General features: G+C 33.5%; 195 protein-coding genes, 2 tRNA genes, 8 pseudogenes, 1 riboswitch and 1 other annotated feature (2 of these 207 cut by a window edge). Of the genes and pseudogenes, 102 read left to right on the plus strand and 103 right to left on the minus strand.

The window, feature by feature from the left end; translation table 11 throughout:
• The 5 genes from NSS86_RS12025 to betB form a co-directional block, all read right to left on the minus strand.
• On the minus strand, positions 1-1,183 hold the 5' portion of the coding sequence (locus tag NSS86_RS12025; protein WP_001172341.1) for an AMP-binding protein. It extends 416 nt beyond the left edge of the window; only the first 1,183 of its 1,599 coding nucleotides appear in the window; the start codon lies at positions 1,181-1,183; its stop codon lies off the left edge, out of view.
• 193 nt (positions 1,184-1,376) lie between these two features.
• A complete protein-coding gene (locus NSS86_RS12030) occupies positions 1,377-1,820 on the minus strand; it encodes an antibiotic biosynthesis monooxygenase (RefSeq protein ID WP_001028775.1) in 444 nt (147 codons plus the stop codon).
• Positions 1,821-2,099: 279 nt separating this feature from the next.
• Complete coding sequence (locus NSS86_RS12035) at positions 2,100-2,312, minus strand: sterile alpha motif-like domain-containing protein (RefSeq protein ID WP_000011688.1); 213 nt, start codon at positions 2,310-2,312, stop codon at positions 2,100-2,102.
• Between the two features lie 277 nt (positions 2,313-2,589).
• A complete protein-coding gene (betA, locus tag NSS86_RS12040) occupies positions 2,590-4,299 on the minus strand; it encodes a choline dehydrogenase (RefSeq protein WP_000066521.1) in 1,710 nt (569 codons plus the stop codon).
• Positions 4,300-4,559: 260 nt separating this feature from the next.
• Positions 4,560-6,050: a betaine-aldehyde dehydrogenase gene (gene betB, locus NSS86_RS12045; RefSeq protein ID WP_000421713.1), complete on the minus strand. Its 1,491-nt coding sequence runs from the start codon at positions 6,048-6,050 to the stop codon at positions 4,560-4,562.
• 68 nt (positions 6,051-6,118) lie between these two features.
• On the opposite strand from betB, the gene NSS86_RS12050 reads away from it, so the two are divergent.
• Together NSS86_RS12050 and NSS86_RS12055 are read left to right on the plus strand one after the other, a co-directional pair.
• Entirely contained in the window at positions 6,119-6,214 is a 96-nt protein-coding gene (locus NSS86_RS12050; RefSeq protein ID WP_001789908.1) for a hypothetical protein, read from the plus strand.
• Between the two features lie 88 nt (positions 6,215-6,302).
• Positions 6,303-6,866 carry a GbsR/MarR family transcriptional regulator gene (locus tag NSS86_RS12055; protein ID WP_000198598.1) on the plus strand — a complete coding sequence of 188 codons (564 nt, stop codon included), beginning with the start codon at positions 6,303-6,305 and terminating at the stop codon, positions 6,864-6,866.
• A gap of 170 nt (positions 6,867-7,036) precedes the next feature.
• Here the strand turns inward: NSS86_RS12055 and NSS86_RS12060 are convergent, their stop codons facing one another.
• Complete coding sequence (locus NSS86_RS12060; protein WP_000711870.1) at positions 7,037-8,659, minus strand: BCCT family transporter; 1,623 nt, start codon at positions 8,657-8,659, stop codon at positions 7,037-7,039.
• A 131-nt stretch (positions 8,660-8,790) separates the two neighbouring features.
• On the opposite strand from NSS86_RS12060, the gene NSS86_RS12065 reads away from it, so the two are divergent.
• The gene (locus NSS86_RS12065; protein ID WP_001791976.1) at positions 8,791-8,952 is read left to right on the plus strand and encodes a hypothetical protein; all 162 of its coding nucleotides are present in this window, start codon (positions 8,791-8,793) and stop codon (positions 8,950-8,952) included.
• Positions 8,953-8,967: 15 nt separating this feature from the next.
• On the opposite strand, the gene NSS86_RS12070 is transcribed toward NSS86_RS12065, so the two are convergent.
• The 7 genes from NSS86_RS12070 to NSS86_RS12100 all read right to left on the minus strand — a co-directional run bounded on the left by NSS86_RS12070 (position 8,968) and on the right by NSS86_RS12100 (position 16,162).
• A complete protein-coding gene (locus tag NSS86_RS12070) occupies positions 8,968-9,078 on the minus strand; it encodes a hypothetical protein (protein WP_001791975.1) in 111 nt (36 codons plus the stop codon).
• A 99-nt stretch (positions 9,079-9,177) separates the two neighbouring features.
• Positions 9,178-9,714, minus strand: coding sequence for an anaerobic ribonucleoside-triphosphate reductase activating protein (gene nrdG, locus NSS86_RS12075; protein WP_000173331.1), 537 nt, complete (start codon positions 9,712-9,714; stop codon positions 9,178-9,180).
• A complete protein-coding gene (nrdD, locus tag NSS86_RS12080) occupies positions 9,711-11,561 on the minus strand; it encodes an anaerobic ribonucleoside-triphosphate reductase (RefSeq protein ID WP_001071729.1) in 1,851 nt (616 codons plus the stop codon). Before nrdD ends, nrdG begins: the two co-directional genes overlap by 4 nt.
• Before the next feature lie 189 nt (positions 11,562-11,750).
• Positions 11,751-13,121 carry a CitMHS family transporter gene (locus tag NSS86_RS12085; protein WP_001083499.1) on the minus strand — a complete coding sequence of 457 codons (1,371 nt, stop codon included), beginning with the start codon at positions 13,119-13,121 and terminating at the stop codon, positions 11,751-11,753.
• 321 nt (positions 13,122-13,442) lie between these two features.
• A complete protein-coding gene (locus NSS86_RS12090; protein WP_001789304.1) occupies positions 13,443-13,538 on the minus strand; it encodes a hypothetical protein in 96 nt (31 codons plus the stop codon).
• A gap of 75 nt (positions 13,539-13,613) precedes the next feature.
• Entirely contained in the window at positions 13,614-14,219 is a 606-nt protein-coding gene (locus tag NSS86_RS12095) for an NAD(P)-binding protein (RefSeq protein ID WP_001057052.1), read from the minus strand.
• 62 nt (positions 14,220-14,281) lie between these two features.
• Positions 14,282-16,162 carry an assimilatory sulfite reductase (NADPH) flavoprotein subunit gene (locus tag NSS86_RS12100; RefSeq protein WP_000775150.1) on the minus strand — a complete coding sequence of 627 codons (1,881 nt, stop codon included), beginning with the start codon at positions 16,160-16,162 and terminating at the stop codon, positions 14,282-14,284.
• Positions 16,163-16,355: 193 nt separating this feature from the next.
• Here NSS86_RS12100 and NSS86_RS12105 point away from each other — a divergent pair, with 193 nt between their 5' ends.
• On the plus strand, positions 16,356-16,448 hold the full coding sequence (locus tag NSS86_RS12105; RefSeq protein WP_010956583.1) for a hypothetical protein: 93 nt from the start codon (positions 16,356-16,358) through the stop codon (positions 16,446-16,448).
• A 107-nt stretch (positions 16,449-16,555) separates the two neighbouring features.
• Here the strand turns inward: NSS86_RS12105 and NSS86_RS12110 are convergent, their stop codons facing one another.
• The 8 genes and pseudogenes from NSS86_RS12110 to NSS86_RS12145 all read right to left on the minus strand — a co-directional run bounded on the left by NSS86_RS12110 (position 16,556) and on the right by NSS86_RS12145 (position 23,126).
• Positions 16,556-17,053 (minus strand): glutathione peroxidase, encoded by a 498-nt coding sequence (locus NSS86_RS12110; protein WP_001065268.1) that lies wholly within the window; start codon positions 17,051-17,053, stop codon positions 16,556-16,558.
• 9 nt (positions 17,054-17,062) lie between these two features.
• Positions 17,063-17,323 carry a hypothetical protein gene (locus tag NSS86_RS12115; protein WP_001791974.1) on the minus strand — a complete coding sequence of 87 codons (261 nt, stop codon included), beginning with the start codon at positions 17,321-17,323 and terminating at the stop codon, positions 17,063-17,065.
• Positions 17,324-17,704: 381 nt separating this feature from the next.
• Positions 17,705-17,818: pseudogene (locus NSS86_RS12120) on the minus strand (hypothetical protein).
• Positions 17,819-18,476: 658 nt separating this feature from the next.
• Positions 18,477-20,477, minus strand: a complete 2,001-nt coding sequence (locus tag NSS86_RS12125) for an ABC transporter permease (protein WP_000776751.1) — start codon at positions 20,475-20,477, stop codon at positions 18,477-18,479.
• The gene (locus tag NSS86_RS12130; RefSeq protein WP_000923760.1) at positions 20,474-21,229 is read right to left on the minus strand and encodes an ABC transporter ATP-binding protein; all 756 of its coding nucleotides are present in this window, start codon (positions 21,227-21,229) and stop codon (positions 20,474-20,476) included. The genes NSS86_RS12125 and NSS86_RS12130 overlap by 4 nt, the downstream gene beginning before the upstream one ends.
• A 107-nt stretch (positions 21,230-21,336) precedes the next feature.
• Positions 21,337-22,224, minus strand: coding sequence for a nisin susceptibility-associated two-component system sensor histidine kinase NsaS (gene nsaS, locus NSS86_RS12135; protein WP_000143425.1), 888 nt, complete (start codon positions 22,222-22,224; stop codon positions 21,337-21,339).
• 10 nt (positions 22,225-22,234) lie between these two features.
• A complete protein-coding gene (nsaR, locus tag NSS86_RS12140; protein ID WP_000697877.1) occupies positions 22,235-22,900 on the minus strand; it encodes a nisin susceptibility-associated two-component system response regulator NsaR in 666 nt (221 codons plus the stop codon).
• A gap of 25 nt (positions 22,901-22,925) precedes the next feature.
• On the minus strand, positions 22,926-23,126 hold the full coding sequence (locus NSS86_RS12145; RefSeq protein WP_000604730.1) for a hypothetical protein: 201 nt from the start codon (positions 23,124-23,126) through the stop codon (positions 22,926-22,928).
• Between the two features lie 197 nt (positions 23,127-23,323).
• Here NSS86_RS12145 and NSS86_RS12150 point away from each other — a divergent pair, with 197 nt between their 5' ends.
• Complete coding sequence (locus NSS86_RS12150) at positions 23,324-24,748, plus strand: alkaline phosphatase (protein WP_000953755.1); 1,425 nt, start codon at positions 23,324-23,326, stop codon at positions 24,746-24,748.
• A 69-nt stretch (positions 24,749-24,817) separates the two neighbouring features.
• A pseudogene (locus tag NSS86_RS12155) lies at positions 24,818-24,928 on the plus strand (hypothetical protein).
• Between the two features lie 102 nt (positions 24,929-25,030).
• Here NSS86_RS12155 and NSS86_RS12160 read toward each other — a convergent pair.
• The 12 genes from NSS86_RS12160 to isaB form a co-directional block, all read right to left on the minus strand.
• Positions 25,031-25,486, minus strand: a complete 456-nt coding sequence (locus NSS86_RS12160; RefSeq protein ID WP_000106185.1) for a MarR family winged helix-turn-helix transcriptional regulator — start codon at positions 25,484-25,486, stop codon at positions 25,031-25,033.
• A gap of 244 nt (positions 25,487-25,730) precedes the next feature.
• Positions 25,731-26,492 (minus strand): alpha/beta hydrolase family protein, encoded by a 762-nt coding sequence (locus tag NSS86_RS12165; protein ID WP_000323441.1) that lies wholly within the window; start codon positions 26,490-26,492, stop codon positions 25,731-25,733.
• 115 nt (positions 26,493-26,607) lie between these two features.
• A complete protein-coding gene (clfB, locus tag NSS86_RS12170; RefSeq protein WP_000745891.1) occupies positions 26,608-29,241 on the minus strand; it encodes an MSCRAMM family adhesin clumping factor ClfB in 2,634 nt (877 codons plus the stop codon).
• Positions 29,242-29,590: 349 nt separating this feature from the next.
• Complete coding sequence (locus NSS86_RS12175; RefSeq protein ID WP_000138218.1) at positions 29,591-30,295, minus strand: Crp/Fnr family transcriptional regulator; 705 nt, start codon at positions 30,293-30,295, stop codon at positions 29,591-29,593.
• A 98-nt stretch (positions 30,296-30,393) separates the two neighbouring features.
• The gene (gene arcC, locus NSS86_RS12180; protein WP_000660028.1) at positions 30,394-31,335 is read right to left on the minus strand and encodes a carbamate kinase; all 942 of its coding nucleotides are present in this window, start codon (positions 31,333-31,335) and stop codon (positions 30,394-30,396) included.
• Between the two features lie 16 nt (positions 31,336-31,351).
• Complete coding sequence (arcD, locus tag NSS86_RS12185) at positions 31,352-32,782, minus strand: arginine-ornithine antiporter (protein WP_001005835.1); 1,431 nt, start codon at positions 32,780-32,782, stop codon at positions 31,352-31,354.
• Between the two features lie 90 nt (positions 32,783-32,872).
• Entirely contained in the window at positions 32,873-33,883 is a 1,011-nt protein-coding gene (gene argF / locus NSS86_RS12190) for an ornithine carbamoyltransferase (RefSeq protein WP_000136162.1), read from the minus strand.
• 32 nt (positions 33,884-33,915) lie between these two features.
• Positions 33,916-35,151: an arginine deiminase gene (gene arcA, locus NSS86_RS12195; protein ID WP_000129417.1), complete on the minus strand. Its 1,236-nt coding sequence runs from the start codon at positions 35,149-35,151 to the stop codon at positions 33,916-33,918.
• Positions 35,152-35,327: 176 nt separating this feature from the next.
• A complete protein-coding gene (locus NSS86_RS12200; protein ID WP_031775727.1) occupies positions 35,328-35,462 on the minus strand; it encodes a hypothetical protein in 135 nt (44 codons plus the stop codon).
• Positions 35,463-35,497: 35 nt separating this feature from the next.
• Positions 35,498-35,947: an arginine repressor gene (locus tag NSS86_RS12205; protein ID WP_000748760.1), complete on the minus strand. Its 450-nt coding sequence runs from the start codon at positions 35,945-35,947 to the stop codon at positions 35,498-35,500.
• A gap of 366 nt (positions 35,948-36,313) precedes the next feature.
• Positions 36,314-37,843, minus strand: a complete 1,530-nt coding sequence (gene aur / locus NSS86_RS12210; RefSeq protein ID WP_001225022.1) for a zinc metalloproteinase aureolysin — start codon at positions 37,841-37,843, stop codon at positions 36,314-36,316.
• A 423-nt stretch (positions 37,844-38,266) separates the two neighbouring features.
• On the minus strand, positions 38,267-38,794 hold the full coding sequence (gene isaB / locus NSS86_RS12215; protein WP_001044559.1) for an immunodominant staphylococcal antigen IsaB: 528 nt from the start codon (positions 38,792-38,794) through the stop codon (positions 38,267-38,269).
• A gap of 257 nt (positions 38,795-39,051) precedes the next feature.
• Here isaB and NSS86_RS12220 point away from each other — a divergent pair, with 257 nt between their 5' ends.
• The 4 genes from NSS86_RS12220 to manA all read left to right on the plus strand — a co-directional run bounded on the left by NSS86_RS12220 (position 39,052) and on the right by manA (position 44,604).
• Entirely contained in the window at positions 39,052-39,510 is a 459-nt protein-coding gene (locus tag NSS86_RS12220) for a hypothetical protein (protein WP_000734800.1), read from the plus strand.
• 239 nt (positions 39,511-39,749) lie between these two features.
• The gene (locus tag NSS86_RS12225; protein WP_000887022.1) at positions 39,750-41,624 is read left to right on the plus strand and encodes a BglG family transcription antiterminator; all 1,875 of its coding nucleotides are present in this window, start codon (positions 39,750-39,752) and stop codon (positions 41,622-41,624) included.
• A 75-nt stretch (positions 41,625-41,699) separates the two neighbouring features.
• A complete protein-coding gene (locus tag NSS86_RS12230) occupies positions 41,700-43,652 on the plus strand; it encodes a PTS fructose transporter subunit IIABC (RefSeq protein WP_000706111.1) in 1,953 nt (650 codons plus the stop codon).
• Between the two features lie 13 nt (positions 43,653-43,665).
• Positions 43,666-44,604: a mannose-6-phosphate isomerase, class I gene (gene manA, locus NSS86_RS12235; RefSeq protein ID WP_001173201.1), complete on the plus strand. Its 939-nt coding sequence runs from the start codon at positions 43,666-43,668 to the stop codon at positions 44,602-44,604.
• A 111-nt stretch (positions 44,605-44,715) separates the two neighbouring features.
• Here the strand turns inward: manA and NSS86_RS12240 are convergent, their stop codons facing one another.
• The gene (locus tag NSS86_RS12240; protein ID WP_000786115.1) at positions 44,716-47,697 is read right to left on the minus strand and encodes a YhgE/Pip domain-containing protein; all 2,982 of its coding nucleotides are present in this window, start codon (positions 47,695-47,697) and stop codon (positions 44,716-44,718) included.
• Positions 47,698-47,907: 210 nt separating this feature from the next.
• Here NSS86_RS12240 and NSS86_RS12245 point away from each other — a divergent pair, with 210 nt between their 5' ends.
• The gene (locus NSS86_RS12245; RefSeq protein WP_001125628.1) at positions 47,908-49,767 is read left to right on the plus strand and encodes an amidase domain-containing protein; all 1,860 of its coding nucleotides are present in this window, start codon (positions 47,908-47,910) and stop codon (positions 49,765-49,767) included.
• 264 nt (positions 49,768-50,031) lie between these two features.
• Here NSS86_RS12245 and NSS86_RS12250 read toward each other — a convergent pair whose 3' ends face one another.
• The 11 genes from NSS86_RS12250 to NSS86_RS12300 form a co-directional block, all read right to left on the minus strand.
• Positions 50,032-50,592: an isochorismatase family cysteine hydrolase gene (locus NSS86_RS12250; protein ID WP_000088195.1), complete on the minus strand. Its 561-nt coding sequence runs from the start codon at positions 50,590-50,592 to the stop codon at positions 50,032-50,034.
• Positions 50,593-50,760: 168 nt separating this feature from the next.
• Positions 50,761-52,668: a cell-wall-anchored protein SasF gene (gene sasF, locus NSS86_RS12255; protein WP_001151890.1), complete on the minus strand. Its 1,908-nt coding sequence runs from the start codon at positions 52,666-52,668 to the stop codon at positions 50,761-50,763.
• Positions 52,669-52,908: 240 nt separating this feature from the next.
• Positions 52,909-54,267 (minus strand): accessory Sec system glycosylation chaperone GtfB, encoded by a 1,359-nt coding sequence (gene gtfB, locus NSS86_RS12260; RefSeq protein ID WP_000593156.1) that lies wholly within the window; start codon positions 54,265-54,267, stop codon positions 52,909-52,911.
• Positions 54,260-55,768, minus strand: coding sequence for an accessory Sec system glycosyltransferase GtfA (gene gtfA / locus NSS86_RS12265; RefSeq protein ID WP_000158423.1), 1,509 nt, complete (start codon positions 55,766-55,768; stop codon positions 54,260-54,262). The genes gtfB and gtfA overlap by 8 nt, the downstream gene beginning before the upstream one ends.
• A 17-nt stretch (positions 55,769-55,785) precedes the next feature.
• Positions 55,786-58,176, minus strand: coding sequence for an accessory Sec system translocase SecA2 (gene secA2 / locus NSS86_RS12270; protein ID WP_000680945.1), 2,391 nt, complete (start codon positions 58,174-58,176; stop codon positions 55,786-55,788).
• On the minus strand, positions 58,166-59,125 hold the full coding sequence (gene asp3, locus NSS86_RS12275) for an accessory Sec system protein Asp3 (RefSeq protein WP_000916728.1): 960 nt from the start codon (positions 59,123-59,125) through the stop codon (positions 58,166-58,168). The genes secA2 and asp3 overlap by 11 nt, the downstream gene beginning before the upstream one ends.
• Complete coding sequence (gene asp2, locus NSS86_RS12280) at positions 59,103-60,671, minus strand: accessory Sec system protein Asp2 (protein ID WP_001137468.1); 1,569 nt, start codon at positions 60,669-60,671, stop codon at positions 59,103-59,105. Before asp2 ends, asp3 begins: the two co-directional genes overlap by 23 nt.
• Positions 60,661-62,214, minus strand: coding sequence for an accessory Sec system protein Asp1 (gene asp1 / locus NSS86_RS12285; protein WP_000873204.1), 1,554 nt, complete (start codon positions 62,212-62,214; stop codon positions 60,661-60,663). Before asp1 ends, asp2 begins: the two co-directional genes overlap by 11 nt.
• A 10-nt stretch (positions 62,215-62,224) precedes the next feature.
• A complete protein-coding gene (gene secY2 / locus NSS86_RS12290; protein WP_000916123.1) occupies positions 62,225-63,436 on the minus strand; it encodes an accessory Sec system protein translocase subunit SecY2 in 1,212 nt (403 codons plus the stop codon).
• A 129-nt stretch (positions 63,437-63,565) separates the two neighbouring features.
• A complete protein-coding gene (gene sasA, locus NSS86_RS12295) occupies positions 63,566-70,381 on the minus strand; it encodes a serine-rich repeat glycoprotein adhesin SasA (RefSeq protein WP_000044547.1) in 6,816 nt (2,271 codons plus the stop codon).
• A 543-nt stretch (positions 70,382-70,924) separates the two neighbouring features.
• Positions 70,925-71,617, minus strand: a complete 693-nt coding sequence (locus NSS86_RS12300; protein WP_001109873.1) for a flavin reductase family protein — start codon at positions 71,615-71,617, stop codon at positions 70,925-70,927.
• Positions 71,618-71,852: 235 nt separating this feature from the next.
• Here NSS86_RS12300 and NSS86_RS12305 point away from each other — a divergent pair.
• The 3 genes and pseudogenes from NSS86_RS12305 to NSS86_RS12315 all read left to right on the plus strand — a co-directional run.
• Positions 71,853-72,311, plus strand: a pseudogene (locus tag NSS86_RS12305) (hypothetical protein); the annotation flags it as partial.
• On the plus strand, positions 72,298-72,600 hold the full coding sequence (locus NSS86_RS12310) for a hypothetical protein (protein WP_001260044.1): 303 nt from the start codon (positions 72,298-72,300) through the stop codon (positions 72,598-72,600). The pseudogene NSS86_RS12305 and the gene NSS86_RS12310, both read left to right, overlap by 14 nt.
• A 153-nt stretch (positions 72,601-72,753) precedes the next feature.
• On the plus strand, positions 72,754-73,113 hold the full coding sequence (locus NSS86_RS12315) for a hypothetical protein (protein ID WP_000603479.1): 360 nt from the start codon (positions 72,754-72,756) through the stop codon (positions 73,111-73,113).
• Between the two features lie 84 nt (positions 73,114-73,197).
• Here NSS86_RS12315 and NSS86_RS12320 read toward each other — a convergent pair whose 3' ends face one another.
• The 7 genes from NSS86_RS12320 to icaR form a co-directional block, all read right to left on the minus strand.
• A complete protein-coding gene (locus NSS86_RS12320; protein WP_000287924.1) occupies positions 73,198-73,809 on the minus strand; it encodes a flavin reductase family protein in 612 nt (203 codons plus the stop codon).
• 78 nt (positions 73,810-73,887) lie between these two features.
• Positions 73,888-74,364 (minus strand): peptide-methionine (S)-S-oxide reductase, encoded by a 477-nt coding sequence (locus NSS86_RS12325; protein ID WP_000261962.1) that lies wholly within the window; start codon positions 74,362-74,364, stop codon positions 73,888-73,890.
• A 2-nt stretch (positions 74,365-74,366) separates the two neighbouring features.
• Positions 74,367-74,867, minus strand: coding sequence for a GNAT family N-acetyltransferase (locus NSS86_RS12330; RefSeq protein WP_000244277.1), 501 nt, complete (start codon positions 74,865-74,867; stop codon positions 74,367-74,369).
• A 234-nt stretch (positions 74,868-75,101) separates the two neighbouring features.
• Complete coding sequence (locus NSS86_RS12335) at positions 75,102-75,869, minus strand: tyrosine-protein phosphatase (RefSeq protein WP_000565310.1); 768 nt, start codon at positions 75,867-75,869, stop codon at positions 75,102-75,104.
• Positions 75,866-76,558 carry a polysaccharide biosynthesis tyrosine autokinase gene (locus NSS86_RS12340; RefSeq protein WP_000185863.1) on the minus strand — a complete coding sequence of 231 codons (693 nt, stop codon included), beginning with the start codon at positions 76,556-76,558 and terminating at the stop codon, positions 75,866-75,868. Before NSS86_RS12340 ends, NSS86_RS12335 begins: the two co-directional genes overlap by 4 nt.
• Positions 76,559-76,574: 16 nt before the next feature.
• The gene (locus NSS86_RS12345) at positions 76,575-77,237 is read right to left on the minus strand and encodes a YveK family protein (protein WP_000659683.1); all 663 of its coding nucleotides are present in this window, start codon (positions 77,235-77,237) and stop codon (positions 76,575-76,577) included.
• Positions 77,238-78,085: 848 nt separating this feature from the next.
• Entirely contained in the window at positions 78,086-78,646 is a 561-nt protein-coding gene (icaR, locus tag NSS86_RS12350; RefSeq protein WP_000653261.1) for an ica operon transcriptional regulator IcaR, read from the minus strand.
• A gap of 163 nt (positions 78,647-78,809) precedes the next feature.
• Here icaR and icaA point away from each other — a divergent pair, with 163 nt between their 5' ends.
• From icaA to icaC, 4 genes are read left to right on the plus strand one after another with little or no spacing between them, the layout of a single operon-like run.
• Positions 78,810-80,048: a poly-beta-1,6 N-acetyl-D-glucosamine synthase IcaA gene (gene icaA / locus NSS86_RS12355; protein ID WP_001159430.1), complete on the plus strand. Its 1,239-nt coding sequence runs from the start codon at positions 78,810-78,812 to the stop codon at positions 80,046-80,048.
• The gene (icaD, locus tag NSS86_RS12360; protein ID WP_000240580.1) at positions 80,012-80,317 is read left to right on the plus strand and encodes an intracellular adhesion protein IcaD; all 306 of its coding nucleotides are present in this window, start codon (positions 80,012-80,014) and stop codon (positions 80,315-80,317) included. The genes icaA and icaD overlap by 37 nt, the downstream gene beginning before the upstream one ends.
• A complete protein-coding gene (icaB, locus tag NSS86_RS12365) occupies positions 80,314-81,186 on the plus strand; it encodes an intercellular adhesin biosynthesis polysaccharide N-deacetylase (protein ID WP_000877369.1) in 873 nt (290 codons plus the stop codon). Before icaD ends, icaB begins: the two co-directional genes overlap by 4 nt.
• Positions 81,173-82,225: a polysaccharide intercellular adhesin biosynthesis/export protein IcaC gene (gene icaC / locus NSS86_RS12370; protein ID WP_000723836.1), complete on the plus strand. Its 1,053-nt coding sequence runs from the start codon at positions 81,173-81,175 to the stop codon at positions 82,223-82,225. Before icaB ends, icaC begins: the two co-directional genes overlap by 14 nt.
• Positions 82,226-82,559: 334 nt before the next feature.
• Here icaC and lip1 read toward each other — a convergent pair whose 3' ends face one another.
• From lip1 to NSS86_RS12450, 16 genes and pseudogenes are all read right to left on the minus strand, one after another.
• The gene (lip1, locus tag NSS86_RS12375; protein WP_000842040.1) at positions 82,560-84,602 is read right to left on the minus strand and encodes a YSIRK domain-containing triacylglycerol lipase Lip1; all 2,043 of its coding nucleotides are present in this window, start codon (positions 84,600-84,602) and stop codon (positions 82,560-82,562) included.
• A 720-nt stretch (positions 84,603-85,322) separates the two neighbouring features.
• Positions 85,323-85,502, minus strand: a complete 180-nt coding sequence (locus NSS86_RS12380) for a hypothetical protein (protein ID WP_000837587.1) — start codon at positions 85,500-85,502, stop codon at positions 85,323-85,325.
• A 192-nt stretch (positions 85,503-85,694) separates the two neighbouring features.
• Positions 85,695-87,082 (minus strand): annotated as a pseudogene (gene hisF / locus NSS86_RS12385) (imidazole glycerol phosphate synthase subunit HisF).
• Complete coding sequence (hisA, locus tag NSS86_RS12390; protein ID WP_000571742.1) at positions 87,079-87,783, minus strand: 1-(5-phosphoribosyl)-5-((5-phosphoribosylamino)methylideneamino)imidazole-4-carboxamide isomerase; 705 nt, start codon at positions 87,781-87,783, stop codon at positions 87,079-87,081. The pseudogene hisF and the gene hisA overlap by 4 nt, the downstream one beginning before the upstream one ends.
• Positions 87,776-88,354 (minus strand): imidazole glycerol phosphate synthase subunit HisH, encoded by a 579-nt coding sequence (gene hisH / locus NSS86_RS12395; RefSeq protein WP_000635623.1) that lies wholly within the window; start codon positions 88,352-88,354, stop codon positions 87,776-87,778. Before hisH ends, hisA begins: the two co-directional genes overlap by 8 nt.
• Positions 88,351-88,929, minus strand: coding sequence for an imidazoleglycerol-phosphate dehydratase HisB (gene hisB, locus NSS86_RS12400; protein WP_000640266.1), 579 nt, complete (start codon positions 88,927-88,929; stop codon positions 88,351-88,353). Before hisB ends, hisH begins: the two co-directional genes overlap by 4 nt.
• On the minus strand, positions 88,898-89,911 hold the full coding sequence (locus NSS86_RS12405; RefSeq protein ID WP_000639184.1) for an aminotransferase class I/II-fold pyridoxal phosphate-dependent enzyme: 1,014 nt from the start codon (positions 89,909-89,911) through the stop codon (positions 88,898-88,900). The genes hisB and NSS86_RS12405 overlap by 32 nt, the downstream gene beginning before the upstream one ends.
• A 15-nt stretch (positions 89,912-89,926) precedes the next feature.
• On the minus strand, positions 89,927-91,177 hold the full coding sequence (gene hisD, locus NSS86_RS12410; protein WP_000930649.1) for a histidinol dehydrogenase: 1,251 nt from the start codon (positions 91,175-91,177) through the stop codon (positions 89,927-89,929).
• Positions 91,170-91,784, minus strand: coding sequence for an ATP phosphoribosyltransferase (hisG, locus tag NSS86_RS12415; protein ID WP_000944148.1), 615 nt, complete (start codon positions 91,782-91,784; stop codon positions 91,170-91,172). Before hisG ends, hisD begins: the two co-directional genes overlap by 8 nt.
• Positions 91,785-91,801: 17 nt before the next feature.
• Positions 91,802-92,620 carry an ATP phosphoribosyltransferase regulatory subunit gene (locus NSS86_RS12420; RefSeq protein ID WP_001065591.1) on the minus strand — a complete coding sequence of 273 codons (819 nt, stop codon included), beginning with the start codon at positions 92,618-92,620 and terminating at the stop codon, positions 91,802-91,804.
• A 303-nt stretch (positions 92,621-92,923) separates the two neighbouring features.
• Positions 92,924-94,048, minus strand: a complete 1,125-nt coding sequence (locus NSS86_RS12425) for a polysaccharide deacetylase family protein (protein ID WP_000549222.1) — start codon at positions 94,046-94,048, stop codon at positions 92,924-92,926.
• Between the two features lie 117 nt (positions 94,049-94,165).
• Complete coding sequence (locus NSS86_RS12430) at positions 94,166-94,663, minus strand: GNAT family protein (protein WP_000610973.1); 498 nt, start codon at positions 94,661-94,663, stop codon at positions 94,166-94,168.
• A gap of 46 nt (positions 94,664-94,709) precedes the next feature.
• On the minus strand, positions 94,710-95,543 hold the full coding sequence (locus tag NSS86_RS12435; RefSeq protein WP_001077823.1) for an energy-coupling factor transporter transmembrane component T: 834 nt from the start codon (positions 95,541-95,543) through the stop codon (positions 94,710-94,712).
• Positions 95,540-97,252 carry an ABC transporter ATP-binding protein gene (locus NSS86_RS12440; RefSeq protein ID WP_000138654.1) on the minus strand — a complete coding sequence of 571 codons (1,713 nt, stop codon included), beginning with the start codon at positions 97,250-97,252 and terminating at the stop codon, positions 95,540-95,542. The genes NSS86_RS12435 and NSS86_RS12440 overlap by 4 nt, the downstream gene beginning before the upstream one ends.
• A gap of 52 nt (positions 97,253-97,304) precedes the next feature.
• Positions 97,305-97,859 carry an ECF-type riboflavin transporter substrate-binding protein gene (locus NSS86_RS12445; RefSeq protein ID WP_000743711.1) on the minus strand — a complete coding sequence of 185 codons (555 nt, stop codon included), beginning with the start codon at positions 97,857-97,859 and terminating at the stop codon, positions 97,305-97,307.
• Positions 97,860-97,887: 28 nt separating this feature from the next.
• Positions 97,888-98,736, minus strand: a complete 849-nt coding sequence (locus tag NSS86_RS12450) for an S-adenosyl-l-methionine hydroxide adenosyltransferase family protein (protein ID WP_000528922.1) — start codon at positions 98,734-98,736, stop codon at positions 97,888-97,890.
• Between the two features lie 378 nt (positions 98,737-99,114).
• On the opposite strand from NSS86_RS12450, the gene NSS86_RS12455 reads away from it, so the two are divergent.
• Positions 99,115-99,630, plus strand: coding sequence for a YceI family protein (locus NSS86_RS12455; protein ID WP_000181124.1), 516 nt, complete (start codon positions 99,115-99,117; stop codon positions 99,628-99,630).
• 150 nt (positions 99,631-99,780) lie between these two features.
• Here the strand turns inward: NSS86_RS12455 and NSS86_RS12460 are convergent, their stop codons facing one another.
• Complete coding sequence (locus NSS86_RS12460) at positions 99,781-100,752, minus strand: SMP-30/gluconolactonase/LRE family protein (protein ID WP_000082559.1); 972 nt, start codon at positions 100,750-100,752, stop codon at positions 99,781-99,783.
• Between the two features lie 243 nt (positions 100,753-100,995).
• On the opposite strand from NSS86_RS12460, the gene NSS86_RS12465 reads away from it, so the two are divergent.
• Both NSS86_RS12465 and pcp read left to right on the plus strand, forming a co-directional pair.
• Positions 100,996-101,952, plus strand: coding sequence for a rhodanese-related sulfurtransferase (locus NSS86_RS12465; RefSeq protein WP_001109281.1), 957 nt, complete (start codon positions 100,996-100,998; stop codon positions 101,950-101,952).
• Positions 101,953-102,103: 151 nt separating this feature from the next.
• Complete coding sequence (gene pcp / locus NSS86_RS12470) at positions 102,104-102,742, plus strand: pyroglutamyl-peptidase I (RefSeq protein WP_000547838.1); 639 nt, start codon at positions 102,104-102,106, stop codon at positions 102,740-102,742.
• Between the two features lie 118 nt (positions 102,743-102,860).
• On the opposite strand, the gene NSS86_RS12475 is transcribed toward pcp, so the two are convergent.
• Complete coding sequence (locus tag NSS86_RS12475; protein ID WP_000956429.1) at positions 102,861-103,628, minus strand: membrane protein; 768 nt, start codon at positions 103,626-103,628, stop codon at positions 102,861-102,863.
• Positions 103,618-103,956: a PadR family transcriptional regulator gene (locus NSS86_RS12480; RefSeq protein ID WP_000116416.1), complete on the minus strand. Its 339-nt coding sequence runs from the start codon at positions 103,954-103,956 to the stop codon at positions 103,618-103,620. Before NSS86_RS12480 ends, NSS86_RS12475 begins: the two co-directional genes overlap by 11 nt.
• A 166-nt stretch (positions 103,957-104,122) precedes the next feature.
• Here NSS86_RS12480 and bstA point away from each other — a divergent pair, with 166 nt between their 5' ends.
• Entirely contained in the window at positions 104,123-104,587 is a 465-nt protein-coding gene (gene bstA, locus NSS86_RS12485) for a bacillithiol transferase BstA (RefSeq protein WP_000208909.1), read from the plus strand.
• Between the two features lie 237 nt (positions 104,588-104,824).
• Positions 104,825-106,243: an anion permease gene (locus tag NSS86_RS12490; protein WP_000432352.1), complete on the plus strand. Its 1,419-nt coding sequence runs from the start codon at positions 104,825-104,827 to the stop codon at positions 106,241-106,243.
• Positions 106,244-106,656: 413 nt separating this feature from the next.
• Here NSS86_RS12490 and rarD read toward each other — a convergent pair whose 3' ends face one another.
• Positions 106,657-107,565, minus strand: coding sequence for an EamA family transporter RarD (gene rarD / locus NSS86_RS12495; RefSeq protein WP_001019815.1), 909 nt, complete (start codon positions 107,563-107,565; stop codon positions 106,657-106,659).
• 221 nt (positions 107,566-107,786) lie between these two features.
• On the opposite strand from rarD, the gene NSS86_RS12500 reads away from it, so the two are divergent.
• The 3 genes from NSS86_RS12500 (at position 107,787) to NSS86_RS12510 (ending at position 110,577) form a co-directional block, all read left to right on the plus strand.
• Positions 107,787-108,362 carry a DNA-binding protein gene (locus NSS86_RS12500; RefSeq protein ID WP_000174573.1) on the plus strand — a complete coding sequence of 192 codons (576 nt, stop codon included), beginning with the start codon at positions 107,787-107,789 and terminating at the stop codon, positions 108,360-108,362.
• 161 nt (positions 108,363-108,523) lie between these two features.
• Positions 108,524-109,540, plus strand: a complete 1,017-nt coding sequence (locus tag NSS86_RS12505; RefSeq protein ID WP_000215631.1) for a HoxN/HupN/NixA family nickel/cobalt transporter — start codon at positions 108,524-108,526, stop codon at positions 109,538-109,540.
• A 242-nt stretch (positions 109,541-109,782) separates the two neighbouring features.
• The gene (locus NSS86_RS12510; protein WP_001017423.1) at positions 109,783-110,577 is read left to right on the plus strand and encodes an arylamine N-acetyltransferase; all 795 of its coding nucleotides are present in this window, start codon (positions 109,783-109,785) and stop codon (positions 110,575-110,577) included.
• 133 nt (positions 110,578-110,710) lie between these two features.
• On the opposite strand, the gene NSS86_RS12515 is transcribed toward NSS86_RS12510, so the two are convergent.
• On the minus strand, positions 110,711-111,223 hold the full coding sequence (locus NSS86_RS12515; RefSeq protein WP_000410764.1) for an HdeD family acid-resistance protein: 513 nt from the start codon (positions 111,221-111,223) through the stop codon (positions 110,711-110,713).
• A gap of 282 nt (positions 111,224-111,505) precedes the next feature.
• Here NSS86_RS12515 and vraD point away from each other — a divergent pair, with 282 nt between their 5' ends.
• The 4 genes from vraD to NSS86_RS12535 all read left to right on the plus strand — a co-directional run bounded on the left by vraD (position 111,506) and on the right by NSS86_RS12535 (position 115,009).
• Positions 111,506-112,264: a peptide resistance ABC transporter ATP-binding subunit VraD gene (gene vraD / locus NSS86_RS12520; protein ID WP_000154162.1), complete on the plus strand. Its 759-nt coding sequence runs from the start codon at positions 111,506-111,508 to the stop codon at positions 112,262-112,264.
• Positions 112,254-114,134, plus strand: a complete 1,881-nt coding sequence (gene vraE, locus NSS86_RS12525) for a peptide resistance ABC transporter permease subunit VraE (protein WP_000143647.1) — start codon at positions 112,254-112,256, stop codon at positions 114,132-114,134. The genes vraD and vraE overlap by 11 nt, the downstream gene beginning before the upstream one ends.
• Before the next feature lie 91 nt (positions 114,135-114,225).
• Complete coding sequence (gene vraH / locus NSS86_RS12530; RefSeq protein ID WP_000672033.1) at positions 114,226-114,417, plus strand: peptide resistance ABC transporter activity modulator VraH; 192 nt, start codon at positions 114,226-114,228, stop codon at positions 114,415-114,417.
• Between the two features lie 391 nt (positions 114,418-114,808).
• On the plus strand, positions 114,809-115,009 hold the full coding sequence (locus NSS86_RS12535; RefSeq protein WP_001059079.1) for a cold-shock protein: 201 nt from the start codon (positions 114,809-114,811) through the stop codon (positions 115,007-115,009).
• Positions 115,010-115,126: 117 nt separating this feature from the next.
• Here the strand turns inward: NSS86_RS12535 and NSS86_RS12540 are convergent, their stop codons facing one another.
• The 9 genes from NSS86_RS12540 to rpmH form a co-directional block, all read right to left on the minus strand.
• Complete coding sequence (locus NSS86_RS12540) at positions 115,127-115,696, minus strand: helix-turn-helix transcriptional regulator (RefSeq protein WP_001054128.1); 570 nt, start codon at positions 115,694-115,696, stop codon at positions 115,127-115,129.
• A gap of 259 nt (positions 115,697-115,955) precedes the next feature.
• Complete coding sequence (locus NSS86_RS12545) at positions 115,956-116,351, minus strand: DUF3147 family protein (protein ID WP_000779134.1); 396 nt, start codon at positions 116,349-116,351, stop codon at positions 115,956-115,958.
• Between the two features lie 67 nt (positions 116,352-116,418).
• A complete protein-coding gene (locus NSS86_RS12550; protein ID WP_000491382.1) occupies positions 116,419-116,772 on the minus strand; it encodes a DUF3147 family protein in 354 nt (117 codons plus the stop codon).
• 450 nt (positions 116,773-117,222) lie between these two features.
• Positions 117,223-118,062 carry a nucleoid occlusion protein gene (gene noc, locus NSS86_RS12555; protein ID WP_000742837.1) on the minus strand — a complete coding sequence of 280 codons (840 nt, stop codon included), beginning with the start codon at positions 118,060-118,062 and terminating at the stop codon, positions 117,223-117,225.
• A gap of 42 nt (positions 118,063-118,104) precedes the next feature.
• Complete coding sequence (gene rsmG / locus NSS86_RS12560; RefSeq protein WP_000215587.1) at positions 118,105-118,824, minus strand: 16S rRNA (guanine(527)-N(7))-methyltransferase RsmG; 720 nt, start codon at positions 118,822-118,824, stop codon at positions 118,105-118,107.
• Entirely contained in the window at positions 118,824-120,701 is a 1,878-nt protein-coding gene (gene mnmG / locus NSS86_RS12565; RefSeq protein ID WP_000249657.1) for a tRNA uridine-5-carboxymethylaminomethyl(34) synthesis enzyme MnmG, read from the minus strand. The genes rsmG and mnmG overlap by 1 nt, the downstream gene beginning before the upstream one ends.
• A 66-nt stretch (positions 120,702-120,767) precedes the next feature.
• Positions 120,768-122,147 carry a tRNA uridine-5-carboxymethylaminomethyl(34) synthesis GTPase MnmE gene (gene mnmE / locus NSS86_RS12570; RefSeq protein ID WP_000362509.1) on the minus strand — a complete coding sequence of 460 codons (1,380 nt, stop codon included), beginning with the start codon at positions 122,145-122,147 and terminating at the stop codon, positions 120,768-120,770.
• A gap of 156 nt (positions 122,148-122,303) precedes the next feature.
• Positions 122,304-122,657, minus strand: coding sequence for a ribonuclease P protein component (gene rnpA / locus NSS86_RS12575; RefSeq protein ID WP_001789343.1), 354 nt, complete (start codon positions 122,655-122,657; stop codon positions 122,304-122,306).
• 120 nt (positions 122,658-122,777) lie between these two features.
• On the minus strand, positions 122,778-122,915 hold the full coding sequence (gene rpmH, locus NSS86_RS12580) for a 50S ribosomal protein L34 (RefSeq protein ID WP_000240855.1): 138 nt from the start codon (positions 122,913-122,915) through the stop codon (positions 122,778-122,780).
• 730 nt (positions 122,916-123,645) lie between these two features.
• On the opposite strand from rpmH, the gene dnaA reads away from it, so the two are divergent.
• The 6 genes from dnaA to gyrA all read left to right on the plus strand — a co-directional run bounded on the left by dnaA (position 123,646) and on the right by gyrA (position 132,803).
• Entirely contained in the window at positions 123,646-125,007 is a 1,362-nt protein-coding gene (gene dnaA, locus NSS86_RS12585) for a chromosomal replication initiator protein DnaA (protein ID WP_001290433.1), read from the plus strand.
• A gap of 277 nt (positions 125,008-125,284) precedes the next feature.
• Positions 125,285-126,418, plus strand: a complete 1,134-nt coding sequence (dnaN, locus tag NSS86_RS12590) for a DNA polymerase III subunit beta (RefSeq protein ID WP_000969811.1) — start codon at positions 125,285-125,287, stop codon at positions 126,416-126,418.
• A gap of 380 nt (positions 126,419-126,798) precedes the next feature.
• Complete coding sequence (gene yaaA / locus NSS86_RS12595; protein WP_001789359.1) at positions 126,799-127,044, plus strand: S4 domain-containing protein YaaA; 246 nt, start codon at positions 126,799-126,801, stop codon at positions 127,042-127,044.
• Complete coding sequence (gene recF / locus NSS86_RS12600) at positions 127,041-128,153, plus strand: DNA replication/repair protein RecF (protein ID WP_000775113.1); 1,113 nt, start codon at positions 127,041-127,043, stop codon at positions 128,151-128,153. The genes yaaA and recF overlap by 4 nt, the downstream gene beginning before the upstream one ends.
• 9 nt (positions 128,154-128,162) lie before the next feature.
• Complete coding sequence (gene gyrB, locus NSS86_RS12605; RefSeq protein ID WP_000255578.1) at positions 128,163-130,097, plus strand: DNA topoisomerase (ATP-hydrolyzing) subunit B; 1,935 nt, start codon at positions 128,163-128,165, stop codon at positions 130,095-130,097.
• Positions 130,098-130,133: 36 nt separating this feature from the next.
• On the plus strand, positions 130,134-132,803 hold the full coding sequence (gene gyrA / locus NSS86_RS12610; protein WP_000819096.1) for a DNA gyrase subunit A: 2,670 nt from the start codon (positions 130,134-130,136) through the stop codon (positions 132,801-132,803).
• An 87-nt stretch (positions 132,804-132,890) separates the two neighbouring features.
• Here the strand turns inward: gyrA and NSS86_RS12615 are convergent, their stop codons facing one another.
• Positions 132,891-133,703 carry an NAD(P)H-hydrate dehydratase gene (locus NSS86_RS12615; protein WP_000449218.1) on the minus strand — a complete coding sequence of 271 codons (813 nt, stop codon included), beginning with the start codon at positions 133,701-133,703 and terminating at the stop codon, positions 132,891-132,893.
• A gap of 325 nt (positions 133,704-134,028) precedes the next feature.
• Between NSS86_RS12615 and hutH the strand changes: the two genes are divergently transcribed.
• From hutH to rlmH, 19 genes are all read left to right on the plus strand, one after another.
• The gene (gene hutH, locus NSS86_RS12620; RefSeq protein WP_339302274.1) at positions 134,029-135,543 is read left to right on the plus strand and encodes a histidine ammonia-lyase; all 1,515 of its coding nucleotides are present in this window, start codon (positions 134,029-134,031) and stop codon (positions 135,541-135,543) included.
• Positions 135,544-135,615: 72 nt separating this feature from the next.
• Positions 135,616-135,832 (plus strand) — a binding site (T-box leader).
• Between the two features lie 89 nt (positions 135,833-135,921).
• Positions 135,922-137,208 carry a serine--tRNA ligase gene (gene serS / locus NSS86_RS12625; RefSeq protein WP_000884332.1) on the plus strand — a complete coding sequence of 429 codons (1,287 nt, stop codon included), beginning with the start codon at positions 135,922-135,924 and terminating at the stop codon, positions 137,206-137,208.
• Between the two features lie 650 nt (positions 137,209-137,858).
• Positions 137,859-138,554 (plus strand): AzlC family ABC transporter permease, encoded by a 696-nt coding sequence (locus NSS86_RS12630; protein ID WP_000190728.1) that lies wholly within the window; start codon positions 137,859-137,861, stop codon positions 138,552-138,554.
• The gene (locus NSS86_RS12635) at positions 138,551-138,880 is read left to right on the plus strand and encodes an AzlD domain-containing protein (protein ID WP_000628051.1); all 330 of its coding nucleotides are present in this window, start codon (positions 138,551-138,553) and stop codon (positions 138,878-138,880) included. Before NSS86_RS12630 ends, NSS86_RS12635 begins: the two co-directional genes overlap by 4 nt.
• Before the next feature lie 204 nt (positions 138,881-139,084).
• Positions 139,085-139,183: riboswitch (SAM riboswitch) on the plus strand.
• Positions 139,184-139,242: 59 nt separating this feature from the next.
• Entirely contained in the window at positions 139,243-140,211 is a 969-nt protein-coding gene (locus NSS86_RS12640) for an alpha/beta fold hydrolase family protein (protein ID WP_000186490.1), read from the plus strand.
• 292 nt (positions 140,212-140,503) lie between these two features.
• Entirely contained in the window at positions 140,504-141,442 is a 939-nt protein-coding gene (locus tag NSS86_RS12645; RefSeq protein ID WP_001800884.1) for a YybS family protein, read from the plus strand.
• Between the two features lie 14 nt (positions 141,443-141,456).
• Positions 141,457-143,424 (plus strand): cyclic-di-AMP phosphodiesterase GdpP, encoded by a 1,968-nt coding sequence (gene gdpP / locus NSS86_RS12650; protein ID WP_001081638.1) that lies wholly within the window; start codon positions 141,457-141,459, stop codon positions 143,422-143,424.
• Positions 143,421-143,867, plus strand: coding sequence for a 50S ribosomal protein L9 (rplI, locus tag NSS86_RS12655; RefSeq protein ID WP_000864305.1), 447 nt, complete (start codon positions 143,421-143,423; stop codon positions 143,865-143,867). Before gdpP ends, rplI begins: the two co-directional genes overlap by 4 nt.
• A gap of 31 nt (positions 143,868-143,898) precedes the next feature.
• Positions 143,899-145,299, plus strand: coding sequence for a replicative DNA helicase (dnaB, locus tag NSS86_RS12660; protein WP_000375647.1), 1,401 nt, complete (start codon positions 143,899-143,901; stop codon positions 145,297-145,299).
• A 277-nt stretch (positions 145,300-145,576) separates the two neighbouring features.
• Positions 145,577-146,860 (plus strand): adenylosuccinate synthase, encoded by a 1,284-nt coding sequence (locus NSS86_RS12665; RefSeq protein WP_000095328.1) that lies wholly within the window; start codon positions 145,577-145,579, stop codon positions 146,858-146,860.
• A 428-nt stretch (positions 146,861-147,288) separates the two neighbouring features.
• Positions 147,289-147,363 (plus strand) — tRNA-Glu (locus NSS86_RS12670).
• Between the two features lie 7 nt (positions 147,364-147,370).
• Positions 147,371-147,443: transfer RNA gene (locus NSS86_RS12675), tRNA-Asp, on the plus strand.
• A gap of 619 nt (positions 147,444-148,062) precedes the next feature.
• Positions 148,063-148,764 carry a response regulator YycF gene (gene yycF / locus NSS86_RS12680; RefSeq protein ID WP_000101976.1) on the plus strand — a complete coding sequence of 234 codons (702 nt, stop codon included), beginning with the start codon at positions 148,063-148,065 and terminating at the stop codon, positions 148,762-148,764.
• A 12-nt stretch (positions 148,765-148,776) separates the two neighbouring features.
• Positions 148,777-150,603, plus strand: coding sequence for a cell wall metabolism sensor histidine kinase WalK (walK, locus tag NSS86_RS12685; protein ID WP_000871603.1), 1,827 nt, complete (start codon positions 148,777-148,779; stop codon positions 150,601-150,603).
• Positions 150,596-151,930: a two-component system activity regulator YycH gene (gene yycH / locus NSS86_RS12690; protein ID WP_001060140.1), complete on the plus strand. Its 1,335-nt coding sequence runs from the start codon at positions 150,596-150,598 to the stop codon at positions 151,928-151,930. The genes walK and yycH overlap by 8 nt, the downstream gene beginning before the upstream one ends.
• Positions 151,931-152,719, plus strand: a complete 789-nt coding sequence (gene yycI, locus NSS86_RS12695) for a two-component system regulatory protein YycI (RefSeq protein ID WP_001104165.1) — start codon at positions 151,931-151,933, stop codon at positions 152,717-152,719.
• Between the two features lie 388 nt (positions 152,720-153,107).
• Positions 153,108-153,908 carry an MBL fold metallo-hydrolase gene (locus NSS86_RS12700; protein ID WP_000088649.1) on the plus strand — a complete coding sequence of 267 codons (801 nt, stop codon included), beginning with the start codon at positions 153,108-153,110 and terminating at the stop codon, positions 153,906-153,908.
• Between the two features lie 226 nt (positions 153,909-154,134).
• Positions 154,135-156,453, plus strand: coding sequence for an LPXTG-anchored adenosine synthase AdsA (adsA, locus tag NSS86_RS12705; protein WP_000645786.1), 2,319 nt, complete (start codon positions 154,135-154,137; stop codon positions 156,451-156,453).
• A 367-nt stretch (positions 156,454-156,820) separates the two neighbouring features.
• Positions 156,821-157,300 carry a 23S rRNA (pseudouridine(1915)-N(3))-methyltransferase RlmH gene (rlmH, locus tag NSS86_RS12710; protein ID WP_000704775.1) on the plus strand — a complete coding sequence of 160 codons (480 nt, stop codon included), beginning with the start codon at positions 156,821-156,823 and terminating at the stop codon, positions 157,298-157,300.
• Between the two features lie 204 nt (positions 157,301-157,504).
• Here rlmH and NSS86_RS12715 read toward each other — a convergent pair whose 3' ends face one another.
• The gene (locus NSS86_RS12715) at positions 157,505-157,639 is read right to left on the minus strand and encodes a hypothetical protein (protein ID WP_001790628.1); all 135 of its coding nucleotides are present in this window, start codon (positions 157,637-157,639) and stop codon (positions 157,505-157,507) included.
• On the opposite strand from NSS86_RS12715, the gene NSS86_RS12720 reads away from it, so the two are divergent.
• On the plus strand, positions 157,603-157,695 hold the full coding sequence (locus NSS86_RS12720; protein ID WP_001790000.1) for a hypothetical protein: 93 nt from the start codon (positions 157,603-157,605) through the stop codon (positions 157,693-157,695). The two genes, NSS86_RS12715 and NSS86_RS12720, sit on opposite strands and share 37 nt — an antisense overlap.
• Before the next feature lie 146 nt (positions 157,696-157,841).
• On the plus strand, positions 157,842-159,587 hold the full coding sequence (locus NSS86_RS12725; protein ID WP_000700190.1) for a DUF6119 family protein: 1,746 nt from the start codon (positions 157,842-157,844) through the stop codon (positions 159,585-159,587).
• Between the two features lie 97 nt (positions 159,588-159,684).
• Here the strand turns inward: NSS86_RS12725 and NSS86_RS12730 are convergent.
• The 4 genes and pseudogenes from NSS86_RS12730 to cstR all read right to left on the minus strand — a co-directional run.
• Positions 159,685-160,040: pseudogene (locus tag NSS86_RS12730) on the minus strand (tRNA-dihydrouridine synthase); the annotation flags it as partial.
• A 304-nt stretch (positions 160,041-160,344) separates the two neighbouring features.
• A pseudogene (locus tag NSS86_RS12735) lies at positions 160,345-160,433 on the minus strand (hypothetical protein).
• A 97-nt stretch (positions 160,434-160,530) separates the two neighbouring features.
• Positions 160,531-161,286 (minus strand): sulfite exporter TauE/SafE family protein, encoded by a 756-nt coding sequence (locus NSS86_RS12740; RefSeq protein WP_000355845.1) that lies wholly within the window; start codon positions 161,284-161,286, stop codon positions 160,531-160,533.
• Positions 161,286-161,546, minus strand: a complete 261-nt coding sequence (gene cstR / locus NSS86_RS12745; RefSeq protein WP_001105088.1) for a persulfide-sensing transcriptional repressor CstR — start codon at positions 161,544-161,546, stop codon at positions 161,286-161,288. Before cstR ends, NSS86_RS12740 begins: the two co-directional genes overlap by 1 nt.
• A 136-nt stretch (positions 161,547-161,682) precedes the next feature.
• On the opposite strand from cstR, the gene cstA reads away from it, so the two are divergent.
• From cstA to sqr, 3 genes are read left to right on the plus strand one after another with little or no spacing between them, the layout of a single operon-like run.
• Positions 161,683-162,747: a persulfide response sulfurtransferase CstA gene (cstA, locus tag NSS86_RS12750; protein ID WP_000816133.1), complete on the plus strand. Its 1,065-nt coding sequence runs from the start codon at positions 161,683-161,685 to the stop codon at positions 162,745-162,747.
• Between the two features lie 30 nt (positions 162,748-162,777).
• Entirely contained in the window at positions 162,778-164,112 is a 1,335-nt protein-coding gene (gene cstB / locus NSS86_RS12755) for a persulfide dioxygenase-sulfurtransferase CstB (protein ID WP_000465472.1), read from the plus strand.
• An 18-nt stretch (positions 164,113-164,130) separates the two neighbouring features.
• Positions 164,131-165,324 (plus strand): type II sulfide:quinone oxidoreductase Sqr, encoded by a 1,194-nt coding sequence (sqr, locus tag NSS86_RS12760; RefSeq protein ID WP_001033018.1) that lies wholly within the window; start codon positions 164,131-164,133, stop codon positions 165,322-165,324.
• 266 nt (positions 165,325-165,590) lie between these two features.
• Here the strand turns inward: sqr and NSS86_RS12765 are convergent.
• Positions 165,591-165,805, minus strand: a pseudogene (locus tag NSS86_RS12765) (universal stress protein); the annotation flags it as partial.
• A 185-nt stretch (positions 165,806-165,990) separates the two neighbouring features.
• Entirely contained in the window at positions 165,991-166,977 is a 987-nt protein-coding gene (locus NSS86_RS12770; protein WP_000662022.1) for a tRNA-dihydrouridine synthase, read from the minus strand.
• Positions 166,978-167,285: 308 nt separating this feature from the next.
• Here NSS86_RS12770 and NSS86_RS12775 point away from each other — a divergent pair, with 308 nt between their 5' ends.
• From NSS86_RS12775 to norC, 14 genes are all read left to right on the plus strand, one after another.
• The gene (locus tag NSS86_RS12775; RefSeq protein ID WP_000389759.1) at positions 167,286-167,489 is read left to right on the plus strand and encodes a DUF6007 family protein; all 204 of its coding nucleotides are present in this window, start codon (positions 167,286-167,288) and stop codon (positions 167,487-167,489) included.
• A 48-nt stretch (positions 167,490-167,537) separates the two neighbouring features.
• Positions 167,538-167,834: a TfoX/Sxy family protein gene (locus NSS86_RS12780; protein WP_000201644.1), complete on the plus strand. Its 297-nt coding sequence runs from the start codon at positions 167,538-167,540 to the stop codon at positions 167,832-167,834.
• A gap of 207 nt (positions 167,835-168,041) precedes the next feature.
• Positions 168,042-168,644: a hypothetical protein gene (locus tag NSS86_RS12785; RefSeq protein WP_000908956.1), complete on the plus strand. Its 603-nt coding sequence runs from the start codon at positions 168,042-168,044 to the stop codon at positions 168,642-168,644.
• Positions 168,645-168,910: 266 nt separating this feature from the next.
• Positions 168,911-172,063: a DEAD/DEAH box helicase gene (locus tag NSS86_RS12790; RefSeq protein WP_000080564.1), complete on the plus strand. Its 3,153-nt coding sequence runs from the start codon at positions 168,911-168,913 to the stop codon at positions 172,061-172,063.
• A gap of 56 nt (positions 172,064-172,119) precedes the next feature.
• Positions 172,120-172,602 carry a hypothetical protein gene (locus NSS86_RS12795; protein ID WP_000410567.1) on the plus strand — a complete coding sequence of 161 codons (483 nt, stop codon included), beginning with the start codon at positions 172,120-172,122 and terminating at the stop codon, positions 172,600-172,602.
• A gap of 205 nt (positions 172,603-172,807) precedes the next feature.
• Positions 172,808-173,794 carry a phosphatidylinositol-specific phospholipase C gene (locus NSS86_RS12800; RefSeq protein ID WP_000710555.1) on the plus strand — a complete coding sequence of 329 codons (987 nt, stop codon included), beginning with the start codon at positions 172,808-172,810 and terminating at the stop codon, positions 173,792-173,794.
• A gap of 220 nt (positions 173,795-174,014) precedes the next feature.
• A complete protein-coding gene (locus tag NSS86_RS12805) occupies positions 174,015-174,785 on the plus strand; it encodes a tandem-type lipoprotein (RefSeq protein WP_000977777.1) in 771 nt (256 codons plus the stop codon).
• A 51-nt stretch (positions 174,786-174,836) separates the two neighbouring features.
• A complete protein-coding gene (locus tag NSS86_RS12810; protein ID WP_000597207.1) occupies positions 174,837-175,607 on the plus strand; it encodes a tandem-type lipoprotein in 771 nt (256 codons plus the stop codon).
• A gap of 64 nt (positions 175,608-175,671) precedes the next feature.
• Positions 175,672-176,442 carry a tandem-type lipoprotein gene (locus NSS86_RS12815; protein ID WP_031790901.1) on the plus strand — a complete coding sequence of 257 codons (771 nt, stop codon included), beginning with the start codon at positions 175,672-175,674 and terminating at the stop codon, positions 176,440-176,442.
• 64 nt (positions 176,443-176,506) lie between these two features.
• Complete coding sequence (locus tag NSS86_RS12820) at positions 176,507-177,277, plus strand: tandem-type lipoprotein (RefSeq protein ID WP_000977803.1); 771 nt, start codon at positions 176,507-176,509, stop codon at positions 177,275-177,277.
• A 63-nt stretch (positions 177,278-177,340) separates the two neighbouring features.
• On the plus strand, positions 177,341-178,111 hold the full coding sequence (locus tag NSS86_RS12825) for a tandem-type lipoprotein (protein ID WP_075339405.1): 771 nt from the start codon (positions 177,341-177,343) through the stop codon (positions 178,109-178,111).
• Between the two features lie 96 nt (positions 178,112-178,207).
• Complete coding sequence (locus tag NSS86_RS12830; RefSeq protein WP_001188472.1) at positions 178,208-180,445, plus strand: helix-turn-helix domain-containing protein; 2,238 nt, start codon at positions 178,208-178,210, stop codon at positions 180,443-180,445.
• Positions 180,446-180,595: 150 nt separating this feature from the next.
• The gene (locus NSS86_RS12835) at positions 180,596-181,774 is read left to right on the plus strand and encodes a M20 family metallopeptidase (protein ID WP_001075809.1); all 1,179 of its coding nucleotides are present in this window, start codon (positions 180,596-180,598) and stop codon (positions 181,772-181,774) included.
• A 1-nt stretch (position 181,775) separates the two neighbouring features.
• Positions 181,776-183,164: a multidrug efflux MFS transporter NorC gene (norC, locus tag NSS86_RS12840; protein ID WP_001006441.1), complete on the plus strand. Its 1,389-nt coding sequence runs from the start codon at positions 181,776-181,778 to the stop codon at positions 183,162-183,164.
• Between the two features lie 483 nt (positions 183,165-183,647).
• Here norC and NSS86_RS12845 read toward each other — a convergent pair whose 3' ends face one another.
• From NSS86_RS12845 to NSS86_RS12855, 3 genes are all read right to left on the minus strand, one after another.
• The gene (locus NSS86_RS12845) at positions 183,648-185,309 is read right to left on the minus strand and encodes a Na/Pi cotransporter family protein (protein WP_001800966.1); all 1,662 of its coding nucleotides are present in this window, start codon (positions 185,307-185,309) and stop codon (positions 183,648-183,650) included.
• A gap of 324 nt (positions 185,310-185,633) precedes the next feature.
• Positions 185,634-187,409 carry an oleate hydratase gene (locus tag NSS86_RS12850; protein WP_000291840.1) on the minus strand — a complete coding sequence of 592 codons (1,776 nt, stop codon included), beginning with the start codon at positions 187,407-187,409 and terminating at the stop codon, positions 185,634-185,636.
• Between the two features lie 173 nt (positions 187,410-187,582).
• Positions 187,583-188,455 (minus strand): DMT family transporter, encoded by an 873-nt coding sequence (locus NSS86_RS12855; RefSeq protein WP_001038103.1) that lies wholly within the window; start codon positions 188,453-188,455, stop codon positions 187,583-187,585.
• Between the two features lie 130 nt (positions 188,456-188,585).
• Between NSS86_RS12855 and NSS86_RS12860 the strand changes: the two genes are divergently transcribed.
• From NSS86_RS12860 to NSS86_RS12870, 3 genes are all read left to right on the plus strand, one after another.
• Positions 188,586-189,965, plus strand: a complete 1,380-nt coding sequence (locus NSS86_RS12860; RefSeq protein WP_078072290.1) for a PLP-dependent aminotransferase family protein — start codon at positions 188,586-188,588, stop codon at positions 189,963-189,965.
• Positions 189,966-190,154: 189 nt separating this feature from the next.
• Positions 190,155-190,628 (plus strand): DUF1648 domain-containing protein, encoded by a 474-nt coding sequence (locus NSS86_RS12865; protein WP_000036330.1) that lies wholly within the window; start codon positions 190,155-190,157, stop codon positions 190,626-190,628.
• Between the two features lie 261 nt (positions 190,629-190,889).
• Positions 190,890-192,482, plus strand: coding sequence for an L-lactate permease (locus NSS86_RS12870; RefSeq protein WP_000173891.1), 1,593 nt, complete (start codon positions 190,890-190,892; stop codon positions 192,480-192,482).
• A gap of 328 nt (positions 192,483-192,810) precedes the next feature.
• Here NSS86_RS12870 and spa read toward each other — a convergent pair whose 3' ends face one another.
• The 5 genes from spa to sirA form a co-directional block, all read right to left on the minus strand.
• Positions 192,811-194,337 (minus strand): staphylococcal protein A, encoded by a 1,527-nt coding sequence (spa, locus tag NSS86_RS12875; protein ID WP_000728745.1) that lies wholly within the window; start codon positions 194,335-194,337, stop codon positions 192,811-192,813.
• A 420-nt stretch (positions 194,338-194,757) separates the two neighbouring features.
• Positions 194,758-195,510, minus strand: coding sequence for an HTH-type transcriptional regulator SarS (gene sarS / locus NSS86_RS12880; RefSeq protein WP_000876756.1), 753 nt, complete (start codon positions 195,508-195,510; stop codon positions 194,758-194,760).
• Positions 195,511-195,878: 368 nt separating this feature from the next.
• Entirely contained in the window at positions 195,879-196,877 is a 999-nt protein-coding gene (gene sirC / locus NSS86_RS12885; RefSeq protein ID WP_000136633.1) for a staphyloferrin B ABC transporter permease subunit SirC, read from the minus strand.
• Positions 196,874-197,869: a staphyloferrin B ABC transporter permease subunit SirB gene (gene sirB, locus NSS86_RS12890; RefSeq protein WP_000924990.1), complete on the minus strand. Its 996-nt coding sequence runs from the start codon at positions 197,867-197,869 to the stop codon at positions 196,874-196,876. Before sirB ends, sirC begins: the two co-directional genes overlap by 4 nt.
• 15 nt (positions 197,870-197,884) lie before the next feature.
• Positions 197,885-198,877 carry a staphyloferrin B ABC transporter substrate-binding protein SirA gene (gene sirA, locus NSS86_RS12895; protein ID WP_001045111.1) on the minus strand — a complete coding sequence of 331 codons (993 nt, stop codon included), beginning with the start codon at positions 198,875-198,877 and terminating at the stop codon, positions 197,885-197,887.
• 230 nt (positions 198,878-199,107) lie between these two features.
• Between sirA and sbnA the strand changes: the two genes are divergently transcribed.
• The 20 genes and pseudogenes from sbnA to NSS86_RS12995 all read left to right on the plus strand — a co-directional run bounded on the left by sbnA (position 199,108) and on the right by NSS86_RS12995 (position 220,080).
• A complete protein-coding gene (gene sbnA / locus NSS86_RS12900; RefSeq protein WP_000570808.1) occupies positions 199,108-200,088 on the plus strand; it encodes a 2,3-diaminopropionate biosynthesis protein SbnA in 981 nt (326 codons plus the stop codon).
• Entirely contained in the window at positions 200,085-201,095 is a 1,011-nt protein-coding gene (gene sbnB / locus NSS86_RS12905) for an N-[(2S)-2-amino-2-carboxyethyl]-L-glutamate dehydrogenase SbnB (protein WP_001078461.1), read from the plus strand. Before sbnA ends, sbnB begins: the two co-directional genes overlap by 4 nt.
• Before the next feature lie 20 nt (positions 201,096-201,115).
• Complete coding sequence (gene sbnC, locus NSS86_RS12910; protein WP_001179385.1) at positions 201,116-202,870, plus strand: staphyloferrin B biosynthesis protein SbnC; 1,755 nt, start codon at positions 201,116-201,118, stop codon at positions 202,868-202,870.
• Positions 202,863-204,119 carry a staphyloferrin B export MFS transporter gene (sbnD, locus tag NSS86_RS12915; RefSeq protein WP_000610051.1) on the plus strand — a complete coding sequence of 419 codons (1,257 nt, stop codon included), beginning with the start codon at positions 202,863-202,865 and terminating at the stop codon, positions 204,117-204,119. The genes sbnC and sbnD overlap by 8 nt, the downstream gene beginning before the upstream one ends.
• Entirely contained in the window at positions 204,109-205,845 is a 1,737-nt protein-coding gene (sbnE, locus tag NSS86_RS12920; protein WP_001179886.1) for an L-2,3-diaminopropanoate--citrate ligase SbnE, read from the plus strand. The genes sbnD and sbnE overlap by 11 nt, the downstream gene beginning before the upstream one ends.
• On the plus strand, positions 205,754-207,604 hold the full coding sequence (gene sbnF, locus NSS86_RS12925) for a 3-(L-alanin-3-ylcarbamoyl)-2-[(2-aminoethylcarbamoyl)methyl]-2-hydroxypropanoate synthase SbnF (protein WP_001795344.1): 1,851 nt from the start codon (positions 205,754-205,756) through the stop codon (positions 207,602-207,604). Before sbnE ends, sbnF begins: the two co-directional genes overlap by 92 nt.
• Positions 207,579-208,355, plus strand: a complete 777-nt coding sequence (gene sbnG, locus NSS86_RS12930) for a staphyloferrin B biosynthesis citrate synthase SbnG (RefSeq protein ID WP_001186804.1) — start codon at positions 207,579-207,581, stop codon at positions 208,353-208,355. The genes sbnF and sbnG overlap by 26 nt, the downstream gene beginning before the upstream one ends.
• Positions 208,355-209,557: a staphyloferrin B biosynthesis decarboxylase SbnH gene (sbnH, locus tag NSS86_RS12935; RefSeq protein WP_001223713.1), complete on the plus strand. Its 1,203-nt coding sequence runs from the start codon at positions 208,355-208,357 to the stop codon at positions 209,555-209,557. The genes sbnG and sbnH overlap by 1 nt, the downstream gene beginning before the upstream one ends.
• 3 nt (positions 209,558-209,560) lie before the next feature.
• Positions 209,561-210,325, plus strand: a complete 765-nt coding sequence (gene sbnI / locus NSS86_RS12940) for a bifunctional transcriptional regulator/O-phospho-L-serine synthase SbnI (protein WP_001015549.1) — start codon at positions 209,561-209,563, stop codon at positions 210,323-210,325.
• Positions 210,326-210,520: 195 nt separating this feature from the next.
• Positions 210,521-211,147, plus strand: coding sequence for an MFS transporter (locus tag NSS86_RS12945; RefSeq protein ID WP_000414629.1), 627 nt, complete (start codon positions 210,521-210,523; stop codon positions 211,145-211,147).
• 211 nt (positions 211,148-211,358) lie between these two features.
• The gene (locus NSS86_RS12950; RefSeq protein WP_000183771.1) at positions 211,359-212,135 is read left to right on the plus strand and encodes a (S)-acetoin forming diacetyl reductase; all 777 of its coding nucleotides are present in this window, start codon (positions 211,359-211,361) and stop codon (positions 212,133-212,135) included.
• A gap of 143 nt (positions 212,136-212,278) precedes the next feature.
• Entirely contained in the window at positions 212,279-212,401 is a 123-nt protein-coding gene (locus tag NSS86_RS12955) for a hypothetical protein (protein WP_001789407.1), read from the plus strand.
• A 69-nt stretch (positions 212,402-212,470) separates the two neighbouring features.
• Positions 212,471-213,451, plus strand: coding sequence for an NAD-dependent epimerase/dehydratase family protein (locus NSS86_RS12960; RefSeq protein ID WP_001793242.1), 981 nt, complete (start codon positions 212,471-212,473; stop codon positions 213,449-213,451).
• Positions 213,414-214,106, plus strand: a complete 693-nt coding sequence (locus NSS86_RS12965; protein WP_000736082.1) for a sugar transferase — start codon at positions 213,414-213,416, stop codon at positions 214,104-214,106. Before NSS86_RS12960 ends, NSS86_RS12965 begins: the two co-directional genes overlap by 38 nt.
• Positions 214,107-214,315: 209 nt before the next feature.
• The gene (locus tag NSS86_RS12970) at positions 214,316-215,482 is read left to right on the plus strand and encodes a glycosyltransferase family 4 protein (RefSeq protein WP_000692504.1); all 1,167 of its coding nucleotides are present in this window, start codon (positions 214,316-214,318) and stop codon (positions 215,480-215,482) included.
• Positions 215,463-216,701, plus strand: coding sequence for an O-antigen ligase family protein (locus NSS86_RS12975; protein ID WP_000431239.1), 1,239 nt, complete (start codon positions 215,463-215,465; stop codon positions 216,699-216,701). Before NSS86_RS12970 ends, NSS86_RS12975 begins: the two co-directional genes overlap by 20 nt.
• Positions 216,691-218,121: a lipopolysaccharide biosynthesis protein gene (locus tag NSS86_RS12980; protein WP_000834089.1), complete on the plus strand. Its 1,431-nt coding sequence runs from the start codon at positions 216,691-216,693 to the stop codon at positions 218,119-218,121. Before NSS86_RS12975 ends, NSS86_RS12980 begins: the two co-directional genes overlap by 11 nt.
• A gap of 267 nt (positions 218,122-218,388) precedes the next feature.
• Positions 218,389-218,988 carry a superoxide dismutase gene (locus tag NSS86_RS12985; RefSeq protein WP_000874681.1) on the plus strand — a complete coding sequence of 200 codons (600 nt, stop codon included), beginning with the start codon at positions 218,389-218,391 and terminating at the stop codon, positions 218,986-218,988.
• Positions 218,989-219,354: 366 nt separating this feature from the next.
• Positions 219,355-219,956: pseudogene (locus NSS86_RS12990) on the plus strand (hypothetical protein).
• Entirely contained in the window at positions 219,943-220,080 is a 138-nt protein-coding gene (locus NSS86_RS12995) for an LPXTG cell wall anchor domain-containing protein (RefSeq protein WP_223181133.1), read from the plus strand. The pseudogene NSS86_RS12990 and the gene NSS86_RS12995 overlap by 14 nt, the downstream one beginning before the upstream one ends.
• Positions 220,081-220,270: 190 nt before the next feature.
• Here the strand turns inward: NSS86_RS12995 and NSS86_RS13000 are convergent, their stop codons facing one another.
• Entirely contained in the window at positions 220,271-221,026 is a 756-nt protein-coding gene (locus NSS86_RS13000; protein WP_001789411.1) for a GntR family transcriptional regulator, read from the minus strand.
• 235 nt (positions 221,027-221,261) lie between these two features.
• Here NSS86_RS13000 and deoD point away from each other — a divergent pair, with 235 nt between their 5' ends.
• From deoD to deoB, 4 genes are all read left to right on the plus strand, one after another.
• Complete coding sequence (gene deoD / locus NSS86_RS13005; protein ID WP_000843292.1) at positions 221,262-221,969, plus strand: purine-nucleoside phosphorylase; 708 nt, start codon at positions 221,262-221,264, stop codon at positions 221,967-221,969.
• Between the two features lie 6 nt (positions 221,970-221,975).
• Positions 221,976-223,328, plus strand: a complete 1,353-nt coding sequence (gene tet(38) / locus NSS86_RS13010) for a tetracycline efflux MFS transporter Tet(38) (protein ID WP_001100299.1) — start codon at positions 221,976-221,978, stop codon at positions 223,326-223,328.
• 80 nt (positions 223,329-223,408) lie between these two features.
• Complete coding sequence (deoC, locus tag NSS86_RS13015; protein ID WP_000667269.1) at positions 223,409-224,071, plus strand: deoxyribose-phosphate aldolase; 663 nt, start codon at positions 223,409-223,411, stop codon at positions 224,069-224,071.
• Positions 224,072-224,098: 27 nt separating this feature from the next.
• Complete coding sequence (deoB, locus tag NSS86_RS13020; RefSeq protein WP_000197806.1) at positions 224,099-225,277, plus strand: phosphopentomutase; 1,179 nt, start codon at positions 224,099-224,101, stop codon at positions 225,275-225,277.
• Between the two features lie 128 nt (positions 225,278-225,405).
• On the opposite strand, the gene phnE (NSS86_RS13025) is transcribed toward deoB, so the two are convergent.
• The 4 genes from phnE (NSS86_RS13025) to NSS86_RS13040 all read right to left on the minus strand — a co-directional run bounded on the left by phnE (NSS86_RS13025) (position 225,406) and on the right by NSS86_RS13040 (position 228,944).
• Entirely contained in the window at positions 225,406-226,221 is an 816-nt protein-coding gene (gene phnE, locus NSS86_RS13025) for a phosphonate ABC transporter, permease protein PhnE (RefSeq protein ID WP_000191092.1), read from the minus strand.
• A complete protein-coding gene (phnE, locus tag NSS86_RS13030; RefSeq protein ID WP_001127689.1) occupies positions 226,218-227,018 on the minus strand; it encodes a phosphonate ABC transporter, permease protein PhnE in 801 nt (266 codons plus the stop codon). Before phnE (NSS86_RS13030) ends, phnE (NSS86_RS13025) begins: the two co-directional genes overlap by 4 nt.
• A 1-nt stretch (position 227,019) precedes the next feature.
• On the minus strand, positions 227,020-227,793 hold the full coding sequence (gene phnC / locus NSS86_RS13035; RefSeq protein WP_000078092.1) for a phosphonate ABC transporter ATP-binding protein: 774 nt from the start codon (positions 227,791-227,793) through the stop codon (positions 227,020-227,022).
• Between the two features lie 194 nt (positions 227,794-227,987).
• Positions 227,988-228,944 (minus strand): phosphate/phosphite/phosphonate ABC transporter substrate-binding protein, encoded by a 957-nt coding sequence (locus NSS86_RS13040; RefSeq protein WP_000787778.1) that lies wholly within the window; start codon positions 228,942-228,944, stop codon positions 227,988-227,990.
• A gap of 228 nt (positions 228,945-229,172) precedes the next feature.
• On the opposite strand from NSS86_RS13040, the gene NSS86_RS13045 reads away from it, so the two are divergent.
• Positions 229,173-230,686: the 5' portion of a hypothetical protein gene (locus tag NSS86_RS13045; RefSeq protein ID WP_000725608.1), read on the plus strand. It continues 31 nt past the right edge of the window; the window shows 1,514 of its 1,545 coding nt (coding positions 1-1,514); its start codon is at positions 229,173-229,175; its stop codon lies beyond the right edge, outside the window.

Genomic DNA, 230,686 nt, shown 5'->3' on the forward strand with positions numbered 1-230,686 from the left:
TACCTGTTTGCGCTTTCGCCGTACGTTCTGGCTCTTTATAATACCCTTTGAAAAGTGCTGGCAAATCAAGTGGTACTGCAATATTCCCTTTCGTATTAGCAGGTACGCTATTCCCCTCATCATCTACTACAGTGACCGAACTACCTGGAATGCCTTTACCCATTGATCCAATCCTCTGTGGTGTATCTTTTAAAAAGCCTATAAGCAAGGTACTTTCAGTCTGGCCATATCCATCTCTTACAGTTAAATTAAAGTATTTCTTGAATTGTTCAACTACTTCTCGATTTAGTGGCTCACCTGCAGAAACGGCACTATGTAAATGCGTTAAGTCATAATCATTTAAGTTCTGTAATTTAGCCATCATACGATATTCTGTCGGTGTACAACATAAAACATTAATTTGATATTTTTGAAGCAATTCTAAGTATGTTTCAGGACTGAACCTTCCATTAAATACAAAAGCAGTTGCACCTGAACCTAATACAGATAAGAAAGGACTCCATACCCATTTTTGCCAACCTGGTGCTGCTGTTGCCCAAACTAAGTCATCTTCATTAATACATAACCAATGTTTTGGTGCCATTTGTAAATGTGCAAATCCCCATCCATGACAATGTGTAACGGCTTTAGGATTGCCAGTTGTACCAGATGTATATGACAGAATCGCCATATCATCACGCGTCGTATCTGCCATTTCTAGTTTGTTACTTGCGTTTTCTTTTTCAGCTTCAAGTGAAATCCATCCATCTTTTTGACCGGCAATAACAAATTTAGTTAACGCATCATATTCTTTAATTTTTTCAAATTCAACTGTGAATGGCTCTAGTGCAATAACTGCATTTATTTCACCGTGCGTGATACGGTATTGTAAATCTTTAGTTCTTAGCATTTCAGAACATGGAATGATTGCAACACCTAATTTTAAAGCAGCAATATATAATTCATACGTCGCAATAGATCGTGGCATCATAATGAGTACTTTATCGCCTTTAGATAAACCGTGCGATGCTAAAACATTACCTACTTTATTAGACTGTTCAATGAGCTGTTGGTAAGTGACTGATATATCTTCGCCTTCAGTATTATGATATAAAATTGCCTTTTTATCTGGTATGTGGCTATATTTTTCGATTTCCGAAATAATGTTATATTTTTCAGGCGCGAATAGAGCTGACTTTTGCATAACTAACTTCCTTTCATACATCCACTTTCCCTGTGATGAACATTGTAATTTTATAAATGAATTATATATATCATACGCCTATCTTTACAGAATTTTCAATTAAATAGGGTTAAATACCAAAGTCCTCGGCACTACACTTTGCCATGACGTAGCATTCAAGGACTTTCAAATGATTGAGGGTTGATATCTCGGGCTAGACCATATCAGCTAATTCAATACGAATATTGTATGATAATTCACGATTAATTATTTTTACATCTGCACCTTTCGAAGTGCCACGATGCTTGTGTGTATGCTTGTACTCAGCTGAATTTTGCCAATGATAAAATGCTTGCCTATTTTCCCACAGCGTAATAATGATATAGTGTCTACCAGCTGTTCTAGGTCTTAAAAACCTTAATGCTTTAAACCCATCAACGTTTTTTAAATGCTTATTACGTTGCAAAAATTTTTGCTCGAATGTTTCTTCTTGTCCTTCGTTAATATATAAATGATTTAACACACATAATGAATCATTTGATAAATCATTTATCGCTTCTAGCACATCGTAATATGCAGTGTCATTATTTTTTTGTATTGTGAGACAATCATCCAGTTCTTCTATTAAATAACTTCTATATTCATCATAAATGTTCATAATAAATGCCTTCATTTCATTTATATTTTTGGTCATATTACTTTATATCTATGACTAATTCATTCCCGTATTTATTAATTACAATCATAGTTTGGCTTCTTTTTAAAAGATAAGACTTTGTAAAAAGTATTAATATTTCATGCAAATGGGGACAGGAGTCGCCCACTATTTTTGTGTCTTCAATTTCATGATCATTATTTAACATTAGTCATGAAAATAGCCGACAACTTCATCTGTGAAATCACCGGCCTTTTATTTTAGCTAACTTTATTTCTGATTTTACGATTTTAATTGATCATACAGAGAAAGTGATCTTTTTACAATTTCTAAAAACTCATGATCTATATTGGACATTTGATGAAAATAAGACAAAATGTTTTCTGTTAGCTTCTCTTGTTTTGGGAATGAATCATCTTCTTTAATCCAAATCGCTAATTCGCCTAATGGTGTTTTATCATCTTTAAATGTTTGTATATATTCGTAAAAGCTCATAGTATTCCTTCTCTCAATTTACTTATATAAATCCTACCACGAAAGCTTTCAAGAAAACACAATTAAATGTCTATTTAGTGAACTTTTTAAGGTTGTACACTCTTTTAATGTCTGCCAATTAGGTCAATTAATCATCACAATGTACAATTAACTCTATTTTCAGTTCACTTACTCACACACCGTTTTTAAACAACACATTAACTTCTCATTTAGATAAAACGCAAAAAAGTCTGGCACCAATACAATAGATGCCAGACTAAGAGTCTACTATATAAATTTATTTAGCGTATGGTTTTACTTCGATTGCACCTTCATTTTCATCATGAACACCATGCTTATAATAATCAATATATTGTGGCTCTAAAGGCTTTCTGCCACGTATAATGTCTGCTGCTTTTTCAGCTAACATTAAAACAGGTGCGTGTATATTGCCATTTGTCGTACGTGGCATAGCGGATGCATCAACTACACGTAAATTTTCCATACCGTGGACTTTCATTGTTAACGGGTCAACTACTGCCATTGGATCTGAAGCAGGACCCATTTTAGCACTACAAGATGGGTGTAATGCTGTTTCACCATCTCTACGAACCCAATCAAGAATTTCTTCGTCTGTTTGCACTTCTGGTCCTGGTGAAATTTCTCCACCATTGAATGGATCCATTGCTTTTTGAGATAAGATATTTCTTGCTACACGAATTGCTTCTACCCATTCTTTTTTATCTTCTTCTGTTGATAAATAATTAAAGCGGATACTTGGTTTTTCGAATGGATCTTTAGATTTGATTTTCAAGCTACCACGAGAGTTTGAATACATTGGTCCTACGTGAACTTGATAACCATGTGCGACCGCTGCCTTTTGACCATCATATCTTACAGCTATTGGTAAGAAATGGAACATTAAGTTAGGATAATCAACTTCGTTATTTGAACGTACAAATCCGCCACCTTCAAAATGGTTAGATGCTGCTGCACCTGTACGTGTGAAAATCCATTGTAAACCAATAAATGGCATGCGCTTGATATCTAAGCTTGGCTGTAATGATACAGGTTCCTTACATTTATGTTGAATGTATACCTCTAAGTGATCTTCAAAGTTTTCACCCACACCTGGTAAATGAACACGTGGCTCAATGCCTTTTGATTTTAGGAACTCTGAATCACCGATACCAGATAATTGTAGTAATTGTGGCGTATTGAATGCCCCACCAGACAAAATGACTTCATTAGCATCGATGGTATGTAGTTTGCCATTTTTCTTATACGTAACACCAGTTGCTCTTCTACCTTCATAATGAATTTCAGTTACAAAGGCACGTGTTTCAACGGTTAAGTTTTTACGCTTCATCGCTGGATGTAAATATGCTCTTGAAGCTGACATTCGGCGACCACGATGTACTTGACTATCGAACGGTCCAAAACCTTCTTGTCTAAATCCATTCACATCAGGTGTTTTATGATAACCTGCTTCAACACCTGCATCAAAGAATGACTGGAATAAAGGATTCGTTGCTGGCCCTCGTTTTAACTTAATTGGTCCATCATGGCCTCTAAATTTATCATAAGGCGCTGCACCGTATGTTTTTTCTAATTTTTTAAAATACGGTAAACAGTGCGCAAAATCCCAAGTTTCCATACCTTCTGGTTCTGCCCAGCCTTCATAGTCCATTGGATTACCACGTTGATAAATCATGCCATTAATCGAACTTGATCCACCTAAAACTTTACCTCGGGCATGTGCTACTTTACGACCGCCCATATGTGGTTCTTCATCTGTTGAATAAATCCAATCGTAAAATTTATTGCCTGAAGGGAACATTAACGCAGCAGGCATTTGGATAAATAAATCCCAAAAATAATCACTGCGACCCGCTTCTAATACTAAGACTTCTTTATCTTTATCTTCACTCAGACGATTACCTAGTACAGAACCTGCACTGCCTCCTCCAATGATGACATAATCATATGATTTATTTTTGTTACTCATCGTTATGACCTCCAAAGTTTGTTGTATTTCAAAGTGAGTATTGCATGAAATATTTGTTAGTGGCTGATTGGTTATCGTTGAATTGCTAAACTTGGCTAACCAAAACACTCGATTTTCCTTTTACGATTGTTACTAACAGTCATGAAATAATCTATGATTCATTTTGCGTTTAGTCCAAATTATCAATCAACATTTCGCCACTTATACAAAACAAAGTGAGTGTCTTGTGTTCTTACAATGGCACTCACCTTATCTAATTTTTATTTGCTAAACCAATTCACTAATTGTGGATTTGTATTTGTTAAAATGTGTTTTGAAACAAGGTACTCTTCTAAGCCTTCTTTGCCTAATTCTCTACCGATACCTGATTGTTTGTATCCACCCCATGGCGCTTGTGCAAAATATGGATGGAAATCATTAATCCACACCGTTCCAAGTTTCAACTTGTTAGCAACGCGTTGTGCTTTTCCAATATCTTTAGAAAATACAGCACCTGCTAAACCATATATAGAATCATTCGCTAATTGAATCGCTTCTTGTTCAGTTTCAAAGCCTTCTACAGTAACGACAGGTCCGAAAACCTCTTCTTGTACAATACGCATTGACGTATCACAATTTGTAATGACTGTTGGCTCGAAGAATAGACCATCTTTTAAATCGTCTCTATCTGGACGTTTACCACCAACAGCAATTGTTGCGCCTTCTGCTTTAGCTACATCCATATAAGATTCGATCTTATTACGATGTTCTGTTGAAATCACTGGTCCCATTTCAGTATCAGCATCAAAACCATTACCTAATTTGATTTTTTTCACGCGATCAATAAGTGCTTGCTCAAATTTGTCTTTAATACTGTTTTGTACTAATATTCTTGATCCTGCTGAACAAACTTGACCTGCATGAAAATATCCACCATTTAACGCTTGGTCTACTGCCAATTCAAAATCAGCATCATCAAAGATAATGTTTGGATTTTTACCGCCAAGTTCCAAGGCAATATTCGTAACATTATTAGCAGCATTTTTCATAATATGCTTACCAGTCTCAATGCCACCTGTAAATGATACAAGGTCAACCTCTTTATGACCTGACATTACGTCACCAACTTCAGAACCTGCACCTAGAATAAGATTAATTGTTCCTTTAGGGAAACCAACTTCTTCCATTAATTCAAAAACACGTATTGTTGTTAATGGTGTAATTTCACTTGGTTTCATAACTAGTGAACAACCCGTAGCAAGCGCTGGCGCAATTTTCCATGATGCTTGTAATAACGGATAATTCCAAGGTGTAATTTGTGTAACTACACCTACTGGTTCTTTAACAATTTTGCTTTCTGTATCTGGAATTGGTGAATCAATCATTTCGCCACCATCTTTATCTGCTAATCCAGCAAAATACATAAACACATTATGAATATCATCCATATCTGCATATGATTCTTCTAACGTTTTTCCAGTATCTAATGTTTCTAATCGTGCTAACGCTTCGCGATGTTCTTTGATCTTGTCCGCGATGGCACGTACTTTTTTACCTCTTTTTTCAGCAGTTTCTTGCGACCATTCACCAGACTCAAACGCACGTCTTGCAGCTAAGATTGCACGTTCTGCATCCTCTTTTGTCCCTTCAGAAACCGTAAATATCACTTCTTGATTGTAAGGATTGATAATATCTCTTGTATTTTTATTCGTGCTTTCAACCCACTCACCATCAATATATTGACGCTGAGATAAATGTTTTAAAAGTTCCATTCAACAACCTCCGTTAAGTTTGTTAAATTTTTATTTAACGAATTTTACAAACTTATGTTAGCATAGAAATGAAAAATGTGTCAATTTACAAAACAACTCAAGAATTAAGTTTTGTAAGTTCGTTAGATTTTTATTTAACGAAACATTTAACTTTAATGCTTTAAATATTTTTAATGTCTTTTTTTAGAAAAGGTTTTATAATGTATTAGTATTTATTTTAACGTGAACAAAATGATGTACGGAGGTGCAATGATGACTCGTTCTCAGAACAAACAGCAACAATTAGAACAAGCAAAAGATATTGTAATTAATTCAATTGGACAGACAATGGATTTGTATGGCACTAATAGAAGTGTAGGAAACTTATATGGCACTATGGTGTTTGAAGGCAGTATGACGCTTGATGAAATGCGTCATCAATTGCAAATGAGCAAACCAAGTATGAGTGCTGGCGTTAAGAAATTGCAGGAATTTGATATTGTTAAACAACAATTTACGAGAGGAAGCCGCAAACAACATTTTATCGCCGAGAAAGACTTTTTCATCTTTTTCCGAAACTTTTTCACTAAAAAATTTCAGCGTGAAATTGACATCAATGTCGAAGCAGTAAAAGATGCTCAAGCTATTATCAATCCATTACTTGAAAGCAGTGATTTAACTGAAGCTGAAACACAAGAGGCACAAAAAATTAAAGCTCAGCTTGATCATACACATGTTTATTACGAATGGTTAGAACAGTTAACCGAAGCGATTGAAAGCGGTGAAATTTTCAAATATTTCCCAATTCCAGAACAGCCTTCTGATTCTGAAAATTAAAATTAGCCTCGGACAGCGGCAATGATGATTATGCATGATGAAAACAATACAATAGGTCCACGAAATAAACGGTAATTTCTATCTCAATAAATAGAAATTACCGTTTTTGTTTTATATGACAATCAATTATATACTTATAAAATTCAAAATCTTATGCATCATTATTTGAATTATAAATTATCGTCTTGTTCTTCTTCTGATACTTGAACGATTCGCAATGAACGACGTTCAACTTCTTTTAATTTTTCAGCACGCGTTTCAAGTTTAATTCTATCGCGCCCTAAAATGATTAAAAATGATATCATCATGAAAATAAAAATAACAATTAATGGCACACTTGCCAGTATTGAAGCAGTTTTCAATACTTCTAATGCACGTTCGCCACCAACTAGCATCAATGAAAATGGCAATAAGCACAATGCAAATGCCCAGAATAAACGATTGGCACGTAATGGTTCGCCTACCACTTTTTTCTGAGATGCTGCCGCTAAAATATATGAACCCGAATCAAATGTTGTTGCTAAGAATAAGAAAGCAGATACTAAGAATAGTACAATCATCAATGATGGGAATGGTAAATGATGCACCACTTCAATAATGGTTGCCTCTGTACCATGTGTATTTAAATATTGTGTTACATTAAACTGTCCAGAAATTTGTAAATACACAGCATAGTTACCAAAAATACCAAAGAATAATACACATCCAAGCGTTCCATAAATAATTGTTCCTAGCACGACTTCTTTAAGGCGTCTACCTTTTGAAATTCTAGCGATAAATAAACCGATAAATGGCGCATATACTAACCACCATGACCAGTAGAATATTGTCCAGTCTTGTGGGAAATTCGTTTCTTTTCGACCTTTAATACCACCGAATGGTTCTAACCATGTTGCCATATGGAAAAAATCTCTCAACATATTTCCGAACCCTGTCACTGTCGTTTCCATAATAAAAACAGTCGGTCCAATAATAAATATAAAGGCTAAAAGTACAAATGATAGCCAAACGTTGATATCACTTAACTTTTGAATACCTTTTTTCAATCCTGTATATGAACTAATAGCAAATATGACCGTAATCGTTAATAAAATAGCCGAACGTAAAATCATATTTTTACCATCTAAACCAGTTAATCTTTCTATGCCTGCAGAAATTAATGGCACACCTAACGCTAGTGATGTTGCCGCACCACCTAGCAATCCAAAGATAAATAAGATATCTACAACTTTACCTACAAATTTATCTGTTTGACCTTTTAAAATCGGACGACAAGCTTGACTAATTTTATACACCGGTTGTTTTTTAACAAACACTAAATAACCAATTGGTAATGCTGGTAAAACGTAAATAGCCCAAGCAATTGGTCCCCAGTGGAACATACCATATTGCGTCGCATATTGGAGTGCTTCATCACTCATACTTTTCGCGCCATTTGGTGGAACTTGATAGTAAAAAGCCCATTCAATAACGCCCCAGTATAAAATATCAGAGCCTATGCCTGCACAAAACAGCATTGCCGCCCATGTAAATGTATTAAATTCTGGTTTATCACTTGCTTTACCAAGTGTGACATTACCATATTTACCAAATGCGATATACATTACAAAGCAAAAAATCGCCAGCCCCATAAATAAATATATCGAACCAATTGAATCAGAAATGGCACTATTAATACCAGTGATGATATCTTCACTTGCTTTTGGAAAAGCCATCATAGGTATAACTGCAAAAAGAAGTACAGCTACTGTCCCTATAAAGGTCGTCCAGTCCATAACTTTCTCTTTTTTCAATTGTGCTCCCCCTAATTATTAATTTTATGAATCCTGTTTCGATTTATCTCAAAATGTAATAATTATATTGATTCACAAAATTGACAATAACTAATATTTAATAATAATGCAAATTTCATACAATTTGAAACTTGGCAATTATTGAATATTTATATAATTTTTCTCGTAATAAACAAAACTTTAATAGCGCTAAAACAGCTGTGTTAAGTTATGATTTAACGAATTTAACAAATTTTACTAGGACGGCATTTAAGAATATTTATACGTTTTTAACGAATATTTATTTATTGTAAAACGCTACCAAAAAGTTAGACTTCCTTCCCACTAAAGTACCACTTTTTTCTTTCAACTTTTTTAAAAAACGGATATGCAACTTTTAGTATTGGTATCAAAATGATTGTTAGGTCATATTCTATCAATATATTTTTCTAAAGAATTGCTTTTATTAACTTTCAATTATGTACCTAACCTAAAAAGAAGCCAAGGCAACGAATGTTACCTTGACTTCTAATACATATTCAACTAACTATATATTCAATCATACGCGCATGCGAGAGTGATTGTTGTACATCTATAATGCGTTGATTTAAAGAACCTTTATATGGTAAATCAGGTTTGAATAAGTGTTGTATAAATAGACCATCTACTAAAACGTCAATGTATGATAATAACTCTCGACGTTCTGTACAATCATTTGCTAAATATTCATATAAAAATCCAGTCCATACCCAAATTGTCTTTGTATTTCCAAAACGTGCTCGAAATGCTTTGACAAGATTTAATGTAATATCCAAATTACAAAATGGTTCGCCACCTAATAGACTTAGCCCAGATATATAATCATGATCGCAATCATCTAATATTTCTGCTAATATTTCATCAGTGTATTTCTCGCCATATCTGAACTTTTGTGAGGCTTTGTTATAACATCCAACACAATTAAATGGACATCCTGATACATAAACACTGCATCTTACTCCTTCACCGTCAACAAAGCTATTTGATTCTATTTTAGCAATATAACCTTGTCCTTGTTTAATGTCTAAAAGTGTCATTCTTTAGGCGCTTTCATATGTTTTACTCGTGCGCAAATTTCTTTATGACGGCCTTTAATTACTGGACGTTGAACTGGATTGCCTAAGTAACCACATGTTCGTTTAACGACATCAACTGTTTTAGGATTATCATTGCCACAGTTCGGGCATTTAAATCCTTTTTCAGTTGCTTCAAAATCTCCATCGTAATCACATTCATAACAATGATCAATCGGAATATTTGTACCTAAGTAACCAACTTTGTCATAAGAGTAGTCCCATACCGCTTCTAGTGCTTTCAAATTGTGTTGCAATTTCGGATACTCACAATAGTGAATGAAACCACCACTCGCATAATAAGGATAATCTTTTTCAAAATCTAACTTTTCAAAAGGTGTAACATCTTTACGTACATCATAATGGAAAGAGTTTTGATAATATCCTTTATCTGTAATGTCTTTAATATCTCCAAATCTCTCTTGGTCTAAACGACAAAAACGATCCGTTAGCGATTCACTCGGCGTACTGTAAATACTGAACCAAATGTCATATAATTCTGTCCATTTCGTTTGATAACGTTTCATTTCTTTAAGAATTTCAAGCGTAAATGCTTTTGCTTCTTGAGATGTTTCCCAGTCTGGACCATAGAAAACAGTAGCTGTTTCATACAACCCTATATAGCCCATTGAAATCGTTGCACGTTTATTTTTAAATAACTCAGCAACATCATCTGTTTCTTTTAATTTATAGTTAAAAGCGCCACTTTTATATAAAATTGGTGCGTTATTCGGTACAGCATCTTTCAAACGATTTATACGATAAAGTAATGCATCATGTAACACATCGATACGTTCATAAAAGATTTCCCAGAATTTCGTCATATTACCGGCAGATTCTAATGCCATTCTAGGTAAATTAAGTGTAACAACACCAAGATTACAACGACCATTATTTTCAAAATGACCTTCCGCATCTTTCCAACTTGGTAAAAATGAACGACAACCCATTGGCGCTTTGAAATCACCTAATATTTCTACGAGTTTGTCATAATTTAAAATATCTGGATACATACGTTTCGTTGAACACTTTAATGCTAGTTGTTTAATGTCATAGTTCGGATCTTGCGGACTAAAGTTGGTTCCTTTTTTAATTGAAAATACAAGTTTTGGGAAAATCGCTGTCGTGCGGTCTTTTCCTAAGCCTTTGATACGAGTATTTAAGATAGCTTGTTGAATTTTGCGACTTAAATGATCTGTACCTAAGCCGAATCCTAATGTTACAAAAGGTGTCTGTCCATTAGATGTATATAAGGTATTAATTTCATATTCTAGACTTTCAATCGCATCATTGATGTCTTTAGTGACTTGTTGATCAACATAACGATCAATTTCAGATTCTTTGACAAATTGCTTTGCGATATTTCTATGTTGTTCTTCATTATGTCGTGCATATGTACTAAGTAATTCGTCAACGCGGTCAACCGTACAGCCACCATATTGACTGCTGGAAACATTGGCTATAATTTGTACAAGCTGCGCTGATGCAGTTTGTATTGATTTTGGTGAAGTTACATTCGCGTTGCCTATTTCAAATCCATTATGTAGCATATTTTTAGCATCTATTAAACAACAGTTTGTTAACGGTTGGAATGGATGATAATCTAAGTCGTGAAAATGTATGTCCCCTCTTTGATGTGCATCTGCAACGTGCTTTGGTAATAAATAATTTAATGCGTAAGATTTAGAAACGATACCTGCTGTTAAATCTCTCATTGTTGAAAATGTATCACTATCTTTGTTGGCATTTTCGTTAACAATAGCAGGATCTTTAGAAATCAAACCCGTTAATGCTTCTTCGATTTGATTCATTTTACCCCTTCTTCCTATATATTGTGTCTACTCATTACGTTATACCACTATATATAGTATTTTCAAATTTTTATTAGTCTGTTAACTAAAACGTCACAAAGTTATTAACATTTAGTGAAATTCATATTTCTACACAATTATTTCATTAATTTTTAAAATTGTTCTGTCATTTCGACATGTTTATGCAACTTAAATCGTCACAATGCCCATCAACATTGCAATTACTAACATAACGATGGCGAATCCCCAAATCCAAAAGAATGCATACTTAATATACGTGCCCATGTTTGCCTCTGCTAAACCAATTGCCAACCATAAGGCTGGTGAAAATGGGCTGACAAATGTACCTATAATATTCCCTATGACCATTGAATAAGCTGTTGATACAGACGGTACACCAAATTGCCCTGCTGTTTGTTCGACAATCGGTAACACAGCAAAATAATAAGCGTCTGTGCTAGTTAGTAAATCTAATGGTACGCCAAGTAAACCTACAATAATATGCAAGTATGGTCCTACTTCTGCAGGAATCACTTTGATTAAATTGGTCGCAATCGCTTTAAGCATACCGGTTTCATTTAGTACACCTAAAAACATACCTGCTGCAATAATCACTGCAGCCATCATTAATGCATTCGGCGCATGCGCTCTTAATCGCTCCATTTGTTCATCCACTGATTTAAAATTAATAACAAGCGCCAATGAGACACCTATCATGAATGCAAATTCAGGTGGCGCAATATTTATTAACATCGATAGAATAACAGCTAAAGTTAAAGCTGTATTCACCCATTTTATCCATGATTTTGTTCTTGCACGTCCTTTTACAGGAAACCTTACATCTTGATCTCGTTCATATACTTCAACTAATTTATGTACATCTATATCTTGTGTTTGCGGTAATTCATTTCTCTCTATTGCTTTTTTGATACGTTTCTGTTCTTTAAATCCAAGATATACCGCAAACAACATAACAAGAATGAAACCTATTATTTGAATAGGTATTAATCCATACCATAATTCATTGACACTTTTGGCTTTTAACACTGCAGCTACACGAGCCATTGGACCTCCCCAAGGTACCATGTTCATAATCGCCGCGCTTAATGCTAATAGTAAAATCAATAAATATTTATTCATATTTAACGCTTTATATAAAGGTAATAATGCAGGAATAGAAAGCAAAAATGTTACCGCACCGGCCCCATCTAATTGGGCTATTGTGCCAATTAAAGCTGTCATTGCACAGACAATGACGACATTGCCTCGTGTCATTAATATTAAGCGTTTGACAAGCGGCTTGAATAAACCACTATCGTTCATGATGCCAAAGAAAATAATGGCAAAGATAAACATAATAACAACGTTGATGACTTGATCTAACCCTTTAGCAAAAAATCCAACCAAATCTGTCACACTATATCCTAAAATCATTGCCCCTAAGCAAGGTATGATTGTCATACCTACAACTGGATTTATCTTTTTGGCAATGAGTAAACCTACAATTGAAATAATAATAATGAGCCCCATTACTGTTAACCACATATTATCACTATTCATATTATTTTCTCCCTCCACTTTTAATACAATTTACATAATCCCCCTCTTTAACTTAAATATTATAATTAATATATTTTTTTATATTTAAGTTATCTCATTTTATCAAAAAAATCTTTTTTGCGTAACTATCAATAGTGAAGTTTGATTTTCCTACTTGATAACATGGCATGACTAATCCTTGTATATCCTGTCCTGTATTTCATTTTGATCTATCATTTTTATTATTGCTTTCTATTGCACAAAAAATCTGGCTAAAGGTCGCTATGATAGTAACGACTTCAACCAGATTTCAATTTATCCATCTATTTTATTAAGTTTGTTCTACGTATCTTTTTCTCTATTGTAATATTCATATTTAAAACGCATATCATTATCGCTTAAATCCTTCATTATTAGACTATTCACAAAGCCACCCATGTCTTAATTTCAATGATTAAGCGTTAAAGTTAAAATAAGAAGACTTACCTTAGACGGTTAGACGGTCCGCTATTATTATCTTACATCCAACCACGCTAAAAATTGAGCTTGTTTGTCATGATTTAAATATTCTTGTGACACAATTTGTGACAGTAACTGTTGCTTTTCGTTATATGTTATATCAAGTACTTTTATTTTCTGTCGGCAAGTATATAAAAAGTCGATATACGAACTGTATGATGGTGGATATAACGCCTCAAGCTCTGCCATAATTGATTTTGTCAACTTAGGACTCGCACCATCAGTTGATACACTGATAGTTAGCTTGTCGCGGTGTAGTGCACTTGGAAATACAACATTGCCATTTGATGCATCTCCAACATTATTAAAAAGGGCATGCTCAGGTAAGGCTTGTTTTACCGCTTCATTGACACGTGGCTCATTGGTTGCTGCAATAACTAGATACGCGTCTACAATATCGCTTGGTTCAAATTCTTTTTCTTTCCATATGACGACACCGTTATCTACCATATTTTGAAGTTTTTCAGTGATTGTCGGACTGATGACCGTCATATGTTCAACGTATTGATTTAATGTTTGTGCCCGACGACTTGCAACGACGCCTCCACCAACTATGACGACATTTTTATTTGTTAAATCTATCATTAATGGCATATTCATGTTGAGCAACATCCTTTATATCTTTTTACATCATTACACCTTAAAATATTTAACACCAATCGCTAATAAACATCACGTTGATAGCGTTGTTGTTGTTTCATTTGTCGCAATAATAACTCTGCTTCTTCTTGAGAAATATGACGTTCTTTTACCAATACATCTTTAATGGCTTGATGGACATCTTTCGCCATACATTTTTCATCGCCACAAATATAGATTGCTGCGCCTTGCTCAATCCATTCATTGAAACGTTCACTTTCTTCCATTATACGATGCTGTACATATTCTTTGTGTTCTTGGTCTCTTGAAAATGCTAAATCTACGCGTGTTAAGTTTCCATTTTCAAGCCATTCTTCTATTTCTTCTTCATATAAAAAGTCAGAACTACGGTGTTGATCACCAAAGAACAACCATGTTTTTCCAGTCATACCAAGTTCTTCACGTTCTTGTAAATATGCTCTAAAAGGAGCAATTCCAGTACCTGGTCCAATCATAATAACCGGTATATCTTGCTTCATCGGAAATTTGAAGTTCGGATTTTTCTTCAAATAAATTGGTACTATATCGCCTGGTTTAATTCGCTCAGCAAAATGAACCGAGCATACACCTTTTCTCTCACGTCCATGTGCTTGATAACGAACCGTACCAACGGTAATATGCACTTCATCTGGCGTTGCCATAAAACTACTAGAAATCGAATACTCTCTTGGTGGTAATTTTCTAAGGATTTGATACATATTCTCAGGTTGTAATTCTATAGTTGGAAAATCTGTTATTAAATCTATAAAGTCCCGATTTATAACATATTCACGCGCCCATGACTCATCTTGAATACGTTCAGATAATTCTTCATTGTCAAAATAGATATCTGCATTTTTCAATAATGGCAATGTTAATTTAGTAAATTCAAAATGTGATGTTAGTGCTTCAACAATAGGAACTGTATCACCACGATCATTAATTGGCACCGGAGATTGCGGATCCCAACCTAACATGGATATTAGTTTTTCAACCAATTCAGGGTCGTTTTGCGGTAATGCTACTATACAATCTCCTGGTTCATATGATTCACTAAAATCATCAAGTAAAAATTCTATATGTCGTGTTTCTTTATTTGAATCGGTACCATTTAAATTGATATTCGCTAAAACTTCTGCTTGGTATGGATTTAATTTAGAATATTTCTTTTCTTTGGCAGACTTAATTGATTCACTTATCACCGATTCACTTTGAATACCTTCTGATGTAGTATCAATCATATTAATGATGTCTGCCATCCACTTTTCTGCGTCTTCTTCATAATCAATATCACAATCTACACGCTTACATATACGCTCAGCGCCTAGATTTTCTAGTAAAGCATCTACATCTTTACCAGCTTGACAGAAAAATTCATATGTTTGATCACCTAAAGCTAGTACTGAATATCTCACATGATTTAAATTAGGTGCGTTATCGTCTTCTAAAAATTCAAAGAAATCCCATGCATTATCAGGCGGTTCTCCTTCACCATGAGTAGACGTAATAATAAATAAATCTTCTAACTGTGCGATGTTTGTCGTATCATATTCATCCATTGACATCAAAACAACTTGATGTCCGATATCACTTAAACGTTCTGAAAAAATTTCAGCTAAACGCATGGCATTACCTGATTCAGAACCATATAGCACTGTAACATGCCGCTGATTAGCTTCGATATGTGGCTCTTTATTTTGTAACATATACGTTGTTGAAGTTGCTTGTTCTTCTGATATTTGTGATTGTTGCCACACTTCTGTCTCTAATTGTTGTTGATTACTATCACTTGTCGTATCGTTACTATTAGCTAGTAAAAAACCACTAAGCCACTGTTGTTGGCTCTCTGTTAATGTTTGCAGCAGATTGTTAATCTCTGTGACTTGTTTTTCTGTAAATGGACTATTAGATGTATTTAATTTCAAATGTTTCACCTCAATAAACTTGAAATAGATGATTGACTCTTTTTTTATCGATAGTTTAGTCAATTTTTTAATATGTATGGTATAAATTAAAACAAACTTGAGTTGTGTCTGATAGTTATACTTGCAAATATTTACAACTTTCATGTTGCTTGAATGACATTATCAGTAATTCAGACAAAACTTTGATTATGTCGTGTCAGTTATTAATGCATACAGTAATGCATCGTTGTTATTTTTTATTTATTTACTATTTATTATGTACCAAATCAGCCTTTCAGTAAAATAGGTCAAATTACTGATTTTCTAAATATAAAATGCCTCCTAATGACATACTATTAGTACATCATTAAGAGGCTCTTGTGTTATTTGCATACTAAGCGCTCAATTTTAAATTTAAGATGAAGATTCTTGCAATAATATTTCTATATTTGTCGATATATCCAATGGATCTTCCATTGGCAAGAATCGATTTACAACATTGCCTTGTCGATCGATTATAAATTTTGTGAAATTCCATTTTATTGGGGACCCAAAGATTCCTGGTTGTTCATTCTTTAAATGCGTAAATAACGGATGTTCATCGTTCCCGTTCACAGATATTTTAGCTAGCACTGGAAATGTAACACCAAATTTCTCACGACTAATTTTCAAGATTTCTTCATTAGAACCTGGTTGTCGATTGTCAAAATTATTATTCGGAAAACTCAACACTACAAACCCACGATCCTTATATTTTTGAAACAAAGTCTCTAGTTTTTTCAATTGTTCGCTATATATACATTCTGTTGCAGTATTAACAACTAAAATCACTTTACCTCTAAATGCTTCTAATTTATAAGTTAAGCCTTTATAATCACTTACTTCGATATCATACACATTTCTATTATTCATAAGACACCCCTACACAGCCTTTTTTATATTGAATATATTCTTTTTAGAATGTTCTGATAAAATAAGTGCGCGTTTACACCGCGAACATACATTATATAGCGTGATACATTTTTCGAGCACACGATAAATAATGTTCGAGTTTATGTTGTTGCTCAACCTATCCGATTTACCGTCTTTTTTCACCTGTCTTACTTTATTAAAATAATCACATTGTATAGCTGTATTAGTCCAGCTACAATATCTTTCGTTATAACCCCTCATTATAATCATCCTTATTTTCTATTTTTAAAAAGACAATTAGACCGCTCTTTAAACTATAGATTAATACTTAAGTTAAACTCATACATACTGATACCATACGTTAGATCTAACAATTTAAAATTCGTTATAACTATGGATTAAAGAGCTGCCCAACTCATATAATCCTTAAAAACTTCACATGTGATTGTTTATTAAGCCCTCCTTTATCTTATTAAATATCCTTATAACCCTTTTAAAATTAAACTGACACACTCATACATTGTTACACGCGACGATAAACGTCATATTATTGCATATCATTAAAACAAGTCACTTTGTATCGTGTGCGACCGAATACATATTAAATCATCAATAATGATTATTCAATTATTAAAAATAAAAACGAACATTCTATATAGAGTTTCTACTTATTGTTTTTTCAGCATTGTCTACATTACTTAACATTCGTGTTTATAAGTAATATTGACCGCCAATATTTAGACACTTTATAAGTATGCCATTCATCATTTTTAATCATATTATTTTTCTTATTGATATTTCTATTCATATATTTCTGATTGTATATTTAGATATAATAATTTGTTATTGGAAAATATATGAAACAAATTTGACTCATCTTTTTCAATATCTAAATGACACGATGCATGATTTTTGAATTTTGTAATTAACTTCCTTTTAAATTAGACTGAATTGTGACAATTTTCAAACATTTTAATGTGTAAATCATTGGCAAAATATACGAATTGCATTTAAATCGTCAATTTACATATATTTTTGCGTAGTAATCAATCGTTATCATTGTTATTTATCGTTACATTATTTCGAGTATCAGTATGTATTTCGGGCTTCGTTTGATAACGACATTTCTTTGTGACATCGCTTCATCAGTGTAACAACAAATACAATGATTTCGTGATGTTAGTTACCCATTTTATGTGTTGCATAAAATATGTTGTTATAAAACATTTTAAATCATTTTATATAAACAATCTATATATTTTTGGTATTTCCAAAATATCACTTGTTATATTAAAAACCGACAAGACATTTTATCTTATCGGTTCAAATTTGGTATTGTTATTTGTAATGTTTTTAGGTTTCTTTTTAATATAATATATTTCAGTGAAAATACATGATTGATTGTGATTTCACTGAAACATGGTTAATTACGTTGTTGATGAATAACTTTAGCATAAATATAGGAAGTTATTTTGTACATCGCCATATATAGAAACGAAATTATAATGACAGCTAGTACGTAACTTGTTAAAAATATATGATGGTTATTAATACCTATCATATTTAGTAACGTATATACAATGTTACTAGAAATTAATGTGTGAATCAGTGCTACTGTTATTGGTATTGCGAACAAGAAAGTCATTTGATTTCGTGTTATCTTTGCTATTCTTCCATTATCTAAACCAAGTTTTTTCATAATGTCATAATTGTGCTGATTTGCATAGGCTTCTGAGACTTGTTTATAGTACATCATTAGAAATATTCCAATGACAAGTACAATTGATACTACGCCACCTACAAATATTAGTCCACCTGTCAAACGATCCCAAACCATTAGCATTTCTGATTTAGAATTTATTGACGCATCGTATTTTTTCGATAGCTTTTGTATTTGTGATGTTGTTAATTTCGTCTTTCCAAATACATTAAAGTTTATCGATATTGTCGAATTCTTTTGTTCATGTGCATAAAATCCTTTTACTTTTTGTAATTGATTGTTATCTTTAACAATTAAAACCATACTATCTTGAATCATCATCAAATTTAACGCATGTGCGTCAAGTTGTTTCACTTTAAAGACTTCATTATTAAGACCGACCTTAGACTGCTTTTTAAAAATAGGTACATTCGTAATCATACCTATACTTTGATTGTCTAAGTGTAATTTGTTTTGGTGATATCGATTATAATCTTGTGCAGTAAAAGCTGTAATCATTACTGATTGTCTTGAAAATATCGCGCCTTCATTACCAATGAAGTCTATTGGAATATCATCACTAGCCTGTTTTAACTTGTAATAAGCACGATTCTTTTCTAAAGAAGCTCTAAATAATGTCGTTTCATATACTTTGAAGTCTTTTGCATTAACCGAACCCTGTATATCACGTTTAATATTCTCAATTGTTTGTTGACGTTCTATTTGTGACTTAGAATTGTCGCTAAATGACAAATCATAATCATTCGTAATCAATTTCGTAATGGTATGATTCATATCACGATAGGTTGTTAATGTCATTGTGAGCGTTACAATCAAAAATGTACACAGCAAAGTGATTGTTGCAAGACTGACTGCATTCATTTTAAGACGTACACGCATCCCAACTACCACAAAAAAATACCGTGGATGATAGTAAACTTTTGATACCTGCTGCAATATACTAATAATTATTTCACTTATACCTACAAAAAATGCATAAGTACCGATAATAACTAATCCTATGACAATCCATATTTTAAAAAAGGCACCAAACGTCGTATCTTGTTGTAATGCAATAAAGTAACCTAAATATAGTGCTGCGCTTCCTATAACAATTAAAACGTAACGCAACCATCGTGATATGACACTAGAATCGGAACGATGTTGATAAGTTATCGGCCGTTGAAAATTAATACTGAACAAGTTGAATATAAGTAGCATGCCCATTAATACAGCAATGATAATCAAAGTAATAAACATCGCTACAGAGTCAAATGGATAATACCTTAACGTCGCAACTTCACTGCCCATTATTTTCTGTATAAACAAGAAAAATATCGCACCAAGTAAGTATCCGCCGGCAATACTAACGACTGAAATTATCACAAATTGTAAGATAGTTTCCATCACTACAATTAAACGCATACTTTTCTTGGTCATGCCCAATGTCATAAAAATGCTAAACTCTTTTCGTCTTTGTGACATCATAAAGTGATTTGCATAGAAAATAAAAATAAAAGTTAAAAGCGCCATAAAAAAATTAGCTATGATAATAAATGGTACTAGGAAGTCATTCTTCTGTTTTATGTAGCTATTTAACCCAATTGACACAAGCGTATATTCAATCATGAATAGTACACTTACCGCTAAAATGAATGGAATGATTACAAGTCGCTGCGTAATAAATTGACGTCGCACTATGTGCCATAACAATCTTAACTTCATATATTGACACTTCCTCCATTCACAAGTGCTAAGCTATCTGTTATTCGTTGTTGAAAAGCTAATTGACTTTCTTCACCACGATATATTTCATGATATAGACGCCCATCTTTAATAAAAATGACTCGCTCTGCATAAGACGCATCGATATTTGAATGAGTTACCATTAAAATTGTCTGTTCCAATTGATGAATCTCTTGAAATAACATCATCAATGCCTTTGACGTTTTTGAATCAAGTGCACCTGTAGGTTCATCGGCTAGTAAAATCGTCGGCTTAGTAACTAATGCACGTGCAATGGCAATGCGTTGCTTCTGACCCCCAGAGATTTCAGAAGGATACTTGTTTAAGAATCCCTCTAAATGTAATTGTACTGCCAACTGATGTACCCTTTGTTCTATATCTTTTCGTTTAGCACCAGCTAAAATTAATGGCATCATTATATTTTCTTTATTCGTCATTGTTGGTAAAAGATTAAAATCTTGAAAAACAAAACCTACCATTTGTTGACGATACAATGCTTTACTTTTATTTTTCATATTATTTAAATGTGCGCCATCCACAATAATGTCACCTTCAGTTAGTCCATCAAAAGAAGCAATTAAATTTAGTAGTGTAGACTTCCCTGACCCAGACTCACCCATAATTGCAACAAATTCACCAGCTCCAACTGATAAATTCATTTGATTAAGTGCTGTCGTAGCATTCAAACCTTTACCATAAACCTTTTTTACATGTTTCACTTCTAGCAACATGGCATGCACCTCATTTCTTTGTTAGTTCTATATTAAAACAAAAAAATACTAATAACATTTAAATTAGTAAAAAAATGTTACTAGTATACTTACAATATTGAAAGTTTTTATTCATCTGGAAATTGAATCGTAAATGTTGTACCCTCATTTTGTTTAGATACGACTGAAACAGGATGGTTTGTGTGTGTTGAAATTTGTTTTACGATAAATAAACCAATCCCACTTGAGTTACTTTGGCGCTGGCCATTATAACCTGAATAGCCCTTATCAAATATTTTAGGCAAGTCCGCTTCACTAATACCGATACCATTATCTTTTACGTGTAATTGATTGGATTGCTCATCAAATTCAATCCATATATCTTTACCTCTCGCATACTTAAGTGCATTATTTATTAATTGTTCTATCATTAAAGAGGTCCATCTAACGTCAGTTAATACTTCGTGATGACAAGGTTCATAATGGATTTTTGTTTTTTGATCAATAAACTGTATTGAATATTTCATAATAATTGGGCGAATGATATTATTAATCGAAATTTTAGTGACAGAAATATCAGAAGTTTCATTTAATAACTTTAAATAACTAAGTGCTAAACTTGTATAGTTATCAATTTGAATAACCTCTTGACGAACACGATTAACAACATTAGGCTCATCTCTTTCAAGTAACAGTTGTGCTGCAGTAATGGGTGTTTTCATTTGATGTACCCATGTTAAAAAGTAGCTCTCTACATCATTTTTATATTCAATTTGTTCATTTTTAAGCTGATACAACGCAGTTTCTAAGTTTTCAATTTGTTGTTGTTGGCTTATAGTTTTTACAAAACTTAAATATTTAATACCTATGAATATGAGTAATAATAATAAAATAACGCCAAGTGCTAGTAAATATGCTTCTAATGGCAAATGATACAGGTAAAACATTAAGCCAAATAAAGCAAAAATAACTATGACTATTGCTATTTCCTGAGTAATACTTTTAAGAAAGGTCATTGCATTCACCCTATACTTTATATCCGACATTTTTCTTTGTAATGATAAAATCATTAACGCCAATAGTATTTAATTTTTTACGCAGGCGCGTCATGTTAACAGCTAATGTGTTATCATCTATGAAGTTTTCTGATTCCCAACATTTTTCAATTAAAGCAGTTCTACTTACATATTTATCTTCATTTTGAAATAATAACTTTAATATTTGTAATTCAGTCAAAGATAGCTGTATGTTTTGTTCTTGATACACGACTTTTGCTTCATCTAATATTAATGTACAACCTTTAACCGTCAATGAATCATTAGCTACTGACAAGTCATAAGTTCGTCTCAATAATGCTTGAATTTTGGCAATCGTTAATGACAAGTTAAATGGCTTTTCGATAAAATCATCTCCCCCCATTTGTATTGCCATAATTTGGTCCATATTATCAATACGGGAACTAATAAATATAATTGGCACATTAGATGTTTTTCGGATTTCTTGACACCAATGAAAACCATTTAACGTTGGCAAATTAATATCTAGCAATACAAGCTGAGGTTGATGTTGGTTAAAGATAGACAGTATATCATCAAATTGTTCAACGACAATAACACCGTAATTCCATTTTTTAAGTTCAGATGCTAAACTTTCTGCTATAACAAAATCATCTTCAACAATTAATATTTTCATCTATAATCTTCTTCCTTCAATTGAATTATCCTTTGTTATCTTTTTGTTCTTTAGTCTGCTGCAATGACGGCTCTTGATTTGAACTTTCCGTGTCATTTGTATTTTGATTTAGTGTATTTGCTTTTTCTTTCTCGAGTTGCTTTTTCTTCGTACGTTTACGCTCCTCTAAAATAGACAACACTATAAAGAATATGATTAATAATGGAGATAACATTACTAGTATCATTTTTCCACCTCAAATTATATTTAATTCTATATTTTCACACGCTTCTATTCTAACGCTTTCTATAACAAATTGTCATATATATTCATTTTTTGTTATTCTAAATCACTCTGTTTACATATTTTTAACTAAAACTACATAATTGCTCAAAATTCCTCTTTTACACTGAAGACATAGTCATATACTCAGGAGGATGTATTATGTTATCAGTTAAAAAAGCCACAAAATTTGCAGTTGCTAACCTTATTATCGTGTCAACAGTTTTCAGTTCTGTCACACCTGCAATTGCGCAATCCGATAAAAGTTCTAAAGATGAAAGTTTCGCGGTTGGTAATACTAAAAATCCAAAAAATGTTATCTTTTTAGTTGGCGATGGCATGGGTCCATCATTTAACACAGCTTATCGTTATTATAAAAATGATTCGCATGCCAAAGAAATGACCCCTACTGCTTTTGATTCATATTTAAAAGGCACAAATCGTACATATTCAAATGACCCAAAACAGAATATTACTGATTCTGCAGCTGGCGGAACAGCCTTTAGTTCTGGCCATAAGACATATAATGGTGCCATCGGTGTTGACAGTAACAAGCAGAAAGTAAAGACAGTGCTTGAACGTGCAAAAGAAAAAGGTAAGTCGACTGGTCTTGTTTCAACAGCTGAATTAACAGATGCAACACCAGCAGCATATGCTGCACACGTGACTTCTAGAGATGATAAAAACGAAATCGCTAAACAATTTTATAAAGATAAAATCAACGGAAAGCATAAAGTTGATGTTTTATTAGGCGGCGGCGCTAAATATTTCGGTAAAAGTAATGGCAATTTAGATAAAAAATTCAAAAAAGATGGTTACGACCTTGCCACGAACAGTAAGGATTTATCAAAATCTGATAAAGATAAAGTTCTTGGTTTGTTTGCAGATAAAAATATGCCACTTGCAATAGATGCTTCTAAAGACGAACCATCATTAGCTGATATGCAACAAAGTGCACTTAGTAAGCTTGAGCGTAATAAAAAAGGTTTCTTTTTAATGGTCGAAGGTGCTTCTATAGATAAATCAGCGCATTCCAACGATATTACAGGCGTTATGTCTGAAATGGAAGGTTTTGAAAAAGCATTCGATGACGCCATTCAATATGCTAAGAAACATAAAGATACACTTGTCGTTGCAACAGCAGATCACTCTACTGGTGGTCTAACAATTGGTAAAGATAAAGGATACGAATGGAATCCTCAACCGATTAAATCGATGAAACACTCTGGATCATATATGACAGAAAAAATGGCTAAAGGTGAAGACCCTGAAAAAGTTATTAATGAAGGTTATGGCTTTGAATTTTCACAAGATGATATGAAAAAGGTTAAAAAAGAGAATAAAAAGTTGCAAAAATTACTTAAAAAAGAAAAAGACGAAAAATCTGCAGATGTAGAAAAACAAACAAAAGCCTTACAACACGCAATTCAGAAGCCAGTAAATGATAAATCTTATACAGGGTGGACTTCCGATGGACATACAGGCGAGGATGTTAATACCTACGCTTACGGACCTAGATCAGAATCATTTAGTGGTAATATCGAAAATACAGAAAGCGCAAAAATAATATTTGATATATTCAAGTAAAGCATAAAAAAATTCCCGAGCACTATAACAAGGTGTTCGGGAATTTTTTATGGTTTAATTTAGTACTCAATGTTAGGTGCTTGGTTAACACGTTCTTGGTATTTTTTAAATGCGTAGTATAAACCGCCAACTAATGTTAAAATAACTGCTAATTTTTTCATCATTCAAACTCCTTTCTAAGATGTGTTGAAACTGAGTTCAATTAAATTATATGTTTTTATTATACACTTTTTGACATATTTTTTAAATTTAAGAATGCGAAGATTTTTAACATTTCTGATGCTAGCTTTCTTTTTCATCTTTCAAATGCTTAATAAAATCAAAGCCAGGTCGCCCTTTAGCCAATGCTTCCATCACATCATACCAATCCGAACCGACTTGTTGATATATATTTTGCAATAATTCATCTTGCGCCTTGTTCAATTCAGCAATGAGTTGATCGCCTTTATCCGTCGAATATAATTTTTTGACACGTCGATCAGTCTCTAAAACTTTTTCAATAATGAGACCTTGCTCTTTTAATTTTTGAAGTGTTGCATGTGATCCTTGTTTAGAAATTTCTAATATTTCTAGTAATGATTTAATAGTAATACCAGGTAATTTATTGATAAAAAACAAAAAACGATGATGCTGACGGCTCATACCATACTTCTCTATAATTTCATCAGCGGTAGTAATAAACGTTTTATATGCAAAATAAAACAACATATGCTCATAATCGTTTTTATTGGTCGACATGATGATGACTCCTTTCAAAGCGTTAACCTCATTATAATAAAATTTATAATGTAAGTCATACAAATGATGATAAAACTATAAGCTAAATCTAAGTTTCACGAGAAACATTTTTGCGTATCAGCAAATTGCGCCAATCATATTAATACAAATTTAATTTAAACACTCAGAAATGTTAGCCGTGCGTAAATAGTTTGTATCTCTCACTCTGTGTATTTAATGCAACCACATATTTTCCAGGAAATAATTAATCATTCACCATCCATGTTATAGCACGCTTAATCGCTTGGTCCCAATATGCATAATCATGATCTCCTGGTCCATCTTCAAATTGATAAGGAACATTTTTACGTGATAAATAATCGATAAAATCTAAGTTGTCTTGATATAAAAAGTCTTGTTTACCACACATAATGAGCAATTTTGGAATTTGTTTATCTTCAGCTACAGCTTTGTCTAGCAAATAATACGGATCATGTTCAGTTCCTTTAACACTTGAAAGATTGCCAATTATGGCCTCTTTTGAAAAATCATTCCACTCTAGATCCATTAAATTTTGCGCTTCAAACACAGCAGATAATGGTACAGCTTTGGCAAATTTATCCCCTTGTGTTAATGCAAATTTAATTGTGCCATATCCTCCCATAGAGTGACCTGCTATAAAATTGTCATCACGCTTTTTGGAAAGTGGAAATATTTGATGAACATAATCATATACTTCCAAAATATAATCATAATAGCTATGACCATATGCCATGTTAGCATATGCGCTATGATCCACATTGGGCATAATCACAGCTAATTTGTGTTCATTCGCATACCTTTCTATGCTTGTATATCTCATATATGTCGTTTCATCACTTGATAATCCATGTAACAACATTAAAGTTTTTAATGGTTTAGCAGTTATATCGTTATTAAAGAAGCTTTGATCTTCCGGTAAAATGACTGTCAAATTTTGATGCATACCAATTGTTGGTGAATGATAGTTTAATGAAATATAAGCCATACGTCATGACCCCTTTCTAATTCTACTTTATCAACATTTTACGCTTAATCAATTCACTTTAAAATCATTTTCAACAAAAAAACCGAATACAAATGTATTCGGCCTAAAAAAGTATTTACGCTTTTTCTTTATGATCTTGCTTGCGTTTTCTAAACAATAGTAATGATCCTAATAATGCCATCATTGCACCAAATAAAGTTGCATTTGTGTTTTCGCTCTTATCTCCTGTTTCTGGTAAAGCATCAGTTTTGTGTTGTTTTGATACCTTATTAGAATGGTTTACTTCACCTTTAGGATTTGATGGTGCTTTCTGTTCATTATTTGGTGGTGTAACTCTTGAATCGGAGTCACTATCTGAATCCGAGTCGCTATCCGAGTCTGAGTCGCTGTCTGAATCTGAATCGCTATCCGAGTCTGAGTCGCTGTCTGAATCTGAATCGCTGTCTGAGTCCGAATCGCTATCTGAATCTGAGTCGCTGTCTGAGTCTGAATCGCTATCTGAGTCTGAGTCGCTGTCTGAGTCTGAGTCGCTGTCTGAGTCTGAATCGCTATCTGAATCTGAGTCGCTGTCTGAGTCTGAGTCGCTATCTGAGTCTGAGTCGCTGTCTGATTCTGAGTCGCTGTCTGAATCTGAATCGCTGTCTGAGTCTGAATCGCTATCTGAGTCTGAATCGCTATCTGAGTCTGAATCACTGTCTGAGTCCGAGTCACTGTCTGAATCTGACTCACTATCTGATTCTGAGTCGCTATCTGATTCTGAGTCGCTGTCTGAATCTGAATCACTGTCTGAATCCGAATCGCTATCTGATTCTGAATCGCTATCTGAATCTGAATCGCTATCTGAATCTGAGTCGCTATCTGATTCTGAATCGCTATCTGATTCTGAGTCGCTGTCTGAATCTGAATCACTGTCTGAATCCGAATCGCTATCTGATTCTGAGTCGCTATCTGAACCTGAGTCGCTGTCTGAGCCTGAGTCACTGTCTGAATCCGAATCCGGATCCGGGTCTGGGCTTGGTTCCGGTTCTGGGTCTGGACTTGGTTCTGGATCTGGCGTTGGTTCTGGTTCTGGGTCTGGACTTGGTTCTGGGTCAACCGGCGGCCCTGGAGTTGGGTCTTTCGGATTTACTGCTGAATCACCATCAGCACTTCCACCACCATAACGTACAACATTCTCATTATTCCAACCGAAAATACTGTAGTCTCTATTTGTTACAGGATCAACATTTTCTTGAATAACCTGAGTTTTTAAGTTCTTACCTGTATTGTCGTAATGCCCTTCTACTAATACTACATATGTTTTAGTAATATCACCAAATTTAATACTAGCTACATTTGGATGCTCATAATAGATTCTATTTTTAAATTGGTCTGTTACTTCTTTAAGGTTAGAGTCATTTGGATCTGCATAGTAGCTATCTGATAATTTAGATGTATCATTCACTTCAAAAATTCTCAGTTTTGTATCTGTAGCACTTACTTTACCGCTACTTTCTTCGATTTTATCTTGGTAGCCTTTAATATACACCCACGTATTACCTAAAACTCGTTGCTTAGGGTTAACAAATACTGTTTGCTTGTATGTGTTTTGACCTGAAGCTGTATCTACACCAATAATTTGAGAAGAAATGTTCGCGCCATTTGGTTTATCAATTCCTGCAATTGGCGAACTATAGTTATAAGTAATTTTATTATTAAACATTTCATCCGCAATATTAATATTCGCATCATATGTTCCTGATTTAGGTGCCTTTGCTCGGTCTGTAAATAAAGGTAATGAAAATTGTCCGTTAATATTTTCTTTATTATTTACATAATCTGTAAAGACAAATGTATACGTCTTAGTCAAGATATCATATGTTGCTTTAGCTACAACATCGCCATTCGTACTTTTAATGTCTGCAATTGGCATCGTATTATTTGAATTAGAATAATCCACGTCTCCATTACCAGTTAAACTATCTGGTAACTTCGCTGTAAAATAATCCCCTGATTTCACTTTATCTGTCACTGTAAAATTTGCCGCCATAAATGTGTTACCACTTTGATTAGGGTCAAATGTAGTCTTTTCTAACTTGAAATTACTTGCCGTAACTTTATCATTTACATTTGTACCTTTAGCATCAGCAGCATTTACTACCGGTTCAGCAACAGCTAAACTACGTACAGCTCTCGTTCTAACACTTGGTTTACTAGTTCCTTGCGCATTGGAAATCGTTTGTGGTGATGATTGTGGTAAATCTAATGTTTGAGAATTTTTAAGCTCACTGTTTGTTGCTATGCTATTAGCATCATTCGTTGTTTTATTATCTACTTGAGAATTTGCTTCTTGAGGAACAGTTTGATCTTGCATTTTTGCAGCAGTTGCTTGATTTTTAATTGCCGTCGGTTGAGGTGTTTCATTTGTTGAAGCTGGCTCTGTTGTAGTGGTATTGCTCGTTTGTGTAGACATTGGTTTTGTTGTGCTATCTACATTCGCACTGTTTGTGTTTGCACTAATATCAGATGTATCATTAGCCGTTGTATTTAATTGAGGTGTTTCTATCATATTGTTTTTTTCGGAATCTGCACTTGCATTATTTTTCGAAGATTGCGTTGTATCGTTCGATTGTTCTGAAGCTTGTGCTTGATGATTGCCTATCCCAAATAGTATAGTTGCCCCTACTATTACTGATGTGGTACCTACTGTAAAACGTCTAATCGAATACTTATTCTGCTTATTCGACAAATAATCAATTCTTTTTTTCAAAAATATTACTCCATTTCAATTTCTAGATTAGTCTAAATTGTATAATGAAATAAGAATTATATCAATTGCTTTTCGAAAAAAATTACGTAAAATTTGTTTTCTTCCTATTTATATAACTTAAAATTTTCTGTTAACTAGCAAAAATCAATATACTATTTTTACACTATTACAAATTTTTTACTTTTCAAAAACTTAGAAGTTCTAAATTTTTCATCACCTTAAATTTTACTGTAATTTCAACAATCAAATTTAACTAACATTTTAAATTATTCATCATGCTAGCAAAAAAGGCCTAACGTATAAATGTACGTTAGACCTCATGTTCAACTTATTCATTTTACATTGTATATTAAACACATACATCATTGAATAAATGTTTGCTTACTAACCAATTTTTATGATCTTTAACAACAAGTTTTTCATCTTTAAGTTCATGAATAATATGACCAGCTGTTTCCCGGGAAATCCCAGCCATATCACTCATGAGTTGAATAGTTAAAAACTGTTTGATTTCATAAAATTCATCTTGATCGTACCCTACTGTCTGACATAGATGACATAACAATTTAATAATTCGATCTTTAGCAAATTTACTTGTTAATGCCATGTTATAGTTCATGTGTTGCTGCTCATTATCATTTATTAATGCAAAAAGTGTCAAAAATATATCATCATTAGCTTTGCACAAAAAAGCCATCAATTCTCTAGGCAATCCAAGAACTGTACAATCGGTTAATGCTGTACACAATTCGTTAACCTCTTTCGGATGAAATAAGTTACTGATTGGAAATAATACTTGCTCTTTATTAAAATAACGATATACATCTCCATTTTGATTGTAATGTTCTCTAATAATATTACCTTCAATTAAAAAGTAAATATTGCTACTTTCTTGTGGCGAAAAATAAATAACTTGGCCTTTCGTATAATGTCTGACAAAACATTCACTTTGATATGGTTGTAATATACTATATGGGATATTAATGTAATCTGCTAATGCCTTTAGTTCATGTTCTAATTTATTATTTCTACCCAAAATAAAGTTTTCTGTCATAAGTTAAACTCCTTCAAACCTTGCAAAGTGTCAGCAGACAACTTTTTCATTTGAATCAACGGAGAAACATATTTAATGTTTTGTCGCGTGATAAAGTGCTACATGTGAATGTGTGTACCTTTATTACCAATCAAAGCTTCGTATGCCTGCTCTAAATTGGTAATGATAACTTTTTTGTTTTCCCCACTTTCAACAAATCGTATCGCAGCTTCTATTTTTGGCAACATCGATCCTTCCGCAAACTTACCTTGTGCCGCGTATTTTTTCAGTGTTGCTACATCAATATCATCGATTTGTTGTTGATTAGGTTCATTAAAGTTAATAAATACATTTTCTACATTCGTAAGAATCATTAAGGTATCTGCTTCAATCAGCGTTGCTAATTTCTCACTAGCAAAATCTTTATCTATAACCGCTTCAACACCTTCATAGGTATTTTCTTTTTTTATAACTGGAATACCGCCACCACCGCATGCAATGACAATATTTTTACCGTCTGCTAAAGTTCGAATTAACTGGTGTTCTAGTATAGATTGAGGTAGTGGTGACGCAACTACTTTTCTATAACCACGTCCTGCATCTTCTTTAAAGACTGAGTCTGGCTGTTCTTTTTGTAATTCTTCAACTTCTTCTTTCGTATAAAAAGGACCAATTGGTTTGGTTGGGTTATTGAATCGTGGATCATCTTTATCTACTTCCACACGTGTAACGATTGTGCCTACAGTTCTATCACTATTCATTTCAGTTAAAATGCGATTGATTTCAGTTTCCAACCAATAGCCTATCATACCCTGTGACATTGCACCACAAGTATCCAATGGCATTGCCGGCGTTGTGTCACTGTTCGATTTAGCTTGTTGGATTAATAAACTTCCAATTTGTGGGCCATTACCATGTGAAATGACAATACGCGCTGGTGAATCAAATAAAGGTTTAAGGTTTTGCATCGCACGTCTAATAGCTGTTTGTTGTGCTTCAGCTGTTGCTTCTTTTGTCTGTATCGCATTACCGCCTAATGCAATGACAATTTTCTCTTTCATATTTTTGTCGCTCCTTTTAAAAAACATTTATCGTTCCCATCAATAACTTAATTAATCCGATAACTGCAAGTACGATAATAATCATAAAAAGAATATAGTCTGATTTAATCAAACGTGTCTGATTATTCTTTTGAACGATTGAATAAACAAGAAGAGCTGGAATATAAAGTAACATCGTCAATAATAAGTAATTGATACCTGCTGCATATATAAGCCATATAGCATAAATTGAGGCTATGATGCCAATCGTCCATTGTTTAGTAGTTGCTTGCTGTCGATGCTCTAAAGTGTATTTAACTTGGTAAAATGCACTGAACATGTAAGGGTATAAAATAGCACTTGATGCTAGTGAAAATGCAAATTGATACGCACTCTGTGTAAATAGCATACTTATTAAAAATAATTGTACTAATATATTGGTAATAAGCAGTGCATTTACAGGTGCTCCATTTTTATTTTCTTTAGCAAACCACTTTGGAAATAATCCATCTTTTGCAACAATGAAAGGTAATTCACCAGCAAGCAATGTCCATCCTAACCATGCACCTAGTACCGAAATAATTAAACCAATATTTACAAGTGTAGATCCCCAACCACCTACAATAGTTGCAAGCACCTGTGCCATACTTGGCGAATCTAATTGAGAAATATGATTTTGCAAAATCACGCCTTGAGCTAATACAGTTAATAAGAAATAGATAATTAAAACTGATATAAGTCCTATAACCGTGGCACTACCTACATCTTTTTTATTTTTAGCTCTACTAGAAAAAATTACTGCACCTTCGATACCGATAAACACCCAAACTGTCACTAGCATCGTACTTTTAACTTGGCTCATTGTGCTCGCCCAACTAAATGGCAATACACCCTCTGACGTCATACCGAAAAAGCCTGTTTTAAAAGTGTCAAAATTGAATGCAATTATCATGCATATGATTACAAGTAAAATCGGGATTAACTTTGCAACAGTAACAATACTATTGATAAATGCTGCTGTTTCAACGCCTTTTAAAATCAAGAAATGGACACCCCAGAGTAGTAACGAGGCGACAATAATACTTGGTAATGTGTTGCCTCCTTTAAAAATCGGGAAAAAGTTACCTACTGCTGACATCAATAGTGTTGCATAGGCAACATTGCCTAAAAACGCTGAGAACCAATATCCCCAAGCACTGATAAATCCTACAAAATCGCCAAATCCTGCTTGAGCATAACTATAAATACCACCGTCTAGCTCCGGCCGTTCATTGGTTAAATTTTGAAATACGAACGCTAATGAAATCATTCCTATAGCTGTAATAATCCAACCAATAATAATGGCTAATCCACCGGCTTTACCGCCCATATCAGACATTATATTGAACGCACCGCCACCAATCATGGATCCTATAACTAGTCCAATTAAAGAAGATTTACTGAGTTTGTTATCTCCTGATTCGTTCATATTCATTTCTCCTTTAATACCAATATGAGGTGTCTGTACATGACACTTATATCATCAGACACATCATATTCATATCGTTCCATTTAGTGATTAACTCCCCAATGTTGCTGCCATTACTGCCTTAATTGTATGCATTCTATTTTCAGCTTGATCAAACACTTTTGAATGTTCACTTCTAAAGATTTGGTCTGTAACTTCCATTTCAGCTAATCCATATTTTTCATAAATTTCTTGTCCATAAAGTGTATTTGTATCATGGAATGCTGGTAAACAATGTAAGAATATCGTTGAATCTTTACCTGTTAAATCAAACATCTGTTGATTCACTTGATAGTCTTTTAATAAATTAATACGTTGTTCAAATTCACTTTCTTCACCCATCGATACCCAAACATCTGTATATATAGCATCTGTATTTTCAACTGCTTCTGCAATATTATCCGTAATCATGATTGAACCACCATATTGACTCGCTTTTTCTTTTGCAATATCAACATATGCCTCTTTTGGATTTAATGATTTAGGTGTACAAATTCTTACATTAACACCTAACATAGCACCTGCTACCATTAATGAATGCGCAATATTATTACGTCCATCTCCAACGTAAGTTAAGTTTATTCCTTCTAGATATCCAAAATTCTCTTTTATTGTCATAAAATCAGCTAACATTTGTGTAGGATGCCAATCGTCTGTTAATCCATTCCACACCGGTACACCAGAGAACTTCGCTAAATCTTCAACAGCTTGTTGTGAAAAACCACGGAATTCAATACCATCGAACATTCTACCTAATACTTTCGCAGTATCCTCTACAGATTCTTTTTTGCCTAATTGAATATCATTTTTCCCTAAAAATTCTGGATGCGCACCTAAATCAATAGACGCAACTGTAAACGCTGCACGCGTTCTCGTCGAATTCTTTTCGAATAGTAGTGCAATATTTTTTCCAGATAAGTAGTGATGCTTAATACCGTTTTTCTTATACTCTTTTAATGTAATTGCAAAATCAATAAGTCCTTCGAATTCTGCTTTGGTAAAATCACTTTCTTTTAATAATGATCTGCCTTTTAAATCATACGGTTTTTGAATTTCTGTCATTATTTTCACCCTCGCTTCTATAATTTATTACGTTAAATGTCTTCTCTGAATAGTGGTTGACTCATACATCTAGGGCCCCCACGTCCACGTACCAGCTCGCTACCAGATATTTCAATGACTTTTATGCCTTTTTGTCTCAATAAATCATTCGATACATAGTTTCTATCGTAAGTCACTACAACGCCTGGTCTTATACATAATGTATTTGAGCCATCATTCCATTGCTCTCTAGCACCATCAATGACATCACCATTTCCTGTTGGAATGAATTGGATATCATCTATACCTAGTACGTCTTCTAAAGTATCTTTTAAATGACTAGATTGTTTGATGGCAATATCTTTATTTACGTCATCATATTCAATAATAAATATATTCATATTGCCTTCTGCCTTTAAAATGGCTGAATGCATTGTAAATTTGTCATAATCTATCATTGTAAATACTGTATCTAAGTGCATAAAAGTTCGACTAGTTGGAATTTCAATTGCTACTACTTTTTTAAACGTCGCCTGCGGATTTTCAAAAATACGTCGCGCTAACTTTTCAATAGCTTGTGCAGATGTACGTTCTGAAACGCCTATAGCCAAGACATCTTTAGATAAAACAAGTTCATCGCCGCCTTCAATATTGAATGGGCAATCTCGATCTAACCAGATTGGAATATTCGCATCTTTAAATCTAGGATGATGCTTTACAATATATTGAATAAATATTGATTCTCGTCGTCGTGCTCTCCAGAACATCCGATTGATTGTTATACCGTGTCCTATTGAGGCTTGTGGATCTCTAGTAAAATAAAGGTTTGGCATTGGATCTAAATAGAATGGATACTTATCATCCATGTACTCTACTAGATGTGTACATTTCGGATTAATTTCTTCCTTACGTACCCCTGACATTATTTTATCTACAAGTTCTTGATTAGAAAGTGTCGCAAATAATGTCTTAATTTCTTCTTCATGACCTAATATTGTTTTTTTAGACTCTGCTAATACATCATCAATAAATTCACTTCTTACTTGAGGATTTTCAATACTTTCAGCTGCTAACTTCTCAAGGTAAAGTACTTCAACACCCTCTTCTCTTAGCACCTGCGCAAAATGGTCATGCTCTTTTTGAGCTACTTCTAAATATGGAATATCATCAAATAGTAATCCATCTAAATAATCAGGTACTAAATTTTCTAATTCTTTTCCAGGACGCTTAAGTAACACAGTTTTTAAAGCTCCAATTTCGCTATTTACTTTAATTGGACCATCTGTCATGTCTATTTCCTCCTTTTATCTTTGAATTCATTTAGAGTATAGACAATCTTCAAACGCTTACATGTGATTATATTCACATAAAGAAAGTCGAAAATTTCATATCTTTTTGTTATACAATACATAATAATGGATTTTTATACATAAATAAAGGTGTTTTGGGTCAAAATATACATTTTTTATTCAAAAAGACCCACAAAAACACGTTGTATAAAGTTTTTTATACAGTCAAATGAATGACTATGAATTCTTTCTTTCCATAAAAAAACGCGTACACAAGTTAATATTTGGTAACTAACTTGTGTACACGTGATACGAAACTAATTTTTATTATTCATTTGATACATGTCTATTTAAATAATTTTGCATATACGTATTCTGCCATATCATTTGAGGCAGTTAAGATTAATGTAGTGTCATTTCCACTCACCGTACCTAATATCTCTTCTATATTTAGCTGATCGATAAAATAGTTTATGCCTTGGGCGAAACCAGGTGAGGTTTTAACGATAATGTATGAACCATTGATGATTGAACTTAGAACTTCATGTTCACAATAGTGTCTAAACTTTTCTCTCATCTCTTGTTCTGTTTGATTATTAATAGCTTTATAAATCCATGTTTCACAATCGATAGGGACACGATATATATTAAGTTCTTTCAAGTCTTTAGCAATTGTTGTTGCACTATATCTTACACCAAAATATTCTTCAATATATGAAATGATTTGTTCTTTTTTATAAATCTTATGCTTTTTAACTATTGTAGAAACAATTTCTAATCGTTTACTTTTCTTCATATTGTAAACTCCTTTGGTAGTTACGTTTCTTGTATTAAAAAATAAATTCATGCATGTTTCATTTATAATTTAACACTTTGTTTTGCAAAAGATAATAAAAATACATGTAAATTTTTTGTGACAACTTTTAAAATGAATTTTGTATTCTAAGTCAGCATTTAATTATCACATATCTACTACTTGTAATGATTTTAGACTGCCGAGTAGTCTTTCGGCAGACAACCCTCACACTCCTCTCATCTAATTACAAAGAGAGGGTATACCTACAAAGTCAATTATCAATGTAGGTATACCCCATATATAAGCTGTATTTAAAATTTAATTATTTATAAGTGTTTAACATTACTTCTTCTTGTTTATATATTTTTACTCCACGCCTACTTCATTCCATGCTTCATACACCTGTTCAGCTGTTTGCTCGTCATATAAATCTTTAGCCGCTTGGTATAATGCATCTTTACAATCTTTGAAGTTTGAATTACTTGTTAAGTATTCCGTTAATGCTCGGTAGTAAATTTGTTCTGATTTAGATTTCCCTATTGCTTGAATCACGTTATAAGCTGCTTTATTTGGAATTCCAGAATTCGTATGTACGCCACCATTATCTTTTTCAGTGAATACATAGTCTTTCATATGAGCTGGTTGACCAAATTGTTCTGGGTTTGACATGCTGCGTAAAGCGTCCCCCTCTTTTCCAGGTGTGTAGACATCTTCACCCATTAAGAAATCCTCGTCATCTACAAAGTATCCAAAAACATCTGAAAAGCTTTCATTTAGAGCGCCTGACTGGTCCTTATATTCTAAGTTCGCAGTCTCTTGTGTCACACCGTGTGTTAATTCGTGTGCCACTACGTCATTTGCACCCGATAAACTTGTGAATGTGCGACCATCACCATCACCATAGATCATTTTGTCACCAATCCATGCGGCATTATTTCTGTTATCTTGACCACCGTAGTTATTAACATGCGTTAATGAAACAATTGGACTACCTTGGTTGTCATATGATTCACGACCAAATGTGTCTTTGTAATAATCATATGTTTGTTTAGCGTAATAATTTGCATCTACGCCAGCACGTTGCTCATCTTTTACGAAGTTTTCATCTTCATTAGTAATCAATGTTGCTTGACCTGTTTGATCATTAAAGCTAAATGCTGATAATTTACCTTGATGCGTTAAATCTTCTAGGCTAAATCCACCGTCAATACTATTGATATTGATATCTTTTGTATCGCCAAGTACACCTTTTCCTTTACCAGTTTCTGCAGCTTCTTTAACTAAGTTCATTTTTTCTAAAATTTCGCCAGTTTGAGCATCAATTTTAACTTTCCAATGTGAAATTTCTGGTGTCACTGTAATTAACTCAACATTATAAACGTATTTATTACTGTCACCATCGATTTCAACTTTGTTTTCTTTAATGACTTTATCTTTAAGATTTTTCGCTTTATGCTTATCAATCTTAACTGCTTTAAATGCTTTGTCGGCTGCGTCATCTTTACTTAATGTCACTTTATTCGTTGGCTTTACTTTCTTCGCATCAGTATCCCCATTGATTAAAACGACTTTTCCTGATTTGTCTGCGTGTACTTTCACTTCTTTGTCAGGTGCATGAACACCATCAACACTCGGTTGCAATGTATAATGCGTAAATCCTTTTTTATCAGTTTTTACATCAGTAACAGCGTAATCTTGATAAATATTTTTTACATTTTCGGATTTAGGCAATTCTTTTAATGCTTTGACCGCATCACTCTTTTGAGTCACCTCAAATTTAATATCAGAATTAGCTGGTTTATTTTTTGAATCAATCGCTAATGCTGCTGGTGATAAAGTGCTCAACAATGTTACTGCTGCCATACTTGTAAATGCATATCTTGAAAATTTCCTCACATTTCATTCCTCCTGAAATCTTAAAAACAGCTTATAAATAAAATATTAATTTAATTTTTCAGAAAAGTAAATGATTATTTCTATTTATTTCGATACTTTTTGTTCGTTGATTTTATTTATTGATTCTTTTCTTTTTTAAAAATGTTATCTGTAGCTAAATAAAATTTTAAAAATTGAGCTTAATTATATTTTAAAATTTATCAAGGCTTTATTTTTGTGAAAATATTAACAAATACAAAATAGTGCTCTATATACTTAATCAATGCTTGAAATATGTGAGATAACTATTTAAATAATCATGATCAAATAAACATTTTTATCAATTTCAAACAACTATGTAAGACGCAATAATCGTTATTATTTAATAAAAAAGACTAGAATGCGGTATCTCTCCTCACACTCTAGCCTTAATATGCCATTATTTTATTTACTTGTTTTGTATGGTGTATGTCCAACTGTTACTTCGACAACTCTAATATGATCAACGACAAACCAGATGCCTAATGTCTTTTTAGCATTTTGATAGTAAAAAATACCGCTATCAGCTTCCTTTGTTTTACCATTTTCTTTTTTCAAGTCCTTGCCATAAGCTTTTTGGATATCTTTTAATGAAATATTATTTTTAACTACAAATTGCAATTGACTTGCTTCGTTTCCTTTTGCAGAAACACCTTTAAAAGTTTGATCATATTTCTCTACTTTTTTTATCGTATTCGTTTTAGCTAATTTAATACCATTGAATTTCACATTATCATACTTAATCGCGTTAATAAAATTCTTATCCAGAATAAAATTAGCATTATTACCAATATAACCATTATAAGTATAATATGGGGTTATTGCTGCCTGTGCCTGTTTACTTGTTGGCGCCGAATTTTCAACAACTGTTACTCCAATCAGTGTGCCCAATGCTAATGTTGCTGCTACACAAACTTTACTGGTTTTATTCATAATTATCTCTCTTTTCCATACAAATATTTTATTCCTTACACTTTTATTATAACTTTTTCAGCCATAAAAATACTAATGATTATATTTATAAATACATAACAGTTTTGTTATACTAATTGAAGTACACAAAAAACAATGAAAATATTAATATCGCCTACTTTTCTAATATTTATTTTTTAAAATGATTATGGCAATATTGAAATAAATTATTTAGCTTCACGTATCAACTACTTTTCATTAACATGGAGGCGTTATATTTGAAAAAACTTCTTATTACCATCGTAATTATCGTATTAATCGGAGCACTTGGGTTCGCAATTTATGCTGCAATAAATCATTCTACATCATCAAGTAATAACCAAGAACAAGAAAATAAATCTACGCATAAAAAAACAGAAACCGAAGAAAATGATCAACAAGATGATAGTGCAGACAAAACAGATAAAAATCAAAATAATGGCAATAACGATACTAATGACAATCAACCATCTTCACCGTCAAATGTTCCTAACAACCATTCAACAGTACCATCGAATACGCAACCAGCTCAGCCAAAAGACTCAAATTCAAATAAAAATAATACTCACGGTGGTGGCAGTCAATCGTCAACAAACAACCAAAATAATCAACAACAGAACACACCACCTGCTAATAAATCAAATAATACCAATACGCCTTCTAAACAAACACCTCAAGCACAATCACCTAAAAATTAATCATTTGCCTGATACGTCCACAAGTACCAGATGCATAAATTCAGAAAAACAGCAGTGAGATATTTTTCTATTTGAAATATCTTACTGCTGTTCTTTATTTGCATAATTCGCACTCTGTTAAAATCATATAAAAGTTCGCTTTAATGTCATTGACGTATGTATAAGCTCTCATGTTTAATAATATTAATACACCTTTAAAAACGCTTACACGAAAAATTTAGAAAGGAGGTACATGTTAAATGCTTGATAGACACTTAAAACTACTCCAGTTTTTTATTAAAAATCCATCAAAGCACATTAGTTCTAATGAAATTGCTGAACATGTCAATGTTTCAAACCGCACAGTTCGCAATGATATTCATGTTATCAATAGCAATTTTATGGATGATATCATCGTAAGTATTAAATCTAAAGGATATCAATTAAATACATCGCAGTATACCTTAGAAACGATAACTGAACGTTACACGCATATTCAATCATATAAAGAAAAACTATTATTATCTATGGCGTATCAACTGCTAATGCACAATAAATCGCAGACATTGCAACAACTAGAGCAAGATTATCTATTATCTAAAACTGTGCTCAACGACTATTTCGTTCGAATTCAACAATGGTGTCAAAAATTTAATATCGTTTTAACAATCAAGAAAAAACAAGGTATTGTGGTCGATGGAACAGATAATGATATCACTAATGCCATCATCCATTTAAATCAATTATCATCAGGGCATGTACATGTTGAAGACCTAATTTTAAATGAATTACCTGATTCACACCAAAGGATGATTTCGCATATTATACAAGAGACACTTCAACAACATAGTATTGAAACAACTGATATTCAAATACAACAGCTTTTAATTCATCTCATTTTAATCATTAAACGTAAGCAATCTTTAAGTGAGCTAGACACGTTAAACCATGATGCAAAATTGATATCTCAATCTTGCATTAAGCAAATCAACGAAAGATTAGGTTATGACTTGAACGAAAAAGTAATCAATATGTTTTCATTCTTTATTGCTTATCATTTTAATAAACTCGATATTGGTATAGAACGTATATTTATACAAAGTTATATTGATCGCTTAATCGAATTGATGCAGCAACGTATTCATGTACCTTTCAATGAAGATTCGATTTTACAACAAAATTTATATAATCATTTTAGTAAAGCATATTTACGTATCACTCAAAACATTTATTTAAACAATCCTTTAGTTATAGAGATTAAAAAACTCTATCCCTTTGTGTTTAACACACTTTTTGAAGCGATTGATAAATTAGCAATTGATACTGATATAGAGATGAGCGAAGATGAAATTGCATTTTTAACAATTCATTTTCAAGCTGCCATCGAGCGTCGTACCAAAACACAATTAAATGTAGTCATTGCTTGTTATTATGGTCTAGGTGTGTCGAATTTTTTAGAAACTAAAATAAATAACTTATCCGAAGAGTTGTCAGTAATAAATACGATTAAACTAGAAAGTATAACACACTATCACTTTGACAATGTAGATTTATTAATAACGACCCATGATATTCCAAAACAAACGCTAAACATACTTCCTAAGCACCTGACGACTATCAAGGTTGCACCATTATTTTCTGAAGATGATCGTCACAAAATCAGACACGTTGTGAAGCAAAAGCAAAATCCGGTTCAAGCACATCATCATATGGACACTGTCAATTTCCTTGTCGTAAATACTGAACAAAAATCACGGCATACTGTGCAAATTTTTGAAGAAGCTCAAAAAATATTACAAGCACATCATGCGATTGTAGAAGGATATATCGAATCAGCTTTAGAGCGTGAGAAATCATCTTCTACATACATAGGTAATTTTATGGCGATTCCTCATGGAGATCCTGAAAAAGTTTTACAATCACATGTGCTTATTTTTCGCACAAAAGATGTTTTTCCTTGGCGACAACACGATGTCAAACTTGTCTTTTTCTTAGCGATTTCGCATAAAGACAAAGCTTTTACAAAACAAATGATGCAATTAATTGCTAACTTGGATGATGATTCAGTGAACCATTTATGTAGTTTAGATGATCATAGTTTAAAGCAACAGTTATTTGAATACTTACAAGAATAATTGCCACTAGTAACGGTAATTATTCTTTTTTTAGTATCGAGAATACGCTTACAATATAGAAAAGGAGATGATTTTATGAAAATTGTAGCTATTACCTCATGCCCAAATGGCATTGCACATACATATATGGCTCAAGAAAAGCTTGAGCAGGTAGCAAAAGAAATGGGTGTGGATATTAAAGTAGAGACACAGGGCGGTGTTGGTGCTGAAAATGTTTTAACTACGCAAGACATCGAAGAAGCTGACGGTGTCATAATTGCAGCTGATAAACAAGTTGATCTATCCCGATTTGTTGGTAAACGGTTGATTAATGAAAATGTTCGCGAAGGGATTCATAATCCGAGAGGTCTAATTCAACGTATCATTAATCAAGATGCGCCTATTTATCAATCTGAAACAAATTATCATTCGAAAGATCGCGGTAAGTCTAAAAGTGGTATTCAAATGGTGTATCAACATTTAATGAACGGTGTATCGTTTATGGTTCCTTTTATCGTAGTTGGTGGACTCCTTATCGCCATCGCGCTGACTCTAGGCGGTGAAACGACATCAAAAGGATTAGTCATCCCAGATGATTCATTTTGGAAATCCATTGAAAACATTGGTAGTTTAGCCTTTAAATTTATGGTTCCAATACTAGCTGGATATATCGCTGTTAGTATCGCTGACAAGCCCGGTCTTGTTCCTGGTATGATTGGCGGCGCTATCGCTGCTGACGGTAGTTTTTATGGCAGTGATGCAGGCGCAGGATTTTTAGGTGGTATTGTTGCTGGTTTCTTAGCAGGTTATATCGCAAAGTGGATTAAAGATATTAAAGTTCCAAAAGCAATGGCACCAATTATGCCTATCATTATTATTCCCATTATTTCATCGGTCGTTGTAGGATTGATATTTATATTTTTAATCGGTGCACCAATTTCTAATATTTTTGAGGCATTAACAACCTGGTTAAAAAGTATGCAAGGTGCTAATATTATTATACTTGCGATGATTATAGGTGCGATGATCGCCTTCGATATGGGCGGTCCAGTAAACAAGGTAGCATTTTTATTTGGCTCAGCACTTATTGCTGAAGGTAATTACGCCGTTATGGGTATGGTCGCAGTTGCTGTATGTACACCACCAATCGGTTTAGGTTTAGCAACGTTTGTTCAAAAGTATAAATTCAATCATTCCGAAAGAGAAATGGGTAAGGCTTCCTTCACTATGGGACTATTTGGTATTACTGAAGGTGCTATTCCTTTCGCAGCCCAAGATCCATTGCGCATTATACCTGCAAACATCATTGGTGCAATGATTGCATCAGTCATTGCAGCCATTGGTGGTGTCGGCGATAGAGTCGCACATGGAGGTCCAATCGTGGCTGTATTAGGTGGTATTGATCATGTATTATGGTTTATCTTTGCAGTGATAGTAGGTAGTCTTGTCACAATGACTACTGTACTATTATTAAAACGCAATACACCAGTTATAGCAGTAGATGCACCAGCGCAACACACGCAACTTCATGATACAGATATTACACAACATGATACAGAGGTTGACAATGTAGATAAAACCGCGAAACATTCACATCTCAATAAACCTTCTCATGTTTTTGATCAACAAACTATGATAATTACTGATCACGACATGTCTCGAAACGAAGCAATTGATATGTTGATTCATAAACTTAAAATTTGCCGTTATGTAGAGCACACATCGCATTTAAAAAATGCAATACTAGAACGTGAAATGGAGTCTACGACAGCTATTGGCATGAACGTGGCCATTCCACATGCAAAGTCTGATGTTGTAAAACAACCGATTGTAGCTGTTATGAAAAATAATCATGGTGTTAAATGGGACAGTCTAGATGGTAGTCTACCTCAATTGATATTCTTAATTGCCGTACCAAACAACAGTCAGGATACACATTTAAAAATACTTCAGCGCTTATCTAAAGCGTTAATGAATGATGAGACACGCCAATCACTAATTAATGCAAACAGTACTACAGAAATTTATAACTTATTAATGAAAATATAGAGGAGTTTTAACTATGGCATTATTTTTACAACCCGTTTTTAAAGACAGAATTTGGGGCGGTCATGCATTAAAAGCATTTAACTATGATATCCCTAATGAAACAACTGGTGAATGCTGGGCAATTTCTGCACATCCAAATGGTCCTAATACAATTATCAATGGTCCATACAAGGATATGACCCTAGATCAACTTTGGTCACAACATCGTGAATTATTCGATAATGATTCACGAGATAGTTTCCCTCTGCTAACTAAAGTATTAGATGCCAATGATAAATTATCTGTTCAAGTTCATCCAGATGATGACTACGCTTTAAAACACGAAGGCGAACTAGGTAAAACAGAATGTTGGTATATTTTAGATGCAGCCCCAGGTGCTGAAATTATATATGGCGTACATGCACATAATAAACAGACGTTAATCGACATGATTGATAATCATGAATTTGACAGTCTTTTCAAACGTATACCTGTTAAGCCCGGTGACTTTTATTATGTTCCTGCTGGCACTGTCCATGCCATTGGTTCGGGTATTTTAATTTTAGAGACACAACAATCATCCGATACGACATACCGTATTTATGACTATGATAGACGAGATCAAAATGGTCAATTGCGTGATTTGCACTTAGAGCAAAGTAAAGATGTGATTGAATTAGGCAATCATGAACCAAATACTACTCCTATAACAACTCACATCGACACACACACTGTAACTCAATTTGTAGATAATCAATATTTTGCAGTATATAAATGGGATATTCATGGAGATTTAAAATTCAATAAACCACATGCTTATTGCTTAGTTACTATTATCGATGGTACTGGTACTTTAACAGTAAACGATAAGCACTATGACATCCAAAAAGGTTCTAGCTTTATTTTAACTACGGAAGACGAGGATATTCACTTTGTCGGTAATATTAGTGCTATAGTAAGTCATCCTGGATAATAGCAATGATAACAACCGTCCCATAAAAGACAGAAATTACTATCTCTTCTGTCTAAAAACATAAAAATCCACACATTAAGGAGCTATAACCCTAATGTGTGGATTTAATTTTTATTCTGTAACGTTACTTTGGTCAACTTTTTCAGATACGCGCTTCATCAATGGATCTGTTACAGGTTTTAAAATTAAACCTACAACGAAGAATCCTATGCCAAATAACGTTAATATAATTAATTTTGTAATTAGGATTTCCGGAACAATACCGCCTACTGTTTCACGTAATGAATCAATTGCATACGTAAATGGTAAGTATGGCGAAATGTTTTGGAAAAATTGTGGCGTAGTTTGAATTGGGAATGTTCCTCCACCACCTGCAATTTGTAATACAAGCAATACGATTGCAATTGCTTTACCTGGGTTACCAAGTAATGATACGCACGTATATACGATTGAGTTGAAAATAATCGAACAGAAAATCGTTATAAGTACAAATAATACAGGTGACTCAACTCCTGCTTTTAGGATTAACAAATCTCCAACCGATACAATGAGTGCTTGCAACATACCAAGCATTATAAAGAATCCTGCCTTACCTAAGAACACTTGTCTTGTCGTTAAGACTGACTCTAGACTCTTATGTTTATTATCAACCGTTAATAAACTTACCATCAAGAGTGCACCTACCCATACTGACAGTGCAGTATAGAATGGTGTCATACCTGAACCATAATCCTTAACTGGGAAAACATCAACAGTCTTCTTATTAATAGGATTTGCAATAATACCCGCTTGCTTTTTCAAATCATTCTTAAGTGTGTCGATTAATTTGTCGACTGCATCATCTTTGTCTAATTTCTTGAAAATTTTATTCGCTTTTTTCAAATCTTTTTCAACATCAGGCAATTTATTTTGAGAAAAATCAGCTAAATCTGATAAAGCCTTTTTCGCTTGTGGCTGATTTTTATTTAGTAATCCTACCGCTTGATCATAACCATTTAATAACGTTGGTAAATTTTTATTCACACTTGCTGTCGCATTAGTTAATCGCTGTTCCAACTGTGGTAAGTCATTGCGCACAAAGTTAGCAGCTTTAGCTACATCACTTTTCACTTTCGGGAAGTTTGCTTGAGCATTTTTAACAGCACTAATGTATTGTTGTTCAATACTTGGTAATACTGTTTGTAAGCGATCAATACGTGTTTTACCATTTTTTAAAATAGCTTGTCCACTGTTAATGACTTGATCAATTGTATTTAATTTAGACTGAACATTGGATAATGCAGTTTGCCCTTTGTTCAATTCATCCATAATACGTTGTGATATTGATACTAAAGAGCTGTTAAGATCTTTTTTAACATAATCTCTAAATGATGATAATGATGAATCTAGTTTTGAAAGTTGATCTAGTAATTTAGTAGCTTCAGCAGTTCCTGAACTACCATTCTTTAATGCATTGCTTAATTGATTAACTAACCTTAATGATTCATTAATTCGATTATTAGCTGCTTTTACCTTATCAATTTCTTTTGATAAATCAACATTTTCATTCTTCTCAATCTCTTTTAATGTATCGATAAATTGTTGATTATATTGCGTTGTGTATTCTAAACCGGACTTAACATTATCTAAAGACTCTCTAAAATCAGAAGGCTTGTCCGATGCTAAAATGCCATACGAAATATTACGTAATGCCTGACTATCTTTTTGTGCGGCTTTCGCTTGGGTATCTAAATTATTTGATAATGATAATAAAGAGCCCGTTAATGCCGCTTCCATTGATTTAACATCTTTATCTGTAATGTTTTGTGTGTTCTCGTTAGCTGTGCTGACTTGTGTTGTTGTTATATCTGCAAAACTTTGACCATCTTTTTTCCCGCTTGTACTTTGTGGTGTAGTCGATACAGGCGCATTATTACTATTTGGTGCGGTATTTTGCGTAACATTATTATTTGGTGCAGTATCGCCACTTGGTGCACTTGGTGGCGTTGATGCTACACCATTACCAGCTGCAGGTGAACTATTTGATGTTTCGTTGTTCGCCGCGCTATTTTGAGGAATCTGTTGCTGGTTTCTTCGATTTAAATCTTGCGCGCGTCGAATTGCATCTTGATAATCACCGACTCTACTTCTAACTTGTGTGACGAAGCCTTTGGCATCATTTAACTGTCCATTAGCTTGATCAATCCCTTGACTCGCAATGTTAAGTCCTTGATTAATTTTAGGGAACTGCGCTGGCACGTCATCAGCTGCAAAATTTAACGCTTTTTCAATTTTCGGCATATAATTATTTAAAGCTAATATCAACTTAGCCTTTTCATTAAGTTGCGGAATAGCACCATTGACTTCGTTTAATTTTTTCTGAGCATCTAAAATATCACCTTTATAATTTCCTAGTTTTCTAAAATCATTGGCATATTTATCTAAATCCGCTTGGTGGTTATTCAAATACACAATTTTATTCGCAAAGTCATTAATCTTAGGTAAAGCTTTATCTGCTGAATATACCGCATTTTTTATCTTGTTAATTGTCGGCACATTTTCTTCAATAGTTAAACCTGCTTTGTTAGCTTCTTCTAATAATGCTCGAGTTACTGTTTTATTAAATTGTTCATTCGCTTTTTCAACGACAACTGACGAACCAGTATCTGTTAGCTTAGACGCAACAGCGTTAATCTTCTGATTCACCTTAAATTCTACATCTGCTTTTTGAGGCTGCTTACGTAGTGTCCCGGTAATTTCATGTGTAAACTTAGATGGGATGTAAATACCTGCAAAATATTTACCCATTTTTATCTCATGATCAGCTTTCTCTCTACTTACAAACTGCCAATCAAAACTTTTATTTTTCTTGAGTGTATTAACCATCGTATTACCGACATTAACTTTTTTCCCTCTGATTGTGTCGCCTTTATCTTCATTAACGACTGCGACCTTGATGTGTCCCGTGTTGCCATATGGATCCCACATTGCCCATAAGTTAAACCAAGCGTAGAACGATGGCAAAATAGCTAAGCCTGCTAAGATAATCCACACAGCTGGCGTCTTAGCTACTTTCTTCAGATCCATTTTAAATAATTTAAATGCGTTCTTCATTGTCACACTCCTATGTAGGAATTATTCATATTTTTTATATATTTTTTGTAAATTAATTTATTTTTGCGTTGTGAATTAGTATAATCAATTTACTGGAAGATATTTAGTCGATTGATACCTATCAACTATTTTCAGCATACGATAAATTATAACAAATCATAGTTTATTATCACACTTAATTATTATATTTTTCAAGGGAGAATACGAAATATGCCTAAAAATAAAATTTTAATTTATTTGCTATCAACTACGCTCGTATTACCTACTTTAGTTTCACCTACCGCTTATGCTGATACACCTCAAAAAGATACTACAGCTAAGACAACATCTCATGATTCAAAAAAATCTAATGACGATGAAACTTCTAAGGATACTACAAGTAAAGATACTGATAAAGCAGACAACAATAATACAAGTAACCAAGACAATAACGACAAAAAATTTAAAACTATAGACGACAGCACTTCAGACTCTAACAATATCATTGATTTTATTTATAAGAATTTACCACAAACCAATATAAACCAATTGCTAACCAAAAATAAATACGATGATAATTACTCATTAACAACTTTAATCCAAAACTTATTCAATTTAAATTCGGATATTTCTGATTACGAACAACCTCGTAATGGCGAAAAGTCAACAAATGATTCGAATAAAAACAGTGACAATAGCATCAAAAATGACACTGATACGCAATCATCTAAACAAGATAAAGCAGACAATCAAAAAGCACCTAAATCAAACAATACAAAACCAAGTACATCTAATAAGCAACCAAATTCGCCAAAGCCAACACAACCTAATCAATCAAATAGTCAACCAGCAAGTGACGATAAAGCAAATCAAAAATCTTCATCGAAAGATAATCAATCAATGTCAGATTCGGCTTTAGACTCTATTTTGGATCAATACAGTGAAGATGCAAAGAAAACACAAAAAGATTATGCATCTCAATCTAAAAAAGACAAAAATGAAAAATCTAATACAAAGAATCCACAGTTACCAACACAAGATGAATTGAAACATAAATCTAAACCTGCTCAATCATTCAATAACGATGTTAATCAAAAGGATACACGTGCAACATCATTATTCGAAACAGATCCTAGTATATCTAACAATGATGATAGCGGACAATTTAACGTTGTTGACTCAAAAGATACACGTCAATTTGTCAAATCAATTGCTAAAGATGCACATCGCATTGGTCAAGATAACGATATTTATGCGTCTGTCATGATTGCCCAAGCAATCTTAGAATCTGACTCAGGTCGTAGTGCTTTAGCTAAGTCACCAAACCATAATTTATTCGGTATCAAAGGTGCTTTTGAAGGGAATTCTGTTCCTTTTAACACATTAGAAGCTGATGGTAATAAATTGTATAGTATTAATGCTGGATTCCGAAAATATCCAAGCACGAAAGAATCACTAAAAGATTACTCTGACCTTATTAAAAATGGTATTGATGGCAATCGAACAATTTATAAACCAACATGGAAATCGGAAGCCGATTCTTATAAAGATGCAACATCACACTTATCTAAAACATATGCTACAGATCCAAACTATGCTAAGAAATTAAACAGTATTATTAAACACTATCAATTAACTCAGTTTGACGATGAACGCATGCCAGATTTAGATAAATATGAACGTTCTATCAAGGATTATGATGATTCATCAGATGAATTCAAACCTTTCCGCGAGGTATCTGATAGTATGCCATATCCACATGGCCAATGTACTTGGTACGTATATAACCGTATGAAACAATTTGGTACATCTATCTCAGGTGATTTAGGTGATGCACATAATTGGAATAATCGAGCTCAATACCGTGATTATCAAGTAAGTCATACACCAAAACGTCATGCTGCTGTTGTATTTGAGGCTGGACAATTTGGTGCAGATCAACATTACGGTCATGTAGCATTTGTTGAAAAAGTTAACAGTGATGGTTCTATCGTTATTTCAGAATCCAATGTTAAAGGATTAGGTATCATTTCTCATAGAACTATCAATGCAGCTGCCGCTGAAGAATTATCATATATTACAGGTAAATAAGTATTATTAAACCCGCAAAATTTATAAGTATAAACAAGGAGTTCGGACTTAAACATATTTCTGTTCATAAGTCCGATTTCTTATTCAATTAAACCCGAGGTATTCAGTTCGAACGCCTCGGGTCATTTTATATAAATATATTATTTTATGTTCAAATGTTCCTCATCATATCCGTTTCAATTGTCATCTCACACATTTTATAAATATGAGCAAATGTACTTATTTTCAAACATTACTGCCTAGCTTTAATTGACGTTATATTAACTATAAACTACTTTTCCATGACTCTACGGATTCAATGTCACATGAGCGTGATAAAATTTGTTCAATAATAAAGTCATGTTTATCATCTGATCTATCACCAACAGCATCTTCTAAAACAGTAATATAATAGTCTTTATCTACACTTTCTAATGCCGTGCTCAATACAGCTCCACTCGTAGAGACACCCGTTAATACTAAATGATTAATATCATTTGCACGTAAATAAACTTCCAAGTAACTACCTGTAAATGCGCTAAAGCGTCGCTTAGAAATAATCGGCTCATCTTCTAGTGGTGCTAAATCTTCAAGTATTCGTGTAGATGCATCTGCTTCAGTAATCGCATATCCTTGAGCTTTAATTGTTGAAAACACTTTATTACTCGAGGAGACATCATTAAAATGCTTATCTAACACTAAACGTATGAAAATGACTGGTATTCGATGTTGTCTTGCTGCTTCAATTGCTCTCTGATTCGCTTTAATAATATTTTTTATTCTAGGTACACTACTCGCTATACCTTCTTGCATATCCAAAACTAATAGCGCCGTTTTTCGAGACATCTTCATTCTCCTTTACTTCTGTAGTTCTAAGTCGTTAAATTCATTATAACGTTAAAATGATGGACAATCTATTCATTGCATTTTGCATATACTTCACAATAATTTAAGGGGGAAATAAGACGTCTTATATACTTAAAAAAATATATAGATGCTCTTCCCCCAATATAATTATGCTTTATTTTTCAACTTATTGCGTCGTGATAACCAAATCATTAGTACACCCATTGCACCAACAATTACAGATATCGGCAACCAATGTTCTTTTATCGTTTCCCCCGCTTTAGGCAAAGATACATTACCATCAGCATTTAATAATCCACTTAACAATCCATTACCTTTACCAAGTGTTAACGTCTTTTCTGGCTTTGGTGTGGGTATATCTGGAATACTGTCTAATAAATTTGATCCTTGATTCATTAAATTTGCTAACTTATTTAAATCCGTTGTTTTCCCATTTTTATTCAATCGATCTAGTAAACTTGGACGATTTACTATTGGTGATAAAATATAGTCTATATCTTTTTTCGTTTGATTGAGTCTCTTTTGTAAATTCAATAAATCATCCGCTTTACCATTCAATGCCGATTTAACTAAATTAAAAATTTTATTTTGATCTGTTTCTATTTTAGTAATTAAATCTGCCAGTAATTTTGCCTTTTGTCTTTCTATACGTGTTGCTAAAATCGTTTCAATTGCTTGCTTTTTATCTTTGGCATTATTCAAAATTGCTTTTAATATATCATCTGAAGACGTGTCGCCAGTTGATGCAAAATGTTTCTTCAATTGGTCAACGATTTGGCGATTTGATAATCCTTTATTCGTCCAATCTTTAGCCAATTTATCTGCTTCAGCTTTTCCTAATTTCGTTTGTAAGATTTGAGAAATCAATAGCGACTTATCTTGTGATTGATCAATCAATGACGTTAATAAATCATCACTCGTTGTCAGAGATAGTTGATCAATATGACGAGTAATTTGATCTGCAATTTGTTGATCTGTTTTACCATCAACACGTATATCTTTTAGAATTTTATCTGCCTCGTCTTTATTAAATATACTTTCTAAAATGCTTTGTGTAGCATACTTTTTATCATCAGTACGTGCAAGTTCTTCCAAAATAATATTTCGTTGACTTTTTATACGCTCTTTCGTCTTATTTACTTCGCTCATTAAGTCTGATTTTTGATTTTTAGGAAGTTGCGTATTTGCAATACGTTGATCTAAAGATTGTAACGTATTCAGTTTATGATATGTGTAATGTTGCGTTGAGGCATTACTTTTAGCCAATTTTTCAATCATAGCATGATTAATTTTATCGCTTCCTTGTAATTTATCAGTGAGTTGATTACTATGGCTTTGATTCTCTTCATTTGAAAGAAATTTATTTAACACAACATGTCCAGAACCATCATTATTTGGCGTTTTAGCTACTTCATGATTACTATCTGTTGTAGACACTGCCGGATCTTTCGATGCATCTTTCAATGCATCTTTCGATTTGTGTATTTGCTGATTCAAATGGTCTAGGTCTTCTAACGCCTTATTTACCATTGCTTCATCATTTTTATCATCTTTTTCTCCATATTTTGTTGTAGCCGTTTGTGACATATCATTTTTCATTGCATTAAGATCGTCCTCGCCACTTTGTTGACCCCTATCAACATTTGAAGAAACCTCATTTAAATCTTTAAGCAATTGATCTAATTTACTGTCTATATCACTTTGACCGTTCATTTCAGTGTGAGAACTTTTATTTTCTTTGCTATCCAACTCATTAGCTCGTTTTATGATTTCATCTATTTGCGATGCTGTTTTCGCTTCATTTAGTTGTGCTTTATAATGTGCTTTAGATGAAGCCGATAACTGTTTTAATTGCTCAATTTGACGAATTGCTTTGTCAACTTTGTCTAATAAATCTTGCTTAGATAATATCTCTTTTGAAATTTCAGTATCCTTTTCAGATGCAGCTTGGGCATCGTACGGCAAGATATTCGTTAAAATGATACTTGACGCCATCATTGTCGAACACGATAACTTTACATATAATTGAAACGGTTTCCCTCGATATTTAGCCATCAACATACTCCTTTCTCACTTACTTCCTTCAAAGAATTACATACTATTATATACCTGTTTACAAGAAATTTACACTTATCTATCTAGTTATTGTTGTTAGTAATTATCAACTTATTACTTAGCTTATATTTAAGTAAACAAAAAAGCATGACGTAATATCATATTGTCCATGTCGCTAACATCATATTACGTCAAATCTTTTAAATTAAATGATGCTTTATTTTAGACTGCTTTTTCTTTTTAGCTTTCGAGCGCCTGTTTAAAAACTTGCTCGAATTGTTCACGCGAGATTTCGTGTGCATGTGCTTTTTGTGCTAATAAAGCATCTCGAAACTGTTGTTGATCTTTCAAACTTTCTAACATTTGTATTAATTGGTCTTTACTTTCCATTGTTATCTCATCATTATGCTCAAATAAGTGCTCTGATAATGTTACTTTAGCATGGTGTGCGGTTTGACGATAACCTAAAATCAACAACTCATAGTCAAACGCTTGTTCCACCGCATTTAAAATTTCATTACCCTCATTGATATCAAGATAAATATCACATAACTGGTATAGTTCATTTACCCTGTCAATATTAATAGATGGGTATAAGTGCACATTAGCATATTGATCAAGTTGCATTAGCTTATCAGACATCTCTGTAATAGCAGCGATGTGAAAATTAAAATCTGGTAAAGTTTCAACCAATACCTTGATGTTACGAAGTTGATCCGAGTTAGTTAATATTACAATTTCTTTAGTATATCTATTACGACTACGATAGTTATATAGATATCCGCCTTGTAAAATACGAGATTGAACCTTTGCGTCTGCTATATTGAGCATCGTTTCATATTCGTTTTTATCTGGAATAATAATATTACAATGTCGTTTCATATCACCTTTACACATCAATTGCATATTTCCCGGGACATTACCATTACAGTGTTCTTGCCATACCAAAACATCACTACCTTTTGATGGCAAATTATATAACACTGAAAATGGTAGGGCTAGTGAGTTAATAACGAAATGATGTTCCGTAATTTCAAGTTGCTTGATAAAAAATAATACGAATGCGAGCTTTGAAGGGAAAAAGTAAGACTTCCCTTGCCAATCCAATATGACATCAGATGTTACAAAATTTTCATAAATCACTTCTTTACCTTCTGCTGTCATATATTTCTTCAAGATCGCTTTACGATTTAAATCGTAAACAGTTTGTGCAAATTTAATACCATTCTTAGAATAATAATCGACAAATCGGACACGTTGTTGGTCATCAAACCATTCGACACGACTAACAATTCTAGGGCGCTCTCCACTTTGATAAAATATTTTGCCTCGTAGACGTCCCATATCATTAATTGTAGCCGAATTGTTGTTACCTTTAATTTCCCAAAAAGCTGGTACAGTAACCTGATTAAAAAATCGTGGTTTCATATTTTCTGTATTATGATTATCTGCAAAAAATTGATACGGTGATATAACATCGTCCGGTAAAAAGCCATTGTCATTGAGTACAATTGTTAAATCTTCTTCCAACTTACTGGCTTTAAAAGACTCATATAACTTTCGTGAATGATCGTTAAAGTAATCAAATAATTTAATCATGTAGCACCTCTTGAACTAATGTTTCCCATTTTAAAATAATATCTTGAGTCATAAATTGCTGTGCCACTTCATAAGAGATGTCATGTGGTGCCTGGGGACCATTGTTAAAATACATTACAATGGCATGAGCTAGTTTTGCGATAACATCATCCACACTATCTTCGTCGGTATCAAAAGGTACCAAGTAGCCATTTTCCCCATCTCGAATAAAGGTTGGGTTACCATAATTCACATTTAATCCAATCATACCTAGTCCTGAGCCTACCGCTTCCATTAGTGTTAACCCAAAACCTTCGCTAGTTGATGCAGAAAGAAATAACTCATAATCATTATAAATTTCATCAAGTTTAACATGCCCTAGTAAACGAATATAATCTTGTGCGCGGTGTGTATCAATAATTTTACGCAGTCGCGTCTTCTCGCTACCTTCTCCATAAATATCAAATGTTAATTCTGGCACTTGTCGTTTAGCCACGATAACCGCTTTGACAAGCCAATCAATATGTTTCTCATTTGCTAAACGAGATGCACTAATCATCGCATATGGCTTTCTTGATAATTTAGGATATGATAACGCATCAATGCTTCCCACCGGAATAGTATAGACACGTGGACGATAACCTTGATATTGCTCAAATTGTCGACAAACCATATGATTTTGAATATCTGTTGCTGTAATAAAGAAATCAATGTATTTAGCTTTTGAAAATTGATATTCATAATAATTGTTCCATAGTATATGCTGCTCGCTCATCATATTATTACTATAATGATCAGCATGAATCACAACACCAACTTTACTATCACCTTTATGCTGCAAAACAGCCTGACCAATATCAGAAGCGCGGTCTAATATGACAATATCGTCTCGGGTTAAATTCAATCGTTGTAAAAAGTATGCAATAAATTCCGTTTTGTTATACAACACCGCATCTTCAAACACATATATAGAGCTGTCTCCATCAATATATTCGTTATAAGCGATGGAACCATCTTCATTATAGAATTGTCGCATATATAATTTCGCTTTATTATCAGCTGGTGCATAATACTCAGAAAATATACGCGTATAACTATAAAAATCTTTACGTACTAACATACTATTAATTACAAATTCTGCACGATCCACAACATCTTTTTGTTCATTTTGTAGATAACATGTTACAAATGATGATTTCCCATTAAAATATAGACGGACTATCTTACCATTTCTTTCTCTAAAACTAATTTCATGACCAAGCTCACGTTCAATGTCATCTAACGTGTACGTTGTTGGTGCTATAGAAATATCACTAAAATACTGATACAACCAAATAACTTCTTGATCTTTAAACCCAATGTTTTGCGTTAATGTCTGTATGTTCTCTGACTGTATAAAATCTAAAAACACAAATTTAGTGTCTTGATTTGTACGTCTCAATAATTTAGCACGGTAAGCTTGTGCATATTCAACACCGCTACTCGCCCAGCCTATACCAAAGTTTATATTATATATTGTCATGCGCTACCCCTTTTCATTTATGGAAAATGTATAACTGGCATACCCTCTTTATCAAATGTAATCATGCTTTGACAAATATTTTTCACCATTCTTTTTTTGATATTTCGTGTCATAACTTCAAATGAATCTAATGCAACTCTATGGTATTCAAAAATAGCGTTACGTTGCCCATTTTGTCGTTGATTAACGCTTGCTTTTAATTGTTGTAAATAGTCGACTTGTTCTAACCAACATGAATCAATTGCTTTCAAAAAGACTTTTTGAACGAAAATATTATAATAATATGCACTTTGCATGTTTTTACGATTCAAAGCTAATTGCTTTTCAAATTGCTCTAATAAAAATGTCACTACTGCTTGCTTATCTTTAAAATTAACACAAGCCACATCTTTATTAAATTGGAAACTTAAATTTTGATAAATATACTCGACAACACGCGATTTTGTTAGCACCTTTTCCTCATTTACAAACATTTCAAATACATCTTTAGCTAACGCTTTAAAATCTCGATTCTCAGCATCATCTATTTCTAAAACTCGATTGCGTTCCTCGTATACAAGATCTCGCTGTATACTAATGCTTTTTTCAAATTCATTAGCCATTTCACGAGCTTTAACCCCTTGTTCTTCCGAGATACGCTGCGCTTTAACTACAATTTGCTTAACTTTGCGATTAAACAAATTACTTTGCGATAATCGTTGTGCATCTAATGAATATAATTGATTATTTTCCGCTAAATTACTATCGCTCCATCGCTTAACTAAATAATCATCTAGTGAAATATATATACAAGATGATCCCGGATCCCCTTGTCTACCAGAACGACCACGTAATTGCCTGTCTACACGGCTATTTTCCATATGTTCATGAATAATAACAGCTAATCCACCTAATGCTTCGACACCTTCACCAAGTTTAATATCTGTGCCTCGACCTGCCATACTAGTCGCAACAGTCATGGAACCAATTTGCCCTGCTTCAGCTATCATCTGCGCTTCTTTTGCAACATTTTGCGCAATGAGTAAATTATTAGGAATATCCATTTGGAATAATACTTTCGAAAAGTATTCAGCCGCTTCAGCAGTTCTCGTTATGAGTAAAACCGGTCGCCCCGTTTCATGAAGTTCAACTATATCATGAATCATCGCGATGTTTTTCTCATCAACTGAACGAAACACTTTATCTGGTTCATCGATACGTTGAATCGCTTTATCAGTTGGTGCTTGTACGACTATTTTTGAATACAAATCAAAGAACTCTGATTCGCCTAATTTTCCTGTAGCTGTCATACCTGAAAATGATTCAAAAAGTTTAAATAAATTCTGGAAGGTAATTGTTGCCATAACACTTTTATCTGTTGAAACCTCCATACCTTCTTTCGCTTCAATAGCTTGGTGAAGTCCAGCTTGCAACTTAGTTCCCGGTAACATACGACCTGTAATACGGTCAATTAAAACAATATCACCATTATATACAAAGTAATCGACATTAGATTCAAACAAATATTGTGCGCGCAGTGCTAAATTAATATTACGCACTAGGACCATCGCTTGTTCGCTATATAAATCTTCAACATTAAAGTATGATTGTGCCGCTTCAATACCTTGATTTAACAGCCATATTTCTTTTTTGGTCTTCTTCATTTTAAAATGCACGTCTTCAATCAATGTATCTACAAACTCTTTCACAATATGAAATAGATTTGATTGTAATCTTGGTGCACCCGAAATAACTAATGGTGTTTGAGCAGCATCTAAAATGATTGAATCCACTTCATCAATAATACCGTAATTTAATTGTGGTAAAAATTTCCCTTCCGCACTATCAGCCAAATTATCAATTAAATAATCAAAACCGAGACGTCCATTAGTTGTATATATAATATCATGTTCATATATATTACGTTTTTCCCCTTTTTGATACTCATAATCCACAATATCAACAAAACCTAATGAAGCAGTTAAACCTAACCATTCATATAATGGTTGCATCTCTTCAAAATCTCGCTTCGCTAAATAATCATTCGTTGTAATTAAATATGTTCCTTTTCCCGAAAGAGCATTTAAATATAAAGGCATCGTTGCCGTTAATGTTTTACCTTCGCCTGTTTGCATCTCCGCAATGTTACCTTCATGCAATACAATCGCTCCGATTAACTGAACTTCTTTAGGATACATACCTAATACTCTCCAGCTCGCTTCACGTGCCACTGCATAAGCTTCAGGTAACAATGTATCTAGTGTATCAACTCCTGATGCTAAACGTTCTTTAAATTCTATTGTCTTTTGTTTTAACGCATCATCAGAATATGATTTAACTTCATCGCTCCATGTATTGATGCGTTTCACTATTTTTCTAATCGACTTTAGTCTTAATTCGTTTATCGTAACATCTAGTTTATGTTTCATTTACTTCCCCACCATTCAGTTTCGATACATCTAAGTAATCTAAAAATCGTACTGGATTCATTAAACGTGACATATAATTTAGATGGTTGTCTTGCTCTTCTTTAAAATAAAACTCGACATTTGTATCTTTTAGTTCATTATTTCCTGGGACATGTTCTGTAAGCCATTCTTTTAAATCATCATCTTCATGGCTTGTACGATATACTTTGCAATCTAAATGCTGAGCGACATAAGTTGCAAAAACATTTGACTTTGACCCATAACTAATCAAATTAATAGCCGTTAGGGTATCTTGACTTTGCAAATCATCCTTTAGTTGCTTAATATTTTCCTTGATATCGTCGTCCATCCAACGTTCAACGAGCCAAACATGACCAAACAGTTTCAAAAAATCATTCGAAATAGTTGGATAGGTGTCAGATGGTTCTGCAATAATGACATTGATCCTATCATTTCCATATTGGTTATCGTCTATCTTCGTCACCCGCATGCTTTTATACTCTAAATCATCTTGATGCGTCATCTCTGTAATTGTTAAACATCTAAATATTAGACTCGTCGATGCTGCATTCATCATTTTTATTTTATAAGCATAGGCTTCATCAGGATATTGAATCGTAATACTATTTGACTTTACAATCTCAGTACTTAGTTTTGTGCCATTTTTATTATAAAAAATGATGATAAAATACACTGAACCAGCAGGCGTTGCATCAAAATCAAAATGCAATTTATAATGCTGTCCTCTACGCAAAATTGGTAAACTTGGCGCACTTTTATATTTTGAAAATTGCTTTAACATCAACCACTCATGAATCGGTAATCCAGAGGGCATCAAAGGATTTATAAAAGTCACTTCACCATTTGAAAATGATACTTTAGAGCCATACATAAATGTAGTTTGTGAAATATAATTCCAAGTAACTTTAAATGTTTTGTTTTTCAGCATGTTGAACTCTCCCAAACTTGTCTTCCAAAATAATGTTGTAAAAATTAACAAACCAACTTGCAATGGTAGGTGAATCATCATTATGTCGCCCAGGAATACTGCGATTCATCACTCTTGCTTGGTGTGCTGTCAATACAGGTAATAGCTCTTGAAATGCATGTGGATCATAATCATCATGTTGCATATATGCTATGGCAAAAACAGTTTGTGACAATGATTTCTTTTGAAATGTTTGCCAAAATTTTTGATTTAATGCCTTTATCGACGCTTGAGATGTATCACCTTCATTAGACACCAGGACGTCTAATGCTGTACCGAACTCTTCTGGTCTAAGTAATCGCATATGTTCAGCAATCGTTCCAATATTAACAAGTGGTTTACCAACAATAATTGCCTGGGGATTTAACTGAGCACCATAATACAAGGCACCAAATGAACCCATAGATAAACCAGATAATATTAATTCATGTGATTTAAAATTCAGCTTTTCTAATGTCTCGTCAATAACATTGATAATACCTTGTTCATATTCAGATGAACCGATATAAAAGCTACCACCTTCAACACGAGGATCGCCGATAAGTAAAAACGGTGCATTCATACGTTTCATCATATAATATCCTTCGAAACCTTCCGCTGTTCGATAACCACTAAAATATACGTTTAGTGGCGGTTTCATATCACCAGGGTGGAAATAATAAATAAATTCCTGTCGTTGACTATCTACGAAACGACTACCACCAAGTAAAAATTGACCCATGTCTAATCTAGACCATCGTTTGTGTATAGGTCCTAAATGTACCGTCCCGTTCCCACGCGCCTTAACAGTTACACTTATATAAGCATCAAATGGTTTCGCAGGTATCTCTAAAGGACTGTCTAACATATCATCAGTTAATATGATTTGTTCAATTAATGCACCATCAGCGCCAGTCTGAATCAATCTAAATGTATATTGCAACTCGACCGCACCATCAATATCAAATTCTGGCCATATTTGAATGACTTTATCTTTATCGTAAACGAGATTATTTTGCCAAGATGCGATAGGTTTAAATTCTTTTCCAAATTCTCCACTCAACGTGAGCTCTGAATTACCTTGGTATACGACATCTCCTTTAAAATTCGGATGCACAAGTGCTAACTTAGGGGAAACTTTATCTCCATACTGTCCTGAGAAGCTAACTGCCTCTAATTTATTATTACGTTCTTCAATATTCCGGTAATGTAATGGTTGAACAACGTATTTTTGGACATTTTCGTCTTGTTCATATTCAACTGACCAAAATGATTCATCAACATACGTATTGTATGGTTCGCTTATCATTTGTAATAAATTCGTTAATGTCTCCGAGTATGGTGCTTGAATATAGATAAAATCAAAGCGCCCTTCTGCTTCAACAATCGCTTCAATAGCCTCTACATAACCACTATCAAATTCAAACAATCCAATATCGAAGTAATCCCAACTCACACCTTTTTTGTGTTGAAAAATAGGTTCTAAATCGTCTCCTCCAATTTGCAAAACTCTAAATTTACGTGGCATCATTTTCACCTTCTATTAACTCATCGAGCTGATTAATAATATTCTTAGAAGCATATGCATCTATTAATTTTAAAGAATAGGCGTACGCATAATTCCAATTTTTCAAATAAAATAAATAATAATTTAACGCATCATCTAATTCATCAACTGTATTTATAATACGGCCATTGTCATAATCAGAGACGTAATCTGTTTGTTGACCATTAATTTGTGGAATCCCAGCGCTAATTGCACTAATTTGTAAATACAAATCAGGTTCTTTTGACATATCTATCACAAGTCGCAACGTCCGCAATGCTTCTACAACATCATGTTCAGCATGTATCGTCTTAACAGCAATGATGTCATCTTGATCTTCAGGTGTCATTAATGCTGAAACATTAACATCCGCATTCTGTTTAGCTTGGTATTCCTCATTTACCGACGTAATACATTCACGAAGCCACATCGGTATGTCATTTTGATGGCGCGATAATAAAATTAAACGGTAATAATCTTCCTGTGCGATATAATCCACAAGTCGTTGCATCATTTGTTGCAAATCAGCGTCACTCATACCATCTATCCATACACCTATAAATGTTTCCATCAATTGACTACTTATATTAGGTGATTGTCTCGTTTCAAATGGTGTGATTCGAATCATTGTATTCTCCCGCTGATACTTCTCTTGATGACTAATTAAATCACGTTCTAGTTGCACACTATCAACAATTAAATGGGCATTCTTTACGATAGATTGATATTCCTCATCTGACACAGTTTCATTTCTATTTTTAAAAAATGAATAACTTAACAATTTCGCTGGAATATGATTGGCTATTTGTCGATTGTGCCTAGCATCTGAAGCCACAATCACATGATCATCTTCATGTATTTGTTGTGCAATCATTGCTTGAAATTTTTCTTCAATTAGTTGAGCCATATTGTTATATTCTGTTTGTTGATAGTGATGTTGATATCTTTTTGATACAGTGACTCTGCCATTTTTCAAATCTTCATGAAGTACACAATCTCCATTAATCGTTAAATATTGTTGGTAAGAAGCCTCTCCCTGATCATCAAAATAACGTATCGCTGATAAATAACCTCTGTCATCAAAAATATAACGCCGTTGTAACTGATCTCTTTCAAATTCTTCAAACCAAATTGAATACCCTTCTTGACTAAAATAAATATTTGTATAGGTCTGTTCACTCGTCACACATTTTAATAAATACGGCGTGTACACAAACTCAACATCATCCGGCCATTTTAAGTGATGATAATTAATCGCTTGTGGCGCATGGTGACTGAATCCTTGAATTTCATCAAACACAGACGAATACTTTGTTTCATATAAGTCATATCGATGTAAAAATGTTCTTAAATTTGGTGCATGATTGAGAACAATCAGTTGATAATCTAAGTCATTTTCAAGGTGCATTCCCATTAAACTAATCATATCGTCAAATTCCGTCTTATTTTGTAGTTGATAATACGGCACAGTCGTGTCTTGCCACCATCGTTGGTCATCGTACCAAGCTGGAATAAAGTATTTCATAATTACCTCCTTACCAATACTGGTTTAAAAATGGCTTATATTTATCAAAATATAAATATGTACGAATTGTTTCTGCAATATTAATACTGATGTAAACTAATACAATCAGTTGTACTGAGAAATAAATTTCAGTAGATAAATGCGATACAAACAATGTGAAATAAAGCGGTATACCAATAATGACTGTAACTAATGCCGATCCAAACCAACATACGCGTCTTGCTTGATAATTTAAATAACGTTCTGTATCCTTACCAGGTTTAACTCCTGAAAAATAATTGCCACTCTTTAAGAAATCTTTGGATTTTTGTTTAGTATTGATTAAAAATCTCGATAAAAAATAACCCAATAACATTTGAATCACTAAATATACTGAAATACCTACTGGACTATCAAATGTCAGCATTGGCATGTCATCTGATATGCTTTTATTAAACATAGATAAAATAAAATGAATGCCACTTTTCAAGAAAACAAATGCTGAAATACTCATCATTAAAGTAATACTGCCTGCAGGGTTAACTTTCCAAGATAAATAAGATTTCATATTTGTTGCGGAAACGTTCATTAAATCGATATATGGTATTCTCACTTCTACTAATTCAATGAATAATAAGATAAACAATGTGATTATCACAAGGATGATTAACAACGCAATCACAATATGACTTGCATCTATATATTCCATTTTTTGATGCATCATTGATTTAATAATGCTAACCATTACAATCGGCATTGGTCCTGCGATGCCGTAACGACTATTTTTGTCAGCTAACCAAACTAATAACATCGTTCCAGTAACCAAAATCAATATTGTTAAGTAAATATTGTCTTGATGAACACGTTCTTTCGAAACATATTCATGAATCACAAAATAACTTTGAATCACACTTAAAATTAATGTTAAGATACGCTCTTTATAATGCTTCTCAAGACTTGTTTGTTTCATGTATTTATCCATATTCCGATAAGAAATCAGCATCAAGATAATCATTGATGTTAACCACGGACCTAATCCTAAAGTGAAAATGTTTAAAGTATTAACGTCTCCACCCATATTAGAAATAGCTATTTTAAAAAATGACTCATGTTTTACTTGCATATCGTTATAGGAAACGATGGAAATGTTTGTACCTAATATATAAATAAATAATATAAAACATGTGTATAGCATACGTTTATATATAATTTTATATTCGTATTGTTGTAAAAGTTTTAACATGTTGCACCTCTTTTATATCAAAAACATTAAAAAGACTAAGGGTTCATCACTAATTATTAAAATCCTATATCGATTTTTCTAGTGATTGGTGCCTCAGTCTTTTTAATTTTAGCCAGCTATAAATTCAATTTATGCTTGAGAATCATCTTGATCATTTTCATCTTTCTTTTTCTTTCTCTTCATTAAACCTAAACCAACTAATAATGTCATAACGCCACCTAGTAATCCATTTTGTTTTATTGAGTCACCTGTATCTGGCAATCTTTTTTCACTTTGTGCAGGCGTGCCATTATGTTTAGTCACTTCAGATGTTGCACTTAATGTAGACTGAGATTCACTCGTGCTCGTTGTTGCTTCACTTGATAAGCGAGATGTGCTCGTGCTGTGAGTATGATGCATACTCATTGAGTCTGACGGATGCATTGAGTTAGATTCAGATGTACTTGTTGAGCCGGACATACTTGTTGATGTTGAGTCAGAAATGCTTTGTGAACCAGACATAGATGTACTCAGCGATTCGGATGTGCTTGTCGAATCGGATGTGCTCAATGACGTTGATGTGCTTGTTGACACTGATTCTGAGTCGCTAATTGATGTTGAGTCGGATTTGTCTTGTGACATTGAAACACTTGTTGAATCGGATTCACTCATTGATGTTGAGTCAGATACGCTCGTTGAACCTGAACCAGACGTACTTAATGATTCAGATATGCTTGTTGAAGTTGAACCACTTGTTGAGTCCGATGTACTTGTCGATGTCGAGTCTGAATCTGATGTACTCAATGATTCTGAGTCACTGATAGAAGTTGAATCACTTGTAGATTCTGATTCTACTGTACTTTGTGAACCACTGATACTTATTGAAGTAGAATCACTGATACTGTCTGATGTTGATAATGATGTCGACACCGATGTGCTTTGTGATGACGATGTACTAGCACTCATTGACATTGATGTTGATATCGATGTACTTAAGGAACCAGATGCACTTGTACTTGTTGACTGGCTTTGTGACATTGAATCACTTAATGATGTAGATGTGCTTGTTGAGCTCGAGTCACTTACACTTGTTGAACCTGATATTGAGTCACTTAAACTTGTCGATGTTGAAACTGATACGCTTCCGCTCATTGAGTCAGATGTTGAAAGTGATGTACTCGTTGAATTTGATCCACTGATGTTAGACGAATCACTTGTAGACATTGAGTCGCTTTCTGATGCACTGATGCTCATAGAGTCAAATTGACTATTACTTGTTGAGCTTGACTGCGAATCGCTCACACTTGTTGACGTTGATTCTGATCCACTCATACTTTGCGAGCTACTCAATGATTTTGAATCACTTAATGAATCCGAAGTGCTAAGACTTGTGGAACCACTTAAAGATATTGATCCACTTAATGAGTCGGAGTCACTTGTACTAGTAGAATCACTCATTGATATTGAATCACTTAGCGAGGTAGACTCGCTTACGCTTTCTGAACCACTTAATGATGTTGAGGTACTCAATGAACCAGATGTACTTGTTGAAGTCGAACCACTTGTTGATTTTGAATCACTTAATGAATCAGATTCACTCACGCTTTCTGAACTTCTTAGTGACGTCGATACACTTAATGATGACGAATCGCTTGTGCTTACTGAATCGCTCATCGATTGTGAGCCACTCAATGAACTTGACTCGCTTACACTTTCTGATTTTCTTAATGACGTTGAGACGCTCAATGAGCCAGAATCACTGACACTTGTTGAGCCACTCATCGATTTAGAGTCACTTTCAGAATTAGATTCACTTACACTTTCTGAATCATTTACAGATTCTGACATACTTTGTGAATCAGATATGCTTGCGCTCATTACTTCACTAGCCGATGTTGATGTACTTGTCGAATCACTTAACGATATAGATACACTCATCGAACCAGATGTACTCGCACTTGTTGAGTCTGATGTTGAATCACTCACACTATCAGATAATGACGTTGAATCACTCATACTTGTTGATGTACTTGTTGAAAGCGACATACTTTGTGAATCACTAGTACTTGTACGCATCGAAGTACTAGTTGAAGCTGATGTACTACGAGAGTCACTTGTTGATGTTGATGTACTTGCTGATCCTGATGCACTTGTACTTCTTGATGTGCTTTGTGAATCGCTTAATGATGTTGATGTTGAATCGGATTCACTTGTACTTTCTGATGTTGAGCCAGATTCTGATGTACTTACCGATGTTGATAAACTTGCAATGGTCGACATGCGGTTTGAAGTTGATGTACTTAGCGAATCACTTAATGATGCTGATGTGCTTTGTGAATCGGATTCACTGCTTTGCATTGACGCAGATGTTGAATCACTTAAAGATGTTGACGACGAATCGGATTCACTTGCGCTTGCTGAGTTACTGAGCGATGTTGACGTACTTGCTGATCCTGAGTTACTTGTACTTGTTGAGTCACTGAGTGATGTTGACGCACTTTCTGATGTTGATTCACTTGCACTTGTTGAGATACTTTGTGAATCAGATTCACTCTCTGAACCACTTAATGATGCTGATGTGCTTGTTGAACCTGATTGGCTCGTACTTTTAGATATACTTGTTGAATCGCTTAGTGACGTTGATGTCGATGTTGATTCACTTTGGCTTGTTGACTGACTTGTATATGTTGATGTGCTTTGTGAATCGGATTCGCTCGTGCTTGTACTTGTTGAGTTTGAGGCACTTTGGCTTGCTGAGTTTGAGTCTACTCCGCTTTGATTCATTGATGCACTTAGTGACAATGACGTACTCGTTGAGTCAGACAAACTTGTACTCGTTGACGTACTTGTACTTCCTGATGTTGATTGAGACATACTTATGCTCATTGATGTTGAATCGGATTTACTTTCACTTGATGATGTTGAGTCGGATTCACTTTCACTTGTAGAACCACTTAATGATGTAGATGTACTAATGGAATCAGATTTACTTGTACTGATTGAATCACTTGTCGACATTGATGTACTTAATGAATCAGACTTACTATCACTTGTGGAATCACTTAATGATGTTGACAAACTTGTAGAGTTAGACAAACTTGTACTCGTTGACATACTCAGTGATGTTGAAACACTCTCGCTCTTAAACGTTGACGTTGATTCACTGATACTTGTCGATGTTGAAATGGACGCACTACCACTTGTTGAATTACTTAATGATGTTGATGTGCTACCAGATTCTGATGTACTGTCTGATAATGACGTACTCTCACTTGTCGAACTACTCACTGACTCTGATGTTGATTCAGACGTACTTTCACTTAATGATTCACTTAAAAAGGCAGATGCACTTTGTGATTCTGAATCGCTAGTACTATTTGATTCACTTAATGATATAGACGTGCTCTCTGAAGCAGATATTGCTTCACTTATAGAATCGCTCGTTGACGTTGATTCACTTATTGAATCAGACTCTGATGTACTTAAGCTTGTGGAATCACTCACAGATGTTGATGTACGTTCTGAATTACTTGTACTTAACGATGTCGAAGTACTTACCGAACCAGATGTGCTCGTAGAAGCACTTTGTGATATTGATTCACTTGATGCAGTTGATGCTGATTTGCTATCACTCGTTGAATCACTAAACGACGTTGATATGCTCATTGAATCGGATTGACTTGCACTCATTGAACCAGACGTACTTTGCGATTCCGAAGTACGTACTGAAGCACTTGTCGACGTTGATGTACTTGTTGAACCTGATTGACTAGTACTTAGTGATAATGACTTACTATCAGAATCAGATGTACTTTGTGAATCACTTAATGATTCTGATGTACTACCTGACTGAGACGTGCTCATTGAACTACTTACAGACATTGATTTACTGTCTGATGCAGATAATGACCCACTTGTACTGATAGAGTCACTTACTATCTCTGAAGTACTCATCGAGTCTGATGTACTTGTTGAGACACTTTGTGATGCTGCTATGCTTAGTGATCCAGAAACAGAACCACTTGTGCTCGTCGAATCGCTCAATGATTCTGATGTACTCATCGATTTTGAATCACTTGTACTTAATGATATTGATGTACTTTGTGAATCTGATTTGCTTGTTGACGCACTTTGAGAGTTGGCTATGCTATTTGAAATACTGATAGAGTCCGAGGTGCTAGCTGACTCGCTCAATGATGTTGATGTACTAATTGCATTCGATGTACTGTCACTTAATGATGCTGATGTACTAGACGACCCTGATATACTCGTTGATAAGCTTTGTGACTTAGACAAGCTTCCTGATGTACTCATACTTAATGAGTCACTGAGTGATGTTGATGTACGCAATGAATCAGATGTACTTGTTGATAGACTTTCGGATTTTTCAGTACTGTTAGAGTTCGAAATCGAATCGCTTAATGATGTTGATTTACTAACTGAACCTGACATGCTTGATGATACACTTTGTGAATTCACTAAACTTGTGCTTGTTGAGCTTGATACACTATTACTTTCAGATGTGCTTAATGACTTAGATGCACTCACAGAATCAGATAGGCTTACACTTGTCGATTTCGAGGTACTAGCTGATGTAGATACCACAATCGATCCTGATGTACTCGTTGATGCACTTTGTGAGTCAGCTTTACTTGTTGAGACACTTTGAGATTGTTGTGTACTTCCTGATGTTGATACGGAATCACTCATGCTATTTCTTGTTACTTCATATTTAAAAGTTGTCGTCGTTTTGTTACCGCTCGCATCTGTAGAAACGATTGATATAGTACTTGTACCAATGTTTGTTGGTGTACCACTAATAGTATTATTTGTACTATCAAATGTTAGTCCGGATGGCAATCCAGTCACTGTATTCGTCACCGCATTTCCACTGTTATCTTGCGTAGCAATTTTAATCGGGGATATTGGTGAATACACTTCTGATGATTGATCTCCTATTGGTGTCACTGTTGGTGCTGTCGTATCCACAACATTTATTGTAAAAGTTGTCGTCGATTTGTTATTTGCTTGGTCAGTAGACACAACTGTCACTGTTGATTGACCAATTTTTGTTGGTGTCCCAATGATTGAATTCGTTGCACTATCGTAACTTAATCCGCTTGGTAATCCTGTAACTGTATTTGTCACAGTCCCAGTACCATTATCCGTTGTAGTCAACACAACAGGATTCATTGTTTTACCCACTTCTATGGTTTGATTGCCTACAGTTACAGTTGGTGCTTTTACATCAGTAAAATAATATGTCACTGATTGTCCAGCATTCGTCATTTTTACAGTTTTATTTGTATCATTATAAGTTGACGCATATGAACTATCGACGGACGTGTAGTTATATCCTTTAGCAGTCAATGCAGATTGCTGATTATCGATTGTCACGACTTGATCAACATTTCCTGAATATGTTTTTGGTGGAATAATATCTTTACCTGTTGTTACATCAACGTATCTCACTTGTGTAACAGCAGACTCTGTATATTCGAATGTTCCAAATTGTACTTGTTGTAAATTTGTCGCGCCACCTGTTGAGGCTGTCATTGATAATGAAAAGTTGGTCGTACCACTTTTCGCAATCCAATCTGAAATATTACGTGTCCATGTTTGACCTGCATATTTGACAGTCATAACCTTTGTATCACCATTATAGTTAATATCAAAATCTTGGAACGTGTTATTTGTAGGTTGAACATTTAACTTCGCAGCATTATCAGCTGTTGAACTTGATGTATACGTTGTTGCAACACCATAACTATCTGTTGTTACAAATGCACCAAACGCACCTCCACCAGCTACATTAGATGGGTCAGCATTCGCCTTTGCAGCTGAATTTGGTTTAGATGTATTGTGATACGTATCCAATTTGAAGCCAAATGCGTTACTTAAGCCACCAATACCTACTGCGGCACCGTTTAACCCTGTTTCACCTAATACACCTGGTGAAAAGGCAAAACCGATACCATCTCCACCATTTCCATGCCCTTCATATTTGTTACCTAAATTTACTTTTCCAGAAAAATGAAAACTCTTATTAGAGTCAATACGTGTTCCTAATGTAATAGCACCTTTTTGGCTGTATGCATCCTGTGTTAACGTCACAATACCGGTACTTTGATCATAGGTAGCATTACCTGACGTTGTCATATATTGTTTTAAGTTATCTTTATTAACTGTAATTGTATTAGCAGTTACTGCGGTTGTCGTCGCTGCTGACGCAAATGTTGACATAGCTAAGCGACTGAAAGTTCGAAGTTTTACTGGTGCGGTGCTAGTTGACGTTGTGCTAGTTTTGTTTAAGTTGACCGAAGATGGCGTTGTGCTTTGTGAAGTGTTATTTGATGCAGTACTTTGATTTGTTGATGTATTAATTGGTTGTTCTGTACTTGAAGTTGAAGCTACAGATTTAGTATCAGAACTTGATGTAGTATTCTTTGAGGATGTTGATTCTGATGTAGATGTCAATTTCTCTTGTTGATTGCTTGTACTATTAGTTGTCGAAGTGACCTTTTCAGACTTTTCACTTGAGACTGTGTCACTATTTGATGTTTGTACCGAACTACTATTTTTCGTTACACTTGTGGAATCGGCTGTTGATGTTGATGCTTCGATTGTCGTTGAGTTTTGATTACCTACTGTTTCACTTTGTGTGTTTAATTCAGAAGTTAATGGTGCATCAGAAGCCGCAAAAGCTTGCTGGTCATGCAACATATTTACCGTGAATGCACCACCAATAACCGCCGTAGTTTTCAGTCCGTATCCCGTCATTTTTTTACTAATGCTTTGATTATCTTGACTCACTAAACTATGACTAATAAATGGTAGCCCCATAATTTTGAACATTTCTATTTCTTTAATTCCGGATTTTACCCAATTTTTTCCAGATTTATAAAGTCTTACTCTTGTTTTTTCGTTTGCTAAGCTGTCATGAAATGCTTTCTGTCTTTTACTCATGTAATAACTCCTTGTATTATCTTTACATTCATTAGATTATAATATATGCCACTATTCAATTTAATACAACTCTTTTTTGATACAAAAATACTCATTTTGTTAAAATTTGTAAAAATTCATTTTTATTCGTCTAGATGGAATCGTTTTCATATTTTTAAAATTACTTTTTCTCGTTTATGCGTATAATCTTTTTTATATAAATTTGGCTAATTGGCTTTATGTTTAATCATTATAATTGTTTCGTTTTTAAAATAATTATTGTATTAATATATCTATATCATCCACCTTTTATTTATAAATAGTTAATTTACAACTAAACGATAAATATTATATGCAAAATACATCTTTAATATTAAAGTAATACCAATATTTTTTCAATAAACCTAGTGTAATATATGTGTAATTCTAAAAGATTCTTCTTTAAAAATATAAATACCACGACATATTGCTTTAACATTTTCATTTATAAAGCGAAAAAATGCATCGCTACTAAGTTGAATATTTAGTAACAATGCATTGAATTCACTAAAATGATTAAATTACTTATCTCTTTTCATCTGATTGATTATCGAAATTTCTTCCTTCTAAACCTGCTAACTCTTCTTTAGAAGCTGCAGGTGCTTTCATTTCAAATATCTCATTCACTACTGTGTAATCGTAATATCCTAATCTGGCAATAGGTTTAATCGACTTAATGTCCAATTTACCATTATCAAGAATAACCTTATCGTCAATATGAACTTGGGCAACTCTTCCTATAACAATATCTACGGTAGATACTGGGTCTCCTGTCGGAATACGAATCGTTTGAACGTACTCACATTCAAAATGTACTGGCGATTCTTTGACTCGATAACCTGGTGCTTCTATACATGCTTCTTTCGTCACACCTGCATATTCAAATTCATCCTCTTCAGGTGGTAGTGCCTTCGACGATAAATTAACAGCTTCTCTTAAATCATACGTGGCCATGTTCCATACAAACCACCCTGTCTCTTCTGCATTTTTTACTGTATCTTTACGCTCATGATCACCAAGAACAGATTGATTTGCTGCGAACATAACCATAGGCGGATCCCAAGTTAAGTTTTGATACTGACTATAAGGCGCTAAATTATCTTTCCCATCTTTCGATACAGTAGAAATCCAACCTATTGGACGAGGTACTGTACTACTTTTAAATGGGTCGTGCGGTAAACCATGACTTCTTACACCTTGTTTTGGCGAATAATTCATACTATCTTCACCCCTTATAAGTAATTACATTTAAGGTTACGCCCTCTTTACATAAGCGTCTAATATAAATAAACAATTTATTTATAAGTAGAAACTATATATGACGTGGTTGCTTATAATTTGCGTTCTTGATTCGAAAAATTCAGATAAGGATTTATACAATTAATATTTATGATATCTTTTGTAAATTTAATTAATTATAGTTACTTCAATCATGATTAGTTTATAATAATAAAGTGAAATTGAAAAAGACAGCTATTATGCGATGAGCGAAAAACTTCAAGTAAAACAAGAATTTAACGGCGTTACAAGGCAATACTTGAATTTCAGAACAGATAGTATCGATGATCTGGATAAGTTCAAAAAAGAATTCAAACCTGTTATGCACTTAAAAGGTGATGCATTCAATCAACAGTTACAATCTTTGATTAACAAATATCCACAAATACAAAAAAATATGAAATCAGAGTTCATTGCTTATTATGATAAAGAAAAAAATAGAGAAACAGTAAAAAACTATGCTTGGAACCTTCAAAAATCTATAAATGACATTATGCAATCATATCCTAGCACAAAATTTGTACAGTTTTATAAAGATGATGTTTCCCCGTCAATGGTAGATGGAAATGGCCGTTTAAAATCGGATACTAATGTAATTTCCATCGAGGGAGGAAAGTATGATGAGAACAAATAATCATATAACCGATTTAGATGCTATTGAGTTAAGTAGCGGTTGGAATTACAATTCGAAATTGGTGACTGGCAAAAATGCACTACTATCAGATAGTCTTTTAAGAGATATTAAAGTATTAAGTTCTAATGCTAAAGGCGACGCTGACATACTAGAAACAGAACTTCGTGCTGTAATAAACGCAATGTCTCAAAACGAAGGTAAATCTGTTGATGCACTTAAAAATAGTACCACTTCTCTAAAAAACAATCTAACCAAATTAAAAGAGCAACTCGACAAAACTACACATTAATTTCATACATTTTGAGTGAACAGAATTATATTTCCATAGCAAACATTCCTAAACTACACATACGTTACATAATTGATTCATTTTTATAGAAACGGGTAAAAATGATAAAGTAATCATCTTTCACAAAAATCCAAAGATTGGGAGGAATTAAATATGATTTTGCGTTACGCAACAAATTTAAAACTTGCGAAAGAGCTATACCAAGCCAGTAAACCTAAATTGCAAGAAGATAAGGGTATGATTGAACTGTTTGAACATACTTTTGGCTTGCAAAAAGAACTTGTAAAATACGTCGGCATTGCAGAAGCAACTACTGCTGCTTTATACTCAGCTAGCTTTATCAATAAAAACATTTCTCGCCTTGCATCACTATCAACGATAGGCATTTTAAGTGTAGCTGCTTACAAACATTTCGAAGCTGGCCAAGGTAAAAAAGGTGCACAACATGCATTAGATTTATTAGGTCTTGCTACTTTAAGTTTACTAGATACATTTTCTTGTAATAAAAAATAGTCTTCATTTTAGAAGCACATACTTTAGCACCTGTGTACTTTTGATTCAATCCATAAACGGTACACCGCTATAGCATGTGTTTTATTATTTTTCTGGTCTCTTTATCGTAAATATTCCCCCTAATTTAGCATAATCATTTCCGGCTAAACGAGAAACAGCCTGTAATGCGTGTGGATTGATTTTAAAATCACCCTCATAAATACTGTCATCAATATGATAAGTTACAATTTCACCTATTATTAAATCAGCCCCATCTAATACATCTCCAAGCAATATCATTTGCGATAGTTTACATTCGAATCTCATTTTCGCGTCTTTAATTCCTGGCGTCTTAATCGTTGTAGATGTTAAAAGTGATAATCCTGTACGACTCAACTCACTGTCACCATATGCTAACGGCGCTGCAGTCTCATTAATATCTTGAACATTATCTTCGTCTGTAATATGCACAACAAAGTCTCCAGTCCGTTCTATATTCAAGGCAGTATCTTTTCTCTTACCTCCTGCACGTTGAACTGCAATAGCAACCATTGGCGGATGGTTATTAACAATATTAAAAAAGCTAAATGGTGCTGCATTTACTGATGCATCTTGATTTAATGTTGTAACAAATGCTATAGGTCGTGGAATAATTGAACCAATTAATAATTTATAGTTTTCTCTAGCAGTTAATGATTGTGCATCAAACGTATACATAATACCTACCTCTTTTCTTAGTATATCTAGGTATTTCTCCGATTTTGGTTAATTTAAACATCTATTCTCCTCTGAAAATCACTTGTATTTATTTAGCAAATCTTTTGAAATATGACACATATGCATATCTTCTGGATATTTTTCTAAATGTTGCTGATGTTCTTCAGCACTTTTAATGTAGTTAGACAGCGGTAAGACTTCCACTGCAATTTGATCTCTGTCTTTACGTCGTTCAATGAACTGACGCGCTTCAATTAAGTGGTCATCTACACAACTATATAAACCCGTTCGATACTTTTCTCCAATATCATTTCCTTGTTGATTCACACTGTAAGGATCAATGATTTCAAATAAATAATTCATAATGTCTGTAATTGTTAACATACGATCATCGAAATGAAGTTTGACACATTCAGCATAACCATCATACGGACCGTCTAATTTAGAGCTTCTTCCATTTGCTCTTCCTGCTTCTGTATGTATAATTCCAGGTATTGTTGCAAAAAATGCTTCAACACCCCATAGACACCCTCCTGCTACATAAACAACTACCATATTTACACCTCATCATCCTTTTTTATATTTTTAACAAGGTTATACCATTTAATACCGCCATGACATGATTCTGATACACCTTCATTACGATACCCATATTTTTCATAAAATGAAATTAATGATTCTCGACATGTTAACGTTACACCATGTCGATGATGATTCTTAGCAAGAGTTTCAAAATAGTTTAGTAAGCGACCTGCAATACCCTGACCTTGATAATTTGGTGCTACAACAAGACCTAACACACTAATATAGCCACCTTCACTATTATTTATGGAGACATTTTTAAATAAATCATCGCTAATGTAACGCTCTTTTATGACTGGACCGTTGATGTATCCAATTACTTCATCATTCTTTTCAGCTACAATAAAAGTTTCTTGAATTTGTTCAATTCTCAATTTCAATGCCTCTCGTGTTGCAGCTTCTTCCGGTGAAAAACCAATATTTTCAAGTGCAATAATTTGATCTAAGTCCTGCATGATTACTTTTCTTAATACCATAAAAACACTTCCTTAGCCCTATATATCAAAAGTAATACCTTCATCTTTATATTCATTATTTTCAAACTACCTTCACTATAAAAAACGAGTCTTTTTATTGAAAGCCATTCGCCTTAATCAATTAGACAAGTTGTATTATACGAATTAGTAAATAATCATGATTATAATTCATTTTAAGCATACTCAAAAAGACTGGTACATGTATACCAGTCTAATTCGAAAAAATATATTTAGTTAAAACCATTTCAAAAACGACTTCACTTTTCCTGGCTTAGTCGGTCTGTCTAAATAAACAAAATTATCATTGATTACTGAACTGGCATTTCGAAGTAATGCTTCAATATCATTCGAATATTTCTTCAATTTATGATTGTGAAATAATTCTTGCATCAAAAATGGTCTTTGGTCACATGAATGTGCATCTGAAGCTACAAAATGAGCCAAATTACATTCTATAAATTGTAATGATAACTTTTGAATGTTTTTACCAAATCCACCAACTAAAGAACTCGATGTTAATTGACTCAATGCCCCATTTGCAACCAATTCATATAATATTTCTGGATTTTTGGCGATACTTCTATTTCTTTCAGGATGTGCAATGATTGGTATGTAGCCTCTCGATTGTATTTCAAAAAACAATTGTTTTGTATAATGTGGTACTTCGCCCGTTGGAAATTCAATTAATAAATATTTCGAACGATTAATACCTTGAATACTACCATTATCTAAGCCTTTCAGAATCGAATCTGTAATTCTAATTTCTTGCCCGGGAAATAATTTAATATCCAATGCTTGAACTTCTGGATGCGTTCTTAACTCCGCCAATTTCACAAGCACTTGTTGAAATGTATTATCATATCTCGGATGCAAATGATGAGGTGTCGCTACAATACTTGTTACACCTTCATCCTTAGCTTGCTTTAATAGTGCAATACTCTTTTCAATTGTTTTAGGACCATCATCTATATCAACTAATATATGGTTATGAATATCAATCATGATTCATCAGTCCCATAATATGCATAGTAACTAGCACTTTTATCTTTAGGCATTCTATTTAAGACTACACCTAATAATTTAGCACCTGTTGCTTCAATAAGTTCTTTTCCTTTTTTAACTTCATCTTTATTATTATTTTCCGAATTAACTACGTAGACAACATTGCCGGTAAACTTTGAAAATAATTGCGCATCTGTAACTGTGTTCACTGGTGGCGTATCGATAATGACAAAGTTATAATTCATCAATAATGTGTCATACAAATTTGCAAATGCCCTTGATGTAATTAACTCTGACGGATTCGGTGGGATTGGCCCAGACGTCAAGACGTCTAAATCTTGAATTTCAGTTGAGATAATACTGTCTTGATAAGTTGACCAATTTAGCAATAAACTTGATAGGCCTTCATTGTTTGGCAAATTAAAAATATAATGCTGCGTAGGTTTACGCATATCCCCGTCTACGATTAGTGTTTTATAACCTGCTTGCGCATATGCAACTGCTAAATTTGCTGCAATTGTAGACTTACCTGCGCCTGGTGCCTCTGAAGTGATTACAATGCTTTGAACTGCACTGTCAGGATTTGCAAACATAATATTTGATCTTATGCCTCGAAATTTCTCGCTAATAGGTGACTTTGGTTGTTCATGGACAATTAAACTTGATGTACTTCTTCGTGTATTCGTCATGGTAATTCCTCGTAAATTAAAATTTTTGTATTGAACCTAAAATAGGTAATCCTAGTTGCGATTCAACATCTTCTTCTGTCTTAATACGCTTATCTAATAATTCTTTTAAGAAAATAATCAATATTGCTAAAACAATACCAACAATAATGCTGATCACTAAGTTGACAGATACTATTGGAGATACTTTTACAGCATTATCATGTGCTGAGGAAAGTATCGTAACATTATCAACACTCATAATTTTAGGCATATCATGTGCAAAAACTTTAGATATTCTATTAACAATTTTGTCAGATTCAGATTTATTCCCAGTTGTAACTGATACAGTAATAATCTGAGAGTTTGTTTGATTGGTTACTTTTAAAAACGAATTCAACTCAGCTGTTGAATACTGACCATCAAACTCTCTAGATACTTTATCTAGAATTCTTGGACTTTTGATAATTTCCGTATATGTATTAACAGACTGCAAACTACTTTGAACATTTTGGAAAGCTAAATCACTTGAGGACTTTTTCATGTTCACTAGTATTTGAGTAGAAGCAGTATATTTGTCAGGCATAACAAAGAAGGTTAATGCCGTACTTACTACAAGACATATTGCCGGTAAAATAAGCAATAATTTAATATTCTTCTTTAGAATATTTAATAGTTTTACTAAATCAAACTTTTCTTTCATGGTTTCCTCCACATAATCAATCATTGTATTCATTATGTATGTTTTATAAATCGGACAATTATATCTAGTTTAACGACCACAAAACATACACAACTACATTTTCTCTAATTATTTATATAAATATTTTATCGTTTAAAATTATATCATGATTCTCTACCGTTATGTATAACTTATTTATATTTTTGTACAAGATATAATATTGTCCAACTTCAAATATCCAAACCTATTAATAATAAAACTAGATACCATCGTACTCTATCATGGCTTTCTTATAATCGAGTAGAAGCATCATCATTACTTGATTATTTGCTCTTTACAACACCGAGCGTGCCCGTACTCGGTAATTCAATACCTTGCCTAACCCGTCACTGTGAGTTGGGTTAATGATAATAAAGCCCACACCTTTTAAAAAGATGTGGGTAATTTATATAATTTTTATTTACATTTTTAACTTATAAAAAAAAGCGCCTATGTCATGATTTACCATCACATAGGCGCTTATCAATAAATTATTACTTATTACTTTCCATTTCATCTAATTTATGCGGATTTCCTGTAATTAGATGACAACTTATTCTTTTCAGGGGAACATTACACTTTTATAATATGTTCAAAGACAAACTTAACCATTCACAAATATAAAGAATAATATTATCAAATCATTGAACAAATCGTATTTTGCAACAATTGATATTTATATTAATGTATTGCATTTAATTTATAAAATTCATATACATCTTAATATTCTCAATATCGATTTGTATTGTCAACTTTATATAGATTTAAAAAAATAATCTCATGTCTTTTTTTACAAAAGTAAGTTAATTATTACAAACTAGTAACAAAAATTATTTCTTCAAAAATATATTTAGTAGCGAATACACTTCATCTTTGAATTGACTTTTACTTTCTTCCACTGCTCCAAATTTTTGCGAAAAGGATGCTTTCAAATACCAACTTTCAAGAAACAGCAATATTAAATTCTGAAAGTCTTCTTTTGTCATCTTTATCTTTGATTCATCATAGAATTTTGCTATCTCTTTACTTAATGATTGATTTAAATCTTGTATTTGTCCGTAAATATTTCCAGAAAATTCCTCAGGCGTATTAGATAATTGAACGTACATTCTAATATACCTTTCTTCGATGTCGAAAATAAACTCAAATAAGAATTGATATAAAGCATCAATTGAATAGTTCGATTTATTTTGATTCATCATAATAATATTATTAAGGTAATCAAAACAGCATTTAACACTTTGTTCGTAAATACTTTTTTTCGAGTCAAAATGGTAATATAAACTCGCTTTCTTTATATTTACACTTTTAGCTATATCATCAAGTGTTGTACCGTCATACCCCTTCTCTGAAAATAAGGTTATTGCGTTATCAATAATCTTATCCTTCAATTTTTATAACCCCCTACTGAAAATTAATCACACTATGTTACAGGAAAATTAAGTTGCAATTACAAATATTTCCGTTTAATTATAACAACAATCTATTGCAAATTAAAATACTATCAATTACCATATGGCTTACAACCTAACTAACGAAAGGTAGGTAAAGAAATTGCAATTTTTTAACTTTTTGCTTTTTTATCCTGTATTTATGTCTATTTACTGGATTGTCGGTTCAATTTATTTCTATTTTACCAGAGAAATTAGATATTCATTGAACAAGAAGCCTGACATAAATGTGGATGAATTAGAAGGCATTACATTTTTACTTGCCTGTTATAACGAAAGTGAAACGATTGAAGATACGTTGTCTAATGTTCTTGCACTCAAATACGAGAAGAAAGAAATTATTATCATTAATGATGGAAGTTCAGATAATACAGCAGAACTCATCTATAAAATCAAAGAAAATAATGACTTTATTTTCGTCGATTTACAAGAAAACAGAGGTAAAGCCAACGCACTCAATCAAGGCATTAAACAGGCTTCATATGATTATGTAATGTGCTTGGATGCAGATACTATCGTTGATCAAGATGCACCATATTATATGATTGAGAATTTCAAACATGATCCAAAACTTGGTGCAGTTACAGGTAATCCTAGAATTCGAAATAAGAGTTCTATTTTAGGTAAAATTCAAACGATAGAATATGCAAGTTTAATTGGCTGTATTAAGCGAAGTCAGACACTTGCTGGCGCAGTCAATACTATTTCGGGTGTCTTCACTCTATTTAAAAAAAGTGCAGTTGTCGACGTTGGCTACTGGGATACTGATATGATTACCGAAGATATTGCAGTTTCTTGGAAATTGCATTTACGTGGATATCGTATTAAGTATGAACCGCTTGCCATGTGTTGGATGTTGGTTCCAGAAACATTGGGAGGTCTTTGGAAGCAACGCGTGAGATGGGCTCAAGGGGGACACGAAGTATTACTACGAGACTTTTTTAGCACAATGAAAACGAAAAGGTTTCCTTTATATATTTTGATGTTTGAGCAAATCATCTCAATTTTATGGGTATATATAGTGCTTCTATATTTAGGCTATTTGTTCATAACAGCAAACTTCTTAGACTATACATTTATGACATATAGTTTTTCAATATTTCTACTATCATCATTTACTATGACTTTTATAAACGTTATTCAATTTACAGTCGCACTCTTTATTGATAGTCGCTACGAGAAAAAGAATATGGCTGGACTCATATTTGTAAGTTGGTATCCGACAGTATACTGGATTATTAACGCAGCAGTAGTTCTTGTCGCATTTCCAAAAGCATTAAAACGTAAGAAAGGTGGTTACGCAACATGGTCAAGCCCAGACAGAGGGAATACCCAACGCTAAAATCATCGCTAAATATTGTAAGAGAAACAGCACTTATCGCTATATCGTGTGTCTTTTGGATATATTGTTTAGTTGTTCTACTCGTTTATATTGGTACTATATTTGAAATTCATGACGAAAGTATCAATACAATACGTGTTGCTTTAAACATTGAAAATACTGAAATTTTAGATATATTTGAAACTATGGGCATTTTCGCGATTATCATTTTTGTATTTTTTACAATTAGCATATTGATTCAAAAATGGCAGAGAGGAAGAGAATCGTGAAGTATAGAAAATTAATAATTTTAGTGTTGAGTATCTTGATCATATTGCCTGTAAGCACACTGGATGGTCATCATATTGCAAATGCAGATGACGATTCACCTAAAAAACTGAAATATAAAGAAAATAGTGCTCTGGCATTAAATTATCACCGTGTAAGAAAAGCGAATTTTCTGAATAATTTTATTTACTTCTTTTCTAGTAGTAAAGAAATTAAAAATTATAGTGTTAGTCAATCACAATTTGAATCTCAAATAAAATGGCTAAAATCACATGATGCTAAATTTTTAACCTTGAAAGAATTTTTATATTACAAGAAAAAAGGTAAGTTTCCAAAACGAAGTGTATGGATTAACTTTGATGATATGGATGAAACTATTTATGAAAATGCTTATCCAATCTTAAAAAAATATAAAATACCGGCAACTGGGTTTATTATCACAGGTCATGTTGGGGAAGAAAACTTTCACAACCTCGATATGATTAGTAAAAAAGAACTAAAAGAAATGTATAAAACTGGGTTATGGGAATTTGAAACACATACCCACGATTTGCATAACTTATCTAAAAATAATAAGTCAAAATTAATGAAAGCTTCTGAAGCTACAATCATAAAAGATTTAAACAAAAGTGAAAAATATCTAACTAAAAACTTTAAAAAGTCGCAGAAAACTATAGCCTATCCTTATGGCTTGATGAATGACGATAAATTACCGGTAATCAAAAAAGCTGGGTTAAAATACGGTTTTTCATTAGAGGAAAAAGCAGTCACTCCGAACTCCAATGATTATTACATCCCTAGAATATTAATTAGTGATGATGCTTTTGAGCATTTAATTAAGAGATGGGACGGATTCCATGAAAAAGATTAGACTTGAACTCGTATATTTACGTGCTATTATATGTGCAATTATTATTATCACACATTTACTTACACAAATTACTTTAAAACATGAAAATATGGAGGGAGGATCCTTAGTATTACAATTTTACATTCGTAATATTGTGATTTTTGGTACACCTTGCTTTATTATCTTGTCACAGTTACTGACAACCTTGAATTACCAAAAAGTCACCTATAGATACTTAACTACACGCGTAAAATATATACTTATTCCTTACATATTAATGGGATTGTTTTACAGTTATAGTGAATCATTATTAACAGATTCAAGTTTCAATAAACAATTCATTGAAAATGTCCTATTAGGTCAATGGTATGGCTATTTTATCGTTGTTATCATGCAATTCTTTATTTTGAGTTATATCATTTTTAAAATTAACTATAACCTATTCAACAGTAAAATATTATTATTGTTATCTTTTATTTTACAGCAATCATTTTTATATTACTTTACGAACAACACAGCGTTTCACGATACCGTGCTACACTATTATCCATTAAGTGAAAACACTATAATATTCGGATGGATTTTTTATTTCTTTTTAGGTGCATATATGGGTTATAACTACGAACGTGTATTAAATTTCTTAGAACGTTATTTAGTTATTATGATTGTATTAGCTGTAGCTACTTATTTTGTGTTTATTGCGTTAGCAAATGGAGACTATTGGAACGTTACCAGCTTTTCATATTCATTAACACCATATAATAGTATTATGTTTATTGTTATCTTGGGTATTTGCACGCATTTTAAAACAATGTTATTTAATACGATTCAAATGATTAGTGCTTTCTCATTCTTTATTTATTTATTACATCCAATCATTCTAGACTCATTGTTTGCATATACAAATATATTTGAGGATAATACAATGGTCTTTCTAGCGATATCACTACTATTCATTTTAGGGTTATGTATAGGTGTCGGTATGATATTGCGTGAATTCTATATCTTTAGGTTTATTATTGGAAAACAACCATATAAATTGAACATTAATGCTTATTAATTATTAAGCTATATTAAAAACACGCGGTGGGCGAAATCAGTTTGAATTGACTGACTTCGTTTTACCGCGTGTTTAATAATGTTATACATATATTCTAATTGCACATTTAAACTTCGTAAATGCCAATGGGAGTGGGACAGAAATGATATTTTCGCAAAATTTATTTCGTCGTCCCACCCCAACTTGCATTGTTTGTAGAATTTCTTTTCGAAATTCTTTTTGTTGGGGCCCCGCCAAGATATTACTTGAATAATTCTTTTAGAATTCTAAATAATGATCCGATTAATTGAAAGAAGTCTGCTGTCATTGTATATACCTCCCTTTACTTTATAAATTATGCTTGCTTAGTATCAGTCACCTTTTCAGTTTTCACTAAATCGTCTGCTAAATGATGCCAAAAATCTTGTAATTCTTCTCTTGTGCGCACTGTATCAGAACTGTCTTGTCCTACAAAGTCAACATGATCCCAATCATGTTTTGTAGGCGTCACTTGCCAAATGCCTTTTTGAATTTTATCCGTCGCATTTGTATAAGCTTGATTAAATGGATGTTGAGAAGAAATAACGGATACTAAACCATCGTTTTCTCGCCATTCTTTTTCAGTTGCTTTACCGATTAAGTTACCAGTAATCACAAATGGGAAAAACATATTTAAGTCTGCTTTTTGTCTATCGCTATTTAATGCTTTGTGCGTTGCTTCACCAGTGTATGTTTTATACACAATGTTAGGGTTCAACGACGTTTTACGATTTAAATCTGTTGCACCCTCACGCGTCAGATCGTAAAATCCATTATCTTTTGATTTCCATAAATTAGATTGTTTAACGCGTTTGACATAATCAATATATGATTCATTTGGCTTCTGTTTTAGACCCCATTGAGCCAACCCGAAGTCTACTCTTGAATTTTTATTACCAAACATTTTACCGATATCAAATACGATTTGTCTCACTAAAGCTTCATTACCAGCTAAATCTGATGCGTGTGTACCATTATGTGGTGTTCCTAAAGTAGTAATTGATGAAATCATGTTGTCATTATTACCTTTGAATAGTGGAGAAATTTCGCCACCATGTTTCTTTTGATACTCTATTTCTTCACGATTACCATTACGCAGTAATTCTTCTAGTTGACGTATCGTTTGACCGCCCATACTATGTCCAACTAGGTGTACCTTCTGTCCTGGTTTCCAGTCTTTGTAAATTCCTTCGTATGTTTTTCCATAACGTTCATGTCCATATTTTGCTGCATGTGCTGCACCATAATCTACACGACCGCCTTTGATATAATAATAAAGTTCAACTGCGCGGTCATAGTTACTTCCAAAAGCACTTATACTTGCTTCATAAGCTTTGTAACCATTTTCTTCTAAATCTTGGCGAATGTTCATTTTATTACCGCCCCAATAATGAGCTAACACTGAAGGATTAATATCATCTGTAAACCCATTGAAACCATGCACTAAAACGATAGGATCTTGATTTTTATACTGCCCTTGTTTGGCAACTTTATTCGTTTGATCATCTTTCGCTTTTGCAGTAAGTTCCTTTGTCCCCTTATTCGGTAACGTGGCTACTGCACTACTTTTTAATAAATTTAATCCATTTTTCTTGTCATTGTCTTTTGTTGGTTCTACTGGTGATTTTTGATTGTTTTTTAAATCTGAAACTGATAGTGTTTTTTCGTCTTTTTGAGGTTTCACTTCTTGTTCATTGTTAAAATTGTGGTTAGTAATTTTATCATTCGCTTGATTATTTTGTTGTGGTTGTACTTTCTCTATTTCTGTCTCATTAACAATTTCTCGTTGACTTGTTTGATCTGACTTATTTAATGATGGTGCTTCTTTTGTTAAACTTTGTGAAGGTAGATTGTTATTAGCGTTTGAATCTTGACTATTATCTACCTCTTTTGACTGTTGCTGTGACGCCACTTTACTTTGTTTGCCATCATTAATAGCCTGTTCTAACCCTTGATTTACATCGCTAGGATTAGCATTGTTATTTTTTGTTGTATCACGTTGAATATTTTTATTATTAAGCGATGAATTTTTATCATCCTTTAGTTGATCTTTATTCAAATCATCTGTTTTACGATGATTTTCTTCTGATATTGTTTTATCATTATGCAAGTTCTTAGTTAAATTTTCAGTATGTTGCTGTTCGTCAACACCGTTTTCACGTTGATAATTAGCATTTTCCCTAGTTTGTTGATCCCCAATAGATTGTGCTGTAACTGTATCCTCCTGTGAATTTCCCATATTCACTTGCTTCTCAGCTGCTTGTGCTTGTCCACCACTTAAAAATAGTAATGTAGCTATTAAAATGGAAGATGCACCTACACTAAATTTACGAATACTATACTTATTTTGACTTTTCATCATTGTCAGCACCTCTATTTTTTTAGTTTAGATAAACAAATTGATAATTATTCGAGGAATAAACTCAAATAATTTACTTAACCAAGCACTCATAATGACCATCCTTTCTATTGTTTAATTTGACGAGAAAGCGTTTACATTTGTATTTAAAAAATATATTCTCCAAAGAGAATTTAAAGTGTATACGCTAATCATTTCAAATTATTAATTAATATTATATTTGGCAAAATTTAATTAGTCAATAATTAGACACAATTTAATTATGCAAATTGTAACTTTTTTACATATATCTTTTGTGATTTTTAATATTTACATGCTTGGGTCTTGATTCCAATGATGTATTATTTTTTTAGATTAGCTGTATGGAGAGATTTATGAGCTATTACAGTTATTATGTTTGCTGGTGTCGTATTTTAAACCTAAAAATATCATCCCATCCACAATGATTGTATCAGGATAAACCGTAATACTTGTTCCTACATTAAATATATACAGTTAATTTTCTTCCCTCAAAGTAAGTATCCTACTATTTTTAATTTATTGTTTAATTACTCTTGAACTACCTTTAACTTAATCTCGAATTTATGATGATTAGCATAAAAATACACCCCATAAAGTTAGTTTTTTAGTCTAACTTTCGGGATGCACATCTTAGTTCTAATGGAGATTGTCTTTTAAATAGGCTATGACATTTCTATTTCAGGCTAGATATATTTGTATTTATAGTATAAATACAAAGAATGTAAAGACAACTATGATATTAATAGGTAGTAACGACAAACATAACTCTTTAGCTTTTTCGCCATTTTTTCCCATCATAACTTCATTATATCGATTCATATACTTTTCGACATCTTTAACAGTGACATCTATTCCTGAGTTGCTCAATTTACTTTTCATAATTATTTTTGATTTCGTATTGTGATTATCCACTACTTATCTATAACGAGTTCGCAACTTTAGTACCATCACAGCATTCATAGTTAAAATATGTTGGTGTCGTATTTTAAACTTGAAAATGTCACGTTTTCCACAATATTTGTAAGTGTATAAGCCATGATCCTTTTCCTTATATCTTAGTCCATACTTGCTTTACCACTGTTCGATATTTTGTCGTTCACCTTTAAAGTTATTGCGCTTATGATGTCTACGCGCTAATTCCGCCTCAATTTCTGAAAAATCGACGCCTAGCGCATGCATCAAGACAAATAAATGATAAAGTTCATCTGCTACTTCACTTACAAATGCTTTTTTGTCACCTTTAATTGCTTCAATTACGACTTCAAAAGCTTCTTCACCGTATTTTTTTGTAATCTTTTCTATACCTTCTGTTAATAAATATTTTGTATATGACTTTTCATTATTGGATTGGGCACTATCTTGAACTGTCTGCGCTAATGTTTGCACTGAAAATGGAACTTCTGTGTTGAAACAACTTTGACTGCCTGTATGACATGTTGGTCCATTTGGTATGACATCAATTAAAATAGTATCATTGTCGCAATCTACATGAATATCTTTAACAAGTTGCGTATGACCAGATGTTTCACCTTTTGTCCATAGACGTTGTTTCGACCGCGAATAGAAACATACCACACCATCTTCTATCGTTTTATCAAAAGCTTCTTGATTCATATAACCCAACATCAATACTTGTTTTGTTTGATTATCTTGTAAAATTGCTGGCACTAAACCTTTGCTAAAATCAATTTTATATTTGGTCATCTTACTGCTATACCCCCTTGCCGTATCACTTCTTTAATTGATTGAACCGTCGTTTCTCGGTCATGTAATATACTTGCAGCTAAACCTGCAGAAACATCCGTCTGATTAAATAGTTCTACAAAGTGTTGTGCATTGCCACCACCACCAGAAGCAATGATTGGAATATTTACAAGGGATTTTATTTTTGCAAGATGCTCAATATCAAATCCTTGTTTCATACCATCATGTCCCATACTTGTAACGAGGAGCTCACCTGCACCTAACTGTTCTACTTGCTGTACCCAGTCATATACTTTAATATTTGTCATTTTTTTACCACCATGCGTACAACAATAATGTGCTTTTCTTTCAGGATCATAATAGCTATCAATTGCTATACAGATGCATTGTCTACCGAATTTATCACTCGCTTGTTTAATGAGCTGTGGATTTTTTAAAGCACTTGAATTTAATGATACTTTATCTGCACCATGATTTAACAATTGGGTAATATCATCGAGACTTTGAATCCCACCCCCTACAGTAAGAGGGATAAACAAGCGTGACGCTGTCTGTTCAATCACTTCTAGCATTAAGCTATGACCCTCTTCCGTCTTAGAGATGTCTAAAAATACTAATTCATCAGCACCCGCTTCATTGTAATATATTGCTAAATCAACAGGATTCCCTATATCCCTTAATCCTTTAAATTGAATCCCTTTAACGACACGACCATCTTTGACATCTAAACATGGAATGATACGTTTTTTAATCATTCTAGCCCCTCCCAAAAAGATGCTTGATGTGCAGCCTTTCCTATAATAGCAGCGTGAACATTTAGCGACGCTAATCGTTGAATATCTTGCTGATGTCTAATACCACCGGAAGCAATGACAGGAATCGTCGTTGCCTTTACTAATTGACCAGTTAATTCAAAGTTAGGTCCGGACATTTTGCCATCTTTAGCAATATCAGTATATATAATGCCTCCAAGAGGTATATCCGATAACTGTCTCACAAAACTAAATAAATTTAACTCTGTGTCCTCTTCCCATCCGTTCACTTTAATATCTTCTCCATAAGCATCAACTGACAGATAAATACGACCTGGAAATGTATGTGCCATCTCTTTAAGCCAATCAGTATCTTGAATGCCTTTCGTTCCAACTATGCAATAATTAATCCCTGCGGCAAAGTAGTCCATGATTTGTGACTTCGTACGAATGCCACCACCTACTTCAATATCTTTGGTTGTTAATCTCCTCAATGACTTAATATAATCAAACTCTCGGGCATACTGTGCCTTAGCACCTATCAAGTCGACGATATGAATACGATTCACACATTCAAATTGACTATAGTAAGCAATACTTTCTTCAGCCGAACGCGACATTTTTTCTTCACTATCATATTTACCCTCTGTTAACCTCACACTTGTTGACCCAATCAAATCAATCGCTGGCCATAATTCAATCATTTATAAATCCCCCTTGTATTGCCTGACGCAAAATTTGTAACCCATATGTACCGCTTTTTTCAGGATGGAATTGAATACCAATATAATTGTTAAATTGAACAATTGCCGGAATATCAGCCCCATACTGCGCATATGCAATGACATTTTCTGACATCGGCGCTTGGTAAGAATGTACGAAGTAAACATCTTGATTTAACATAGGATGCTTACTCACTAAATTATTCCAACCTAAGTGCGGCACTGGGTATTCTGTTTGGATACGCGAAATATTTCCTGGGATAAACCCTAATCCAGATGCATCGCCTTCATCACTATGCTCATACATTAATTGCATGCCTAAACAAATACCAATCATCTTCTTATCAGTATTCTTAGCCAATATTGCATTGAGATTTAATCGTTTTATCTCTGACATCGCATCTTTAAAATGGCCGACACCGGGCAATATGATTGTTTCTGCTTGATCGATTATTTTTGAGGTATTTGAGACAACCACCTCATACCCTAAATGTTCAATAGCGCGTTTTACATTACTAATATTCCCTAATCCATAATCAACGATGACAATCATTCAATCACACCTTTCGATGACGGCACACGCTGATCATCAGTTGCAGTTAGCGCTATGCCTAATGCACGGGAAAACGCTTTGAATATAGCTTCAATTTCATGGTGTGTATTACCTCCACGAATTAAATCAATATGCGTTGTTAATCTTGCATTGATTACGACCGCTCTAAAAAATTCTTCTACTAACTCCGTATCAAACGTACCAACTTTTTCTTTACTTAATGATGCATTGAATGATAGGTATGGGCGCCCACTTATATCCACAACGACACGTGCTAATGTTTCATCCATTGGAATGTACATCGTTCCATAACGAACGAAATGCTTTTTATCTTTAATCATTTCAAGTAACAATTGGCCAATGACAATGCCGATATCTTCAGTTACATGGTGATCATCTACGTCAATATCACCTTGTGCCTCAATGTTTAATGACAGACCGCTATGAAATGTAAACAATGTTAACATATGATTTAAAAAGCCCACACCTGTATTAATATGCGATGGTGACTGGTCATCTGATATTGAAATATTTAGTTGTGTTTCAGCTGTGTTTCGTTGTTTTTGATAAATCATATTTTGCGCTCCATTCTTTAACAATTTCTTCTAATTGCTTTAACTGCGATGCTGTTGCAATTGAGTATCTTACATAGCCCTTCATCACCGGCTCATCATAAAAGCGAGGTTTAAATCCTTGTTCATATACGTATTGTCCTAATTGGTGCGCTGCTGAACCTTTAGTAAGTACAAAATTGGCATTTGATGGGAATACTGACATTTTATCTGCAACATGTGTATCAAATATTTGTTTTAACTGCTCAGCTAACTGTCGTTGCATCGTTAAAAATACTCTTGTCTCTTCTCTATGTCTAAAAATATAAGTCGCAATATTTAGCGTAAATACATTTAATGGATATGGATGTTCTATTTTTTGAATATGCTTTATCGTTCCAGCAGTACTAATTAAGACACCTAATCTTAAGCCGGCAATTCCAAACGCCTTTGATAATGTACGCATTCTTAAGATGTGTGGTGCCAGTTCCACGTCATATGCCGTACCATAATCTAAATATGCTTCATCAATGACAAAGTATCCGTTTAATGCTTTCATCTTATCTGCAATAGCTGTTAAAAATGCCGTATCAAATTGCTTGCCTGAAGGGTTATGTGGATTACTCATAATAAAAAATGATGGTTGTACTTCATCGATTTTCGTTAAAATGGTTTCCAAATCAAACGTTAAATCTGATCCTGCATCTACAAATGCAATTTCACGATTTACTTGTGCCGCATATGCTTGATACATAAAAAAATCAGGATTTAGCGTTAATGCCGGACCTTCTGGCATGATCAGCATTAACTTTTGAATCAATTCATCAGATCCATTTCCTGCAATAATTTGTTCAGGCGATAATCCGTAAAACTTAGCATAAGCTTCCTTGAATTGTTCATATGCTGCATCAGGATATAAATTATATGGCGTTGCACTAATAATAGACGTCATTGTTTTTTCATCCAACGGCGTAACTGGACTTTCATTTTTATCAATATAAATCATTTCAATTACACTCCCCTAAGACTGACGTATTAAAATAGACTGCTGGTGATTGTATAATGCTTCAACATGAGCAATATGTTGTGCTGAATCAGCAATTTGTTCAAACGTATCTTTTGATAAATGGATGACCGTGTTCCGTGTTAAGAAATCATTGACCGATAACCCATTGGTAAATCTAGCTGTTCTATTTGTAGGTAATACATGACTTGGACCTGCAACGTAATCTCCTATGACCTCTGGCGAATAATGTCCAATAAACAATGCACCCACATATTTCACTTTTTCAATATATGGTTGAGGATTTACTGTTTGAATCGACGCATGTTCAGGCGCGATTGTATTCATGACATGGCATGCTTCATCAAAATTACTAGCATGGATAAGGTAGTGTTGATTAGCGATACTTTTAGAAACAATGTCGTATCTGTCCACATTAGGCAATGCTTTAGCAATACGTGATTCTAAATCTTTAAGGACTTGCGCATCTTCACCAATGACATATGTACGTGCTAATTCATCATGTTCTGCTTGCGCAAATACATCATATACGATGGCATCTAAATCTGCGGTGTCGTCAATAATCAGTGCTATTTCTGTTGGTCCTGCAATTTGATCAATACCTACCTGTCCAAATAAATATTTTTTGGCATATGCAACAAATTGGTTACCTGGACCTACAATCTTATCAACTTTAGGTATCGTTTCTGTTCCATAAGTCAATGCAGCAATACTTTGAGCACCACCAACTTGAAACACTTGATTAACTTGCGTAATATAACATGCAGCTAATACCTCTTGGGATACTCCGTTAGGTTGAGGTGGTGTCACAACAACAATATTTTCTACACCCGCTACTTGTGCTAAAGTCGCTGTCATTAGAACCGTTGATGGATAACTTGCTTTGCCACCAGGCACATAAATACCCACACTTTCTAGTGGATGGTATATTTCATAACACTCCACTGATTCTTCTAACTGTTGATTCGTCTGCTTAATACTTTCTTGATATGCTTTAATTCTTTCATAACTTTGTTGTAATGCTTGTTTTGTTTTTTCATCTAATGTGTCAAATGCTGCTTTAATTTGTTCATGACTAATTTCTAAATGATCTGTTTTCGTATGATCGAATGTTAGATTATACATTTTCAAAGCCTTATCTCCATGAACTTTAACTTCCTGACAAATATCGCGAATAATTGGATACAATGACTCATCTAATGGTGCTTCTAATGAAAATTGATTTAAAAATTGTTGTGCATTAAGCATTGGCAATAGACACCTCCAAAGAGCGAATAAATTGCTCTATTAATTGTGATTTTTTAAAATAAGCTGCTTTATTAGTTATTAATCTTGCATTGATATCACTAATATGTTGCTTTTCAACCAGTCCGTTCGCTTTTAGCGTAGTACCTGTTTGAACGATGTCGACAATTCCGTCTACCATATCTACGACACAAGCTAATTCAACAGAACCATTCAATTTAATCAATTCGACATCAATACCTTTTGATTTAAAATATGTTTCAGCAGTATGAACATAACTCGTTGCGATTTTACGATAATTGGTCGTTTCAGGTTTCGCTGCAACCGCAAAATGACATGCTCCAAAAGGCATATTCAACAAATTATTAATATTATATTGGCGCTCATCTAATATGTCGCTACCAACAATGCCTATGTCGGCCATTCCTTGTTCCACATAGATTGGCACGTCACTTCCTTTTACTAAAATGCATTCAATATTATCTACACTTAATAATAATTGGCGTTCTCTATTTTTTAATGTTTCTGATAATGTCGTATATTCAATTACATCTAAATAGTTAATTAAACTATCCATTAGACGTCCTTTGGCTATGGCGATTCTTAACATTGTGCATACTCCCTTACTTAAAGTGTTAATCCTAATCCAAACCCTTCGATGCTTCCTTTGTAATAACCACCTGTTAAAACTCGAGATTCATTTTCAGCAAAATGACATTGAATAAATAAGCCTGTGTAATAGGATCTAGGTGGCTGCGCAGTAATATCTAAATGGATGTCTTTGTAACCTTGTGTATGTAACCAACGTTCCCATATTTTTAATTCAACGAGTGCTGGATGGTCATTTGGAATATAGTGTTCCAATACATTTAATTGTTGTTGCGTATTCTCTTTCAAGATTTGCACGATTGGATGTTCAGTCGACAAATATGTAACCAGTCCCGATAAATTACGTTCCTCAATCATTGATAGTATGTCTGGTGTTTGTAACGATTTATCGAGTAAGGCATCAAGCAATTGATAATGTCCCAATACAACAAAATGCACGTTGTCTCTCAACTGCTGTTGAATAAACTGAATAAATAGCTTTAAGCTCTGTTGTACATTCGCTAATGATGGTGCATAGTTTTCCAAACCCACTTGTACAGCCGCTTCATTATTCCGAATGATTAAACCTGTGTATGCCACTTTTGTTGCTGCAGTTGGATACATTGAGTAATAACGCAATAATTGATCTGTAAAATCATTTCGAAGTGCATAAATTTGATGCTCATGTTGCCAAAAATTTCGCTCACCCATCTGCTGCAAATCCTCATGGTTCAATTGTTTCCAGTCCAACTTTTCAACCACACTAAAATCAACTAACTCATAATCCGCTTTATTAAAATATTTTAAAAATGCTGTTTCCGATTCTTTTAACGCAATTAATTGTTCTGAATTATTCACTCGACCACCCTTTACTTTCAATACTGTATTTAAAATCACTTGGTATTTTCGTTGTTTACTTTACTTCTCTACCACACTAAAGTGTAATATGATTAATAACTTATCATTTTTAGCAATACATTACAACCTTTTTCAGAAAATTCGGTGTATTGTTTTTAAATTTTTACAAAAGAAAAAGGCAAGACATTTGTGCCTATAAAAATGCTAAACCAAGATTTTTATATTGAAGTTGTACTTCTTGCACATATTGTGCTTGCCTTATTATGTAAAGTTATTTTCTTTCTATCTTTTTATTAAATTTAACTATTCTTCATAATCCCGATTACCTTTAAAGAATTGTCTATCTTGTTTACTATATACATTTTCAGGATTAAAAAACGGTTTGAGTTTATATTTAAATTCAAATAAGTTTAGACCATCAATCGCAACCCTATCTTGGTAAACGTTCGTTGCTGATATATCTGTAAAATTGTTTGGACCGACACCTGCAATAAACTTAAACTCTGCTTCATCTACCAAATAATCATACGCTTGTGTATGTCTATCCTGTGCGCCATGTGGAAATACAAACATATCTGTTTTACCTACAATTGGTTCAACTTCATCTTTCCATCTTTTAGTATCACGTTTAATACCTTCTAAAGATGTTTTTTCAAAATTAATGTGACCATATGAATGACTCGCAAATGACCATCCATCCCGTTTCATTGCGCGAACAACTTCCTCAGCTGCCTTTTTATTCTTTGTATAATCTTTACTCGTTAATTCATTCGTGCGATAACCTAATACGCCCTCATAACCGGTTAAAGCAACAACACCTTTTTCACCATTTAAAGAAAAATCTGGATGCTCTTTTACAAATTTATTTAAAATTGGCACGATATCATTGTCATCAGAATAAGTAGCATGACCTTTTTTGTCTGTAGTTTCAGAAACAACATGTTTATTTTTATCGAGTACTAAACGGTCAGCATAACCATGGTGTCTCATGTAACTATAGTAATTCATATCATCAATTGAGATGATTAGTGGCTTTTTACCTTTCGGCAATTTTATTTTTTTGGCTTTTACATGATGAGATGATAAGTCGTATACATCATGTGGATTAACGATGATGTAATTATTTTTATATAATTCGTTCAATGATTTTTTAAATTCACTTACAGTAATCATCCAATCATTGTTGCCCTTAGCTTGGTGTGTATCTCCTGTAAACGCAACTTTTGGGTCTGTAATTAATGGGTGATAAAACACATGATAAACTTGGCCGTGATATGTTTCCCAATGTTCATCCATTTTCGATTTATGCTTTGCATACTCATTTGGATTAACAGATTTATTTTGAGCTTTCTCATTTTGCTTGGAACAGCTATATAGCAATGCAACTGATAATAACAGAAAAAATAGCAATAAATATTTTTTATGCATTAAACATTCTCCCTATGTTTTATTATGCACAATTATAACATTTTTATTATGTGGCTCATAACTTTTTAAGAAACTGTTGGGATTTTAATTTTATTTTTTAGATAATGTCATAGTATTTTATTTATAAAACACAATATCTCCTTGATTGATAATGTCGTCCATAGCTTTGTCTCGCTTGAATTTAAGCCTTTCTGCTAAATTTATTGAACGTTGGTTACACTTATTTGTCCTGATAACTTTTACTGTTTCTTGATCGATATAATTCACAAAATTTGTGATTGCTGTAATAGCCTCACATGCGTACCCTTGTCCTTCAAAACTTGGATGTAATTTATAAAATAAATTTAGTACTGTTTCTTGCTTTAATTGTCGATATTCATATCCACAAATACCAATAACACTACAATCTATTTTTTTCACCAATACAAAGTAACCAAATTGATATTGTTGCCAATGGTTTTGCCATTTTTCAATCCACCGTTGTGTGTCTAATTTGGAATTATGTAAACCTTTGGGAGTGTATATATTTGCTTGTGGATGACTACAAATATTATAAAGTTCAATTAAATGCGAGGAACTTGGAATCATTAAATTTAATCTTTCAGTATTTATCATTAAATGTCTCCCTCCTATTTCTATTTAAAGACTATTTATATGAATACTAATGCCACGGGTTGAAATATCGACTATTATTTAAAAAGAATAATGTAACTACTAACATCAGAAGTATTAACGTCAAACACAAAACAACATAATCATCTTTTTTTAATTGTTTTTTGACGTACCAGGTTCTCCTTTTATACTGTCCGAATTGTCTTAACTCCATAGCAGTACTAATAGTGTCAATTCTTTCGATACTAGAAAATATTAAAGGTAACACAATGCGTTTGATACCTTTAACACGGCTAGTAAATTTCGCTTTTTTCGAATTATCATATCCTCTTGCTTGTTGCGCTTGTGAAATATTAAAATATGTTTCTTGAATATCTGGAATATACCTTAATGCTAGTGAGACTGCGTAACTGATTTTATAATTCACACCTAGCTGATTTAAACTTGCAGCAAAATGACTCGGATTCGTTGTGAATAAAAATATTAACGCTAAAGGAACTGTACTAATATATTTTAATATTAGATTAAAAAGATAGAATAATTCCTGTGATGTTAGCGTAAATCGACCAATACCATTGACTAACTCTGTACGCTGATTATAAATCTTCACACCATATTCAGGGTCAAATATGTATACGGCAATAATATTTAATATTGTGAAAAACAGAATGAATTTAACAACAAAGCGAACTTGTTTCCATTCAATATGAGCATATTTGAACAATAAAATAGATGAAGCACTAATTAAAATTAAATATCTTGTGTCATAAGTCACCATTGCAGAAATAGAAACAACTAATAAGAATAAAAGTTTAACAGTCGCATTTAATTGATGAATACGACTATTTCCCGGGTGAAAACCTATAGTATTATATTGATTCATTGGCGTCTCACCTTCCTATCATGGTTAATAAATAATTGTACTAATTTCTGTGGCTCGCTAATCCCTATATATTCGGCCATTTCAAATAGCGATGTTTGTCTCAATGATGCAATCTCACAGATTTTTTTATCATTTAATATCAATACTGGCGTGGTATCAGCAACGACTTGTCCTTTTGATAATACAACTGTTCTTGAACTATACTCAGACAATAAATGCATATCATGCGTAATCATAATAATCGTCTTTCCCTGTCTGTTTAGCTCAATTAAAAATGACATTATCTCATTATAATGATAGAAATCTTGACCAGCAGTCGGTTCATCCAATATGATTATTTCCGGATTTAAGACTAAAACAGATGCTATAGTGACCCTCTTTTTTTGACCATAGCTTAAAGCTGCAATTGGCCAATTCCGAAATGCATAAAGTCCGCATATTTTGAGCACATTCTCTACTCGTATCTTTATATCTGATTCTTTCATACCTCGTGCTCTTAACCCTAATGCTACTTCATCGTAAATCATTTTTTCAGAAATCATATGATTTGGATTTTGCATCACATAACCTACGAATTCAGATCGTTCGCTAATTGACAATTGATTAAATCCCCTATTACAAAATTGGATATTACCTGTTATATCTAAAAATCCACAAATTGCTTTAGCAAGTGTTGATTTGCCGGCACCATTGTGACCAACTATACTAAGCATTTCTCTTCTATAAACATTTAATTGAACATTATTAAGTACACTATTACTATAGTCACTATATTGAACACATACCTCATTTAATTCTAATAGCGGTTCAGATTTGTACTTATTATCATTATTTGCAGATGTTTCATCTATCCATTTTTTCACTTTAAATTTAACATGTTCACTCATACAAACGTCACGTAAATTCGCTAAGTTATCAATGGATTCGACATCTACTTCTGCATATTTAAGCGCTGTACAGTATAATGGTTCACGTATGCCTGCTTCTTTAAGCTTAGATGATTTTAGCAAATCACTAGGCGTTGTATTAGCGATGATTTTTCCATCTTTAAAAAGAAGAACTCTATCAAACGTATCATCTAATGATTCTTCTAATCGATGTTCGACAATAATCATCGTTGACTTTGTTTCTTCATGAATATTGTTTAACAATCTCAGCGTTTCATGTCCTGTCGCAGGATCTAAATTGGCCAGCGGCTCATCCAATATTAAAATAGGCGTACGATGGATTAATATACCACCTAATGAAACGCGTTGTTTTTGACCTCCAGATAAATCTTGCGGTCGGTGATTTAAATGTTCTATCATGCCAACTTTTTCAGCCCAATAACTTACATTTTTCTTCATATCATCTTGTTCAACACAATTATTTTCTAATAAAAAGGCCATATCTTCAGCTGCTGTTAAGCCTATGAACTGTCCATCTGTATCTTGTAAAACTGTACCAACAACATTAGATCTATCATGTAAACAACTAACGGTTGCATCTTGATTATTTATATATAGTTCCCCGGTTATGTTACCTTTAGTTTTAAATGGAATTAATCCGTTTATGCAATTTGCAAAAGTCGATTTACCACTACCTGAAGCACCAACTACTAGCACTTTTTCTCCTGGATAAATATCAACATTTATATTCTGTAATGTAGGTGTTGCTTGACTATGATATTGAAAACTAAAGTCTTTGAACGAGATAATTGGTTCAGTCATGATATATCATTACCTTTCTACATTCATTTACATATCTGATTCAACAAAATGATTATTCTTTACGTAAACTACCTTTTTTTATTTGAGATGAAGCATATGCTTTTAATAATATTGTCCCAATAATACCAACTGAAATAATATTTAATACTGCAGAGATAACACCTTGTGTATAAACCTTGTTAGCCGGTTCGTTATAAATCAAAATATCTAATGTTGGTGCAATAAGTGCCCAGCAAATAATATTCGCAATAATTTGACCGATATTAAAATAAATCATCGATTTCCTAGAAAATAGGCCTGAAGAAAGATTTAATTTTAGGCCAATCCATCCATATAAACAGCCTATAATTCCTGAACAAATAACCCAACTCCACCAAGCACTACCGTATGTCGTGAAATCTTTAATAGCGTGTCCAACTAATCCAGTCATTAAACCAGCAAAAGGCCCAAATATTGCAGATATTAATGCTAAAAATGCATAAGATGTTTCTATATTCGTATTAGGAAAACCTGTTGGTATTACAACAAAACGCCCTAAAATCACAAATACCGCTGCTCCTATACCAATCGCAACAACAGTTTTAACTGAAATATCTTGTTTTTTCATCTTCATTACTCCTTACATAAAAAATTCATTAAATTGATGGTGCTTTAGATAAATGAATCGTCCAATCATTTCCAGTACCAATATGATATAAATCTGAAAATGAGTCTTGATTGACTGCTACACCAATATTTACTAGCGAGTTAACATACACAAGAGGTTCACCCACATTAACATCTGCAAACGATCGCGCAAATTTAATAATATTTTGATAGACTTTCTTATCTTGATGATAAATTGTTACCACCAAATTATTACCATGAACAATTTCCAAGGATTTTAAGAATGCCAATGGAATATTTGTCCATAATGACCCAAATCTGATATCTAAAATATCAATGCTTCCTGTAACAGAATCCTCATTTTTTGTCGCTTCTCTTATTTCTAATGCCTCAATACTATCAACATTAATTGCCTGACCGAGACGTTCAAACGCTATCTTATTTGCAGCTAATCTCGCACCATTGTATGCATAAACATCTCTACCATGAAAAGTATGACTTTCTTCCGAATGAGGCAATCGGCTTTTCACTTCATCAATTTCGATAACTTTTTTAATACCTTCGTAATGTTTAATATGACTTAAAGAACCATTATCAGGTGTAATAATGTAATGACCTGAATATGTTAAGCAAGCAATGCTCCGCCTATCACTACCTACACCCGGGTCTACCACTGATACAAAAACTGTGCCTTTAGGCCAGTATTTTACAGTTTGATATAAACGATATGACGCTACCCAAATGTCATACGGTGGTATATCATGCGTTAAGTTTTCGACACGTATATCATCACTTACAGTATATGCAACTCCATACATTGCACTTACAGCGCCATCACTAAGTCCAAAATCTGATTGCAAAACCAAATAATTTCCCATAAAATGCCTCCTTTTTTAAAACTTCAAAAAAATATAATCTACATATTTAACGTTCTATATTTTGAATTTTCAGAATTATATTAAAATAGTACGAGTCACTTGATGCAAAGTCAATAGTAGTGACTATAAAAATGATAATAATAGTCAGATTTATCTCATTAACTAAATTTCACGGACTTGTAATCACTTCTTTATGTTTGAATTAATTGACTAGGGTATAACAATAGTGTGGTGTTTTATAGGTCATTCTTTAAATACATCACAGAAAATATTCGAATTCGAAATAAAATGCTTGCATCTTTGTTTTTTAGGTGGTATTGTATGTATATCAAGTATAAAAAATATATCTAAGAGATAAAAATATGGAGGTTTTATATTATGACTAACTTTACTTTTGATGGTGCACACAGTAGTTTAGAATTCCAAATTAAACATTTAATGGTTTCTAAAGTGAAAGGTTCATTTGATCAATTTGATGTAGCTGTTGAAGGAGATATTAATGACTTCAGTACTTTGAAAGCTACTGCAACAATTATTCCAAGCTCAATTAACACTAAAAACGAAGCACGTGATAACCACTTAAAATCTGGTGATTTCTTTGGTACTGATGAATTTGATAAAATCACGTTTGAAACAAAATCAGTTACTGAAAACAAAGTTGTTGGTGATTTAACAATTAAAGGTATCACTAACGAAGAAACATTCGACGTTGAATTCAACGGAGTAAGTAAGAATCCTATGGATGGTTCTCAAGTAACAGGTGTTATTGTTACTGGTACAATCAATAGAGAAAACTACGGCATTAACTTTAACCAAGCACTTGAAACTGGTGGCGTAATGCTAGGCAAAGATGTTAAATTCGAAGCATCAGCTGAATTCTCAATCTCAGAATAATCTCATTACACAATCCTCATTGTTTTAATATATATATACGAAATGCCAACTATATCATCCCTAGGTATAGTTGGCATTTTTCGTTTAACTCATGTGTAACAAGCACTAACTGTTCACCCTAATTTAAGACGCCTTTCATTCAGGTAGGTCTTATTGAAACTGAAAACTTTGATGACCTTTTGCAAAGCCATTAACTGTATAAAGCATAGATCCTCCGCCCATTTCTATATCATTGGAACAAATGATGAGTTGATTTGTTCCAGGTATAAATTGCGGATGAGTAGAACGTAACATATGCCCTTCATCTCGGCCTGGTATCAATATTTGTCCTATTGGATAACCCCTTTTATTAAAAACTAACACTCGACCTTGACCATACATTGCTACGTATAAATTATCGTCACTATCAATACAACATGAGTCTGGTCCTTCATGACCTGTAAAATAGTACGGTATAGTAGCTCCAAATGGTTGTATCGTCACACCATCATCTTCAAGTGCAATGCGATGTAATCGATTGGCTGTAGTTTCTGTTACCCATAGTACTTTTTCATCTGTACTTAAAGCAATACCATTTGCTACGCTAATATTTTGAATGATAGGCGTCACTGTTCTAAAGTCCGGCGAAACATAATAAACGCCTCCTAGTGGATTGGTAGAGTATCCTCTAAAATCTGTAAAATAAAATCCACCTTTAGAATCAAATACCATGTCATCAATACAATATGCTGTTGAAAGATCTTCAATAATATCTTGTAAGTTGTCACCATTTTCTGTAGCTGCAAAAATGCCTCCTGTAGATTTAAAATCTCCTAAATAACAAACGAATAATCGGCCATCTTTATGTATTTTGATTGCTGCAGGATTCGCTTTGTGACTTACAAAAGGTCGTTTGATTTCCTTCGTTTCAGGATTGATTTTGAAAATATTGCCTTCGAATACATCCAATAAAAAGAGTTGTCCCTGCCGATCAAAGTTCAATCCTTCTAGTTGCAATCCTTTTTTGGAAATTTCAAGCCATGGTTCAGCTGTAATTGTTTGTAATTCACTTTCAGATATAATTGGAACAGCACTATTGGACTTCCCGCTATAAAATAATGTAGGTAAATCTTGTTGTGACATCATGATCATTCCTTTCATTTCATTCGTTTTAACTATCAATTTTATTTTAAACAAGATAACTATCAAATAAAATGATAACGGTTTCATCTATCTATTTTATCGGTCTAGTGGCTGATTTCAAGCTAGAAATATTGAATGACAATACAACTCTGTTAAAATGATGGACGTAGATAAATATGCGTATTGACGCTTTATTTTAAAAATTAACATGCTTATAACATGTTTATAGAAGGAGATTAACCTATGAACTATCAAGTTCTTTTATATTATAAATATACGACGATTGATGACCCTGAACAGTTTGCTCAGGATCACTTAGCGTTTTGCAAAGCACACCATTTAAAAGGTAGAATTCTTGTTTCTACAGAAGGTATTAACGGCACATTATCTGGTACAAAAGAAGAAACCGAACAATATATGGCACATATGCATGCCGATGAACGATTCAAAGATATGGTGTTTAAAATTGATGAAGCTGAAGGACATGCTTTTAAGAAAATGCATGTACGTCCTCGAAAAGAAATCGTTGCTTTAGATTTAGAAGATGACGTCGATCCAAGACACACAACTGGCCAATATTTATCACCTGTAGAATTTAGAAAAGCTCTTGAAGATGATGACACAGTCATTATTGATGCACGTAATGATTATGAATTTGATTTAGGTCATTTCCGAGGTGCAATTCGCCCAGACATCACACGCTTTAGAGATTTACCTGACTGGATTAAAGAGAATAAAGCGTTATTTACAGATAAAAAAGTGGTTACGTACTGTACAGGTGGCATTCGATGTGAAAAATTTTCTGGATGGCTTTTAAAAGAAGGTTTCGAAGATGTAGCGCAGCTTCACGGCGGTATAGCTACATATGGTAAAGACCCTGAAACAAAAGGTCAATATTGGGACGGTAAAATGTATGTATTTGATGATCGTATCAGTGTTGATATCAACCAAGTTGAAAAAACAATTATTGGTAAGGATTGGTTTGATGGCAAACCATGTGAACGTTATATTAATTGCGCTAACCCAGAATGTAATAAACAAATATTAGTTTCTGAAGAAAACGAAACTAAATATTTAGGTGCATGCTCTTATGAATGTGCTAAACATGAGCGTAATCGTTATGTTCAAGCAAATAATATTAGTGATAATGAGTGGCAACAACGTTTAACAAACTTTGATGATTTACATCAACATGCTTAGTTTTAATTAAATACCTTTCAAAACACGCTTTGAAAATCCGATTTATAAAGGTTTTTCAAGGCTGTTTTTTATGCGCATACATAACCTGATATGTTTTTAATTATGCGCGTGTTATACTAAATTAAATTTTAATACTGCGGGGTGTCTTAAAATGCACATTTTAGTAACAGGGTTTGCGCCTTTTGACAATCAAAATATCAATCCCTCATGGGAAGCTGTGACTCAACTAGAAGATATTATTGGCACACATACAATCGATAAATTAAAACTACCAACCTCTTTTAAGAAAGTAGATAATATTATAAATAAAACGTTGGCATCTAATCATTATGATGTTGTACTAGCTATAGGACAAGCTGGTGGTAGAAATGCCATTACCCCAGAACGTGTCGCCATTAATATTGATGATGCACGTATTCCAGATAATGATGATTTTCAACCTATTGATCAAGCCATTCACTTAGACGGTGCGCCAGCTTATTTTTCAAATTTACCAGTTAAAGCAATGACTCAAAGTATTATTAATCAAGGACTTCCTGGAGCACTTTCAAATAGCGCAGGTACGTATGTATGTAATCACGTGCTTTATCACTTAGGTTATTTACAAGATAAGCATTACCCTCACCTACGATTCGGATTTATTCATGTGCCATACATACCAGAGCAGGTCATTGGTAAACCCGATACACCATCTATGCCATTAGAAAAGATAGTTGCAGGTTTGACTGCAGCCATTGAAGCTATTTCTAATGATGAGGATTTACGTATAGCTCTAGGCACAACGGAATAGTTATAAATGCACAAACAAAAGCACCCTAATTTGTTAGTTTAAGTCTAACTTTAGGGTGCTTTTGGATGATTGGTATACAGTTTTACTATAATGATGTATTTTAGCTAAACGACATTGTTTAGTCTTCTTTTTTTAACTTCCTAAAATTTACAAATGTATAAATAATAAATGCTATATTTAGAATGATGAGTATACTTACTGAAACTAAATTAAAAGTGTCTGGTTCTTTACTAAAGATAGCTGCTATCCTTGCTATCAAACTTGGCAATGAAATTACCAACACGATGAGCGCATAAATTTTCTGTTTAATTAAAATACAAATTACAATAAGCGCAATTAAAAGTACTAACCCAACGATGAAACTCTGTTTGTCACTTAACTCAAAGAAACTATAGATAGGATATTTTTTAATAATCAAACCACCAAAAATCATCCATAAAAATACGACAATTCCATAAGTCACATTTATAACATACGTTATTTTTTGGTCACCAAATCGGACTAATGTATTGCGTAGAATCAGCATACCAATGACAACACCTAAAATAACGATACTAGCTATATAAAGTAAAAATGCAATTGTCACATCAAATGTACCCAAATCTAAAAACCTAGGAATTATAATGACTGCTAATATAAAAGAGAAGTACAAAGTAATATATTTATACAAACCGGTAGTAAGACTTATCTCAGGTGATAATTGATCAGCCATTGACTTAATCGGTGTATTAATAATTGAACTTGTATCTTCGTTATTTTTTTCAGCCATAGTTAAATGATCTTCGAGCTCTTCCAATAACTCTTCTACTTCTGCTTCAGTCTTACCTCTAAATAACAATTCAACACGTAATTTTTCTAAAAAATCTTGAGATTGTTTAGTTAACATCGTTTTCCCCTCCAAACAAGTTAATCATCCCTTTATTCAAAGCTTGCCATTTTGATTTAAATACTTTTAGTTCCTTTAAACCTGAATCGGTAATCGTATAGTATTTCCGCCTCGGGCCGCCATTACTAGATTTTTTTATTGTCGTATCAACGTATCCTTTTTTGTTTAAACGCATTAAAACTGGATAAATACTACCCTCACTTATCTCTGGAAACTCTTGATTCTTAAGTTTCGTCATAATTTCATATCCATACGTTTCGCCTTGGGCAATGAGACCTAATATCGCCCCATCTAAGAGACCTTTCATAATCTGATCTGACACTGACATTTTAATCACCTACTATCTTACATAATAAGATAGTACATTGAGAACTTTTCGTCAACTATCTTTTATTGTAAGGTAGTTGTTGTACACATTCCTTAAATGACTAACAACTTTGTTAATAGGGTAATACTTACGGAAGTATGTTTTATTTATGGGGGAGGAATTAATAATGACTACAAAAACAGTATTTGATGTCATTGATATGGGGTTAGGATATTTAGTAAATGTGTATGATGCTTGGAAAGTTGAAAAGGTACTTGATGATTATCATGAGCCTTTTTCTAATACCATTCATTGGCAATTTGGGCATGTATTAACAATTTTTGAATCGGCCTTAGCTGTTGCTGGTAAAGAGAATATTGATTTAAATATCTATAGACCTTTATTCGGAAATGGTTCGTCTCCAGATGAATGGAAGGATGAAGTACCGAGTATTGAAAAGATTTTAGAAGGTCTCCAAACATTACCTGAACGTGCACGAAATCTAACTGAAGATGATTTAGCAATTGAATTGAAACAACCAATTGTTGGTTGTAATAACTTAGAAGAGTTATTAGTATTAAATGCCATTCACATCCCACTTCATGCTGGTAAAATTGAAGAGATGTCTCGTATATTAAAAAATTTAAAATAAATATGTGCTTATTAACCGTTAACAACACGTTAACGGGTTTTTTATTTGTTTAAAAGGCCACTTTTTTGAATTTAATAAACACCATCTATACCAGTTCTTCACCGCTTCTCGAAAAATAATTATATTAATGATTTCGTTAATTTAATTTTATATTTAATTATTACTGTACATCTTTTGTAGTTAGCTTTATTCTTAAATTGAAATATGTATAAAACATAGAAAGAAGGACGTTTTAACATGGAAAACACGGTTAAATATCGTAAGTTTATACTCCCTATCGTTGTAGGTCTCCTTATTTGGGCACTTACACCTTTTAAACCGGATGCTGTGGATCCAACAGCATGGTATATGTTCGCAATATTCGTCGCGACAATCATTGCTTGTATTACACAACCGATGCCAATTGGGGCCGTCTCTATAATTGGATTTACAATCATGGTACTCGTTGGCATTGTTGACATGAAAACGGCTGTCGCTGGTTTTGGTAATAATAGCATTTGGTTAATTGCTATGGCATTTTTCATTTCGAGAGGATTTGTGAAAACAGGTCTTGGTAGACGGATCGCACTTCATTTCGTCAAATTATTTGGTAAAAAAACATTAGGCTTAGCATATTCTATCGTCGGTGTAGATTTAATTCTAGCGCCTGCTACACCGAGTAATACCGCGCGTGCTGGTGGAATCATGTTCCCAATTATCAAATCACTTTCTGAATCATTTGGTTCGAAACCGAAAGACGGATCAGCACGCAAAATGGGTGCATTTCTTGTTTTCACAGAATTCCAAGGTAATTTAATTACTGCGGCTATGTTTTTAACTGCAATGGCCGGTAACCCCCTTGCACAAAATTTAGCATCTAGCACATCTAATGTTCACATTACATGGATGAATTGGTTCCTAGCTGCTTTAGTTCCTGGACTTGTTTCCTTAATTGTTGTACCTTTTATTATTTATAAAATTTATCCACCAACTGTTAAAGAAACACCAAATGCTAAGAGTTGGGCTGAAAATGAATTAGCGACTATGGGTAAAATCGCTTTAGCTGAAAAATTTATGATTGGTATTTTTGTCATTGCTCTAACATTATGGATTGTCGGAAGTTTCATTCATATTGATGCAACTTTAACGGCCTTTATTGCGCTAGCATTGTTATTATTGACAGGTGTCTTAACATGGCAAGACATTTTAAACGAAACAGGTGCTTGGAACACATTAGTATGGTTCTCAGTATTAGTGTTAATGGCCGACCAATTAAACAAGCTTGGATTTATTCCTTGGTTAAGTAAATCCATTGCTACAAGTCTTGGTGGCTTAAGCTGGCCTATAGTACTGGTCATTTTAATATTGTTCTACTTCTATTCACATTACTTATTTGCAAGTTCTACAGCACATATCAGTGCGATGTATGCAGCATTACTAGGCGTTGCCATCGCAGCCGGTGCACCACCATTATTCAGTGCATTAATGTTAGGTTTCTTCGGTAACCTATTAGCTTCAACAACACACTATAGTAGTGGTCCAGCGCCGATTCTATTCTCTTCAGGTTACGTGACTCAAAAACGTTGGTGGACAATGAACTTGATCTTAGGTTTCGTCTACTTTATTATCTGGATTGGTTTAGGATCACTTTGGATGAAAGTAATTGGTATATTTTAAAATATTTAAATTAGTGCTCGAATCTCATTGATTTGGGCGCTTTTTAATTTGTATTTAAAATCAACCTTTGCTAAATCAAGACTCCCTTTTTAAAATACGTTTATCCTTTAAATCATTGCGTGCTTCACTGAAAATTTGTATAAAGATTTAAGTCATTACGTAACATCACATAAAATACATTTCTATACTATTCCGTTTCATTGATCAACATTACGTATGCCCTCATAAATCATGAAATAAAAAAACACCTTCGTTTAAATTCATTTTAAGTGCGAATTCAACGAAAGTGATTTATTTCATATTCAATGTTTTAAATTTATACAGCTGTCACTGTTACTGCACACATACCTCAGTCTCACCTTATCATGACACAAAGGATATTGAAAACACGTATAATTATCTTTCCTCGTATTTTATAGGGTTTTTGCGACCGGATGTTTCTTCAATTTAATGTATTGAGAAAGACTATATAACACAATACCTGTCCAAATAAATATAAACGTAATTAATTGATCTATACTAAAAGGCTCTTTGAAAACAAATATGCCGAGTACAAACATTATTGTTGGTCCAACGTATTGAATAAATCCTATTAGCGAAAGTGGAATACGTTTTGCCCCGGCTGAGAATAGGATTAGTGGTATTGCCGTAATAGCACCAGAAAATAACAACCAAAATGATGACATGTTCAATCCAAATGACATCTGATGTTGCTGCCATAAATAAATAACGTATATTAGTCCAGCAGGTGCTGTAACAATACATTCAATCGTAATACTGCTGATGGCATCAATATGTACTACTTTTTTCAATAATCCATATGTACCAAAGGATAACGCTAATATAATAGAAACGATTGGGAATTCTCCAATCTTGAGCGTCATATATAATACACCGATGAATGCGAATAAAATGGCTAGCCATTCAAATTTATTGAATCTTTCTTTTAAAAAGATAAGTGCGAGCAAAATGCTAACAAGTGGATTTATATAATAACCTAAACTTGTTTGTAGGACGTGACCGTTCGTTACAGCCCAAATAAATGTACCCCAATTTAATGTAATGACATAGCCTGCTACGACAATCGCTAATAGCTGAATGGGCTTGCCTAACAATTGATTCATATCTCGTTGAAATGCATTGCGTTGTTTTTGTCCAACCGCGAGTATGAATATCATGAATATTGCTGAAAATATAATACGAAAGGCTAAAATTTCAAATGCGCCTATTGCATCAACGAACTGCCAATATATAGGTAGTATTCCCCACAGAATGTATGCACTGAGTGCTAAAAATATACCTTTTTTATATTCTATATTCACTTACATACCTCCTTACTCTCCCAAATTTTTAACATGTTACGCTCACTTGGTTATGCTAATATAACGATTTTACTAATAATATTTCGATAAAGATATCATTTTGTTTATATTTCCCACATTTATTCACCAACCACTAAACAATATTAATTTTATAAATAATTCTGTACAAATCAGGGTATATTGCCAGAAAGACTACCATACAACATAAAGGATGGATACAAATGACTTTACCTAAAATTGGAAAGCCTGCAACACGCGCGCTAAATTCACAAGGTATATACACATTAGAAGCAGTATCACAATATACGAAGTCATCTCTAATGGAGATGCATGGCGTTGGTCCTAAAGCTATATCAATATTGGAACAAGCTTTATTTCAGCACCAACTACATTTTAAAACGGAAGTTCAGTCATCATTACCTTTTAAGTTAACAGGAGATGTGTCATGCAATCATGCGCCTAAACGTCAACAAATGATAGATTTTATAGTTGCTACAGCAGCATTAGATATTGAATTATTACGTTCACTGGTTACAACAGAATTTATTTGGTCTGTGCCTGGACACTTTGACATTTATGGACCTCAAATTTTAATTCAAGAACTATCTAACTATTACAATCAGGTTGCTAGTCTCAATATCCACTCCAACATCACACATGGGTGCTTAGGTTCCATGCATGGTATTGAAATATTAAAAACTGGTAAAGAGATTCATTTTGCTCATTTTTTTGAATTTGAAAATCATAAAAAGGATGCCAAGTTAAGCAAAGTGACATCTTACATTGTTGTTGCTTAATGACTCATAATCTATAACGCTAAAAACTATCGTAATTACATATATATGTTAATAAAACAAATAATTTTGCATAATATTTTTGTTATATGAATGCTTTTTACTAGAGTGCACATTGAACATACAGTATGATTAAATATCATGTTATGAAAGAAGGATATATTTTGACTGTTTTTAAAAATGAGCGCTTAAGCTGGTTACCATACATAGCTATTGTCATTTTGTTACACGTTATTGGGTTTAGTTTTTTATGGATTGCTGGAAAAGACCATCATATCTTATTTGGTATGGGGATTCTTGCATACACATTAGGTTTGCGTCATGCATTTGATGCAGATCATATCGCCGCGATAGACAATACCGTTCGTAAATTATTACAACAACGCAAAGATCCATCTGGTGTGGGTTTCTATTTTTCAATTGGACATTCATCTGTTGTATTTTTAATGGCTGTTTTTTTAGGGATATCTGTAAAATGGGCTAAAGATGAATTACCACATTTCCAAGATATTGGTGGAACGATTGGTACACTAGTTTCAGGTTTCTTTTTAGTGCTTATCGGTGTGTTGAATCTAATTATTTTAATCTCTTTAATTAACTTGTTCGCTAAATTACGTCGTGAACACATTGAAGAAGCTGAAGTCGATGTATTACTTGAATCTAGAGGATTTGTTTCTCGATTTGTAGGACCTTATTTCAAGTTAATCACGCGTAGTTGGCACGTATTGCCACTTGGCTTTTTATTTGGACTTGGTTTTGATACAGCTAGTGAAATTGCGTTACTCGCTCTTTCTTCAGGCGCATCACAACAAGCCATTTCATTTATCGGAATCTTATCTTTACCAATTTTATTCGCATCAGGTATGAGTTTATTGGATACATTAGATGGTGTTGTAATGAAGTATGCCTATAATTGGGCATTCTTCAATCCTATTCGCAAAATCTATTACAATATAACGATTACTGCGATATCAGTCATGGCAGCATTAGTGATTGGGATGATTGAATTGCTACAAATTCTTGCTGATAAGCTAGATTTACATGGTGCGTTTTGGGCATTCATTGGTTCGATCGAATTTGATTATTTAGGCTATATTTTAGTTGCATTATTTTTAATTACTTGGCTTATTTCAAGTTTAATTTGGAAGTTTGGTCGCATAGAACACAAATGGTCTAAATAAAGTAACTTGTCTTGCAACTACCTTTGTATTGTTGCATTTTTAGACACCCTGCACACTTCTTCCATTATGCTACGCTCTCAGTAGTCATCTTTAAATCGTTTCTTTTAGAGATGACTTCATTTTGAGAGCGTATTTTTCTATTTAAAATGTATTTATCCAAAATTCAATGCTTTCGAATTTAAAATTTCAGCATTTCTGTTTAAAATTTAATTATAATCTTTAATACAGGAGGCGCTATGCTTATGAATATTGCGAAGTTAGAGAATTATTTACAAATTGATTCATCTCGTTATAATCGACCGAGTATTGAAGCATTAAATTATTATGCAACACGTTTTATGTTAACTGTACCTTTTGAAAATATTGATGTTCAAAATAGTAAGCCGATATCTATAAATATCGATGCACTTTTTAATAAAATTGTTCATGATAAACGTGGTGGTTTTTGTTATGAGTTAAATACATTTTTCAAAGCATATTTACAACAAAAAGGATTTAATCCTGAATTAATGTCAGCTACTATTCACACACCCGGTGGCGGTCGTAGTCTGAACGGTTCACATGCTTCACTTGTTGTTTCTATAAATGATGTATTCTATGTAACTGATGTTGGCTTTGGAGACTTACCTCTACATGCCATTCCTATTACTTCATCTGAGCATACACAACCAATTACTGATATCAGTGGTACATTCCGCGCTATTTTTAACAACGAAGACAAGGATATTTTCTATGTTCAAAAATTCGAAAATGATCATTGGCATACAAAATATGAAGCTGAATTCAAACCTAAACAAATAGAAGATTTTAATAGCAACATCGAATATAATCAAACGCATCCAGATTCAATATTTGTACAGCATTTATTAATTACAATGCCACAATCATTTGGCCGTGCTACAATGTCTGAAAATCATTTAACTTTAACAAGGAATGGTAGCTCAGAAAAATTTGATGTCACTAAAGATAACTATAAACATTTTTTAGAAAAATATTTTGGACTAAATGTAACTATTAATCGTATTGAAAAACAATAATAGTAAAATATAAAAATATGGGCGTATCTTACTTATTGTAGGTAGCGCCCCTTTTTTATGCTTCATAAACACAACAAAAAGGATATGACACAAACTTCATGTCACACCCTTCTTTTGAACCGCTTCATTTTACTTAAGCAAGTGCATCTACAACATAAATGACACCTACGAATACAAATGCAATAGCAATCATCGTCGAAATAAAGACGATACCCATTAATGGATTAAATAATAAAATGACACCGAAAACAATACCTAATAAATTAAAAATCACTGAAATTAGTTTTAAGCTACCACTACCCGTAAACGTAAATAATCCTGCAATAGAACTAAAAATGAACCAGAATGCAAACATGTAGATAAAAAATGCCGAGCTAGCGCCAACATTAAAAATGACAATAAGACCAAAGAGAATATCTACAATCCCCATAAACAGAATCCAATTTTGGTTACCACCTACTAAAGCTTTTGCTTTTCTACGGTAAATGATTTGAATCACACCGTTAATTAATACAAACAGTCCAATCAACCAGGTAATAGCATAAAAATTTTCAATTGGAAATGTAAAAATAACGACTGCCAACATTAATAATAATACACCCATTATTAAACTAGACCATTTAATACCTTGATTTCCTTTTTCCATAACAATCAATTCCTTTCAAATAAAGCCCTCTTTTAATTTTTACAAAAAATTTATTATACAATAATTAAATTCCCTTTTCTCAATTTACACAAACATCATCACTTAGAAAGCACCATTGCTTTTGTCTAATATGTACGATTAATCTGTATCCTCACTCAAAAATCTACTAAGTAGCGATAGCTTTCAACTCTGTAAGGTTCATTCATTGAATTGTAAGTTTAGATAAAGGCTACTACTCCAAACATTATTTAAAATGAAATTAAATACAAAAGGAGTGAGACTATGACAATATTATCAGTGCAACATGTTTCAAAAACATACGGTAAAAAGCACACATTTCAAGCACTTAAAGATATTAACTTTGACATACAAAAAGGCGAATTCGTTGCGATTATGGGGCCTTCTGGATCAGGTAAGACAACCTTATTAAATGTACTAAGTTCAATTGACCAAATTTCTAGCGGTAGCGTGATTGCTAACGGACAAGAGCTTAATAAACTTAATCAAAAAGCACTTGCCAAATTCCGTAAAGAATCATTAGGTTTCATCTTCCAAGATTACAGTATTCTGCCGACATTAACTGTCAAAGAAAACATTATGTTACCTTTATCTGTTCAAAAAATGTCGAAAGCAACAATGGAAGAAAATTATAAAGCGATTACTACAGCATTAGGTATTTATGACCTAGGAAATAAATACCCTAGCGAATTATCTGGTGGTCAACAACAAAGAACTGCAGCAGCGAGAGCATTTGTTCACAAACCACAAATCATATTTGCAGATGAGCCAACAGGCGCACTCGACTCGAAAAGTGCAAATGACCTATTACAACGTTTGGAAGAAATGAATAAATCGTTTGATACAACTATTGTCATGGTTACACATGATCCGGTTGCAGCAAGTTTTGCAGAACGTGTCATCATGCTAAAAGATGGCCAAATTCATACACAACTTTATCAGGAAGGACGTTCTAAACAGGCCTTTTATGAAGACATTGTACATCTTCAATCAGTATTAGGTGGTGTCTCAAATGACATTTAACCATATCGTTTTCAAAAACTTACGACAAAACTTAAAACATTATGCAATGTATTTATTTTCATTATTTTTTAGCATCGTCTTATATTTCAGTTTTACAACCTTACAGTTTACTAAAGGTGTAAATAATGACGACTCGATGGCCATCATTAAGAAAGGTGCTTTAGTCGGATCAATATTTTTATTTATCATTATTGTCATCTTTTTAATGTATGCCAATCATTTATTCGTGAAACGCCGTACACGTGAATTTGCGCTATTTCAGTTGATTGGTTTAACACGACAAAACATTTTGAAAATGTTAGCACTTGAACAAATGATTGTATTTTTAATCACAGGTGTTGTCGGTGTATTATGTGGCATTGCAGGTGCACAATTATTGCTTTCCATAGTATCTAAATTGATGTCGTTATCGATTAACTTATCGATACATTTCGAACCTATGGCCCTTGTTTTAACTATTTTCATGCTAATTATTGCGTATGTACTGATTTTATTTCAAAGTGCTTTATTTCTAAAAAGACGTAGTATCTTATCAATGATGAAAGATTCAATTAAAACTGATGCCACAACTGCTAAAGTAACGACTGCAGAGGTTATTTCAGGCGTATTAGGTATTGCTATGATTGCACTAGGCTATTATATGGCGACAGAAATGTTTGGAACATTTAAAGCACTAACTATGGCTATGACATCACCGTTTATCATTTTATTTTTAACGGTAGTAGGCGCCTATTTATTCTTCAGAAGTTCCGTGTCACTAATTTTTAAAACTTTGAAAAAATCTAAAAATGGACGCGTATCTATTACAGATGTTGTATTTACATCGTCTATTATGTACCGAATGAAGAAAAATGCGATGTCTTTAACTATCATTGCAATTATTTCTGCAGTTACAGTAACTGTATTGTGTTTCGCGGCATTATCTAAATCAAATACAGATCAAACCCTTACATCTATGGCACCAAATGAATTTAACGTGGTCGCTACTCAAGATGCTAAACAATTTGAAACTAAACTAAGCCAACAACAAATTACATTTTCTAAAAATGCTTACGAAACTATTACTGTAGATAATGTTAAAGATCAGGTTATTACTTTGGAAAATGGTAGTGATTCAGGTCGCACGAATTCAATATTAAGTGCAAATAACAAGGTAACAGGCAACAATGCCATCATTACAAATACAAAATCACTTCCTAACATTATTAATATCCATTTAAACAAAGATTTAGTAGTAAAAGGAACTAAGAATGAAACTTTCCGTGTTACACAAGAAGACAAAGGTAGGGTTTATCCTTTAAATCTAAGCTTCAACTCACCTGTCGTCGAAGTAAGTCCTGAAAAGTATCAGCAGTTGAAAACACAAAATAACGTTCATACTTTTTATGGATATGATATTAAACAAACATCACAAAAGGAAAAAGCTCAAGCAATTGCAAAACAGTTTGGAGACAAAGTCATCACTTATGATGAAATGAAAAAAGAGGTCGATGCTACTAACGGTATTCTAATATTTGTTACATCATTTTTAGGATTAGCATTTTTAGTAGCAGCTGGATGTATTATTTATATTAAACAAATGGATGAAACTGAGGATGAACTAAGTAACTTCAGAATATTAAAACGCATAGGCTTTACGCATACAGATATGCTTAAGGGATTATTATTAAAAATTACTTTCAACTTCGGTTTACCATTATTGATTGCTATATTACATGCAGTATTCGCCGCAATAGCATTTATGAAATTGATGGGTAATATTTCCTTCATGCCGGTTATTGTAGTAATTGTTGTATACACCCTCATTTACATTACTTTTGCTTTAATTGCTTTTGTACATTCAAACAAATTGATTAAGAAAACCATTTAACACTTACGATTAAAAGATGCTTCATTGAGATTTTGATTTTAAGCAATGCAGTATAACTATTAACTGATTTATAAAAAGGAGAGATTGAATCATGAAATTTAGAGAATTAGTAAAACAATCATACGAGGATTTGAAAAATTTGACTGTAACTTGGTATAACGTGATTGCTTTAGCAATGATTGTTATTGTCTTAAGCGTAGTTACAACACCAATTATAGGTATTCCAGCTGGTTTATTAGGTGGCGCTTATTATTTAAAACGTCGTGAAGAAAAAGGTAAATAAGCACATTCCATCGGCATATAACATTGCTATGACCTTTCAAGTCAGATTTTAATATCAACAAGTAGCATTTATCGCTGCTTGTTTTTTATGAATTGCTTATAAAATCGTCATGTTTAAACGTTATGTCACTTTGAAAACTAGCAAACACCATAAAAGACTACAATTTTTTATTTTTATAAACCCCTTTAAATCAACGTTTCTAAGGTTTTTAAAAATCTTTTTAAATTTATTTTCAAAAAACACTGTACATTATGCCAATATGAGCGTATAGTTGGTCTTACGTAATAAAAGCTCGTGAATTAAATTGTAGTGTATTTGTTTAGAATATCCTCTTTTTTAGTTATGAATTTGTTACAAATATTAAGTGCAAAAGCACATGGAGGTTTTCTATATGAATAACGGTACAGTAAAATGGTTTAACGCAGAAAAAGGTTTTGGTTTCATCGAACAAGAAAATGGCGGAGACGTATTCGTACATTTCTCAGGTATCGCTAGCGATGGCTACAAAACTTTAGAAGAAGGTCAAAAAGTTACTTTCGAAATCACTGAAGGTCAACGTGGAGACCAAGCAGTTAACGTACAAACTGTTTAATCTTACAAAATAAAACGACTCATTATAAATGAATCGCTTTGATTACCAACAAGGTTCTAAATCTTGTTGGTATTTTTTTATGCTATTTTGGATAATATGAGACAATACGATGATGATTTATAAAAACTTATTTGCCATATACACACTAAGGAAAATTATGAGGCTGAGTATACCAATTGCTGATATAATAGAAAGCGCATTTGTCATCGTATTTCTAGCTTTAGTCGTTTGTACTTCACTAGGATCTTTTCCATTCATAAAAGCAACAATTCGATCGTAGTTGTCCATTTTATGCACTTTTTTTAAATCTTCTATTTTCATAGATGCATAAAAACCTATTCCCAAAATGATTGCCACCGTTATACCCCAAGTCCAATTCCAATAAACAACTAAAGGTCCCATTAAAATTGCAGCTAATGTCATGAAAATAAGCATCACATATGTCCATAAGTTAAGACTTCGTTGCACTTTAATATCAGGTACAAATGGAATAGTCCCTTTTACTAAATCATCTAAAGTTACATTGAACAATTCGCACATCATTAATAAGTTATGTATGTCTGGTAAGCTTTTGTCATTTTCCCAATTAGAAATACTCTGCCTAGATACATATAACTTTTCAGCAAGATATTCTTGTGAATAACCATCTCGTTCCCTATACTTTTTAATTTGTTTACTCAGATTCAATTACATACGCCTCCAGTCAATTAGTACAATCATTACAATCAGACTATCAGATAAACTTAGTTAAAGTCACCTTTATGATTGACTAAATGTTTTGACATACGACAACATCGGGGTTCGAAGACTCCCTTAAGACAGACCTGTATAATTACGCGCTTGTAATTTTCTCAATGCCAACTTGAATTTCACTTATTAATGATGCAACTTTTCCATGCTATTCAATGCTTGCAAAGTTAGTCCTAGTTAAGAGATTACGTTCACACTATTTACTATTCGATTTTCCAGCTTTCCAACTATGCTTTTCTAATCTTTTTTGTGCTATAAATTCTACCGCTTCAAAAATACATACTGCACTGATGAACCAGCTTAGGAAACCAACAATAATGCTAATCAACCACATGTGCGTCATATGTAACATCATCCATGTAACTAAAATACAAACTAATACCCCTGTCATACCAAACACTGCGCCACGACTTACATGCACAGCGACTTTATCACCATATTGCATACCTGTAATAAACATAGACACTAAAAATACTGCCGGAAACGTTGCAAATATACCGCCAAATTCTTTCCAAGGTAGTGTTACAGATACAATATAACTTAATAATACTGCAAATCCCCCCACAAAAAATTTCATTAATGTTAATTTCATGATGTTCTGCCTCCAAAAATTTATTACTTAATAACTGAATACAACTAATTATCACGCATTTTCCAAACTATAAATGTCTAATACTGAATATTGCGAGGGAAATAACAAACCAACAAACAACTGTGAATATTGCGCCTTTCCGATAACCTTTATGCTTAATATAGAGAGATGTCAAAAATACAGTTAATATACAAGACAGAATACCGACAATTGCTCCAGTACTAAGATTCATCGACATCTCCACTAATTGCGTACCACGATGATCTAAAGCTAATGCGATAATAGCCGCAAGAAAGACTGCCGGCATAGTAGCTATAATACCTCCTAACTTACCACCTACCTTATCAGCAATAATTGAAGCTAATGCAACAGCGATACCACCAATGACAAAATGAAGAATTGCACTTCCAATTGAAAACATCTTCAACGTACCTTTCTATAATTAATTCAATACAAAACGTATCATTCACACAAAGTGTAAAACTTAAATTTTCTACTGTAAAGGCAACTCAAGCGATGTTCATAAAGCTTTCATGATACTTTCATAAACTAGCAATAAAGGGTTCAAATGAAGGTATATCCAGCTCAAATTAGGGAGTGGGACAGAAATGATATTTTCGCAAAATTTATTTCGTCGTCCCACCCCAGCAAGGTTGACTAGAATTGAAAAAAGCTTGTTACAAGCGCATTTTCGTTCAGTCAACTACTGCCAATATAACTTCGTAGAGCATAGAACATTGATTTATGTACCAGCCTGATCAACATATAAATATAAATTTTTATGTTTCACGTAAAACAAAAAAAGACAAAGCTGTTATGATCTTAGCTTTGTCTTTTATGTGTTAGTCATCATGTATACGACATCCTACTACTAACGTTTATATATTCGAATTTTTATTTCATAATAATCTTCATGATCTTTGTCTTTATGCTCAACATGTAGTCCTGTTTGTTGAATCGCTTGGATACTTTTGCCTACCTCATCTCGTGCTTGAGTGACATCTTGTGCAAAGCGAAGGTTTTGTGCTTTGACTTTTTCGGGCCCCGTTTTTTGGCGTACTCTATCTTCAGTCTGTTTCACATTTAGTTTTTGTGCAATGACTTGCTCAATCAACGCTTCTTGTTCACTATCAGACAATGATAATACCGCTCTCGCATGGCGTTCAGTAATTTTACCTTCTCTTAAGCGAAGTAGTACTTTCGGCGCCAACTTCAATAAACGCAACTTATTTGCAATAAAGCTTTGACTTTTACCTAAACTTTTTGCCAATTCACTTTGCGTTGTATCACCAATTTCCAATAATTTCTTATAGGCTTCCGCTTCTTCAACAACAGACAAATTTTCTCTTTGAATATTCTCAATTAATGCAACAACAGCCGTCTCTTCATCATCCATATCACGAATAATAACGTCTGCTTGAGGTAAATTTAGTGATTGTATTGCTCTAAATCGGCGCTCTCCAGCAATAATTTCAAACATATCTTCTTCAATCGGTCTTACAACAATAGGTTGTAGTAAACCATGTTCATGTATTGATTCAGCAAGTTCTTTAATTTTATTTGGTTCAAACACCTGTCTTGGTTGATAACGGTTGGGAACGATACGTTCAATTTGAATGGATTCAACATTACTATTGCGATCTTCCTCAATATGTCCAATGATGTCATCTTTGTTTTTCAAACCAAATAATTTTGAAAAAGGTTTTTTCATTATCCATTCGCTCCTTTTATGTTAGTTGTAAAGGATTATGCATTATTTTTCAAGTAAAGGAGTCTTATTAGGCGTCCCTGGTTTTCTTGGGTACTTTTTCGGCGTCTGTCTTTTTTTATCAATAATGAACATCTGGCGCTCTCCAGCATCTTCTGGCAATTTAAAGGTATGTGTTTCTGTAACGTTACCACCTAACACACTAATTGCAAATTTTGCTTCTTCTAATTCTTCTTCACCTTTTGAAGATTTTAATGCAACAAACTGTCCACCTTTTTTAATTAGCGGTAAACACAATTCACTCAACACGGATAATCTAGCTACTGCTCTTGCAGTAACAACATCATAAGACTCCCTGTAGACACCCTTACCAAATGTTTCTGCTCTATCGTGTATAAAGCTGACATCCTGTAATTGTAATTCTGACGCTAAATGGTTTAAAAATTGAATACGCTTATTTAATGAATCAACAATCGTCACTTTTAACTGCGGAAACATTATTTTTAACGGAATACTTGGAAAACCAGCTCCAGCGCCTACATCACATATACTTATAGGCTGATTAAAATCAAAATAAAAACTAGGTGCAATGGAATCATAAAAATGTTTCAAATATACATCGTGTTCATCTGTAATACTTGTCAAATTCATCTTTTCATTCCATTCAACAAGTAAACGATAATATGTTTGAAACTGTTGTTTTTGAGTCTCAGTTAATTCAATATTATGTTCTTTTAATTGTTCTGCTAACCATTCTACAGTCATTAGTCACTCACCCTTTGGAGTTTACCTTGTTCTAAGTAAATCAATAATATAGATATGTCTGCTGGATTTACCCCTGATATTCTAGAAGCTTGTGCAATATTTAAAGGTTTTACTTCTGATAATTTTTCTCGCGCTTCAGTCGCCAAACTATCAATCTTACTATAATCTAAGTCTTCTGGAATTTTCTTCTCTTCCATACGCTTAACTTTCTCAACTTGTTGTAGTGATTTATTGATATAACCTTCATATTTTGTTTGTATTTCTACTTGTTCTTCAACATCTGCATTCAATTGATGTTCTTCTTCTAAAATTTCTAAAATTATATCGTAAGTCATTTCAGGTCTGCGTAATAAATCGATAGCTAAAATACCATCTTTTAAGCGAGAACCACCATGTTGTTCGATAATCGCTTGCGTATGTTCGTTTGGTTTAATACGAATATCTGATAAACGCTTAATTTCCGCATCAATTTGCTGACGTTTTTCATTAAAACGTGCATATCGTTCTTCAGAAATCATACCAAGTTCATATCCCATATCCGTCAATCTCAAATCAGCATTATCATGACGTAGTAACAAACGATATTCTGCACGTGATGTTAGTAAACGATAAGGTTCATTAGTACCTTTAGTTACAAGATCATCGATTAAGACACCAATATATGCATCTGAACGACTTAATATCTTTTCGCCTGTGTTTAACACTTTACCTGCAGCGTTAATACCTGCCATCAATCCTTGTCCTGCTGCTTCTTCATAACCAGATGTACCATTAATTTGACCTGCAGTATATAAGTTTTTAATCATTTTCGTTTCAAGTGTAGGCCATAACTGCGTTGGCACAATCGCATCATATTCAATTGCGTAGCCGGCACGCATCATATCTGCTTTTTCAAGACCTGGTATCGTCTCTAACATTTGACGTTGCACATGTTCAGGAAGACTTGTAGACAATCCTTGCACATATACTTCATTTGTATTACGACCTTCAGGCTCTAAGAAAAGTTGATGTCGCGGCTTATCATTAAATCGAACAAATTTATCTTCAATTGAAGGGCAATAACGTGGCCCGGTTCCTTTAATCATCCCTGAATACATTGCAGATAGATGTAAATTATCATCGATAACTTTGTGTGTTTCAGCATTAGTATACGTTAGCCAACATGGCAATTGATCTAATATATATTCTGTTGTTTCAAAGCTGAATGCACGACCTACATCGTCACCTGGTTGTATTTCAGTCTTCGAATAGTCAATTGTTTTTGAATTTACACGCGGTGGTGTACCTGTTTTAAAACGAACAATATCAAAACCAAGTTCTCTTAAATTGTCTGATAATGTGATTGATGGTAATTGGTGATTTGGTCCACTTGAATACTTCATATTACCTAAAATGATTTCACCACGTAAAAATGTTCCCGTTGTAATAATTACTGCTTTAGATAAATACTCTGTACCAATATTTGTACGTACACCTTTAACTTCATTATCTTCTATAATAAGTTCGTCTACCATACCTTGCATTATATGCAAATTTTCTTCATCTTCAATCACGCGTTTCATTTCTTGTTGATAAAGTACTTTATCTGCTTGCGCTCTTAGTGCTCTTACAGCAGGTCCTTTACCTGTATTTAACATTCTCATTTGAATGTGTGTTTTATCGATTGTTTTTGCCATTTGTCCACCTAAAGCATCAATTTCACGAACAACGATGCCTTTAGCTGGTCCACCTACAGATGGGTTACATGGCATAAATGCAATATTATCTAAATTTATTGTTAGCATTAATGTTTTAGCACCACGTCTTGCAGATGCTAAACCTGCTTCTACACCTGCATGTCCCGCACCTATAACGATTACATCATATTCTTGAACCACAATATAAACCTCCTTATTTGATATCTTACTAGCCTTCTTAAGACGATATTCCGTCTATTTCAATTACTATTTACCTAAGCAGAATTGACTGAATAACTGATCGATGAGTTCATCACTTGCAGTCTCACCAATAATTTCTCCTAATATTTCCCAAGTTCTAGTTAAATCAATTTGTACCATATCCATAGGCACACCAGATTCTGCTGCATCAATCGCATCTTGTATCGTTTGTCTTGCTTGTTTTAATAATGAAATATGTCTTGAATTAGAAACATAAGTCATATCTTGATTTTGTACTTCTCCACCAAAGAACAAATCTCGAATTTGTATTTCTAATTCATCAATACCTTCTTGTTTTAACATTGAAGTTTGAATTAATGGCGTATCACCTATCATATCTTTAACTTCATTAATATCTATGTTTTGCTCTAAATCCATTTTATTAACAATTACGATTACATCTTCATTTTTAACCACTTCATATAATGTGTAATCTTCTTGAGTCAATGCTTCGTTATTGTTTAATACAAATAAAATTAAGTCTGCTTGGCTAAGAGCCTTTCTAGAGCGTTCAACACCAATCTTCTCTACTATATCTTCTGTCTCGCGTATACCAGCAGTATCAACTAATCTTAATGGCACGCCACGAACATTGACGTACTCTTCTAAGACATCTCTTGTAGTACCTGCTACCTCAGTTACAATCGCTTTATTATCTTGTATTAAATTATTTAACATCGATGATTTACCTACGTTTGGTTTACCAACAATAACTGTAGATAAACCTTCACGCATAATTTTGCCCTGCGCACCGGTATCTAATAAACGATTAATTTCCTGTTTGATTTCTTTAGACTGCTCTAAAAGAAATTCAGTAGTCGCATCTTCAACATCATCGTATTCAGGATAATCAATATTCACTTCCACTTGAGCGAGTATCTCTAATATAGATTGACGTTGTTTTTTGATTAAGTCACTTAGACGACCTTCAATTTGATTCATCGCAACTTTAGAAGCTCTATCTGTCTTCGAGCGAATAAAGTCCATAACTGCTTCAGCTTGAGATAAATCAATACGACCATTTAAAAAGGCACGTTTTGTAAATTCACCTGGCTCAGCCATTCTAGCGCCATATGTCATAGTAAGTTCCAGCACTCTATTAATCGTTAAAATACCACCATGACAATTAATTTCTATAATATCTTCGCGTGTAAATGTTTTTGGCGCTCTTAACACAGACACCATAACTTCTTCAACCACTTCTTTAGACTCTGGATCAATAATATGACCGTAATTAATCGTATGTGATGGAACATCATTTAAAAGATGTTTTCCTTTATATAATTTGTCAGCAATTTCAACGGCTTGCGGTCCAGACAATCGAACAATTCCAATTGCCCCTTCACCCATTGGTGTTGAAATACTCGTAATTGTATCTAAATCCATATTGCTACTCGCCTCCTTCAACGATGTGAATACATTTTAAAGTAAGTTATTATAACCCTAAGGTCAGTCTTAACCCTAAGGTCAGTCTTACGTTTGTCTGAGGTAAGACTTCGGGATGCGTTGAGTGGTTAATGTTTTCCTTCCCCTACCCTATCCTTACTTAATCTTTTTATTAAAAACTTTGGCAATTTTAAGTACGTGCTCAAGACTATTCTGTATTTGTAAAGTCGTCATATCTTTAGCTGGCTGTCTTGCTATTACAATAATATCTTTGGCCAATATATGCGACTTATGTACTTTGAAATTTTCACGTATTGCTCTTTTAATCTTGTTTCTTAACACTGCATTACCTAGTTTTTTAGAAACACTAATACCTAAGCGAAAATGGTCTATTTCTTTATTATTACAAGTGTATACAACAAATTGTCTGTTGGCTACAGAATGACCTTTTTTATATATTCTCTGAAAATCTGCATTCTTTTTAATTCGGTAAGCTTTTTCCAATAACATCACTCGCTTATTTATCGTTTTTATTTGAAGCTATATTTAAACTTCTATTGAGCTTATAACATAAATTTCTATTTATTCTTAATTTAAACGAAAAAAAAGATCACTGATGAGTCAGTGATCTTATGCAGATAAAACTTTACGGCCTTTACGACGACGGCGCGCTAAAACTTTACGGCCATTTTTTGTGCTCATGCGTTTTCTGAAACCATGAACTTTACTATGTTTACGTTTATTTGGTTGATAAGTACGTTTTACCATGCAAAACACCTCCATCTTTATACAGTTATCTAATATACCAGATTATGCAGACTCTGATCACTTTAATAGATAAGATTTTGCGTTTCTTAGATTAAAATTCTCGTATTAGCTCATTGATTATCTAGTCATAATTCAAGCAACTACTACAATATAACAAAATCCTTTTTATAACGCAAGTTCATTTTATACTACTGCTCAATTTTTTTACTTTTATCGATTAAAGATAGAAATACACGATGCGAGCAATCAAATTTCATAACATCACCATGAGTTTGGTCCGAAGCATGAGTGTTTACAATGTTTGAATACCTTATACAGTTCTTATACATACTTTATAAATTATTTCCCAAGCTGTTTTGATACACTCACTAACAGATATTCTATAGAAGGAAAAGTTATCCACTTATGCACATTTATAGTTTTCAGAATTGTGGATAATTAGAAATTACACACAAAGTTATACTATTTTCAGCAACATATTCACAGGTATTTGACATATAGAGAACTGAAAAAGTATAATTGTGTGGATAAGTCGTCCAACTCATGATTTTATAAGGATTTATTTATTGATATTTACATAAAAATACTGTGCATAACTAATAAGCAGGATAAAGTTATCCACCGATTGTTATTAACTTGTGGATAATTATTAACATGGTGTGTTTAGAAGTTATCCACGGCTGTTATTTTTGTGTATAACTTAAAAATTTAAGAAAGATGGAGTAAATTTATGTCGGAAAAAGAAATTTGGGAAAAAGTGCTTGAAATTGCTCAAGAAAAATTATCAGCTGTAAGTTACTCAACTTTCCTAAAAGATACTGAGCTTTACACGATTAAAGATGGTGAAGCTATCGTATTATCGAGTATTCCTTTTAATGCAAATTGGTTAAATCAACAATATGCTGAAATTATCCAAGCAATCTTATTTGATGTTGTAGGCTATGAAGTTAAACCTCACTTTATTACTACTGAAGAATTAGCAAATTATAGTAATAATGAAACTGCTACTCCAAAAGAAACAACAAAACCTTCTACTGAAACAACTGAGGATAATCATGTGCTTGGTAGAGAGCAATTCAATGCCCATAACACATTTGACACTTTTGTAATCGGACCTGGTAACCGCTTTCCACATGCAGCAAGTTTAGCTGTAGCCGAAGCACCAGCCAAAGCGTACAATCCATTATTTATCTATGGAGGGGTTGGTTTAGGAAAAACCCATTTAATGCATGCCATTGGTCATCATGTTTTAGATAATAATCCAGATGCCAAAGTGATTTACACATCAAGTGAAAAATTCACAAATGAATTTATTAAATCAATTCGTGATAACGAAGGTGAAGCTTTCAGAGAAAGATATCGTAATATCGACGTCTTATTAATCGATGATATTCAGTTCATACAAAATAAAGTACAAACACAAGAAGAATTTTTCTATACTTTTAATGAATTGCATCAGAATAACAAGCAAATAGTTATTTCGAGTGATCGACCACCAAAGGAAATTGCACAATTAGAAGACCGATTACGTTCACGCTTTGAATGGGGGCTAATTGTTGATATTACGCCACCAGATTATGAAACTCGAATGGCAATTTTGCAGAAGAAAATTGAAGAAGAAAAATTAGATATTCCACCAGAAGCTTTAAATTATATAGCAAATCAAATTCAATCTAATATTCGTGAATTAGAAGGTGCATTAACACGTTTACTTGCATATTCACAATTATTAGGAAAACCAATTACAACTGAATTAACTGCTGAAGCTTTAAAAGATATCATTCAAGCACCAAAATCTAAAAAGATTACCATCCAAGATATTCAAAAAATTGTAGGCCAGTACTATAATGTTAGGATTGAAGATTTCAGTGCAAAAAAACGTACAAAGTCAATTGCATATCCGCGTCAAATAGCTATGTACTTGTCTAGAGAGCTTACAGATTTCTCATTACCTAAAATTGGTGAAGAATTTGGTGGGCGTGATCATACGACCGTCATTCATGCTCATGAAAAAATATCTAAAGATTTAAAAGAAGATCCTATTTTTAAACAAGAAGTAGAGAATCTTGAAAAAGAAATAAGAAATGTATAAGTAGGAAACTTTGGGAAATGTAATCTGTTATATAACAGCACTAATAATAACTGTCATTTTTTACATTTCTATATACTAATGTGACAAGATGAGCAAAACTCATTTTGTGGATAATGTTTAAAAGTCATACACACCATACACAAGTTATCAACATGTGTATAACTTCGCCAAATCTATGTTTTTACGACTTATCCACCAATCCACAGCACCTACTACTATTACTAAGAACTTAAAACCTATATAATTATATATAAACGACTGGAAGGAGTTTTAATTAATGATGGAATTCACTATTAAAAGAGATTATTTTATTACACAATTAAATGACACATTAAAAGCTATTTCACCAAGAACAACATTACCTATATTAACTGGTATCAAAATCGATGCGAAAGAACATGAAGTTATACTAACTGGTTCAGACTCTGAAATTTCAATAGAAATCACTATTCCTAAAACTGTAGATGGCGAAGATATTGTCAATATTTCAGAAACAGGCTCAGTAGTACTTCCTGGACGATTCTTTGTTGATATTATAAAAAAATTACCTGGTAAAGATGTTAAATTATCTACAAATGAACAATTCCAGACATTAATTACATCAGGTCATTCTGAATTTAATTTAAGTGGCTTAGATCCAGATCAATATCCTTTATTACCTCAAGTTTCTAGAGATGACGCAATTCAATTGTCGGTAAAAGTGCTTAAAAACGTGATTGCACAAACGAATTTTGCAGTGTCCACCTCAGAAACACGCCCAGTACTAACTGGTGTGAACTGGCTTATACAAGAAAATGAATTAATATGCACAGCGACTGACTCACACCGCTTGGCTGTAAGAAAGTTGCAGTTAGAAGATGTTTCTGAAAACAAAAATGTCATCATTCCAGGTAAGGCTTTAGCTGAATTAAATAAAATTATGTCTGACAATGAAGAAGACATTGATATCTTCTTTGCTTCAAACCAAGTTTTATTTAAAGTTGGAAATGTGAACTTTATTTCTCGATTATTAGAAGGACATTATCCTGATACAACACGTTTATTCCCTGAAAACTATGAAATTAAATTAAGTATAGACAATGGGGAGTTTTATCATGCGATTGATCGTGCCTCTTTATTAGCACGTGAAGGTGGTAATAACGTTATTAAATTAAGTACAGGTGATGACGTTGTTGAATTATCTTCTACATCACCAGAAATTGGTACTGTAAAAGAAGAAGTTGATGCAAACGATGTTGAAGGTGGTAGCCTGAAAATTTCATTCAACTCTAAATATATGATGGATGCTTTAAAAGCAATCGATAATGATGAGGTTGAAGTTGAATTCTTCGGTACAATGAAACCATTTATTCTAAAACCAAAAGGTGACGACTCGGTAACGCAATTAATTTTACCAATCAGAACTTACTAAAAATAAATATAAATAAAGGATGACGTGATTAATTAAAACGTCATCCTTTATTTTTTGGCAAAAATAATTCTAGATGCGTATGTAAAATAAATTTGACAGCATTTTAAACAGCAAATAAAAGACGCCAATTAAATTTATGACAAATGTATCCAAAATTTAATAAGTGTGCTTATATGCCCTTTAAATTTAAAATTTTAATAGTCAATAACAAGTTGAATATTAAAGTTAAACGCCGTTAAATAGCGTTAAAAAATTGAAAATGACAGTATTGCCAAAAAATAAGAATTAATTATTTATATGTAAACGGTTTCTACCTCTATTTTAAATGAAATTTGTGACAAAAAAAGGTATAATATATTAATGACACACAAAGAAATGGAGTGATTATTTTGGTTCAAGAAGTTGTAGTAGAAGGAGACATTAATTTAGGTCAATTTCTAAAAACAGAAGGGATTATTGAATCTGGTGGTCAAGCAAAATGGTTCTTGCAAGACGTTGAAGTATTAATTAATGGAGTGCGTGAAACACGTCGCGGTAAAAAGTTAGAACATCAAGATCGTATAGATATCCCAGAATTACCTGAAGATGCTGGTTCTTTCTTAATCATTCATCAAGGTGAACAATGAAGTTAAATACACTCCAATTAGAAAATTATCGTAACTATGATGAGGTTACGTTGAAATGTCATCCTGACGTGAATATCCTCATTGGAGAAAATGCACAAGGAAAGACAAATTTACTTGAATCAATTTATACCTTAGCTTTAGCAAAAAGTCATAGAACGAGTAATGATAAGGAACTCATACGTTTTAATGCTGATTATGCTAAAATAGAAGGTGAGCTTAGTTATAGACACGGCACGATGCCATTAACAATGTTTATAACTAAAAAAGGTAAACAAGTCAAAGTGAATCACTTAGAGCAAAGTCGTCTAACTCAATATATTGGACACCTCAATGTGGTTCTATTTGCGCCAGAAGATTTGAATATTGTAAAAGGCTCTCCTCAAATAAGACGACGCTTTATAGATATGGAGTTGGGCCAAATTTCTGCTGTTTACTTAAATGATTTAGCTCAATACCAACGTATTTTAAAGCAAAAGAATAATTACTTAAAGCAGTTACAATTAGGCCAAAAAAAGGACTTAACAATGTTGGAAGTATTAAATCAGCAGTTTGCTGAATATGCAATGAAAGTAACTGATAAACGTGCACATTTTATTCAAGAGCTAGAGTCGTTAGCTAAACCGATTCATGCTGGTATCACAAATGATAAAGAAGCGTTGTCGCTAAATTATTTACCTAGTCTTAAATTTGATTATGCTCAAAATGAAGCGGCACGACTTGAAGAAATTATGTCTATTCTTAGCGATAATATGCAAAGAGAAAAAGAACGAGGCATTAGCTTATTCGGACCACATCGAGATGATATAAGTTTTGATGTGAATGGCATGGATGCTCAAACATATGGTTCTCAAGGACAGCAACGTACAACGGCTTTGTCCATTAAATTAGCTGAAATTGAGTTAATGAATATCGAAGTTGGGGAATATCCCATCTTATTATTAGACGATGTACTCAGTGAATTAGATGATTCGCGTCAAACGCATTTATTAAGTACGATTCAGCATAAAGTACAAACATTTGTCACTACGACATCTGTAGATGGTATTGATCATGAAATCATGAATAACGCTAAATTGTATCGTATTAATCAAGGTGAAATTATAAAGTAACAGAAAGCGATGGTGACTGCATTGTCAGATGTAAACAACACGGATAATTATGGTGCTGGGCAAATACAAGTATTAGAAGGTTTAGAAGCAGTACGTAAAAGACCAGGTATGTATATAGGATCGACTTCAGAGAGAGGTTTGCACCATTTAGTGTGGGAAATTGTCGATAATAGTATCGATGAAGCATTAGCTGGTTATGCAAATAAAATTGAAGTTGTTATTGAAAAAGATAACTGGATTAAAGTAACGGATAACGGACGTGGTATCCCAGTTGATATTCAAGAAAAAATGGGACGTCCAGCTGTCGAAGTTATTTTAACTGTTTTACATGCTGGTGGTAAATTCGGCGGTGGCGGATACAAAGTATCTGGTGGTTTACATGGTGTTGGTTCATCAGTTGTAAACGCATTGTCACAAGACTTAGAAGTATATGTACACAGAAATGAGACTATATATCATCAAGCATATAAAAAAGGTGTACCTCAATTTGACTTAAAAGAAGTTGGCACAACTGATAAGACAGGTACTGTCATTCGTTTTAAAGCAGATGGAGAAATCTTCACAGAGACAACTGTATACAACTATGAAACATTACAGCAGCGTATTAGAGAGCTTGCTTTCTTAAACAAAGGAATTCAAATCACATTAAGAGATGAACGTGATGAAGAAAACGTTAGAGAAGACTCCTATCACTATGAGGGCGGTATTAAATCGTACGTTGAGTTATTGAACGAAAATAAAGAACCTATTCATGATGAGCCAATTTATATTCATCAATCTAAAGATGATATTGAAGTAGAAATTGCGATTCAATATAACTCAGGATATGCCACAAATCTTTTAACTTACGCAAATAACATTCATACGTATGAAGGTGGTACGCATGAAGACGGATTCAAACGTGCATTAACGCGTGTCTTAAATAGTTATGGTTTAAGTAGCAAGATTATGAAAGAAGAAAAAGATAGACTTTCTGGTGAAGATACACGTGAAGGTATGACAGCAATTATATCTATCAAACATGGTGATCCTCAATTCGAAGGTCAAACGAAGACAAAATTAGGTAATTCTGAAGTGCGTCAAGTTGTAGATAAATTATTCTCAGAGCACTTTGAACGATTTTTATATGAAAATCCACAAGTCGCACGTACAGTGGTTGAAAAAGGTATTATGGCGGCACGTGCACGTGTTGCTGCGAAAAAAGCGCGTGAAGTAACACGTCGTAAATCAGCGTTAGATGTAGCAAGTCTTCCAGGTAAATTAGCCGATTGCTCTAGTAAAAGTCCTGAAGAATGTGAGATTTTCTTAGTCGAAGGGGACTCTGCCGGGGGGTCTACAAAATCTGGTCGTGACTCTAGAACGCAGGCGATTTTACCATTACGAGGTAAGATATTAAATGTTGAAAAAGCACGATTAGATAGAATTTTGAATAACAATGAAATTCGTCAAATGATCACAGCATTTGGTACAGGAATCGGTGGCGACTTTGATCTAGCGAAAGCAAGATATCACAAAATCGTCATTATGACTGATGCCGATGTGGATGGAGCGCATATTAGAACATTGTTATTAACATTCTTCTATCGATTTATGAGACCGTTAATTGAAGCAGGCTATGTGTATATTGCACAGCCACCGTTGTATAAACTGACACAAGGTAAACAAAAGTATTATGTATACAATGATAGGGAACTTGATAAACTTAAATCTGAATTGAATCCAACACCAAAATGGTCTATTGCACGATACAAAGGTCTTGGAGAAATGAATGCAGATCAATTATGGGAAACAACAATGAACCCTGAGCACCGCGCTCTTTTACAAGTAAAACTTGAAGATGCGATTGAAGCGGACCAAACATTTGAAATGTTAATGGGTGACGTTGTAGAAAACCGTAGACAATTTATAGAAGATAATGCAGTTTATGCAAACTTAGACTTCTAAGCGCTGTGAACTGAACTTTTGAAGGAGGAACTCTTGATGGCTGAATTACCTCAATCAAGAATAAATGAACGAAATATTACCAGTGAAATGCGTGAATCATTTTTAGATTATGCGATGAGTGTTATCGTTGCTCGTGCATTGCCAGATGTTCGTGACGGTTTAAAACCAGTACATCGTCGTATACTATATGGATTAAATGAACAAGGTATGACACCGGATAAATCATATAAAAAATCAGCACGTATCGTTGGTGACGTAATGGGTAAATATCACCCTCATGGTGACTCATCTATTTATGAAGCAATGGTACGTATGGCTCAAGATTTCAGTTATCGTTATCCGCTTGTTGATGGCCAAGGTAACTTTGGTTCAATGGATGGAGATGGCGCAGCAGCAATGCGTTATACTGAAGCGCGTATGACTAAAATCACACTTGAACTGTTACGTGATATTAATAAAGATACAATAGATTTTATCGATAACTATGATGGTAATGAAAGAGAGCCGTCAGTCTTACCTGCTCGATTCCCTAACTTGTTAGCCAATGGAGCATCAGGTATAGCGGTAGGTATGGCAACGAATATTCCACCACATAACTTAACAGAATTAATCAATGGTGTACTTAGCTTAAGTAAGAACCCTGATATTTCAATTGCTGAGTTAATGGAGGATATTGAAGGTCCTGATTTCCCAACTGCTGGACTTATTTTAGGTAAGAGTGGTATTAGACGTGCATATGAAACAGGTCGTGGTTCAATTCAAATGCGTTCTCGTGCAGTTATTGAAGAACGTGGAGGCGGACGTCAACGTATTGTTGTCACTGAAATTCCTTTCCAAGTGAATAAGGCTCGTATGATTGAAAAAATTGCAGAGCTCGTTCGTGACAAGAAAATTGACGGTATCACTGATTTACGTGATGAAACAAGTTTACGTACTGGTGTGCGTGTCGTTATTGATGTGCGTAAGGATGCAAATGCTAGTGTCATTTTAAATAACTTATACAAACAAACACCTCTTCAAACATCATTTGGTGTGAATATGATTGCACTTGTAAATGGTAGACCGAAGCTTATTAATTTAAAAGAAGCGTTGGTACATTATTTAGAGCATCAAAAGACAGTTGTTAGAAGACGTACGCAATACAACTTACGTAAAGCTAAAGATCGTGCCCACATTTTAGAAGGATTACGTATCGCACTTGACCATATCGATGAAATTATTTCAACGATTCGTGAGTCAGATACAGATAAAGTTGCAATGGAAAGCTTGCAACAACGCTTCAAACTTTCTGAAAAACAAGCTCAAGCTATTTTAGACATGCGTTTAAGACGTCTAACAGGTTTAGAGAGAGACAAAATTGAAGCTGAATATAATGAGTTATTAAATTATATTAGTGAATTAGAAACAATCTTAGCTGATGAAGAAGTATTACTACAATTAGTTAGAGATGAATTAACAGAAATTCGAGATCGTTTCGGTGATGATCGTCGTACTGAAATCCAATTAGGTGGATTTGAAGATTTAGAAGATGAAGATCTCATTCCAGAAGAACAAATTGTAATTACACTAAGCCATAATAACTACATTAAACGTTTGCCGGTATCTACATATCGTGCTCAAAACCGTGGTGGTCGTGGTGTTCAAGGTATGAATACATTGGAAGAAGATTTTGTCAGTCAATTGGTAACTTTAAGTACACATGACCATGTATTGTTCTTTACTAACAAAGGTCGTGTATACAAACTTAAAGGTTATGAAGTGCCTGAGTTATCAAGACAGTCTAAAGGTATTCCTGTAGTGAATGCTATTGAACTTGAAAATGATGAAGTCATTAGTACAATGATTGCTGTTAAAGACCTTGAAAGTGAAGACAACTTCTTAGTGTTTGCAACTAAACGTGGTGTCGTTAAACGTTCAGCATTAAGTAACTTCTCAAGAATAAATAGAAATGGTAAGATTGCGATTTCGTTCAGAGAAGATGATGAGTTAATTGCAGTTCGCTTAACAAGTGGTCAAGAAGATATCTTGATTGGTACATCACATGCATCATTAATTCGATTCCCTGAATCAACATTACGTCCTTTAGGCCGTACAGCAACGGGTGTGAAAGGTATTACACTTCGTGAAGGTGACGAAGTTGTAGGGCTTGATGTAGCTCATGCAAACAGTGTTGATGAAGTATTAGTAGTTACTGAAAATGGTTATGGTAAACGTACGCCAGTTAATGACTATCGTTTATCAAATCGTGGTGGTAAAGGTATTAAAACAGCTACGATTACTGAGCGTAATGGTAATGTTGTATGTATCACTACAGTAACTGGTGAAGAAGATTTAATGATTGTTACTAATGCAGGTGTCATTATTCGACTAGATGTTGCAGATATTTCTCAAAATGGTCGTGCAGCACAAGGTGTTCGCTTAATTCGCTTAGGTGATGATCAATTTGTTTCAACGGTTGCTAAAGTAAAAGAAGATGCAGAAGATGAAACGAATGAAGATGAGCAATCTACTTCAACTGTATCTGAAGATGGTACTGAACAACAACGTGAAGCGGTTGTAAATGATGAAACACCAGGAAATGCAATTCATACTGAAGTGATTGATTCAGAAGAAAATGATGAAGATGGACGTATTGAAGTAAGACAAGATTTCATGGATCGTGTTGAAGAAGATATACAACAATCATCAGATGAAGATGAAGAATAATAAAAAAATAAGACTTCCCTATATGTAGGGGAGTCTTATTTTTATGCTAGAAAGTAATGCTGTACTATATTCAATGATTAGTAATGATTAACTTTCTAATTGTTTCATTGCGTAAGGTATTTCATTGATAAGTCTTGATGGTGGTACCACATACATATCTTTTGCAAGGTTTTCGCCAATAAAACTATGTGTATATGTGGCACTCATAACCGCTTCTTTTAAGTTATCAAATTGACCGACAAAACTTGTAATCATACCAGCAAGTGTATCGCCCATACCACCAGTCGCCATTGCTGGGCTACCGATTGTTAATTTAAAGTCTTCATCTTTAAAGAAAATTTCAGTACCATGTTTTTTAAGTACAACAGTTGCACCTAAACGATCAACTGCTTCACGATTACGCTCATATGTCTGTTCCTCAATAGGAATACCACTTAATCGTTCCCATTCTTTGAGGTGTGGAGTAAAGATCACACGACATGTAGGTAATTGCGGTTTCAGTTTACTAAAGATTGTAATCGCATCGCCGTCTACGATTAAATTTTGATGCGGTTGTATATTTTGTAGTAGGAATGTAATGGCATTATTTCCTTTGAAATCAACGCCAAGACCTGGACCAATTAGTATACTGTCAGTCATTTCAATCATTTTCGTCAACATTTTCGTATCATTAATATCAATAACCATCGCTTCTGGGCAACGAGAATGTAATGCTGAATGATTTGTTGGATGTGTAGCTACAGTGATTAAACCACTACCGCTAAATACACATGCACGAGCCGCTAACATAATGGCACCACCTAAGTTAGCAGATCCACCAATTAATAAAATTTTGCCATAATCACCTTTATGTGAATCTTCTTTACGCTTAGGAATGTTAATAGAATTTAACGTTTCCATAGTGATATAACCTCCCATGTAAAAGCCTTTTCCAAATTTATTCAATTTTAAAAATATATAGTAACTTTTAACAAAATGTATTATAAATTTCTGAATTCATTATTATTTGTCGTTAAATACAATAGAAAATACTATACCTGTATATGCAATTCGTCAATAGATAAATTATTAAATATGCTTACAACAATCTTAATATCCTTTAACGCACTACAATAGTGCTCTGATAATAGGTTATAAATGTACGTAAAACCATTGTTTCAATAAAAATGAAAACGTATACTTCAAGAAGGATGGGTTACTTAATATAAACAAGGGGGTAACATATATGACTTTATATTTAGATGGTGAAACACTAACAATTGAGGATATTAAATCATTTTTACAACAACAATCAAAGATTGAAATTATTGATGATGCGTTAGAACGTGTCAAAAAAAGTAGAGCGGTAGTTGAACGTATTATTGAAAATGAGGAAACGGTTTACGGTATCACTACAGGTTTTGGGTTATTTAGTGATGTACGTATAGACCCGACGCAATATAATGAATTACAAGTGAATCTGATACGCTCACATGCCTGTGGACTAGGTGAGCCATTTTCAAAAGAAGTAGCATTAGTCATGATGATTTTACGATTGAATACATTATTAAAAGGTCATTCAGGTGCCACTTTAGAATTAGTGAGACAATTACAATTTTTTATAAATGAACATATTATACCGATAATCCCACAACAAGGCTCTCTCGGTGCATCAGGAGATTTAGCGCCATTATCACATTTAGCATTAGCATTAATTGGTGAAGGGAAAGTATTGTACAGAGGGGAAGAAAAGGATAGTGACGATGTATTAAGAGAATTAAATAGACAACCTTTGAACCTTCAGGCTAAAGAGGGTTTAGCATTGATTAATGGTACGCAAGCTATGACAGCTCAAGGTGTCATTAGTTATATAGAAGCAGAAGATTTAGGTTACCAATCTGAATGGATTGCTGCATTAACGCATCAGTCTCTTAATGGCATTATAGATGCATATCGACATGATGTGCACTCTGTTCGTAATTTTCAAGAACAGATTAATGTGGCAGCGCGTATGCGTGATTGGTTAGAAGGATCAACATTAACGACGCGACAAGCAGAAATACGTGTACAAGATGCATATACGTTGCGTTGTATACCACAAATCCATGGCGCGAGTTTTCAAGTATTCAATTATGTTAAACAGCAATTAGAATTTGAAATGAATGCGGCTAATGATAATCCACTTATATTTGAGGAAGCAAATGAAACGTTTGTTATTTCAGGTGGTAACTTCCATGGACAACCTATTGCTTTTGCATTAGATCATCTTAAATTAGGTGTAAGTGAATTAGCAAACGTATCGGAACGTCGTCTAGAGCGACTAGTAAATCCTCAATTAAATGGTGATTTACCAGCATTTCTTAGTCCAGAGCCAGGATTGCAAAGTGGCGCGATGATTATGCAATATGCTGCTGCAAGTCTCGTTTCTGAAAATAAAACTTTAGCGCATCCAGCGAGTGTTGATTCTATCACTTCATCTGCGAACCAAGAAGATCACGTATCTATGGGAACTACAGCTGCTAGACATGGTTATCAAATTATTGAAAATGCAAGACGTGTGTTGGCAATCGAATGTGTTATTGCATTACAAGCAGCAGAGTTGAAAGGTGTCGAAGGATTATCACCAAAAACACGTCGTAAATATGAGGAGTTTCGAAGTATCGTGCCATCCATTACACATGACCGTCAATTTCATAAAGATATTGAAGCGGTTGCACAGTATTTAAAGCAATCAATTTATCAAACGACTGCATGTCACTAAATCGACATGAGTGATGTTTGAAATCGTTACTTGAAAAAGCAAATATAGTTTGCTATATTAAAATTAACTTAATAAGACATTGTTCGTAGGACAAGTAATATATAGTGTTCGATATCAGAGAGCTTGTGGTTAGTGTGAACAAGAATCAACATATATATGAATCTACCTACTTAATTTAAAAGAACAATCGGTGATAACCGTTATTTTAGTGAAGTGCAATTTAGGTTTAGTGTATCTTTATAACTTAAATTGTTAAATAGGGTGGCAACGCGTAGACCACGTCCCTTGTAGGGATGTGGTCTTTTTTTATTTTCTAAAAAATAAAGACGTACGTCATTCCATAATAAATGATAATTATTTGGGAAAGGATGAAGGTTAATGTTAGACATTAGATTATTCAGAAATGAGCCTGACACAGTTAAGAGCAAAATTGAATTACGTGGAGATGATCCAAAAGTTGTAGATGAAATTTTAGAATTGGATGAGCAACGACGTAAATTAATTAGTGCAACAGAAGAAATGAAAGCACGTCGTAATAAAGTAAGCGAAGAAATCGCATTAAAAAAACGTAATAAAGAAAATGCTGATGATGTGATTGCTGAAATGCGCACATTAGGTGACGATATTAAAGAAAAAGATAGTCAATTAAATGAAATTGATAATAAAATGACAGGTATCCTTTGTCGTATTCCAAATTTAATAAGTGATGATGTACCTCAAGGTGAATCTGATGAAGATAACGTTGAAGTTAAAAAGTGGGGTACACCACGTGAGTTTTCATTTGAACCAAAAGCACATTGGGATATTGTAGAAGAATTGAAAATGGCTGATTTTGATCGTGCAGCAAAAGTTTCAGGTGCGCGTTTTGTATATTTAACAAATGAAGGTGCGCAATTAGAGCGTGCTTTAATGAACTATATGATTACAAAACATACAACACAACATGGTTATACAGAAATGATGGTACCACAGCTTGTGAACGCAGATACAATGTATGGTACAGGTCAATTACCTAAATTTGAAGAAGATTTATTTAAAGTAGAAAAAGAAGGATTATATACAATTCCAACTGCTGAAGTACCATTAACGAATTTCTACCGTAATGAAATTATTCAACCAGGTGTACTTCCTGAAAAATTCACTGGTCAATCTGCATGTTTCCGTAGTGAAGCAGGATCAGCAGGTAGAGATACAAGAGGATTAATTCGTTTACATCAATTCGATAAAGTGGAAATGGTACGTTTTGAACAACCTGAAGATTCATGGAATGCTTTAGAAGAAATGACAACAAATGCAGAAGCAATTCTAGAAGAGTTAGGTTTACCATACCGTCGTGTTATTTTATGTACAGGTGATATTGGATTTAGTGCAAGCAAAACATATGATATAGAAGTTTGGTTACCAAGCTACAATGATTATAAAGAAATTAGTTCATGCTCAAACTGTACGGATTTCCAAGCGCGTCGTGCTAACATCCGCTTCAAGCGTGACAAAGCAGCTAAACCAGAATTAGCACATACATTAAATGGTAGTGGTTTAGCAGTTGGACGTACATTTGCTGCTATTGTTGAAAATTACCAAAATGAAGATGGAACAGTAACAATTCCAGAAGCATTAGTACCATTTATGGGTGGTAAAACACAAATTTCAAAACCAGTTAAATAAAGGCTTTAGCTACAAGCTTTAAAAAGTATATATTCTACGTATACTTAAAGCAAGGGCAAGATACTTTAAATAATATTTTAAAAAGTGGTGACGAAGCTGTCGCCACTTTTTTTGTGCTGTAAAAGTATAATAGTGAGCCAATGCACATAACAACAATAAATTAAGTTTGTGGTTTAATGGGGTGAACGCATTTCATTATAGCAACAATACGGGATAATTATGATGAACTAAAACAATCTAAAACGTAACAATTTTGAGCATCACTATTATAGGAAATTAAGTGATAAAAAACTGATTTCGTTGATGTAGTATGAGTAATATCGATGGAGTAGGGTAGGGGGAGAGGATGATGATTATAAGGGAGTGTTACATGAATCAATATCCCAGACTCATCATTAGATATAAAAAATTATAAAATTAGTACTTAAAAACAACTACAAATCCGTAGAAAATATGGAGGTAGTCTTAAATAAAAATTGAAAATTATCAAAAATAAAAAGTTGATATGAAGATGATTGAAGACACCAGTATGTATAACCTCAGACAAACTGGTGTCTAATGTTATTGCTTAGGGTATAGAACTGTATTAGACTAGGTATATTATTTTTTCGTAATTATATAAATATAAAGTGGCAAAGGAGGTAATTGAGATGGCAACACATTTAAGTTTTAGACAAGGCGTACAAGAGTGTATCCCAACATTATTGGGTTATGCCGGTGTTGGTATTTCATTTGGTATTGTGGCTTCGTCTCAAAACTTTAGTATTTTAGAAATTATCTTGTTATGTCTTGTTATATATGTCGGTGCTGCGCAATTTATTATGTGCGCGTTGTTTATAGCAGGTACACCGATATCAGCGATTGTACTAACTGTATTTATCGTAAATTCAAGAATGTTCCTTTTAAGTATGTCGCTTGCACCAAACTTCAAGACATATGGGTTTTGGAACCGTGTTGGATTAGGTTCATTAGTAACTGACGAAACGTTTGGCGTCGCCATTACACCTTATTTAAAAGGAGAAGCTATCAATGATCGTTGGATGCATGGTCTTAATATCACAGCATATTTATTTTGGGCAATTTCATGTGTAGCTGGGGCTTTATTTGGCGAATATATCTCAAATCCGCAAACGCTAGGGTTAGATTTTGCTATCACGGCTATGTTTATCTTTTTGGCCATTGCGCAATTTGAATCAATTACTAAATCGCGATTAAGAATTTACATAGTACTCATTATTGCCGTCATAGTAATGATGTTATCGCTAAGTATGTTTATGCCTTCATATCTAGCAATATTAATTGCAGCCACAATTTCAGCAGCGTTAGGAGTGATGATGGAACGATGATAACTCATATGAACATGTTAATACTTATTTTATTGTGTGGTATCGTAACGCTATTAATTCGAATTATACCTTTTATCATGATTTCAAAAGTGCAATTGCCTGATGTTGTGGTTCGATGGCTATCATTTATCCCAATCACACTATTTACGGCACTTGTCATTGACAGCATTATTCAACAGACGCCTCATGGTGAGGGGTATACATTAAACATCCCTTACATTATCGCGCTCATTCCGACGGTTATTTTATCTATAATCACGCGTAGTTTAACTATTACAATTATTAGTGGGATTGTTATCATGGCAACATTACGATTTTTCTTTTAAAAATAACTGAAAATCATTGAACAGATATTTAAACTTAGGTAAACTGTTAGTAATCAGAAAATTCTGATATACAAATCGTCTATGGTATGACTGGGAATCGTATACACGAAAGCGATTTGGCTAACGTATGACAATGATAACAATATTTTAAATGATAAAAGTAATTCATCACTGAATCTCAACTAACACATAACAATTTCATATTTCTTATTGTGAGAAGTTGAGGGACTTGGCCCTGTGATACTTCAGCAACCGACTTTATAGCACGGTGCTAAAACCAACGAGTTACTCGAATGATAAGTATAAAGACTTCTTACTTTTCAATAGGGTGAGAAGTTTTTTTGTTTAAGGAGGAAAGAACAATGACAAATTACACAGTAGATACTTTAAATCTAGGGAAATTTATTACAGAATCTGGGGAAGTCATAGATAACTTGCGTTTGAGATATGAGCATGTTGGTTATCATGGACAACCATTAGTTGTAGTTTGTCATGCATTAACTGGCAATCATTTAACATATGGAACAGATGATTATCCGGGTTGGTGGCGAGAAATTATTGATGGGGGATATATACCCATTCACGATTATCAATTTTTAACATTTGATGTTATTGGTAGTCCTTTCGGTTCAAGTTCACCTTTAAACGACCCTCATTTTCCTAAAAAATTAACATTAAGAGATATAGTCAGAGCGAATGAACGAGGTATACAAGCCCTTGGTTATGATAAGATTAATATTTTAATAGGGGGAAGTCTTGGAGGTATGCAAGCAATGGAACTACTTTACAATCAACAGTTTGAAGTAGATAAAGCCATTATCCTTGCTGCAACAAGTCGAACATCATCTTATAGTAGAGCTTTCAATGAAATTGCAAGGCAAGCCATTCATCTTGGTGGTAAGGAAGGTCTAAGTATTGCACGCCAATTAGGTTTTTTGACATATCGATCATCAAAAAGTTATGATGAACGTTTCACGCCGGATGAAGTAGTCGCATACCAACAACATCAAGGTAATAAATTTAAAGAACATTTTGATTTGAATTGTTATCTGACACTGCTAGATGTATTGGATAGTCACAACATTGACCGAGGTCGCACAGACGTAACGCATATTTTTAAAAATTTAGAAACGAAAGTCTTAACGATGGGGTTCATAGATGATTTGCTATATCCGGACGATCAAGTTCGTGCATTAGGTGAACGTTTTAAATATCATCGTCATTTCTTCGTGCCTGATAATGTTGGACATGATGGATTCCTACTAAACTTTAGTACCTGGGCACCTAACTTATATCATTTCTTAAATTTAAAGCATTTTAAGCGTAAGTAATAATGTATATATTTTTAAAGAATGAAGCTACTAAATCACAGTTATCATATTCAAAGACATCTAGAGTACATGAGAGTGGAAATGAATTGTAAATCTAAATCAAGCTTGATTGCTATGTAGTGGGATTAAATAATCATGTTGAAAATGAAAGCACACAAAAGCGATTCAAATGAGTATGTTAATTACTTATAAAACATGAAAGTTATTATTCAATTAAATGAAATAGAAGCATACAATCTATAAATTGTTAATTTCCATTAAAGAGGTTAAAATAATAACTATAGTTAAAAATATGGGAGTGGCTTATGTGTTTTCAAAAATACAACCTAAAGCAACAATAATTGCAACGATTACGTTGGTATTTGTCGCTTTAGCTTTATATCTAGTGCCTGGTTTGGGACTAATATTTGCATTATTTGCAACCATACCAGGTATCGTTTTATGGAATAAATCAATACAATCTTTCGGGGTTAGTGCACTTATTACAGTAATTATAACAACTGTTTTAGGTAATACTTTCGTTTTAAGTGCCATCATATTAGTCTTAATTGCAAGTTTAATTATTGGTCAATTGCTCAAAGAAAGAACGTCTAAAGAAAGAATGTTATACGTAACAACAGTAGCGATGAGCTTAATTTCATTAATCGCTTTTATGTTACTACAAACATTCGGAAGGATTCCACCATCAGCGAGCATAGTAAAACCTTTCAAGCAAACATTACATGAAGCGATTACGATGAGCGGTGCCGATGCGAATATGACCCAAATATTAGAAGAAGGGTTTAGACAAGCGACCGTTCAATTACCAGGTTTCATCATTATCATTACATTTTTAATCGTCTTAATTAACTTAATCGTTACATTTCCGGTTTTACGAAAATTTAAAATCGCTACACCTGTATTTAAGCCACTTTTCGCGTGGCAAATGAGCGGTATTTTATTATGGATATACATTATTGTTATCATATGTTTATTATTTACAGGTCAACCGAGTGTGTTCCAGAGCATTCTTTTAAACTTCCAACTTGTGTTATCATTAGTAATGTATATTCAAGGTTTAAGTGTTATTCATTTCTTTGGTAAAGCGAAAGGTTTGCCGAATGCAGTAACGATTTTACTATTGATTATCGGTACAATACTGACACCTACGACACATATTGTAGGACTACTTGGTGTTATCGATTTAAGTTTGAATTTGAAGCGAATCATGAAAAATAATTCTAAAAAGTGAATAGAGGTGGAATAATGAATCGGCAGTCCACTAAGAAAGCTTTACTAATACCATTTGTCATCATGATCATCACAGCAATTGTTTTAATGGGTGTATGGTTTATCTTTAATAGTCTTATAGCATTAATTGCATCTATCGTTCTTGTCGTGATGATTATTGTTAGCATCATTTTATTCAGACAAGCTTTAATGAAAATGGATAGTTATGTAGATGGTTTGAGTGCTCAAATTTCAACAACAAATAATAAAGCAATCAAACATTTACCAATTGGTATCATTGTTTTAGATGAAAATGATCACATCGAATGGGTTAACCAATTTATGACAAATCATATGGAAGCAAATGTCATTTCTGAATCTGTAAATGAAGTATTTCCAAACATTTTAAAGCAATTAGATAGAGTGAAATCCGTTGAAATAGAATATAATCAGTATCATTTCCAAGTACGTTATTCTGAGAATGATCATTGCCTCTATTTCTTTGATATAACTGAACAAGTACAAACAAATGAACTATATGAAAATTCTAAACCAATCATTGCGACATTATTTTTAGATAACTACGATGAGATTACTCAAAATATGAATGATACGCAGCGTTCGGAAATCAATTCAATGGTAACGCGTGTTATTAGTCGATGGGCAACTGAGTATAATATATTCTTTAAAAGGTATAGTTCCGATCAATTCGTAGCCTATTTAAATCAAAAAATATTAGCTGACTTAGAAGAATCTAAATTTGATATCTTGAGTCAATTACGTGAAAAAAGTGTTGGTTATCGTGCCCAATTAACATTAAGTATTGGTGTTGGTGAAGGTACTGAAAATTTAATCGATTTAGGTGAATTATCACAATCAGGCCTAGACTTAGCATTAGGGCGCGGTGGCGACCAAGTTGCAATTAAAAGTATTAATGGTAATGTGCGTTTCTATGGCGGTAAGACTGACCCGATGGAGAAACGTACTCGTGTAAGAGCACGAGTGATCTCACATGCGTTAAAAGATATCCTTGCAGAGGGTGACAAAGTCATTATCATGGGACATAAACGTCCTGACTTAGATGCAATTGGTGCAGCAATCGGTGTGTCTAGATTTGCAATGATGAATAATTTAGAAGCATACATCGTATTAAATGAGACTGACATTGATCCAACATTACGACGCGTGATGAACGAAATTGATAAAAAGCCAGAGTTAAGAGAGCGATTTATAACATCAGATGATGCTTGGGATATGATGACATCTAAGACAACCGTAGTGATTGTTGATACGCATAAACCGGAACTGGTTTTAGATGAAAATGTCTTAAATAAAGCAAACCGTAAAGTTGTTATCGATCATCATAGACGTGGTGAAAGCTTCATCTCTAATCCATTGTTGATATATATGGAACCATACGCAAGTTCAACAGCTGAATTGGTAACAGAGTTACTGGAATATCAACCAACAGAACAACGTTTAACACGTCTTGAATCAACAGTGATGTATGCAGGTATTATTGTAGATACAAGAAACTTTACATTACGAACAGGATCAAGAACATTCGATGCAGCGAGTTATTTACGTGCACATGGTGCAGATACGATTTTAACGCAACATTTCTTAAAAGATGATGTGGATACTTACATTAATCGATCTGAATTAATTCGAACTGTAAAAGTTGAAGATAATGGCATAGCCATTGCGCATGGTTCAGACGATAAAATTTATCATCCAGTAACAGTTGCACAAGCAGCAGATGAACTGTTAAGTTTAGAAGGTATTGAAGCATCATATGTTGTTGCGAGACGTGAAGATAATCTGATTGGTATATCTGCGCGTTCACTCGGTTCAGTAAATGTTCAGTTAACAATGGAAGCACTTGGTGGCGGTGGACATTTAACCAATGCTGCAACACAACTTAAAGGTGTGACAGTCGAAGAGGCGATAGCACAATTACAACAAGCAATTACAGAACAATTAAGTAGGAGTGAAGATGCATGAAAGTAATTTTTACACAAGATGTTAAAGGTAAAGGTAAAAAAGGTGAAGTTAAAGAAGTACCAGTAGGTTATGCAAATAACTTCTTATTGAAAAAGAATTATGCTGTAGAAGCAACACCAGGTAACCTTAAACAATTAGAGTTACAGAAAAAACGTGCAAAACAAGAACGCCAACAAGAAATTGAAGATGCTAAAGCATTAAAAGAAACGTTATCAAACATTGAAGTTGAAGTATCAGCAAAAACTGGTGAAGGTGGTAAATTGTTTGGATCAGTAAGTACAAAACAAATTGCCGAAGCACTAAAAGCACAACATGATATTAAAATTGATAAACGTAAAATGGATTTACCAAATGGAATTCATTCCCTAGGATATACGAATGTACCTGTTAAATTAGATAAAGAAGTTGAAGGTACAATTCGCGTACACACAGTTGAACAATAAAGTTGGATTGAAATAAGAGGTGTAACCATTCATGGATAGAATGTATGAGCAAAATCAAATGCCACATAACAATGAAGCTGAACAGTCTGTCTTAGGTTCAATTATTATAGATCCAGAATTGATTAATACTACTCAGGAAGTTTTGCTTCCTGAGTCGTTTTATAGGGGTGCCCATCAACATATTTTCCGTGCAATGATGCACTTAAATGAAGATAATAAAGAAATTGATGTTGTAACATTGATGGATCAATTATCGACGGAAGGTACGTTGAATGAAGCGGGTGGCCCGCAATATCTTGCAGAGTTATCTACAAATGTACCAACGACGCGAAATGTTCAGTATTATACTGATATCGTTTCTAAGCATGCATTAAAACGTAGATTGATTCAAACTGCAGATAGTATTGCCAATGATGGATATAATGATGAACTTGAACTAGATGCGATTTTAAGTGATGCAGAACGTCGAATTTTAGAGCTATCATCTTCTCGTGAAAGCGATGGCTTTAAAGACATTCGAGACGTCTTAGGACAAGTGTATGAAACAGCTGAAGAGCTTGATCAAAATAGTGGTCAAACACCAGGTATACCTACAGGATATCGAGATTTAGACCAAATGACAGCAGGGTTCAACCGAAATGATTTAATTATCCTTGCAGCGCGTCCATCTGTAGGTAAGACTGCGTTCGCACTTAATATTGCACAAAAAGTTGCAACGCATGAAGATATGTATACAGTTGGTATTTTCTCACTAGAGATGGGTGCTGATCAGTTAGCCACACGTATGATTTGTAGTTCTGGTAATGTTGACTCAAACCGCTTAAGAACGGGTACTATGACTGAGGAAGATTGGAGTCGTTTTACTATAGCGGTAGGTAAATTATCACGTACGAAGATTTTTATTGATGATACACCGGGTATTCGAATTAATGATTTACGTTCTAAATGTCGTCGATTAAAGCAAGAACATGGCTTAGACATGATTGTGATTGACTACTTACAGTTGATTCAAGGTAGTGGTTCACGTGCGTCCGATAACAGACAACAGGAAGTTTCTGAAATCTCTCGTACATTAAAAGCATTAGCCCGTGAATTAGAATGTCCAGTTATCGCATTAAGTCAGTTATCTCGTGGTGTTGAACAACGACAAGATAAACGTCCAATGATGAGTGATATTCGTGAATCTGGTTCGATTGAGCAAGATGCCGATATCGTTGCATTCTTATACCGTGATGATTACTATAACCGTGGCGGCGATGAAGATGATGACGATGATGGTGGTTTCGAGCCACAAACGAATGATGAAAACGGTGAAATTGAAATTATCATTGCTAAGCAACGTAACGGTCCAACAGGCACAGTTAAGTTACACTTTATGAAACAATATAATAAATTTACCGATATCGATTATGCACATGCAGATATGATGTAAAAAAGTTTTTCCGTACAATAATCATTAAGATGATAAAATTGTACGGTTTTTATTTTGTTCTGAACGGGTTGATATATGTTAAGTTTGTGTATTGAAAGTGATAAATTAGTACTGTCAACGCCTCTGTTAAAGGGTTTTTAGGACGTTGAAGACGATTTGTTAAAATGATTTTTCTTTTAAAAAGGCCGAAAATCAATGTTCGATTTTTATTTGCATTATGGTCTCGATATTGGTAGAATATCAAATGGTTAAATGAGAAAAACTTGGAGGTGCTCACATGTCATCAATCGTAGTAGTTGGGACACAATGGGGAGACGAAGGAAAAGGAAAAATAACGGATTTCTTGGCAGAACAGTCAGATGTTATCGCGCGTTTTTCAGGTGGTAATAATGCAGGCCATACCATTCAATTTGGCGGAGAAACATATAAATTACATTTAGTACCATCTGGTATCTTTTACAAAGACAAATTAGCGGTAATCGGTAACGGTGTCGTTGTTGATCCAGTTGCACTATTGAAAGAATTAGACGGATTAAATGAACGTGGCATTCCTACAAGTAATTTACGTATATCTAATCGTGCGCAAGTGATTTTACCATATCACTTAGCACAAGATGAATATGAAGAACGTTTACGCGGTGACAATAAGATTGGTACAACTAAAAAAGGTATCGGTCCAGCATATGTAGACAAAGTTCAACGTATCGGTATTCGTATGGCAGATTTACTTGAAAAAGAAACATTCGAAAGATTATTAAAATCAAACATTGAATATAAACAAGCATATTTCAAAGGTATGTTTAACGAAACATGTCCATCATTTGATGATATCTTTGAAGAATACTATGCTGCAGGTCAACGTTTAAAAGAATTTGTAACAGACACATCAAAAATCTTAGACGATGCATTTGTAGCAGATGAAAAGGTACTTTTCGAAGGTGCGCAAGGTGTAATGTTAGATATCGACCATGGTACATATCCATTCGTTACATCAAGTAATCCAATTGCAGGTAACGTTACTGTTGGTACAGGTGTAGGTCCTACATTCGTTTCGAAGGTAATTGGTGTATGTAAAGCTTATACATCACGTGTTGGTGATGGTCCATTCCCTACTGAATTATTCGATGAAGATGGACATCATATTAGAGAAGTTGGTCGTGAATACGGTACAACAACAGGACGTCCACGTCGTGTAGGTTGGTTTGACTCAGTTGTATTACGTCACTCTCGTCGTGTAAGTGGTATTACAGATTTATCTATTAACTCAATCGATGTTTTAACAGGCCTAGACACAGTGAAAATCTGTACAGCTTATGAATTAGACGGTAAAGAAATTACTGAGTACCCAGCAAACTTAGATCAATTAAAACGTTGTAAACCAATCTTTGAAGAGTTACCAGGTTGGACAGAAGACGTAACAAGTGTGCGTACTTTAGAAGAATTACCTGAAAATGCACGTAAATATTTAGAGCGTATTTCAGAATTATGTAATGTACAAATTTCTATCTTCTCAGTTGGTCCAGATAGAGAACAAACAAACCTATTAAAAGAATTGTGGTAGAACTTTATATAAGTCATACGCAATGATTATAAATACATGAGCCTTCTATCTTTATTGGTAGGAGGCTTTTGCTTTGTTTGCTTCTGTATCGATTCGATTATTTAGATAAAAATTACTAACGTAAAGGTGATATTTGCTAGTCATAATTTAAAAGATTAGATGATATTTAACAAAATTAAGAAGAAATACTTGAATTTAATAAGTCTGATGTCGAAAATAGCTATTAAAATAGAGTAGACGTAAGTGTAAATGAAAGTACCTAAAATAGAAAAATTTCAAAAATAGCGTAATTATTATAATAAATAGACTGCCAATAAAATGCAATTTTTCACTTATAACATTCTTCAAAAAATAATAGCAAAATTATGTAAAAAATATCTTGTCATGGCAAGATTGGCTGTGCTATAATCTATCTTGTGCTTAAGAACGGCTCCTTGGTCAAGCGGTTAAGACACCGCCCTTTCACGGCGGTAACACGGGTTCGAGTCCCGTAGGAGTCACCATTTTTTAGGTCTCGTAGTGTAGCGGTTAACACGCCTGCCTGTCACGCAGGAGATCGCGGGTTCGATTCCCGTCGAGACCGTACAAATGCCTATCCAAGAGGATAGGCATTTTTTTGCGTTTAATATTATATTAATAAAAGATATATGGACGAATGATAATCATATTGATTTATCTGTTCGTCCATTTTCTTTATAATGTATGAACCTCAAGTAACTTAGTGGTTGGATATGAAAGATAAACGTAGACAATAAAATCTTTATTAGACGTACAAACATATGCTACTGTCAACATATTTCTTCGTTGTGATATGCCACCAATCCTCCATAACATCAATTGTTAAAGTAACGAATAACGAATAATGATATTTATTTTCTGAGCAATGACGTGCAACTAGAAGTTGCCATTACCCTAATTTTATTATTGGAATAGAGACCTCATCATTGTGTTAAATATCATTATCATAATCCGCCGTGAGAAACTAATAAAAAATATTAATATATAAGTTTATATTGGAAAATAGAATTAATAGCTTATAAATGGTAAATTATATAATAGGTTACTATACGTTATAAGACGGAAAATGCGCACAATAACAAAAATAGTAAGCGACATCCTGTGATTTTTTACACAAACATAAACGATAAAGAACAAAAAATGATAAAATAATATTAATGATTTAAGAAAAGAGGTTTATGCAAATGGCTAGAAAAGTTGTTGTAGTTGATGATGAAAAACCGATTGCTGATATTTTAGAATTTAACTTAAAAAAAGAAGGATACGATGTGTACTGTGCATACGATGGTAATGATGCAGTCGACTTAATTTATGAAGAAGAACCAGACATCGTATTACTAGATATCATGTTACCTGGTCGTGATGGTATGGAAGTATGTCGTGAAGTGCGCAAAAAATACGAAATGCCAATAATAATGCTTACTGCTAAAGATTCAGAAATTGATAAAGTGCTTGGTTTAGAACTAGGTGCAGATGACTATGTAACGAAACCGTTTAGTACGCGTGAATTAATCGCACGTGTGAAAGCGAACTTACGTCGTCATTACTCACAACCAGCACAAGACACTGGAAATGTAACGAATGAAATCACAATTAAAGATATTGTGATTTATCCAGACGCATATTCTATTAAAAAACGTGGCGAAGATATTGAATTAACACATCGTGAATTTGAATTGTTCCATTATTTATCAAAACATATGGGACAAGTAATGACACGTGAACATTTATTACAAACAGTATGGGGCTATGATTACTTTGGCGATGTACGTACGGTCGATGTAACGATTCGTCGTTTACGTGAAAAGATTGAAGATGATCCGTCACATCCTGAATATATTGTGACGCGTAGAGGCGTTGGATATTTCCTCCAACAACATGAGTAGAGGTCGAAACGAATGAAGTGGCTAAAACAACTACAATCCCTTCATACTAAACTTGTAATTGTTTATGTATTACTGATTATCATTGGTATGCAAATTATCGGGCTGTATTTTACAAATAATCTTGAAAAAGAGCTGCTTGATAATTTTAAGAAGAATATTACGCAGTACGCTAAACAATTAGAAATTAGTATTGAAAAAGTATATGACGAAAAGGGCTCCGTAAATGCACAAAAAGATATTCAAAATTTATTAAGTGAGTATGCCAACCGTCAAGAAATTGGAGAAATTCGTTTTATAGATAAAGACCAAATTATTATTGCGACGACGAAGCAGTCTAACCGTAGTCTAATCAATCAAAAAGCGAATGATAGTTCTGTCCAAAAAGCACTATCACTAGGACAATCAAACGATCATTTAATTTTAAAAGATTATGGCGGTGGTAAGGACCGTGTCTGGGTATATAATATCCCAGTTAAAGTCGATAAAAAGGTAATTGGTAATATTTATATCGAATCAAAAATTAATGACGTTTATAACCAATTAAATAATATAAATCAAATATTCATTGTTGGTACAGCTATTTCATTATTAATCACAGTCATCCTAGGATTCTTTATAGCGCGAACGATTACCAAACCAATCACCGATATGCGTAACCAGACGGTCGAAATGTCCAGAGGTAACTATACGCAACGTGTGAAGATTTATGGTAATGATGAAATTGGCGAATTAGCTTTAGCATTTAATAACTTGTCTAAACGTGTACAAGAAGCGCAGGCTAATACTGAAAGTGAGAAACGTAGACTGGACTCAGTTATCACCCATATGAGTGATGGTATTATTGCAACAGACCGCCGTGGACGTATTCGTATCGTCAATGATATGGCACTCAAGATGCTTGGTATGGCGAAAGAAGACATCATCGGATATTACATGTTAAGTGTATTAAGTCTTGAAGATGAATTTAAACTTGAAGAAATTCAAGAGAATAATGATAGTTTTTTATTAGATTTAAATGAAGAAGAAGGTCTAATCGCACGTGTTAACTTTAGTACGATTGTGCAGGAAACAGGATTTGTAACTGGTTATATCGCTGTGTTACATGACGTTACTGAACAACAACAAGTTGAATGTGAGCGTCGTGAATTTGTTGCCAATGTATCACATGAGTTACGTACACCTTTAACTTCTATGAATAGTTACATTGAAGCACTTGAAGAAGGTGCATGGAAAGATGAGGAACTTGCGCCACAATTTTTATCTGTTACCCGTGAAGAAACAGAACGAATGATTCGACTGGTCAATGACTTGCTACAGTTATCTAAAATGGATAATGAGTCTGATCAAATCAACAAAGAAATTATCGACTTTAACATGTTCATTAATAAAATTATTAATCGACATGAAATGTCTGCGAAAGACACAACATTTATTCGAGATATTCCGAAAAAGACGATTTTCACAGAATTTGATCCTGATAAAATGACGCAAGTATTCGATAATGTCATTACAAATGCGATGAAATATTCTAGAGGCGATAAACGTGTCGAGTTCCACGTGAAACAAAATCCACTTTATAATCGAATGACGATTCGTATTAAAGATAATGGCATCGGTATTCCTATCAATAAAGTCGATAAGATATTCGACCGATTCTATCGTGTAGATAAGGCACGTACGCGTAAAATGGGTGGTACTGGATTAGGACTAGCCATTTCGAAAGAGATTGTGGAAGCGCACAATGGTCGTATTTGGGCAAACAGTGTAGAAGGTCAAGGTACATCTATCTTTATCACACTTCCATGTGAAGTCATTGAAGACGGTGATTGGGATGAATAATAAGGAACATATTAAATCTGTCATTTTAGCGCTACTCGTCTTGATGAGTGTCGTATTGACATATATGGTATGGAACTTTTCTCCTGATATTGCAAATGTCGACAATACAGATAGTAAGAAGAGTGAAACGAAACCTTTAACGACACCTATGACAGCCAAAATGGATACAACTATTACGCCATTTCAGATTATTCATTCGAAAAATGATCATCCAGAAGGTACGATTGCGACGGTATCTAATGTGAATAAACTGACGAAACCTTTGAAAAATAAAGAAGTGAAGTCCGTGGAACATGTTCGTCGTGATCATAACTTGATGATTCCGGATTTAAGCAGTGATTTTACATTATTCGATTTTACGTATGATTTACCGTTATCAACATATCTTGGCCAAGTACTGAACATGAATGCGAAAGTACCAAATCATTTCAATTTCAATCGTTTAGTCATAGATCATGATGCTGATGATAATATCGTGCTTTATGCTATAAGTAAAGACCGCCACGATTACGTAAAATTAACAACTACAACGAAAAATGATCATTTTTTAGATGCATTAGCAGCAGTGAAAAAAGATATGCAACCATACACAGATATCATCACAAACAAAGATACAATTGATCGTACGACGCATGTTTTTGCACCAAGTAAACCTGAAAAGTTAAAAACATATCGCATGGTATTTAACACGATTAGTGTTGAGAAAATGAATGCTATACTATTTGACGATTCAACCATCGTTCGTAGTTCAAAGAGTGGTGTTACAACCTACAACAATAATACAGGTGTCGCAAACTATAACGATAAAAATGAAAAATATCATTATAAAAACCTGTCCGAAGATGAAGCAAGTTCCAGCAAAATGGAAGAAACGATTCCAGGAACCTTTGATTTTATTAATGGTCATGGTGGTTTCTTAAACGAAGACTTCAGATTGTTTAGTACGAATAATCAGTCAGGCGAGTTAACATATCAACGTTTCCTTAACGGTTATCCAACGTTTAATAAAGAAGGCTCTAATCAAATTCAAGTCACTTGGGGTGAAAAAGGCGTCTTTGATTATCGTCGTTCGTTATTGCGCACCGACGTTGTGTTAAATAGTGAGGATAATAAAACGTTGCCGAAATTAGAGTCTGTACGTTCAAGCTTAGCGAACAATAGTGATATTAATTTTGAAAAAGTAACAAACATCGCTATCGGTTACGAAATGCAGGATAACTCAGATCATAATCACATTGAAGTGCAGATTAACAGTGAACTCGTACCGCGTTGGTATGTAGAATATGATGGTGAATGGTATGTTTATAACGATGGGAGGCTTGAATAAATGAACTGGAAACTGACAAAGACACTTTTCATTTTCGTGTTTATTCTTGTCAACATCGTGTTAGTATCGATTTATGTTAATAAAGTCAATCGCTCACACATTAATGAAGTTGAGAGTAACAATGAAGTTAATTTTCAGCAAGAAGAAATTAAAGTACCGGCTAGTATATTGAATAAATCAGTTAAAGGTATAAAATTAGAGCAAATTACAGGGCGATCAAAAGACTTTAGTTCTAAAGCTAAGGGCGATTCGGATTTGACCACATCAGATGGTGGAAAATTATTGAATGCGAACATTAGTCAATCGGTAAAGGTCAGTGACAATAACTTAAAAGATTTGAAAGATTATGTTAACAAACGTGTGTTCAAAGGTTCAGAATATCAATTAAGTGAAATTAATTCTGGTTCTGTAAAATACGAACAAACGTATGATAATTTCCCGATTTTGAACAATAGTAAAGCGATGTTGAACTTTAATATAGAAGATAACAAAGCGGCTAGTTATAAACAATCAATGATGGATGACATTAAGCCCACAGATGGTGCAGATAAGAAGCATCAAGTTATTGGAGTGAGAAAAGCAATCGAGGCATTATATTATAATCGTTACTTGAAAAAAGGTGATGAAGTCATTAATGCTAGACTCGGTTACTACTCAGTCGTGAACGAAACGAATGTTCAATTGTTACAACCAAACTGGGAAATTAAAGTGAAGCATGACGGTAAGGACAAAACGAATACTTACTATGTCGAAGCGACAAATAATAACCCTAAAATTATTAATCATTAATATGAATCGTAATAAGCTAGTATTGCAAGCTCATCATATGTGAGAAGCGGTGCTAGCTTTTTGCTGGTATGGGTTTTCATGGATGACATTTCTGCGTCTCTAATGTGCGCATTTATTCATATTTTAAGTAGAACCGCATTTTAAAATTAACGTAACTGCTATTTTAAAAACTTTAGTATTTGTCTAATCATTGTTATAATAATTAAGAAATTCATTGCACGTGATTATCAAAATTTAAATATAAGAAACCGGTCGATGAACTAAAGTTACATAATAGGAAAGGTATACAAAACAGCTAATATACTGATAGTTTCTGTAGGGAAAATCGTATATTTGCACTGATGTATATTGCAGTCATATAGAGAGATTGACTGTTTAAAGAGAAAGGATGAGCCGCTTGATACGCATGAGTGTATTAGCAAGTGGTAGTACAGGTAACGCCACTTTTGTAGAAAATGAAAAAGGTAGTCTATTAGTTGATGTTGGTTTGACTGGCAAGAAAATGGAAGAATTGTTTAGTCAAATTGACCGTAATATTCAAGATTTAAATGGTATTTTAGTAACCCATGAACATATTGATCATATTAAAGGATTAGGTGTTTTGGCGCGTAAATATCAATTGCCAATTTATGCGAATGAAAAGACTTGGCAGGCAATTGAAAAGAAAGATAGTCGCATCCCTATGGATCAGAAATTCATTTTTAATCCTTATGAAACAAAATCTATTGCAGGTTTCGATGTTGAATCGTTTAACGTGTCACATGATGCAATAGATCCGCAATTTTATATTTTCCATAATAACTATAAGAAGTTTACGATTTTAACGGATACGGGTTACGTGTCTGATCGTATGAAAGGTATGATACGTGGCAGCGATGCGTTTATTTTTGAGAGTAATCATGACGTCGATATGTTGAGAATGTGTCGTTATCCATGGAAGACGAAACAACGTATTTTAGGCGATATGGGTCATGTATCTAATGAGGATGCGGGTCATGCGATGACAGATGTGATTACAGGTAACACGAAACGTATTTACCTATCGCATTTATCACAAGACAATAACATGAAAGATTTGGCGCGTATGAGTGTTGGCCAAGTATTGAACGAACACGATATTGATACGGAAAAAGAAGTATTGCTATGTGATACGGATAAAGCTATTCCAACGCCAATATATACAATATAAATGAGAGTCACCCTATAAAGTTCGGCACTGCTGTGAGACGACTTTATCGGGTGCTTTTTTATGTTATTGGTGGGAAATGGCTGTTGTTGGAATTAAGGTTCTATTTGAAATGTAAAAAATAATTCGATATTAAATGTAATTTATAAATAATTTACATAAAATCAATCATTTTAATATAAGGATTATGATAATATATTGGTGTATGACAGTTAATGGAGGGAACGAAATGAAAGCTTTATTACTTAAAACAAGTGTATGGCTCGTTTTGCTTTTTAGTGTGATGGGATTATGGCAAGTCTCGAACGCGGCTGAGCAGTATACACCAATCAAAGCACATGTAGTAACAACGATAGACAAAGCAACAACAGATAAGCAACAAGTAACGCCAACAAAGGAAGCGGCTCATCAATTTGGTGAAGAAGCGGCAACCAACGTATCAGCATCAGCACAGGGAACAGCTGATGAAATAAACAATAAAGTAACATCCAACGCATTTTCTAACAAACCATCTACAGCAGTTTCAACAAAAGTAAACGAAACGCACGATGTAGATACACAACAAGCCTCAACACAAAAACCAACTCAATCAGCAACATTCACATTATCAAATGCTAAAACAGCATCACTTTCACCACGAATGTTTGCTGCCAATGTACCACAAACAACAACACATAAAATATTACATACAAATGATATCCATGGCCGACTAGCCGAAGAAAAAGGGCGTGTCATCGGTATGGCTAAATTAAAAACAATAAAAGAACAAGAAAAGCCTGATTTAATGTTAGACGCAGGAGACGCCTTCCAAGGTTTACCACTTTCAAACCAGTCTAAAGGTGAAGAAATGGCTAAAGCAATGAATGCAGTAGGTTATGATGCTATGGCAGTGGGTAACCATGAATTTGACTTTGGATACGATCAGTTGAAAAAGTTAGAGGGTATGTTAGACTTCCCGATGCTAAGTACTAACGTTTACAAAGATGGGAAACGCGCGTTTAAGCCTTCAACAATTGTAACGAAAAATGGTATTCGTTATGGAATTATTGGCGTAACGACACCAGAAACAAAGACGAAAACAAGACCTGAGGGCATTAAAGGTGTTGAATTTAGAGATCCATTACAAAGTGTGACAGCAGAAATGATGCGTATTTATAAAGACGTAGATACATTTGTTGTTATATCACATTTAGGGATTGATCCTTCAACACAAGAAACATGGCGTGGTGATTACTTAGTGAAACAATTAAGTCAAAATCCACAATTGAAGAAACGTATTACAGTCATTGATGGTCATTCACATACCGTACTTCAAAATGGTCAAATTTATAACAATGATGCATTAGCACAAACAGGTACAGCACTTGCGAATATCGGTAAGGTTACATTTAATTACCGCAATGGAGAGGTATCAAATATTAAACCGTCATTGATTAATGTTAAAGACGTTGAAAATGTAACACCGAACAAAGCATTAGCTGAACAAATTAATCAAGCTGATCAAACATTTAGAGCACAAACAGCAGAGGTTATTATTCCAAATAATACCATTGATTTCAAAGGAGAAAGAGATGACGTTAGAACGCGTGAAACAAATTTAGGAAACGCGATTGCAGATGCTATGGAAGCGTATGGCGTTAAGAATTTCTCTAAAAAGACTGACTTTGCCGTGACAAATGGTGGAGGTATTCGTGCCTCTATCGCAAAAGGTAAGGTGACACGCTATGATTTAATCTCAGTATTACCATTTGGAAATACGATTGCGCAAATTGATGTAAAAGGTTCAGACGTCTGGACAGCTTTCGAACATAGTTTAGGTGCACCAACAACACAAAAAGACGGTAAGACAGTATTAACAGCGAATGGCGGTTTACTACATATCTCTGATTCAATTCGTGTTTACTATGATATGAATAAACCGTCTGGCAAACGAATTAACGCTATTCAAATTTTAAATAAAGAGACAGGTAAGTTTGAAAATATTGATTTAAAACGTGTATATCATGTAACGATGAATGACTTCACAGCATCAGGTGGCGACGGATATAGTATGTTCGGTGGCCCTAGAGAAGAAGGTATTTCATTAGATCAAGTACTAGCAAGTTATTTAAAAACAGCTAACATAGCTAAGTATGATACGACAGAACCACAACGTATGTTATTAGGTAAACCAGCAGTAAGTGAACAACCAGCTAAAGGACAACAAGGTAGCAAAGGTAGTGAGTCTGGTAAAGATGTACAACCAATTGGTGACGACAAAGCGATGAATCCAGCGAAACAACCAGCGACAGGTAAAGTTGTATTGTTACCAACGCATAGAGAAACTGTTAGTAGCGGTACAGAAGGTTCTGGTCGCACATTAGAAGGAGCTACTGTATCAAGCAAGAGTGGGAACCAATTGGTTAGAATGTCAGTGCCTAAAGGTAGCGCGCATGAGAAACAGTTACCAAAAACTGGAACTAATCAAAGCTCAAGCCCAGCAGCGATGTTTGTATTAGTAGCAGGTATAGGTTTAATCGCGACTGTACGACGTAGAAAAGCTAGTTAAAATATATTGAAAACAATACTACTGTATTTCTTAAATAAGAGGTACGGTAGTGTTTTTTTATGGAAAAAAGCTATAAACGTTGATAAACATGGGATATAAAAACGGGGATAAGTAATAAGACATCAAGGTGTTTATCCACAGAAATGGGGATAGTTATCCAGAATTGTGTACAATTTAAAGAGAAATACCCACAATGCCCACAGAGTTATCCACAAATACACAAGTTATACACTAAAAATTGGGCATAAATGTCAGGAAAATATCAAAAACTGCAAAAAATATTGGTATAATAAGAGGGAACAGTGTGAACAAGTTAATAACTTGTGGATAACTGGAAAGTTGATAACAATTTGGAGGACCAAACGACATGAAAATCACCATTTTAGCTGTAGGGAAACTAAAAGAGAAATATTGGAAGCAAGCCATAGCAGAATATGAAAAACGTTTAGGCCCATACACCAAGATAGACATCATAGAAGTTCCAGACGAAAAAGCACCAGAAAATATGAGCGACAAAGAAATTGAGCAAGTAAAAGAAAAAGAAGGCCAACGAATACTAGCCAAAATTAAACCACAATCCACAGTCATTACATTAGAAATACAAGGAAAGATGCTATCTTCCGAAGGATTGGCCCAAGAATTGAACCAACGCATGACCCAAGGGCAAAGCGACTTTGTATTCGTCATTGGCGGATCAAACGGCCTGCACAAGGACGTCTTACAACGCAGTAACTACGCACTATCATTCAGCAAAATGACATTCCCACATCAAATGATGCGGGTTGTGTTAATTGAGCAAGTGTATAGAGCATTTAAGATTATGCGTGGAGAGGCGTATCATAAGTAAAACTAAAAAATTCTGTATGAGGAGATAATAATTTGGAGGGTGTTAAATGGTGGACATTAAATCCACGTTCATTCAATATATAAGATATATCACGATAATTGCGCATATAACTTAAGTAGTAGCTAACAGTTGAAATTAGGCCCTATCAAATTGGTTTATATCTAAAATGATTAATATAGAATGCTTCTTTTTGTCCTTATTAAATTATAAAAGTAACTTTGCAATAGAAACAGTTATTTCATAATCAACAGTCATTGACGTAGCTAAGTAATGATAAATAATCATAAATAAAATTACAGATATTGACAAAAAATAGTAAATATACCAATGAAGTTTCAAAAGAACAATTCCAAGAAATTGAGAATGTAAATAATAAGGTCAAAGAATTTTATTAAGATTTGAAAGAGTATCAATCAAGAAAGATGTAGTTTTTTAATAAACTATTTGGAAAATAATTATCATAATTTAAAAACTGACAATTTGCGAGACTCATAAAATGTAATAATGGAAATAGATGTAAAATATAATTAAGGGGTGTAATATGAAGATTAATATTTATAAATCTATTTATAATTTTCAGGAAACAAATACAAATTTTTTAGAGAATCTAGAATCTTTAAATGATGACAATTATGAACTGCTTAATGATAAAGAACTTGTTAGTGATTCAAATGAATTAAAATTAATTAGTAAAGTTTATATACGTAAAAAAGACAAAAAACTATTAGATTGGCAATTATTAATAAAGAATGTATACCTAGATACTGAAGAAGATGACAATTTATTTTCAGAATCCGGTCATCATTTTGATGCAATATTATTTCTCAAAGAAGATACTACATTACAAAATAATGTATATATTATACCTTTTGGACAAGCATATCATGATATAAATAATTTGATTGATTATGACTTCGGAATTGATTTTGCAGAAAGAGCAATCAAAAATGAAGACATAGTTAATAAAAATGTTAATTTTTTTCAACAAAACAGGCTTAAAGAGATTGTTAATTATAGAAGGAATAGTGTAGATTACGTTAGACCTTCAGAATCTTATATATCAGTCCAAGGACATCCACAGAATCCTCAAATTTTTGGAAAAACGATGACTTGTGGTACAAGTATTTCATTGCGTGTACCGAATAGAAAGCAGCAATTCATAGATAAAATTAGTGTGATAATCAAAGAAATAAACGCTATTATTAATCTTCCTCAAAAAATTAGTGAATTTCCTAGAATAGTAACTTTAAAAGACTTGAATAAAATAGAAGTATTAGATACTTTATTGCTAAAAAAACTATCGAATTCTTCAACTACAGAAAATATATCTATAGATATATCAAGATTTTTAGAACTAAGTAATATGATACTCTTGTTAGATGATATGCTCGACGTCAATATATATATAAATTCTTTTAAAAATAATACATTAGAGACATTTGATGCGACTGATCCTGAAGTTGATTACATCACTGAAATAGGAGATTACTTATTAAAATATGACGTTAATTCTATAAATGATGTCAGAATTGAAGTGATAGATAATTTGGGGCATTCAAATAATATGCTACTAAAAACGATACTACATGCAGAAGTTGAAATGGAAGATGGAAAGAAATATTTATTACAAAATGGGAAATGGGGTTATTTTAATAGAGAATTTTTTGACCTTTTGAATGATCATTTGAATGAGATAGAAATTAGGTATAACACACTAACTCCCACAGGTTTAGTATTTAAAGAAGGAGAAGAAGGATATATAAAAGAAATAGTAGGAAGATTGCCAGAAGAATATTTAATGTTACATAAAAAATTCATAAAACCAATAAATAAGAATTTTATAGTAAAAGGAAATGGAATAGAGTTGGCAGACTTATACAATATTAAAAACAAAGAGCTTTTCACGATTAAAAGAGGAATTAATACATCTTTATCTCTTTATAGTCTAGAACAGAATATAATAGCAATTAACGCCTTAAAATATCCAGAATCATATAATTTTGAAGAATTAATAGAAGCTATTCCTGATAACTCGGAAAATATATTTAATGATATACAACGGAGTACAAATTTTAGTATAGTATGGATTTTACCGATATCATCTATTGATAATATGCCCATAAAAGATATGGTTCATACTAGTAACGTAATAAATAAAAACTTTCAATTAACTAATTTAGGTTCAGTATTACTTAAAAATAAATTAGTAGAGTGGTCTCTCTATTTAAAAGATCAAAGAATTAATCCAATTATTTATATGGAAACGCCAACTGAAGATAGAAATTAAACTTTTATTTTAAATCACCCTAGTTCATACCTAAAAGACTTTCACACAAACAAACAAAGGAGGAAACTTAAATTCCTCCTTTCCCTTATTACTCATACTATAATTCAATTTTAACGTCTTCGTCCATTTGGGCTTCAAATTCATCTAGTAATGCTCGTGCTTCTGCAATTGATTGTGTGTTCATCAATTGATGTCGAAGTTCGCTAGCGCTCTTATGCCACGCACATAGATTTTAAAGAATCTACGCAAACTCTTGAATTGTCGTATTTCATCTTTTTCATATTTGTTAAACAATGATAAATGCAATCTCAACAGATCTAATAGTTCCTTGCTTGTGTGTTCGCGTGGTTCTTTTTCAAAAGCGAATGGATTATGGAAAATGCCGCTACCAATCATGACGCCATCAATGCCATATTTTTCTGCAAGTTCAAGTCCTGTTTTTCTATCGGGAATATGGGAGTGGGACAGAAATGATATTTTCCCAAAATTTATTTCGTCGTCCCACTCCAACTTGCACATTATTGTAAGCTGACTTTCCGCCAGCTACTATGTTGGGGCCCCTGACTAGAATTGAAAAAACTTGTTACAAGTGCATTTTCGTTCAGTCAACTACTGCCAATATAACTTTGTAGAGCATAGAACATTGATTTATGTCCCAACCTGCAATTTCGTCACGTAAATTTTTAATAGCTTCGATTAATTCCCACTGTGCATCTACTTTACTAATGTGTTTGATAAAAACTTAAATAATTTTAATTCAGTCATCAGTGGCATTAAATCTTCTATCATTTTTAGTTATAGTTGATAAATTTATATTTATAAGCATATATATGGATATTTCATCAAGAATTTTTAATCATATAAATCCGAACTGCATACATATTTGTTGAAATAAGAGGTATTATTTTTCGGGAAATTGCTGTCTGAGTTATAAGTATTAGTTTTATAAAATGAGTTGAACTATAGCAAAAACGATTAAAATACTGATAATCCATTTTTGTATTATGTTAGGGACTTTTTTACTTAATTTTAACCCTATTGGAGCAAATATAATACTCCCTATTATAAGGAATAAGGCGTCATATAAAGGGATATAACCTTGAATAAGTTTGATGACAAAAGCACCAATTGAAGATATAAAAGCAATTACTATACTATTAGCGACTACAGTATTCATTGGTAATTTGAATAAAACCAATAATATAGGAATAATAATGAAGGCACCACCTGCACCTACTATACCTGAAATAATACCAATGAAAAGGCCAATGATAACTAATAAATATTTATTAAATGAAGACTTTTCGGAACTAGGTTTCACTTTAATAAACATTAATGTTAATGCAAGTAAAGCAATAATGATATATACCGTATTTACAAATGTAGCATCAAATAAATTTGCTAGAAATGCACCTAACATACTCCCTATAATCATGCCGCCACCCATATAAAGAACTAATTGTGGTGAGAACTCTGTTTTTTTTCGAGCTTTTAATGAGCCACTTAATGTACTGAAAAAGACTTGGCTAGAAGTAAGACCTGATGCGATATATGCGCTATATGCAGGGGCTCCGAATAATGGTGGTAATAATAAAATAGCTGGATAAATAATGATAGCACCACCTACGCCTACTAGACCAGATATGAACCCACCGAATACCCCAATGAGTAACATGATAACTATATTAACAATATCCATTACTTACTTTTCACCAATAAGTTTACAGCTTCATTAATTAACTCTTGGGAGCTTTCTTCATCATCCGCAGCTACTTTTACACATTCTATTAAATTCTCACTAATAATGATACCCATCAAGCGTTGGAGTGAACTCTTTGATGCACTTATTTGTGTAATGACATCTTTACAGTCTTTTCCTTCCTCCATCATTTTAATAATTCCATTTAGTTGCCCTTGTATTCTATTAATACGATTAATCATTTTTTTATCATAATTCATAGTCATACCTCCACTTTTAATTGAATAAAAATATATTAATAGATAAACACAAATGTGTCAAATACCCCTAGAGGTATTTGACAAGTTCCATTCAACCGTTTAGAATACCCCTACAGGTATTTTTAGGGAGGTTATTATGAAACAATACGGAGAAAAGTTTATCGATGAATTTAGTAAAGCAGAATTGGAAAAACTAGCCAAGCAAGGGCAATTAATTGATGTTAGAACAGAAGAGGAGTATGCATTAGGACATATCAATGGTTCCATACTTCATCCTGTTGATGAGATTGAGTCATTCAATAAAGAAAAAAATAAAACCTATTATGTAATCTGTAGAAGTGGTAACAGAAGTGCTAATGCTAGTAAATATTTAGCTAAACAAGGTTATAACGTTATAAATCTTGATGGTGGTTATAAAGCTTATGAAGAAAACGATAGTTATGATACACAAGAAGAATATAAAAGTATAGAAATTAAAGCAGATCGTAAACAATTTAACTATCGTGGTTTTCAATGTCCAGGGCCAATTGTAAAAATTAGTCAAGAAATGAAGAATATTGAAGTAGGTGACCAAATTGAAGTCAAAGTCACAGACCCTGGATTCCCTAGTGATATTAAAAGTTGGGTGAAACAAACAAGGCATACTTTAGTTAAGCTTGATGAAAATAACAATGGAATTAATGCGATTATTCAAAAAGAAAAAGCAAAAGATTTAGATATAAATTATTCTGCTAAAGGTACTACAATTGTATTATTTAGTGGAGAATTAGACAAAGCTGTAGCAGCATTGATTATTGCAAATGGCGCTAGAGCTGCTGGAAAAGATGTAACTATCTTCTTTACTTTTTGGGGGCTTAATGCATTAAAAAAAGTGCAAACAGTTAATGTTAAAAAGCAAGGTATTGCAAAAATGTTTGATTTAATGTTGCCCCAAAAGAATATACGAATGCCTCTTTCCAAAATGAATATGTTTGGTTTAGGAAATATGATGATGCGCTACGTAATGAAAAAGAAAAATGTTGATTCATTACCAACACTTATCAATCAAGCTATTGAGCAAAATATCAAATTAATCGCTTGTACGATGAGTATGGATGTCATGGGTATTCAGAAAGAAGAACTTAGAGATGAAGTTGAGTACGGTGGTGTAGGCACTTATATTGGTGCTACTGAAAATGCGAATCATAATTTATTTATCTAATTAAATCTATTAATAAAAGGAGTTGTTATCATGTTTTTTAAACAGTTTTACGATAATCATTTATCTCAAGCATCATATTTAGTGGGTTGTCAACGTACAGGAGAGGCAATAATAATAGACCCTGTTCGTGATTTATCGAAATATATAGAAGTTGCAGATTCTGAAGGTTTAACAATTACACAAGCTACAGAAACACATATTCATGCTGATTTTGCTTCAGGAATTCGTGATGTGGCTAAACGCTTAAATGCAAATATATATGTGTCTGGCGAAGGTGAAGATGCATTAGGGTATAAAAATATGCCATCAAAAACACAATTTGTTAAACATGGAGATATCATTCAAGTAGGCAATGTTAAATTAGAAGTTCTGCATACTCCAGGACACACGCCTGAAAGTATTAGCTTTTTACTCACTGATTTAGGTGGTGGTTCAAGTGTTCCGATGGGATTATTTAGTGGTGACTTTATTTTTGTTGGTGATATAGGTAGACCTGATTTATTAGAAAAATCTGTTCAAATAAAGGGTTCTACAGAAATTAGCGCGAAACAAATGTATGAGTCCGTTCAAAATATTAAAAATTTACCAGACTATGTTCAAATCTGGCCGGGTCATGGTGCTGGAAGCCCTTGTGGTAAAGCATTAGGTGCCATACCTATATCTACAATAGGTTATGAGAAAATTAATAACTGGGCATTTAATGAAATTGATGAGACTAAATTTATTGAATCATTAACATCAAATCAACCAGCACCACCGCATCATTTTGCACAAATGAAACAAGTTAATCAGTTTGGTATGAATTTATATCAATCATATGATGTTTATCCTAGTTTAGATAATAAGAGAGTAGCATTTGATCTTCGTAGCAAAGAGGCCTTTCACGGTGGCCACACAAAAGGAACAATCAATATACCATACAACAAAAACTTTATTAATCAAATTGGTTGGTACTTAGATTTTGAAAAAGATATAGATTTAATTGGAGATAAATCTACTGTTGAGAAAGCGAAACACACTTTACAATTAATTGGGTTTGATAAGGTAGCAGGCTATCGTTTGCCAAAATCAGGCATTTCAACCCAGTCCGTTCATAGCGCTGATATGACAGGTAAAGAAGAACATGTATTAGACGTACGTAATGATGAAGAGTGGAATAATGGACACTTAGATCAAGCAGTTAATATTCCACATGGTAAATTATTAAATGAAAATATTCCTTTTAATAAAGAGGATAAAATATATGTACATTGTCAGTCAGGTGTTAGAAGTTCAATTGCAGTGGGTATATTGGAAAGCAAAGGTTTTGAAAATGTGGTGAATATTAGAGAAGGCTATCAAGATTTTCCAGAATCATTAAAATAATTTAAGGATGTGGAAAAAATGAATAAGCATTATCAAATTGTTATTATTGGTGGCGGTACAGCAGGTGTTACCGTAGCATCAAGACTATTAAGAAAAAATCAAAACTTAAAAGAGAAAATAGCAATTATAGACCCAGCAGACCATCATTACTATCAACCATTATGGACGTTGGTTGGTGCAGGGGTATCTAGTTTGAAAAGTTCTCGTAAAGATATGGAAAGTGTTATACCTGAAGGTGCTAACTGGATAAAACAGGCTGTTTCAAGTTTTCAACCTGAAAATAATAGCGTTATTTTAGGAGATAATACAGTCGTTTATTATGATTTTTTAGTAGTAGCTCCAGGATTACAGATTAATTGGTCTTCAATTAAAGGACTAAAAGAAAATATAGGTAAAAATGGTGTTTGCTCTAACTATTCACCTGACTATGTTAACGAAACTTGGAACCAAATTTCTAATTTTAAACAAGGAAATGCCATTTTTACGCATCCAAACACTCCTATAAAGTGTGGAGGTGCGCCTATGAAAATTATGTATTTAGCTGAAGATTATTTTAGGAAACATAAAATCCGTTCTAACGCTAATGTGATATATGCAACGCCAAAAGATGCTTTATTTGACGTAGGAAAATATAATAAAGAATTAGAAAGGATTGTTGAAGAAAGAAATATAACAGTCAATTATAATTATAACCTTGTTGAAATCGACGGTGACAAAAAAGTGGCTACATTCGAACATATCAAAGCATACGATAGAAAAACAATAAGTTATGATATGTTACATGTAACACCACCTATGGGTCCCTTAGATGTAGTAAAAGAAAGTACACTTTCAGATAGTGAGGGTTGGGTAGATGTTAACCCAACCACATTACAGCATAAAAGCTACTCTAATGTATTTGCACTTGGTGATGCTTCAAATGTACCTACTTCAAAAACAGGCGCAGCTATTCGTAAGCAAGCACCTATCGTCGCTAATAATTTATTGCAAGTGATGAATAATCAAATGTTAACGCATCATTATGATGGTTATACTTCATGCCCTATTGTTACTGGATATAATAGGTTAATACTTGCAGAGTTTGATTATAATAAAAATACTAAAGAAACAATGCCGTTTAATCAGGCCAAAGAACGTAGAAGTATGTATATATTTAAGAAAGATTTATTACCTAAAATGTATTGGTACGGCATGCTAAAAGGATTAATATAATAAAGTACAGAAAACAATAAATTTTTAATGAAAAATCTTTTACTATAAAAGATTAAGTATTTAAATGACGTGTCAGTGTTGTGTTTATATGTCGTGAATTTTTAGCTCTAAATAGTATAAGATTGAAAAAGTTGTTACTGTTTTAAATGATCACGATGAAGTCATTCAATAAGAATGATTATGAAAATAGAAACAGCAGTAAGATATTTTCTAATTGAAAATCATCTCACTGCTGTTTTTTAAAGGTTTATACCTCATCCTCTAAATTATTTAAAAATAATTAATGGTATTTGAGCACGTTTAGCGACTTTATGACTGACATTACCAATTTCCATTTCTTGCCAGATATTCAAACCACGTGTACTCAAAATGATAGCTTGGTATGTACCTCCAATAGTAATTTCAATAACTTTGTCTGTTGAACACTAAGAGCAATTTTAATTTCATAATGTGTTGTAAACATTTTTTTTGATTGGAGTTTTTTTCTGAGTTAAACGATATCCTGATGTATTTTTAATTTTGCACCATTTCCAAAAGGATAAGTGACATAAGTAAAAAGGCATCATCGGGAGTTATCCTATCAGGAAAACCAAGATAATACCTAAGTAGAAAGTGTTCAATCCGTGTTAAATTGGGAAATATCATCCATAAACTTTATTACTCATACTATAATTCTATTTTAACGTCTTCGTCCATTTGGGCTTCAAATTCATCTAGAAGTGCTCGTGCTTCTGCAATTGATTGTGTGTTCATCAATTGATGGCGAAGTTCGCTAGCGCCTCTTATGCCACGCACATAGATTTTAAAGAATCTACGCAAGCTCTTGAATTGTCGTATTTCATCTTTTTCATATTTGTTAAACAATGATAAATGCAATCTCAATAGATCTAATAGTTCCTTGCTTGTGTGTTCGCGTGGTTCTTTTTCAAAAGCGAATGGATTATGGAAAATGCCTCTACCAATCATGACACCATCGATGCCATATTTTTCTGCCAGTTCAAGTCCTGTTTTTCTATCGGGAATATCACCGTTAATTGTTAACAATGTATTTGGTGCAATTTCGTCACGTAAATTTTTAATAGCTTCGATTAATTCCCAATGTGCATCTACTTTACTCATTTCTTTACGTGTACGAAGATGAATAGATAAATTGGCAATATCTTGTTCGAAGACGTGCTTCAACCAATCTTTCCATTCATCGATTTCATAGTAGCCAAGGCGTGTTTTAACACTTACCGGAAGCCCACCTGCTTTAGTTGCTTGAATAATTTCGGCAGCGACATCCGGTCTTAAGATTAAGCCGGAACCCTTACCCTTTTTAGCAACATTTGCTACAGGACATCCCATATTTAAGTCAATGCCTTTAAAGCCCATTTTAGCTAGTTGAATACTCGTTTCACGGAACTGTTCTGGCTTATCTCCCCATATATGAGCGACCATCGGGTGTTCATCTTCGCTAAAAGTTAAGCGTCCGCGCACACTATGTATGCCTTCAGGGTGGCAAAAGCTTTCAGTATTTGTAAATTCAGTGAAAAACACATCCGGTCTAGCTGCTTCACTTACAACGTGTCGAAAGACGATATCTGTAACGTCTTCCATTGGCGCCAAAATAAAAAATGGACGTGGTAATTCACTCCAAAAATTTTCTTTCATAATATATTTATACCCTCTTTATAATTAGTATCTCGATTTTTTATGCATGATGATATTACCACAAAAGCCTAACTTATACAAAAGGAATTTCAATAGTTGCAACCATTTGAAAGGGAAGTCTAAGAGTAGTCTAAAATAAATGTTGTGGTAAGTTGATCAATACAAAGATCAAGGATTATAGTATTAAATTGTTCATTATTAATGATACACTACTTATGAATATGATTCAGAATTTTCTTTGGCTACTTTTACAGTAAAGCGATTTTTTAGTTATCTTATAACAAAGACAAATTTATAAAGGTGATATTATGGAAGATTTAAAGGAATCTTTAAAAAGTTTAGGTTGGTGGGATTTATTTTTTGCGATACCTATGTTTCTGCTATTCGCATACCTTCCAAACTATAATTTTATAACGATATTTCTTAACATTGTTATCATTATTTTCTTTTCCATAGGTTTGATTTTAACTACGCATATAATTATAGATAAAATTAAGAGCAACACGAAATGAATCATTAATACGAATGTGATTAAACATAAAACTGAAGGAGCGATTACAATGGCGACTAAGAAAGATGTACATGATTTATTTTTAAATCATGTGAATTCAAACGCGGTTAAGACAAGAAAGATGATGGGAGAATATATTATTTATTATGATAGTGTGGTTATAGGTGGTTTGTATGATAATAGATTATTGGTTAAGGCGACTAAAAGTGTACGTCATCAATTGCAAGATAATACATTAGTTTCGCCATATCCAGGTGCCAAAGAAATGATATTAATTCCAGACATTACCGAAGCAATAAATCTCACTAATTTATTTGAGCTCATAAAAAATGATTTGAAAAACTAATCATAAATTGCCATACTCAACTATTTTGAAAAGTATCAATTTCATATTATCAAATTATTGAGTATCTCGATTTATTGTTATACACAAACAGTATTTTTGCTATGATAGAGTTAATAAATATAATAAATTGAATAAGTAACTTTACAAAACTAGAATGATTCAATTCAATCACAATTATTTGAAAATAGAGGTGAGCAGGTGAACGATATGTTAATTAGTCTCGTAATCCCAGTTTTTGCTTTGTTAGTTATTGGTGGTATTATTTGGGTGATTATAGAAGGTATAGTACATATTTCAAAAAAGAATAAAGCAATCGATAACTTTTTAAACCAAGTTAATAAAGTAAGTGAGACATATAAATTCGCTACTGCTTTTTTATTTCTAATCTTGGCTACGGCTGGTATTTCTCAATTTTATCTATATTATATAGTATCAGCGTTTCTTTTTTGGCTTGTCATACTTACCTTTGGTATTGCAGGTATCATTTTTTTAATGCCATATGGATTATGTTTCCTACCACTTTATAAGCAAAAAAAGAAAAAACAGACATTTAAAAAATACATGGTTTACACTACGATTGGTTTGTCAATTTGTCTAGGCTTATCTCTAGTTTTGGTTCACACTACGAAAATTTATATGGACGAAGGTGGCGTAAGATACTATTACGGTAGTTTTGTAATGAAACAAGCGGGCGGTTATGCTTATTTAGCTTTAGCGGTACTTTCAACGTTGTTAATTGTTGCGAAAAAAGCTACAAATAAAAATAAAGAAATCGAAACCGTCGACAATACAAATATAACGGAAAGATAATTAAGGGAGTGCTCATTCAGGAGTGCTCTTTTTTGATGTCCAAATTTAGTTGCAAATGAAGGCATAGAAGAAATTTTTATAGTCATTTATTGGATAATAAATTATGGTCATATCGATTAATTTTATTAGTGAGGATTTTACAAACATTTGTTGAATAAATATGGTAATGATAATATATGAATATTTTTGAAAAAACACTAATATGATTAAATTATTTGTTAAAATAGCATTAAGTAAAAAACAAATAGGGAACAAGGTGGGATTTCATGAGTCAATTGCTAAATGATACGTTATCGGCTTGGTTGTTAATTGAATCTTTAAGTCCAGGAGAAGTAAATTTTACAGCGGAAGATATACTCTCAGCTGAACATTTTAAAAATGGTGCAAAGCAAGCACAACTTCAAAGTTTTGATGAATATTTTGAAATATGGAATTCTGAACGCTTTATTATATCAGAAGAAAAATCAGAGACTGGGGAACTTATATTTAAATTTTATAGACATTGCTTCCGCTATAATGAAATTAATTTGAAAATTCAGGATATTTTTGATGATTATTCTGATATTCATAATCCAAATGGGACACACTGTTATGGTTACACATTTAACACAGATAAACACGGCAAAGTGATAGTTGATTCTATACATATTCCGATGATTATGAGTGCATTAAAAGAAATTGAAAAGAACAAAAATGCCAATATAGAAGAAAAATTTAATGATTCTGTTGAAAAATTTTTTCAAAAAGTAAAAGAAATTTTAGCAGATGAACCAATTAATGAATTTAAATTGAAGAAGATGGACAAAGCTTATGATGAGTACTTTTCTGTATTAAATTCAAAGAAAGATGGATTATTTGGACATTATGTAGCAATAGAATATGTGAAAGATAGTGATTTACCACAGCCGGAATTTAACAGTTTCTTCATAAGTGATATTGAGAAAGCAAGAAAATCTCCCAACCAAACTTTAATTGATTACATTGAAGGTGTAGAAGAAAGTCAGCGCATAGAAGTAGATGAAAATAAAGAAATGTTTGACAAATTTTTACATCCTTCACGTTTGCCTGATGGACGATGGCCATCACAGACTGAGTTTAGATTGTCTTTAATGCAACAACTTGCTGTAAACCAAATTACGAGTGGTAATGAAAGAATAAGTTCAGTTAATGGGCCACCAGGGACAGGTAAGACTACTTTATTAAAAGATATATTTGCTCATCTAGTAGTTGAAAGAGGTAAAGAGTTAGCTAAACTAAATAATCCTAAAGATGCATTTGTCAAAACAAAAATTCATGAAACGGATGATAAATACGTATACTTACTAAAGGAATCTATTGCCAAATATAAGATGGTAGTCGCATCTAGTAATAATGGAGCTGTTGAAAATATATCTAAAGATTTACCGAAAATTGAAGAAATTATAAGAAATCCCGAAAAATGTAAATTCCCTAAATATGAACAGAATTATGCAAATTTAGCACATGAATTAAAAGATTTTGCTGAAATAGCTGAAGATTTGATTGGTGAAAGTGCCTGGGGCTTATTTTCTGGAGTTTTTGGTAAAAGTACTAATATTAACCAAGTATTGAGTCATATGTTAAAACAAGATGCGAATGATATTGGCTTTGCTAAATTACTACAAAATGAGAATAATCGTATGAGTTATAACGAGTTAATGAGTGAATGGCAATCACATCAACGTGCATTTTTAGAAGAGTTGAGGCATGTTGAAATGTTAAAAGAAGAATCTATTAGAGCATATGATGTTTATAAAAATTGTGAGTCTTTCTCTAAGATTGAACAGGTTATTAATAGTGAAAAAACAAGTATTGAAGAACAGGTATATCATTTAGATAATGAAACGTTACGAGACAATAAAGAAATAGAAGATTTGGATAATCGAATTAATTATATTGTTAAGCAAATAGAAACTTTAAATGAGTTAATTAAATCCATCAAAGAAAGCAACAAAGGTTTTATTAACAAACTGAAAGCGATGTTTAATTCAGAAGAAGATGAAAGCTATAAAGATCATAATAAAGAGAAGCAACAATTATTAACACAACAGTTAGAGTTAGAGAAATGTAAAAAAAACAAACATGAAGACCTTGTTAGCAAACTAAAAGAAAAAGAGAAATTAATTAAACAATTAACTAAAGTACAGTTGCAATTAGACGAGTTAAATTCACAGTTACAAGAGTTAGAAGCATATCGTATTGAGTCAAAAATTACAATTCCAGAAAAAGATTTTTGGAGTGACAACAATTATGATGAGCGCCAAGTTACTAATCTGTGGACGAGTGACGAACTTCAATACAGACGTGCCATGCTCTTTTTAAGAGCAATGATATTGCATAAATTATTATTGATTGCTAATAATACAACTATTTATTATGCGATTAATGATTTTAAAGATAGAAGGAAATTAATTGATGCAAATCCAGATAAAGTACACAACGCATGGAATGTGATGCATTTAATATTTCCAGTAGTTAGTACGACGTTTGCAAGCTTTAAATCTATGTATGGGGGCATACCAAAAGATTTCATAGACTACTTATTTATTGATGAAGCAGGACAAGCAATACCTCAAGCAGCTGTGGGAGCATTATATCGTTCAAAAAAAGTTGTAGCTGTAGGTGATCCGATTCAAATAGAACCGGTTGTGACTTTAGAAAGTCATTTAATTGATAACATTCGTAAAAATTATCATGTTCCGGAATATCTAGTTTCTAAAGAAGCTTCTGTGCAGTCTGTTGCAGACAACGCCAATCAATATGGTTTTTGGAAATCTGATGCTACTGATAGTAATCAAAAAACCTGGATAGGCATACCTTTATGGGTGCACAGACGATGTTTAAAACCTATGTTCACGATAGCTAACCAAATCGCTTATAATAATAAAATGGTGTTGCCAAGTAATATTACAAAAGTAGGTAAAACAGGTTGGTATGACGTTAAAGGAAACGCAGTTCAAAAACAATTTGTGAAAGAGCATGGTGAAAAAGTAGTGGGATTATTAGCTGATGATTGGATTGAAGCAATTAAGGAAGGTAAAAATGAACCGAGCTCATTTGTAATATCGCCTTTTTCAGCAGTACAGCAACAGATTAAACGTATGTTAAAGCAACAACTACCGACTAGAATTGATATTGAACGTACAAAAATTAATCAATGGGTCGATAAATCCATTGGTACTGTTCATACTTTTCAAGGTAAAGAGGCTCAGAAGGTGTATTTTGTAATAGGTACTGATAATACCCAAGATGGTGCTGTGAACTGGTCATGCGAAAAACCAAACTTGTTAAACGTTGCAGTGACAAGAGCTAAGAAAGAGTTTTATGTAATTGGCGACATGCAAAGAATACAGATGAAACCATTTTATGAGACGATTTTTAAAGAAAGAAATGTAAAATAACATACAAAAAAGTATATAGAGGAAGTTATACATTTTAAAAGGAGCAAAATTGAATAATGGAGAAATTTAACAACTGGATATTAAATGCAATAAGTGGATCTCAAACAGACAAGAATGAAACAACTGAAGAATTAAAAGGGGCAAAATTTATCATTTTATATGCATATTCAATGCTCGTTTTGCTTGCGTTAGTAATTTCTAACATATTCATTCACATTTTGGAGCCTAAACTATCAATCACCACTCAAATCATCATCGTTTTGATTTTAATTGAAGCACTAATTGGACTGCGTTTCTTGAAAGCGTACGATGTTAAGCGTGGCAAAGATAAAGAAAATAAGAAAAATAGTAAGGATTTCGTTAAACTAAAATCAATTTTAGTAGCAATTTTATTTACATCATTGGCGCTGACAGCAGGTACTGTAGCTGATATATACGGTTTCACTGACTTAGGAAATACTAGAAGTGATTTAATCGTTTGGAGCATAGGTGGTATTATATTTGGCCTCGTATGTTACACAATGGAAGATAAAAAATAACGATAAGGAGCTGGCGATTATAAAGCTAGCTCCTTTTTTAACTTATATATGTAAAGCACTATCCTAAGGGTCTTTAATCATATGTCAATAATTCCTATAATTAATACTCTTAAATATTGTTTAAATAAGTTTTAAAATTTTACACATATTTTTATTTAAAAAAGATGTATAATTAATGTATTAAATATAGAAAGAAGTTGATATTATGAAAAAGTGTATTAAGACTTTGTTTTTAAGTATCATTTTAGTAGTGATGGGTGGTTGGTATCATTCAGCACATGCGTCAGATTCGTTGAGTAAAAGTCCAGAAAATTGGATGAGTAAACTTGATGAAAGCAAACATTTAACTGAGATTAATATGCCAGGCTCACATGATAGTGGCTCATTCACTTTAACTGATCCGGTAAAATCGGTTTGGGCAAAGACTCAAGGCAAAGATTACCTTACTCAAATGAAGTCGGGAGTCAGGTTTTTTGATATTAGAGGTAGAGCAAGTGCTGATAATATGATTTCAGTTCATCACGGCATGGTTTATTTGCATCATGAACTAGGAAAATTTTTAGATGATGCTAAATATTACTTGAGTGCTTATCCAAACGAAACAATTGTGATGTCTATGAAAAAGGACTACGATAGCGATTCTAAAGTTACGAAGACATTTGAAGAGATTTTTAGAGAATATTATTATAATAACCCGCAATATCAGAATCTTTTTTACACAGGAAGTAATGCGAATCCTACTTTAAAAGAAACGAAAGGTAAAATTGTCCTATTCAATAGAATGGGGGGTACATACATAAAGAGTGGTTATGGTGCTGACACGTCAGGTATTCAATGGGCAGACAATGCGACATTTGAAACGAAAATTAATAATGGTAGCTTAAATTTAAAAGTACAAGATGAGTATAAAGATTACTATGATAAAAAAGTTGAAGCTGTTAAAAATTTATTGGCTAAAGCTAAAACGGATAGTAACAAAGACAATGTATATGTGAATTTCTTGAGTGTAGCGTCTGGAGGTAGCGCATTTAATAGTACTTATAACTATGCATCACATATAAATCCTGAAATTGCAAAAACGATTAAAGAAAACGGGAAAGCTAGAACTGGTTGGCTGATTGTTGACTATGCAGGATATCCGTGGCCTGGATATGATGATATCGTAAGTGAAATTATAGATAGTAATAAATAAGGATTCAATAATGATATTAAGACGAGTATGAAAATAGTTAGATTCTAATTATTTTCACTACTCGTTTTTATTTTGAAAATAAGTAATAATTCAACAATATTATAAATTGAACAGATTGTTTGTGAAATTTTTGATAATATTAAAGTGAAAAAGTGTTATAAATTGATAAATATATGTAATTAACAAAAACAAATCATTTTAAAAAGAAGAGAGTTGTAAGATGATGAAACGATTAAACAAATTAGTGTTAGGCATTATTTTTCTGTTTTTAGTCATTAGTATCACTGCTGGTTGTGGCATAGGTAAAGAAGCGGAAGTTAAGAAAAGCTTTGAAAAAACATTGAGTATGTACCCTATTAAAAATCTAGAGGATTTATACGATAAGGAAGGCTATCGTGATGATCAGTTTGATAAAAATGATAAAGGTACATGGATTATAAATTCTGAAATGGTTATTCAACCTAATAATGAAGATATGGTAGCTAAAGGCATGGTTCTATATATGAATAGAAATACCAAAACAACAAATGGTTACTACTATGTCGATGTGACTAAGGACGAGGATGAAGGAAAACCGCACGACAATGAAAAAAGATATCCGGTTAAAATGGTCGATAATAAAATCATTCCAACAAAAGAAATTAAAGATAAAAACATAAAAAAAGAAATCGAAAACTTTAAGTTCTTTGTTCAATATGGAAACTTTAAAGATTTGTCGAAGTACAAAGATGGAGATATTTCATACAATCCAGAGGTGCCAAGTTATTCAGCAAAATATCAAGTAACTAATGATGATTATAATGTAAAACAATTACGTAAAAGATATGATATACCGACGAATAAAGCACCAAAGTTATTGTTGAAAGGTACAGGTAATTTAAAAGGCTCATCAGTTGGATATAAAGATATTGAATTTACTTTCGTGGAGAAAAAAGGTGAAAATATATACTTTAGTGATAGTCTACATCTTGAACCAAGTGAGGATAAATAAACGTGACCAATAAAGAGTATGAAATCGAACCCGGAAAAAGAGAGTGATGAAATGATAAAACGTGTAAATAAATTAGTGCTAGGTATTAGTTTTCTGTTTTTAATCATCAGTATCTTTGCTGGTTGTGGTACAGGGAAAGAAGCGGAAATAAAGAAAAGTTTTGAAAAAACGTTGAGTATGTATCCGATTAAAAATCTAGAGGATTTATACGATAAAGAAGGATATCGTGATGATCAATTTGATAAAAATGATAAGGGAACATGGATTGTTCGTTCGTCAATGTCGATTCAATCTAATGGAAAAGATATGAATATAAAAGGCATGGTTTTATATATGAATAGAAATACAAGAACAACAAATGGCTATTACTATGTTGATGTTATAGAAAGAGAAGATAAAGGTATACATCGTGATAACGAAAAAAGATATCCGGTTAAAATGGTCGATAATAAAATCATTCCAACTAAAGAAATTAAAGATGAAAAAATAAAAAAAGAAATCGAAAACTTTAAGTTCTTTGTTCAATATGGCGACTTTAAAGATTTGTCGAAGTACAAAGACGGCGATATATCATACAATCCAGAGGTGCCGAGTTATTCAGCAAAATATCAATTAACTAATGATGACTATAATGTAAAACAATTACGAAAAAGATATAATATACCAACGAATAAAGCACCAAAGCTATTGTTGAAAGGTACAGGGAATTTAAAAGGTTCATCAATTGGCTACAAAAAAATTGAATTTACTTTCGTAGAGAAAAAGGGAGAAAATATATACTTTAGTGATGGGCTACATTTTAATCCAAGTGAGGATAAATAATCATGATTCGATCAAATTATGAAATCGATCCAGGAAAAACAATAAAAAGAAATAGGATTGTGAAATTATGAAACGATTAAATACATTGGTATTGTACATCAGTTTTTTGATATTAATCATCAGTATCGTTGCTGGTTGTGGTACAGGGAAAGAAGCGGAAATAAAGAAAAGTTTTGAAAAAACATTGAGTATGTATCCAATTAAAAATCTAGAGGATTTATACGATAAAGAAGGCTATCGTGATGACGAATTTGATAAAAATGATAAAGGAACGTGGACTATTAGTTCTGAAATGGCAATTCAGAAAAAGGGAGAAGCCTTAAATATAAAAGGTATGGTTTTGAAGTTAAATAGAAATACAAGGAGTGCAAAAGGATTTTACTATGTTAATGCGATAAAGAAGGATGAAAATGGCAGACCTCAGGATAAGCAAATAGAATATCCCGTTAAAATGATTGACAATAAAATCATTCCAACTAAAGATATCAAAGATGAAAAAATAAAAAAAGAAATCGAAAACTTTAAGTTTTTCGCGCAGTATGGCAATTTTAAAGATTTGACGAAGTATAAAGGTGGAGATATTTCATATAATCCAGAAGCCCCGATTTATTCAGCAAAATATCAACTAACCAATGATGATTATAATGTAAAGCAATTACGTAAAAGATATGATATACCGACGAATAAAGCTCCAAAGTTATTGTTAAAAGGTTCAGGAAATTTAGATGGTTCATCAATTGGATACAAAAAAATTGAATTTACTTTCGTAGAGAAAAAAGGAGAAAACACTTACTTTACAGCTAACCTACATTTTAAACCGAGTAATGATGAATAATCGTGACTAATAAAGAGTATGAAATCGATTCAAGGAAACAAAATAAAAAGAAGAGAGTTGTAAGGTGATGAAACGTTTAAATAAATTAGTGTTAGGTATTAGTTTCTTATTTTTAGTCATTAGTATTACTGCTGGTTGTGGCATGGGTAAAGAAGCGGAAATAAAGAAAAGTTTTGAAAAGACAATGAGTATGTATCCGATTAAAAACCTAGAGGATTTATATGACAAAGAGGGCTATCGAGATGATCAATTTGATAAAAATGATAAGGGAACATGGATTGTAAATTCTCAAATGGCAATTCAAAATAAAGGAGAACCTATGAAATCAAAAGGCATGGTTCTGTATATGAATAGAAATACAAGAACAACAAATGGCTATTATTATGTTAATGTGATTAAGGGCGAGGATAAAGGTAAACATCAAGACAATGAAAAAAGATACCCTGTTAAAATGGTCGACAATAAAATAATCCTTACTAAAGAAATTAAAGATGAAAACATAAAAATAGAAATCGAAAACTTTAAGTTTTTTGTTCAATATGGAAACTTTAAAGATTTGGAAAATTATAAAGATGGAGATATATCATATAATCCAGAGGTGCCAAGTTATTCAGCTAAATATCAATTAACTAATGATGATTACAATGTAAAGCAATTACGTAAAAGATATGACATACCAACAAATAAAGCACCGAAGTTGTTGTTGAAGGGTACAGGGAATTTAAAAGGTTCATCAGTTGGATATAAAGACATTGAATTTACGTTTGTAGAGAAAAAAGAAGAGAACATTTACTTTAGTGATGGGTTAATTTTTAAACCAAGTGAGGATAAATAATCATGACTCGATTAAAATATGAAATCAATCCAGGAAAGATAATAATAAGAATAGGATTGTGAAATTATGAAACGATTAAACAAATTGGTATTGTATATTAGTTTTTTGATATTAGTCATTAGTTTCACTGCTGGTTGTGGCATGGGTAAAGAAGCGGAAATAAAGAAAAGTTTTGAAAAAACATTGAGTATGTATCCGATTAAAAATCTAGAGGATTTATACGATAAAGAAGGCTATCGTGATGATCAATTTGATAAAAACGATAAAGGCACATGGATTATTAATTCTGAAATGGTTGTTCAACCTAAAGGGGAACGTATGAAATCAAAAGGTATGGTTCTATATATGAATAGAAACACTAAGACTACAACCGGGAAGTATATAGTGAGTGAAACACTTCATGATGAAGATGGTAGACCTAAGAGTAAAGATAAAGAATATCCGGTTAAAATGGTAGACAATAAAATCATTCCAACTAAAGGTATCAAAGACGAAAATATAAAAAAAGAAATCGAGAATTTTAAGTTCTTCGCGCAATATGGCAGCTTTAAAGATTTGTCGAAGTACAAAGACGGCGATATATCATATAATCCAGAGGTACCGAGTTATTCAGCAAAATATCAATTAACTAATGATGACTATAATGTAAAACAATTACGAAAAAGATATAAAATACCAACGAATAAAGCACCAAAGTTATTGTTGAAAGGTTCGGGAGACTTAAAAGGTTCATCAGTTGGATATAAAGACATTGAATTTACTTTTGTGGAGAAAAAAGGTGAAAATACTTTTTTTACTGATAGTCTACATCTTGAACCAAGTGAGGATAAATAATCTCCTGCCTCCCACACGATTCAACACGAATTTCAAATATGTTGCTGTAAAATAATGTAAAATAAACGTATTCATATTACTGAATTGAGGGATAGTATGCAACGTGATTATTTAATTCGAGTAGAAACTGAAAGCATGCCAGATTTCAAAAGGCTCAATGGTTTAATGATTGGTTTTGTTATTAAAGGTGAGGCACATATTTATGATGAAAATAACATGACGCAATGCAACAGTGGCGACATTTTCATCATTAACCACCGTGACTTGTATCGATTTCAACTTCAACAAGATGGCATCATATGTTATATCCAATTCCAAATGAAATATTTGGCAGACAAGTTTGATGATGCGCATTGTCTATATTTTCACTTAACAGATGCGACCACAACCAAGAATATACATCAACTGAGAAATATAATGGCAAGACTGGTTTCAACACACATTCGACATAATGAGTTGTCTAAATTGACTGAGCAACAACTTGTGATTCAGTTGCTTATGCATATGATTCATTATGTCCCGCGTACATATCATTCGAACCAAAGTATCTTAAATGATGATAAAGTGAATCAAGTATGCGACTATATCGAGTTACATTTTCATGAAGATTTAAGCCTTTCAGAATTAAGCGAATACGTTGGGTGGTCAGAGAGCCATCTGTCTAAAAAGTTTACAGAATCGCTAGGTGTAGGATTCCAACATTTCTTAAATACGACGCGAATTGAGCATGCGAAACTCGATTTAACATACACAGATGAAACGATTACTGATATTGCATTGCAAAATGGCTTTTCAAGTGCAGCGAGCTTTGCGAGAACATTTAAACACTTTACGCATCAAACGCCTAAACAATATCGAGGTGATCGTCCAGCAATCACTGAAAATCAACAATCGGCACAACATAATTATCACGACCGTGAATTGATATTACTTTTAAATGACTACATTGAAGAAATGAATCATTTCATTGAAGATATTGAAAAGATGAACTATAAAGAGATTGCCTTTAAACCAACTAATCAACAACTAAATCAATTTAATCATATTATTCAAGTGGGCTATTTGAGGAATTTGCTCAATACACAGTATCAATCACAGTTGCTTACATGTCATCATGATTTTCAAGTCAATGAAGTATTAGCATATGATGTGATGCCATATATTATGAAAAAGCTCAATGCGCCATTCACGTATGATGCAGAGATTTCGAATATATTTTATGATATCGATTTGTGTTTAGACTTTTTATTAGATCATAACTTTAGTCTAACCATGCATTTGAATCAGTATGACTCACGAGATTATATCGATGCATTCAAAGTATTTATCCATCACGTTGCCCTGCATGTCAGTCATAGAAAAGATTTGAAGTTCAACTTGTATGTGACGACATTGCACACGTCTTTAATTGAAATGATTGATTATTTTAAAGCATTATTCCCTAATGGTGGCTTGTACATTCACTTAGATCAAGCTACGGAAAGACATCTACCATTGTTGAAACGACTTGAGCCACACATCAACCATTTTGTATTTGATGCCAATTCAAATGATGCTGTTGATTTTAATAAAATGAATGATGATGAATTTAAAACCGCGAGTCAAATGATTATTAATAAAACGAATTACCTTATCGACTTAATGCATCGCCATAACCTAAAGCGTCCACTCATTTTACTCAATTGGAATACATTGACGGGTGATACATTTATTACAAACGGCGAATATTTTAGAGGTGGTATCATCATTGAGCAATTATTAAAATTAAGTACTAAAGTAGAGGGTATCGGGTATTGGTTGAATTATGATTTGCACGTCAGTCATTGTAGAAATGAACGGGATTATATGAATTCTATTGAACTGTTTCATCAATATAATGGAAAACGTCCGGTCTATTTCACGGCATTGCTATTTAATAAATTAACAAGCAATATTTTGTATTCTGATGATACATGTATTGTCACGGGAACTGATTCAAATTTTCAAATATTGTTATATGATGCAAAGCATTTTAATCCGTACTTAGCGTTGGACAATCAAATGAATATGCGTGCAACGGAAATGATCCATTTGAACATTAATGCCCTAGAAGACGGTATGTATAAGATTAAACATTTTACCTTAGATAAAGAAAATGGTGCGTTATTTAATCTTTGGCGCAAACATCATACGATACATGGCATGGACAAGGACTCTATAGATTACGTTAATCGAATGAGTTTTCCGAAATTAGAAGTATATGATATAGATATCACGGACACACTGGCATTAAACATTAAAATGATTACGAATGGGATTCACTTAATTGAAGTAAAACGTTACCCAAGTTCATAAAATGATCACAAATCACAAATTTTGATATACATAATTTGTGATTTTTTATATTCAAAGCTAAAATTGCAAAAAATTAATGGTTAACATCTCTGTTGTTGGCAATATAAATAATGATTAATCATTTATGATGTAACTAAGGAGATGAAGGATATGAATCAACAATTAATTGAAGCTTTAAAATCTAAAGAAGACAAAATGATTGAGATCAGACGTTATTTACATCAGCATCCAGAATTATCTTTTCATGAAGATGAAACGGCGAAATACATCGCTGAATTTTACAAAGGTAAAGATGTGGAAGTAGAAACGAATGTCGGACCACGTGGAATTAAAGTAACGATTGATTCAGGGAAACCTGGTAAAACATTAGCAATCCGTGCAGACTTTGACGCATTACCCATTACTGAAGATACAGGATTATCTTTTGCATCACAAAATAAAGGTGTTATGCACGCATGTGGTCACGATGCACATACAGCTTACATGCTTGTATTAGCAGAGACGCTTGCTGAAATGAAAGATAGTTTTACAGGAAAAGTCGTTGTGATACATCAACCAGCTGAAGAAGTACCACCAGGTGGTGCTAAAGCAATGATTGAAAATGGTGTATTAGACGGTGTTGATCATGTATTAGGTGTACACGTCATGAGCACAATGAAAACAGGTAATGTGTATTACAGACCTGGTTATGTTCAAACAGGACGCGCATTCTTCAAATTGAAAGTTCAAGGTAAAGGTGGTCATGGTTCATCACCACATATGGCCAATGATGCCATTGTTGCAGGTAGCTACTTCGTCACAGCGTTACAAACAGTTGTATCTAGACGACTAAGTCCATTTGAAACCGGTGTTGTCACAATCGGTTCATTTGACGGTAAAGGTCAATTCAATGTCATTAAAGATGTTGTTGAAATTGAAGGTGATGTACGTGGATTAACAGATGCTACAAAAGCAACAATTGAAAAAGAAATTAAACGTTTATCAAAAGGATTAGAGGATATGTATGGTGTAACTTGCACCTTAGAATATAACGATGATTATCCAGCATTATATAATGATCCAGAGTTTACTGAGTACGTGGCTAAGACGTTGAAAGAAGCAAACCTTGATTTTGGTGTTGAAATGTGTGAACCACAACCACCTTCAGAAGACTTTGCATATTATGCTAAAGAACGTCCAAGTGCCTTTATTTATACAGGTGCAGCTGTGGAAGATGGTGAAATTTACCCACATCATCATCCTAAATTTAACATTTCAGAAAAATCATTACTTATTTCGGCAGAAGCTGTAGGGACAGTTGTTTTAGATTACCTTAAAGGAGATAACTAACATGAATGAAACGTATCGCGGGGGCAACAAGTTAATCTTAGGTATTGTATTAGGTGTTATTACATTTTGGTTGTTTGCACAATCACTTGTAAATGTTGTACCAAATTTACAACAAAGTTTTGGTGCAGACATGGGGACAATTAGTATAGCGGTCAGTCTAACTGCACTATTTTCAGGTATGTTTGTCGTTGGAGCAGGTGGTCTAGCAGATAAAATTGGGCGCGTGAAAATGACGAATATCGGTTTATTGTTAAGTATTATTGGTTCAGCATTAATTATTATTACGAATTTACCGGCATTATTAATTTTAGGTCGTGTTATACAAGGTGTATCAGCAGCGTGTATTATGCCTTCCACATTGGCCATTATGAAAACTTATTATCAGGGTGCTGAACGTCAGCGTGCCTTAAGTTATTGGTCTATCGGTTCTTGGGGTGGCAGTGGTATCTGTTCACTCTTCGGTGGTGCAGTTGCGACAACTATGGGTTGGAGATGGATTTTCATCTTCTCAATTATCGTTGCCGTACTTTCAATGTTACTCATCAAAGGGACGCCTGAAACGAAATCAGAAATTACCAATACACATAAATTTGACGTTGCAGGGCTAATTGTTCTAGTAGTTATGTTGCTAAGTTTAAACGTTGTCATTACTAAAGGTGCAGCACTTGGTTACACATCATTATGGTTCTTTGGTTTGATTGCAATCGTAATTGTAGCATTCTTTATTTTCTTAAATGTTGAGAAAAAAGTAGATAATCCACTTATTGATTTTAAATTATTTGAAAATAAACCATATACAGGTGCAACGATTTCGAACTTCTTATTAAACGGTGTTGCAGGTACATTAATTGTAGCGAATACATTCGTGCAACAAGGTTTAGGTTATACAGCATTGCAGGCAGGATACTTATCAATTACTTATTTAATCATGGTGTTATTGATGATTCGAGTTGGTGAAAAATTATTACAAAAAATGGGTTCTAAGCGACCAATGTTATTAGGTACATTCATTGTGGTCATTGGTATTGCACTTATTTCATTAGTATTCTTACCAGGCATATTTTATGTTATCAGTTGTGTCGTAGGATATTTATGTTTCGGACTAGGCTTAGGTATTTATGCAACACCTTCTACAGATACAGCTATTTCGAATGCACCGTTAGATAAAGTTGGCGTTGCTTCAGGTATTTATAAAATGGCTTCATCACTTGGTGGCGCATTCGGTGTCGCAATTAGTGGTGCTGTATATGTTGGTGCAGTTGCTGCAACGAGCATTCATACAGGTGCGATGATTGCACTTTGGGTTAACGTATTAATGGGAATCATGGCATTTATCGCAATTTTATTCGCGATTCCTAATGATGATAAACGTGTCAAAGATGCGAAATAATAACGATGACACGCCAAGTGTTTTGATAATGATATAAATGAAAGTAAAGCAAATTAAATGAGGAAATGTATAGAGCAGTGCATATAGATAAATCTATGATTGGATTAACACTAATATAAATATAAATGAAAAACCATCCACTTAAACTTTTGATAAGTTAGGTGGATGGTTATTTATTGCGTTGTTCTAAAAATTTGGACATTTATATAGAAGGAACTATATATAATGTGAAGGTTATGGCAATTCGCTTCAATGAAGGCGACGTGAAAGTGAATACTAAATGATTCGAGGTCAGACTCCGAGAACAGTGTCCGTCATGCTTACCGCATACTAATGAAGCATTATTATATCAGTGTTTATAGCCGATTTAAGATAATAAAGTTTGCTAAACAAAAAAGCCAATCCATTGATGTTGGATTGACCTTGTATATGCCTCTGAATCTCTAATTTTAAAAAATATGAATATAAATAAGACATTAAAAATTAAATTTCAGTTGTTGCAATTTCTTCATCTGTAGGTACATCATCGTTAAGACCAACAAGTGCTTCAGAAACATTTCGTGAATGATAACCGATACGTTCAAGAACACCAATCATATCGATATATAGTAATCCGCCTTTTGTTGTACATTCGCCACGATTAAGGCGTTTAATATGACCTTTGCGTAGTTTATGTTCAATATTAAATGATTCTCTACTACGTTCTACAATTTCATCTTTTTTCGTTTTGTCATAAACATCTAACATGTCGATGGCTTTATCAAATGACTCAGCAACATGGTTGAATAATTTATCCATACCGCGTTGTGCATCTTCTGTAATGCGAATATCTTCATCATGTTGGCGTTTTAATTGAGCGACATACTCTTCTGTTAGCTCTGCTACTTTTAAAATAGAGCGATTGACATCAAACATAACTGCTAAACGCTCAACGTCTGCCTTCGTAATGGCTTTTGTAGAAATTCTAACTAAATAATTTCGAATGCTATCATTGATTGTTTCAACAGCTTGGTGCTTTTGTTCAAGCTTCTTGATCAATTTTTTATCGTCTTTTGTAATTTCGCGAATGTCTTCAAACATTGATAAGACAATCTGACCCACATTTTGTAATTCTTTTTGAGTTTCTTGTAATGCAACACCAGGTGCGTGATAAACAAGATCTTTGTTTAAGTGCTGAGGTTTATAGTCATCAGCAATATCTTTACCTGGGACAAGCTTTGTAACTATCCATGCTAAACCTGCTACAAATGGTAATTGAATCAAAGTATTTGTTATGTTGAAGATACCATGTGATACTGCAATCGTCATCGCTGGTTTTAAGTGCCATACATCTTGTAACAAACTAATCAAATGAATCACAACTGGCAAGAAAATTGTGAAGATAATTACCCCGATTAAATTAAAGATGACGTGTACAAGCGCCGCACGTTTTGCAGCGATTGAGCCGGCTAAACTAGCTAAGATAGCTGTAATTGTTGTACCAATGTTATCACCTAGTAACACAGGGATTGCTGCGTTTAAGCTGATTAAATCTTGTTGATAAAATTCTTGTAAAATACCAATCGTCGCACTTGAACTTTGAACTAGTGCTGTTAACCCTGCGCCGACAATGACAGCAAGTATTGGATTTGATGACATATCAAGCATTAATTGCTTAAATCCATCTAATGATGCTAAAGGTTTAACGGCATCACCCATAAATTCTAGACCGAAGAATAGAGAACCGAAACCGAATAGTATGCGGCCAATGTTATTGATTTTAGAGCGTTTAAAGAAAAAGATTAAAAATGCACCTAATGCTAAAATTGGCATTGCATATTCGCCTAAATCTATACCGATAATAAATGCAGTTACCGTTGTTCCGATATTGGCACCCATTATCACTCCAATAGCTTGTTTTAACGTCATAAATCCAGCTGTTACCAGTCCGATTGTGATAACGGTCGTACCTGAACTACTTTGTATTAAAATAGTTACAACGATACCTGCAATAACACCTAATACTGGATTTGATGTAAATTTGTTTAAAATATCTCGTAGCCTGTCTCCTGCTGATGCTTGAAGCCCGTCTCCCATGATTTTTAAGCCGTAAAGGAAAATACCTAAACCACCTAAAAAGGAGAAAATGACTTCTGTAACCGACATTTCCATTATTTCACCTCAAATAAGCTTTATATTTAGATTATCGCTTATAATTGTAAATTTAATGTTAAGATTAGGTAAAATTATTTAACAATATATGTTATTTGTATATGACTTGTAAAATATCGTCACTTATTATGTAAATTTTCAGTGTGAAATGGCAGGTTTGCAATAACTTGTTTAACAAAATGATGCAATCAATCATGTAATTATGTTTCATCAAAAAAATCATGTGAGTGGGATAACGAAATAAAGTTTGTGAACATATCATTTCTATCCCACTCCATGATTTGAAATCACCAAATAAAAATCTATTAATGGTTTTCGTTATAACAATTTGTGTTCTTTTAATAATGTCTCAATGTACGTACCTTTTATCTTTTTAAGGAATCCTGCTAATGCGAGTTTCTGCATTTTCGAATCTTTAGTAATCTCGCGCAAATCTTGATGGTCATTCAGTTCGTATACGGCATCCATTAAGACGCGAAGATCAAATGTACTATTGATGACCTCTGGAATACCACGATCTATATTTAGTAATTGATAAACAGCTTCCATGGCAGTACGAACCGAATATTCTGTTGTAAATACAGTATCTCGCTCTGTTTCTGCAAAGTTACCAATAAATGATAAATTTTGTGATTGATGCGGGACGACTAAAGGTCTGTCGCCGATAGCACGCGTCATGAAATAAGAGGTGATATATGGCATATAAACAGGAATCGTATTAGATACATGTTTTGCTAAGTCTTCAATTTTGTCAGTTGATACACCTAAGTGATACAGCCATTCTTGGCATATTTCATTACCACTACATTCTGTAATTGGCTTTTTAATATAATCGCCGTTTACATCTGAATATAAGGCATAAATCCATGTAGATATTTCATTTTCAGGTTGGTCTTTAAACTGTTGCTGACGATTGATTGTAAAACTCATTTGCCATGCAGAATCATTGATTGTAATAATACCGCCTGTAACTGTTTTGCCTGCAAGTGGGTCACGTTTACAAATACTTTCTATTGTATCGATAATCTCTTTATTGTTTGTTGTAGAAGTTGCTGAAACAAACCAACTTTTTTTAGGAATATTTTGGCAAAACTTATCAGGATTACCAAATTCAGGACTTTGTCGCGCTAAATTTTTCCATAGTGTCCAACTACCACCTAATTCGTCAGTTGGTGGTGCTGGTGTATCATTATCACCATACGTAGAGCTTTCCGTAATACTACCGTTTGTCACAAAGACAAGATCATCTACAGTCAGTTTAATTGACTCTGCTTTGCCATGTCGGTGAATTAATATTTCTCGGGCAATTTTTTGACTTGTCGTAACATCTACTTTAATATCTTCTACTTTTACATCGTATTCAAATTGAACCCCATGCGATTTTAAATATTCAACCATAGGTAATACTAAAGATTCATATTGATTATATTTAGTGAATTTTAAAGCTGAAAAGTCTGCGAGACCACCAATATGATGAACGAATCGCATTAGATAACGACGCATTTCCATAGCAGAATGCCACGGTTCAAATGCAAACATCGTTTTCCAGTAAATCCAAAAGTTTGAATTAAAGAAGTCATCGGAAAATACATCTGTTATTTTGACATCATCTAAATCTTCTTCATTCGTTAAGCATAAATCTAAAATTTCTTTAATCGCCGTTTTAGTCAAAGTGAAGTCTCCGTCTGTGACTAAACGTTGACCCTGTTTCTCAATAACACGACAGCGAGAATAGTTAGGGTCTTCTTTGTTTAGCCAATAGAACTCATCTAATACAGACGCGTTATCGATTTCTAATGAAGGGATAGATCTGAATAAGTCCCACAAACATTCAAAGTGGTTCTCCATTTCACGACCACCGCGGACAACATAGCCTTTTAAAGGCATATTTTCACCATCAAGACTACCACCTGCTTTAGGTAACTCTTCTAAAATATGAATCTTCGAACCTTCCATTTGACCATCCCTAATTAAGAAACAAGCTGCCGCAAGTGAAGCTAACCCAGACCCGATTAAGTAAGCAGATTTGTTTTCTACATTTTCAGGTTTTTTAGGGCGCGCAAATGCTTCATAATTTCCATAACTGTAATACATATCCACCAAGTCCTTTCGTATTAGAATACACTCAGACTATACCCCTTTGTGAATTGTAAATATTAGTATTTATATTGGTAAATTTGACGAAATTAGATCATTTTTATATTTTTGATTTTTAAAATTTTATCACTCGAATGTTTTTGGATTCTGAGGTGCGGGACTTGGAATAATTATGTATTTTGAAAGAAGTTACTTAAACTAACGCCTAGTAGAGTGATAATTCCGCCTATAATAGCAAGGGTTGTTGGTAGCTCGTCTAATAACAGATAAGATAATAATAAAGAAACGATAGGTGTTAAATAAAGAGACATTGTTGCATCAGAGACACCAACTGACTTCACAATATAAGCAAGCAAAACGTATGGAATTATAGTAGGGAATATAGCTAAATAAAGTACCGATACTATTGATGTAAAAGTGGCGCCGTGTATATCGTTGATGATTTCAGGAATAAAAATAAGCATAAATGGTGAGCTTGCCATTATTGTATATAGTGTGAAAGCGATGAAGCCGTATTTTTCTATGTATTTTTTCTGGAAAGTAAAATACAAACTTTCACTAAAAGATGCAAGTAAAATAATAAAAACACCTAATACATTAATAGTTGTGTAATCATCTTTACTTATTGAAATAATGGATATTCCTATAAATGCGACGAGTGAACTTAACCAATTCCATTTTGAAAAATGCTCTTTTAAAAATATATAAGCTAAAGCACTAGAAAAAATAGGCGTTGTAGAGACTAGAATTCCAGATATACCTGCACTAATCAAAGTTTCACCAAAATTTAAAGCTGTGTGATATATCACAAATCCACAAAATCCTAAAATAAAAATAACAGGGATATCTCTTAGTTCAGGGGTAGGCAATTTCTTTATAATTACGAACGGCAAGAGAATTATTGTTGCTAAAATTAAACGAAATGCCGACAATGATTCTGCACTAAAATCATTTAACGCAATCTTTATCATTGGAAATGCAGATCCCCACAATATGATAGTAAATAAATATGATAGAAAAGTAGTGTCTCGAAGTTTATTCATTAATATCATCACTCCTTTAATTATGTGTTTCTATATTAAAAAATATGATTTAAAATGAGTACAACCAATTTTGAATGGATTTACCTATCCAATTTTAAAAGGGAGGGAGAAGATGGCTAAATATTAAGATATTGCTAGTGACATAAGAGATAAAATAATCACAGGGGATTGGTTTTATGGAATGAAGATACCTCCACAGAGGCAGTTGGCGATACAATACAACGTAAATAGAGTGACGATTATTAAAAGTATTGAGTTATTAGAGGCTGAAGGATTTATCTATACTAAAGTGGGGAGTGGAACATATGTTAATGACTATTTGAATGAAGCACATATTACAAATAAGTGGTCTGAAATGATGTTATGGTCCTCTCAACAAAGAAGTCAGTATACGGTGCAATTAATTAATAAAATTGAGACAGATGATTCGTATATACATATAAGTAAAGGTGAATTGGGTATATCGTTAATGCCACATATTCAATTGAAAAAAGCCATGTCTAATACAGCCAGTCATATTGAAGACTTATCTTTTGGTTATAATAATGGCTATGGTTATATCAAGTTAAGAGATATTATCGTTGAACGAATGTCAAAGCAAGGTATAAATGTAGGTAGAGAAAATGTAATGATCACTTCAGGCGCTTTACATGCCATTCAACTTTTATCTATTGGGTTTTTAGGTCAAGATGCCATAATAATTTCGAATACACCATCATATATTCACTCTACAAATGTTTTTGAGCAATTGAATTTTAGACATATTGATGTTCCTTATAATCAAATTAATGAAATTAATACCATCATTGATAGATTTATTAATTTTAAAAATAAAGCGATTTATATAGAACCTAGGTTTAATAACCCGACAGGTCGTTCTTTAACGAATGAGCAAAAGAAAAATATAATTACTTATAGCGAAAGACATAATATTCCTATCATTGAAGATGATATCTTTAGAGATATTTTCTTTAGCGATCCAACTCCTGCTATCAAAACTTATGATAAATTGGGAAAAGTTATACATATAAGCAGTTTTTCAAAAACGATTGCACCAGCAATAAGAATAGGTTGGATTGTTGCTTCTGAAAAAATAATAGAGCAATTGGCAGATGTAAGAATGCAAATTGACTATGGATCCAGTATTTTGTCACAAATGGTTGTATATGAGATGTTGAAAAATAAGTCTTATGATAAACACTTAGTAAAGTTAAGGTATGTTTTAAAAGATAAACGAGACTTTATGTTAAACATCCTCAATAATTTATTTAAGGATATAGCACATTGGGAGGTTCCAAGTGGAGGTTATTTTGTATGGTTAGTCTTTAAAATAGATATAGATATTAAATATTTATTTTACGAATTGTTAAGTAAAGAAAAAATATTAATCAATCCGGGTTACATTTATGGCAGTAAAGAAAAGAGTATAAGGCTATCTTTTGCCTTTGAATCAAATGAAAATATTAAGCATGCGCTCTATAAAATTTATACATATGTGAAAAAGGTTTAATTAAAACAATAATTCGAATCATTATGTGGCATGTTAAACAGCTAAATATAAGCTATGCACATTTAACAAGCGGATACTCCTGACGCAATTATAGTATCATTACATATTGTTTAATCGTTTGGGGTAATGTAATTAAAAGGTAAAATAGGCAGAGTGTTATACATAAAATGTAAAGAAAGAGGCGATAGAATGTCTAAAATCAGGTCTTTTACAATATTAAGTCTACTTATTTACTTAGCTATGATGTGCTATACAGTAGTGACCTATTCAAAATTACCAACCAAAGTACCTATTCACTATAATTTAGCAGGGGATGCTGATAACTTTGCTGATAAATGGGTACTGCTTTTGATAAATAGCGCATTTATAGTGATTTGGCTTATATTTTTCATTGCAGGTAGATACTATGAACGATTTGCCAAATGGTCACATTATAATCATACACCACGTGAAATTCGAGCGATTAAATTATTTTTAAGTACGTTAAATTTAGAGATTATGAGCTATATGTCTATCTTCACAGTATTAGAAATTTGGCAAATACAACACCATCATCAATTAAATTTACTATGGTTTAATATGATATTTATCATTATCATTGGTTTAACGCTTGTCATATTTTGTTTACTTCCTACAATTCACAAAATGAGAGATTCTCAATAAAAATATAAACTGTCATGATGCATTTTTGAAGCGGATTCCTGATATTATTATAAATAATATCTAGTATTTATAATTAAAATGATATATTATTTATTATAGTTAAATATTGTGTATATTTTGTGAACTTTTTGTAAAAATTCGATTGCCTGTCACATATAGGAGTGTTACATTTTAAATATGTGATCATCGCAAAATATAAGTTGAAATAGGTTGTAGATTAATCAGAATGATAAATATTTTATATAAAGAGAGGGAGTCATTATGACACTACTTACTGTAAATCCATTCGATAATGTTGGATTATCAGCCTTAGTTGCAGCAGTACCTATTATTTTATTTTTATTATGCTTAACCGTTTTTAAAATGAAAGGCATTTATGCAGCATTGACAACTTTGGTTGTTACATTGATTGTGGCTTTATTTGTATTTGAATTACCAGCGCGTGTATCAGCAGGTGCGATTACAGAAGGCGTTGTTGCCGGTATTTTCCCAATAGGATATATCGTTTTAATGGCAGTTTGGTTATATAAAGTTTCTATTAAAACAGGACAATTTTCTATTATTCAAGATAGTATTGCAAGTATTTCAGAGGACCAAAGAATCCAACTATTATTAATTGGATTTTGTTTCAACGCATTTTTAGAAGGTGCAGCAGGATTTGGTGTGCCAATTGCGATTTGTGCAGTATTATTAATTCAACTTGGATTTGAACCATTAAAAGCAGCGATGTTATGTTTAATTGCTAATGGTGCGGCGGGTGCCTTTGGTGCAATTGGTTTACCAGTTAGTATTATTGATACGTTTAACTTAAGTGGAGGCGTTACAACATTAGATGTTGCGAGATACTCAGCATTAACACTTCCAATTTTAAACTTTATTATTCCATTTGTTTTAGTATTCATTGTAGATGGTATGAAAGGTATTAAAGAAATTTTACCTGTCATTTTAACAGTGAGTGGTACATATACTGGATTACAATTATTATTAACAATATTCCATGGTCCAGAACTAGCAGACATTATTCCATCACTAGCAACAATGGTGGTGTTAGCATTTGTTTGTCGTAAATTTAAACCGAAAAACATTTTCAGATTGGAAGCGTCTGAACATAAAATTCAAAAACGAACGCCTAAAGAAATTGTCTTTGCTTGGAGTCCGTTCGTAATTTTAACTGCCTTTGTATTAGTATGGAGTGCACCATTCTTCAAAAAATTATTCCAACCTGGAGGTGCACTTGAAAGTTTAGTAATAAAATTGCCAATTCCAAATACTGTGAGTGATTTATCGCCTAAAGGAATTGCGTTGCGTCTCGATTTAATTGGTGCAACTGGGACAGCGATTTTATTAACAGTAATTATTACAATTTTAATTACGAAGTTAAAATGGAAAAGTGCAGGTGCTTTATTGGTCGAAGCAATTAAAGAATTATGGTTACCGATCCTTACAATTTCAGCTATCCTAGCTATTGCTAAAGTTATGACATACGGTGGTTTGACTGTAGCAATTGGACAAGGTATTGCTAAAGCGGGAGCAATTTTCCCATTATTCTCTCCAGTATTAGGTTGGATTGGTGTGTTTATGACTGGTTCAGTTGTAAATAACAATACTTTATTCGCACCTATTCAAGCGACAGTGGCACAACAAATTTCAACAAGCGGTTCATTACTTGTGGCAGCTAACACTGCAGGTGGTGTAGCAGCGAAACTTATTTCACCACAATCAATTGCCATTGCGACTGCAGCTGTTAAAAAAGTTGGTGAAGAATCTGCATTATTAAAAATGACGTTAAAATACAGTATTATATTTGTTGCCTTTATTTGTGTTTGGACGTTTATACTAACGTTAATATTCTAAATATAAATAATGTTGTCACTTGGATTCAAATGACATTTTAAATCTAATTATTCATGAATCGAACTAGTACGAAATGCAATGAGCATCTTGTCTAGTTCGATTTTTTAATGTCTAAAAATGTCGTATATGTAATCAGAGTAGAAAGTGTTGAGGCGTTTCAGAAGTTGTTTAGAAAAGTAAGTAAAATAAAAAATGCACTGAGCAACAAAAGATGTTGCTCGTGCATTTAGATGATTCTTATCATTTCAAATAAGAATGTGTTAATCAACGTATATAAGTTAAAATTGGTTTGGATAAAATGATATCTATCGTTGTGTATTGTTTGTTTTTATAGTTCGCGACGACGTCCAGCTAATAACGCTGCACCTAAGGCTAATGATAATCCACCAAATACAGTTGTACCGATGAATGGATTTTCTTCACCAGTTTCTGGTAATGCTTGAGCTTTGTTAGCATCTGCATGGTTTGCTGGTTGCTTCTTATCAACAACAAGTTCTTGACCAGGTTTGATCATGTTTTTATCAGCTAATTTGTTATCTGCAGCAATTTTGTCAGCAGTAGTGCCGTTTGCTTTTGCAATGTCATTTACTGTATCACCAGGTTTAACGACATGTACTCCGTTGCCGTCTTCTTTACCAGGTTTGTTGCCGTCTTCTTTACCAGGCTTGTTGCCGTCTTCTTTACCAGGCTTGTTGTTGTCTTCTTTACCAGGCTTGTTGCCGTCTTCTTTGCCAGGTTTGTTGTTGTCTTCTTTACCAGGCTTGTTGCCGTCTTCTTTACCAGGTTTTTTGTTGTCTTCTTTACCAGGCTTGTTGCCGTCTTCTTTGCCAGGTTTGTTGCCGTCTTCTTTACCAGGTTTTTTGTTGTCTTCCTCTTTTGGTGCTTGAGCATCGTTTAGCTTTTTAGCTTCTGCTAAAATTTCTTTGCTCACTGAAGGATCGTCTTTAAGGCTTTGGATGAAGCCGTTACGTTGTTCTTCAGTTAAGTTAGGTAAATGTAAAATTTCATAGAAAGCATTTTGTTGTTCTTTGTTGAATTTGTTGTCAGCTTTTGGTGCTTGTGCATCATTTAGCTTTTTAGCTTCTGCTAAAAGGTTAGCGCTTTGGCTTGGGTCATCTTTTAAGCTTTGGATGAAACCATTGCGTTGTTCTTCGTTTAAGTTAGGTAAATGTAAGATTTCATAGAAAGCATTTTGTTGTTCTTTGTTGAATTTGTTATCCGCTTTCGGTGCTTGAGATTCATTTAACTTTTTAGCTTCTGACAATAGGTTAGCACTTTGGCTTGGGTCATCTTTTAAGCTTTGGATGAAACCATTGCGTTGTTCTTCGTTTAAGTTAGGCATATTCAAGATTTCATAGAAAGCATTTTGTTGTTCTTTGTTGAAATTGTTATCAGCTTTCGGTGCTTGAGATTCGTTTAATTTTTTAGCTTCACCTAAAACATTAGTGCTTTGGCTTGGGTCGTCTTTAAGACTTTGAATGAAGCCGTTACGTTGCGCTTCGTTTAAGTTAGGCATGTTCAAGATTTCATAGAAGGCGCTTTGTTGATCTTTGTTGAAGTTATTTTGTTGCGCATCAGCTTTTGGGGCTTGAGAGTCATTAAGTTTTTGAGCTTCACCTAAAACGTTAGCACTTTGGCTTGGATCATCTTTAAGGCTTTGGATAAAACCATTACGTTGATCAGCGTTTAAGTTAGGCATATTTAACACTTGATAAAAAGCATTTTGTTGAGCTTCATCGTGTTGCGCAGCATTTGCAGCAGGTGTTACGCCACCAGATATAAGTAATGTACCTAAAGTTACAGATGCAATACCTACACCTAGTTTACGAATTGAATAAATGTTTTTCTTTTTCAAATTAATACCCCCTGTATGTATTTGTAAAGTCATCATAATATAACGAATTATGTATTGCAATACTAAAATCTATATTTATAATTAAATTTAAATGTAAGTTTTACAACTTATAAAATAAATATTTTGCTGAAAGATTTATTCAGGAAGTAAAAGGCTTAAAACCGCAAAATCACGCTATTTCGATTAATAAAAACAGATAAAATATAGAGATATTTTTTATAATGAAAGCGGTTTAATACATATGAGTTAAAAAATGTTTTTAAGAATAAAGTGGGGCTTTGAATGTGCTGAGGTTTAATTTCGGAAATGGTTTTAAGTGATATAGAAAATAGAAAGTTGTTCATTATGTGCTGAGGTTTTATTAAAAAATAGAAAACACAAGTGCACTTTAGAATACAGCACACTTGCGTAATAGAGATATTATTCAAAAACAAGATGTAAATGATCTTTATCTGCTAATAATTGATTCACTTGAGCTAATAATTGTTCAGCATGGTCTTGCTGCGCGTCATCCATATGAATTAAAATTTTTCTTTCATCTTCAGTTGAGCGTTCTTTTATTAGATAGCCTTGCTTTTTTAAATTATTGAGAGCTCTAACAGTTTGAGGGTATTTATGGTGGATTGTTTCAATTAAATCTTTAAGAAGAACGATGTTTTTATTTTGAGAAGTGATAATAGCTAGAATTGTGAATTCTACAAAACTTAATGTTAGATGTTTTTTGATAATATTCTTGAAATACATTGTATACATCATCAAGTTTAGAAATTCTTTACTATCTTTTGGTATCATCTGTGATTCACTTTGATCTGCAAGGTTAAATTGTTTAATGATTTGATCAAACAATGTAACACGTTCTGCAATTTTCTCTCGTTGTTCTTCAGATATTGAAATGTAAGTATTACGCTCATCAATTTTACTTCGAACTTTACTAATATATGAATGTTTCACAAGTACTTTTATATGCTGTACTAAATCCGATTGTTTATAACATAAATCTGAAACAATCTTCTTAAATGGAAGTGTGTTTTCTTGCTGATGAAATAAATAAGTCAGTAATATAAATTCTTTTATAGTCATATCGACTTCAGGCTTGACTTTTTTCTTAAAACGAAACATATATGCTTCAATGATTATAAAATCTCTAATTTTGTCATGGTTATTATATTTCATTGTTTTATCTCCTTGTATATGCACTTTATTTTAATATAACACAATATAATAAGAAAAATAATCCATAATTTACAATTAAAAATAATATGATATTTTTATTAAAATTTGTGTTTTTGAATAAATGGCATTATCAAACACTATATTTAAATAAGAAATAGTTATCGATATTTGAAAAATCGAAGAATATTGATTGATATTATAGAATATGAGTCGGTGTTATTTGTATATAAAGTATTAATATGTAATTAAGAAAGTCGACGCTTGTTAACAATAACAACAACTATATGTATAAAAAAACCTCGCAACTGTTAGTTAACTGAATCATTTAGCTAACTTCGTTGTGAGGTCATTTTGTTTTAATAATATCGTTATAACTTTTTCACGGTTAATAATAAGTATATGAAGAATGGGGCACCAAAAGCAGCAATAAATACACCTGCTGGCACTTCTTTAGGCAAGAATAAGGTACGCCCAATTAAGTCTGCAATAACAATTGATATGGCACCAATCATTGCTGACATTAGTAACTTTTTAGCATAACTTCCGCGAACGATTGTTTTCGCGATATGTGGTGCGATTAAACCGACAAACCCAATGTTACCTACTAAACTGATTGCCATAGATACGAGTATAGTAGAAGTGATTAATTGGATTAGTTTCATACGTTGTACATGTAAGCCTAAGCCAATCGCTACAGGGTCATCAAGTATAGATATTTTCATTTTTGGTATAACAAGAAATAACAACGGCACAACAGCTAAAATAACCATACCCAAAATGATTGTATCTTTAAACGTAGCACCGTAAAGACTTCCGACTAGCCATGTATAAGCTTTGGCAGCAGATAATTGCTTCGTTGTAATGAGTAATCCTTGGACAAGCGCAATAAACAACGTTTGCATCGAAATACCGATGATTATGAGTATTGTCGGGCGTATTTGTCCTTTCGTTTGAAACACTAATAGTATCATCATTGCAACTGCGCCACCTAATACTGCAAATAGTGGAAGTAAATGTATCGTTAAATGGCTGAAAAATGCAATAAAGACAACAGCACTTAAGCTAGCACCACCTGTGATACCGATAATATCAGGTGAGGCAATTGGATTTTTTAATACATTTTGCAACATTAAACCACTCATTCCTAGTGCGGCACCTGCTAAAATCGCAAGTGTAATGCGAGGTAAGCGTAATACTTCTAAAGTGAATTGATCCATACTGTCATTTGGATTTATAAAGTACATCAGTACGCGTTGTAATGGTATAAAGCTTGAACCAATCATCATACTTACCACTGAAACGATGGCTAAAAAGATTAACGCGAAGATGAGATGGTAATTGTCTTTTTTATTAATCTTTTCGGTCATAAGCGTTGACGTCCTTTCTTCATAATATAGATTAAGACAATAGCGCCAATGACAGCGGTAACGACACCGATAGGCAACTCTAGTGGCTTAATTATTATACGAGCAACAATGTCTGAAATGATCATTAGGATTGCTCCAGCTAATGCAGTAAAAGGAATTAAATACTTATAGTTTGGTGGTAATAATCGTTTGCTAATATTCGGTACGATAAGACCCACAAAGACGATTGATCCAGCTACGGCTACCGAAATACCGGCTAACATACTGATGAGCATAATAATCATCCATTTGATTAATTTTATGTTTTGACCGAGGCCGGTTGCAATGTCGTCACTTGTCATCAAGATGTTGATGTGTGCAGCCATGCTAAATGCAATTAAAATAAGTATCAATACAAGCGGAATAATCCATGGGATATCCCAAATATTACGTAATGAAACGGAGCCACTTAACCAAAATAATAGGCCTTGTAAGTCTGTTTCGTTCATAATAAGTATGCCTTGAGTAAAGGCTGTAAATAGCATCGCAATCGCAGCACCTGCCAAAATGACACGGTGAGGTGAGAATAGTGTTTGTCTAAACATACCTAGCGCAACAACTAATATAGTAACAACAATGGCACCTAAAAATGCAATAACTACAATCATTTTAAAAGATTGAATTTGGATAAATGTAATACTAAAAATGACAAAAAATACTGCGCCTGCATTGACACCGAAAAGCCCTGGTGAGGCTATTGGGTTTCGTGTAAGTGCTTGCATCAACAAACCTGAGACAGCAAGGGCAGCACCAGTCAATAACGCAATGATTGTTCTCGACGCCCGTGCACCAGTGACAACATCATGTAAATCGTTTTCACTATCAAAGTTGAATAACGCCTGTATCACCGTACCTGGTGACACAAGCGTATTTCCAATCATTAAACTTAAGATAGCTACTATTGCAAGACATAAACCAGCAATAACGATTTGGTATTTTGGTTTAAGTAGCATCGTAAAACTCCTTAATTATTTTGATTGTTTTTCAATATTTAACTTTTCATATAAATCGTCAATAAGTTTTAATGAAGATTTATATCCGCCAGCTAAGTTCCAAGTGATTTCATCTAAATCATCAGATACTTGGTTGTTTTTAACTGCGTCTAAATTTTTCCACTCTTTACTTGAAGTCCATTCGCTTTCAGTCTTTTTAACTAATGCAGCATCTTTCGCATTTGGATCTGATTTTACTACAAAAATATGATCAGCGTTCATTAATGGAATGCTTTCTTTAGATGTAAGTTGGATAATATCTTTACCATTATCAACTTGTTTTTGTAAGTCTTTATTACGTTTGAATCCTAAATCATTTAAGATTTCACCAGCATATCCACCAGCATAAATTCTTGTATGATCAGCACGGAAGTTAACAACTGAAGCTTTCAATGGCCATGCATCTTTATACTTTGCTTTTGCATCTTTTTGGAATGCAGCTACTTTATCATCGTACTTTTTAAGTAAATCTTCAGCTTCTTTTTCTTTCCCTAAAGCTTTCCCCATTAACTTAGTTGTATCTTTGAATTTGAAAACTGTATCAGTAGAAACTGTTGGTGCGATTTTAGATAATTGATCGTAAACTTTTTCATTTCTAACTTTTGACGCGACAATTAAGTCCGGTTTTAATTTAGAGATTTCCTCTAAGTTAGGTGCAGGTTCTTGACCTACAATCTTAGTATCTTTTAAATCATTTTTTATGTATTCGAATTTCGGTTTTTGTGTCCATGATTCTACAGCACCTACAGGTTTAACACCTAAAGATACAGCGACGTCAGTGGCACCTTGATATAGCGTAACAACACGCTTTGGTTTCCCTTTAATTTCAGTTGTACCCATTGCATGTTTAATTGAAGTTGTTTCCTTATCTTTGTTATCAGATGATTGTTTATTTGAATTCCCACTACATCCTGCTAAAACAAGTAGGAAAGCAAGCGTAACAACAAGCATTTTAATTACTTTATTCATTGACTAATTAGCCTCCTTCGTGATGTATGACAATGAGAATCATTATCACGATTTAGTATGAATTAAATTTTTTCCTAAGTCAATAAAATATTTATGATTTACATGCAACTTATAATTATTTGACATATAAATGCATAAAAAATATAATCCTAATTACTTGATAGTGAGAATCATTATCAATTAGGTAACACACAATATTATAGAATTTTAAATTTGAGGAGGAAGCGCTTTTGATTGAAAAAAGTCAAGCATGTCACGATTCATTGTTAGATTCTGTAGGGCAAACACCTATGGTTCAACTTCATCAACTATTTCCGAAACATGAAGTGTTTGCAAAGTTAGAGTATATGAATCCTGGAGGCAGCATGAAAGATCGACCTGCCAAGTACATCATTGAACATGGTATTAAACATGGTTTAATCACTGAGAATACACATTTAATTGAAAGTACTTCTGGTAATTTAGGCATTGCGTTGGCAATGATAGCTAAAATCAAGGGATTAAAACTCACGTGTGTTGTTGATCCTAAAATATCACCAACAAATTTGAAAATTATTAAAAGTTATGGTGCCAATGTAGAAATGGTTGAAGAACCTGATGCACATGGGGGTTATTTAATGACTCGTATTGCAAAGGTGCAAGAACTGTTAGCCACTATTGACGATGCATATTGGATTAATCAATATGCGAATGAGTTAAATTGGCAATCCCATTATCATGGTGCAGGCACAGAGATTGTTGAAACAATTAAGCAACCTATAGATTATTTTGTCGCGCCAGTCAGCACGACAGGTAGCATTATGGGTATGAGTAGAAAAATAAAAGAAGTGCATCCAAACGCACAAATTGTTGCTGTTGATGCGAAAGGGTCAGTCATTTTTGGTGACAAACCTATTAATAGAGAATTACCTGGTATCGGTGCTAGTCGTGTACCCGAAATATTGAATAGATCAGAAATTAATCAAGTGATCCATGTAGATGATTATCAATCTGCTTTGGGCTGTCGAAAACTGATTGATTATGAAGGCATATTTGCCGGAGGTTCAACAGGCTCGATTATTGCAGCGATTGAGCAGTTGATAACGTCAATTGAAGAAGGTGCAACAATTGTCACGATTTTACCAGATCGAGGCGATCGTTACTTAGATTTAGTTTATTCAGATACATGGTTAGAAAAAATGAAATCAAGACAAGGAGTTAAATCAGAATGAATAGAGAGATGTTGTATTTAAATAGATCAGATATTGAACAAGCGGGAGGTAATCATTCACAAGTTTATGTGGACGCATTAACAGAAGCATTAACAGCCCATGCGCACAATGATTTTGTACAACCGCTTAAGCCGTATTTAAGACAGGATCCTGAAAATGGACACATCGCAGATCGAATTATTGCAATGCCAAGTCATATCGGTGGTGAACACGCAATTTCAGGTATTAAGTGGATAGGTAGTAAGCACGACAATCCATCGAAACGTAATATGGAGCGTGCAAGTGGTGTCATTATTTTGAATGATCCAGAAACGAATTATCCAATTGCAGTTATGGAAGCAAGTTTAATTAGTAGTATGCGTACTGCAGCAGTTTCAGTGATTGCAGCTAAGCATTTGGCTAAAAAAGGATTTAAAGACTTAACAATCATTGGTTGCGGGCTAATCGGAGACAAGCAATTACAAAGTATGTTAGAGCAATTCGATCATATTAAACGCGTGTTTGTTTACGATCAATTCTCTGAAGCATGTGCACGCTTTGTTGATAGATGGCAACAACAGCGTCCGGAAATTAATTTTATTGCGACAGAAAATGCTAAAGAAGCAGTATCAAATGGTGAAGTAGTCATTACATGTACCGTAACGGATCAACCATACATTGAATATGATTGGTTACAAAAGGGTGCATTTATTAGCAACATTTCTATCATGGATGTGCATAAAGAAGTCTTTATTAAAGCTGACAAAGTCGTAGTAGATGACTGGTCACAATGTAATCGAGAAAAGAAAACTATTAACCAATTGGTGTTAGAAGGTAAATTCAGCAAAGAAGCACTTCATGCTGAACTAGGGCAACTTGTGACAGGTGACATACCAGGACGTGAAGACGATGATGAAATCATATTACTTAATCCGATGGGTATGGCTATCGAAGATATTTCAAGTGCTTATTTTATTTATCAACAGGCACAACAACAAAATATTGGGACAACATTGAACCTATATTAAGAATGCGAGGTGTCTGAACATTGCAGAATCATACAGCAGTCAATACAGCACAAGCGATAATATTAAGAGATTTAGTTGATGCATTATTATTTGAAGATATAGCCGGAATTGTATCGAATAGTGAGATTACTAAAGAAAACGGACAAACGCTTTTGATATACGAACGTGAAACACAACAAATAAAGATACCTGTTTATTTTAGTGCTTTAAATATGTTTCGTTACGAAAGTTCACAACCAATTACGATAGAGGGAAGGGTGTCTAAGCAACCTTTAACGGCAGCTGAATTTTGGCAAACAATTGCTAATATGAATTGTGATCTAAGTCATGAATGGGAAGTGGCTCGCGTTGAAGAAGGACTGACTACTGCTGCCACACAGCTTGCTAAACAATTATCAGAATTAGATTTAGCGTCACATCCTTTTGTGATGTCAGAGCAGTTTGCAAGTTTAAAAGATCGTCCATTTCATCCATTAGCTAAAGAAAAAAGAGGATTAAGAGAAGCGGATTATCAAGTGTATCAAGCTGAATTAAATCAATCATTTCCTTTAATGGTTGCAGCAGTTAAAAAGACACATATGATTCATGGCGATACTGCAAATATCGATGAATTAGAAAATTTGACAGTACCTATAAAAGAACAAGCGACAGACATGTTAAATGATCAAGGGTTATCAATAGATGACTATGTACTATTTCCGGTACATCCTTGGCAATATCAGCATATTCTGCCGAACGTCTTTGCGACAGAGATTAGTGAAAAGTTGGTTGTACTATTACCGTTAAAATTTGGAGATTATCTGTCGTCTTCAAGTATGCGTTCATTAATTGATATTGGCGCACCGTATAACCATGTCAAAGTACCATTTGCAATGCAGTCATTAGGCGCATTAAGGCTAACGCCTACGCGTTACATGAAAAACGGAGAACAAGCAGAACAATTATTACGTCAGCTTATAGAAAAAGATGAAGCACTAGCTAAGTATGTCATGGTTTGTGATGAAACAGCTTGGTGGTCATATATGGGTCAAGATAATGATATTTTCAAAGATCAATTAGGTCATCTAACTGTTCAGCTAAGAAAGTATCCCGAAGTGCTAGCCAAAAATGATACGCAACAGCTAGTGTCAATGGCAGCACTCGCGGCAAATGATCGCACTTTATATCAAATGATTTGTGGAAAAGATAATATTTCTAAAAATGATGTCATGACGTTATTTGAAGATATCGCGCAAGTCTTTTTAAAGGTAACACTATCATTTATGCAATACGGCGCATTACCAGAGTTGCATGGTCAAAATATATTGTTGTCATTTGAAGATGGACGTGTACAAAAATGCGTGTTACGTGATCATGATACTGTCAGAATTTATAAACCATGGCTAACAGCACATCAGCTTTCATTGCCGAAGTATGTCGTCAGAGAAGATACACCTAATACGCTAATTAATGAGGATTTGGAAACATTCTTTGCTTATTTTCAAACATTAGCTGTATCGGTAAATCTATATGCCATTATTGATGCAATTCAAGATTTATTTGGTGTAAGTGAGCATGAACTTATGTCGTTGTTAAAACAAATTTTAAAAAATGAAGTGGCAACTATTTCCTGGGTTACAACTGATCAGCTAGCTGTCAGACACATTTTATTTGATAAACAGACGTGGCCATTCAAACAAATTTTATTACCATTGCTATATCAACGTGATAGTGGTGGAGGTAGTATGCCTTCAGGTTTAACTACCGTACCAAATCCAATGGTGACATATGATTAATCAGTCTATATGGCGCAGTAACTTTCGCATTTTATGGCTCAGTCAGTTTATAGCGATTGCTGGACTGACAGTACTTGTGCCATTATTGCCAATTTATATGGCATCACTACAAAATCTATCAGTCGTAGAAATACAGTTGTGGAGTGGTATAGCGATTGCTGCTCCAGCTGTAACGACGATGATAGCTTCGCCGATATGGGGGAAGCTAGGTGATAAGATCAGCCGAAAATGGATGGTCTTAAGAGCGTTACTTGGTTTGGCGGTATGCTTATTTTTAATGGCATTGTGTACGACACCATTACAGTTTGTACTTGTGAGGTTATTGCAGGGACTATTTGGTGGTGTTGTTGATGCATCAAGTGCGTTTGCGAGTGCAGAGGCGCCAGCTGAAGATCGTGGAAAGGTATTAGGAAGACTGCAAAGTTCAGTCAGCGCAGGGTCTCTTGTGGGGCCATTAATTGGCGGTGTTACAGCTTCGATATTAGGTTTTAGTGCGTTACTGATGAGTATTGCCGTTATTACTTTTATTGTCTGTATTTTCGGTGCATTAAAATTGATTGAAACGACACATATGCCAAAATCACAAACACCAAATATTAATAAAGGTATTCGCCGTTCATTTCAATGTCTATTATGCACACAACAAACATGTCGATTTATTATCGTTGGCGTTTTAGCAAACTTTGCTATGTATGGCATGCTAACTGCATTATCACCACTTGCTTCATCAGTGAATCATACAGCGATAGATGACCGTAGTGTGATTGGATTTTTACAGTCCGCATTTTGGACGGCTTCGATATTAAGCGCGCCTTTATGGGGACGCTTTAATGATAAATCATATGTTAAATCAGTATATATATTTGCCACGATTGCATGTGGTTGTAGTGCGATACTGCAAGGTTTAGCGACGAATATAGAGTTTTTAATGGCTGCAAGAATACTTCAAGGATTAACATATAGTGCATTGATTCAAAGTGTCATGTTTGTTGTCGTGAATGCGTGTCATCAACAACTTAAAGGCACATTTGTTGGAACGACGAACAGTATGTTAGTTGTTGGTCAAATTATTGGCAGTCTTAGTGGCGCTGCCATTACAAGTTATACTACACCAGCTACTACGTTTATCGTTATGGGCGTAGTATTTGCAGTAAGTAGTTTATTTTTAATTTGTTCAACCATCACTAATCAAATCAACGATCACACATTAATGAAATTATGGGAGTTGAAACAAAAAAGTGCAAAATAAAGAATTAATACAACATGCAGCGTATGCGGCTATCGAACGCATTTTAAATGAATATTTTAGAGAAGAAAATTTATATCAAGTACCACCTCAAAATCATCAATGGTCTATACAATTATCAGAGCTCGAAACTTTAACGGGTGAATTTCGCTATTGGTCTGCGATGGGGCATCATATGTATCATCCAGAGGTATGGCTTATCGATGGAAAAAGTAAAAAAATAACAACTTATAAAGAAGCAATTGCGCGTATTTTGCAACATATGGCTCAAAGTGCAGATAATCAAACGGCAGTGCAACAACATATGGCGCAAATTATGTCTGACATCGATAATAGCATTCATCGCACGGCGCGTTATTTGCAAAGTAACACAATAGACTACGTAGAGGATCGTTATATCGTTTCAGAACAATCTTTATACTTAGGTCATCCATTTCATCCGACTCCTAAGAGTGCAAGTGGGTTTTCAGAAGCAGATTTAGAGAAATATGCACCCGAATGTCATACATCATTCCAATTGCATTATTTAGCTGTGCATCAAGATGTTCTGCTCACGCGCTATGTAGAAGGTAAAGAAGATCAGGTTGAGAAAGTGTTGTATCAATTAGCAGACATAGATATATCAGAGATACCCAAAGATTTTATTTTATTACCAACACATCCTTATCAAATCAATGTGTTGCGACAGCATCCACAGTATATGCAATATAGTGAACAAGGTTTAATAAAAGACCTTGGCGTTTCCGGTGATTTAGTGTACCCGACGTCTTCGGTTAGAACTGTATTTTCAAAAGCATTAAACATTTATTTAAAATTACCGATACACGTTAAAATTACTAATTTTATACGTACGAATGATCTTGAACAAATTGAACGGACAATTGATGCCGCGCAAGTTATCGCATCAGTCAAAGATGAGGTTGAAACACCCCATTTTAAATTGATGTTTGAAGAAGGATATCGTGCATTGTTACCGAATCCATTAGGGCAAACAGTTGAACCTGAAATGGATTTATTAACAAATAGTGCCATGATTGTTCGTGAAGGGATACCGAATTACCATGCTGATAAAGATATTCATGTATTGGCGTCATTATTTGAAACGATGCCTGATTCACCGATCTCTAAGTTAGCACAAGTGATTGAGCAAAGTGGTTTAGCACCAGAAGCATGGCTTGAATGTTATTTGGATCGTACATTATTGCCGATATTAAAGTTGTTTAGTAACACAGGCATTAGTCTAGAAGCACATGTACAAAATACATTAATTGAATTAAAAGATGGCATACCCGACGTATGCTTTGTCAGAGATCTTGAAGGCATTTGTCTATCTAGAACGATTGCTACTGAAAAACAGCTTGTGCCAAATGTTGTGGCAGCATCAAGCCCTGTTGTATATGCACATGATGAAGCATGGCATCGTCTTAAATATTATGTTGTAGTAAATCACTTAGGACATTTAGTATCAACTATTGGTAAAGCAACTAGAAATGAAGTTGTGTTATGGCAACTTGTAGCGCATCGTCTTATGACTTGGAAAAAAGAATACGCGAATAACGCAGTATTTGTTGACTGTGTAGAAGATTTATATCAAACGCCGACCATTGCGGCTAAAGCGAATTTGATGAGTAAATTGAATGATTGTGGTGCAAACCCTATTTATACACATATACCAAATCCAATTTGTTATAACAAGGAGGTATCGTATTGTGAATCAAACAATTCTTAATCGTGTAAAGACTAGAGTAATGCATCAACTGGTATCATCACTTATTTATGAGAATATTGTTGTGTATAAAGCGTCATATCAAGACGGTGTCGGTCATTTTACAATAGAAGGACATGATTCAGAGTATCGTTTTACTGCTGAAAAGACACATAGCTTTGATCGTATACGTATCACATCACCAATTGAGCGTGTCGTAGGAGATGAGGCAGATACAACAACAGACTATACACAATTATTGAGAGAGGCTGTATTTACATTTCCTAAAAATGATGAAAAGCTAGAACAATTTATTGTTGAGTTATTACAGACAGAATTAAAAGATACACAAAGTATGCAGTATCGAGAATCAAACCCACCAGCAACACCTGAGACATTTAACGACTATGAATTTTATGCGATGGAAGGGCATCAGTATCATCCAAGTTACAAATCACGTTTAGGATTTACGTTGAGTGATAATTTGAAATTTGGTCCTGATTTTGTACCAAACGTTAAACTGCAGTGGTTAGCTATCGACAAAGATAAAGTAGAAACGACGGTATCAAGAAATGTTGTAGTTAACGAAATGTTACGTCAACAAGTTGGCGATAAGACTTATGAACATTTTGTACAGCAAATTGAAGCGTCTGGCAAACATGTAAATGATGTTGAGATGATACCTGTACACCCATGGCAGTTTGAACATGTCATCCAAGTTGATTTGGCTGAAGAAAGGCTTAATGGCACAGTACTATGGTTAGGGGAAAGTGATGAGCTATATCACCCTCAACAATCGATTCGTACGATGTCGCCAATAGACACGACAAAATATTATTTAAAGGTACCAATAAGTATAACGAACACTTCAACGAAACGAGTGTTGGCGCCTCATACAATTGAAAATGCAGCGCAAATTACGGATTGGTTAAAGCAGATACAGCAACAAGATATGTATTTAAAAGATGAATTAAAGACAGTTTTTCTAGGGGAAGTCTTAGGACAGTCTTATTTAAATACACAACTTTCGCCTTATAAACAAACTCAAGTTTATGGTGCGTTAGGTGTTATATGGCGTGAAAATATATATCATATGTTAATCGATGAAGAGGATGCGATACCATTTAATGCACTTTATGCAAGTGATAAGGATGGTTTACCATTCATTGAAAAGTGGATTAAACAATATGGTTCTGAAGCTTGGACAAAGCAATTTTTAGCTGTAGCGATTCGTCCAATGATTCATATGCTTTATTATCACGGTATTGCCTTTGAATCGCATGCACAAAATATGATGCTCATTCATGAAAATGGTTGGCCTACACGTATTGCCTTAAAAGATTTCCACGATGGTGTTCGTTTTAAGCGTGAGCATTTAAGTGAAGCAGCTTCACACCTGACATTAAAGCCAATGCCAGAAGCACATAAAAAAGTGAATAGTAATTCATTTATTGAAACAGATGACGAACGTTTAGTACGCGACTTTTTACATGATGCATTTTTCTTTATTAATATCGCCGAAATCATCTTATTTATTGAAAAGCAATATGGTATCGATGAGCAGCGACAATGGCAATGGGTTAAAGACATTATCGAGGCGTATCAAGAAGCATTTCCAGAGTTGAATAACTATCAACATTTCGATTTGTTTGAACCTACGATTCAAGTTGAAAAGTTAACGACACGTCGATTATTAAGTGACTCCGAGTTAAGAATTCATCATGTTACAAATCCATTAGGTGTAGGAGGTATCAATGATGCAACAACTATCTCTGAAACATAGATTAAACAATGGTGATTCAGTTTATGGCATTTTTAATTCTATACCGGACCCATTGATGATCGAGGTTATCGCAGCAAGCGGGTATGACTTTGTTGTGATTGATACAGAACACGTGGCGATTAATGATGAGACACTAGCGCATTTAATTCGTGCAGCTGAAGCAGCGCATATTATACCAATTGTACGTGTCACTGCAGTGATAGATAGAGATATCATTAAAGTGTTAGATATGGGTGCGAGAGGTATTATTGTGCCACACGTTAAAGATCGTGAGACAGTTGAGCATATTGTGAAATTAAGTCGTTATTACCCGCAAGGATTAAGAAGTTTGAATGGTGGTCGCATGGCAAGATTTGGACGTACACCATTACTTGATGCAATGGAGATGGCTAATGAGCATATTATGGTGATTGCCATGATAGAAGATGTTGAAGGGGTTATGGCCATTGACGATATAGCTCAAGTCGAAGGTTTAGACATGATAGTCGAAGGTGCCGCAGATTTATCGCAGTCACTTGGCATACCATGGCAAACGCGTGATGATCAAGTAACATCACATGTTCAACATATTTTTGAGGTTGTGAATGCACATGGTAAACATTTTTGTGCATTACCACGTGAAGATGAAGATATTGCAAAATGGCAGGCACAAGGTGTACAAACATTTATTTTAGGTGATGATCGCGGAAAAATATATCGCCATTTAAGTGCATCTCTAGCGACGTCTAAACAGAAAGGGGATGATGGCTAATGCGTATAGTTCAACCTGTTATTGAACAATTAAAAGCACAATCTCATCCAGTTTGTCATTATATCTATGATTTAGTCGGACTGGAACATCATTTGCAACATATTACATCGTCATTGCCGAGTAATTGTCAAATGTACTATGCAATGAAAGCAAATAGTGAACGAACAATCCTAGATACAATTAGTCAGTATGTTGAAGGATTCGAAGTTGCATCTCAAGGTGAAATAGCAAAAGGTCTTGCTTTTAAACCAGCAAATCATATTATTTTTGGTGGCCCTGGTAAGACAGACGAGGAACTAAGATATGCAGTAAGTGAAGGTGTTCAGCGTATTCATGTTGAAAGTATGCATGAATTACAACGGCTAAATGCCATCTTAGAAGATGAAGATAAGACACAACACATTTTATTGCGTGTTAATTTAGCAGGACCATTTCCCAATGCAACGTTGCATATGGCAGGACGCCCAACACAATTTGGTATTTCTGAAGACGAAGTTGATGATGTCATTGAAGCTGCGCTAGTAATGCCAAATATTCATCTAGATGGCTTTCATTTTCATTCTATTTCTAACAATTTAGACTCGAATTTACATGTCGATGTAGTGAAACTTTATTTTAAAAAAGCAAAATCATGGTCTGAAAAACATCGATTTCCACTCAAACATATCAATCTTGGTGGTGGCATAGGCGTTAACTATGCAGATTTAACTAGCCAATTTGAGTGGGATAATTTTGTAGAAAATTTTAAAACACTTATCGTTGAGCAAGAAATGGAAGATGTGACATTGAACTTTGAATGTGGGCGCTTTATTGTGGCACATATTGGTTACTATGTGACAGAAGTGCTAGATATTAAGAAAGTGCATGGTGCTTGGTATGCCATTTTAAGAGGAGGTACGCAACAATTTAGACTGCCGGTATCTTGGCAGCATAACCATCCTTTTGAAATTTATCGTTATAAGGACAATCCATATTCATTTGAAAAAGTTTCAATTTCGAGACAGGACACAACGTTAGTCGGTCAATTATGTACACCGAAAGATGTCTTTGCTAGAGAAGTACAGATAGACGCAATCAGTACAGGCGACGTTATTGTTTTCAAATATGCAGGTGCATACGGATGGTCTATTTCACATCACGATTTCTTAAGCCATCCACATCCTGAATTTATTTATTTAACGCAAACAAAGGAGGATGAATAACTATTGAATCATATTCATGAACATTTAAAATTGGTACCAGTAGATAAGATTGATCTTCACGAAACATTCGAACCTTTAAGATTGGAAAAAACGAAAAGTAGTATTGAAGCAGATGATTTTATACGTCATCCTATTTTAGTGACAGCGATGCAACATGGTAGATATATGGTTATAGATGGTGTGCATCGGTATACAAGTTTGAAAGCGTTAGGATGTAAGAAAGTTCCAGTGCAAGAAATCCATGAAACACAATATTCAATTAGTACATGGCAACATAAAGTTCCATTTGGTGTGTGGTGGGAAACGTTACAACAAGAACATCGCTTGCCATGGACTACTGAGACAAGACAAGAAGCGCCATTTATTACGATGTGTCATGGTGATACAGAACAATATTTGTATACGAAAGATTTAGGCGAAGCACATTTTCAAGTATGGGAAAAGGTTGTCGCAAGTTATAGTGGTTGTTGTTCTGTAGAGAGAATTGCACAAGGTACATATCCTTGTCTTTCTCAACAAGATGTACTCATGAAGTATCAGCCATTGAGTTATAAGGAAATTGAAGCGGTTGTTCATAAAGGGGAAACTGTGCCAGCAGGTGTGACACGCTTTAATATTTCAGGACGATGTCTTAATCTTCAAGTACCACTGGCATTACTTAAACAAGATGATGATGTTGAACAACTGCGTAATTGGAAGCAGTTTTTAGCAGATAAGTTTGCCAATATGAGATGCTATACTGAAAAAGTATACTTGGTGGAGCAATAGTTTTACTGTGATGTTGAGGGAAATATGATGATTTAGCGTATTGATAGCGAAAATATAATAAAACAATATAGTGTGGAGAACTTTTGATATTTTATAAATATTGAAGTTCTCCATTTTTGTATTTTGCATATAAAAATTAAATAAAATAAGGTATATTAAGGTAAAGTATAAATATTAAATAAATGGGGAATAGACATGGAAAAAAATGTAGAAAAATCATTCATAAAGATAGGTTTATATTTTCAAATAGCTTATATAGTACTCATGGCTATAACTTTATGTGGGTTTGTAATTTGCTATGGACTAATTTTCGGCCTTTTCTATTTATTATCAGGTAGCAGAGCTGATTATTTAATAGTAACAATAGTTATATCGGCAATAATTTCTATATTTGTAATTATACTTTCAATCGTACCTGTCATCGTATTGGCATCTGACTTATTTAAAGAAAGGATTTCAAAAGGTGTCATATTAATTGTATTGGCTATTATTGCTTTAGTATTATGCAACTTTGTATCTGCAATACTCTGGTTTGTTTCAGCCATATCTATTTTAGGTAGAAAAAAATTAGTAGCTGCAGCAGATACTACCACTATTCAAAAAAGTAAAGGGAACGCAAATCAAGCATCACATAAAGACACGTGTAAAAAGGAACTTGATAGTCAAGACATGATGGAACATCCTGAGGTTAAAAATCCCACGACTAAAAACCTTGAAGGATTTAACGAAGAAATACATAAAGATGAAGCTACAACTAAAGTTGTCAGTGATAACACGGAACCGCCGATTGAATCAAAAGGCCATGTCTCGAAAAAAGATTGATGACAAACTAATCGAGAGACTTAAAAAAATAATATTCAACATAAGAACTTTTAAAACGACATTTAAACGCATTGCCAATCACTAATGGTAGTGCGTTTAACTATACCTTAAATATCTGAATATTTTGTTAAATGGAGCTACCTTTGTTGTACTATTCAAATGAAGAGGAGTAAAATGTAATTAAAGGAAAGAAATTTGAGGAGTGATCTTTATGACAAACAACAAAGTAGCATTAGTAACTGGCGGAGCACAAGGGATTGGTTTTAAAATTGCAGAACGTTTAGTGGAAGATGGTTTCAAAGTAGCAGTTGTTGATTTCAATGAAGAAGGGGCAAAAGCAGCTGCACTTAAATTATCAAGTGATGGTACAAAAGCTATTGCTATCAAAGCAGATGTATCAAACCGTGATGATGTATTTAACGCAGTAAGACAAACTGCCGCGCAATTTGGCGATTTCCATGTCATGGTTAACAATGCCGGCCTTGGACCAACAACACCAATCGATACAATTACTGAAGAACAGTTTAAAACAGTATATGGCGTGAACGTTGCAGGTGTGCTATGGGGTATTCAAGCCGCACATGAACAATTTAAAAAATTCAATCATGGCGGTAAAATTATCAATGCAACATCTCAAGCAGGCGTTGAGGGTAACCCAGGCTTGTCTTTATATTGCAGTACAAAATTCGCAGTGCGAGGTTTAACACAAGTAGCCGCACAAGATTTAGCGTCTGAAGGTATTACTGTGAATGCATTCGCACCTGGTATCGTTCAAACACCAATGATGGAAAGTATCGCAGTGGCAACAGCCGAAGAAGCAGGTAAACCTGAAGCATGGGGTTGGGAACAATTTACAAGTCAGATTGCTTTGGGCAGAGTTTCTCAACCAGAAGATGTTTCAAATGTAGTGAGCTTCTTAGCTGGTAAAGACTCTGATTACATTACTGGACAAACAATTATTGTAGATGGTGGTATGAGATTCCGTTAATAATCATGCATTAGCGATAAATAAATCCTTATTGTTAAGTTTAATCACTTAGCAGTAAGGATTTTTTAGTGCACTTAGAAGGGATTGTATTGGTAGAAAATTAATAAGCGAAGTTCTTAAATGAGTTATGATGTCACAGTCTAATGCATCAGTTGAAAGCATTACTAGTATTAACACACCCAAGATATTATAAAACATCACAAAAACACCACTATCTAATTTATCTCAATAAAAATTCACAAAGTTATCTCATTTTATTTTTATAAATAAAAAATATCGATAAAAAGCTTACAATACTTTATGTTTTTATGATATATTTTTAATGTATAAATGAGGTGGAAGATTTGGAAAGAGTTTTGATAACTGGTGGGGCTGGTTTTATTGGGTCGCATTTAGTAGATGATTTACAACAAGATTATGATGTTTATGTTCTAGATAACTATAGAACAGGTAAACGAGAAAATATTAAAAGTTTGGCTGACGATCATGTGTTTGAATTAGATATTCGTGAATATGATGCAGTTGAACAAATCATGAAGACATATCAATTTGATTATGTTATTCATTTAGCAGCATTAGTTAGTGTTGCTGAGTCGGTTGAGAAACCTATCTTATCTCAAGAAATAAACGTCGTAGCAACATTAAGATTGTTAGAAATCATTAAAAAATATAATAGTCATATAAAACGTTTTATCTTTGCTTCGTCAGCAGCTGTTTATGGTGATCTTCCTGATTTGCCTAAAAGTGATCAATCATTAATCTTACCATTATCACCATATGCAATAGATAAATATTACGGCGAACGGACGACATTAAATTATTGCTCGTTATATAACATACCAACAGCGGTTGTTAAATTTTTTAATGTATTTGGGCCAAGACAGGATCCTAAGTCACAATATTCAGGTGTTATTTCAAAGATGTTCGATTCATTTGAGCATAACAAGCCATTTACATTTTTTGGTGACGGACTGCAAACTAGAGATTTTGTATATGTATATGATGTTGTTCAATCTGTACGCTTAATTATGGAACACAAAGATGCAATTGGACACGGTTATAACATTGGTACAGGCACTTTTACTAATTTATTAGAGGTTTATCGTATTATTGGTGAATTATATGGAAAATCAGTCGAGCATGAATTTAAAGAAGCACGAAAAGGAGATATTAAGCATTCTTATGCAGATATTTCTAACTTAAAGGCATTAGGATTTGTTCCTAAATATACAGTAGAAACAGGTTTAAAGGATTACTTTAATTTTGAGGTAGATAATATTGAAGAAGTTACAGCTAAAGAAGTGGAAATGTCGTGAAAATGACATTGAAGCTGTCCATAATAATAAGGGTTATGCCTATCAAAGAAAATTAGATGCACTCGAAGAAGTGAGAAAAGGCTATTACCCAATTAAACGTGCGATTGACTTAGTATTAAGTATCGTTTTATTATTTTTAACATTTCCGATTATGTTCATATTCGCCATTGCTATCGTCATAGATTCGCCAGGAAACCCTATTTATAGTCAGGTTAGAGTTGGGAAGATGGGTAAATTAATTAAAATATACAAATTACGTTCGATGTGTAAAAACGCAGAGAAAAATGGTGCGCAATGGGCTGATAAAGATGATGATCGTATAACAAATGTCGGGAAGTTTATTCGTAAAACACGCATTGATGAATTACCACAACTAATTAATGTTGTTAAAGGGGAAATGAGTTTTATTGGACCACGCCCGGAACGTCCGGAATTTGTAGAATTATTTAGTTCAGAAGTGATAGGTTTCGAGCAAAGATGTCTTGTTACACCAGGGTTAACAGGACTTGCGCAAATTCAAGGTGGATATGACTTAACACCGCAACAAAAACTGAAATATGACATGAAATATATACATAAAGGTAGTTTAATGATGGAACTATATATATCAATTAGAACATTGATGGTTGTTATTACAGGGGAAGGCTCAAGGTAGTCTTAATTTACTTAATAAGTTCAAATAAAAGTTATATTTTAAAGATTGTGACCAATTGTTACAGTATAACGAGGAATCCCTTGAGACAGTATCAAATGGCATTAAGAAATATGTGCCATCATTGATTTGCATGGCTATAAATACTATTCATCTGATGAGATAGCCATGTTAAGAAATTGAAAGTATAGCATTAAAGGGGTTTGTAACAGTTGAAAATTATATATTGTATTACTAAAGCAGACAATGGTGGTGCACAAACACATCTCATTCAACTCGCCAACCATTTTTGCGTACACCATGATGTTTATGTCATTGTAGGCAATCATGGACCAATGATTGAACAACTAGATGCAAGAGTTAATGTAATTATTCTCGAACATTTAGTAGGTCCAATTGACTTTAAACAAGATATTTTAGCTGTCAAAGTGTTAGCACAGTTATTCTCGAAAATTAAGCCTGATGTTATCCATTTACATTCTTCCAAAGCTGGAACGGTCGGACGAATTGCGAAGTTCATTTCGAAATCGAAAGACACACGTGTAGTTTTTACTGCGCATGGATGGGCTTTTACAGAGGGTGTTAAACCAGCTAAAAAATTTCTATATCTAGTTATCGAAAAATTAATGTCATGTATTACAGATAGCATTATTTGTGTTTCAGATTTCGATAAACAGTTAGCGTTAAAATATCGATTTAATCGATTGAAATTAACCACAATACATAATGGTATTGCAGATGTTCCCGCTGTTAAGCAAACGCTAAAAAGCCAATCACATAACAATATTGGCGAAGTAGTTGGAATGTTGCCTAATAAACAAGATTTACAGATTAATGCCCCGACAAAGCATCAATTTGTTATGATTGCAAGATTTGCTTATCCAAAATTGCCACAAAATCTAATCGCGGCAATAGAGATATTGAAATTACATAACAGTAATCATGCGCATTTTACATTTATAGGCGATGGACCTACATTAAATGATTGTCAGCAACAAGTTGTACAAGCTGGGTTAGAAAATGATGTCACATTTTTGGGCAATGTCATTAATGCGAGTCATTTATTATCACAATACGATACGTTTATTTTAATAAGTAAGCATGAAGGTTTGCCAATTAGCATTATAGAAGCTATGGCTACAGGTTTGCCTGTTATAGCCAGTCATGTTGGCGGTATTTCAGAATTAGTAGCTGATAATGGTATATGTATGATGAACAACCAACCCGAAACTATTGCTAAAGTCCTGGAAAAATATTTAATAGACAGTGATTACATCAAAATGAGTAATCAATCTAGAAAACGTTATTTAGAATGTTTTACTGAGGAGAAAATGATTAAAGAAGTGGAAGACGTTTATAATGGAAAATCAACACAATAGTAAATTACTAACATTGTTACTTATCGGTTTAGCGGTTTTTATTCAGCAATCTTCGGTTATTGCCGGTGTGAATGTTTCTATAGCTGACTTTATCACATTACTAATATTAGTTTATTTACTGTTTTTCGCTAACCATTTATTAAAGGTAAATCATTTTTTACAGTTTTTCATTATTTTGTATACATATCGTATGATTATTACGCTTTGTTTGCTATTTTTTGATGATTTGATATTTATTACGGTTAAGGAAGTTCTTGCATCTACAGTTAAATATGCATTTGTAGTCATTTATTTCTATTTAGGGATGATCATCTTTAAGTTAGGTAATAGCAAAAAAGTGATCGTTACCTCTTATATTATAAGCAGTGTGACTATAGGTCTATTTTGTATTATAGCTGGTTTGAACAAGTCCCCTTTACTAATGAAATTGTTATATTTTGATGAAATACGTTCAAAAGGATTAATGAATGACCCTAACTATTTCGCGATGACACAGATTATTACATTGGTACTTGCTTACAAGTATATTCATAATTACATATTCAAGGTCCTTGCATGTGGTATTTTGCTATGGTCTTTAACTACAACGGGGTCTAAGACTGCGTTTATCATATTAATCGTCTTAGCCATTTATTTCTTTATTAAAAAGTTATTTAGTAGAAATGCGGTAAGTGTTGTGAGTATGTTAGTGATTATGCTGATATTACTTTGTTTTACCTTTTATAATATCAACTACTATTTATTCCAATTAAGCGACCTTGATGCCGTACCGTCATTAGATCGAATGGCGTCTATTTTTGAAGAGGGCTTTGCATCATTAAATGATAGTGGGTCTGAGCGAAGTGTTGTATGGATAAATGCCATTTTAGTAATTAAATATACACTAGGTTTTGGTGTCGGATTAGTGGATTATGTACATATTGGCTCGCAAATTAATGGTATTTTACTTGTTGCCCATAATACATATTTGCAGATCTTTGCGGAATGGGGCATTTTATTCGGTGCATTATTTATCATATTTATGCTTTATTTACTGTTTGAATTATTTAGATTTAACATTTCTGGGAAAAATGTAACAGCAATTGTTGTAATGTTGACGATGCTGATTTACTTTTTAACAGTATCATTTAATAACTCAAGATATGTCGCTTTTATTTTAGGAATTATCGTCTTTATTGTTCAATATGAAAAGATGGAAAGGGATCGTAATGAAGAGTGATTCACTAAAAGAAAATATTATTTATCAAGGGCTATACCAATTGATTAGAACGATGACACCACTGATTACAATACCCATTATTTCACGTGCATTTGGTCCCAGTGGTGTGGGTATTGTTTCATTTTCTTTCAATATCGTGCAATACTTTTTGATGATTGCAAGTGTTGGCGTTCAGTTATATTTTAATAGAGTTATCGCGAAGTCTGTTAACGACAAACGGCAATTGTCTCAGCAGTTTTGGGATATCTTTGTCAGTAAATTATTTTTAGCGTTAACAGTTTTTGCGATGTATATGGTCGTAATTACTATATTTATTGATGATTACTATCTTATTTTCCTACTACAAGGAATCTATATTATAGGTGCAGCACTCGATATTTCATGGTTTTATGCTGGAACTGAAAAGTTTAAAATTCCTAGCCTCAGTAATATTGTTGCGTCTGGTATTGTATTAAGTGTAGTTGTTATTTTTGTCAAAGATCAATCAGATTTATCATTGTATGTATTTACTATTGCTATTGTGACGGTATTAAACCAATTACCTTTGTTTATCTATTTAAAACGATACATTAGCTTTGTTTCGGTTAATTGGATACACGTCTGGCAATTGTTTCGTTCGTCATTAGCATACTTATTACCAAATGGACAGCTCAACTTATATACTAGTATTTCTTGCGTTGTTCTTGGTTTAGTAGGCACATACCAACAAGTTGGTATCTTTTCTAACGCATTTAATATTTTAACGGTCGCAATCATAATGATTAATACATTTGATCTTGTAATGATTCCGCGTATTACCAAAATGTCTATCCAGCAATCACATAGTTTAACTAAAACGTTAGCTAATAATATGAATATTCAATTGATATTAACAATACCTATGGTCTTTGGTTTAATTGCAATTATGCCATCATTTTATTTATGGTTCTTTGGTGAGGAATTCGCATCAACTGTCCCATTGATGACCATTTTAGCGATACTTGTATTAATCATTCCTTTAAATATGTTGATAAGCAGGCAATATTTATTAATAGTGAATAAAATAAGATTATATAATGCGTCAATTACTATTGGTGCGGTAATGAATTTAGTATTATGTCTTGTTTTGATATATTTTTATGGAATTTACGGTGCGGCTATTGCACGTTTAATTACAGAGTTTATCTTACTTATTTGGCGATTTGTTGATATTACTAAAATCAATGTGAAGTTGAATATTGTAAGTACGATTCAATGTGTCATTGCTGCCGTTATGATGTTTATTGTGCTTGGTGTGGTCAATCATTATTTGCCCCCTACAATGTACGCTACGCTGCTATTAATTGCGATTGGTATAGTAGTTTATCTTTTATTAATGATGACTATGAAAAATCAATACGTATGGCAAATATTGAGGCATCTTCGACATAAAACAATTTAAGTATCGGTAACGCTATACTTTAGAAATTTAAGATTAAGAAGAAAAGGCAATTTCTTATTGAAAAATGGAAGTTGTCTTTTTTAATTCTCTTTAAAAGCGGGAAACAAAAGCAGTTAAATGCCTTTTTGCATTCAATATTAAATATTATATCAATTTCGAATATTTAAATTTTATATAATTGGATATAACAAATAAATAATAATTATTGCAAAACACACCCGAAATTAATTATTATAAAAGTATATTCATAAAAGGAGGAATATACTTATGGCATTTAAATTACCAAATTTACCATATGCATATGATGCATTGGAACCATATATAGATCAAAGAACAATGGAGTTTCATCACGACAAACATCACAATACGTACGTGACGAAATTAAACGCAACAGTTGAAGGAACAGAGTTAGAGCATCAATCACTAGCGGATATGATTGCTAACTTAGACAAGGTACCGGAAGCGATGAGGATGTCAGTCCGTAATAATGGCGGTGGTCATTTTAACCATTCATTATTCTGGGAAATACTATCACCTAATTCTGAAGAAAAAGGTGGCGTAATAGATGACATCAAAGCGCAGTGGGGCACTTTAGATGAATTTAAAAATGAATTTGCAAATAAAGCAACAACATTATTTGGATCAGGTTGGACTTGGTTAGTTGTTAATGATGGAAAATTAGAAATTGTGACAACGCCAAACCAAGATAATCCATTAACAGAAGGCAAAACACCAATCTTACTATTTGATGTTTGGGAGCATGCCTACTATCTGAAATATCAAAATAAACGTCCAGACTATATGACTGCATTTTGGAATATTGTTAACTGGAAAAAAGTTGATGAATTATACCAAGCAGCAAAATAATATAACTTAATATAATTGAGGTGGAGCATTTACAAGGTGTTCCACTTTTTTGTACTTAATATCTTTACTTATTTGTTTTTGTGTAATGGGATAGCACGTAAAAGTGGCAAAATAATAAGATAAATTTCAACTCGAAATACCTTATTATTGTTGACTATAATGATGACCTAAATGTTATATACATCAGACAACACTATTAATTAATCAACATATTGACATTAAATAAATTGACAAAATAAGTAATTATTGTGAATCTAAAGTGAAATTTTTATAAAAAATTGTAACGATTCAAAAATTTTGTTGCATTTCTTTTGTAATCATATGATAATGTAAATGTAATCAAATTGTAATATAAGGGAAAAGACAATGAAAAAATTAGCAACAGTAGGTTCTTTAATTGTAACAAGCACTTTAGTATTCTCAAGTATGCCTTTTCAAAATGCGCATGCCGACACGACTTCAATGAATGTGCCGAATAAACAAAGCCAAAATGTACAAAATCATCGCCCTTATGGCGGAGTAGTACCACAAGGAATGACGCAAGCACAATATACTGAATTAGAGAAAACTTTACCCCAATTAAGCGCTGGCAGTAATATGCAAGACTATAATATGAAATTGTATGATGCGACGCAAAATATTGCTGATAAATACAATGTGATAATTACAACTAATGTAGGGGTATTTAAACCACATGCTGTTAGAGATATGAATGGCCATGCGTTACCTTTAACAAAAGATGGCAATTTTTATCAAACGAATGTAGATGCAAATGGTGTTAATCATGGTGGTAGTGAAATGGTGCAAAATAAAACAGGTCATATGAGTCAACAAGACCATATGAATCAGAACACACACATGAACCAACAGCCACAAATACAACAAGGTCATATGCAATCATCAAACCATCAAATGATGAGTCCAAAAGCAAATATGCATTCATCAAATCATCAAATGAACCAAAGTAACAAAAAAGTTTTACCAGCTGCTGGTGAAAGTATGACATCAAGTATTCTTACTGCAAGTATTGCCGCACTACTATTAGTATCTGGGTTATTCTTAGCATTTAGACGACGTTCAACAAATAAATAAACATAATACGATTAATAATAGAAAAATCGTGTGATTATCTGAGCGAGCCTAGGACATAAATCAATGTCCTAGGCTCGCTAATGTTATATTGGCAGTAGTTGACTGAATGAAATTGCGCTTGTAACAAGCTTTTCCATTTCTTACCAACTCCCTAAATAGTCATCAAAAAATTTCTTATATTTTAATAATTTTAATAATCCGATTGTCTTATACGTGTCAGTGTTAATTCAGATATTTCCTGTGGAATATACCACTTATTAATCATAATTGGATAAGGTGTTTGTGCGTACAGTGTTTCAATAATCAGCCAACAATGTGTATCACCATCAAACACGTGACTATGATTTTTGAAGTGGGGCGCTTTGGTAATAGACATTTTTAAATCTGATTGATATGCATTGCTATAAATCGTTTGCTCAACGAATGTCTTCATGTCGTCTTCGTTTTGTGTATTCACTTTAAATGTGTCAATGACATTTAACGGTATAAAGGTAAAGCAAAATGCATCAGCTTGCTTAGAATGATTGTCCTTTTTTTGATAATAGCGTTCCATTGCAATGACGGCAGAAGGATGGTTTGCAAACAAATGATTTGTATATTCACTTTCTAAATCAACACGATAATTAATTGATGACATAGATACGCGAGCTAGCAATATTTGATCAAGTGGATGCTTAAATTGATCCATACTTGAAGCGTGTTGGGCATTTGTTTGTGGAATAACAAAGTGTCCCTTCCCTCTTGTACTCTCTACGATGCCATCTTCGGCTAACAATTTTATAGCTTGGCGCAAAGTCATACGACTGACATCAAAGCGCGCACAAAGTTCCTTTTCAGTAGGTAATGCATGGCCACTCGGATATTTTCCTATTTGAATTTCTTTATATAACGTATTATAAATCGTTAAAAATTTTGGTTGTGTTTGCGTCACGTAGACAACCTCCATAAAGTTACTTAATCACTCTCATCATACAATAATTTTTACTCGAATTGGAAAAATTATAAAAATTAAATATAGATAGGCTTTGAAAATTAGTTTTATACAAGGTTAGTAGCTGTAACTGTAAAATGTTCTTAATATTGTCAAAATGTAATGCTTGAAAGCGCTTTTAAAAAATATTATTATATACATGATTAGACAAATAGACAAATCACTATACAAATATTGGGAGGAATATTTTATGAAATCAACACCACACATTAAACCAATGAATGACGTCGAAATTGCAGAAACGGTTCTATTGCCAGGAGATCCGTTAAGAGCTAAGTTCATTGCAGAAACTTATTTGGATGATGTGGAACAGTTCAATACAGTGCGAAACATGTTTGGTTTTACCGGAACATATAAAGGTAAAAAAGTTTCTGTCATGGGTTCAGGTATGGGTATGCCATCTATTGGCATTTACTCTTATGAATTAATTCATACATTTGGTTGTAAAAAATTAATTCGCGTTGGCTCTTGTGGCGCGATGCAAGAAAACATTGATTTATATGATGTGATTATTGCACAAGGTGCCTCTACTGATTCAAATTACGTTCAACAATATCAATTACCAGGTCATTTTGCGCCAATTGCTTCTTATCAATTATTAGAAAAAGCAGTTGAAACAGCACGTGACAAAGGTGTACGTCATCATGTAGGTAATGTGTTATCAAGTGATATTTTCTATAACGCGGATACAACAGCGAGTGAACGTTGGATGCGTATGGGTATTTTAGGTGTAGAAATGGAATCAGCTGCATTATACATGAATGCAATTTACGCTGGTGTCGAAGCATTAGGTGTGTTCACAGTGAGCGATCATTTAATTCATGAAACGTCAACAACACCTGAGGAAAGGGAACGTGCATTTACAGATATGATTGAAATTGCACTGTCATTGGTGTAGATGATTATGAATGTTGAATATTCTAAAATAAAGAAAGCAGTACCTATTTTATTATTCTTATTTGTATTCAGTTTGGTTATAGACAACTCATTTAAATTGATTTCTGTAGCCATTGCTGATGACTTAAACATATCTGTAACGACAGTAAGTTGGCAAGCGACATTAGCCGGTTTAGTAATTGGTATTGGCGCTGTAGTATACGCTTCATTATCTGATGCCATTAGTATACGCACACTATTTATTTATGGCGTGATATTAATCATTATCGGATCAATTATTGGTTACATTTTCCAACATCAATTCCCATTACTTTTAGTTGGACGTATTATTCAAACTGCCGGTTTAGCTGCTGCAGAGACATTATATGTGATATATGTTGCAAAGTATCTTTCTAAAGAGGACCAGAAGACTTACCTTGGCTTAAGTACGAGCAGTTATTCCTTGTCATTAGTTATCGGTACATTATCAGGTGGATTTATTTCTACGTATTTACACTGGACAAATATGTTTTTAATTGCATTAATCGTAGTATTTACGTTGCCATTCCTATTTAAATTATTACCAAAAGAAAATAATACGAATAAAGCTCATTTAGATTTTGTTGGCTTAATTCTAGTGGCAACTATTGCTACAACAGTCATGCTGTTTATTACGAACTTTAATTGGTTATATATGATTGGTGCCTTAATTGCGATTATCGTTTTTGCGCTATATATTAAAAATGCGCAACGTCCATTAGTAAATAAATCATTTTTCCAAAATAAACGTTATGCTTCATTTTTATTTATAGTATTTGTAATGTATGCTATCCAATTGGGTTATATTTTTACGTTCCCATTCATAATGGAGCAAATTTATCATCTGCAACTAGACACAACATCACTGTTATTAGTACCGGGTTATATAGTAGCAGTCATTGTTGGTGCATTAAGTGGTAAAATCGGCGAATATCTGAATTCAAAACAAGCGATTATCACAGCAATTATTTTAATAGCACTGAGCTTGATTTTACCTGCATTTGCAGTAGGTAATCACATTTCAATCTTCGTCATTTCTATGATATTCTTTGCAGGTAGCTTTGCTTTAATGTATGCACCTTTACTTAACGAAGCCATTAAAACAATAGATCTTAATATGACAGGTGTGGCTATTGGTTTTTATAATTTAATTATTAATGTGGCGGTATCTGTAGGTATTGCGATTGCTGCGGCTCTAATCGATTTTAAAGCATTAAATTTCCCAGGCAATGATGCATTAAGTTCACATTTCGGTATTATTTTAATTATTTTAGGTTTAATGAGTATTGTCGGATTAGTTTTATTCGTCATCTTAAATCGTTGGACACAATCTGAAAAATAAATAGATATAAATTCGCGAGATATATTCGTATTTATAGTAAAATTAAATAAAGAGATTATATAACACGAGGAGTAGTAAGTATGAAATTTGAGAAATATATAGATCACACTTTATTGAAGCCTGAGTCAACACGTACGCAAATCGATCAAATCATCGATGAAGCGAAAGCATACAATTTTAAATCTGTATGTGTGAATCCAACGCATGTTAAATATGCAGCAGAGCGACTAGCTGATTCAGAGGTGCTCGTTTGTACGGTAATAGGATTCCCATTAGGTGCGTCGACAACTGCAACGAAAGCATTTGAAACAGAAGATGCAATTCAAAATGGTGCAGATGAAATTGACATGGTCATCAACATCGGCGCATTAAAAGATGGACGTTTTGATGATGTACAACAAGACATTGAAGCAGTGGTTAAAGCTGCGAAAGGTCACACAGTAAAAGTGATTATTGAGACGGTATTGTTGGACCATGACGAAATTGTAAAAGCGAGTGAATTAACAAAAGCGGCTGGTGCGGACTTCGTTAAAACTTCAACAGGTTTTGCAGGTGGCGGTGCGACTGCAGAAGACGTTAAATTAATGAAAGATACAGTAGGTGCTGATGTAGAAGTAAAAGCATCAGGTGGCGTACGTAATTTAGAAGATTTCAATAAAATGGTTGAAGCAGGTGCGACACGTATTGGTGCGAGCGCAGGCGTTCAAATTATGCAAGGTTTAGAAGCAGATTCAGATTACTAATATATATAAAATTTGGGAGTGATAGCTATGACAAGACCATTTAATCGTGTACATTTAATCGTAATGGATTCAGTAGGTATTGGTGAAGCGCCAGACGCAGCTGATTTTAAAGATGAAGGTTCACATACTTTAAGACATACCTTAGAAGGTTTCGATCAAACTTTACCAAACCTTGAAAAGTTAGGTCTAGGGAACATCGATAAATTACCAGTAGTAAATGCAGTTGAACAACCAGAAGCATACTATACTAAATTGAGTGAAGCTTCAGTTGGTAAAGATACAATGACTGGTCACTGGGAAATTATGGGATTAAATATTATGCAACCTTTTAAAGTATACCCTAATGGATTCCCTGAAGAGTTAATTCAACAAATTGAAGAAATGACAGGTCGTAAAGTTGTTGCTAACAAACCGGCATCGGGTACGCAAATTATCGATGAGTGGGGCGAGCACCAAATGAAAACTGGTGACTTAATTGTTTATACAAGTGCAGACCCAGTATTGCAAATTGCTGCACATGAAGACATTATCCCATTAGAAGAGTTATATGATATTTGTGAAAAGGTTCGTGAGTTGACAAAAGACCCTAAATATTTAATTGGTCGTATTATCGCACGTCCATATGTTGGTGAACCAGGAAACTTTACACGTACATCTAATCGACATGACTATGCGTTAAAACCATTTGGTAAAACTGTCTTAGATCATTTGAAAGACGGTGGTTATGATGTTATTGCCATCGGTAAAATTAATGACATTTATGATGGTGAAGGTGTAACAGAAGCGGTTCGTACGAAGAGTAACATGGACGGTATGGATCAATTGATGAAAATTGTTAAGAAAGATTTCACAGGTATTAGCTTCTTAAACTTAGTAGACTTTGATGCATTATACGGTCATCGTCGTGATAAACCAGGTTATGCACAAGCAATTAAAGATTTCGATGATCGCTTGCCAGAACTGTTTAGCAACTTAAAAGAAGACGATTTAGTAATTATTACAGCAGACCATGGTAATGACCCGACAGCGCCAGGTACGGACCATACGAGAGAATATATCCCAGTAATTATGTACAGTCCGAAATTTAAAGGTGGTCATGCACTAGAAAGTGATACTACATTCAGTTCTATCGGTGCAACTATAGCAGATAATTTCAACGTAACATTACCAGAGTTCGGTAAAAGTTATTTAAAGGAATTGAAATAGAATAAATTTAGATATTATAAAAACAGCAGTGAAGTTAACTATAACAATAGTTTTCTTCACTGCTGTTTTTATTATAATAGAGAAACGTGACGGTAGGACCTCTTATTTAGGAGTATCCTGATTTAATGTTAAACAATACGTTTTCGGATTGAACCGGAAATTAAATCGACAATTGCGACCATTAGTACTAAACCGATTAATATAATACCTACACGGTCCCAAGAACGTGTTTGAATGGCAAATATGAGTGGTGTCCCGATACCACCAGCCCCAATTAGCCCCAGTATAGAAGCTGAACGTAAGTTTAGTTCAAAGCGATAAAGTATGAGTGATAGAAAGGCAGGCATAATTTGTGGTATGACTGCAAATACGAGTGTTTTAATCTTATTCGCACCACTGGCCTTTAATGATTCTACAGCACTGAAATCTAGACCTTCAATATCTTCAGCTAAAAGTTTCCCAAGCATACCTACAGAATGGATACCTAAAGCTAATACACCTGAAAATGAACCTGGGCCAACAGCTTTGATAAATATAAGTGCCATTACAATTTCTGGGAAGACACGTATAACACTTAAAATAAATTTGCTAACACCTGAAACCGGGCGTAACTTTACCATATTATTTGCACCTAAAAATGCTAATGGAATACAGATAATTGCGGCGATGAAAGTACCTACAACGGCTATCGCAAAGGTTTCAAGTAAACCACGTAATAAGTCTTCGCCATCTGGTATATAGATATAGCTGATGTCAGGATGGAATAATCCGCTGAATATGGATTTTAAGATTTCTAATGATTTACTTTTAAGTTCTAAACTTGGTACACCTGCAAATGCCCAGATGATAATAGCTAAGACGACAATTGCAATAAGCCATCTTTTAATCAATTTTCGTTTGTGTGCTTTTGTGTGAACATTATATTTTGCTATTTCCTGTGTCATGCGAGATGTGCCCTCACTTTCGTACTGATGTAATCAATGACGACGACGATAACTAAAGTAAATAAAATAATCGTTGCTGTTTTTGGATATTGAAATAAACCAAGTGTTTGATCATAAAACAATCCAATACCGCCAGCGCCGACTAATCCAAGCACAGCTGAAGCTCGTATATTTACTTCAAATGCATATAATACGTATGACATAAATGACGATATGGCTTGTGGTACAACACCGAAAACAATCCATTTTATTTTATTAGCGCCAACAGCCGTCATTGCTTCCATTGGACCTGGATCTATCGTTTCCAATGATTCATATAATAATTTTCCAATAATACAGATAGTTAAAATAAACAATGCTAATATCCCTGGAATTTGACCGATTCCAAATACAGCCACAAAGATTGCTGCTAATAACAAATCTGGAATAGTACGAACTATATTTAAAATAAAGCGCGAGGGTATTGAAATCCACTTTTGATGAACGATATTGCTAGCACATAATAACGCAATTGGTATTGAAACGATGCTACCTAATACTGTACTTACGATAGCCATTCGAATGGTATCTAACATTGGCGTTGTAATTTGTTGTAAATACTCGAAATCAGGTGGAATCATTTGTTTGAATAGATCACCTATTTGAGGTATTCCTATCATTAAATCTCCAAAATTAAACCCCGTATAAATGAAGCTCCAAATGATAAGCACAATGATTAACATGAAGGTAAAACTCGTTTTTAAAGAAACCTTTTTCTTTAAAAGGGAGTCATACTTTGTAGGTATTTCTAAAGGCATGTTAGTTCACTCCTAGCTTTTCATCTTCTTTAATTGTACGTCCATATATTTCACTAAATACGTCATCTGTTGCTTCAGATGCAGGACCATCATAGACAACTTCACCATCACGTAAACCAATGATGCGTGTGCCATATTCTTTTGCCAAGTCAACAAAATGTAAATTAATTAAAATTGTGATGCCTAATTCTTGGTTGATTTTTCTTAAATCATCCATAACCTGTTTCGTTGTTAATGGGTCTAATGAAGCAACTGGTTCATCTGCAAGAATAATTTCGGATTCTTGGCATAGCGCACGTGCAATAGATATACGTTGTTGTTGGCCACCTGATAATTCATCAGAGCGTTGATTATATTTATCTAAGATATTGACGCGTTCTAGTGCATCCATTGCTTTAATTTTGTCTTCTTTTGGGAATAAACCTAATACCATTTTCCAAGTAGGGTGATAACCTACACGTCCACTTAGTACATTTCGTAATACACTTGACCGTTTAACTAAATTAAAATGTTGGAAAATCATACCTATATTTCGGCGCATTTCTAATAATGCTTTACCATGGGCTTTAGTGATGGATTTGCCTTGGATGAAAATTTCACCTGACGTGATATCATGCAAACGATTTACAGATCTTAATAACGTGGATTTCCCAGCACCAGATAGTCCGACAATAACTGCAAATTCACCTTTTTCAATATTTAAGTTAATATTTTTCAAGCCTACATGACCGTTAGGATAGACTTTACTGACGTTTTTAAATTCGATTTGACTCATGTTTGACACCTTTCTTTAATAAAGAAAAGCCAAGGTAAACTGAAATATCATAGACATTGGGTTTCTGTGTACAAATGGTTTCAAATGTACAGCGACACCTTTCTATATCTGTTTCAGTTTAGCGCCTAGCTTTTCAATATTTATCTAGAATATATCTATTGAACGAAAGCTTTTAATACCAAATTCGATAATGATTATTTCATATCTTTAACTAATTTTTCGTACTCTCTTACAATGTCGAAATTTGAATCTTTCGTTTCTGTGTATCCTTCATGTGAATAAACTTCGCTAATAATTTTGTGACCTTCTTTTGATTTAGCAATGTCTATAAAAGCTTTTTTCAATTTTTCTTGGAAATCTTTTTCCATATCTGGTCTTACAGAAATTGTGTCATTCGGAATAGCTTGTGTTAATTTTAAAATTCGTGTGTCTTTAAATACATTTGGTTGGTCTTTTTTCACAGTATTACGTGCATCGTTAAATACAGCCGCAGCATCTACATCTCCATTTAATAATGAGATAACTGCTTGGTCATGACCTTTAACATTCACAATTTTCATATCTTTAGTTGCATTAATACCTGCTTCGTTTTTTAACATCGCAAGTGGGAATGTATATCCAGCAGTTGATGTTACATCTTGTAAGGCAATTTTCTTACCTTTTAAATCTTTCAAGCTTTTAATTTTTGAGTCTTTTTTAACAAGAATTTCTGATTTATAACTATCTACAAGTTCTTTACTTGCTGAACCATCTTCTTTTACACCAAAACGTTGTGCTTGTAATAATAAATCAGCTGCTTTTTGATCATGTGCTAATGTGTATGCCGTTGGTGGTAAGAAACCAACATCAACTTTTTTAGACTTCATAGCTTCAACAATTGTATTGTAGTTAGTTGATACAGACACTTTAACTGGAATTCCTAATTCTTTAGATAGTAATTTTTCTAATGGTTTTGCTTTAGCCTCTAATGTTCCAGCATTTTGCGAAGGTACAAATTGTACTGTTAATTCTTTAGGTTTGTATCCTCCTGATTTAGAATCCGAATCATTACTAGCGTTCTTTTGATTATCTAAAGAACTTGAGTTTCCACATGCTGCTGCAAAAACAATGACTGCTAACATTAATACAAATAAATACTTAAAATTTTTCATTTGATAACTGTCCCCTTCACATTCTTAATCGTGTAATATGTATGCAATGAAATTACACTTATAGCGTACCACATTTAAATGTGAAAAAGTATTTTATAAAAATGAATTTTAATAACTTTCTTTAAGAGTTTGATAAGATTTTGTAAACTTTTCGTTAAATTGCTCATGTGCAACGAATTTTTATCCTATAATTCAAGAACAAATTTATTTTAAAAGGAGCCTCACAAAATGAAAAAAATATATAAGTCATTAACTGTCTCTGCAATTGTTGCAACGGTATCATTAAGTGCTTTACCGCAATCTTTAGCTATAACGCATGAATCGCAACCTACAAAGCAACAGCGAACGGTATTATTCGATCGTTCTCATGGTCAAACAGCTGGTGCTGCAGATTGGGTTAGTGATGGTGCATTTTCAGATTATGCGGATTCAATACAAAAACAAGGTTATGACGTTAAAGCTATTGATGGTCATTCGAACATAACAGAAGCAAGTTTGAAAAGTTCCAAAATATTTGTAATTCCTGAGGCTAACATTCCTTTCAAAGAATCAGAACAGGCAGCAATTGTTAACTATGTGAAACAAGGTGGCAATGTTGTCTTTATTTCAGATCATTACAATGCTGACCGAAATTTAAATCGTATTGATTCATCGGAGGCAATGAATGGTTATCGACGTGGAGCATATGAAGATATGTCGAAAGGTATGAATGCAGAAGAAAAAAGCTCTACTGCAATGCAAGGTGTGAAAAGTTCAGATTGGTTATCTACAAACTTTGGCGTACGTTTTCGATATAATGCACTAGGTGATTTAAATACGAGCAATATTGTTTCTTCAAAAGAAAGTTTCGGTATTACTGAAGGTGTGAAATCTGTCTCTATGCATGCCGGATCGACATTAGCAATTACTAATCCAGAGAAAGCAAAAGGTATTGTGTATACACCAGAACAATTGCCAGCGAAAAGTAAATGGTCACATGCTGTAGATCAAGGTATTTATAATGGTGGCGGTAAAGCAGAAGGCCCCTATGTAGCAATTTCTAAAGTTGGAAAAGGTAAAGCAGCATTTATCGGTGATTCATCACTTGTGGAAGATAGTTCGCCCAAATATGTAAGAGAAGATAATGGAGAAAAGAAGAAAACATATGATGGTTTTAAAGAACAAGACAACGGTAAGCTATTAAATAATATAACGGCTTGGATGTCTAAAGATAGTGATGGGAAATCACTTAAGGCGAGTGGACTAACATTAGATACAAAGACTAAGTTGCTTGATTTTGAACGACCAGAGCGTTCAACTGAGCCTGAAAAAGAGCCATGGTCACAACCGCCGAGTGGTTATAAATGGTATGACCCAACAACATTTAAAGCAGGTAGTTATGGCAGTGAAAAAGGCGCGGATCCTCAGCCAAACACACCAGATGATCATACGCCACCAAATCAGAACGTAAAAATATCATTTGATATCCCGCAAAATGTTTCTGTAAATGAGCCATTTGAAGTGACAATACATTTAAAAGGATTTGAAGCAAATCAAACACTTGAAAATCTTAGAGTTGGTATTTACAAAGAAGGCGGACGTCAAATCGGACAATTTTCAAGTAAAGATAACGATTATAACCCACCAGGTTACAGTACTTTGCCAACAGTTAAAGCAGATGAAAACGGAAATGCTACAATTAAGATCAATGCTAAAGTACTTGAAAGTATGGAAGGTTCAAAGATTCGTTTAAAACTCGGTGA

The sequence above is a fragment of the Staphylococcus sp. FSL W8-0056 genome, from assembly GCF_037963075.1.
In the GTDB taxonomy this organism is placed as follows: domain Bacteria; phylum Bacillota; class Bacilli; order Staphylococcales; family Staphylococcaceae; genus Staphylococcus; species Staphylococcus aureus.

Coding starts and splice junctions, on each gene's coding strand:
- NSS86_RS12030 (WP_001028775.1), bottom strand. CDS start 1,820: ATGAACATTTATGATGAATATAGAAGTTATTTAATAGAAGAACTGGAT.
- NSS86_RS12035 (WP_000011688.1), bottom strand. CDS start 2,312: ATGAGCTTTTACGAATATATACAAACATTTAAAGATGATAAAACACCA.
- betA (WP_000066521.1), bottom strand. CDS start 4,299: ATGAGTAACAAAAATAAATCATATGATTATGTCATCATTGGAGGAGGC.
- betB (WP_000421713.1), bottom strand. CDS start 6,050: ATGGAACTTTTAAAACATTTATCTCAGCGTCAATATATTGATGGTGAG.
- NSS86_RS12050 (WP_001789908.1), top strand. CDS start 6,119: ATGAAAAATGTGTCAATTTACAAAACAACTCAAGAATTAAGTTTTGTA.
- NSS86_RS12055 (WP_000198598.1), top strand. CDS start 6,303: ATGACTCGTTCTCAGAACAAACAGCAACAATTAGAACAAGCAAAAGAT.
- nrdG (WP_000173331.1), bottom strand. CDS start 9,714: ATGACACTTTTAGACATTAAACAAGGACAAGGTTATATTGCTAAAATA.
- nrdD (WP_001071729.1), bottom strand. CDS start 11,561: ATGAATCAAATCGAAGAAGCATTAACGGGTTTGATTTCTAAAGATCCT.
- NSS86_RS12085 (WP_001083499.1), bottom strand. CDS start 13,121: ATGAATAGTGATAATATGTGGTTAACAGTAATGGGGCTCATTATTATT.
- NSS86_RS12090 (WP_001789304.1), bottom strand. CDS start 13,538: ATGGGTGGCTTTGTGAATAGTCTAATAATGAAGGATTTAAGCGATAAT.
- NSS86_RS12095 (WP_001057052.1), bottom strand. CDS start 14,219: ATGAATATGCCATTAATGATAGATTTAACAAATAAAAATGTCGTCATA.
- NSS86_RS12110 (WP_001065268.1), bottom strand. CDS start 17,053: ATGAATAATAGAAATGTGTATGATATCGAAGTAAGTGATTATAAAGGC.
- NSS86_RS12115 (WP_001791974.1), bottom strand. CDS start 17,323: ATGATTATAATGAGGGGTTATAACGAAAGATATTGTAGCTGGACTAAT.
- NSS86_RS12125 (WP_000776751.1), bottom strand. CDS start 20,477: ATGAAGTTAAGATTGTTATGGCACATAGTGCGACGTCAATTTATTACG.
- NSS86_RS12130 (WP_000923760.1), bottom strand. CDS start 21,229: ATGTTGCTAGAAGTGAAACATGTAAAAAAGGTTTATGGTAAAGGTTTG.
- nsaS (WP_000143425.1), bottom strand. CDS start 22,224: ATGACCTTTCTTAAAAGTATTACTCAGGAAATAGCAATAGTCATAGTT.
- nsaR (WP_000697877.1), bottom strand. CDS start 22,900: ATGAAAATATTAATTGTTGAAGATGATTTTGTTATAGCAGAAAGTTTA.
- NSS86_RS12145 (WP_000604730.1), bottom strand. CDS start 23,126: ATGATACTAGTAATGTTATCTCCATTATTAATCATATTCTTTATAGTG.
- NSS86_RS12150 (WP_000953755.1), top strand. CDS start 23,324: ATGTTATCAGTTAAAAAAGCCACAAAATTTGCAGTTGCTAACCTTATT.
- NSS86_RS12160 (WP_000106185.1), bottom strand. CDS start 25,486: ATGTCGACCAATAAAAACGATTATGAGCATATGTTGTTTTATTTTGCA.
- NSS86_RS12165 (WP_000323441.1), bottom strand. CDS start 26,492: ATGGCTTATATTTCATTAAACTATCATTCACCAACAATTGGTATGCAT.
- NSS86_RS12175 (WP_000138218.1), bottom strand. CDS start 30,295: ATGACAGAAAACTTTATTTTGGGTAGAAATAATAAATTAGAACATGAA.
- arcC (WP_000660028.1), bottom strand. CDS start 31,335: ATGAAAGAGAAAATTGTCATTGCATTAGGCGGTAATGCGATACAGACA.
- arcD (WP_001005835.1), bottom strand. CDS start 32,782: ATGAACGAATCAGGAGATAACAAACTCAGTAAATCTTCTTTAATTGGA.
- argF (WP_000136162.1), bottom strand. CDS start 33,883: ATGACAGAAATTCAAAAACCGTATGATTTAAAAGGCAGATCATTATTA.
- arcA (WP_000129417.1), bottom strand. CDS start 35,151: ATGACAGATGGTCCAATTAAAGTAAATAGCGAAATTGGAGCTTTAAAA.
- NSS86_RS12205 (WP_000748760.1), bottom strand. CDS start 35,947: ATGAAGAAAAGTAAACGATTAGAAATTGTTTCTACAATAGTTAAAAAG.
- isaB (WP_001044559.1), bottom strand. CDS start 38,794: ATGAATAAAACCAGTAAAGTTTGTGTAGCAGCAACATTAGCATTGGGC.
- NSS86_RS12225 (WP_000887022.1), top strand. CDS start 39,750: ATGCTTGATAGACACTTAAAACTACTCCAGTTTTTTATTAAAAATCCA.
- NSS86_RS12230 (WP_000706111.1), top strand. CDS start 41,700: ATGAAAATTGTAGCTATTACCTCATGCCCAAATGGCATTGCACATACA.
- manA (WP_001173201.1), top strand. CDS start 43,666: ATGGCATTATTTTTACAACCCGTTTTTAAAGACAGAATTTGGGGCGGT.
- NSS86_RS12240 (WP_000786115.1), bottom strand. CDS start 47,697: ATGAAGAACGCATTTAAATTATTTAAAATGGATCTGAAGAAAGTAGCT.
- NSS86_RS12245 (WP_001125628.1), top strand. CDS start 47,908: ATGCCTAAAAATAAAATTTTAATTTATTTGCTATCAACTACGCTCGTA.
- NSS86_RS12250 (WP_000088195.1), bottom strand. CDS start 50,592: ATGTCTCGAAAAACGGCGCTATTAGTTTTGGATATGCAAGAAGGTATA.
- sasF (WP_001151890.1), bottom strand. CDS start 52,668: ATGGCTAAATATCGAGGGAAACCGTTTCAATTATATGTAAAGTTATCG.
- gtfB (WP_000593156.1), bottom strand. CDS start 54,267: ATGATTAAATTATTTGATTACTTTAACGATCATTCACGAAAGTTATAT.
- gtfA (WP_000158423.1), bottom strand. CDS start 55,768: ATGACAATATATAATATAAACTTTGGTATAGGCTGGGCGAGTAGCGGT.
- secA2 (WP_000680945.1), bottom strand. CDS start 58,176: ATGAAACATAAACTAGATGTTACGATAAACGAATTAAGACTAAAGTCG.
- asp3 (WP_000916728.1), bottom strand. CDS start 59,125: ATGCTGAAAAACAAAACATTTAAAGTTACTTGGAATTATATTTCACAA.
- asp2 (WP_001137468.1), bottom strand. CDS start 60,671: ATGCCACGTAAATTTAGAGTTTTGCAAATTGGAGGAGACGATTTAGAA.
- asp1 (WP_000873204.1), bottom strand. CDS start 62,214: ATGAAATACTTTATTCCAGCTTGGTACGATGACCAACGATGGTGGCAA.
- secY2 (WP_000916123.1), bottom strand. CDS start 63,436: ATGTTAAAACTTTTACAACAATACGAATATAAAATTATATATAAACGT.
- sasA (WP_000044547.1), bottom strand. CDS start 70,381: ATGAGTAAAAGACAGAAAGCATTTCATGACAGCTTAGCAAACGAAAAA.
- NSS86_RS12300 (WP_001109873.1), bottom strand. CDS start 71,617: ATGAATTATTCGCCAAAACAAGGTGTAAGAAGTCATGGTTTACCGCAC.
- NSS86_RS12310 (WP_001260044.1), top strand. CDS start 72,298: ATGAGAACAAATAATCATATAACCGATTTAGATGCTATTGAGTTAAGT.
- NSS86_RS12315 (WP_000603479.1), top strand. CDS start 72,754: ATGATTTTGCGTTACGCAACAAATTTAAAACTTGCGAAAGAGCTATAC.
- NSS86_RS12320 (WP_000287924.1), bottom strand. CDS start 73,809: ATGTATACGTTTGATGCACAATCATTAACTGCTAGAGAAAACTATAAA.
- NSS86_RS12325 (WP_000261962.1), bottom strand. CDS start 74,364: ATGGTAGTTGTTTATGTAGCAGGAGGGTGTCTATGGGGTGTTGAAGCA.
- NSS86_RS12330 (WP_000244277.1), bottom strand. CDS start 74,867: ATGGTATTAAGAAAAGTAATCATGCAGGACTTAGATCAAATTATTGCA.
- NSS86_RS12335 (WP_000565310.1), bottom strand. CDS start 75,869: ATGATTGATATTCATAACCATATATTAGTTGATATAGATGATGGTCCT.
- NSS86_RS12340 (WP_000185863.1), bottom strand. CDS start 76,558: ATGACGAATACACGAAGAAGTACATCAAGTTTAATTGTCCATGAACAA.
- NSS86_RS12345 (WP_000659683.1), bottom strand. CDS start 77,237: ATGAAAGAAAAGTTTGATTTAGTAAAACTATTAAATATTCTAAAGAAG.
- icaD (WP_000240580.1), top strand. CDS start 80,012: ATGGTCAAGCCCAGACAGAGGGAATACCCAACGCTAAAATCATCGCTA.
- icaC (WP_000723836.1), top strand. CDS start 81,173: ATGAAAAAGATTAGACTTGAACTCGTATATTTACGTGCTATTATATGT.
- lip1 (WP_000842040.1), bottom strand. CDS start 84,602: ATGAAAAGTCAAAATAAGTATAGTATTCGTAAATTTAGTGTAGGTGCA.
- NSS86_RS12380 (WP_000837587.1), bottom strand. CDS start 85,502: ATGAAAAGTAAATTGAGCAACTCAGGAATAGATGTCACTGTTAAAGAT.
- hisA (WP_000571742.1), bottom strand. CDS start 87,783: ATGATTGAATTATGGCCAGCGATTGATTTGATTGGGTCAACAAGTGTG.
- hisH (WP_000635623.1), bottom strand. CDS start 88,354: ATGATTGTCATCGTTGATTATGGATTAGGGAATATTAGTAATGTAAAA.
- hisB (WP_000640266.1), bottom strand. CDS start 88,929: ATGATTTATCAAAAACAACGAAACACAGCTGAAACACAACTAAATATT.
- NSS86_RS12405 (WP_000639184.1), bottom strand. CDS start 89,911: ATGATTTATATTGATAAAAATGAAAGTCCAGTTACGCCGTTGGATGAA.
- hisD (WP_000930649.1), bottom strand. CDS start 91,177: ATGCTTAATGCACAACAATTTTTAAATCAATTTTCATTAGAAGCACCA.
- hisG (WP_000944148.1), bottom strand. CDS start 91,784: ATGTTAAGAATCGCCATAGCCAAAGGACGTCTAATGGATAGTTTAATT.
- NSS86_RS12425 (WP_000549222.1), bottom strand. CDS start 94,048: ATGCATAAAAAATATTTATTGCTATTTTTTCTGTTATTATCAGTTGCA.
- NSS86_RS12430 (WP_000610973.1), bottom strand. CDS start 94,663: ATGATAAATACTGAAAGATTAAATTTAATGATTCCAAGTTCCTCGCAT.
- NSS86_RS12435 (WP_001077823.1), bottom strand. CDS start 95,543: ATGAATCAATATAATACTATAGGTTTTCACCCGGGAAATAGTCGTATT.
- NSS86_RS12440 (WP_000138654.1), bottom strand. CDS start 97,252: ATGACTGAACCAATTATCTCGTTCAAAGACTTTAGTTTTCAATATCAT.
- NSS86_RS12445 (WP_000743711.1), bottom strand. CDS start 97,859: ATGAAAAAACAAGATATTTCAGTTAAAACTGTTGTTGCGATTGGTATA.
- NSS86_RS12450 (WP_000528922.1), bottom strand. CDS start 98,736: ATGGGAAATTATTTGGTTTTGCAATCAGATTTTGGACTTAGTGATGGC.
- NSS86_RS12455 (WP_000181124.1), top strand. CDS start 99,115: ATGACTAACTTTACTTTTGATGGTGCACACAGTAGTTTAGAATTCCAA.
- NSS86_RS12460 (WP_000082559.1), bottom strand. CDS start 100,752: ATGTCACAACAAGATTTACCTACATTATTTTATAGCGGGAAGTCCAAT.
- NSS86_RS12465 (WP_001109281.1), top strand. CDS start 100,996: ATGAACTATCAAGTTCTTTTATATTATAAATATACGACGATTGATGAC.
- pcp (WP_000547838.1), top strand. CDS start 102,104: ATGCACATTTTAGTAACAGGGTTTGCGCCTTTTGACAATCAAAATATC.
- NSS86_RS12475 (WP_000956429.1), bottom strand. CDS start 103,628: ATGTTAACTAAACAATCTCAAGATTTTTTAGAAAAATTACGTGTTGAA.
- NSS86_RS12480 (WP_000116416.1), bottom strand. CDS start 103,956: ATGTCAGTGTCAGATCAGATTATGAAAGGTCTCTTAGATGGGGCGATA.
- bstA (WP_000208909.1), top strand. CDS start 104,123: ATGACTACAAAAACAGTATTTGATGTCATTGATATGGGGTTAGGATAT.
- NSS86_RS12490 (WP_000432352.1), top strand. CDS start 104,825: ATGGAAAACACGGTTAAATATCGTAAGTTTATACTCCCTATCGTTGTA.
- NSS86_RS12500 (WP_000174573.1), top strand. CDS start 107,787: ATGACTTTACCTAAAATTGGAAAGCCTGCAACACGCGCGCTAAATTCA.
- NSS86_RS12510 (WP_001017423.1), top strand. CDS start 109,783: ATGAATATTGCGAAGTTAGAGAATTATTTACAAATTGATTCATCTCGT.
- NSS86_RS12515 (WP_000410764.1), bottom strand. CDS start 111,223: ATGGAAAAAGGAAATCAAGGTATTAAATGGTCTAGTTTAATAATGGGT.
- vraD (WP_000154162.1), top strand. CDS start 111,506: ATGACAATATTATCAGTGCAACATGTTTCAAAAACATACGGTAAAAAG.
- vraE (WP_000143647.1), top strand. CDS start 112,254: ATGACATTTAACCATATCGTTTTCAAAAACTTACGACAAAACTTAAAA.
- vraH (WP_000672033.1), top strand. CDS start 114,226: ATGAAATTTAGAGAATTAGTAAAACAATCATACGAGGATTTGAAAAAT.
- NSS86_RS12535 (WP_001059079.1), top strand. CDS start 114,809: ATGAATAACGGTACAGTAAAATGGTTTAACGCAGAAAAAGGTTTTGGT.
- NSS86_RS12545 (WP_000779134.1), bottom strand. CDS start 116,351: ATGAAATTAACATTAATGAAATTTTTTGTGGGGGGATTTGCAGTATTA.
- NSS86_RS12550 (WP_000491382.1), bottom strand. CDS start 116,772: ATGTTTTCAATTGGAAGTGCAATTCTTCATTTTGTCATTGGTGGTATC.
- noc (WP_000742837.1), bottom strand. CDS start 118,062: ATGAAAAAACCTTTTTCAAAATTATTTGGTTTGAAAAACAAAGATGAC.
- rsmG (WP_000215587.1), bottom strand. CDS start 118,824: ATGACTGTAGAATGGTTAGCAGAACAATTAAAAGAACATAATATTGAA.
- mnmE (WP_000362509.1), bottom strand. CDS start 122,147: ATGGATTTAGATACAATTACGAGTATTTCAACACCAATGGGTGAAGGG.
- rnpA (WP_001789343.1), bottom strand. CDS start 122,657: ATGTTATTGGAAAAAGCTTACCGAATTAAAAAGAATGCAGATTTTCAG.
- rpmH (WP_000240855.1), bottom strand. CDS start 122,915: ATGGTAAAACGTACTTATCAACCAAATAAACGTAAACATAGTAAAGTT.
- dnaA (WP_001290433.1), top strand. CDS start 123,646: ATGTCGGAAAAAGAAATTTGGGAAAAAGTGCTTGAAATTGCTCAAGAA.
- dnaN (WP_000969811.1), top strand. CDS start 125,285: ATGATGGAATTCACTATTAAAAGAGATTATTTTATTACACAATTAAAT.
- recF (WP_000775113.1), top strand. CDS start 127,041: ATGAAGTTAAATACACTCCAATTAGAAAATTATCGTAACTATGATGAG.
- gyrB (WP_000255578.1), top strand. CDS start 128,163: ATGGTGACTGCATTGTCAGATGTAAACAACACGGATAATTATGGTGCT.
- gyrA (WP_000819096.1), top strand. CDS start 130,134: ATGGCTGAATTACCTCAATCAAGAATAAATGAACGAAATATTACCAGT.
- NSS86_RS12615 (WP_000449218.1), bottom strand. CDS start 133,703: ATGGAAACGTTAAATTCTATTAACATTCCTAAGCGTAAAGAAGATTCA.
- hutH (WP_339302274.1), top strand. CDS start 134,029: ATGACTTTATATTTAGATGGTGAAACACTAACAATTGAGGATATTAAA.
- serS (WP_000884332.1), top strand. CDS start 135,922: ATGTTAGACATTAGATTATTCAGAAATGAGCCTGACACAGTTAAGAGC.
- NSS86_RS12630 (WP_000190728.1), top strand. CDS start 137,859: ATGGCAACACATTTAAGTTTTAGACAAGGCGTACAAGAGTGTATCCCA.
- NSS86_RS12635 (WP_000628051.1), top strand. CDS start 138,551: ATGATAACTCATATGAACATGTTAATACTTATTTTATTGTGTGGTATC.
- NSS86_RS12640 (WP_000186490.1), top strand. CDS start 139,243: ATGACAAATTACACAGTAGATACTTTAAATCTAGGGAAATTTATTACA.
- NSS86_RS12645 (WP_001800884.1), top strand. CDS start 140,504: ATGGGAGTGGCTTATGTGTTTTCAAAAATACAACCTAAAGCAACAATA.
- gdpP (WP_001081638.1), top strand. CDS start 141,457: ATGAATCGGCAGTCCACTAAGAAAGCTTTACTAATACCATTTGTCATC.
- rplI (WP_000864305.1), top strand. CDS start 143,421: ATGAAAGTAATTTTTACACAAGATGTTAAAGGTAAAGGTAAAAAAGGT.
- dnaB (WP_000375647.1), top strand. CDS start 143,899: ATGGATAGAATGTATGAGCAAAATCAAATGCCACATAACAATGAAGCT.
- NSS86_RS12665 (WP_000095328.1), top strand. CDS start 145,577: ATGTCATCAATCGTAGTAGTTGGGACACAATGGGGAGACGAAGGAAAA.
- yycF (WP_000101976.1), top strand. CDS start 148,063: ATGGCTAGAAAAGTTGTTGTAGTTGATGATGAAAAACCGATTGCTGAT.
- walK (WP_000871603.1), top strand. CDS start 148,777: ATGAAGTGGCTAAAACAACTACAATCCCTTCATACTAAACTTGTAATT.
- yycH (WP_001060140.1), top strand. CDS start 150,596: ATGAATAATAAGGAACATATTAAATCTGTCATTTTAGCGCTACTCGTC.
- yycI (WP_001104165.1), top strand. CDS start 151,931: ATGAACTGGAAACTGACAAAGACACTTTTCATTTTCGTGTTTATTCTT.
- NSS86_RS12700 (WP_000088649.1), top strand. CDS start 153,108: ATGAGCCGCTTGATACGCATGAGTGTATTAGCAAGTGGTAGTACAGGT.
- adsA (WP_000645786.1), top strand. CDS start 154,135: ATGAAAGCTTTATTACTTAAAACAAGTGTATGGCTCGTTTTGCTTTTT.
- rlmH (WP_000704775.1), top strand. CDS start 156,821: ATGAAAATCACCATTTTAGCTGTAGGGAAACTAAAAGAGAAATATTGG.
- NSS86_RS12725 (WP_000700190.1), top strand. CDS start 157,842: ATGAAGATTAATATTTATAAATCTATTTATAATTTTCAGGAAACAAAT.
- NSS86_RS12740 (WP_000355845.1), bottom strand. CDS start 161,286: ATGGATATTGTTAATATAGTTATCATGTTACTCATTGGGGTATTCGGT.
- cstR (WP_001105088.1), bottom strand. CDS start 161,546: ATGAATTATGATAAAAAAATGATTAATCGTATTAATAGAATACAAGGG.
- cstA (WP_000816133.1), top strand. CDS start 161,683: ATGAAACAATACGGAGAAAAGTTTATCGATGAATTTAGTAAAGCAGAA.
- cstB (WP_000465472.1), top strand. CDS start 162,778: ATGTTTTTTAAACAGTTTTACGATAATCATTTATCTCAAGCATCATAT.
- sqr (WP_001033018.1), top strand. CDS start 164,131: ATGAATAAGCATTATCAAATTGTTATTATTGGTGGCGGTACAGCAGGT.
- NSS86_RS12770 (WP_000662022.1), bottom strand. CDS start 166,977: ATGAAAGAAAATTTTTGGAGTGAATTACCACGTCCATTTTTTATTTTG.
- NSS86_RS12775 (WP_000389759.1), top strand. CDS start 167,286: ATGGAAGATTTAAAGGAATCTTTAAAAAGTTTAGGTTGGTGGGATTTA.
- NSS86_RS12780 (WP_000201644.1), top strand. CDS start 167,538: ATGGCGACTAAGAAAGATGTACATGATTTATTTTTAAATCATGTGAAT.
- NSS86_RS12785 (WP_000908956.1), top strand. CDS start 168,042: ATGTTAATTAGTCTCGTAATCCCAGTTTTTGCTTTGTTAGTTATTGGT.
- NSS86_RS12790 (WP_000080564.1), top strand. CDS start 168,911: ATGAGTCAATTGCTAAATGATACGTTATCGGCTTGGTTGTTAATTGAA.
- NSS86_RS12795 (WP_000410567.1), top strand. CDS start 172,120: ATGGAGAAATTTAACAACTGGATATTAAATGCAATAAGTGGATCTCAA.
- NSS86_RS12800 (WP_000710555.1), top strand. CDS start 172,808: ATGAAAAAGTGTATTAAGACTTTGTTTTTAAGTATCATTTTAGTAGTG.
- NSS86_RS12805 (WP_000977777.1), top strand. CDS start 174,015: ATGATGAAACGATTAAACAAATTAGTGTTAGGCATTATTTTTCTGTTT.
- NSS86_RS12810 (WP_000597207.1), top strand. CDS start 174,837: ATGATAAAACGTGTAAATAAATTAGTGCTAGGTATTAGTTTTCTGTTT.
- NSS86_RS12830 (WP_001188472.1), top strand. CDS start 178,208: ATGCAACGTGATTATTTAATTCGAGTAGAAACTGAAAGCATGCCAGAT.
- NSS86_RS12835 (WP_001075809.1), top strand. CDS start 180,596: ATGAATCAACAATTAATTGAAGCTTTAAAATCTAAAGAAGACAAAATG.
- norC (WP_001006441.1), top strand. CDS start 181,776: ATGAATGAAACGTATCGCGGGGGCAACAAGTTAATCTTAGGTATTGTA.
- NSS86_RS12845 (WP_001800966.1), bottom strand. CDS start 185,309: ATGTCGGTTACAGAAGTCATTTTCTCCTTTTTAGGTGGTTTAGGTATT.
- NSS86_RS12850 (WP_000291840.1), bottom strand. CDS start 187,409: ATGTATTACAGTTATGGAAATTATGAAGCATTTGCGCGCCCTAAAAAA.
- NSS86_RS12855 (WP_001038103.1), bottom strand. CDS start 188,455: ATGAATAAACTTCGAGACACTACTTTTCTATCATATTTATTTACTATC.
- NSS86_RS12865 (WP_000036330.1), top strand. CDS start 190,155: ATGTCTAAAATCAGGTCTTTTACAATATTAAGTCTACTTATTTACTTA.
- NSS86_RS12870 (WP_000173891.1), top strand. CDS start 190,890: ATGACACTACTTACTGTAAATCCATTCGATAATGTTGGATTATCAGCC.
- sarS (WP_000876756.1), bottom strand. CDS start 195,510: ATGAAATATAATAACCATGACAAAATTAGAGATTTTATAATCATTGAA.
- sirC (WP_000136633.1), bottom strand. CDS start 196,877: ATGACCGAAAAGATTAATAAAAAAGACAATTACCATCTCATCTTCGCG.
- sirB (WP_000924990.1), bottom strand. CDS start 197,869: ATGCTACTTAAACCAAAATACCAAATCGTTATTGCTGGTTTATGTCTT.
- sirA (WP_001045111.1), bottom strand. CDS start 198,877: ATGAATAAAGTAATTAAAATGCTTGTTGTTACGCTTGCTTTCCTACTT.
- sbnB (WP_001078461.1), top strand. CDS start 200,085: ATGAATAGAGAGATGTTGTATTTAAATAGATCAGATATTGAACAAGCG.
- sbnD (WP_000610051.1), top strand. CDS start 202,863: ATGATTAATCAGTCTATATGGCGCAGTAACTTTCGCATTTTATGGCTC.
- sbnF (WP_001795344.1), top strand. CDS start 205,754: ATGATTGTGGTGCAAACCCTATTTATACACATATACCAAATCCAATTT.
- sbnG (WP_001186804.1), top strand. CDS start 207,579: ATGCAACAACTATCTCTGAAACATAGATTAAACAATGGTGATTCAGTT.
- sbnH (WP_001223713.1), top strand. CDS start 208,355: ATGCGTATAGTTCAACCTGTTATTGAACAATTAAAAGCACAATCTCAT.
- NSS86_RS12945 (WP_000414629.1), top strand. CDS start 210,521: ATGGAAAAAAATGTAGAAAAATCATTCATAAAGATAGGTTTATATTTT.
- NSS86_RS12950 (WP_000183771.1), top strand. CDS start 211,359: ATGACAAACAACAAAGTAGCATTAGTAACTGGCGGAGCACAAGGGATT.
- NSS86_RS12955 (WP_001789407.1), top strand. CDS start 212,279: ATGCATCAGTTGAAAGCATTACTAGTATTAACACACCCAAGATATTAT.
- NSS86_RS12975 (WP_000431239.1), top strand. CDS start 215,463: ATGGAAAATCAACACAATAGTAAATTACTAACATTGTTACTTATCGGT.
- NSS86_RS12980 (WP_000834089.1), top strand. CDS start 216,691: ATGAAGAGTGATTCACTAAAAGAAAATATTATTTATCAAGGGCTATAC.
- NSS86_RS12985 (WP_000874681.1), top strand. CDS start 218,389: ATGGCATTTAAATTACCAAATTTACCATATGCATATGATGCATTGGAA.
- NSS86_RS12995 (WP_223181133.1), top strand. CDS start 219,943: ATGAACCAAAGTAACAAAAAAGTTTTACCAGCTGCTGGTGAAAGTATG.
- NSS86_RS13000 (WP_001789411.1), bottom strand. CDS start 221,026: ATGGAGGTTGTCTACGTGACGCAAACACAACCAAAATTTTTAACGATT.
- deoD (WP_000843292.1), top strand. CDS start 221,262: ATGAAATCAACACCACACATTAAACCAATGAATGACGTCGAAATTGCA.
- deoC (WP_000667269.1), top strand. CDS start 223,409: ATGAAATTTGAGAAATATATAGATCACACTTTATTGAAGCCTGAGTCA.
- deoB (WP_000197806.1), top strand. CDS start 224,099: ATGACAAGACCATTTAATCGTGTACATTTAATCGTAATGGATTCAGTA.
- phnE (WP_000191092.1), bottom strand. CDS start 226,221: ATGACACAGGAAATAGCAAAATATAATGTTCACACAAAAGCACACAAA.
- phnE (WP_001127689.1), bottom strand. CDS start 227,018: ATGCCTTTAGAAATACCTACAAAGTATGACTCCCTTTTAAAGAAAAAG.
- phnC (WP_000078092.1), bottom strand. CDS start 227,793: ATGAGTCAAATCGAATTTAAAAACGTCAGTAAAGTCTATCCTAACGGT.
- NSS86_RS13040 (WP_000787778.1), bottom strand. CDS start 228,944: ATGAAAAATTTTAAGTATTTATTTGTATTAATGTTAGCAGTCATTGTT.